Raw genomic sequence first — 196,014 nt, 5'->3', positions numbered from 1 at the left:
CCTCTACGCTCGCTGGCAACAGGCTGGTCTGCGTTCTGCTCTCACCTTGGATGTGTCGCATACAAAAATACCCGCATCTGACGATGCGGGTATTTTGGCAGCTCGAACTGCGTTTTCACACAGTCTCCAAATACGCCGGTTTTTTTATTGCCAACCAATATTACCCCGGATACCCATGCAACCCCTTGCGTTTAATCAACTCTAGAACGCGGGGGTCTACCGCCGCCTCCCAAGCACCGGGGCCATCGCTAATGGTGGGGATCAACTCTCTGGCAGAAATACTCAATAGGTTGGGGTCATAACCTTCCGCATCCACCAGTTTTTTGTTGTGAATTACCTGCTGAGCGACGTACTTCAGCTTGTCAGCGAACTGGACATCAGACAGTGTGGTAACCACACCGTCTTTTTCCACCGGATAGACCAGGACATTGGTATTGTCGGCAAACAACTTGCCCAGCCCCTCCAAAGCACCACCTTCCAGGTCGTCGTAGAAATCCAGATCAAACAAGTAGTTTTTCACATCGCTGATTTTCATCAGGATGGCAATGGCTTCTTTGGTATGACGGCGGAACCAGGAACGCAAACTGAAATAGCGCACGTAGTCCGACAACAGCACCGGCAAGCCCATGGCGTTGGCCAACTCAACCCGCAGCAGGAAGTCGCTATCATCCAGTTTGTCATCACTCATCACCTGGGACATAGAGACCTCGGCCAGGCGCACTATTCGCTCTGGGTCCACGCCGGCTTTCTTCGCCAGATGCTGGGTGCCCACATGCTCCATATCAGTGTGCACCAGAGTCGGCAAACGGAAAGAGCTGCGCATCACCGCCACCGGCTTTTTATACAGGAAGTCACGGGGCACCACTGGTGTGCCGGTTTCATCAAACAGAACGGCACGGGTCAACCAGGAATTCACCAAATAGAGATTGGCCAGGCGACTGTCGATATAAGAAAAACCAGGGCCATCAAAATCAATCAGGTCCACCTCAATACGACCCTGGCCTATGCCGTCCAGCAGGGATTCAATCAGCCATTTGGGTTTGTGGCTGTAGTTGTAGGCGGCGTAAATCAGGTTAACACCGAGAATACCCAGCGCCTCCGCCTGCAACTCATTGGTGTTGTCCAACATACGAACGTGGCAAACAATTTCGCAGGGCTCTTCTTTGGGGCGCAATTGCAAACGCACACCAATCCAGCCGTGACATTCGTTGCCGCCTTTGAAACTGCGCGCCGTTACTGTGGCCGCGTAGGAAAAAAACGTAGACATGGGTGGGCGAACTTCTGCCAGACGGTTAACACAGAGGTCAAACTCCAGATTGAGCATCTGATGTACGCGCTCACGGCTTACATAGCGCCCCGCCTTACCGTAGATGGCATCACTCACCGTCATGTCGTAGGCAGAGCTGGTTTTAGCGATGGTTCCCGCTGCCGCACCGGCCTTGAAAAACTGGCGCGCCACCTCCTGGCCAGCGCCGATTTCGACAATGGTGCCGTACTTGTGATCATCCAGATTGATGGACAGGGCTTTTTGTTCGGTAGAGATGTTTTTATCCCGTTCAAGCATGATCTTGTTTCCGATTGTTGTTATGGAGCTACGTTATGGGGCTACGCTCGCCGCGCTATAGGCACAAACTGCGTAAGGTTATCACCATCCCCGGCATCACAAAACTACCTGATGGTGATCAGCGAGGCCGGGTAGCCAGCCCCTATTTTTGTTGAACGCGCGACAGCGCTGCTAATATCAGGCCGAGCAATGCCCAACCAATAACGATTATCCACTCTTGGGGCCACACCAGCGCCGACGGGCTGCCGGGCAAATAAAGGATCAGCAAACCCACAGAGGCCAACAGCGCCAACCAGCCTGTCAGCTGGCTGCGCCCGGCCCGGAATGGCCGCTCCATGCCCGGTTCGCGTTGGCGCAGTACCAGAAAACACACCGCCACAAAGCCGTAAGCCACCACAATCCCCAAGCCACCGGCATTCACCAACCAAACCAGTGCCTTGCGGCCCAGCAGTGGCGCCAGCGCAGAGAGCGCGCCAATCAATAATATGGCATTTACTGGCGTGTGGTAACGGGGGTGAAGGCGCCCCAAAAACGCTGGCAATTGGCCGCTGTGGGCCATGGCGTAAATGGCGCGGCTACCGCCAATCACAAAAGCATTCCAACTGGTGATAATGCCACCAATGCCCGCCACCACCAGCAAAGTGCCTGCCCAGCTGCCATTCCACAGACCGCTGGCCGACTCGGCCACCACCAGGTCGGCATCGCTTCGCTGGTCAGCATCCAACGCCAGGCCCGCACCGATAATAATCAGCACATACCAGGCCACAGCCATCAACACCGAAACCACCAGAACGGTGCCGATGCGTTTACGTGGCAGGTCGATTTCCTCAGCCGCCTGAGGGATCACATCAAACCCCACCAGCATAAAGGGCACCATCATCACCACCGCGGCAATCCCCGGCAGGCCTTTATCAAACAGCGGCTGCAGGTTGTCGCGAGAGCCATTGGCAAAAGCGCCGATAATCAGCAGCAGACCACCCACAAACAACAGTAGCAACATGGCCTGCTGCACCCGTGCCGCTGGCTGTACGCCGAGAATATTGACTGCGGCGATTACCACTGCCCCCAGGGAGCCGATCAACACCCAGCTCAGGTACACATCCCAACCTGCCACTGTCCACAGGTAGTAATACTGAAAGCCCGGCGCCAGATAATCCATAACCGTTGGCAGTGCCACCGCCTCAAACGCCGATACCGACACATACCCCAACACGATGGCCCAGGTGCACACAAAGGAACCCGCTTTACCCAACGCCCGCTGGCTGTAGACGTGCTCGCCCCCAGCCTGAGGCATGGCGGAGGCGAGCTCAGCGTAGGTAAAACCGATAAGCGCCACCAGAGCACCGCCAACCAAAAACGCACTGATGGCACCCAGCGTACCCGCCTCGGCAATCCAGTCACCAGCGAGCACCACCCAACCCCAACCGATCATGGCACCAAAGGCCAGCGCTATGGTTTCGCGATTACCCAGTACGCGGGAGAATTTTGTGTTTGACATGAATCACCCATGATTACGTTATCGTCATTGCGAGCGCAGCAAAGCAATCCAGCGTCTTATAAGACTTTGGTTTTTTAAAGTCACTGGATCGCCACGCTGCGCTCGCAATGACGGCTTAACCCTACACCGCCACCACGCCGCGCTCACTGGCCCAGGCGCGCAATGCAGCAATTCGCTCTGCCATTACCTGGGACAGCGGCGCGGTGTTGTGAATTTCATTGAGCACAGCGGCAGTGACGGGCTCACTGTTACCTGCCTTGGCGGAATAGAGCGTCGCCACAACCACTTGCTCGATTTCCGCACCGGAAAAACCTTCGCTGGCCTGGGCCAACTGCTGCAGGTCAAAATCGTTGCTGCTGAGTGAACGTTTGTCCAGGTGGATGCGAAAGATGTCGCAGCGGGTCGCCAAGTCCGGCAGGTCAACAAAGAACAATTCGTCGAAGCGCCCCTTGCGCACCAGTTCCGGTGGCAACTTGGAAATATCATTGGCTGTGGCCACCATAAACACCGGCTGGCTGCGCTCTGCCATCCAGGTGAGCAAGGTACCTAGCACCCGTTGCGAGAGGGCACTGTCACTGCCGTCGGTGGCCAAACCCTTTTCGATTTCGTCAATCCACAGCACACAGGGGGACATGCGCTCCGCCATGGCCAGGGATTCCCGCAGATTGCGCTCGGTTTCACCGTGGTACTTGTTGTACAGGGCGGCCATATCCAAGCGCAGCAAAGGCACACCCCACACGCCCGCCACCGCCTTGGCGGACAGACTTTTGCCGCCGCCCTGCACACCGGTCAGCAAGATGCCTCGCGGCGGGTCGACATCGCCGTGGTCGCCCAGGAATACTTCGCGACGCTTGTTGAGCCATTCCTTAAGGGTATTCATGCCCGCCACATCGCTGAATTTTTCGGTGCGGTATTCGTAGCTGAGTACGCCGTCCATATCCATCAGCTGGAATTTGGCTTTGTTAATTTCCGGCAAGTCCTCTTCGGTGATGGCGCCGTCGTCAACAATGGCACCGCGCACCAGGCGGCGCACCTCGGAGTGTGTCAGGCCTTTAAGATTGGCCACCAGCTGTTTGAGGGTGGCGTTGTCGGTTTTCACCTTGCGGGAATTGTTGCGTTTCGACCAGTTGGCGGCTTCTTCACGCACCAAGGTAGAAATCTGTTCCTCACTGGGCAGGCTCATGGAGAAGCGCGCCGACAAGCGCGACAGCTCACCGGGCAAGGTCAGACGGTGGCTGAGTAACACAACAGCACTTTTCAATCCGCTGTGGCGGTAGCAGTAGTCCTTGAGCAGGCGAATGTTTTTGGGGTGATCTTCCAACCAGGGGTGAAAGTCGCACAGACAATAAATGCCCGGCTCGGCCTGGTTTTTCAGGTACTCGAGCATCTTCTCCGGCTCTGCGTGCTGGGCAATACTCTGCTGCAACTGCAAACCAAAACCCGCGTTGCGCAGACCGTCGGTCACCGTCCAGCTGAACAGAGGCAGATCCCGCTGGCGCGCCACCCGCTGCAACAGATCGATCGCCCGCCGCTCATCGTGGGTTTCCAGTACCACCAGGGAAATGTGTGCATCGATGACCAGCCCCAGGTCGTTGGCGTCCTGCATCTCGCTCTCCGTTGTTGTTATTGTGAATCATGATTGCTGAAGATCAATTCTACCGGGCTTTTGACCGTTAGCCAGCCCCGTATTTGCTACAATGCCGCTTCAACCATCAGGACACGCCATGAGCCAGCGCACACTCACTGTTTTCGACAAACTATTGACCGAATTTGATGCCGGATTGAGAACGGTGGCAGCCCGCGCGCCCACGCCAACACGCCCATCGCCTGCACAGGCTCGCGATGAGGGCGAGTTGAGCGAGCAACAACGTCGCCATGCCGCCGGGCTGATGCGGGTAAACCACTCCGGAGAGGTGTGCGCTCAAGCGCTGTATCGCGGCCAGGCGCTCACCGCCAAATTGCCAGAAGTGCGCGCAGAAATGGAGCATGCAGCGGATGAAGAAATTGACCACCTTGCCTGGTGCGAACAGCGTCTGCATCAGCTGGACAGTCACACCAGTGTGCTCAACCCCCTGTGGTACGGCATGTCATTCGCCATCGGCGCCGGTGCTGGCCTGATCAGCGACCGCCTCAGCCTGGGGTTTGTCGCCGCCACGGAGGATCAGGTGTGCAAGCACCTGGAAAGTCACCAGCAGCAATTGCCCGCTGAAGACGCCAAAAGCCGTGCGGTAGTGGATCAAATGCTGGAAGATGAGGCGCGCCATTCCCATGCGGCACTGGAAGCAGGCGGCTTGGCGTTTCCGGGGCCAGTAAAAGCGGTGATGACGGCTGTGTCGAAGGCGATGACCAAGACGAGTTATAGGCTTTAGTTGCGGGTTACGCATTTCGGGTTGCGAGCAGTTTTGCGCGTATTTGTCACCCTGAGCGCAGCGAACAAGTATCTCAATACTAGCGGATAACTGTGAGATTCTTCCCTGCGCTCAGAATGACAGAATTCTACCGATCTTCGCGCAACCCGAAACCCGTAACGCGCAACCGATTAAAGAACCAACTCCTGCTGTTCATCTGGCGCTCTTTCACTGCGCATATCGTCAACCACTTGTACTGTTTTGTTGATAATCCAGCGGTGCATGGGTGACGTGGCGGTGCGGCGGTGGCTGACAATGCCCAGTGGAAAGAACGGTTCTACTTGCAGGCTTTCCGGCAGCGGCTTGCGGACAATATCGTAAAATTCCCCTTCCACTTCCAGATCCTGCAAGCTGCCGATCATCAGGCAGTCGGTGTTGTAAACCGTATCCAGTGCAGTCATCAGCTGGGTGGTCACCAGCAGCTTTTCCCTTGTGTAGCCCTGGCGCGCCAACCATTGGTCGAACAATGTGGAAGAGCGGGAAGAAATGGATTCGGTGTTGAGCATGTAATAGTGCACCCACTTGTAGCGCAGCATTCGCTCCACGGTAAGCTCGTCATCCGCCAATGGGTGACCGCGGCGCATCCAGCAGGCCAGAGTAAAGCCGCCCAAGGGCGTGGAATCAAAATCGGAGGGCAACTCTTCCTCACGTTCGATAGCAAAGTCCACCGTACCCTCTTCCAGCTCCTGCACATAGGAACCCAGCTCACTGGCTACCGCCAGGGTAAGGTTGGGCGCTTCCTGGTTAAGAATCTGTACCAGCCGGGGAACGATCAATACAGCGAGAAATTCCGGCATCGCCATACGAACCTCGCCCGTGAATTTCATAGGGCTGATTTCTTTGTTGCGCACCAGATCAGAGACTCTCGCCAACACCTCTGGCAACTGGCGCTGCAACTCCTGTGCCTTGGGTGTGGGCGCCAGGCCGCGACCACTGCGTACCAGCAGAGGGTCACGGTAGAGGTCGCGCAAGCGCTGCAGGGTTTTACTCATTGCCGGCTGGGTAATAAACAGCCGGGCAGCGGCGCGGGTGACATTGCGCTCCTCCAGCAGCACTTGCAGAGACACCAGCAAGTTAAGATCCACGCGGGAAAGAGTGACCGGATCCATAAATAACCTTCAGTTATTTAAAAAATAAGAACAATACATTTTCATTATCCCCAACCGATAACAATAATGCCAGCCATTCAACGGTTACTCGATGTGACGGGAGTCTGAAAATGATCGCCATCTACCTAATTAACGCCGCCACACAGCTTGCACAACATGCTTTTGGCGCAACCAAGCCGCAATCGAACGACAGCGGCGAGTAAATATATTACGGGCGCAACAAGCGTCGCCCGGCAAACAATTTTATCCTACCCCTCCTAACCTTGGATTTGGCGAGAAGCGACAGCTTCTCGCTTTTTTTGCTTCTATTTCAGGAGCAACGAATAGTTTAATTCCTTAAAGTTATATTAAAAATAAAATCAATACATTTTATTTATTTTTAAACTCCACCTATATTACCCGTCATCCAACAACCCAAAGGATCAAAGAGCAACCCATGTTAATCATGACCATTATGCTCGCCATTTCAGGACTACTCGGCTCGGCAATTGCCTGGGACGACCTGAAGCACAGCCAGGAGAGCAACCCCAAAAACGAAGCCTGACCCCTCACAGACCAGGCTGAATTGAAGAAATCAGGGAGTAATTGCGGAATAATAACTCGCAGTTATTCGAAACATAAAACCAATACATTTTTGTTATTAGGATCAGATCTGTATTGTTACACCCATGACATCGGCCAACCAAACCTAAGGAGGTAATCGCCATGTTTATTATGACTGTAATGTTTGCCATTTCCGCACTACTGGGTTCGGCGATCGCAATAGATGATTTAAAACCTGCTATCGAACAAAAAGGCTCTCAAGCAGAAGCCTCTTAAGAAAGTAAGAGCAGGCCAAACAGTTTACCTACCCTCCTATCCAAACTATTTTGGATTTTTTGCCGGAAACATCTTGTTTCCGGCTTTTTTTTGCCTTTTTTCTGCTTATTCGGGCTTTTTCAGCTGCATTCGCTTCGGCTGAGGATTGAAATCTACCGTGTAATTGAGTTTTTTGGTGGTGTACTGTTTTTTGGCTTTTGCAATGTTATTACGTACCTCGTACCAGACTTTCAACACCACCCAGCCATTTTTCTTGCCGACATCACCGCCGCCAGCGCCAGCTGACAACGTCTTGCCAGGTTCCTGCTGACGAACATAGTGAGTAAAGCGCATCTGCTGAGTGCCCGCCTTATCAAAGGCTATGGTGCGCACCGGGCTTTCAAAGCCGCCACTGCCCACCATCTGGGCTTTTATTGTGCCCGCTCCTGTCACAGTAATATTGCCCACTAACTGCAAGCGCTGAGGGCTTTTGCCAACCAGTGTTGTATCCACCGCAGTCAAAGTTGCAGATTTAAAGATGCTGGTGGTTTCGCCGACATCTGGCTTGCCCGGTCTGGTAGAGGTGCCAGGCTTGGGACGATCCACATTGGGATTTGCCGCGCAGTAAACCCAGACACCCAGCTTGGCCTTGTCACCATCCACCGCACCCTTAAGGATGTTGTGAGAACAGAAAACCGTACCCTGAGCCTCGGCCACATCAGGCATATAGAGGGTGAAGCCCTTTTTGACTATTTGCTTCTTTGAACGATTGTGTTCCAGGCTCAAAGTCTTGAGGTGATGATTGCACCAACTGACGGGGGCCAGGCCAGCAATGCCACTGTAGGGCACTTTTATCTGGGCGTAACCGGTTTCAAAACCACCACCCTTGTCACTGCCACTGGCGGTCTCTCCAGCCAGCTTGACACTGACACTACTGACCTTGCGCTTGCCGCTACAGGAGGCCGTGTATTTGGTGAGAAATGGCAGCTTCTTATGGGTGTTGGCCACATGGTTATAGGTAGTACCAGACTCTGCATACACTTTGATAACCGGGCCATTGATGGGCACCCGGGGGCCATAGGCAGGGTCTTTGGCCGCCATTTTATAGACACCCTGCTCCAGCTTTAGATTGGCATTCTTGCCCGCCTGCACAGGCAAAGTGGCCAGCGCTAGCGCACAGGCAGCAACGGCAGGCAGTGTTTTCATGATCCCCCCAAGCTGATTGTTTTATTGCCCCACTATTTCATGGCTGTGGGTGATGGTTACCCCTCCCTCTTGTAACATTATAGACGCCGAGCAGTATTTCTCTGCGGACAGCTTGACCGCCTGCTCCACCGCCTTTTCCGACAAGTTGTCGCCACTGACCACAAAATGCAGGTTGATATGAGTGAATACCGCAGGCACAGCATCGGCTCGCTGGGCTTCCACCTGGCAAACGCAATCGCTGACCGCCTGGCGGCGCTTTTTGAGAATGCTCATCACATCAAACGATGAACAACCACCCACCCCCAGCAGCAGCATTTCCATGGGGCGCGGCCCCTTGTTTTCGCCGCCGTGATCTGGCGGGCCGTCCATGACCACTTCGTGGCCGCTGCCGGATTGACCCACAAACAGGGCATTGCCGCCCCAGGAAACTGTTACTTGCATTGCATTTGCTCCGTTGAACTGCCTACGTAAAAAGTATGAACACCCAGGTAATTGCCGATTATTCTGCTTTATTTTCCATAACGAGCTACAGTTCACAGAACAAACGTGCTTTACTTAACCGTCAGAGTGTCAGCCAGTTTGTGAAGATAGACGGTGAAAAATAGTCCCGCGACTATCTACAACTATCTTCCATAATAAGAACCTGGCGGCACGCTTATGACGACTTTCAAATTCGCACTCGACGTAAAAGAAGAAAGGAGCGAAGACGACGTGAGCCCTGCCCCCATCACTCCCCACATCCCCAATGTTGAGCAGTTCCTTATTCACTGCCACCGCCGACGCTATCCCGCCAAGAGTACCATTATTTACGCTGGCGACGAGAGCGATACCCTGTACTACATCACTAAAGGGTCGGTGACCGTGCTAATTGAAGACGACGACGGTCGCGAGATGATTGTCGCCTACCTCAATGAAGGGGACTTCTTCGGCGAAATGGGTATTTTCGGGCAGAACGACCGCAGCGCCTGGATTCGCGCCAAGGTGGAGTGTGAGGTAGGGGAAATCAGCTACTCCAAATTTCACGAAGTGGCGAAAAGTCACCCGGAATTTATGCACGCCATCGGCTGCCAGATTGCCAAGCGGCTACGCAACACCACCCGCAAAGTGGGCGACCTGGCATTTATGGACGTGACTGGCCGGGTAGCCCGCACCCTGCTGGATTTGAGTAAAGAACCGGATGCCATGACCCACCCGGACGGCATGCAAATCAAAATCACCCGCCAGGAAATCGGCCGCATCGTCGGCTGCTCCCGCGAAATGGTCGGCCGGGTATTGAAAAACCTCGAAGATGAGGGGCTGGTGCATGTGAAGGGTAAGACGATGGTTATATTCGGTACGCGCTGACGCGCTGCGGGTTACGGGTTACGGGTTACGGGTTACGGGTTACGGGTTACGGGTTACGGGTTGCGAGCTACGGGCTGATCGAGCGTAACTAAAACTCAAACCTTATACTTCACTTCATTAATAAAAAAGGCAGCTAAATCAGCTGCCTTTTTTAATTCCTATCGTTCAATGTAGGTCGGGCTTTAGCCCGACAAAGTTGCTCATCGGCCTGAAGACCGACCTACACGTCAAGCAAACAACTCTGCAAGTTTCGCCCCTGGCTCCTGCGCCCTCATAAATGCCTCACCCACCAAAAATGCGTTGATATGGTGCTCGCGCATAGCAGCCACATCGTCAGCTGTGTGAATGCCACTTTCAGTCACCACAATCTTGTCGTCGGGAATCATGTCCAGCAGGTCAAATGTGGTATTCAGTGAGGTATCAAAAGTGTGCAGGTTGCGGTTGTTGATGCCCAGCAGACGATTGTCCAGACGCAGTGCGCGTTCGCACTCTTCCGCATTGTGCACTTCCACCAACACACCCAACCCCACCTCTTGGGCCAAACCATTGAGGTCGGCCATCTGTTGGTCTGACAGGCAGGCGGCAATCAGCAAAATACAGTCGGCGTCCAAGGCACGGGCCTCGACTACCTGAAACGGATCAATGGTGAAATCCTTGCGCAGCACAGGCAAGCCAACACTATTTCGAGCCGCTATCAGGTATTCGTCCGCACCTTGGAAAAAATCGATGTCAGTAAGTACTGACAAACAAGCTGCGCCGTATTTTTCATAGCTTTTAGCGATCTGAACCGGGTCAAACTGCTCGCGAATCACCCCTTTGCTAGGGGAGGCTTTTTTTACTTCGGCAATGACCGCGGATTGGCCATTGGCCAGCTTGCCTTGCAACGCAGCCACAAAGCCGCGGGCAGGCGGTTGGTCGGAGACCCGGGCGCGCATATCTGCCAGTGAAGTAGCCGCCAAACGGGCGGCCACTTCCTCTTGTTTGCGGGCGACGATCTTTCTTAAAACGGTCGGTGTATCTATGTTGGTCATTGCGCTCTTTCTACCTTGCGATGTAGGTCGGCCTTCAGGCCGTCGAACCACTTAAAACTAATACGCCTTACTTGACGGCCTGAAGGCCGACCTACAGCGTACTGGATAGGCTTGCCAGTTGATTCAGTTTTTCCAAAGCAGCGCCAGATTTGATAGCCGTCAACGCACACTCCACACCGATCAGCAGGTCTTCGGCAACACCAGCGACGTATAACGCCGCACCGGCATTCATCGCCACCATCTGCGCAGCGGGGTGACCAGCATCGGTTAACGCTGTTTTCACCATCGCCAAACTTTCCTCGGCGTCAGCCACTTTCAGCGGATCAAGGCTGGAACGCGGCAAGCCGAAATCTTCAGGTGAAATCTGGTATTCAGTGACTTCACCGCCTTTCAGCTCGGCCACCCAGGTTTCTGCCGCAATACTGATTTCATCCAGGCCATCAGCGGAGTGCACCACCAATACGTGCTGCGTACCCAGCTCGCGCATCACCTCCGCTACCGGGCGCAGCCAGTCGCGACTGAACACCCCTAACAACAAATTGGGTACCGACGCTGGATTGGTGAGCGGCCCCAGCAGATTAAATACGGTGCGTGCACCCAGCTCGCGGCGCGGGCCAATGGCGTGTTTCATGGCAGCGTGGTGGTTAACCGCAAACATAAATCCTACGCCCACCTGCTCAATACACTGCTTCACCTGATCGGCACTGAGGTTCAGATTAACTCCGGCGGCTTCCAGCAGGTCGGCACTACCGGATTTACTGCTCACCGAACGGTTGCCGTGTTTGGCCACTGTGGCACCAGCGGCGGCGGCCACAAACGTAGACGCGGTAGAGACATTAAAGGTGCCGGCGCTGTCGCCACCGGTGCCAACGATATCCACCAAATGATCCGCAGTCACTTCTACAGGCGTTGCCAGTTTTCGCATTACCGTGGCAGCACCGGCGATTTCATCGACGGTTTCGCCTTTGGCTCGCAACGCCACCAAAAAACCACCGATCTGAGCATCGCTGCACTGGCCAGTCATGATTTGTTGCATCACATCCTGCATCTCGGTGCGGGTGAGATCAGTGTTGTTCAGTAGCGCATTGATCGCGTCTTTGATATTCATGGTCGTCTCTCGCAAACCGTCATTCCCGCGAAGGCGGGACAAAAGCACAAAGTGCGTTGGGCGCCCGCAGGGCGAGCGAAGCGTACAATCCATAAGCCTCAATATTTAAAGGCTTTAGCGCCATATTCAAGATGGATCCCCGCCTTCGCGGGGATGACGAATACTCAATTCCAAAAAATTCCTTAACAAATCGTGGCCATGCTCGGTAAGAATGGACTCTGGATGAAACTGCACACCTTCTATACCCAGTTCCCAGTGGCGCACGCCCATTATTTCGTCCAGGCTGCCATCGTCATTTTCAGTCCAGGCAGTGACCTCCAAACACTCCGGTAGAGTTGCCTGGTCGATTACCAGTGAATGGTAGCGTGTCACGGTAAACGGGTTGCTCAAGCCTTTGAAAACACCGCTGTTGTTGTGATGCACCAACGAGGTTTTGCCGTGCATCACCTGTTTGGCGCGCACAATTTTGCCACCGAATGCCTGGCCAATACTCTGGTGCCCCAGGCAAATACCCAGCAGGGGGATTTTTCCTGCAAAGCGTTCAATGGCTGCCACCGATACACCTGCCTCGTTAGGTGTGCAGGGGCCGGGGGAAATCACAATACGCTCCGGTGCCAACTGTTCTATATCGTCAACGCTCAACTCGTCGTTGCGCACCACTTTCACCTCAGCATCCAGCTCCGCCAAGTACTGCACGACGTTGTAAGTGAAGGAATCGTAGTTATCAATCATTAACAGCATGCAGAGTGCCCTCTTCTTTTTGCGCAGCCGCAACTCCGCTGGCTTCCAGACGTACATGCAAACGTGCCAGCGCATCCTGTGTATCGCGCAGCTCTTTTAATATTTCATCGTGGGTGGGTGCCGTACGCAGCTGGCGCAGTTTTTCCGCCTTGGCCTCATCCAGGTTATTGAGTACCACGGCGATAAACAGGTTGATCATCACAAAGGTGCCCAGCACCACAAAGCTGACAAAGTACACCCAGGCCCAGGGCTTGGCGGCCATGGCGGTGTACATAATGTCTGTCCAGTCTTCCAGAGTGACAATACGGAACAGGCTGAGCAAGGCGATGGGCAAGTCCTTCCAGTGGGTGGGGTCGACATCGTGAAACAGGTAGAAGCCCGCTACCGCATAGATGTAAAACAGCACGCACAGCAGAATCGCCACGTGCCCCATGCTGGGCAGTGAACGCAGCAAGGTATCGACGATCAAGCGCAGTTCCGGAAAGGCGGATATCAGGCGCAACACCCGGAACAGCCGGGCAAGGCGAGCCAACATCGCCAGTTCGCCGGAATCCGGCGCAATACTCAGCAAGATAATTACAAAATCAAAGCAGTTCCAGCCACTTTTAAAGTAGTCGAACGGCCGGGGCCAACACGCCATCATCTTCAGCAGCGCCTCGGCAATAAATGCCACCAACACCACCTGGTAAAGCACCACAAACCAGTCGTGGTAACCAGACGCCAATGAGTCCCAGGTTTCCATACCCACGGCGATGCCATTGAGTATGATCAGGCCAATAATAAAACCCTGAAAACGGCCCGATTCTGTCAGACGCTGGGCAAAAGCTGTCAATCCAGGCATTAGTCTGCTGCTCCTTGAACCATAGCCACCGCACGCATCATGGCCCGTGCTTTGTTCATGGTTTCTTTCCATTCCAGTGCGGGCACGGAATCTGCGACAACGCCGGCACCCGCCTGCACATGGAGTTTGCCGTCTTTAATCACCGCGGTACGAATAGCAATGGCGGTGTCCATATTGCCGTTCCAGGACAGATAGCCAACCGCGCCACCGTAGACGCCACGCTTCACCGGCTCTACCTCGTCGATAATTTCCATGGCGCGAATTTTCGGCGCGCCGCTCAAGGTGCCCGCCGGGTGCGCAGCACGCAGTACGTCAATGGCGCTGATACCGGGTTTCACCTGGCCGGTGACGTTGGAGGTAATGTGCATGACGTGGGAGTAGCGCTCCACCACCATTTTTTCAGTCACTTTCACCGTGCCGGTTTGTGATACCCGGCCGGCGTCGTTGCGGCCCAGGTCGATCAGCATCAGGTGCTCGGCGATCTCTTTGGGGTCATTGAGCATATCCTGCTCCATGGCCAGATCGTCTTCTTCGCTGCGGCCGCGGCGGCGAGTACCGGCAATGGGACGCACGGTGACATGGCCATCTTCAAGACGCGCCAGAATTTCCGGCGAGGAACCGGCTATCTGGAATTCACCCAAATCAAGAAAGTACATATAGGGCGATGGATTCAGGCAGCGCAGTGCCCGATACAGGTTGAGTGGCTCAGCGCGAAACTCTGCGGTCAGCCGTTGCGATGGCACCACCTGCATGCAGTCACCAGCAAGAATGTACTGGTGAATTTTCTCCACGATCCCTTCAAATTCCTGTTGCCCAAAGCCAGAAGTAAAGGCTTGTTCGCAGGCCTCCTCGCCATCCAGGGAAATAGCCCCCAGCTCCGGCAATGGGTTGTGCAGCTGTTGCTCCAGTTGGTCGATGCGGGCATGGGCTCGGGCTTCGGCATCCGCTTCAGCCGGGTCCACATGGACAATCAAAATCAGCTTGCCCGCCAGGTTGTCGAACACCAGCACTTCATCGGACACCATCAGCAGGATATCCGGCGTGCCCAGCTCGTCCGGCGGGCAACCCGGCGCCAGACGTGGCTCCACGTAACGCACACAGTCGTAGCCAAAATAGCCCACCAGGCCACCGTTCATGCGCGGTAGTTGTGGCAAGTCCGGGGCACGAAAGCGCTGCTGAAACTGCTCCACAAAGGACAGTGGATCCGTGGCTTCGCACTGCTCCACCACTTCGCCATCTGTTTCCACAGTCACCCGGTTGCCGTACACCTTGAGCACCGTGCGCGCAGGCAGTCCGATTATGGAATAGCGGCCCCAGCGCTCACCACCCTGTACCGATTCAAACAGGTAGGAATAAGGCCCGCGGGCCAGCTTCAGGTAACTGGAAAGCGGGGTTTCTAAATCCGCCAGTACTTCCCGCACCACCGGAATGCGGTTGTAGTTCTGCGCCGCCAGATCTGCAAATGGAGGGATGTTCATGGTTTTTTGGTGCCCTGCCCCGGCCATAACCGGCCAAGGATACTGAATATTGAAAAGGTTACGTAAAAGCGATCAGAGGCTGCGCCAAACACACAGCACGAAATCACCGGCGGCGCCATCGCCCGGTGTGAGGGGAAGTGCTGTCAAATGCAGTGAACGGCATTTGGAATCTCCATAAATCGGAGGGGATTGTAGCTGAGCCGCGGGCTACTGGCTACGGGCAGCGAGCAGATTGAAACAGTTGTCACCCTGAGCGCAGCGATAACAACGCTCGATCCGCCCGAAGCCCGTAGCACACGGCTCGTAGCTAAGCCTTGGCAAGCTCTTCTCGCATACGGTCAATCTTGTCCCGGTACACCGCCTCGCCAGCCCCTCCCTTGCCGAAAATGGCTGAGCCCGCCACAAAGGTATCGGCACCGGCAGCGGCAATTTCACGGATATTGTCGGCGGTGACACCACCATCAATTTCCAGGCGAATATCGTGGCCGCTGGCATCAATCAGGGCACGGGCCTCACGCAATTTGTCCAGGGTACCGGGAATAAATTTCTGGCCGCCAAAACCGGGATTCACCGACATCAACAGCAGCATATCCATCTTGTCCATCACGTGTTTGACCGGTTCCAGAGAGGTGGCGGGGTTCAATACCAGACCGGTTTTGCAGCCCAGATCGCGGGCCAGTTGCAACGAGCGATCCACGTGGCGTGATGCCTCTGGATGGAAGGTAATGTAAGTAGCACCCGCATCGGCAAACATGCGGATCAAATCGTCTACCGGCTCCACCATCAAATGCACATCAATGGGCGCCTCAATGCCGTAGTTGCGCAATGCCTTGCATACCATGGGGCCAATAGTCAGGTTAGGCACGTAGTGGTTGTCCATCACATCGAAATGAACGATATCGGCACCGGCACGGAGCACGGTTTCTACCTCGTCACCCAGGCGGGCAAAGTCGGCAGAGAGAATGGATGGGGCTATTTTATAGTCTGGCATTTGCTTACCTGGAGCTTGACTGACAGGCCGCCATTATCCCCGTGACACAGGTCAAACTCCATTGTTTTTCAAGAAACAGCACTTGAAAGTTCCCCAGATTGCCCTAAGGTTAGTAATGCACACTAATAGAAAGAGAAGGATAAGACTATGAAACTGGATCTGTCTGGGCACCATGTCGAAATCACCGAAGGCCTCAGAGAAGCTGCCAACAATAAATTTTCCAATATCAAATCTCACTACCCCGACGTCACCAATCTCTCCCTGATTCTTACCGTCGAACGCCATGAACACAAAGTAGAAGCCAACACCAGCTACAAGGGGACACCGATAGCAGTACGGGCTTCCAACGACGACATGTACGCTGCCCTGGCAAGCGCATCCAGCAAACTCAGCGCCGCTCTGGCCCACCGCAAAGGCTCCGCCAGTGCCGGGCGCCATAAAAAACCCGAATACCAGATGGAGGCCGGCGCTGCCGAGTAGCCTCACCTGACAAACCAAAGAGCCCCGCAGCCAGCGGGGCTTTTTTGTGAAGGAACACAACATGACAACACCTCAGCGTATCCACAGCCTCGACAGTATTCGCGGTATCGCCATGCTCGGCATTCTGTTTATGAACATTGCCGCCATTGCCCTACCCGACGCTGCCTACGTCAACCCCTGCTGGCGCGATGGTTCCTGTACCTCCACCGACCTTTGGGTCTACAGTTTTCAGCAGCTGTTCTTCGACGCCCGCTTTATGACCCTGTTCTGCCTGATGTTTGGCGCAGGAATGGCTCTGCTGTGGCAAAAGCTGAACGACAAAAACTACCCCGCCAAGCGAGTGCTTGTGCGCCGCTTGAGTTGGCTGTTGCTGTTTGGCGCACTGCACGGAATATTTATATGGCAGGGCGACATTTTGATCAGTTACGCCCTGGCAGGCTTGTTGGTTGTGGTCACCAAGATGCTGCAACGCCAGCCAAAAACACTGATAACTGTTGGCGTCTCACTGTTTATTGCCGGGCACGTATTTATCGGCATCATATGGCTGCTTTACCCGTGGATTCCGGAGGATATGGCGGTGGAGTTTGCCGCTGGCTACACCCTCTCCCCGGATGAAACAAGCGACCAGATAGCGTTGTGGCAAGGGCCCTATTCAGGTCAAATTTATGAGCAATTTCTGGCCGTACTCGAACTGCTGTTCGGCACCGTTTTTACCGGCATGTTCCTGATCTGGTTTGGGCTTATGATTCTCGGCATTGCCCTGTACAAGCTGAACATATTCCACCGCGGTTTGGCCCCAGCTTTACAGTGGGGGCTATTGGCTATCGGCCTGGGGTTAAGCGGCATTAACCTGGCATTGGCGTGGGACAACCAGTTCCAATCAGCACGCAACCTCTACTCCGCATGGAATACCATGGCGGCACTGCCTGTGGCCCTCGCCTACCTGTCACTACTGGCCCGCTGGTGCCACAAGCATCAAAGGGCGATCCCCATGGTCAGCGCGGTAGGTCGCATGGCATTTACCTTCTATATTTTTCAGTCGATGACCATGGTGTTGCTGTTTCGCTGGATCGCTCCGGAGCTTTACGGGCAGCTGGATCGCTTGAGCCTGTTTGCCGTGGCGCTGGTCATGACCGCCCTGCAAATCACACTGGCCAACCTGTACCTGCGAAAGTGGCAACAAGGCCCACTGGAAAAAGGCTGGCGCTATTTGACCTATCGCGGCGTAAAAGCCAGTGGTAACGAGCAACAGTTATGATCTATAACCTGCTGGCGGATCTGGTGGTGGTATTTCACCTGCTGTTTATCGTCTTTGTGATTGTTGGCGCGCTGCTGGTACTGCGCTGGCGGTCAGTAATGTGGCTGCACCTGCCCGCTGTAGTCTGGGTAGCCATTCTGGAATTCAACAGCCTGATTTGCCCCTTAACGCCCCTGGAAAACCACCTACGCCAAGCTGCCGGGCAAGCGGGTTATCAGGGCGGTTTTATCGAACACTATCTGATACCCATCATCTACCCCAGCGGCCTGACACCCAACATTCAGATGCTGCTGGGCATTGCCGTGCTGGCAATTAATGTGCTCATATATACCGTGCTGGCCTGTCGATGGAGGCGTGGAAAATGAACTGGCTAATCAAGCTGTGCTGTATTGCCGCCACGGTTTACCTGGCAATCGGCGGTTTGTTATATCTGGGTCAGCGCCACCTGCTCTACCACCCGACTCCGCCTCAACACTTGCCCGACAACATTGAAGTACTGCCACTGGCCATAGAGAATGGCAGCGAAAAACTGCTGCGCCTGAACCCCGGCCACAACAGAGCATTGCTTTACCTGGGAGGCAATGCGGAGCAAGTGGCCAACAGCGCACCGCAACTGGCGGAGCAGCTGCCAAATCACACCATCTATCTGCTGAATTACCGAGGCTACGGCGGCAGTGATGGCAAACACAGTGAACAAAACCTCTACCGCGACGCCACCAGCAGTTATGAACTGATCGCGCGGCAACACAGCCATATTGCGGTCATGGGCCGCAGTTTGGGCACAGGCATCGCTACCTACCTGGCCAGCCGGGAAAATGTGGAGCGCCTGGTGCTGATTACTCCCTACGACAGCATTACCGCTGTGGCCCAGCGCCACTATCCGTTATTTCCGTTACAGCTGCTGATCAAGGATCGCTACGATTCACTGAGCCGAGCCAACGCCATTGATACGCCCACCCTGATTATGATCGCCGAGCAGGATCGGGTGATTCCACCTATACACGCCCGCAGGCTTGCGGACGCACTGCCGCCAGAAAACACATCCGTGGAAATCATCCCCGGCAGCGACCACAATTCCGTTGCTCAACACCCCCGCTACTGGTCGCTAATTGGCGACTTTTTGCAACATTGAGAGAACTTCATGCGATTATCCCCCACCACAGACGCTGACCTGGAAACCCTGAATAGCTGGATCGGCAGCCGGCAACAGTGCATCACCTGGGGCAGTGAAAATATTCGCTACCCGTTTACCCACCAAAGCCTGAAAGAGGACATCCAGTGGGATACCTCAACCAACTGCTCATTGCTGGATGAAGAAGGCGCCATGGTGGGCTTTGGCCAGTACAGCAAACGGCACAACCGAATACATTTGTCTCGCCTGATAATCAACCCAAGCCATCGTGGCAAAGGATACGGGAAAATACTGGTTGACCAGTTACTTGCTCATGCCATTCAAACATTGAATTGCCCACTGGCATCACTGTTTGTGTATCAGGCAAACCAGCAGGCTATTCACTGTTATCGCGCACTGGGCTTTGCAGAGACCCCCAGCCCATTGGAAGAACGCCGCAAAAACTGCCCTGGTACAGAACCGGCAATCTTTATGACGAAAGAGCTGGCCATATAACGCTATTTAGACTTGTTCACCCAGCCCAACGCCTTTTCAATAGACCCGATCATCGCCCCGGCAACATCAATCTGTGTGGCAGATTCAATGCCCTCCAGACCCGGCGACGAGTTCACTTCCAGCAGCAGCGGCCCCTTGCTGGAACGGATAATATCCACACCCGCCACTTTCAGGCCCATGGTTTTGGCGGCTTTGATCGCCAGCTTTTTCTCCGCTGCGGTGACCTTCACGATGGAAGCACTACCACCCTGATGAATGTTGGCGCGAAACTCGCCGGGGGCCGCAGTGCGTTCGATGGAAGCCACCACCTTGCCGTCGATCACAAAACAGCGCAGGTCTTTGCCGCTGGCCTCCTTGATAAACTCCTGCACCAACAGGTTGGCCTTCAAAGACTTGATGGCATTGATCACACTCTCTGCCGCCTTCTTGGTTTCCGCCAGCACCACGCCGCGCCCTTGGGTGCCTTCAAGCAATTTCACAATCAGCGGTGCGCCGCCCACCATTTCAATCAGGTCGTTGGTATCCATGGGAGAATTTGCAAATCCGGTGGTGGGGATGTCCAGACCGCTTTTTTGCAGCAACTGCAGTGAATAGAGTTTGTCCCGGGATGAGGTGACCGCCGCTGAGGAGTTAAGCGTAAACACATTCAGGCTCTCAAAGTGACGGGTCAAGGCACAGCCATAAAAGGTCAGACTGGGGCGGATGCGGGGAATCACCGCATCCAGATCGTTGAGCACCAACCCGCCGCGGTAGTACACCTCCGGCTCCTCAGCATCCAGCTTCATATAGCACTGTTTGATGTTGAGGAAGATCATTTCATGGCCTCGTTCGGCGCCAGCTTCCATCAGGCGCTTGTTGCTGTACAGCTCCGGGTTGCTGGCCAACACGCCAATTTTCAGGCCGCTGGCAGCGCGCTCGACAATACCGTACAACTGGGTAATTTCGCTGTGGGACAATTCGCCCAGACAAAAACTGGCGGCTGGGTCCACCAGCATGCGGCCGCCCATGGCCTCCCGCCCCAGCAGCATTCGGTAGCCCATGGAATCGCGGTTGCTGAGTGTCAGCTCAATTTCCCAGATATCACCGCCAATTTGCACCGGCGCCATAATTACGTAGCGCTTCTCACGGGTGCCGTTGGAGCTTTTGATAAAGCGGCGATCCACCACCGGGGATTCGCAGTGCACAGTGGTGCTGCGATCCCCCTGCAACGGGTGCACGTCAAAACTTACCCACGCCTGAGAATGGCGGGTAAAGGGCTGGATATTAAAGGCATGAAGCGATGAGGTTTTGGCCCCGGAGTCTACCCGTGCTTTAACTGCAGGTATCCCCAAACTGGGGAACGAGCACCACTCCTCACTGCCAACAATCAGTTTTTGTTCTTGCTGCATCGGCCACTCCCGCAATAATTTCGTATACCAGATATAAGGATGTGCGAGATTATCTGGAAAGTGACCATCGGTAAACTGGCAAAGTGAGTATCAGTTGCCACGAGCTCCGCCCCGCAACTTGCACAATTAACCGTACAAGTTATACTTGCACAACTATTTGGACAAGTATGGCCGTCACCATGAGAATCGTTAATTTTTCCGAAGCCAGAAATCATTTAAAAAGCGTACTGGATCAGGTCACCGAAGACGCCGACTGCACCATCATCTCCCGCCGGGATGCCAGTGATGCCGTGGTAATGTCTCTCGACCACTACAACAGCTTGATCGAAACCGTGCACTTACTGAAAAGCCCGGCCAATGCAGCCCACCTGGCAAAATCCATAGAGCAGTACCGGAAAGGGAACACACAGGAACAGGAGTTACTGGATGATTGAAATTCTGGCCTGGACCAGGGAAGCGTGGTCAGACTACATCTATTGGCAGAGCCAAGACAGGAAAACTCTGCGGAGAATTAACAAGCTGATTACTGATGCCAAACGTTCTCCATTTTCCGGCATCGGCAAACCAGAGCCTCTGAAAGAAAACCTGTCCGGTTTCTGGTCGAGGCGCATCGATGAAAGCAATCGTCTGGTTTATATCGTCGACGACAAACGCCTCACCATTATTTCCTGCCGTTACCACTACGAAAAATAACCGCCCACAAAAAAGGCCTCTCACGAGGCCTTTTTCAATACGACAAAAGTTACTGAAACTTACGCCCAGATAACTTCGTCTTCCGGCTGAACCGCATCGGCAATGGGCAGGCCCACACGGGAGATATTCACCATGTGTTTCCAGTCCAGGTTTTCCGAGATGCTGTTGTTGCCCCAGGAACCACAACCCAGGGTGGTGGTGGGAGCAAAACCGTTGAAGAAAGAACCACCAGCGCTCAGGGAGGAAGGCTGATTAACCACCAGGCGGCTAACGGTCAGCTCCAGACCCGCTTGTTTGATGTGGTCTTCGTTGTCGGAGTGAATGCTGCAAGAGTGCCCTTTGCCCTCGTAGTTGAGGTTGGACTGGGCAATGTGCAGAGCTTCGTCAAAGGTGTTGTACTTGAAGGTAGACAGCACGGAACACAGTTTCTCTTTACAGAGCACGTCTTCTCGACCGATACCTTCTGCCTTGAGCAGAATCACCCGCACGCCGTCGGCAATCTCAACACCGGCACGCTGGCCGATAATCTGGGAAGATTGTCCAATGACTTCGCGGTGCATCACACCGTCTTCGTTGTAGAGGGCTTTGCGGAATTGCTCAACGGTTTCCGGGTTGTCGAAGTAAGCCACTTTTCCGGTCGCCAACAGCGCTTCGATCACGGTGTCGTAATCGTCTTCGTGGGCAATCACAGATTGCTCGGAAGAACAGATAATGCCGTTGTCGAAGGCAGCGCCGGCAACCACTTTTTCAGCGGCAGCGTTGAAGTCGATGTCGCGGTCAAAGATGCATTGCACGTTGCCTGCACCCACACCGAAGGAAGGCTTGCCGCTGGAGTAGGCAGCTTTCACCATGGCCATACCACCGGTGGCAACCACGACGTCAGCCAGCTTCATCAGCTCATTGGTTTTCTCAATGGAGCCCTGCTTAACCACTTGAATCAGGTTTCTGGGGGCGCCCAGCTTGTCGAATTCCGCGTGCCACAGAGACACCAGGTACTCGGACATTTTTTGTACGCTGGGGTGTGCCGCCACCACAATGGCATTGCCGCCTTTGAGGGCAAACATAGCATTACACATGGGCGTTACCACCGGGTTGGTGCACGGAGTCACTGCACCCACCACGCCGATGGGCTTGGCCACCAGATGAAGGTTTTTTTCTTCATCGTGACCGATAATGCCGATGGATTTAACGCCTTTCAGGTTATTCCAGATGGTTCTGGACTTGCCCTTGTTCTTGAGGATTTTGTCTTCGTAAACGCCCAGACGGCTTTCGTCGACCGCCATGCGCGCCAGTTCCTCGGCGTTGTCAAATACCACTTTGCCAACCACCTTAACCAGTGCATCAACCTGCTCCTGGCTGTAACCGGCAATCACTGCCTGAGCTTCTCTGGACTGAGCCACCAGCTCGGCAACTGTTTCTACTGGCGCGCCAGTTTCTACTGCTGCGTTTGTCATAACTATTACCTCTACCTCTTAACTCAATTCAGTTCCGCAAAACACTGTTCCAGAATATCCAAGCCCTCATTGGCCACATCGTCGCCAATGGTCAGTGCGGGCAGGAAGCGGATAACATTGCTGCGGAAACCACAAGACAACAGGATCAGACCCTTTTCCTGACCTTTCGCCACCAGAGCTTTGGTGAGTTCCGGGTTGGGCTGTTCGCTGTCACCGTTTTGGATCAATTCCATGGCAATCATAGCACCGCGCTCGCTGCGAATCTCGCCAATCAGGTTCGGATATTGAGCCTGCAGAGCGCCGAGGCGCTGACCGAACAGAGCACCGATATGGTTGGCACGCTCTACCAGGCCTTCTTCTTTAATCACATCCAGTACCGCCAGAGCAGCGGCGCAACCGATGGGGGAACCGCCGTAGGTGCCACCCAAGCCGCCGGGGTTAGGAGAATCCATCACTTCGGCCTTACCAATAACCGCAGCAATGGGGAAGCCACCGGCAATGCCCTTGGCAGCAGTCATCAGGTCGGGCTCAACACCAGAGTATTCGGTGCAGAAGAACTTACCAGTACGGGCAAAACCGGTCTGGATTTCGTCGGCGATCAACATAATGCCGTGCTCGTCACAGAGCTTGCGCAGAGCTTGCATAAAGCTATCGGAAGCGGGGTAGAAACCACCTTCGCCCTGAACCGGCTCCAGGATAATGGCCGCTACGTCGCTGGGCTCAATGTCCACTTTGAACAGATTATTCAGGGCTTTCAGGGATTCTTCTTCGCTGATGCCGTGATAGGGAATCGGGTACGGTGCGTGGAAAATTTCGCCGGGGAACGGGCCGAACAGGTTTTTGTAGGGAGTCACTTTACCGGTGAGGCCCATGGCCATCATGGTACGGCCGTGGAAGCCGCCGTTAAAGGCGATAACACCGCGGCGACCGGTGTGAGCGCGGGCGATCTTGATGCAGTTTTCCACCGCTTCAGCGCCAGTGGTGACAAAGATGGTTTTCTTGGGGGTGTCACCGGGAGCCAGCTGGTTGAGCTGCTCGGCCAGCTCAACCGCGCTGTCGTAGGGAGTTACCATCACGCAAGTGTGGCTGAACTTTTCCAGCTGAGCCTGAACCGCCGCTTTTACCTTGGGGTGGTTGTGGCCAGTGTTAACCACCGCAATGCCACTGCCAAAGTCGATGTAGCGGTTGCCTTCCACATCCCACAATTCGGCATTGTCAGCGCGATCAATATAAAACGGCGCCAGGTTGCCCTGGCCACGGGCGATGGCCTGCTCTTTGCGGGCCTGAAGTTCTGCGTTAGTGGTCATCTTGTCACCTGCTTTTTCGGGTAAGCCTTGTGCTTGCATGTTCATGGATTGCTCCTGTCTAAAAACAGCTCGCGCATTCGAGCTAATCGTACTTGGTTAAAGGTCGCACGCTTGGCGTCGCACGTCGCACGCTTTTTTTGGCGCAAATGCGATTTTGCCCTGCGATCAACCCCAATTATTTCGCGTTAATTTAAGGTAACACTCAGCTCGTTCCGAAGCCGCGCTTTTAGCGTGCGACGTCAGACGTGCGACGTGTGGCCCTGTACTTATTTATCTATGCCACCGAGGCACATGTATTTAATTTCCAGATAATCGTCGAGGCCATACTTCGAGCCTTCGCGACCATCGCCGGATTCTTTAATGCCGCCAAACGGCGCCATTTCATTGGAGATGCTGCCATCATTGACGCCGACAATGCCGTATTCCAGTTCTTCAGAAACGCGCCAGATGCGGCCAATGTCTCGGGAATAGAAATAAGACGCCAAGCCAAATTCACTGTCGTTGGCCAAATCGATGGCTTGCTGTTCGCTGCTGAACTTGATCAGCGGCGCCACTGGGCCAAAAATTTCCTCGCGGAATACCCGCATGCCGTCGCAGACGTTGGTTAGTACAGTGGGCTCCACAAAAGCACCACCCAGCGGTGAGCGACCACCGGTGGCCAGGGTTGCCCCTCGCTCTACGGCATCGTCGATCAACTCACAGACGCCATTGGCGGCACCTTCGTCGATCAGTGGGCCAAAGTTCACCCCGTCTTCAAAACCGTTGCCCACGGTAAAGCCGTCTTTCACCGCCTGCACCAGCTTGGCAGCAAATTCGTCGTAAATGCCTTCCTGCACCAGAATGCGGTTGGAGCACACGCAGGTTTGGCCGGCGTTGCGGTACTTGGATATCAGTACGCCCTGTACCGCAGCATCCAGGTCGGCATCGTCAAAGACAATAAAAGGTGCGTTGCCGCCCAGCTCCATGGAGGTGCGTTTTACTGTAGCCGCACATTGTTCCATGAGGTGCTTGCCCACTGGGGTTGAGCCGGTAAAGGTCACTTTGCGGACGATTTCGTTGCCGGTAATTTCGTCGCCGATCTCGCGAGTGGTACCAGTAACCACATTGATTACGCCCGCAGGAATGCCGGCACGCTCAGCCAATTCAACCAGTGCGTAAGCCGACAGCGGCGTGGCATTGGCGGGCTTGCACACCACCGAACAACCAGCAGCCAGAGCCGGGGCAATTTTACGAGTGAGCATGGCGTTAGGGAAATTCCAGGGAGTGATACAACCCACTACCCCCACCGGTTGCTTGATACACACCAGACGCTTGTCGTTGCTGGGATGGGGAATGGTATCGCCGTATACGCGCTTGGCTTCTTCGGCAAACCACTCAACGTAGTTGGCACCGTAAACAATTTCGCCTTTGGCTTCGGCCAGGGGTTTGCCCTGTTCCGCTGTAAGGATAGCAGCCAGGTCGTCCTGATGCTGAATCATCAGGTTGTACCAGTTGCGCAAAAAGGCAGCGCGCTCTTTGGCGGGCCGGCGCTTCCAGTCCCGCTGGGCCACTTCCGCAGCCTCGATGGCGCGACCGGTTTCAGCGGTGCCACATTTGGCCACTTCCGCTACCATCTCGCCAGTGGCGGGGTTGGTTACCGCCAGGGTTTCACCGCTATCAGCGGCCACCCATTGGCCGTTAATATACGCTGAGGTTTTCAGCAGGGCTGCATCATTTAAAGCCAGCGCCATATTGGGTCTCCATCATTCACGCCGAAGTGAATTTGTCGGCTGTTAGAGCTTGAATTCTGTGGGGTCACCGGCAGTGGGGGTCATCGCCGGGGGCGCGAAATTATCAAGGATTTTGGTGCCAATCTCTACCCATGAGGGGTTAGGCGCTGGCAAGTCACTTTTGCAGAACAACGCATCGAGCATAGAGCACTGTTTTTAAAAGGAATATTCCAGCTATTCATTGTTTTTCCAGGGCATAACCGCTCATCTGTTCCCGCAGGGTTTTCTTGCTCACCTTGCCGGTGGCGGTATGAGGCAGCTGATCCACAAATACACAGTGCTCCGGAACCCACCAGTCGGCGATTTTCCCCTGCAGGGATTCGAGGATGCTCTCAGCACTGCTCCCAGCGCCAGCCTCGGCATCTGGGCGAAGCACTACTACCAATAGTGGCCGTTCCGTCCATTTCGGGTCGGGGATACCAATTACTGCTGCCTCCGCCACCGCCGGGTGCCCCATGGCAGCATTTTCCACATCGATTGAGCTGATCCATTCACCGCCGGATTTGATCACGTCTTTGACCCTGTCGGTAATGGCCATATAACCATCGGAATCGATAGTGGCCACATCACCGGTAGCAAACCAGCCGTTGTCAAAGTGGTCGTCGGTTCCATGCAGTTTGTAATAGTCCCCTGCCACCCAGGGGCCACGCACTTTTAGCTCACCGGCACTGTCACCGTCCCAGGGCAACTCATTGCCCTGGGGATCTTCAATTTTCATTTCCACACCAAATACGGCGCGCCCGGCTTTTGTGCGGTATTGGGCTTGCTGTTCGGCGCTCATCTCCGCCAGACCCACCGGGGGCACGTAGTAAGCCCCAAGCGGGCTGGTTTCGGTCATACCCCAACCGGGGTGCACACTGACGCCATAACCTTCGAGCGCTTGCTTCAGGGATTCCGGGCAGGCAGCACCGCCCACCACCACCTGCTGCAAGCTGGGCACTGTTTCGCCGCTGCTCTGCAGGTACTCCACCAACGCCAGCCAGATAGTCGGCACACCCAGCGAGTAGTCCACCTGATAGCGATTGATCAGCGCGCTAATCACTTCGCCATCCAGCATTTTCGGCCCCGGCAATACCAGGTTGGCGCCAGTCATGGCAGCCACGTGTACCGCCCCCCAAGCGTTGACGTGAAACATGGGCACCAGGGGCATCAATACGCTGCGACTGCTCACCCCCATCACATCCGGCAGGGCTATCATCATGGTGTGCAGTACGGTGCTGCGATGGCTGTAGAGCACGCCTTTGGGGTCGCCGGTAGTGCCGGAGGTATAACAAAGCCCCGCGGCGCTGTTTTCATCCAATTCCGGCCAATCGAATGCTTCTGGCTCTGGGGCCAGCAACTCTTCATAACAGAGCGCATTGGGCAAACCGGTTTCCGGCATATTGGCGCGATCGCAGAGCAGCACATAACCTTTGACGCTGGGCAGGGTAGGCTGGAGTTTTTCCACCAGAGGCACGATCAGTGGGTCCACAAACAGCCATTGATCTTCCGCATGGTTAATGATGTAAGCCACCTGTTCAGGAAACAGCCGCGGGTTAATGGTGTGGCACACCGCACCAAGACAGGCAATGCCAAAATACAGCTCCACATGGCGATGGTCATTCCAGGCCAGAGTGGCGATGCGCTCACCAAGCTCTACCCCCAGCCTCTGCAAGGCGTTGCCCAGCTGATCCACGCGCCGGAAGGCATCCCCCCAGGTGTACTCCTGAGCAGGACTTTCCACCCTAGCGGAGTCCAGTGTCACAGAGGCCACGGTTGCACGCCCGTGCACTTTCCGGGCATGGCGCATAATCGAGGTAACGGTAAGGGGAAAGTCCATCATTTGTGCACGCATGATTTTTACCTTTGTTAATATCCACCCAATTAGGAGTGTAGGCTATCGCCGAATAGTTCCCCTACATTGATTCGCACTGTGATCAACAAAAGGCCACAACCCCATGAGTACCGATTTTAACCAACCCCTTGGTGGCAACCAGATGCCCCGCTTTGGCGGTATTGCATCCCTGTTTCGCCTGCCCACCCAAGAGAATGCTGACGGCCTTGATATTGCCCTGATCGGCGTTCCCCTGGATATCGGCACCAGCAACCGTACCGGCACCCGCTACGGGCCACGGCAGATTCGCACCGAATCCGTACTGGTGCGCCCCTACGGCATGTACACCCGCGCTGCGCCCTTCGACAGCTTTCAGGTAGCCGATATTGGCGATGTGCCGGTGAATCCGTTCAGCCTGGAAAAGTCCATCGACATTATTGAGCGTTACTACGACCAGGTAATGGCCAGCGGCGCCAAAACTGTTTCCTTCGGTGGCGACCACACTGTCGCCCTGCCGATTTTACGAGCGCTGCACAAAAAGCACGGCAAAATGGCGCTGATTCATGTGGATGCCCATGCCGATATCAATGACACCATGTACGGAGAAAAAGTCGCCCACGGCACCATTTTCCGTCGCGCTATCGAGGAAGGCCTGGTAGAACCCACCAAGATGACCCAGATTGGCCTGCGTGCCACCGGCTATTCTGCGGAAGATTTCGACTGGTCCCGCAATCGCGGTGTGCAAGTGGTGCAAGCGGAAGAGTGCTGGCACAAATCACTGGAACCGCTGATGGCAGACATTCGCGAACGCATTGGCCCGGACACCCCCTGCTATCTGAGTTTCGACATTGACGGCCTCGACCCATCTGTAGCCCCCGGCACTGGCACCCCGGAACCCGGCGGCCTGACCACCCCCCAGGGCCTGGAAATCATCCGCGGCTGCTGGGGTTTGAACATGGTCGGCGCTGACCTGGTAGAAGTATCCCCACCCTACGATACCACCGGCAACACCTCATTGCTGGCAGCCAATTTGATTTTTGAAATGCTGTGCAGCTTTCCGGGGTGTGAGAGAAGGGATTAACCCAAAACAAACACCCAGATACACTGACCCCGTGGACAGGGTATGGCTTGCTGCGACTCGCCGTAAACCCATCCATGGGGGCTCGTGGCCAGCATCCATGCTGGCCACGGTCACAGCAAGCCATACCCTGTCCACTTACTTACCTATCACCCGGGGAAAATAATGGCAAAAACAGGAATTGCTTTAGGTGGCGGTGGCGTGCGTGGCCTGGCCCATATTCTGGCACTGGAAACACTGGACAAGTGCGGCATTAAACCCGCCGCCATTGCCGGTGCCAGTATGGGTGCCATCATCGGCGCCCTGTACGCATCAGGCCTGTCGGGAGAGGACATTCACGCCGGAGTAAACCGCCATATCATCCGCAAGGGCGATGACCTGAAAAATATTCTCGCGAAAAAAACCGACCTGCTGAAGTGGCTTAAGCTGGCCACCCCCACCCTGCGTCGCGGCGGCTTTCTCAATGCAGATGGCGCCCTGCATTACCTGCTGGATTTGATTGAGGTGCGCACCTTTGAGGAATTGAAAATTCCCCTCACCGTGGTCGCCACGGATTATTGGAGCGGCGAGGTGGTGGAGTTTCGCAGCGGCGAGCTGCTGCCCGCGCTGAAAGCCAGCATGGCCATACCCGGCGTATTCCCGCCAGTGGAAATCGACGGCCGGGTACTGGTGGACGGCGGTATCGCCAACAACCTGCCTTACGATCTGTTACCACCGGAATGCGACTGCACTGTTGCCGTGGATGTTGCCCCCACCCGGGTACCGCAAGAGAAAGAAGCCGTGCCCGGCCTGCTGGACGCGGTATTGGGCACCTTTGATATTCTGCTGGAAAATGCTGACCGGCAACGGCTGGCAAAATCGCCGCCCTCTGTTTATCTGAAGCCAAAGATCGTCGGAGTACGCACCCTGGACTTCGACATGATTGAAGAGGTTTTTGAGCAGGCAGCTCCGGCGATGGCGGAATTTGAAGATAAGTTACAACAGCTGTGAGATCCTCACGTCGCCTTTGGCGACTCAGTATGACAGTGTTAAGAAGTTCGTCATCCTGAGCCGCGTAGCGGCGTGAGGATCTCACAACCACCCAAATGGCACGCAACAAAAAGGATTTTATATGCCATCTTCAAGCAGTTTTTTTGTTTATATCCTGACGAATCACTTTAACCGGGTGCTATACACTGGGATCACAAATAACCTGGAACGGAGACTCTATGAACACCGCTCCGGCTCGGTGCCCGGCTTTACCAGCCAGTACCGGTGCCACAAGCTGGTTTATTTTGAAGAAACACCTTCTGTGCGATCCGCCATAGAACGTGAAAAACAAATCAAGTCCTGGCGACGAGCAAAGAAAGTTGCATTGATTGAGTCGCAAAACCCAGCTTGGAAGGAATTATTGGAGTTGTGAGATCCTCACGCCGCTACGCGGCTCAGGATGACAGAGGTGGCAGTTCTGGGTGGCAGGAAGTTATCCCTTCAACTTCAACTGCAAATCCGTTTTTGGCACACAGCAACAGGGCAGGATTTCATCGTTGTTGATCCACGCCATAGGCTCTTGCAGATAGGCCACTTCGCCACTCACCAGCTGTGTGCGGCAACTGCCGCAGTAACCTTCGCGGCACTGGTAGGGAACATAAACGTCTTGCGCTTCCAGAGATTCCAGCAAATTGTTGGCGTGCTGAAACTGCACCACCGCCCGTGACGCCTCGTCGCCATTGATATTGTGCACAGCCACCGCATGGGCGGGTTTGGCCATGCCATCCAGCTCAATTTGCGGGGTTTCTTCCGGCTGCTCCGCATTGCCCAGAGGAATAAAAAATTCCTGCTGTTCAAAGGCGGCGCTATCGAAAGACAAGCTGTCCATAGCAAGGCTCTCTAAAGAAAGTAAAGCCACAGGTTCGGATTCCAGTTCAAAGAAAGGTTTTTGAGCGCGATTGTCGAGTTGAAAGTCGCTGTTCTTATGGGTGTCAGTTTTATTGGTGGGCATGACGGAAATTTGTTTCCGTCATCCTGAGCTGTGCTCAGGATGACAAAACAAAGTGTCTCTCCTTATAAAGAGAATTCCCCAAACTCCTCGGTATCCACTTCCGCATCGATGGCACCCACCAGATAGGAGCTGATTTCGGATTCCTGGGGCGCAACCTGTACGTTGTCGCTCACCAGCCAGGCATCCATCCAGGGCAGCGGATTGCTTTTCACAGTAAAGGGCGCTGGCAGGTTAACCGCCTGCATGCGCTGGTTAGTGATGTACTCCACGTACTGACAGAGAATTTCTTTGTTAAGGCCAATCATGGAACCTTCTTTAAACAGGTAGTCGGCCCAGTCTTTTTCCTGCTGGGCGGCGTCGGTAAACATCTGGATCACTTCCTGCTCGCACTCTTGAGCGATTTCCGCCATTTCCGGATCGTCTTTGCCCTGGGCGAATATCTGCATCATGTGCTGAGTGGAGGTCAGGTGCAGTGCTTCGTCGCGGGCAATCAGTTTGATCACCTTGGCGTTGCCTTCCATTTTGGCGCGCTCCGCAAAAGCGAAGGAGCAGGCAAAGCTGACGTAGAAGCGAATCGCTTCAAGAATGTTCACTGAGGCAACGGTGAGGTAGAGCTTTTTCTTCAATTCACGCAGGTCAACCACAACCTCTTGGCCATTGATACTGTGCGTACCAACGCCGAAGTTGTTGTAGTTATTTACGCCTTCAATCAGGTCGTCGTAGTAGCGGGTGACGCTTTCCGCACGAGCAATAATGTGCTCGTTGTGCATGATGTCATCAAATATCTCGCCGGGGTTGGGCACGATATTGCGGATGATGTGGGTGTAAGAGCGGGAGTGGATGGTCTCGCTGAACGACCAGGTTTCGATCCAGGTTTCCAATTCCGGCAGCGACACAATGGGCAGCAGCGCCACGTTGGGGGAGCGGCCCTGCACCGAGTCCAGCAGGGTCTGGTATTTCAGATTGGAAACAAATATGTGCTTTTCGTGCTCTGGCAGGTTGGAAAAGTCACTGCGGTCATTGGACAGATCCACTTCTTCCGGGCGCCAGAAGAACGACAGCTGCTTTTCGATCAGCTGCTCAAAAATACCGTACTTCTGTACGTCGTAACGGGACACGTTAACGTTCTCGCCAAAGAACATGGGTTGTTCCAGGGCATTGAATTCGTTGCGGTTAAAGGTTTGGTAGGTCATCGTTGCTTTCTATTCTCTTCGAGCCATGGATTCCCGCCTTCGCGGGAATGACGAATCCGGGTCATCCCTGCGCAGGCGGGGATCCAGACGTTAAATCTTGCACGCTCCACCTGCACAGCCGTCGTCTTCTTCCATGTGGCTGTCGGAAGCGCCGTCGCGGGTGTTGTGGTAGTACAGGGTTTTCAGCCCCAGCTTGTAGCAGGTCAGCAGGTCTTTGAGCAGCAGCTTCATGGGCACTTTCTTGTCCGGGAAGCGCGCCGGGTCGTAGTTGGTATTGGCAGAAATCGCCTGGTCGACAAACTTCTGCATAATACCCACCAGCTGGACGTAGCCATCATTGCCGGGCATATTCCACAGCAATTCGTAGTTCTCCCGGTATTTTTCCAGCTCCGGCACCACCTGTTTGAGGATGCCGTCTTTGGAGGCCTTGACCGAGACAAAACCACGCGGTGGCTCAATGCCATTGGTGGCATTGGATATTTGTGAGGACGTTTCCGACGGCATCAGCGCGGTCAACGTGGAATTGCGCAGGCCGTCGCGAACGATGTCCTGGCGCAAGCCTTCCCAATCCAGGTGCAGGGGTTCGTCGCAGATGCTGTCTAGGTCGCTTTTGTAATTATCGATGGGCAATACACCCTGGGCGTAGCGAGTATCTTCGAACTTGCGGCAGGTACCGAACTCCCGCGCCAACTGGTTGGACGCTTTCAGCAGGTAGTACTGGATAGCCTCGAAGGTGCGGTGAGTGAGGCCGTTGGCGGTGCCGTCGGAGTATTTGGCGCCATTCTTGGCCAGGTAGTAGGCGTAGTTGATCACGCCGACGCCCAGTGTGCGGCGATCCATGGAGCCTTTCTCGGCAGCGGCCACCGGGTAGTCCTGGTAGGACAGCAGGCTGTCCAGGGCGCGCACCAACAAGTCGGCTAATTCTTCCAGGTCGTCGAGAGAATCCAGCGCCCCCAGGTTAAAGGCCGCCAGGGTGCAGAGGGCGATTTCACCATCGGTGTCGTTGATGTCTTCCAGCGGGGCCGTGGGCAGGGCGATTTCCAAACACAGGTTGGACTGACGCACTGGCGCCTTGGCCGGGTCGAAGGGGCCGTTGTTGTTGCAGTGGTCCACGTTCTGTAGGTAGATGCGCCCGGTGGAAGCGCGTTCCTGCATAAACTGGCCGAACAAATCCACCGCCTTGAGGGTTTTCTTGCGGATGCTGTCGTCCTGCTCGTACTGGCGATACAGCTCTTCGAATTTGCTCTGATCTTCAAAGAAAGCGTCATACAGACCGGGAACATCGGAAGGACTGAACAGGGTGATATTACCGCCCTTAATCAGACGCTCATACATCAACTTATTGAACTGCACACCGTAGTCCAAGTGGCGAACCCGGTTTTCTTCCACACCGCGATTGTTTTTCAGCACCAGCAAGGATTCCACTTCCAGGTGCCAAATGGGGTAGAACAAGGTGGCGGCACCGCCGCGCACACCGCCTTGGGAGCAGCTTTTTACTGCCGTCTGGAAGTGCTTGTAGAACGGGATACAGCCAGTGTGGAAAGCCTCGCCGCCGCGAATTTCCGAGCCGAGCGCGCGAATCTTACCGGCGTTCACACCAATGCCGGCGCGGTGACTGACATAGCGCACAATGGCGGCAGAGGTGGCACTGATGGAATCCAGGGAGTCACCACACTCAATCAGCACGCAAGAGCTGAACTGGCGGGTGGGGGTGCGCACGCCAGACATGATCGGCGTGGGCAGGGAAACTTTGAACAGGGACACCGCATCGTAAAAACGACGGATGTAATCCATGCGGGTTTCCGGAGGGTAACTGGCAAACAGGCAGGCACCGATCAATACATAGAGAAACTGCGGGCTCTCAAAAATTTCGCCGGTTACCCGATTCTGCACCAAGTATTTACCTTCCAGCTGCTTCACCGCCGCGTAGCTGAATTTCAGGTCGCGGGTGTGATCCAGAAAGGCGTCCATCTGATCAAATTCTTCCGGGGTGTAGTCGGTCAGCAGGTTGGCATCGTAGCGCTTGGCGTCCACCTGTTTGGCCACGTGTTCGTACAGCGTGGGCGGCTCGTACTGGCCGTAGGCTTTTTTGCGCAGGTGAAAGATATTCAGCCGCGCCGCCAGGTATTGGTAATCCGGACGCTCCTCGGAAATCAGGTCGGCGGCGGATTTGATCAGGGTTTCGTGGATGTCGGCGGTCTTGATGCCATCCACGAACTGCAGATGCGCTTTCAACTCCACTTCCGACACAGAGACGTTATCCAGCCCCGCTGCCGCCCAATCAACCACTTTATGAATTTTATCGAGATCGATGGCTTCAGTGCGGCCATCGCGCTTGGTGACTTTCAGATCGCTGCTGTTCATTGCCTGCCCGCTGAGAATAGTGATTTTTTTGATGACTTGTTGTTATTAATCAGAGGAAATACGCAGGTGGCTACAACTTATATGCTTTTACCCACAAGTTCCCTTTGTATTGCTGCTTTTTCGAGAATTTTATGTATTTCGCAACAGTGTCAGCACCTGCTGGAGACACAATATAATGTGTTACAACTGTCACAGCAATACTACATATAGATGATTTTACATTTGTGCCTGTACAAAATTCAGACTGAAGAATGAGTGTAAGCAAGCACTAACAAGACAGACGGCAGCAGCTACAGAAGCGATAAAATTCAACTCATATAAGGGTATTTTTTGCCCCATTCAATTTTCAGATGCAGCTTTTTTGTACCTATATATGTACAGTGAGGGCCTGTTTGCGCTACCTGAATCGCCACTGTGGAACAGTGTGAATTTTTTGCCATACCCAACCCCTGTAAAGGCATCTGCAAAAGCGGGCCTCGCGGCTACTGCTATGGCTGCTTTCGCAGCCGCGAAGAGCGCCAACACTGGAACAAACTGGAAGACCCGATAAAACGCAAAATTATTCACGCCTGCGCCCTGCGCCAGCGGCGTTACGAGCTGGGACAGAGTATTGTGGAAGATCAGGACGAGCCGATTTTGCAGCAGAGTCTGTTTGAATAGCTGCCAAAGGTCGAAAGCGCTGGCCGAGGATACTTTGCTGTGACCGCGACCAACAAGGATGTTGGTCACGAGCCCCCAAGGATGGGTTAACGGCGTGTTACAGCAAAGTATCCTCGGCCAGCGCAAAATGCACTATCGCTGACACGCCCCACAATACACCGTCGCCCGCTGCCCCAGGCGCACTTCCTTTAATACCTTTCCACAGACCGTACAAGGCTCACCACCGCGCCCATAAACATGCAGTTGCTGGGCAAAGTAGCCCGGCTTGCCATCGCCGCCAACAAAATCCTTTAAGGTAGTTCCGCCCTGCTCGATAGCCCGCGCCAATACGTCTTTAATGGTTTGCACCAAAACCCCGTAGCGCTGGCAGGAAATGCGCCCCGCCTCCCGCAACGGGTGAATGCCCGCCGCAAACAGCGCTTCGTTGGCGTAGATATTGCCAACCCCCACCACGATTTTGCTGTCCATAATCAGGCTTTTTACCGGTAGCTTGCGCTTGCGCGAGCGGCGGAACAGGTAGTCGCCGTCAAATTCATCACTCAATGGCTCCGGCCCCAGATGGCGCAGCAGTGGATGCTCGCCGGGTTCACCATCCACCCACAGTACAGCGCCAAAACGGCGGGGGTCGGTCAAACGAATGGCCTGACCGCCAACCATGACAATATCCACATGATCGTGCTTGCCAACTTCTGTGGTCGCAGGCACCACACGCAAGCTGCCAGACATCCCCAAATGCATCATCAGGTGGCCATGGTCAAAGCGCCACAACAGGTATTTGCCGCGCCGCAGCAAGCCGTCGACCTGCTTTCCAGACAGTAATTGGGGCAAATTTTCCGGCACCGACCAACGCAATTGGCGCTGGCGAACCACTATATCGGCTACCCTCTTTTGGGTAGCGTAGGGAAAAATTCCCCGTAAAGTCGTTTCAACCTCTGGCAATTCGGGCATTTTTTCTCTCATTCTCCTTGTGGCGGGAAAAATATTTCTGGCATACTAGCTGCCCGACACAATCCATCACAATATATATGGTGAGCAGCACCGGGTTTTTGCCGGTCAACTGACTCACAGCAGTTCAAGGGTAGGGGTATCAAATGGCACTAGGAAAGCGCAGAAAGGCAGAGGACGAGTCAGAGATTGACCTGACACCAATGCTGGACGTTGTATTCATCATGCTGATCTTCTTTATTGTGACAGCATCCTTTGTAAAAGAAGTAGGTATCGACCTTAACAAACCACCGGCTTCGGACACCCCTCCAGACAATGAGAACAAAGTCAAAAACGTTGTCTTTAAAGTCACCGCCGACGGCCAGATCTTTATGGAGAACCGTTTGGTAGACATCCGCTCTGTACGCGCCAACGTAGAACGCCTGCGGGCCGAGAGCCCTGAGGGCAAGGTGATTGTGCAGGCCAACAAAGCAGCCCCTTCTAAAGTCTTTATTGAGATTGCCGACCAGGCCCGTGAAGCGGAAGTACCCCACGGAGATATCTCCCTCAGTTTTATCGAAGAATAGCTTTACTTCATTTCCCAAAAACCGGCCAATGGCCGGTTTTTTTATGGCTGCTGCAACATCGTCATCCTGAGGAGCCCGGAGGGCGACGTGAGGATCTCATAACCTGCCAGCCTTTAGATCCTCACGTCGGCTACGCCTCCTCAGGATGACGGCACAAAAAAGCCCGGCGATTAGCCGGGCTTTTGCGCACTCAGAAAGCGGATCAATTACTTGATCTTGGCTTCCTTGTACATCACATGCTGGCGGATGGTGGGGTCGTACTTCTTCATTTCCATCTTTTCAGGCATGGTGCGCTTGTTCTTGTCAGTGGTGTAGTAGTGACCGGTTCCGGCGCTGGACACCAGCTTGATCTTGTCGCGATTTGACTTGGCCATAAGCCTTCTCCTTTACAAAAAACGCCGCGGGCGCTTTAAACTTTTTCGCCGCGTGCGCGGATTTCAGTCAGCACCGTATCGATGCCTTTCTTGTCGATAATGCGCATACCTTTGGTAGAAACGCGCAGTTTCACGAAACGCTTTTCGCCTTCCACCCAGAAACGGTGGGTGTGCAAGTTCGGCTCGAACCGGCGACGGGTGCGATTCTTGGCGTGAGATACATTGTTTCCGGTCATCGGACGCTTGCCGGTAACCTGACATACTTTAGACATGACGTTGCCTCTATACCCTTTAACTTCACCGCCAGCGCCGAGGTTAATCGGGGGCAATGCTCTGGAAATTTGTCGTAAACCTTTGTCTTAACTTCTGGCCAGCCAACAGGGGCCGGGGCCAAAGAGGCGCGATTTATACCAGAAAGCCCTAACGCAAGCAAATATATTTCGGCTACGGGCGACGAGCTTCTGGCTACGAGCAGATCGAGCAAGCCTTGTCATTCTGAGCGTTAGCGAAGAATCTCACACTTCGCCACAAGGAGATCCTTCGCTAACGCTCAGGATGACAATTACATACCAGCCAGCTCGCCGCCAGAAGCCCGCGGCCCGCAGCTAAATTCTCCCCCTCTCCGCCAACGACACCACCTCCCCCAGCCCCACCACCACATGATCCAGCACCCGCACATCCACCAGCGCCAGGGCGTCTTTCAGCTGTCGGGTAATGCGGGCATCTGCCTCGCTGGGTTCGGCGACACCAGAGGGGTGGTTGTGAGCCAGAATCAGCGCCGCCGCATTGTGAGCCATTGCCCGACGCACCACTTCGCGGGGGTACACAGCGGCACTGTCGATAGTGCCTCGAAACAGTTCTTCAAAGGCAATCAGACGGTTTTGTGAATCGAGAAACAGGGCGGCAAATATTTCCTGCTTGCGCCCCTGCAATTGCAGCCTCAAAAACGAGGACACCGCATCCGGGCTGGTGAATACCTGATGGCGCTGCATACGCTCTTTAAGATGGCGCCGGGCCAACTCAAGGCTTGCCTGCAACTGGGCATACTTGGCACTGCCCAAGCCCTTGAGCGCGCAGAACTGTCCTCGGTCTGCACCCAGCAACCCCGCCAAACTACCGAAATGGGCCAACATCTCCCTGGCCAAATCCACTGCAGTTTTTCCGGCACTGCCGGTGCGCAGAAAAATCGCCAGCAGCTCCGTATCTGACAGCGCAGCCGCGCCTTGCTGAATCAACTTCTCCCTGGGGCGTTCTCCCTCGGGCCAATCCTGAATAGCCATAATTCCTCCGTGTATCGTCCATGTGGCGCTGATAAAAAGCCGTGTCAGTAAATACTCACTGTCACGACTTTTCATCTGCGCAGCTAACGGTTATCTTAGCGCTTTTGCCGTATCTGTCTAGGAACCTGAATGAGCTCCCTGAGTAACAAACGCATCCTGTTGGGCGTCACCGGCGGTATTGCCGCCTACAAGAGCGCCGACCTGGTGCGCCGCCTGCAGGACGCGGGTGCCGATGTGCGCGTGGTGATGACCCCCGCTGCCTGCGAATTTATTACCCCACTGACCATGCAAGCGCTGTCTGGCAACCCGGTGCACACTTCGCTATTGGACAGCGAAGCAGAAGCCGCCATGGGCCACATTGAACTGGCACGCTGGGGAGACTTACTGCTGGTGGCCCCGGCATCAGCCGACTTTGTTGCCCGGCTGAGTAACGGTCAGGGGGACGACTTGCTCAGTACCCTGTGCCTGGCCTGCCCCGCCCCCATAGCGGTGGCCCCCGCCATGAATCAGGCCATGTACCGCAGTGACAGTACTCGGGACAACCTGGCCACTCTGAAACAGCGCGGCATTCATATCTTCGGCCCCGCGGAAGGTGTGCAGGCCTGTGGCGACGTGGGCCCCGGCCGGGTACTGGAGCCCCTGGAACTGGTGAACTGCGCCGCCGGGTTGTTTGCAACCGGCTCACTGGCAGGCAAGAAGGTGGTGATTACCGCTGGCCCCACCCGGGAACCTCTGGACCCGGTGCGCTATATCAGCAACTACAGTTCTGGCAAGATGGGTTATGCCCTAGCAGCGGCAGCAGCAGAAGCCGGGGCGGAAACCGTACTGATCAGCGGCCCGGTTAACTTGCCCCCACCGGAGCGGCTCACCACCATAAAGGTGGTGAGCGCCATGGAAATGCACAAAGCCGCCATAAACGCTGCCGAAGGGGCGGATATGTTTATCGCCACTGCGGCGGTTGCCGATTACCGCCCGGTTGAGATGGCAGACCAGAAAATCAAGAAAAGCGGTGACGAAATCACCCTGCAACTCACCAAGAATCCAGATATCGTCGCCTCGGTGGCCGCCATGGAACAACGACCGGTGACCATCGGTTTTGCCGCCGAAAGTGAGAATCTGGAGCAATACGCCCGCGGCAAGCTGGAACGCAAAAAACTGGATATGGTGATCGCCAATGACATTACCGGCGATGGCATTGGCTTTAACAGTGACGACAACCAGGTGGCATTGGTGAGCCCGGACGGCATTGAAAAACTGCCCAAGCTCAATAAACAGGTACTGGCCAGGGAGTTGATTGCCCGTTTGGCGCAGCTACTATAACGGTAACGGAATACTCACAATTAAGACTATGGCAGATACAAAAACCAGAAAATCCCTGCTAAAAACCAACACCCCGCTGGCCCTTTGGGGGGCCATCGCCCTGTTTGTGTTGATGCTGTTTGCCTGTTACCACCTGTACACCACCATTGTTGCCGACCCCGCCCAGAAACGAGCACTCAGCTTGGCCCAGCAGGGTTCCAGCTATGCAGCACGAACCACCGACCGCTTTATCACCGATCAGCAGCAACAACTGCAATCGCTGGCGGCACGACCTCTCACCGCCATGGCCCTGAAGGCCAGCGACAACGACCGCCGCAAGCTGGAACAAAGTGTTACCGAGCTGATGCACGGCGCTGCCTACAGCCGCCTGATCACCAGTGCCGACACCGGCAATGCCCGCAAACTCAATTTTGTTGCCCTCGATCTGGCCCGCCGGGTATTAAATGGCGAATCGGTATCACCGGAAGCGATGCTGATGGAACGCCAGTGGCATATCCTGATGGCCACCCAGGTAAATTCCAGCGAACAGCAGGACGTTATTGGCTGTCTACTGGTAAGTTTTCCCGCCAGCCACCTTGCCGGGCTGCTTGCCGACAGCGGCGTCGACGGCCAGGTAAAACTGACTCAACATCTGGCTGGCACCCCGTCCCGCGCATTTATCACTCAGGGCAATGCCGAACACAACTCACCGAGCCACCAGATAGGTAGCAAGCTGCCCCACTGGAAAGTGGCCTTCAAGCCGTCGCTGAAACAACTACAGGCGAGCGATACTGAACTCTGGCTGTTCTACTCCGTGCTCGCGGTTACTCTGTTGATCGGCGCTTGGGTAGGCACTCGGCTGGCGGTGCAACGGGGCATGGAGATCAAAGCCAAACAGGACAACCGGCGCAAGCAACAGCAGCAGGAAGACGAAGAAATCGCATCCGCCACCTCTTTCCTTTCCACCATACCCAGCGCCAGCTCCAATAAAGAGCCCGCGCAAGAACCGCAATCAGAAGAAAAACAGGGCGCCGACGGTGACGTCTTCGATTTAGCAGAAGACAAAGGCAAAAAAGCCGCTGCCGACCCCATCACTGCCGAGCAACTGCCAGAGGAAATCTTTCGCGCCTACGACATCCGCGGGGTCTATGGCAAACAAGTCACCGAGCAATTGGCCACCCACCTGGGGCAGGCACTGGGCTCACTGGCTCAGGAACAGGGGGAGAACACCCTGGTGGTGGCCCACGACGGCCGCACCAGCAGCCCCGGTCTTTATCGGGCACTGATCAAAGGCATTCGCGCCAGTGGTTGCAACCTGATCGCCTTGGGTCAGGGCCCCACCCCGCTGACTAACTTTGCCATCAACCATCTGGAGGAAACCTCCTCCGGTGTCACGGTGACCGCCAGCCACAACCCGCCTGAGTACAACGGCTTCAAAATGTCTATTAAAGGCAAGCCGTTAACCCCGGAACAGATCAACGGGCTGCGCACACGTATTCTGGAGCAGGATTACCTGAGCGGGTCTGGACGAGAAAGTCAGCTGGATCTGGTAGAGGACTACATAGAGCGCATCGTCGACGACGCCGTGCCCGCCGACGAACTCAAGGTTGTGGTGGATGCCAGCAACGGCGTTACCGGCCCCATTGCCCCGCAGTTGCTTGAGCAAATGGGCTGCGAGGTATCCCCCCTGAACTGTGAGGTGGATGGCACCTTCCCCAGCCATCCACCAGATACCTCGGTAGCCGCCAACCTGCAAGACCTGATCCAGATGGTGAAACACCAGGAAGCAGACTTGGGGCTGGCCTTTGACGGCGACGGCGACCGTATCACCGCCGTCACGGCCAGCGGACGCATTGTCTGGCCCGATGAACTAATGATGATCTTTGCCCGCGATGTGCTCAGCCGCCAACCGGGCGCCGACATTGTGTTCGATGTTAAAAGTACCCGCCGCCTCAATGCCCTGATCGGCAATTACGGCGGTCGCCCGGTGATCTGGAAAACCGGGCATTCCTTTATGCGTGAGAAAGTCAGCGAGCTGGATGCGCCTCTGGGCGGCGAGTACAGCGGCCATATTTTCTTTAACGACCGTTGGTACGGCTTTGACGACGGCATGTACGCCGCCGCGCGCCTGGTAGAGATTATCAGCCTCAGGGAACAAAGCCTGGATGATATTTACGACACCCTGCCCAACGCCGAGGCCAGCCCCGAATACCGGGTTCAGGTGCCTGAGCAGGAAAAATTCGCTCTGGTGGAAGCACTGGCAGACAGCGACGCCTTTGAGGATTGCAAGCTGATTACCGTGGACGGCTTGCGGGTTGAAGATGGCGATAGCTGGGGCCTGGTGCGCGCTTCCAATACTTCCGCCGAAATCACTCTGCGGTTTGAAGGCAGCGACAAAGAAAACATGCTGGCCATGGCCGAGCGTATCAAGAACGAGCTGTTGGGCCTCAAACCCGATCTGAGCATAGATTTTTAAAGCACCGTATTTTTAAAGCACTGGATATTTACAATAACAATGAATTCCGCAGAAACCGATAAAGCCATTCCCCGCCGCCAGCAAATCCTGCAGGCGTTGGCACGAATGCTGGAAAGCGCCCCCGGCGCCCGCATAACCACTGCCGCCCTGGCGCGGGAGGTGGGCGTATCCGAAGCGGCGCTGTATCGCCACTTCCCCAGCAAAACCAAGATGTACGAGGGCTTGATCGACTTTATTGAGGAAACCCTGTTCACCCGCATCAGTCGTATACTGGCGGAAGAACACAACGCCGAAAATCGTTGCCAGCGCATTCTCAGCCTGGTTCTGACCTTTTCTGAGCGCAACCCCGGAATCACCCGTATCCTCAATGGCGATGCCCTCACCGGGGAAACGGAGCGCCTGCACACCCGCGTGGTTCAGTTGTTCGATCGCATGGAAACGCAAATCAAGCAGATTTTACGGGAGGCGGAAGTCACCCAGGGCATTCGTACCCGTCTGCCCACCGGCAGCAGCGCCAATCTGATGCTCGCCCTGGCCGAGGGCCGCATCAGCCAATTTGTGCGCAGCGGATTCAAAAAACTACCCACAGAAGGGTGGCAGGATCAGTGGTCGTTGGTAACTCAGGAGTTGTTTAGCAAACCGTTTTAGGCTTCACCGTCATCCTGAGCCGCAAAGCGGCGTGAGGATCTCAAAGCCTGCAAGTTGTGGGATCCTCGCGGTCGCTCCGCTCCCTCAGGATGACAGGGTGAAGGTTCAAAAGATGGGCCAACTCTACCGGGTCAACTGCTGGTATCGAGTGATATAAGCCTGATAGCGCTGGCGCTCCTTCTCCAATTCGTCGCGACGCTGTGCCATGGCTTGCTGGGCATCCGCTTCGCGACGCTCCAGCTCGCTGAGCATATTAATCACTGCCTCGGACACGTTGCGCCCGCCACGCTGGGCGTCCGCCGCCTTGCGCTCTTCCTGCTTGCGCTGCAGTTGGGTGTTCTTGAGGTTATCTTCGATCAGGGCAATATCGCGACTCAAACTGTCCAGCTTACGGTCACGGGCCGCTTCAATTTCAGTCACTGAACTGTAACTTTTCAGCAGATATTGATCTTCCACCTGCTGTTGCTGCAAAGCCAGTTTGGCGGCTTTTTCTTCGTCGCTGAGAATGACATGGGGCTCGACGGTTTGCAGCAATTTAAAGGTGCCACTGAGAATTTCGTAACCCTTGGCGGCAAACTCCTTGGGAATGCTGGTGGAAATCACCGTATTACCTTGCGCATCCTCGTAGCGGTAGTAACGGCCGCCTTCCTGCTGAGCCCAGGCCTGCGGCACAGCCGTCAGCAACAAGCCCGCAGCCATTGCCAACGGCGCCAGGCTTTTCACCAACGGATATCTTGAAAGGGTTTTCGTCATAACTATTAGCCTTTAAACACCGTATTGCTCTCGATACGCCACAATACTCTCTAGTGTTTGCGCCTGCTGCGAATCCTCCCGCAAATAAGCAATAATGTGGTCAATGGAGACAATACTGATCACCGGCACACCAAACTCCTGCTCCACTTCCTGTATGGCAGACTGCTCGCCACGTCCCTTCTCTTTGCGATCCAAACCAACAACCACCCCGGCTGCCGTGGCCTCATGGCGGGAAAGGATCTCCATCACCTCGCGAATAGCAGTACCCGCAGTAATCACATCGTCGACGATTAACGCCCGCCCTTGCAAGGGTGCTCCCACCAGCGAGCCGCCTTCACCGTGGGTTTTGGCCTCTTTTCGGTTGAAGCAATAAGGCACACTGTGGCCGTGGTGATCCGCCAGCGCTACCGCCGTAGTGGATGCCAATGGAATGCCTTTGTAGGCAGGGCCAAACAGCAGGTCGTATTGTACCCCTGATGCCTCAATGGCAGCACCGTAAAAACGCCCCAGTGCGGCCAGGGCTGCGCCGCTGTGAAATTCTCCGGCATTGAAAAAGTAGGGGCTGACACGGCCGGATTTCAGGGTGAATTCACCAAATTTCAACGCCTTTTCGGCGATAGCGAGTTGTAAAAATTCTCGCTGATAGGCTTCCATAGGTCTACCTTTATCTATGGGAGCGGTTATTTACTATCCCCTGTCGGGAATATGGCCGCTACCGGGTTATTAACGATAATACTGTGGAATTGTGCACAAATAGAGGCTGTCTGTTGTCCAATGCCTCAAATCCGCGATTTTTGGCCACGGGAATTGTCGGGTATCATACACGGACAGACAAGCCGTCTTAACCACAATCATAAATACTCGGCATCTTGTTTGTGAAAATTTTCCAGGGGTGATTATGCGCATTATCAGTCTCTGTGTTGATGGAATTCACCATGCTGCTGAGCGTGGCCTGTTTGACTGGCTGGCTTCTCAGGATGCGGACATTCTGTGTCTGCAAAACCTCAAAGCACAGGAGCATCAACTAGAGTGGCAGCCACAGTTTGAGCTGGAAGGCTACTTCGCTTATTTCTTTGGCGACGCCACACCGGATTCCAATGGTGTGGCTATTTATACCCGCGAAATGCCCAAAGCCCTGATGTACGGTTTCGGATTCGCCAGTGGCGAAGACATGAAAGGCCGCTATTTACAGGCTGACTTCGCCAACATCAGCATTGGCTCGCTGCTGGCACCAACAGGTATCACCGGCACTCCATCTCAGGAAATCAAACGTCAGTTTTTTAATGACCTGCAAGCCCATCTGGAAAAAATTTCCCACAAACGGCGCAGTTATATTATTTGCGGCAACTGGAATATTGCCCACACCGACAGCGACCTGGAAAACCCCGATGACTACCGGGAAGAATCCGGCTTTCTCACCAGCGAACGCAGCTGGATGAATGCCCTGTTTGGCGACCTGGACTATTGCGATGCGTTCCGCCGCGGCAATTCCGATACCGACGAATTCAGCTGGTGGCCCAGCGGCACAATCGGCCAGGGTGACGGACGCCGGGTGGACTACCAAGTGATATCCCAGGAATTGGCACCGCTGGTGGAGTACGCGGTTATGTACAAGGCCAAAGATTTTTCAGCCCATACGCCGGTGATTGTGGATTACGATATTGAAGAACTGTGAGACGAAAGACGTGAGATGAGAGACGTCTTTCATCTCACGTCTGCCGTCTCCCGGCCCAGCCTACGGCTGGGCCAACGACATCTTCTGCACATTAACCAATTGCGTGATACCCCGCTTGGCCAACTCCATCATCTGTGCCATTTCATCCGCCGTAAAGGGCGCGGCTTCTGCTGTGCCCTGTACTTCGATAAAACCACCTTCGGCGTTCATTACCACGTTCATGTCAGTCTCCGCGTTGGAGTCTTCCGGGTAGTCCAGATCCAGCACCGGGGTGCCCTGATAAATACCCACCGATACTGAAGCAATCATGCTTTTCAGCGGGGTGCCTTTAGCTTTGATTTTGCCGGCTTTGCGCAGGTGCTCAATGGCATCCACCAGCGCCACGCAAGCACCGGTGATGGAAGCGGTGCGAGTGCCACCGTCTGCCTGAATCACATCGCAGTCGATGGTGATGGTATTTTCGCCCAGCGCTTGCAGGTCCACTGCGGCACGCAGCGAACGACCGATCAAGCGCTGAATTTCCAGGGTGCGGCCGCCCTGTTTACCACGGGCCGCCTCACGGCCCATACGGTCACCGGTGGAGCGCGGCAACATACCGTATTCCGCGGTCACCCAACCCTGGCCGCTGCCCCGCAAAAAGCGCGGTACGCCGTTTTCAACACTGGCAGTACAGATCACTTTGGTGTCACCAAACTCCACCAGTACCGAGCCCTCGGCATGCTTGGTGTAGTGGCGAGTGATTTTAACGGGGCGAAGCTGTTCCGGGCGGCGGCCGCTGGGGCGGGTCATACTGAGTTCCTTGTTCAAGGTGATTTCTAAAGGCGGACATTTTACAGCCTTTAAATAAAAAAGCAGCGGGCGACGGGTTTCGAGTTGCGGGCTGCCCGAGCAAGATTAAACTTTTGCCTTACTTATCAGGCCTCGACACTGCCTGCTACTTTGCTGAATTTAGCGGTTGGCAGAAATTCCTCGCAACCCGAAACCCGTAACACGCAACTTTCTCTTCTAGCACCACAGCCCACACACCGCTACCATACCTCCCTCAACAACCACCGAAATATCAGAGACCACCATGCCCCGCAGTATGACCGCCTTCTCCCGCCAGTCGTCACAACACGACTGGGGCAACATCACTTGGGAAATTCGCTCCGTTAACCACCGTCATCTGGAGTTGGATTTACGTCTGCCAGAAACGGTCCGCGAACTGGAAATGAACCTGCGCGAGCAGGCGCGCAAGCAACTGCATCGAGGCAAAGTGGGCTGCTATCTGCAATTACAGTTGGAAAACAACAGTCAGTCCGTTGATCTGAATCTGGACCTGGCAAAGCGCTATGTGGACGCCAGCCAGCAAATCGCCACACTGATGACCGACCCGGCGCAGGTATCGCCACTGGACGTGCTGCGCCACCCCGGCGTGCTGCGGGAACCGGAAGTGGATGCCGATGCGCTCAAAAAAGCGGTCACAGATTTGTTTAACCAGGCGCTACAGCAGTTGGGCTCCGTGCGCGAGCGCGAAGGTGAAAAACTGCAGGCCATGGTGGAACAGCGGCTCGATAGTATTCAGTCAGAAGTCGACACAGTCCGCACCCGTTTGCCGGAGCTAATGGCTGCGCAGCGGCAAAAAATCCTCGACAAACTGGCGGAGTTGAAGGGCGATATCGATAACGACCGGGTAGAACAAGAACTGGTGCACCTGGCCCAAAAAGCCGATGTGGACGAAGAACTGGATCGTCTGGAAGCCCATCTGGGGGAGATACGCCACATTCTCACCAAGCCTGGGCAAATCGGTCGCCGCCTGGACTTCCTGATGCAGGAACTCAACCGGGAAGCCAATACCCTGTCATCCAAATCCAATGCCACCAGCACCACCAATTCCGCTGTGGAATTGAAAGTACTGATTGAGCAGATGCGCGAACAGATACAAAATATCGAATAATACCCTCCTTCAGAAATAGACTTTTCAGCAACACTTTTTTAGGAACACTTTCTTAGGAACCCTCTTTTCAGGAATAAGCCAATGTCCGCACGCGGCACTCTTTACACCGTATCCGCTCCTTCCGGCGCCGGTAAAACCAGCCTGGTGGCGGCCCTACTGGAACGCTGCCAGCAGTTGCAGGTTTCCATCAGTCACACCACCCGCACCATGCGTCCCGGCGAACAGGATGGCGTCAATTACCACTTTGTCAGCCACGAGCAATTCACCGCCATGCTGGCTCAAAACGCCTTTCTGGAACACGCCGAGGTATTCGGCAACTATTACGGCACCTCCCAGCAATGGGTGGAAGATACCCTGTCAGCGGGCGCCGATGTAATTCTGGAAATCGATTGGCAAGGCGCCCAGCAGGTGCGCCGCCTGATGCCTGACACCGTAGGCATTTTTATTCTGCCCCCATCCAGGGAGGCATTGCGGCAACGGCTCACTGGCCGCGGCCAGGACGATGAGTCAGTGATCGCCAAACGCATGGCAGAAGCGGACAGCGAAATGTCTCATTACCCGGAGGCAGACTACCTGGTGATCAACGACCAATTCGATACCGCATTGGAGCAGCTGCACGCCATTATCGAATGCCAGCGCTTACAACTCAGCCAGCAACAGGCCCGTCATGGAGAATTATTGGCCAAACTGTTGGAAAATTAATGTTTGAAAGATTGAGTCCGGGCGGTGAAATTTTATACAATCGGCCGTTCTGCCCCCCGAAAAGTGGGCTAACACCTAAGATTGACGGAAAACACTTATGGCACGTATTACTGTAGAGGATTGTCTCGACCACGTTGACAACCGTTTTGAACTGGTTCTGGTAGGCGCCAAGCGCGCGCGCCAAATCTCTGTTGGCGGCAAAGAGCCGGAAGTGGCCTGGGAAAACGACAAGCCCACGGTAGTGGCACTGCGTGAAATTGAGCAGGGCATCGTTACCTCTGACATTCTCGCCCAGGAAGAAACTAGCGAAGACGACCTGCTGGCCCTCGACACCCTGGCTCAGGATATGGCGGGCACTGTAGCGCAAGAAACTGATCCAACCGCTGCAGCCAATACTGCCGAGTAAGTTCGCCGCAACAGCATGGGGAGCAAGGCGTTGTCTCTGATTGACCCGCTAAGCAGTAAACTCTCCTCCTACCTGGAACCCAACCAGGTAAAAAAAGTCATTCGCGCCTACCGCTTTGCCGAGCAGTGCCATCAAGGCCAGTATCGGCAGAGCGGCGACCCCTACATCACTCACCCTGTGGCTGTGGCTCATATCCTCGCGGATATGCATATGGATCACGAGAGCCTGATGGCGTCGCTGCTTCACGATGTGATCGAAGACACCAGCGCCACCAAGGGGCAGATCAGCCGCCGCTTTGGCAAAACTGTCGCCGAGCTGGTGGACGGTGTCAGCAAGCTCACCGAAATTGAATTCTCCTCCAAAGCAGAACAACAGGCAGAAAACTTCCAGAAAATGACCCTGGCCATGGCCAAGGACATTCGCGTGGTACTGGTAAAACTGGCTGACCGCCTGCACAACATGCGCACCCTGGGGGTACTCAACCCCAAGAAAAAACGCCGAATCGCCAGGGAAACTCTGGAAATCTACGCCCCCATTGCCCAGCGCCTGGGGATGAATGATATCCGGGTGGAATTCGAGGAGCTGGGGTTTGACGCCCTGCACCCGCTGCGCAGCCGGCGCATGCGCGAAGCTCGCAAAGCCGCCAGGGGGCACCGCACCGAACTGCTGTCGGAAATCAAGCAAACCATCGAGCTGGAGCTGAGCAAGGAAAAAATTGACAACGAGGTCAGCGGGCGGGAAAAACACCTGTGGAGCATCTACCAGAAAATGGTGCAGAAGAAGAAGTCGTTCAAGGAAATCATGGACGTGTTCGCTTTCCGCATCGTGGTAGACAGCGTCGATAACTGTTACCGGGTGCTGGGACTGATTCACAATCTGTTCAAACCGGTACCCGGTGAATTCAAGGACTATATCGCCATCCCCAAGTCCAACGGCTACCAGTCGTTGCACACCGTACTGGTGGGCATGCATGGCGTACCCATCGAAGTGCAGATTCGCACACGAGATATGGACGCCATGGCCAATTACGGCATCGCCGCCCATTGGCTTTACAAAGCCAGCGATGACGAAACCCCACTCAGTACGCACTCGCGAGCGGGCCGCTGGGTACAGGGGCTGCTGGAGCTGCAACAACACGCTGGCAACCCGCTGGAGTTTATCGAGCACGTTAAAACCGACCTGTTCCCGGACGAGATTTACGTGTTCACCCCCAAGGGCAAAATCATCGAATTGCCCAGTGGCGCCACCCCGGTGGACTTCGCCTACGCGGTGCACACCGATGTGGGCAACCGCTGCATCGCCTGCGAGCTGGATGGGCATCTGGCGTCGTTGTCCGAGCCCCTGCAAAGCGGCCAGAAAGTGCGCATCATCACCGCCAAATCCGCCCAACCCAACCCCACCTGGCTCAACTTTGTGATCACCGCCAAAGCACGTAGCGCGGTGCGCCACTTCCTTAAAAAGCAGGAACATCAGGAATCCGTCACTCTGGGCAAAAAGCTGCTGGACCGAGCACTGGAAAACTTTGGTAGCAGCTACCCGGAAATCCGCAAGTCCTGGGTAAAGCGCCTGCTAAAAGCCACTGACGCACCCTCGTTCGAATTTGTATTGCAGCAAATCGGCCTTGGCGAGCGCATGGCATTTGCGGTGGCCAACTTGATGCTGCCACCGTCGAAGCGCAAAAAAGAGCAAGCCAATATCGGCTCACCGGTGCTGCTGGACACCAACGAAACCATGCTGATCAGCTACGGCCGCTGCTGCCGCCCCATTCCCGGTGACCCAATTCTCGGCCACCTCAGCTCCGGGCGCGGGCTGGTTATCCACCGGGAATCCTGCGGCAACCTGGCCAACATTCGCAACAACCTGGAAAAGAGCATGCCGGTGAAATGGTCACCTCAAGTTAAGGGTGAATTTCCCGTGGAGTGCCAGATCGAGGTCATCTCCGAAAGAGGCATTGTCGCCACCCTGGCAGCGCGCATTACCGAGCAAGACGCCACCATCGACCAGATTTCCATCAGCGACCAGAGCGTACAACTGAGCACCATCAAAGTACTGGTGGGAGTGCGCGACCGCATACACCTGGCCAATATATTGCGCCGTATCCGCAGCCTGAGTGCGGTGCGGCGCGTTACCAGAATCAAGAACTAGAAACAGGGGAACCACTATGCCAAACAGAGCCATTATCCACACCGACAACGCACCTGCCGCCATCGGCACCTATTCGCAAGCCGTTAAGGTCAACAACACCATCTACCTGTCGGGGCAGATCCCCCTGGACCCGGACACCATGGAGATGGTAGATGGGGGCTTTGAAGCCCAGGTTGAACAGGTATTTAAAAATCTGGCAGCGGTGTGCGAAGCCTCTGGCGGCAGTCTGCAGTCGCTGGTGAAGTTGAATATTTTTCTTACCGACTTGAGCAACTTCGGCGCCGTTAATGAGGCCATGGGCCGCCATATCCAGGAGCCTTACCCAGCCCGCGCTGCCATTGGCGTGAAGGAATTACCGAAAGGGGCACTGGTTGAAATGGATGGGATTTTGATGGTTTAAAGCCTGCTGTCCCGAGCACCACTCCTGTCATCCTGAGCGTAGCGAAGGATCTCTATAGTTAACTGGATACTGAGATCCTCGCGGTCGCTACACTCCCTCAGGATGACAACAATCACCGCACAAACAGGCCCTTAACCATTTTCTGAATTGCACGAATGATCTGTTCTGGCGGGTGACTGTGATCCACCAGATCACTGGCCTGCCCCTCCCAGATCACCTGGCTTTTATCGCTATTGAACACCGTTACATTCAGCGTCGCTCGGTCCAGGGTGATGGTGGCATTGGGGTCAACCCGGCTGCGCTGCAACTCACCCTCCTGATCGCGCTTCCATACCCAGCCGCCCTGGGGTTGCTCCAAATTGGCGTATTGCTCCGGAGTAAACAGCAGCTTGTAATCCACCACCAAAGACGCGGTTTGATCCTCTGCCCGTTGCGCCAGCCCCAATGCCGTTAATTGCTGGCCCACAGATTCCCGCACCAGCCTGTCCTGCAACAGCAAATCCTGATCGTGGCGGCCACCGCCCTTGAGTGCGGGCCAACCCCAACGATAGCTATCAAAACGCGACAATTCTCCCAGAGAACCCTGTATATCCTGCACCGGAATCTGATGGCAAGCGGACAGCAGCAAAAACAGAAAAGGCATCAACAAACGCAGCGACATAGTTTATTTCCTTGCAGGTGGGCACTGCTCATACATCTGATAGACAGTTTCAGACATGCCTAGTGCCCGATAAGTCTGTTGCGCTCGAACGTTATCCTTTTCCACATAAAGGCGAAAACCGCACACATCACCTTGCTCGCTGGCAAGCTGCTGGACGGCCTGATACAGCTGACGGTAGATGCCGCGTCGACGGTGTTCCGGGCGCACGTAAACACTCTGCACCCACCAGTACAAACCATTGCGCCAATCGCTCCATTCACTGGTTACCATCAGCGAAGCCAGCGCCTCGCCGCCCTCCTCTGCGATCAGATAAAAGCCCAGCTCCGGGCGCTGCAGCAGGGTAGATACCCCCGCCGCGACGACATCTGAATTCAGGGTTTTGCCTTCCGTTTCCAGTGCCATGGCACAGTTAAAAGCCACCAGGCTGTCGCGATCCGTGTCTCTGGCAGGGCGTATGCTAACCATTGCCTTTACTAACCATGGCCTTCAGGGGTAAAACGGGCGGCACTGATAATGCACCAGACATGCAGAATAAAGGCAATGATCGGCGGAATAATCAGTGGCCAGAAAAAATAGCCCACGGTAATCAGCACAAAAAACAGGATTGCAGCACCCAGGCGGCCCTGCACCAATTGCCCCAAGCCGGGAATAAACAGATTACAAATAGCGGCAATCACGTTGCCGCCGGAACCTTGTCCAGACATTAATTTTCCTCAGATTGTTGTATCAGTTCGCTATAGCCAGCCCGATAATCCACATAGCGAAAGCGATAACCGCTGGCTACCAACTGTTGATTTCTGCAACGCTTGCCACTTGCTGGTTGCTCCGCACTGGGCGGCGGCGCCTCACGCCCCAGCAAACCACACAAAAAAGAGCGCAGCTGCCACTGGCTAATTGGCTGATGGTCACTGGCCAGATAAACGGGCTCCAAAGTATCACCGCTGCAGTATTTTTCCAACAGATGAGCCAGCACACCGGCGCAATCCTCACTGTGGATACGGTTGGTCCAGCCATTTGGGCGAGTCAGAGGTTTACCGCTGTGCACCGCCCTGAGTTGAGCCTGGCGCCCGGGGCCATAAATGCCGGAAAAGCGCACGATGCAGCTGGCCAAATCACTGTTTTGCAACAAGCGTTCGGATTCCAGTATCACCTGGCCGGAGTAACCGCCAGGTTCTGTGGTTGAGTGTTCATCCACCCACTGGCCATCGTCCTGGCCATACACGCTGGTGCTGGACACAAACAGCACCAATGGGCTACTGCCGCTTGCATTGACAGACTGCAACAAAACTTCCATAGATTTGAGATAGCTGTTCCGGTAGCCCGCCTCACTGCGTTGGCTGGGAGTCATGGTTACCACCACCGCATCAAAACCGAGGGTCATCAGGTCGCACATATCGCTCATGCTGGTGGCATCTGCCGCCAATACCGGAAAAGTTGTACCCGCTAACGGAGTACGTCGAGCGCCAGTAATATCGTAATGCTCGACAGATAAGTGGGCAGCCAAGCGGGTGGCAATATCGCCACAACCTAGCAATAACAATTTCAATTGCTTATTCAAATGTAATACTCTTTCGCTATCGCCAGCAGGTTAGAGGGAGAGAATATTTGCCTTTACCTGACCGCCGTCAGCATGGATGCTGACGACGAGCCCACATGGAAGTGTTTACGGCGAGTCAGGTAAAGGCAAATATTCTCTACCAGAGTTTCATTTGTAAGGAAAAACAGCCCATGACCTTAACAGAATTGCGCTATATCGTGACACTGGCCCAAGAGCAACATTTTGGCCGCGCCGCCGACCGTTGCCATGTGAGCCAGCCCACCCTCAGTATCGCGGTAAAAAAGCTGGAGCAGGAATTGGAAGTGGAACTGTTTGAGCGTTCCAAAAACAGTGTGCGCACCACACCAACCGGCGAGAAGGTAGTGGCTCAGGCCCAGCGGGTGCTGGAACAAACCTCTGCCATTAGCGACATCGCCAGCGCCGGCCGTGACCAGCTCAACACGCCTCTGCATGTGGGTGCCATCTTTACCATCGGCCCCTACCTTTATCCGCACTTTATTCCCAAACTACAGGAATTGTCGCCGCAAATGCCGCTGGTGGTGGAAGAGGGCTACACCGCCAGCCTGCGCAAGCGCCTGCGCAACGGCGAGCTGGATGTCATCATTGTCGCCTTACCGTTTACCGAACCGGATGTGGTCACCCAACCCCTGTACACAGAATCCTTTGTGACATTGTTGCCCAGCAACCACCCACTGACAAAGAAAAAGAGCGTCTCTCCTGCGGATCTGGACGGAGAAAATGTCTTGCTGATGGGCGAAGGCCACTGCTTCCGTGACCAGGTACTGGAGGCGATGCCCAACATCAACCAGCAGCAGGAAGATACCGGCATTCGCACCCACACCGAGGGCAGCTCTCTGGAAACTTTGCGGCATATGGTGGCCACCGGCCTGGGCGTGAGCATATTGCCCATGTCAGCGGCCTTGGGCAGCTCATCTTACGAGGGCACACTGGTGACACGGCCCTTTAGTGGCGTCAAACCATCGCGCACCGCCGCCCTGGCATGGCGCGCCAGCTTCCCGCGCCACAAGGCCATCGATGCACTGCGCAACGCCATCCAGAAAAGTCCCTTGCGCAATATTGAAATGGCCTGAGCCCGTCGCGCGCCATGGCCATCAAGCTATCCAAAAGCCTGGATAAAACTCCGGTTACCGCGCTCCACGGTGTCGGCCAGGCGTTTGCCGAAAAGCTCCACAAACTGGGCATACGCAGTGTTCAGGATGTGCTGTTTCACCTGCCGATCCGCTATACAGACCGCACCCGTATCACCCCCATTGGCGCCCTGCAGCCGTTTAGCGATATTGTTATTGAAGGAGAAATTCGCGCCACCGACATCGTGTTTGGCAAGCGTCGCAGCCTGATGTGCAAGGTGCAGGACAACACCGGCACCATCACCTTGCGTTTTTTCCACTTCTCTGCCGCCCAACGCAACAATCTGGCAACGGGCCAACGCATACGCTGCTATGGCGAAGTGCGCCGAGGCAGCTCCGGGCTGGAAATTTATCACCCGGAATATCAGCTGCTCAAAGAAGCACAACCACCCGCTCTGGAAAACAGCCTTACTGCTATCTACCCAGCCACTGAAGGCTTGACCCAACAGCGTATGCGCTCCCTGGCCAACCAGGGGTTGGCGCTGATTACCTCCCACAATTTGCAAGAACTGCTGCCGGAACAGCTGGCGCCACAAAGCGGATTTTCCCTGGCGGATGCACTGCGCTATTTGCACCAACCTCCGGCCAATGCCCCCCTGGACAAACTGGCTGCGGGGGAACACCCAACGCAACAACGGCTTGCCTTTGAGGAGCTGCTTACCCATCACTTGAGTCTGCTGCAGTTACGCCAACGGGTGCAGAGCTTTGGCACCACCCCGCTGGCCATACCCCGGCAATTGCACCAGCAATTTCTGCAGTCATTAGGGTTCACCCTCACCAATGCCCAACAGCAAGTGTTTGAGGAAATTCGCAGCGACTTGACCAAACCCCAACCCATGTTGCGACTGGTACAGGGGGATGTGGGTTCCGGCAAAACCGTGGTGGCCGCCCTGGCGGCGCTGGCAGCAGTAGGCAGTGGTAAGCAAGCGGCCATTATGGCGCCCACGGAAATTCTCGCCGAGCAGCACCGCAACAGTTTTGAAAACTGGCTTAAACCGCTGGGCATTCGCATCGCCTGGCTCACCGGCAAACTCAAGGGCAAAGGCCGCGAAGCGCAACTGGCCGCCATCGCCGACGGCAGTGCCGCGCTGGTGGTGGGCACCCACGCTCTGTTTCAAGACGATGTACAGTTTCACGACCTGGGCTTAATCGTTATCGATGAACAGCACCGTTTCGGCGTACATCAGAGGCTTGCCTTACGTGAAAAAGGACAGCGCGAGAAAGGGTCAGGAGAAAAAGGCGGCGGCCAGCACCCCCATCAACTGGTCATGACCGCCACACCCATTCCTCGCACCCTGGCCATGAGCGCTTATGCCGATCTGGACTGTTCCGTCATTGACGAACTGCCGCCAGGGCGCACCCCGGTAGAAACCGTCGCCATTGCCAACAACCGCCGCCAGCAAATCATTGATCGAGTGCGAAAGGGCTGCAGCGAAAAACGCCAAGCCTACTGGGTATGTACCCTGGTAGAAGAATCCGACGTACTGGAAGCCCAGGCAGCGAAAGCCACCGCGGATGAATTGCAGTTACTGTTGCCAGAGTTAAGTATTGGACTGATCCACGGCCGCCTCAAGGCAAAAGAAAAAGAACAGGTGATGGCAGCCTTCAAAACCGGGGAAATCGACCTGCTGGTGGCCACCACAGTCATTGAAGTAGGCGTGGATGTACCCAACGCCAGCCTGATGGTAATCGAAAACCCGGAGCGCCTTGGTCTGGCGCAGCTGCATCAACTTCGCGGCCGGGTGGGCCGGGGCAGCGCCGCCAGCTACTGCGTGTTGCTGTACAGCCCACCGCTATCGAATAATGGTGTGGAGCGACTGAAAATCATGCGCGAAACCAACGACGGCTTCCGCATCGCCGAAAAAGACCTGCAACTGCGTGGCCCCGGTGAGGTACTGGGCACCCGCCAGACCGGAGAAATCTCCTTACGTATCGCCGACCTGCAACGAGACGCCCACCTGATCACCGACGTGCGCCGCAGCGCCCAACAATTGCTTGCCCAGCATCCGGAATTGGCGGAACAGCTGATTGCACGATGGCTGCCGGGGGCGGAGCGGTATGGAAGTGTATAACCAGTTTCGAGTTACGTGTTTCGGGTTGCGAGCAGTTCACAACGTAAAATAGATAACGTAGGTTGGATTAGCCAAAGGCGTAATCCAACGATTTTCGCGTTACAACAAATTGGTGGATTACGCTGCGCTAATCCACCCTACGACTGCAAAGCTACATCGCCCTGCTGGAGTAATACCTATGCTGCATATTAAGTCCGCACGATACGTATCAGACTACATCCTTTGGGTTGCTTTTGACGATGGAACAGACGGCAAAATAGACATTAAAAATGAACTCAAAGGCCCGGTATTTGAACCACTAAAAGATGTAGCTATCTTTTCAAAAGTTGCCGTAGACCCGGAACTTGAAACTGTTGTATGGCCTAATGGTGCGGATTTCGCTCCAGAGTTTTTAAAGGAGCTGTATCAAAAACAAAACCAGCAAGTCGCTTAAACTTAAGTAGCGCAGACTATAGAGAAACGACCATGCACAGGTTCGCGCCAGAATTTATATCCAAGTGCAATAAGCTTTCCTGGCTCTCTTTAATCGCTGGTCTGAGCTTACTGTGGGTTTTTCCAGAAAATTACGATTCAAGATGCATGCTGATAATGGGAATATGTCTACTGCTGCACAGCGTATTGAGTTTTCCTAAAAGCTATGATGAGTACCGCGTAGCAAAAGGGGGGTGGGACATTTTTACTGGTTTGTCATGGCTTTCCAGGATATTTCTCCTAGGCATTGGAGGCTGTGCAACTATATTTATTGCCATTAAAGACTTAGTAGCAGCGTCACTCTGAGCACAGCTAAGGGTCTCTATACTTGCGGATATTTGTGAGATTCGCTCCTGCACTCACTATGACAATTACCCTGGGGCTGCTCGCAACCCGAAACCCGTGGCCCGTAGCCATCCCTTAAGGCGCCAACCGCTCAACTCCCCACTCACCATCTTCAAGCTGATAGTAAAACCGGTCGTGCAAGCGCCGATTTCCCCCCTGCCAGAACTCGATGGAATCGGGAACTACCCGAAAGCCGCCCCAAAAATCCGGCAATGGCACTTTGCCTTTGGAAAATTTGTCTTTCAGGCGCTGAAACTCCGCCTCCAGTATCTGTCGAGAGCTGATGGGGGCACTTTGCCGGGAAGCCCAGGCACCCAGTTGGCTCTCAGCAGGGCGCTTTAAAAAATAACTCAGTACTTCGGTTTTTGGCAGTGGCTCGGCACGCCCGCCGACAATCACCTGACGATCCAGGCGCACCCAGGGGAAGTGCAAACTCACCTGAGAATTGGCGGCAATTTCACGAGCTTTGCGACTGCCCAGATTGGTGTAAAACACAAACCCATGCTCATCAAATCCTTTTAATAACACCATGCGTTGCCAGGGGCGTCCGTCAGCACCAACGGTAGCGACACACATTGCCGTGGGGTCTTTGATGTCAGATTCCAACGCCTGTTGCATCCAGAGTTCAAACTGCTGGAAGGGGGAATCTGCCAAGCTCTCCCGAGTCAGCCGACCAAACTGGTATTCGCGGCGTTCGCTTTCCAGCGCCATCTATCGCTCCTGATATTCGATTAACCAATAGCTTTGGCAGTTTAGCGCCTGTTTGTAATAAAACCACCTGCGGTTAGAATGCGGTTAAAGAGCGTTCGCAGGGATGTGTTATTTCTGAGACTTATAACACCATGAAAAAACAAAAAATACCTGTGTTGATATTCGCCACTGCTATTGGCAACTCCACCTGTTGGGCAAGCGACGACACCGTTACCGAAAGCGATATCTATATCGATTTACCCATCGTCACCGGCATCAGTCGCATTGATCAATTGCTGACGAGGGCGCCGGCCAGCGCAACGGTGATTGACCGCCAGATGATCGAGCTTTCCGGGGCACAGAACTGGACCGATTTATTCCGCCTGGTGCCCGGCATGCAAGCCTATTCGGTAAACGGCAACCGCTTTGGCATCAGCTACCACGGCATTGGCCGGGAGTTACCTAACCACATGGAAGTTCGCGTAGACGGCCGCTCCGTCTATGACCCGCTGTTCTCGGCGGTTAACTGGAGCGCGCTGTCCATTGAGCTGGACGATATCGAGCGCATTGAGGTGATACGTGGCACCAATGCCGCCAGCGATGGCTCCAACGCCTTTATGGGCGCCATCAACATCATTACCAGAGACGCCATTCAGGATAAGGGCACAACCCTGCGCGCTACTGTCGGCTCCCGCGGCACACGGGAAAGCTCGGCGCGATTTAACGGCGTCCTTGGTAAATTCAACTATCGCTGGTCACTGGGCTTCCAGGAAAACGACGGTTTTACCGACCGACCCAGAGGGCCAGATGACGACGGCCAAAACCTGCGCCATACAGAACTGCGTGCCACCTACAGCGCAAGTAGCATCGACAGTATCGAATTCCATATTGGCCACAGTAACAGCGGCAGCGGCTTTGGCGACGCTGACGATCTCAACGCCTTCGCCACCGCTGATTTCAACCAGAGTTTTCAATCCATCAAATGGCAGCGCCTGCTGCAGGGCAATGACGAGCTGCAGCTGCACTTTTACCACAACCGCCTGCAGGGGGATAACAGCGCGGAAATTGGCCGCCTTTCGGAGCTGGCGGTGGCCGGTGGCCTGGCGCCGGATATTCCCACTGCCATCGCCATCCTGAACAATTTCGGCATTGAAGACGGTTTGCTGGTCGGCGGTTTCCGCGAAATTGAAACAGAGCGCTACGACATCGAGCTGAGCCATAAATTTGATATTGACCAGCAACTGCGTGCAGCCTGGGGCATGGGAGTGCGCCACGAGATGATTGATGCCGAAGCACTGCTGGAGCCCATCGAACAAGTTTCCCAAAACAGCTACCGCCTGTTTGGCAATCTGGAATGGCAGCCGGCCCAACGCTGGATCGTTAACGCCGGGGCCATCATTGAGCACAACGACACGGTCAACACTATTGCCTCACCGCGTTTAGGCGTCAACTATCTGATCGACGACAACCACAGCCTGCGCTTTACGGTAGCCCGCGGCAACCGTTCCCCCTCACTGCTGGAAGCCAATGAGTTCAATGTGGATATTGTCAGCAACCAGCTGTTGGTTGCCATTCGCCGCGCCGGTGAAAACCTCAGCGAGGAAAAGCTCACCAGTTACGACATTGGCTACATTGCCAACTTCCCGGACAGGGGCCTCACTCTGGATGCGCGCCTTTATATGGAAAAAATAAGGGATGGACTGGAGCAGCGCAGGGAACTGATCACCACCAGTCCTCTGTCCGACGATGACGACATCGCCGTTATCGACAACATTTTCTTCAGCGATCGCAAAGGTATTGAGCTGCAATTGAAATATCAGCCCGATGCAAAAACCCTGTTGGCGGCACAGTATTCGTACACCGACCTGAGCGGCGCTCCCACGCCTTTTGGCGTGCCGTTGGAAAACACCAACCCCACCCACACGGCCAGCCTGCTGTTCGGTAAACATCTGAACGACAAACTCAGTGCCAGCACCACCCTCTATTTTCAAGACGATGTGCAGTGGCGCGGCGGTGGCGAACACCACAGTTCATTTACCCGCTGGGACGCCCAGCTCAGCTACCAGCTGCAACTGGGCACTGTGGACAGCACTATTTCCCTGGTAGCACAGAACATCGGTGGTGGCAGCTACCCGGACTTTAACCAGAACAACCGCTTTCATTCCCGGTATTTCCTGGAATTGAAGCTACACATTGAGTAACCACCAAAAGCGGATGCCGATATGGAAAACATCGGGGTATACTGCCAACCGCTGCTAATAGCGCACAAGGATCATGGAAGGAATGCATAGCAAACAGGACAACATGCGGCGCACGAGCCCACTGTGGTTTGTGCTGTTTCTGTTGTGCGCTTCATTTTCCCAGGCCGATACACATACCGATACAACGGTTGAGCTTGTGCTGTCCGGTGAAAAAAGCTACTACCGGAAAGCTGCCCTGCGCATTGAAAATGTCGTCAACGCAACCCACCCCAACACCCGATTCAGGCTGACAACCGCCGACCAAACCAATTGGCCCACCGCAAACAGCAACCTGCTGGTAGCGGTGGGTTCCAACGCCTGCAAACAGGCAATGCAACGCGCCGATAAAATCCCCCTGCTGTGCACCTTTTTGCCCAGCAGCACCTATTGGAACACCCTGGAAAAAAGTGGCCGTGCGACATCGGCGCCAGCAACCTCAGCGGTGTTCTTCGACCAGCCCATGTCCCGCTATTTTGCTTTGATCAAGCTGGTTGCCCCCAAGGCGGAAAAACTCGGTACCGCCGTGGGCCCACAGTCCACCCAACTACTACCGCGTATCGAGCAGCAGGCTCAACAGTATCAGCTGCAACTACACCAAACAGAACTCGACACCACCACCAGCCACCACAAAGCCCTGTCACCCATTGTCGCCGCCAGCGACCTGTTTCTGGTCAATCCGGACAAAGCGGAACTCAACAAAAGCGTTGCCAAAACTCTGTTGCACCTCAGCATTCGCCAGCGCATACCGGTGATTGCCTACTCCGGCAGCTACGTCAACGCTGGGGCTTTGGCCGCTATTTATTCAACACCTGAAAATATTGGTCGCGACGCCGGCGAGCTGGTCAGCCAGTGGCTTGATTCACCAGGGCAACCACTGCCTACAGCCCGCTACCCCAACTATTTCACCATCAAGAGCAACCCCAATGTAGCGCGTTCGCTGGGCATTAAATTGCCCGGTGATCGCCGCTTGGAAAATGCTGTTAAACAAGCCATGGATACTGCACCAAACCCCGGACAACAACGATGAAGGGGTTCGTCAACATGAACATCGGTATGCGCTTTACCCTGGCGGCGGCGCTGCCCTTGGTGCTGGTTACGGCGTTGCTCACCGCCTATCTGGTGCAAGCCCGCCACCAGGATTCGCAAAAACAATTTGAGCAGGCGGGCAAAATCAGTACCCAGTTTCTGGGCTCCAGCGCCGAGCTGGAACTCTATGCGGGCAACCGCGAACAATTGGCTTTTCTGGCCAACAACCTGAATTTCCCCAACCTGTCCGGTGTTTCTTTTCTCAGTGAAGATCGCCTGCCACTGGCCACGTCCAATGGCTTCATAGTGCCCGACTCACTGCTGCAAATGCGCTTCCTGAGCAAGCATCAGGACGAGCAATTGCTCTACCTGCAACAGCCAGTGTTCCTCACGGAACTGGACGTTAGTGATTACTCAGAAGGGGACACTTCAGAACGGCGTGTTATCGGTTGGGTTATCGCCGGTTTTGATACCACCGACATCCACCGCCAGCAACAAGCCATTGTGATGACCGGTGTCGGCCTGGGTATCGCCGGGCTTATTATCGCTGGTTTGCTGGCACTGTTTCTAGGGCGCACCATTGTTAATCCGGTGCTGCAGTTAACCAAAACCGTCAAATCCATGGAGGCGGGAAATCTGGAAGCCCGTGCCCAGCAAACCTCCACCGTGGAATTGGCACGCCTTGCCCAGGGCATCAACCTGCTGGCCAAATCCGTGGCGGAAGGGCGCAGCAATCTGGAAGGCAAAGTGCGCCAGGCCACCGCCAAGCTGGAACGAGCACTACAAGACCTGCGCGAGAAAAACAGCGAATTGCACCAGGCCAGGGAAACCGCCGAAGCCGCCAACCAGGCCAAGAGCGATTTTCTGGCGCGCATGAGCCACGAGCTGCGCACCCCTATTACCGCCATTCAGGGGTTTACCCGGCTGCTGCACGACGCCGAGCTTGGCGATGCGGAGCGCAATTACTGCACCATCATCAATCAGTCTTCCAGCCAGTTACTCAACCTGATCGATGACATTCTCGCCTACAGCCGTTTGCAGGCCAACGCCATTACCCTGGAAACCGAGCCTTTTCACCTTATCGAAACCCTGGAGCAATCCGTGCGCCAGCAGGCACTGTCGGCGCGGGACAAAAAGCTGGAATTAATTCTGGATATTTCACCGGAAGTCCCCGGCATGGTGGTGGGCGACCACTTTCGGGTTTCACAAATACTGATTAACCTGATCACCAACGCGGTGAAATTCACCAACACCGGCTATGTGCGCGCCACCGTGAGTGCCACGCCAAGGGAGGATGAATACAGCGACCTTTGCATCATCATCAGCGATACCGGCATCGGCATACCGGAGGATCGCCGCAACAACCTGTTCGACGCTTTTTCCCAGGTGGACACTTCCATCACCCGTCGCTATGGGGGCACCGGTCTCGGGCTGTCCATTGTCAAAAGTCTTCTGGAGCTGATGGGTGGCAGCATTCGCCTGGACAGCTCCGAAGGCATGGGCACGGTATTCCACATTGAGTTAACACTGCCCACCACCGCGGTGGAAAAAGACCCACCCAACCTCGATGCCCGCATTGGCCTGCTGGACAAACACGACCTGTCACGGCAGGCGGTTACCCACAGTTTGTGCCGTTTCAGTGCCGAGCTGGTAACGGTAGATACGTTGGAATCCCTTAAGGGTACACCGCTGGATGCGTTGGTGGTGAACTTGCCCAGCAGTGTCGATTGCCACATCAACTACCAATATCTGGACCAGATTCAAAAAACCTGCAACGTTCCCTTGCTGATTCTCTCTGCCGAACCGGAATCCTGTCGCCGGGATTATTGCCAACAGCAATTCCAGACCATGAAGGTACTGGACAAGCCCGCTACCCAGCTGTCCCTGCACCGCGCCCTGAAACAACTGCTGGAGCGTCGCCCGGATGAACTGGTTGTTTCCGCCGTGGGGCAAAAACTGCTGGGGGGCCTCAACATACTGATTGCCGAGGACAACCGCTTTACCAGGGAATTTCTCAAGCTATTGCTGTCCCGGGAAGGAGCCTATTGTGTCACGGCCCGCAACGGGGTTGAGGCGGTTGCCGCCTGCGACAAAGACAAGTTCGACATCATGTTGGTGGACATCCATATGCCGGAAAAAAGCGGCGTCGAAACCGTGCGCGCCATTCGCAGTGGCACCAGCGCTAACAGCATGACCCCCATCATCACCATCACCGCGGATGTGCTGCAGCAGGAAAAACTGGCACTGAAAGAAGCGGGTATTACCGAGTTGTTGTTCAAGCCGGTGGATGAAGAGCAATTGTTGCGACAGATCCTGCGCTATTGCCGCCCGGATATCGACCCGACGTCGCCACTGCCCAGCAAAAAGCTGAGCGATGAGGTTCCGGTACGTGAATTTATCGAGGAGGTGAAACGGCTGGTGTCACAGGCCGCAGATGCCTGTCAGCAGGATCGTATGGAAGACGCGGGAGACCCGGTTCACCAGCTGAAAGGCATTGCCGGTATTTTCAAACTGCCAGAGCTGGAAGTAAAAGTAGCCATCCTGCACCGGGCCATCAAAAATCAGCGCCATTCACAGGCCATGACCGCTCTGGAAGAACTGCAAGTAGAGTGCGAGCGATTGGAAAGTGACAATAGTGAGGATTGAAGACAAACGGACAATCAACCATCCGTTTGCCTTCACAGTAGCGACAATGGCCGTTAAAGAGCCCTGACTCTCACCACTTCCTCAATATCAGCAATGGCGGCAATCACCTCGTCGCCGGGCTGCTGCTCCACATCGATAATGCTGTAGGCCACATCGCCACGACTTTTGTTGACCATGTCGATGACGTTGATACTGCGATCCGCCAGAATCGACAACACCTGCCCCAGTACACCGGACACATTGCGATTGCAGAAGGTAATGCGGTGGCCGCCATTGCGTCCCATACGAGTCTTCGGGAAGTTGACGGAATTGAGAATATTGCCGTTCTCAAGAAAATCCATCAGCTGATCCGCTGCCATCACGGCGCAGTTTTCTTCCGCCTCTGAGGTACTTGCCCCCAGGTGAGGCAGCAGCAATACATTGTCGCGACCCAACAGCAGCGGTGATGGGAAGTCCGCTACATATTTGCCCAACTGATTCTGCTCCAGCGCCTCTACCAGTGCCTCCTCATCCACGATCTGCTCGCGGGCAAAGTTGAGCAACACCGCATTGGGCTTGCAGCAGCGCAGCATCTCAGCATTGATCATGTGGTGAGTGGCCTCAATGGCCGGCACATGCAGGGTAATGAAGTCACAGCGGGACAACAGCGCCTGCAGGTTTTCCATGCGCTCTACCCGGCTCGACAGGCTCCAGGCCGCTTCAATGGAAATGGCCGGGTCATAACCCACCACATTCATGCCGAGTTCCAGAGCGGTGTTGGCAATGATGGAGCCGATGGCGCCCAGGCCCACCACTCCGAGGGTCTTGCCAGAGATTTCACCACCAGCGTAATTCTTCTTGGCGGCCTCCACATCTTTTGACATGACAGCAGCGTCGTCGATATCGGTCAGGCTCTGGCTGTAGTTCATGCCTCCGACAATATCCCGCGACGCCAGCAACATACCGGCAATCACCAGCTCTTTTACCGCATTGGCATTGGCACCGGGGGTGTTGAACACCACGATGCCCTGCTCGCTGAAACGGTCTACGGGAATGTTGTTAACCCCGGCACCGCAACGGGCAGCCGCCAGAACACTTTCCGGAACATCCAGGTCATGGAGTTTTTGACTGCGCAACATAAAGGCATCCGGAGCGGCAAACTCACTGGCAATTTCGTAATTGTCACGAGGGAATCGGTCCAGACCCTTGGCGGAAATCTGGTTGTAGGTGCGAACTTTGTACATAGTGCTGTCTCGAAAAATGAAATTCTTTACGCTCTTTAATTTTCGTCATTCCCGCGCAGGCGGGAATCCATATAGCTCGATGCTCCGAACAACGATGGATCCCCGCCTACGCGGGGATGACGGACTTTTTACTGAACCTGGTGACTAACTTGTTGACTTAACTTGCCGATAAGCCCAATCAATCCAGGGCATCAGCGCTCTCAGGTCGTCCGCTTCAACGGTGGCGCCACACCACAGGCGCAAACCAGCCGGTGCATCGCGGTAGGAGCCAATATCGTAGGCAACCCCTTCGTCATCCAGTAACTTCACCATGGCCTTCACCTGGTCTTCCTGCAGATCCAGTTTCAGGCACACGCTGGTATTGGAGCGAGTGGACTGGTCAGCGGCCAGGAAGTCGATCCAGTCGTGTTCGGCAACAAAGGCTTCCACTACGGCCAGGTTGGCTTCGGAGCGAGCAATAGCGGCATCCACACCACCCAGAGATCTCACCCACTGCAGGGCATCCACGTAATCTGCCACTGCCAGCATGGAGGGCGTATTAATGGTGGCGCCCTTAAAAACCCCCTCGATCAACTTGCCATTTTTGGTGAGCCGGAAAATTTTTGGCAGCGGCCAGGGTGGCGTATAGCTCTCCAGCCGCTCCACAGCACGAGGGCTGAGGATCAACATACCGTGGGCGCCTTCGCCGCCCAGCACTTTCTGCCAGCTGTAGGTCACTACATCCAGCTTTTGCCAGGGCAAGCGCTGGGCAAACACCGCCGAAGTGGCATCACAAATGGTCAAACCTGCGCGATCATCGGCGATCCAGTCGCCATTAGGCACTTTCACCCCGGAAGTGGTGCCGTTCCAGGTAAACACCAGATCGTGATCCGGATCGGCCTGTGACAAATCCGGCAATTGGCCGTAATCCGCCGTCAGCGCATTTACGTTGTCCAGCTTCAGCTGTTTGGTAATGTCTGTCAGCCAGCCACTGCCAAAGGATTCCCAGGCCATCACATCCACCGGGCGTGGGCCCAACAGCGACCACAATGCCATCTCCACGGCACCGGTATCGGAGGCGGGAACAATTCCTACCCGATAACCCTCTGGCAGGCCGAGAAGCTCTGCCGTATCTGTACAGGCCTGTTGGAGCACAGCCTTACCAATGCTGGAGCGGTGGGAGCGGCCCAGGGTACGCAAATCGAGAGATGCCACGTCGTATCCAGGGCGTTTGCTGCAGGGGCCGGAAGAAAAATTGGGATTGGCCGGTTTCAGGCTGGGTTTCATCGTTGTACCTAAAGTTGTACCTAAGAGTGGGGAAATAATAGAAAGGTGGCAATAAGGACGCTGCCGTATAATTTGAGGGCGCTACTATATAAAAAAACCCGCAGCGCGTCAGCAGCTGCGGGTATCAGACATGTGCATAAGGATATAACCTATTTTTTTGCCTGACGCTCTTTTTCGATCAGGAATTCCGCCACTTCCAGCATGCCTTCGTTGCTACCGGCCGACTCCCCGGTAATGCGGTATTTGCCGTTGACGATAATACAAGGCGTGCCGGTAACACGGTACCCGGTAGCCCTCGATTGCGCCTGCATGGATTGGCTGATCACGCCAAAGGAGTTGAATACGCTGCTGAACTGGTCCCGTTCAACACCGGCTTCCAAAAACACGTCGCTGATTTCACGTTCGTTTTTCATGCGGTTCTTTTTAACGTGGTACGCCGAAAACAGCTTGCCGTGCATCTTGTCCAGATTGCCCATGGCCTTGGCGGCATAGTACGCACGGGTGTGAATCTCAGCAGTTTTGCGCCCCAAGGTAGAAGGGTTGCGCACAAAGGTGACATCCTCTTGCAGGCCATCGGCCCACTCTTTGACCTGGCTGGTGTACTGAAAGCAATGCGGGCAGCCGTACCAGAACACTTCCGCCACCTCAATTTTTTGAGGGTCGCTGGTGCGCACCGGCTGGGGCAACACAAAGTAGTGTTTACCCGCTTCGAACTTCTCGCCGCTGCCCGCCTGGCAACCCACCGCCACGGTCATCACAAACACAGTGGCCATTACAGAAAATAACTTACTTACAGAAAACAACTGGCGCATTTACTCCCTCCAAAACCTTGCACGGTATGCCTTAAAAAGGCGTTATCTTACCTGTTGCCCGGTTGGCGTCAATTCACGTTAACAGGCTTTAACAACCGGCGTTATTTATTGGGCTTCACGAGCCAACAAAAATTCCACCACGTCCAGCATCTTGTCGCGGCTGCCAGCGCCCTCAACCGTCACCAGGTATTTGCCGTTAACGACCATACAGGGGGTTGAGATGACAAGGTACTGTCGGCTGCGTTGCTCCGCACGCAATAATCGACTGCGCACCCGGAAGCTGTGAAAGCCACGGCTAAAATCATCTTCCTTCACGCCTGCCTCAACAAACTGCTGGTAAATCTCATACTCAGTATCCAGCTTCTTACCCTTGGCATGAATGGCATCAAACAGTTTTGGGTGCAGCTGATCGAGCACGTCCAGTTCCTCAGCAGCGTAATAAGCCTGGGCATGCAGCGCCATTTTGGGGTGCCAGATGGCGGGCATACGCACAAAATTTATGTCGTCGGGAAGTTCTGCAGCCCACTGTCGAATGCGGGTGGTAAAGCGGTAGCAGTGGTGGCAGCCGTACCAAAACACTTCGACCACTTCCACCCGCTTGGGGTCAGCAGTGGCCACCGGTTCTGGCAGTACCCGGTAATGCACGCCGGCCTGGAATTCATCCGCTGCCTGTGCCGCAACAGCAAACGGCAGGCAGACCAAAAGCAGCAATAAAAAAGGCAGCCGAAGCTGCCTTTTCTCTAATCGGAGAGTGGTCACTCGCCAGCCCCTATGTGCAGGCCGGAAATGTAGTTCGCCACCGCTTCGATTTCCTTGTCACTCATATTGGCCGCCACATCGCGCATGATGCGGCTGTCGCCATCGTTGGTGCGGGCGTTGCTGCGGAATGCTTTCAGCTGCTTCACCAGGTAATCGGCAAACTGGCCGCCCAGTTTGGGGTAGGCTGCAGGGGCATTGCCCTGACCGGATGGTGAGTGACAGCCCGTACAGGCAGGCACTCCGGTTTCCATATTACCTGCGCGGAATACTTGTTCTCCCAAGGCCAGGAATTCAGCGCTACCCAGCTCTTCCAGGGGCCAGTCTTTTTCCTTGGCCCCAGAAATCTGCATGGGGTTGCCGGCAAAATAAGCGGCAATGTCTGCCAGATCCTGCTCGTTCATAGCGTCCAACTGGCCTGCCATTTCCGGCACCTGGCGAGCGCCGGATTGAATGTCCTGTAACTGCTTGAACAGGTACTTCTCACCGAGGCCAGCAATTTTCGGAAACGCCGGGCTCAGGCTATTGCCAGTTTCTGCATGGCATGCCGCGCAGGCAGCCGACTTGGTTTTACCGGCAGCGGCATCGCCTTCGGCCTGTACCAGGGGCGCTGTTGCAAAGCCCACAGAAAGAGCGACAGCCACAATTGTGTTGTTAAGAACCTGCTTCATGAATGACGACACCTTATGATTTTGCGAGTGACCTGGCCGCACAGGATATTGGCACGATAAAGGCCAACAGTGCGCTGATCTGGGTTATTATCGCAGCGGTTTTCCACCGGCTTGGCGGCGCATTATAGCCCGCATCGCCAATAGTACCAAGGGTCGACTAATGACGTTGCGCTTTACCTCTGCCATCTTTACCCAAAGCTCCCCTACTCTGGCCCAATGCCCCCCCGATAAGGGTAGTGAAGTGGCGTTTGCCGGCCGCTCTAACGCCGGCAAGTCCAGCGCGCTTAACAGCCTCACCGACAACCACAAATTGGCCCGCACCAGCAAAACGCCGGGGCGCACCCAGTTAATTAATTTTTTCCAGCTCAGCGACAACCAGAGATTGGTGGACCTGCCCGGCTACGGTTTCGCCAAAGTACCCAAAGCTATGAAAGAGCGCTGGGATCGCAACCTGGCGGAATACCTGCAGGAACGCCAATCCTTGCGCGGCCTGGTACTACTAATGGACATTCGCCACCCACTGCAACCCTACGACCTGCAAATGGTGAAATGGGCCGCCGACGCCAATATGCCCACCCATATTTTGCTCACCAAAGCCGACAAACTAAAACGCGGGCCGGGGCAAAACACTTTGCAGAAAGTGCGTAAGGAACTGAAGCAATTAGGCTTGGATAACAATATTAGTGTGCAAACTTTTTCCGCGCCGAAAAAAGAGGGCTTGAAGGAGTTGGAGAAGGTATTGCGGGGGTGGTTAGGGGAATAGCTTCGGGCTACGCGCCACGGGCACCGAGCTGACCGAGCAGGATTGCCATTCTGAGCGCTGTTCGAAGTGTGCTTATAACCTCTCTTCCCTGCTGTGCCACACCCTTACAATAACCACTCTGTTTTCTTCCTCTCGATAGCGGGCAATGTAATTACCAGCGCCGAACGGGATAAATAAATCCCGGAAGGGGAACAGATCATCAACCGGACGACCGGCTTGGGGGTTTTCGGCAAGGATTGTCGCCATTTCCCGGATGCGCCTGGCTGCGCGTTGTGCGGCGACGGGGTTTTCCGCGCTTATGAAATCACGCAGTCGAGCCACGTCCCTTACCGCGTCGGGCAACCATACTACTTCACCGGACATTGACTTTCCTTGTCTTCTCCCCAGCTATTCAGCCAATCGGTCACCGCCTCACTGCTAACCACCTCACCACTTTCCTGATAAGCCTGCCAGCGGCTAAGCGTTTCTTGCTTCGCTTGCTCTTTGGCCTCTTCCTGTTGAATGTAGCGGCGCAGAGCTTCTTTGGCGTGGTAGCTTTTGGAGCGCTGGGTTTTTTCAGCCAGAGATGCCAGACGCTTCTCCAAACCCTCATCGAGTCGAACTCCCAACATCACATACCTCGTTTAACCATGTTTAACACTGTTAAACAGTGTAGCCCCAAGGCAACTATTTATCCAACTCCCTATACCCAGGTCGTCACTCAATGACTATTGATTTATAGATGAGAGTTTAATAAAGCTCATCACCGCACCGGTGGAGGAAATAACAAACAGAACAAGAGGCAGCCAAAAACGACGTTGGCGAATATTCTTCGCCAAGTGGTAACAGAAAAATCCAATCGCCCCCAAGCCACTCAACGCAGCAAGCACAGCACACAGCGTCCACGAGTGAAATGACGCCATAGCTGCCAACAGTTTTCCAGAAAGCACCAGTAGCGCTATGCGGTAATCCTGAAAAAACACATGAAAGAAAACAACAGTGTATGAGGTTGCGGCAACAATCACCCAAGCGGCACTGACCCACAACCAAAAAAGAAAATCGTCCATCTACAGCATTCCTTACCAGACTACTCGCCAGGGCTGCGTGCAACCCGCAGCCCGTAACCCGTCGCTTTATTTATCCAAATCCCTCACCCGATAGTATTCCTGCTCGGTCAGTTTGTGGTATTTGCGCACCTGGGTGCGGTAGTCATTAATAGATTTGTAGACCTTGGCAAACGCAGGGTCAGCGGCGGCCTGTTCCTGTAGCACTTCTTCGCTGATGCGATAAATTTCTGCCAATACATCGTCGGGGAACGGGCGTACTTCCACATTGTGTTCATTAATGAGTTTATCCAAGGCGCCGGCATTGGTGGCGGTGTAGTTATCCAGCATATCGGTACTGGCTGCGCGGGAAGCTACTTCCACAATGGCCTGGAGGTCAGCGGGCAAGGTTTCCAGCTTTTCTTTGTTAATGATAATTTCCAGCGCCGGGCCCGGCTCCTGCCAACCGGGGTAGTAATAGTACTTGGCCACCTGATGGAAGCTGAACGCCAGGTCGTTGGCCGGCCCAACCCACTCAGTGGCGTCGATAACGCCGGTCTGCATGGAGGTAAACAATTCACCACCGGGGATATTCACCGCCTCAGCACCGGCGCGTTTGATCACTTCACCGCCCAGCCCCGGCATACGGATTTTGAGGCCTTTTAGGTCTTCCAGGCTATTGATTTCTCGGTTGTACCAGCCCCCCATTTGCACCCCGGTATTGCCTCCGGCGTAGGGCACCAGGTTGAAAGGCTCGTACAACTCCCGCCACAGCTCCAGGCCGCCGCCGTAGTGGAGCCAGCCATTGAGTTCCTGAGCGTTGAGCCCAAAGGGGTAGGCAGCAAACAGCACCGATGCGGGGATTTTGCCCTTCCAGTAATAAGCCGCTCCGTGGCCCATCTCTGCGGTACCACTGGACACCGCATCAAACACTTCCAGCGCAGGCACCAATTGACCGGCACCGTACACTTTGATTTTCAGACGGCCATTGGACATGTCGTCCACCATCTCGGCAAATTTTTCCGGTGCTGTACCCAGGCCGGGGAAATTCTTTGGCCAGGTGGTAACCATTTTCCACTTGTAGGCTTTTTGCGGTTTGGCGGCAGCCGCATCGCCGCCTGAAGAATCACTGCCACCGCAGCTGGTCAGCAGAGCAGCCAATACAATCATTGGCAGAAAAATAAGTTTTTCGTATTTCATTATTAAATGTACCTAGTCCTATCGTTTTATTTGTTGCGGCATTGTGTAGGTCGGACTTTAGCCCGTCAAAAGCCTTAGCAGTATTGACGGGCTAAAGCCCGACCTACTGAGTGCGAATGTTTGGCCGAACGTCAAACCGCCTGCAAATTGGCTGACTCATACATTAATATCTTAGGGCCTTCGCTATCGAAATTTACGTGCACCCTGGCTCTCGCCCCACTGCCTTCAAAGTTCAGCACAGTGCCTTCGCCAAAAATTTTGTGCTGCACCCGTTGCCCTAAACTGAGGCCGGTATCGGCGCCACTGTCGGAAAAGCGCGAGGTACCTGCCGATTTGGCGTAACTGGTGGGGCGGCGCACCTGGCTGCTGAGGCGCACTTCTTCCAGATACTCGCTGGGAATATCGCGCACAAAGCGCGATACGGAATTAAAACTCTCGCTGCCGTACAGTTGGCGGCTTTCCGCAAACGTCAGGTACAGCTTTTCCATGGCGCGGGTTATGCCCACATAAGCCAAACGACGCTCTTCATCCAAACGCCCCGGCTCTTCGATACTCATGCGGTGAGGGAACAGGTTTTCTTCCATGCCTGCCAAAAATACCAAGGGGAATTCGAGCCCTTTGGCGGAGTGCAAGGTCATCATCTGCACTGCCGACTGGCCATCATCGGCCTGGCGTTCACCGGCATCCAGTGCAGCCTCATCCAGGAACTGCCCCAGAGCCGAGCCTTCCGGGTCTTGCGGACGAAAGCCCTTGCAAGCGCTGATCAATTCTTTGAGGTTATCCACCCTTGCCTGGCCGCGTTCGCCTTTCTCCTTACCGTGGTATTCCACCAGGCCACTTTGCGCGAGGATATGATCCGCCACTTCGTGCAGGGGCAATTCTTCGCTGTCACCATCCAGCTGGTCGATCAGGGTCAAAAAGCCCGCCACCGCATTGCCCGCACGGGCGGTGAGTTGGCGTTCTGCCACGGCTTTTTGCGCGGTGCGCCACAGGGATTGGCCGCTGGCGCGAGCAGCATCCCGCAACGCTTGAACAGTTTTATCACCAATGGCCCTGGGGGGCACATTCACCACCCGCTCAAAAGCCGCATCGTCGTGGCGGTTAAGCAACAAGCGCAAATAGGCCAGGGCGTTGCGAATTTCCAGGCGCTCGTAGAATTTCTGACCGCCGTAGATACGATAGGGAATACTCGCTCGCAACAGCGCTTCTTCCAGCACCCGTGACTGGGCGTTGGAGCGGTACAAAATCGCCGCATCGCTGTGGCTGTTGCCGTCTTTTATCCAACCCTGAATACGGTCGCCAATAAAGCGCGCTTCGTCGTGTTCGTTAAAACCCGCATACAGTGAGATCAACTCGCCATCGGCGCCGTCGGTCCACAGGTTTTTACCCAATCGCTCACTGTTGCGGGCAATCACTGCATTGGCAGCGTTGAGGATATTGCCGGTAGAGCGGTAGTTTTGCTCCAGCTTAACGGTGACCGCGCCATCAAAATCTCGATTGAAGTTGCGGATATTCTCCACCCGCGCACCGCGCCAACCGTAAATGGATTGGTCGTCGTCACCGACCGCCGTGACGCTGGCGCATTGGTCTTTACCGGCGCCAGCCAACAACCGCAGCCAGGCGTACTGAATGGCATTGGTGTCCTGGAATTCATCCACCAGAATATGACGAAAACGATTCTGGTAGTGCTGCAGCAGTTCCGGATGGTTAAGCCACAGCTCGTGGGCGCGTAGCAGCAGCTCACCAAAATCCACCATGCCACCGCGCTGGCAGGCCTCTTCGTAGGCGGTATAAATTTTTACCAGAGTGGTGGTGTGTGGGTCGCCGGTTTGCTGAATATGATGGGGGCGCAAACCCTCATCTTTTTGGCTGTTAATAAACCATTGGCTTTGGCGCGCCGGCCAGCGGCTGTCGTCCAACCCCAGTGCCGCACTTACCCGTTTGACCACACGCTGCTGGTCGTCGGAGTCGAGAATCTGAAAATTCTCCGGCAGGTTGGCTTCGCGCCAGTGGGTTTTTAACAGCCGGTGAGCGAGGCCATGAAAGGTGCCCACCCACATACCGCTGGGAGGCATGGGCAACAGGGCATCGATGCGTTCGCGCATCTCCCGCGCCGCCTTGTTGGTAAAGGTCACCGCCAAGATTTCGTAAGGGGAGACGTGTTCCACCTGAATCAGCCAGGCAATGCGGTGCACCAACACGCGGGTTTTGCCAGAGCCCGCGCCCGCCAGCACCAGCAGGTTTTTATCGCTGCTGGAAACCGCGTCCCGCTGGGCCGTATTGAGATCGTCGAGTATTGAGGTAACATCCATGGGCAGGGATTCTAGCACTCCATCAAACTGGATTTATATACAGTGAAACAACTGATTGCCATTTTTATCGTTTTATTGGCCTGCAACGTCACCCTGGCCAACGACGGCTCATCGCAGCTGCAAGAAAATGCCCGACAATATGTGGAAAGCCTGAGTGTGGATTTCGACTTGCAGCGTAGCTTTTACACCGATGAGACCATCTTTGAAGATATTACCTCCGAGTCTTTCGGCCCCCGCTGGCACTATGTTGGCCCTGACGCCATTATCGATTTTTGGCAGCGCTCTTATCGAGACTACGGTGTTTTAGACGTAAAGCCGGAAATCCACGACATGATCGTGCAAGCGCCGTTTGTCATCGTCACCTACACTGCCCATGTCACCGCCTGTGGTGTAACCCTGGGCCATCCGAACAAAGTGCTCAGCAACCCCATCAAGGTGATTACCGCACTGAAGTTTGACGGCGACAAGGTGGTTCATCATACGGACTACGGCGATTACGACCGCGCCAATCGCAACCTTGAACGGCTGGCAAAAAACCTCCCCGACCAGCCAGTTGACCCGCGCTGCGAAAAATACTCAGGCGCTCAATAGCAAATATTGCCCTCAAAGCCCGTCACCGGAAAAACTATTTATGTGTAAAGTTATGCGAAATAGTTTGATCTTTGTCGGGGGCTTCGGCAGTTTCGCCCGTTTATATTCTTATACCCTTAAAATTCACGCCTTTAAAAACTAACGCCTTTCCAAATAAGGCAGCAAGGAGACGTAGGCCCATGACATTGAAATCACTTCTGGCTTCGGCCCTGGCATTGGGGGCAGTATCCGCCCAGGCCGCCGACAGCGAATGGTACCGCAACCCAGCGGTATCCCCGGACGGCAGCAAAGTGGCGTTTAGCCACCACGGCGATATTTACGTGGTGAGCAGCAACGGTGGCACAGCCACTGCACTTACCAGCCACAGTGCCTACGACAGCTACCCGGTGTGGTCCCGCGATGGCAAGCAACTGGCCTTTGCCTCCAAGCGCTACGGCAATTACGATATTTTTACAGTACCCGCCAGCGGTGGTCAGCCAACACGCCTGACCTTCCACTCCTCTAATGATATCCCCAGCGACTTCAGCGCCGACGGCAGCAGTGTACTGTTTACCTCCCTGCGCATGGATTCGGCACAAAGCACCCAGTTCCCCAGCGGCCGACTGGAAGAAACCTACAGCGTTAATCTGGCTGGCGGCACACCCCGGCAAGTAACCACTATCGTGGCGGAGAAAGCGCGCTATAACCGCGCTGGCGACAAATTCCTCTACCAGGACAAAAAAGGCTACGAGGATCAATTCCGCAAACGCCACCGCTCCTCGGTAACTCGCGATATCTGGTTGTACGACACCAAATCCGGCAAGTACAGCCAGCAGACCCACTGGCTGGGTGAAGACCGCAACCCCATCTGGAGCAACGACGAACAGAGCTTCTTCTTCACCAGCGAACGCAGCGGCACCATGAATGTGTGGCAGCAAAATCTGGCGAGCGGTGAAGCCACTCAAGTGACTGACCACAAACACCACCCGGTGCGTTTCCTGTCAGCGGACAACAACGGCAATCTGGTATACGGATACCACGGTTCCATCTACCGCCTGACCGGTAACAGTGAGCCACAAAAGCTGAATATCAGCATCCGAAACGACTTTCAGGTAAATCCTGTACAACGCGCAGTTTCCGGTAACGGCGCCAGCGAATTTGCCGTATCCCCCAACGGCAAGGAAGTGGCTCTGGTACTGCGTGGCGATGTGTACGTAACCTCCACCGAATTCCCCACTACCCGACGTTTGACCAATACTCCCGGCCTGGAACGTTCGGTATCGTTCTCACCGGATGGCCGCAGTGTGCTTTACGCTGGCGAGCGGGACGGCAGCTGGAACCTGTACGCCACCAGCCTGGTGGAAAAAGACCAGAAATACTTCAACAACGCCCTCAAGCTGCAAGAGAAAGTTCTGTTGGCCAATGCTGAGGAAACCTTCCAGCCCACCTATTCACCAGATGGCAAGGAAATCGCGTACCTGTCCAATCGTGACACACTCAAGGTACTCAACCTGAAAAGCGGTAAGAGCCGCACAGTTCTGGCCGAGAAGTACAACTATTCGTACTCAGACGGCGATATCCGTTTTGCCTGGTCCCCAGATAACAAATGGATTGCCACCAGCTTTATCGATGGTCGCTGGATAACAGAAATCGGCTTGGTCGATGCTTCCGGCAAAAAAGACCCGGTCAACCTCACTGTCTCTGGCTACGCCGACGCTGCCCCCACCTGGGCAATGGATGGCAATGCCATCGTTTACGCCAGTGCCCGCCACGGCCGCCGCAATCACGGCAGCTGGGGCTCTGAAATGGACTTGTACGGCATCTTCCTCAACCAGGACAGCTGGGATAAATTCCGCCTGACCAAAGAAGAGTACGCCCTGAAGAAAGAAGCCAAAAATGGCGATAAAAAGGACGACAAAGGCGATAAGAAAAAAGATAAAAAGAAAGGCGCCAAGAAAGACAAAAAGCCAGAAACAAAAACCATTGATATCGACCTGGCCAATATCGAAGACCGCCGCGCCCGCCTTACCCGCCACGCCTCAGACCTGGCAGGTGGTGCGCTCAGCAAAGATGGCCGCAAGCTGTACTACCTGGCCAAATTTGAAAAAGGCTACGACCTCTGGGTACAGGACTACGACGAAAACAGCACCAAGCTGCTGCGCAAGATGAACGCTGGCAGCGCGGCGATGACCATGACCAAAGACGGCAAGTCGCTGTTTGTTATTGCTGACGGCTCTATTCAAAAAATCACCCTGGGCAATGGCAAACCCAAGCCGGTGGCATACCAGGCAGAAATTGAAGTAGACGGCGCCGCCGAGCGCCGGGAAATGTTCGAGCACGCCTGGCGTCAAACCCGCGAAAAGTTCTATGTGAAAGACATGCACGGCGTAGACTGGGATTTCTACAAAAAAGAATACCTGCCCAAGCTGGACAATCTGAGCAACAATCAGGACTTTGCCGATGTACTCAGCGAAATGCTGGGGGAGCTGAACGCTTCTCACACCGGTGCCACCTATCGCCCCAGGCCCACCCCGCAGAGTGACAACACAGCTGCACTGGGTATTATTCCCGACTACAGCTACACCGGGAACGGCATCAAAATCGCCGAAATTATCAACAAAGGACCGTTGCTCACCAAAGACAACAAAATCAAACCCGGCATGATCATCACCACCATCAATGGCGAAGTGATCAACACCAATAGCAACTACTACGCCATGCTCAACCACAAAGCGGGCAAGCGTGTACTGCTGACGGTGAACAACCCCAAAGCGGGTAAAAAAGAGCCCAGCAACTTTGAGCAATCGGTAAAAGCCATTTCCTTCAAAGACGAGTCGGGGCTGCGCTACCAGCGTTGGGTGGAAAACCGTCGCGCTCTGGTGGACAAACTATCCAAAGGCAAACTCGGCTACGTGCATGTGCAAGGCATGAACACCCCATCGTTCCAGAACACCTATTCGGATGTACTGGGCCGCCACGTGAACAAAGACGCCCTGATTGTAGACACCCGCTTCAATGGTGGTGGCTGGCTGCACGACGACCTCAATACGCTGTTGTCTGGCAAGAAATACTTCGACTTCTTCCCCCGTGGCCGCCGTATCGGCAGTGAGCCACTCGTCAAGTGGTACAAACCCTCTGCGGTGATCGCCGGCGAAGGCAACTACTCCGACGCCTACCTGTTCCCCCACAGCTATCAGCTGCTGGGAATTGGCCCGGTGATCGGCATGCCCGTGCCGGCCACCGGAACCGCAGTGTGGTGGGAAACCATGATGGGTGACGTTCGCTTTGGCATTCCTCAAGTAGGCATGTTGGACACCAACGGCAACCTGCAGGAAAACCGCGATTTGGTGCCCGACCACCTGATCAACAACGACCCCTACTCCATTGCCAATGGTCGCGACCCGCAAATCGAAAAAGCGGTTAAGGTGTTGTTGGAAACGGTTAAGTAACCACTTCGTTATTGTTCGCAATAACAAAGCCCGCAGCTAAACACTGCGGGCTTTTTTGTGGCCATGGCCTTTACGCCGCCAAGTTGCGATAATCCAGCCCTTTCAGCCACCAATCGAAAGGTTTGCCATGCAACGCTCCCAACAACTGTTCGACGCCGCCCAGAAACACATACCCGGCGGGGTTAACTCCCCGGTTCGGGCCTTTCGCGCCGTGGGCGGCACCCCGGTTTTTTTTGAGCGCGCCGACGGAGCCTACCTGTACGACGCCGATGGCAACCGCTATGTAGACTACGTGCAATCCTGGGGGCCGATGATCCTCGGCCACGGCCACCCGCAAGTGTTGGACGCCATTCGCCAACAGCTGGACAAAGGCCTCACCTTTGGTGCCCCCACCGAGCTGGAAACCCAACTGGCGGACAAAGTCTGCGAGCTGGTACCGGGCATGGACATGGTGCGCATGGTCAACTCAGGCACCGAAGCCACCATGAGCGCCATCCGCCTGGCCCGTGGCTACACCGGCCGCGATAAAATCATCAAATTCGAGGGCTGCTACCACGGCCATTCCGACTCCCTGTTGATTAAAGCCGGCTCCGGCGCCCTGACCATGGGTGTACCTACCTCCCCCGGCGTACCGGCCGCCCTGGCGGAGCACACCATCACCCTGACCTACAACGATATTGACGGCGTTAAACAGGCATTCGCCGAACTGGGCGACCAAGTGGCCTGTGTGATTCTGGAACCGGTAGCGGGCAATATGAGCTGTATTCCGCCAGTACCCGGCTTTCTGGAAGCCCTGCGCGAACAGTGCACCAACAGCGGCAGCGTATTGATTATTGACGAAGTAATGACTGGCTTTCGGGTCAGCCGCACCGGCGCCACCGGCCATTACAACATCGACGCCGACCTGATCACCCTGGGCAAAGTCATCGGCGGCGGCATGCCGGTAGGTGCCTTTGGCGGCAAGCGGGAAATCATGGAACACATCGCGCCCTTGGGGCCGGTGTATCAGGCGGGTACTCTGTCCGGTAACCCGGTGGCCATGGCCGCAGGCCTGTCGACATTGGAGCTGGTGAGCCAGCCAGACTTCCACGGCCCGCTATTTACTCGCACTAACACACTGGTTGCCGGATTGCGGGAACGAGCGGCGGCAGCCAACATCCCCTTTACCAGCAACCATATCGGCACCATGTTCGGCCTGTTTTTTACTGAAGCGGAAACCGTCAGCAACTACCAACAGGTGATGGCCTGCGATACCGAGCGCTTTAATAAATTCTTCCATGGCATGCTGGAGCATGGCGTGTACCTGGCCCCGGCCAGCTACGAAGCGGGCTTTATGTCGGCAGCCATCAGCGATGAGGATGTACAATTTACCCTGGATGCGGCGGAGAAGGTTTTCGCGGCGCTGTAAGCAGCACCACTATCACTACTGTCATTCTGAGCGCAGCGAAGAATCTCAAACCAACAGGCAACAACGAGATCCTTCGCTGCGCTCAGGATGACAAAACCCGCAAAGGATTTTCGAGCCATGCCGAAACAACTCACCCCACGCCACTTCCCAACCACCCGCATGCGCCGTAACCGCAGCACTGACTTTGTGCGCCGTCTGGTGCGGGAAAACCGCGTCACGCCAGACGATCTGATCTACCCGGTGTTTGTGCTCGATGGCGACAACCAGCGCCAGGCCATTACCTCCATGCCTGGCGTCGAACGCCTGAGCATCGACCTGCTGATAAAAGAGGCCAAACATCTGGCCAGGCTGGGCATTCCTGCCATGGCGCTGTTCCCAGTCACTCCGCAAGCACATAAATCGGAAAACGCCGAAGAAGCCTGGAACCCCAACGGCATTGCCCAACGCGCAGTCAAAGCCCTGAAAGACGCGGTGCCGGAAATGGGCGTGATTACCGACGTGGCTCTGGACCCGTTCACCACCCATGGGCAGGATGGCATCATTGACGAAAGCGGCTACGTGTTGAACGACACCACCGTGGAAGCACTGATCGCCCAGGCGCTGTCCCACGCCGAAGCGGGGGCAGACATCGTCGCCCCCTCCGACATGATGGATGGCCGCATCGGCGACATCCGCTCCATGCTGGAACAGTGCGGCCACGTAAACACCAAAATCATGGCCTACTCCGCCAAATACGCCAGCAGCTACTACGGCCCCTTCCGCGACGCAGTGGGCTCGGCGGGCAACATCCAAGGCGGCGGCAAACACAGCTACCAGATGGACCCGGCCAACAGCGACGAAGCCCTGCACGAATGCGCCCTCGACCTGGCAGAAGGCGCCGACATGGTTATGGTCAAACCGGGCATGCCCTACCTGGACGTCGTGCGCCGAGTAAAAGACGAACTGGGTGCCCCCACCTTCGTTTACCAGGTGAGCGGCGAATACGCCATGCACATGGCAGCGGCGCAGAATGGCTGGCTGGACAAAGACGCGGTAATGATGGAATCCCTGCTGGCCTTTAAACGGGCAGGCGCCGACGGCATTCTCACCTACTTTGCCAAAGATGCGGCGGAGTTGTTGAATAAGTGAGATGAAAAACGGGAGACGAGAGACGCAAATCTTGAAGCTCCCGCCCCACGTCTCTCATCTCGCATCTCTCGTCTCCCGAATAAAATGCGCCTCGACAAATACCTCGCCAACGCCACCGACTACTCCCGCGCCGAGATCAAAAAACAGATCAAGGCCGGAGAGGTAACAGTGGGTGGTTCAATTGCCAGCAATCCCGCACAAGCGGTTGACGAAAACAGCGACGTTATCCTTCACGGCGCCAGCGTCAGCCAGCCGCGGCCGCGCTACTTTATGCTCTACAAACCGGCGGGCTATGTGTCCGTTACCAAAGACAGCGAACACCCCACCGCCATCGACCTGCTGGTGGACGAACCCCGCAGCGAACAACTGCAAATTGCCGGGCGCCTTGATCTGGACGCCACCGGCCTGCTGCTGATCACCGACGACGGACAATGGAACCATGCGCTGACCTCACCCAAAAGCCAGTGCAACAAAACCTACCGGGTACAACTGGCAGAACCCCTTGCAGATGCGGAAAAAGTCGCTCGAAAGTTTGCCGACGGCGTATGGCTCAATAACGAAAAACGCCGCACCCAACCGGCGCAACTGAAAATGCACTCCGCCACAGAAGCCGAACTCACCATCAGCGAAGGCAAATACCACCAGGTAAAACGCATGTTCGCCGCCATGGGAAACCGGGTAACGGCGCTGCACCGTGAACGTATAGGCGCTATAGTGCTGGATACGGATATGGAACCGGGCGACTACCGGCCGTTAACTGAAGAAGAAATTAACAACGTCTAAACCCCGTCATCCCCGCGCAGGCGGGGATCCATATACCACCCAAATAAATAGATTCCCGCTTTCGCGGGAATGACGAATAAAATGACAAACCAGCTATTTAACGAACTTCGCCAAAACACCGGCCCTACCCTACTGATCGCCGACGAAAACCTGCCGGACGCACCCTTTGCTTCACTAGCCAGTGCAAACGTCACCTTACTTACCAACCGCTACGATATCTGGCAACAGGCACAAGCCGCCGGATTGAATGTCCATTTTAATGACTTCGATACCAGCATTTTTCCCTCTGGCCATTTTGAAAAAATCGCCTACCGTGTATCCAAAGAAAAACCCATTGTTCACCACCTGATAAATTCAGCTTTTGAGCTACTGGCACAAGGTGGAGAACTTATTCTTAGTGGCGAAAAAAACGACGGCTTGAAAACCTACGCCAAAAAAGCAGGGAGCTATTTTCAAACCGACAGCCATATCGAGAAAAACGGCAACAATTACACCGCCTATATTCGCAAAGACTCCGACAACTGTATTGACACACTGGACGACAAAAACTATCGACAACTCCGCCCCACCATCCAGTTGGACGATAAAAACCTATTCAGCAAGCCCGGCGTATTTGGCTGGAATAAAATCGACCGAGGCAGCGCCTTTCTGGTGGAACACCTGCCGCAGTTTTTAAAACACTTGCCGGAAAATGCCAGCTTGTTAGATCTGGGTTGCGGCTACGGCTATATCGCCGCTTGTGCCATCGAATACGGCTTTAACCGAATTGTCGCTACCGACAACAACGCCGCCGCACTGACCGCCTGCCAACGAAATTTTGAAGAATTGAATATTTCCGGAGAAGTGATTGCTGGAGATGCTGGCAGCAATATCCAAGAGCGCTTTAACATAGTGCTCTGCAACCCGCCTTTTCATCAGGGGTTCGCCACCGACGGCAGGCTAACTGACAAATTTCTTGCTACCACCAAGCGCGTACTGCGCCGCGGCGGGAAAGGGCTATTTGTAGTCAATGGCTTTGTGCCATTGCCGCAGAAAGCGGCAAAGATATTTGATTCAGTGGAGGTGATTGCGGAGAATCAGAGTTTCAAATTGGTGGCCATCTCTTAACCACAAAACCGGCGGGCAACTCGTTGCGAATCCAGCCTACTTCGCGGGCGTGCATACTGACCTGTTAGGCACTTGATGCGCTACTAGCATATATATCAAAACAGCCCGATTCATCTAAAAATATTCGGAAATGAGTAACGTCTCGAGCACTATCACATCTTGATTCGATAATTTTCAAATAATTTACTAACTGCTGTGTTTGACCAAGATTCACTAATTTGAAATATGCATCTACCATTTCAAAAGAACACGCGTAAAGCTCTGTAAACTGGTGGTATCTTACCCCTTCAAATTCGATTGTTTTGTTACCAACTTCATCTACATGGATTGTTAACCAAGCACGTCCTTCAGATTGATTGAATTCATATCCTGAATATAACCCAGTATCGAACTCACCTAGCTCTATTTCAACTTCCATCGTATCCAATAACCTTATAAGGCGACGTGGTTTAATATAAGTATATCCATCTCTGGATACGGACGCTTAATTCCCCAAATAGCTTTTCGACCATAGGGCACTACATATAGCTTTTCATTAAGCAACCAGCCTCCGCCTTCCTTTTTATAAAAGGAACAGGATATTACTAGAAAAAGTTATCATTTTTTTAAATACAAACCGCATCAATTTCACGACCACCCTTATTAAGAATCTGCTGCTTAGTCATCTGGCACACCTGCGCAGACTCATCCGCTGTCAGCCCCCAAAATATGGCCACACCATTTAACTCTGTCTTGTTATGGGTCATATGAAGGTACTTGCTGGTAGTCGGTTGCTTAGCAAACATTTTTGTATATCGTTTATTCAGCTGATCTTTGCATTCGTATTTTAGGGTAGTGCAATTTTCCAAACCGTCGCACATTTCAATCAACTTCAGATATATCTCATCCGGCTTACATTCGAGATCTTTGTATCGTTCGACGATTGCCACCATTTCTATATTGTGGCTGCCCTGTTTGATTTTCACTCTGGCTTCCGCGTAATTTTTCTCTCGGTTGCTATTGTCAGCACAGCCGACAAAAAGCGCGCATAGGCAGCCCACCGCGATAGCTCGCAACAGGGGAAGCAGCCCAGGAACAATGGAAGGGGTTGAATTCAGGATTTTCATGGAAACGTCCTTGTTTTTATGGAGCCCCGCCTGCGCGGGAACAGCGTATTTAATATAGAAAAATTATAAGCGCAGGAGATTGCTTCGCTGCGCTCGCAATGACGGGAATGGCGGAGTTACACCGCCATGCCCAAATTCTCCAACTCCGCCAGCGCTTCGTCGCTGGCATCAATTACCCGAAAGCCCGCCCAGTAGCGGCCTTCGCCATTGGCGGGGTTTTTCCACAGGCAGTCGACGCCCACTTGCAGCCAAATGCTGCCGTCTTTTTTCAGGCTGAGCTGGTAGATATTGCCCACTTCCACCTGGTCGCCGGTAATCAGCATCAGACCTTCACTGTGAATATCTACAAGGCGGCCTACGGATTGGCCGGTAATGCTGTCCACCGCATCCACCTGGCTGGTGACTTCGTGGCGCTCAAGGCGGCGGCGTTCTTGGTTTTGGCTTTCTTCGGTAGTCATATTTGTATCTTATTATTTGTTGGTGTTTGGGTGTCAGCCAGCGTTGGCCTGTTGGGCACTGGCGCTGAGGTCGGCGCGTATCTGTTCCAGAGTTCTGTCCACGAGTGGTTTGTCTTCTTCGCTGTCGACAATGCGAATAGTGCCGGCGTCCATCAGCCGCGCCAGTTCTTCACCGGTGCGCATGCCGGTGCGGTGGCCACTCTGGTTGACGAACAGGAATTGCATGGTGCGCAGGTTGTACCACACCACTTTTTCCCGCTTGCCGTCGCCCATATCGAACCAGGTTCCAAAGGATATTTTTTCCAGTACGTCCAGGTGCTGACGCTCGGCATCGTTGAGGTCAGCGGTTTGCTGTTCCGGCGTTTTGCCGCGCTCGCTGCTGTCGGTGAGTTTTTTGCGCACTTCTGCCGGTGCCGGGCGCGCTGCCAGGCCCTGTAAGTAAAGCTCGTACACATAGTCCATGGCAGAGGTCATTTTACGGCGTCGGCCTTCATCGTAGCCAATGCAGTCAAAGCCTTTGGCGATGTTCGCTTCCAGCTCCGGGTAATGTTCTTTCCACTTGCGCTTCTGTTCTTCGTCCTCACCCAGGGCCAAGCCCCAGAGCAGGTCGTCAATCACATCCTGGGCCTCCTGCCATTGCTCCGACTCGTCGCCAAAGCGCAGCAGTACAAAGGCCATGTAATCGGACCAGGGCTGCAACAGGAACATCAAAATGGCGCTGGGCAGGTCGCGTTTGCCAATGGCCTGCTGCACGGTGTCATGCACCTGGTCTTTGACCTCTTGCATGCGGTCTTCGCCCTTGGCCTGTTCGGTAGCGCGTTTTTCGCGGGTGGTGATTTTCAGCTCCACCCGTTTGATAAAGGTGTTGAATGACAGCAGTTCTTCGGTGAACGGGCGGGTATCTTCACTCACATCTTTGAGCAGTCGCTCCACTGCTTCGCGAATGCGACCGTATACGCCGTATTCACTGGTGCCATCGCGGTTTACCCAGCGGGTACCAGCTTCCGCAAGGCGGTTGAGGAGTTGCCGTGCCGGGTGTTCGTTCTGCTCAAAAAAGTCGCTATCGGCAAAAGCCAATTTCAGGAACGGAGTGTGCAGGTAGCTGAGCAATGCCTTCACTGAGTCCGGAAGCTGGTCGTCGTTGAGCATGTATTCGAAGATCATGCCCACCAGGTCGATGGTTTTGCGATCCGGGGCCTTGAACGCCGGTTCCTTTTCGCTACCCAACAATTCAGTGAGGTGGTGCAGCAAAAGCTCGGTAACTTGGGCGATCAGGCGTGGCTGCAGGTTTTCACCGCCCGCTGGTTTGCTGGGTATCTGTTGCGCCGTTTCCCAATCCGACATCTGAATCTGGTTGATGGCAGCGGTCAGGTCGTTGACGCTGTAGTTGACTCCGCCAACCGCAACCCCTGGTGTTGCGGCAACAGCGCCAGCCGGTGCACCGGCTGGCACGCCCGCCAACTGATCTTGCAGTGACGATATATCCTGGTACACCTGCTGGTGGTAATTGAGGTTGGTGCGACCTCCACCCCCCAACCAACCGGCGGAGGCACCCGCAGCGGGTTGAACAGGCGCCGCCTGGGGCTGCATATTGGGGTCTGCATTAGGCGACATGTTTGGCGGCACATGAGACGCCCGGGCAGCAGCCCCGGAACCCATCGCCGCGCCACCGTCGCGGCCCTTAACCACTTCGTGACGCAGATTGGGCAACACGCCAAGGTCGGTAAGCGCACTGTTCACTTCGCTGTAGATGCGGCCCACGTGATCCACAAACACCCGTTCGAACATGCGGTAGATTTCCGCTCTGGCAGCGGCGGACACATCAATGCTCTGCAACCCTTGCTTGAGGGCAAAGCAGAAACGGCAAGGGGCGACCGGGTTGGTCTGGTCGGTGACTTCGCGGCCACCATTGAGCACGGAAAAGCGCCGGTTAAGTGACCACATGACGTCGCTGTAACGGGATTCCGCCCGCTGGCGAATGGTGGTGAGAATAACCCGTTCTTCCAGCGCGTCTTCTTCCACCAGTGACAGGCTGGGATTGCCCGCCCCCAACAACTCGTCTGCATTTACCAGAGAGCGGTTGGCGAATTGCTGGAAGGTGGTTTCCAGGTAGTCCACAAAACGCTTGGCAATTTCTTTGCGGGACTGACTGATTTTGGCACGGGCGTAGAAATATTCGTGCTGACTGCCAACAAAGGTGCTGCTCTGGGAGCACTCAATCAGCTCGTTGAGCAGTTTCTCGAAGTATTTGTCCAGCAATTCAATGGAATGCTGGCGCACAACCCCCAGCGCTGCATCCACCCCTTTGCTTGTTATCTGCTGTGCTTGCATATCTTCCGGCCTTACGGCTCTATGATTTTGGTATTCATTCAACCCGATGGTGGGTGACGCTTCGCGACCCCACCCTATACTCTATTCGGCATCCAGCCTAACCCACTGTACTGCTAACAAACATCGACCGACTCACAGATCAAGCTGCCGAAGCACTGTCAGCGCTTGCCGTTCAATGTCTACTATAAGGCAACCGCAACGGAAACCATTATCCTCACGCGCCATCCACAGGCATTTGGCGTCCAGTTCAATCCACGGCATAGTGACCTCGCCGGTCATGGTAAAGCGCAAGTTGTATATCTGCTCCGGAATAAGCGCCCTGGGGCATTCCAGCAACAGCCCCTCCCGGTGCACATTCACCAATTTGCCGACTTTCGTGTTACTTCCCTGCAAGTACGCCTCTATTTCGCCGCTGATCTCGTGACGATGGTAGCGGCGCTGGTCGTTTTGCTGATTCATGTACCGCTCCGCCTCCACTATTTGGCGATGTAGTTAACGCCCCGTACAACTTTCGCAGAACGGGTTTGTTGCGTTTCTGCGGTTTCTCCCGCAGGTTCCAAAGTGGCGGTTTGCTCAGCCAGCAAGCGCGCCAAGTCATCGCCGGTGCGGATGCTGCTTTTGCCGCTGTCCGGATCGCGGAATTCAAACTGCAACGTACGCAGGTTGCGCCATACCAGTTGCTCACGGCGGCCACTGGCAAAATTCAGCCAGCTGTCGAGCTCTATGTCCGATAACTTCTCACGCCACTGCTCAGCGCTCATGGCCGAATCCGACTCTTGCGCTTGAGGCTCCTGTAACGGCTTGTCCGGCAAGGGGGTGACGTCCGCACTGGCACGTTCCACAGCACGGCGACTTTCCAACAAGCCTCTGTACTCGCCACGCACCGCCGACAGCAGCCGTTGGCACTGGCCGCTGTCCAGGCTCAGGTGATCCAGGCCGCTGGCCAGCACCGCTTCCAGCCACAGGTAATTCTGGCGCCAGCGCTGACTTTCTTTGCGGTTTTGCGGGTTAATCTGCAATCCCCAAAGCAAGTCATCCACCACGCTGAGGGCGTCTTGCCAACGGCTGTTCTGATGGCATTCGCTGCCCAGTTCGATGGCCAGGGATTTCAGGTAGTCGGTCCAATGACCATGGAGCAATTCGCTGATGGCTTCTGGCAATGCCTGTTTGCCAATGCGGCGACGCAGCGCTGCGGCAACGGATTCACCTCTGGCTTCATTCCTGGCACCTGACCGATATTTTCGGTCGCCACTGCGCCGGGCCTGTTGGCGTTTTTTGCGATGCAACTGGCTGATCTGCTGGCGGAGGTTGTCGCGCTCTTCGGCAAAGGCATTGCTGTCTACGCTGGTATTGCGCAGCAGGCGCTCTACAGCGCCACGAATATGGTGAAACACTGCTACTTCCCGCTGCTCCCCCTGCAGCCAGTCGGTGGCTGCTTCCACCATGTCCACCAGCAACTGTCGCGCCGGGTGGTTCATTTGCTGGAATTGCTCCGGGTCCACCAGTGCCACTTTGAGCAGCGGCATATGCAACAGGCTGAACAATGCCTTTACTTCTGTGCCAAGGCGGCTGTTGCGGGAAAACTCCGCCATCACCCCATCCACTATCTCTATGGTATGGCGGTGACTTTCGTGCAGCACCATCTGGCCGTTACCCAGCAGCGTGGTGAGTTGCTGCAACAGATTGTCGCCGCTGTGGTCCACTGCAGGAGGAACAGAGGTAAGTGGCTCAGGAGTGCTAAAAGCTGGCTGGTCGGATATGAATTCGTTCTGACTGTTGTGTATGGGGGGCTGTCGAGGATCATCCTGATGAAGCGGTGCTTTCACCACATCAAAATGCTGTTCCGCCGTAATGCCCACCACTTTCAGGCCATCGCTCATTTGCTGATAAAACGGTTCCAGCTGTGCCAGCACCGCGTCGTCAAACAGGCGGTAGATGATTTTTTTCACCGGCAGCTCAACACCGGCTTTATCGAGACCGTGGCGCAACGCCAGGCAAAAACGCACCGGCGCCAGCGGGTTGCCGTCCGGATAGGCACTGCCCCCGGAAATCTGCGCCATCTGTTTGTTCAGCGCCCACAACAACTCCTGGTAGCGGCTGTCGGCACGCTGTCGCAAGCTGGTGATCAGCGCCTGCTCCTCCGACAGTTCCGGGCTTACCAGGCTCAAGCTCTTGTTTTCGAGGGGAGTGCTTTCAGAGGAGACATTGGCACGCAGAGCGGCATCACTGCTCACCAGGCAATTATTGGCGAACTGATCCAGGGCACTGTGCAGGTAGTGGTAGATGTCTTGCAGCAGCTGGTTGGGCATAGCGCTGAGCGCCCGATAGACTCGCTCCAAAATGGCGCGGCGGCGTGGCTCCGCCTGACCCATGGCCTGAGATATCTGGCCAAGCAGCTGCTTTTGAAAGCCGGTGAACAGCTCCCTCGGCCGCTGGCTGGCGAGCAGGCGCAGCACTGCCATGCCGTTTTCCGCTACGGCAGTGGCCGGGTTTGCTTGCTCGTCAGTTGGTTTAGCCATTTCGGTTCATGGTGTTGTATCGGCGTCAGCTGGCCTTCTCTTGAGAATTGCTGTTATCTTCATCAGAACCTTCGGAGTTCAGTTCTTGCAGTTCGGACTCTTCCTCTTCAGCGCCTTTCAGCTGATCCTGAGCACCGCACAGATCGGCGTATATCTGCTCCAGCGAGCGGTCGATCAGTGGGCGGTCGTCCATTTCTATCACGCTCAATTCACCGGCTGCCAGCATCTGCGCCAATTCCACGCCGGAGCGCAATCCGGTGCGGTGGCCGCGGTGATCCACAAACAGGAATTGCATGGTGTCCAGGTTAAACCAGGAGACTTTTTCCCGTTTGCCTTCGGCACCTTCAAACCAGGTACCGATGGAAACATTCTGCAACTGATCGAGATACTGCTTTTCGTTGTCCGACAGCTGGTTCTGCTGCTGGAAGAGATTGAACATATCTTCCTCGTACTCTTCCACCAGGCGTTTTTTCTCTTTCTTGGTGGCCGGGCGCACGCGCTTTTTCTGCAGGGATTTATCAAACACCTGTTCCATTTCTGCAATCAATTCCTTGCGACTTTTCTCGTCATAGCCAATGGCTTCAAAGCCCTGTTCAATGCGCTCTTTGAGCCTTGAGTAACCACTTTTCCAGCGTTTGATCTTGCGCTCGTCGCCTTCGGTTTCGAGCCCCTTAAACAGGTCGCGAATCACTTTCACGCCCAATTTCAGTTCCTGAGAGTCACCGCCGTGACGCACCAACAGGAACACCAGGTAGTCGGTCCAGGGCTGCAACAGGAATACCAACAATGGCGACGGCAGATCGCGCTTGTCGATCATCTCCTTGACCTTGACGCGCACTTTATCCTTGGCTTTTTGCAGGCGCGCCTCACCTTGCGCCTGCTCCGCCACCCGTTTTTCCATCAACTCCGCTTTCGCCTCCATGCGCTTGAGGAACTGGTTGAAGGCGATTAACTCGTTTTCAAACGGTTGTACATCTTCACCGGTGTACTCCAGCAAGCGCTCAACGATTTCCTTGATATGGCCAAAAACGTTATGGCTGTCTTTTTTGCCCTCACCGGTCCAGCGGGTGCCCGCTTCCGCCAGGCGGTTAAGCAGTTGCCGCGCCGGGTGTTCAGACTTGGCGAACAACTCGCGGTCAGCACAGGCCACTTTCAGGAAGGGCATATGCAGATAGCTGAGCAGGGTCTTTATTTCGTGGGGAACCAGATCGTCGTTGAGCATGTAGCGGAACACCATGCCCACCAGGTCGATGGTTTTCTGGTCCGCCACTTTAATATCAGTTTCTTCGTGCTTGTCATGGCCCAGTAACTCCCTGAGCTGCTTGACAATATTGTTGCCAACCGGGGCCACCGCTCGCGGCATCATCACGCCGCTGGCATCGGCAAATCCTTGCTGGGCTATCTGAAGGTCTCGTTGTTGCAGGCTGTGCAAAGCCTGGCTGAAGTCGGTTCCGGAATAATTCATCACCGGCAGGCCACTGAGGCCGATAGTGCCACCGCCAACGCCGCCAGCATCCAGCCCCACGCCGCCACCAAAGGTTACTTGAGGCACTACGTGAGCCTGACCATCCGCAGCCACCTGGCCAGTGGGGTCTACCACCCATTGCACTTGGTCCTGCAAAGCAGAAATATTGGCAAACAGCTGACCGTGGTAGGTCGGCTGTGGCGCCACTCCGGGGTGAGGCGGCATATGGTGTTGTACTGCTCCGCTCAGCCAGCCTTCAGCCGACTCGTCGGGTAATTCTCCTCCATCTGCACCCGGCATAGCACCGCCACTTGGGGGCGAGAAGCCCCGTTCTGGCGCTTTCACCACCGAATGACGCAAGTTGGGCAACACATGAAGCTGCGCCAGTTCGTCGTTGGCCTGTTGGTAGATGCGCCCCAGACGATCCATCACCAGGCGATCAAACACCCGGTACACTTCGATGCGGGTATCGGTGGAAATATCGATCTGGCGCAGACTGTCGCGAATTGCCAGGCAAAAGCGCCCCGGCGCCAGCGGGTTGAGCTTCTCATCCACCGGGATGCCGTCATTGAGTATCGACACCCGCTGATTGAGTGCCCACAGCGCATCGCGAAAACGCCCTTCGGCGCGCTGCTTGATGGTGGTGAGCGTGACCCGTTCTTCCAGGTCTTCTTCCTCGATCAGGGCGAGGGACGACTCCTGCTCTTTATCCAACAGCGCTTCAGCGTCTTCCAGAGAGCGGGCCGCGAATTTTTTGAACGTGGTCTTAAAGTGCTCGACAAAACTGTCGGTTATGGCGCCGGCGGAATCCTTGATTTTGGAGCCGGCGTAGAAGTATTCGTGTTTGGAGCCAACAAACGCCCCCTGCTCAGTGAGGTCGATGAGCTCGTCCATCAAGTTGGAAAAAAATTCCGGCAGGTTATCGCGGGAATAATCCAGCACTGCGTCCTGCGCTGCTTTTAGTCCCCTGCGCTTGAGTTGTAATGCATTCGGTGACACCAGAGTCTCCCCTTCTCTGATTGCTCAGCTTTTTAAAATTATAACGTGTTTGAGCTTATTTTATTGCCTCGATCTCGCGCAGCAAATCTTCCAGAGCGGCGCGCTGCGCTCCGCTGGCGGAGGGGATAGACAACCCCTGGCGGGCCAACTGTTCTGCCTGTTGCAATTGCAGTGTGGCCAGATAGTTGCGGGAAAGCAACTGGTATAGCTCCGCCCGGTGACGGTCGATGCGCAATCCCCGCTCGGCGACGCTGATGGACGCGTCATAGCGCTGCTGACCGTAGAGATGCCAGCCCTCATCCAGCAGATTATCCACTGCACTGCTGGCGCTGCTGTCGCGGCGTTCGCCGGGGGCAATTACTACCGCTGGCGGAGCAACTTGGGGCTCCTCATAGTCGGGTTGAGTTTGGGGTTGAGACTGGGGCTGAGGATACCCTGGAGCTGATCGGTCAGGGCCATTGGACGGCGGCGGCACACTGCTGACCGGTGCCGGAGCACGGTAGGGATTAACACAAGCGCTCAGTAGCAACGCTGCCAGAGGCAGAGAAGCACGCAACAGATACTTTCTCACAAACATAATTTCCACTTAATCCACTCTATCGCCCGAAACCCGAAATCGATTTAATCAAACAACTTCCTGAACCAATCCACCACCGAGCGGCCACTGTCGTAACAAGGCCCCTTCTCGCGGGGCTCCGTGCCTTCGGTAAATGGCAGGTAACGGGCATCGCGACAACGTTCGCCACTGAGCCGCCCCTGTGGATCTACCCACAAATAGCTGACCCGCTGTGGTTTCTGGAAATCCAAAGACTGGTTATCCATCCCTTTCATAATATCGCCCCACACCCGCAGGGCACCGGTGGCACCGGTGAGGGGCATTTTGCCGTTATCGTCACGCCCCAGCCACACCACACTCAGGTAGTTGCCAGTGAAACCAGCGAACCAGCTGTCGCGCTGACCGTTGGAAGTGCCGGTTTTGCCCGCCACCGCCAACTGCGATGGTAACTGGCGGTAAACCCCGCGCCCAGTACCTTCCCGTACCACCACCTGCATGGCGTACTGCAACAGGTGGACGTTATCCGCAGAGAAACGCTGTTCCACTTGATAGGGGTAGCGCCGCAGTGGCTGGTTATCGGCACTGTAGATAGCCCGAATAGCGCGCAGTGGTGTGTAGAAGCCGTCGGCAGCAATTGTGTGGTAAATACCCGCCACTTCCATAGGCGACATGGCGCTGGCGCCCAGCAACATGGCAGGCACCTGCGGCACCGAGCGCTCCAGGCCGAGGCGCTCCACGGTGTTGGCCACCGCTGGCACCCCCAGTTCCAGGCCCAGTTGTGCAGTGGCCAGATTGTAAGAATGCCCCAAGGCCTGGTAGAGCGGCACATCGCCATGGCTTTCGCGATTGAAATTGCGCGGCCGCCACAAAGTGCCATCGTCCGTGGTGATCTCAAACTCCCGGTCGGGAATCAGCGTCGCCAGGTTATAGCCCTGTTGCAGTGCCGTCAGATACACCGCCGGCTTGATGGTGGAACCCACCGGGCGCTGGGCATCCAGGGCACGATTAAACCCCGCGTAACGGGGCTGGCGACTACCGGCCACTGCCAGCACTTCACCAGAACCCACACGGGCTACCACTGCACCTGCCTGCAGCTGACCCTTATCCACCCGATAGCCCTGTTCCAGGTTTTTAAGGCGGTTAGTGATGCTCTTTTCCAACTGCCGCTGGGCCTGGGGGTCGAAATTGGTAAAGATACGCAGCCCTTCGCGACGCAGATCGTCACCGCTGTAATCGCGACGCAGCTGGCGCTTTACCAAATCCAGATACGCAGGGTAATCGTTAAAGGCGGTGCCCCGTTTGGCCACCACACCGAGTCCTTTGGCTTTGGCTTGCCGGGCGGTGGTTTTGTCGATCAGCTGGTGGCTGGCCATCACATCCAGCACCAGGTTGCGGCGCTTTAATGCCCGCTCCGGGCGGCGCCAGGGGTCGTAGTAGGAAGCCCCTTTCACCAGCGCTACCAGCAACGCCACCTGATGTAAATCCAGCTCTCCCACCGGCTGGCGGAAATAGTGGCGACTGGCCAGACCAAAGCCGTGGATGGCGCGCTTGCCCGCCTGACCGAGATAGACCTCGTTGATATAGGCTTCCAGTATTTCCGCTTTGTCGTAATGCAGTTCCAGCAACAGCGCCATGGGGATTTCCACCAGCTTGCGCCACAGGCTGCGCTCACTGGTGAGATAGAAATTCTTCACCAACTGCTGGGTAATGGTACTGCCCCCCTGGGTCAGTTCACCGGCTTTAACATTAGCCAAAAAGGCTCGGGCAATACCACGGGGAGACACGCCATAGTGCTGCTCAAAGTTTTGATCTTCCACCGCCAACAGGCCGTCGATCAGGTAGGGGGGCAATGCCTCCAAGCGCACCAGCTCGCGATCTTCCAGGTGTTCCGGGAAAATACCGCCGATACGCAGGGGCTCCAGCCGCGCTACCGCGGCCGACTCACCACTGGCGCGCAAGCCAGACACCTGATCGCCATCAAAACGAACCTGCAAACGCTGGGCAGGTTCATCGCTGTCCCAGAAACGAAATCCTCGGCTGTAGAATTCCACCCGATTGCCACTGCGGCGATACTGGCCCGGTGCACTCAATGTAGCGCTGGCGCGATAACCCAGTTTATCCAGTTCCCACACCAACTCTGTGGCGTCGAGTTGCAGCCCTTCGTAAAGATCCAGCGCGCGACTGTATACATGGGCAGGCAACGCCCATTTGCTGCCCTCGAACTTGGCGCGCACCATAAAATCCAGCACCAGAGTGACTGGAATCAGCAACACCAGAAACCAGAGCGCTCCTTTCCAAGCCAAACGCCAGAAAGCGCCCCAAAAACCCCGCTTGCGCTGGGCGCTTTTGCCGCGGAATTTTTTACTTCTGATGGTGTTTTTTCGCCTGGCCAAGGGGGGCTCACTTGCAGTCATTGATCCAGCCCGGATAATAGCGACCCTACTGGCAAACGAACACAGAGAATTGTGGAGATATGGCAAAATTTCACATTTACGGCTTGGGCGCTGCCCTGGTAGATACCGAACTGGAAGTAAGCGACAGCGACCTGGAATCGCTGGGGGTTGAAAAGGGGCTGATGACCCTGGTGGACGAAGCCCGCCAACAACAGCTGATCGACCACCTCAGCGATCACCTTGTCACCTCCAAACGAGCCAGCGGAGGCTCCGCCGCCAATACTATTATTGCCGCCAGCTATTTTGGCGCCAACACCTGCTACGCCTGCAAGGTCGCCGATGACGACAACGGCCAGTTCTACCTGCAAGACCTGAGCGACGCCGGTGTCACCCACCACCGCAACGGCTCATTGCCAGCGGGTACCACCGGCAAATGCCTGGTGCTGATCACCCCGGATGCCGAGCGCAGCATGAATACCTTCCTGGGTATTAGTGAAACCATCGGCAGCGATAATCTGGATGCCGATGCCATTGCCAATTCCGACTACCTTTATATGGAAGGCTACCTGGTGACATCGGAAAGCGGCCGCCCCGCAGCGGTAGCCGCCCGCCAGATTGCCGAACAGGCAGGCGTCAAAACCGCCATCAGTCTGTCGGACCCGGCCATGGTGCAGTTCTTCAAAGAGGGCTTGCAAGAGATGATTGGCGAGCGGGTTAACCTGCTGTTCGCCAACCGCGACGAAGCCCTGGGCTGGACCGGTAGCGACGATATCGACAGCGCCTGCGAGCAACTCAAGAAAAGCGCCGACTGCTTTGCCGTTACCTTGGGCGCCGATGGCGCGCTGGTATACGACGGCAACGAACTGCACAAAGTAGACGGTGTGGCAGCAGACGCCATCGACACCAACGGCGCTGGCGATATGTTCGCCGGAGCATTTTTGTATGGCCTGAGCCAGGGCTGGGACTACCCCAAGTCCGGCAGTTTTGCCTGCCGCGCAGCGGCACAGGTGGTGAGCCAGTATGGGCCGAGGTTACGAGCGGAGCAGCATCGAGAGCTGTTGACCTAACAGTGCCGTCATTGCAATGACGAAATATGTTATAGCGACACCTTCACCACTGCATTACACTGCGGCTTCCTTAACCTGAACGATCAAGGATTGACCATGAAAAAATCTCTGTTTGCATTCGCCTTCCTACTGTTCTCTGCGCAAATTTCCGTTGCCGCCGACCAAGCGCGTTACGAAACCGCCGAGCGACTGATGAACTCCATGGACATGCAGGAACTGCTGGAAACATCCATTTCGCAAACCCTCGACATGCAACTTCAACAGCAACCCGCAATGGCACCTTTTCGCGGTGTGATGCTGGAGTTTTTTCGGAAATACATGAGTTACGAATCGTTAAAGCCGGATTTGGTTTCCATTTACGCAGAAGCCTTTAGCGTAACTGAAATGGAAGACATGATTGCGTTCAACAACTCACCAACCGGCCAAAAAGCGGCAAAGTTGATGCCTCAGCTTATGATCCAGGGCGGTCAACTCGGTATGCAAAAAGTGCAATTTCATATGCAAGAGCTACAGCAAATGGTTGCTGAAGAAATGGCGAAACAACAGGCTAATCAATAGGCTCACTTACCGTTTATTCTGGGCGGGTCACCCTGCAAGCTCCTCGCATTGACCGGGTTCATCGAAAATTAGAAGCTGGCCTCCACCCCCAAACGCATTCCCCGCCCCGGCTCGTTATTGCCGGAGCCGTGGCTGCGGTAGGCCTCGTCCAGTAAGTTGCCCACCCCCAGAGTACCGTTGATAGAGTCGTTAAACTGCACACCCGCCTGCAGGTTGATCAGGGTATAGCCCGGTGTGCCTCCGGGGGGAATCCGTTGGGTGTCGCCTAGATCACCGCTGCTCAAACGATCAGCTTTGCTCGCGATGGTGATATTGGCAGATGCCCAGTAACGTCCTCCTTCGCTGTCCCAGCGCAGCCCCAGGTTAGTGGTAAGCGGGGTGATGCGGCTAAAGGGCTCTCGAAAAGTGGCTGCGCCCAAGACAGGTGCAGCATCCAGCTCACCTTGCAGCCAGGTGATATTGCCGTCCAGAGACAAGCCACCAACCAAACGCCAGCGGGTGTTGATTTCCGCACCGCGAATAAATCCGCCAGCGCTGTTTTGTTTGCTCACTTCCACCAGCCCATCGACGATACGACCGGTAGGAGTACTGGCCACAAAGTCAGAAATATCCGTGTGATAGATACTGGCAGACAATCTGTACCTTTCGCTCTCTGCCTTGATACCCAGTTCCGCCGTCAGGAAATTTTCCGCATCGAGTCCGGTGGCAGCGACTTCGGTTTCGTTGCTGCGGCTGCCACCAAAGCGACTCAGATCGGCGACGTTGGGGGCGCGAAATGATTGACTCAAACCCGCCCATAACAAGCGACTGCTATTGTCGCCAGAGCTCAGTTGATGACTGATGCGCAGGGAACTCACCAGCGCCCCCCAACTATTGTTAAAAGAAACCGCCTGGCCACTGGCAGGGTCTTCAAAACGGCCAATATCTGCAGCGGTGTAAGAGTATCGACTACCCAGGGTAAGCGCGCTGCGATCACTAATAGACAGCTCTGCCTGTAGATAGATTCCCGCTAGGTCATAGCGGGCATCGTCACCCACCGGCCCCTGAATGCGCACTCGGTCTACGCTGCCATCGGCATTGAAATCGGTGCGCGCACTGGTTACACGATCCCGATAAACATCCACGCCGTACACCAGTTCCGCCACATCAGTGGTGCTGGTGAATTGCACTTCAAGGCCACGCATACGCGAGTCGAAACTCTCTGTCAGGGAACGACCACTGCCCCGTACACGCTCGCCATCTTCTGCCCAGCCCTGCTGAGATAAGGTGATCAGGGCGCGATCGATGTTTGGGCTGACGTCCGTTGCCGACAGGCGTACATAGCTGAGATAACGGCGCTGGTCTTTCAATCGGCGCAAGTCTGTGCCCACTTCGGTACCGGCAAACGAGCGCGAGAAGATCGTCGAATGAGTGCGCCACACATCATCTTGCTGCAAGCCCTGATAGACCGCTGTGAGATTCCAGCGATCGGACAGCGCCAAATCCAGGCGGCTGTCATACGCGGCTTCGTCATAGCCAGTGCGCGGCAGCGTGCCTAAGTCCGCCGCCTCCACATCACCAAAATTTTTGTGGCTGTATCCAAGCAACAAACCCCACTCACCGCCGCGGCCAAGAGCGACTTCCGAACGGGAGATATGGCTGTTTTCTGCCCCGGAAAAGCGATAGCTCTGGCGACCGGATAGAAAGCGCTCTCCAAGAGGCTGTCGCGACGCCCCGGCATTGCGGGTGTACAGGTTGAGGGCGCCACCAATGGCGTCGCTGCCGTAGGCGCTGGCGGCGGGGCCATTAAGCACCTCCAGGCGCTCCAGCGCAGCAAAATCAATCAGCGAGAAATATTCATTGGGGCCGTCGCGATACACCGAGTTGTTGTAGCGCACACCGTCAATCAAGGCCAAGGTGCGATAACCGGTAAAGCCGCGGATAAAGGGCGAACCCTGGCCGTTGGCGGTTTTCTGAACGGCTACGCCTGGCACCTGTTGCAGGGCTTCCGGCAGGCTGCGAGCAAAGTTGTTGGACATACTCTGGGCACTGACGGTTTCTATAGCGTAGGGTGCAGTGCTCTGTTGGGCACCACTGCGGGTAACGGTAACCACCACTTCTTCCAACACCGTATCGCTGGATGCCTTGGCAGTGAATGCGCTGGGAATAAGAGCCAGAAAAGAGCAAGCGTAAAGGAAAGTACTGCGGGAATTCATGGCGCCATTGTATGTGGTGAGGGTGGGGATAAGAAGCTGACCAACAAAAGTTTACAGGCGCAGATGATATTGCTATTGATAATTGTTATCAATAGCAATATCATCTGCGCAATTCAAATAACACCACAATCATCAAGGGAATTTACATGACCAACCGTTCGCTGGCCACCGCGGCCACCTTATCCGCACTACTTTGCTCAACCGGAGCCACAGCCGATGAGAGCCTGTGGGTTTACGCCAAAGGCACCGATACCCTGCCGGAAGGCAAGTACGAGGTTAAGCTCAACACCATTTCACGCCGCGGCAAAGATTCCGGCAACTACACCTTCAACGACATTCGCCCGGAAATTGAGTACGGCCTCACCGACCGCCTGACTCTGAGTGCCGAGCTGATGTTTTTCGACCACAACTACAACGTTGCCGACTGCATCGGCCCCATGATCGAAACCCAGGGCGGTACCTGTACTGAAGACGAAACCGGCGTTATCGACCGCGGCCCCGGATTTAACGACACTCAGTTTGCCGGTTACGAGATTGGCGCCAAATACAACATCCTCAGCCCCTACGCCGACCCCATCGGCCTGACCCTGGGCCTGGCCTTCGAGCGCCGCGATGTTTACCGCCTGGACGGTGCCGACATTAACCAGAATTCCTACGTCGCCAACGTGCTACTGCAAAAGAACTTCCTCGACGACACCCTGGCCATCGTTTTTAACACCAAGCTGGAGTTTGAGCGCCGCAAAAACCCGGGTTACGTGCCGGGTGCCGAAGACAGTGTGCTCGAAGAAGAATTTGCCTACGACCTGAGCGCCGGTATTTCCTACCGTTTTGCCCCCAAGTGGTACGTGGGCCTGGAATGGCGCCAGCAGTCCGACTTCCTCAATCCCCTGGAAGGTGGGGAGTTCGACCCGGACCTTGAGCGTTCCAATTTTGATATTGGCGATTTCCGCATCGGCAGTCGCCACCAGTACGGTTCCTACTTTGGCCCCAGCATCCACTACGGCACAAAAGACTGGTGGGCCACTCTGGGTGCTCTGTGGCAGTTCAAAGGCGGCGGTTCTTTCGCTGCCTTTAACCGCGGCGGTCGCAACCTGGACGAGCACGAAAAAGTGCACGTTGGCCTTACCTTTGCCCGCCAGTTTTAAGGAGTTGTGATGAACCGCAGCCACTTCATAAAGGCGATTATTCTGGCAACCGGCTTGCTGCTACCCACACTGTTTGCGCAGGCAGAAACCTTCCTTACTGTGGATCAGGCCAGAGGCATTATCTGGGGTGATCAACAGGTAAAGCCGGCCAAGGTGACACTGACCAAAGATCAGGCCAAGGCCATTCGAAAAGCCAGCAAGGTGCGGGTGCGCAACCTGGACATAAACGCCTGGCGCACCGCTGACGGCGGCTGGTTTATTCTCGACCAGGTGATCGGCAAACACGAAAACATTGACCTGGCGGTAGGCCTGAACGCCGACGGTTCCGTACGTGGCATCGAGGTGCTTACCTACCGGGAAACCTACGGTCACGAAGTGCGCAACCCCAAGTGGCGGGCCCAGTTCACCAACTGGAAGCCGGGGGCGAAAACCCCGCAAGGCACGTCGCCGGATTACCTGAAGTTGCGGCGGGATATTCAAAATATCTCTGGCGCCACCCTCTCCTGCCGCCACCTTACCGACGGCATTAACCGCCTGACGCATACCTGGGAGTTGGTGCTGCGGCATTTGTAGCAAACGCCCGTCATCGCGAGCGCGGCGATCTCCATCTGGACGTTTCGATATCAGGAGATTGCCGCGTCACCCTTCTTTATCAATAAGAAGGCTCCTCGCAATGACAGAAATATTTTTCAACCCTCTACCCACCGCAATCAACATCGATCATGGCAGGCATTCACATCAAAATCCGCAAGCCCTGGCGTCGCGCCCTGTACGGGGCGCTGGCCACTAGCTGGTGCAGCGGCATCGGTTTTTTTATTCTCAGTCGCTGGGTGCGCATTGAAGGAGACTTCGGTCCGGAACGCCATCCGTTGCAGTTTCCCCTGCTGCAACTGCACGGTGGCGCGGCCTTTGTGATGATGATGTTTCTGGGAGCGTTGTTTGTCGGCCACGTAGCCCATACCTGGCCAGCCAAAAAGCGTCATCCCATGGGGGTGGCTATGGCCATTGTGGTGGCACTGATGGTGATCAGCGCCTGGTTGCTGTACTACCTGGCCAACGAAGACGTGCGCGCCTGGGTGGCCAATATTCATGCATCCTTAGGTCTGCTGTTGCCCGTGTTGTTGGCTATTCATATTCAACGGGCGCGGCGCAAAAATGTCAGGCCTCGTCGAGACGGCCCCGCAGTTTGCCGATCAATTCAATCAACGTCTTGATTTCGTCGTTGCTGAGCGCGCCGAAAATATCATCTGCCCAGCGTTCGTGATCTGCAGCCATAGCGGCGAAAAGCTGCTTGCCCTTATCCGCCAAATGAATATCACTGACCCGACGATCCACTTCACTGGGCTTTCGTTCGATCAAACCGTCACCTTCCATGCGATCCAGTAAACGGGTGATATTGCCCTTCGATGCCAACAGCATTTTCGCCAACTGGCTGGTGGAGGCACGGCCTTCGGGCATGCGATCCAGATTGGCCAACACATCGAAACGGGACAGGGAGCTGTTGTGATCATTCACAAAACAACTGTTGACCCGGCCTTCAATCCCCTTGGCGCACTTGGTTAACTGCAGCCAGGCGCGCAAGGCGTTTTTGCTGTGGGTATCGGCGAAATTTGACGGCATCGCTAGTTCTCAATCGTTATGAATTTGGAATCACGGCGGTGGTTTCCACCTCCACCTTGGCGCGGGCTTCCATCAAGCCCGCCACTTGTACCATGGCCATCACCGGGAAGTGGCGGCCAATGATCTGCCGATACACTTCCCCCATCTCTTTGAGCCGCGACAGGTATTCATCGCGGTCGGTGATATACCAGGTCATACGCACGATATGCTCCGGCCTGGCGCCACCGGCATCCAGAATAGCCACGGTATTTTTTAACGCCTGGGCAATCTGCTCAATAAAATCGTCGCTGTGAAATTGCTCGTTCTCATCCCAACCAATCTGGCCACCCACGTACAGGGTTTTGCCCTCGGCGAGAATGCCGTTGGAGTAACCGCGGGGGCGAGGCCAACCTTCGGGGTTGATGAATTGCATGTTTGTACTTTCCTGATTTTCGCGCGTTAAGTGCGCTGTAGTTAATTCGTTCGTTATTCGATTGTTGTGAGAGACGGGAGATGTGAGATGAGAGACGAGTTACACTCCAAACGCACAACGAAGTAACACGTCTCCCATCTCTCGTCTAACATCTCACGTCAATATCTGCCTCGCTATCACCAACTTCTGCACTTCCGACGCCCCTTCATAAATCCGCAACGCCCGCACTTCCCGGTAGAGCTGCTCCACCATAACGCCGCTGGTCACACCGAGGCCGCCAAACAATTGCACCGCCTTATCGACCACCCGTTGCGCTGCTTCGGTGGCGTAGAGTTTGGCCATGGAGGCTTCACGGGTGACGCGGTCAGCGACACAGTCTTTGGTCCAGGCAGAGCGATAGATCAGCAATGCGCTGGCATCAATATCCAGTGCCATTTCTGCCAGCTGGGTTTGAACACCCGGCAGGTCGGCCATGGGTGCACCAAATAGCTGCCGATCGGTGGTGCGGGCCAGCGCCTCATCCAGTGCGCGACGGGCAAAACCCAGTGCCGCCGCACCCACTGTGGTGCGAAATACATCCAGCGTGGCCATGGCAATTTTAAAGCCCTGGCCGATCTCGCCCAGCAAATTGGTTTTGGGTACTCGCAGATTGTTAAAGCGCAATTTTGCCAATGGGTGAGGGGCGATCACTTCAATACGCTCCGCAATTTCAAGGTCGCTGGCCTCAACAATAAAAGCACTCAGACCACGGGCGCCCTCATCGCTAGTACGGGCAAACACCACGTAAAAGTCAGCGATACCACCGTTGGAAATAAAAGTTTTTTCGCCGTTAAGAACGAAATGATCTCCCTCCTCTACCGCCGACGTGGAACAGGCGGCTACGTCAGAACCCGCCTCCGGTTCGGTGAGGGCAAAGGCGGCGATTTTGTCACCGCTGCGCACTGCTGGTAAATACTGTTGCTGCTGCTCGTCATTGCCAAACAACGAGATCGGCCCGCTGCCCAGCCCCTGCATGGCAAAGGCAAAATCCGCCAGACCAGAATGGCGCGCCAGGGTTTCGCGAATCAGACACAAGCTGCGCACATCCAGCTTGCCGCCCTCGCTGTTTATCGCCACAGAGTGCGTTAACCAGCCGCCTTCCGCCAACGCCTTTACGGTACGGCGGCAGGCATCGTCTACTTCCGCGATGCTGTGGCCGTGGTCGGTTGATATATTTTTACCCGCCCATTGATCGAGATCGGCGGCCAGTTGTTTGTGGCGCGGCTCCAGAAAGGGCCAATCCAGGAAAGTTTTATCGCTCATATTTTTCTCGCTACCGTCATTGCGAGCGCAGCGAAGCAATCTAGTGTCTTACTAAAGCCGCTGGATTGCCGCGTCGCCTTTCTTTAAACGAAAGGCTCCTCGCAATGACCTGTCATTAATTCCCCTCAAAACCCGGCTTCTCTTTCGCCACAAAAGCCTTATACGCCCGTTCAAAATCCTGAGTCTGCATACAGATTGCCTGGGCTTGAGCTTCCGCTTCAATGGCCTGGTCGATGGTCATATTCCACTCCTGGTGGAGCATGGTTTTGGTAATACCGTGGGCGAAAGTTGGGCCTTGCAGCAGGCGCTTGGCCATGGCCTGGGTTTCGATCAGCAGGTTGTCGCGATCCACCAGCTTATTAAAGTAGCCCCAACGCTCTCCCTCTTCAGCACTCATGGTGCGACCGGTGTAGAGCAGTTCAGAGGCACGGCCCTGGCCGATAATGCGCGGCAAAATAGCGCAGGCACCCATGTCACAACCGGCAAGACCCACGCGGGAAAACAGGAAGGCGGTTTTGCATTCGGGCGTTCCGTAACGGAAGTCGGAGGCCATGGCGATGATGGCGCCGGCGCCCATGCTGATGCCATCCACTGCCGCCAGGATCGGCTGCGGACAGGCGCGCATGGCTTTTACCAAGTCGCCGGTCATGCGGGTAAAGTCCAGCAGCTCGCGCATGTCCATATTCACCAGCGGGCCGATGATGTCGTGCACGTCACCGCCGGAACAGAAGTTGCCCTCCGCACCGGTAATCACCACCGCTTTGACGTCGTCCACATACACCAGATCGCGAAAGGTGTCCCGCAGCTCGGCGTAGGAATCAAACGTCAGCGGATTTTTGCGGTCAGGAATGTTAAGGGTGACCGTCGCTACGCCACTGTCGAACGCCCACAGGAAATGCTCTGGTTGATAGGTTTCAGGATTGAAGCGATTGCGCGGTCTCATTTGTGGCTCCTGTTGGTCGCGAGAGATGTGAGATGAAAGATGAGAGACGGGTTACTCCGGCTCAGTTGCGAAGTCGCCCGTCTCTCATCTCCCATCTCTCGTCTCACATACCACCACAATAATACTTTACACATAAATAGAACACATCTAATATAGTTTACATGTAAAGCATATAGCTCATTACCCTCTGGAGCCAACCATGAAAATTGTCTGCCTGGGCGGTGGCCCCTCTGGCCTCTACCTCGCCATCTCCATGAAACTGCGCAATCCCGAGCACGACATCACTGTGTACGAGCGCAATCAGCCCGGAGATACCTTTGGCTGGGGAGTGGTGTTCTCCGACCAGACCATGGACAACCTGCAGGCCAACGACCCGGTGAGCGCCCAGGCCATGACCAGCGAGCTGATTCACTGGGACTTGATCGACGTCACCATCAACGGCCAGACCGAGCGCTCTGATGGCCACGGTTTTATCGGCATTGGCCGCAAGCGCATGCTGCAGATACTCAGCCAGCGGGCCGAGGAATTGGGCATTAAACAAGTATTTTCCACCGTGGTGGAGTTGGAAGACCTGACCACCAAATTCGCCGATGCGGATTTGATTGTCGCCGCCGATGGACTCAATTCAAAAGTGCGCAATTCCGACCACGTCGGCTTTGATTGCGATATCGAAATGCGCCCCAACAAATTCGTCTGGCTGGGCACCAAACACCGCTTTGACGACGCCTTTACCTTTATCTTTGAGGAAACCGAGCACGGCTGGCTGTGGGTGCACGCCTACCAGTTCGACAACGAAACCTCGACCTTTATTGTGGAGTGCGCACCAGACACCTACGACAAGTGGGGCTTCGCGCACATGAGTCAGGAAGAAAGCGCGGAAACCTGCCGCAAAATCTTCGAAAAGCACCTAAATGGCCACGAATTACTGACCAATTCCAACCACATTCGCGGTTCTGCCTGGATCAACTTCCCCAGGGTGCTGTGCCACAACTGGGTGAAAGGCAATGTGGTATTGATCGGTGACGCCGCCCACACTGCCCACTTTTCCATCGGCTCCGGCACGAAGCTGGGTTTTGAAGACGCTATCTGTCTGGCTGAGCACCTCAACTCAGAGGAGTCGTTACAGGAAGCCCTGAAAAACTACCAGGACGAACGCGAGCTGGAAGCCCTGAAACTGCAAAGCGCCGCGCGCAATTCCATGAGCTGGTTTGAAGAAGTTGGTCGATACCTGAACTACGATACCAAACAATTCGCCTACGCATTGCTGACCCGCAGCCAGCGGGTGAGCCATGAAAATCTGCGCCTGCGGGACAAAGCCTGGCTGGAAAGCGTGGAAAAAGACTTTGCCGACAAGGCCTGTCAGGCGGCGGGAAAAACCGCACCCAGCGAGCCAGTACCCCCCATGTTTACCCCGTTCAAATTGCGCGACATGACCTTGGCAAACCGCGTTGTGGTATCCCCCATGTCCATGTACAGCGCCAAAGACGGAGTGCCCGACGACTGGCATCTGGTGCACTACGGCGCACTGGCCAAAGGCGGCGCCGGGTTGGTTTACACCGAGATGACCGATGTCTCTGAAGAGGGGCGCATCACCCCCGGTTGTGCCGGCCTGTACACAGACGAGCAAGAAGCCGCCTGGAAGCGCATTGTCGACTTCACCCACAACCACAGCCAGGCAAAAATCTGTATGCAGCTGGGCCACGCGGGCCCCAAAGCCTCTACCAAAGTGTTGTGGGAGGGCATGGACCAACCGCTGGATCACGGCAACTGGCAAGCCATGTCCGCTTCTGCGGTGCCCTATTCAAAAATCAACCAGATACCCCGCGCCATGACCCGCGCGGATATGGACACCGTGCGCGACCAGTTTGTGGCCGCCGCTGAACGGGCCGAGCGTGCCGGCTTCGACATGCTGGAGATGCACTACGCCCACGGCTACCTGATGAGTGCCTTTATCACCCCGGTACTCAACAAGCGCGACGACGAATACGGCGGTTCGCTGGAAAACCGCCTGCGCTTCCCACTGGAAGTGTTCCACGCCGTGCGCGCAGTATGGCCGGAGAACAAACCCGTTTCTGTGCGCATCTCCTCCAACGACTGGGTGGGCGATCTGGGTGTTACGCCGGCAGAATCCGTGGAAATCGCCAAGGCATTTAAAGCCGCGGGCGTCGATATTATTGATGTCTCTGCAGGCCAGACCACTACCGACGCCAACCCGGTTTACGGGCGCATGTTCCAGACACCGTTCTCCGATCAGATCCGCAATGAAGCCAACATCGCCACCATGGCGGTGGGCAATATTTTCGAAGTGGATCACGTCAACAGCATTCTCGCCGCCGGCCGCGCCGACCTTTGCTGCCTGGCCCGCCCCCACCTGACAGACCCCAACTGGACCATTCGCGCCGCTGCCGAACAACACTACCGTGGCGATGCAGTACAAGTGCCGGTACAGTATGAATCGGGCTTTGATCAACTGGAACGCAATCTGCAGCGGGCGGCAGATATGGCGATTAATGTGTAACCGCCACGGACTACGCGAAAAACTACACTACCGTCATCCTCGCGAAAGCGGGGATCCATGAAGTTCAGTGCAACACATCAAAATGGATTCCCGCCTTCGCGGGAATGACGGAAAGAAGAGCACCAAATAATGACATCACTCCAAAACAAACACGCCATCGTAACCGGCGCAGGCCGTGGTATTGGGGCGGCGATTGCAAGCACCCTGCACCGCCAAGGCTACAAAGTCACTTTAATGGGCCGCACTGAAAGCCACCTGAACGAGCGAGTTGCAGAACTAAATGGAAAGCTGGGCAACAACAGCCAGGCGGTTGCCGTTGATGTTACCAATAGCGACGCTGTGATCACCGCCTTTGAAAAGGCCAAAGCCGCTTTTGGCCCGGTAGATATTCTGGTCAACAACGCCGGCGCCGCCGAAGCCAGGCCCTACCTGAAAACCAGCCACGACGACTGGCATAACTGCCTGGCGGTCAACCTTAACGGCGTACACTACTGCACCCGGGCCGCCCTGCCCGATATGGTGGAACAAGGCGCTGGCCGCATTATTAACATCGCCAGCACCGCCGCTCAAAAAGGTTACGCCTATGTAGCCGCCTACACCGCTGCCAAACACGGAGTACTCGGATTAACCCGCGCTCTGGCGCTGGAATTTGCCACCAAAGGCATTACCGTTAACGCCATCTGCCCCGGTTACACAGAAACCGATATTGTCAAAGACGCTATTAAAAACATCATGGGAAAAACCGGCCGCAGCGAAACCGAAGCGCGAGCCGAACTCACCAAAACCAATCCCCAGGGCCGCCTGATTCAACCGCAAGAAGTGGCCGACACAGTGCTCTGGCTATGTGGGGAACAGGCGGCATCAATCACCGGGCAGGGTATTTCTGTGGCGGGCGGTGAAGTAATGTAGGCCACCTTGCCCGCCGCACTTCACTTCTTTATGCTCGACCAACAAAAATAATTAACCCAAGGCGGGCCATTATGCAAAACATCGTCGACACCCTTAACGGCATTATCTGGAGCCCTGCCTTTATTGGTCTGTTTCTCGCTGCCGGTTTGTTTTACTCCATCGCTACTCGTTTTGTGCAAGTGCGCCAGTTTCGCGAGATGATCCGCCTGCTGGTCAATAACAAAGATTCCAAAAGAGGCATTTCTTCGTTCCAGGCATTAACCATGTCCCTGTCTGGCCGAGTGGGTACCGGTAACATCGCCGGGGTTGCTGCCGCTATCGGTTTTGGCGGGCCCGGTGCGGTGTTCTGGATGTGGGTGGTGGCGTTTTTTGGTGCCGCCACCGCGTTTGTGGAAGCCACGCTGGCGCAGATTTATAAAGAAGTGCAACACGGCCAGTACCGCGGCGGCCCCGCCTATTACATCGAAAAAGCCATGGGCCAGAAGTGGTACGCCTGGGTATTTGCCATTGCCACCATCGTCGCCTGCGGCTTTTTACTGCCCACAGTGCAGTCCAACGCTATTGGCAATGCGGTGGAACAGGCGGTAGGAGCCGGGGCAACACTGGATACGTTTTTAGGGCAAATCACCACCACAAAACTGATCACCGGGTTGTGCGTAATCACCCTGCTGGGAATCATTGTGTTTGGCGGCGTTAAGCGTATCGCTCATTTCACCCAGGTGGTTGTGCCCTTTATGGCGCTGGCTTATATCCTCGCCGCCTGTGTGATCATTGTTATGCATATAGACCAAGTGCCCGCCATGGTGTCACTGATTGTTGGCGATGCCATGAGCCCCATGGCAGGAGTGGGCGCTGCCATTGGCTGGGGCGTAAAACGGGGCGTTTACTCCAATGAAGCAGGGCAAGGTACTGCCCCCCACGCCGCCGCTGCCGCCGAGGTAAAACACCCGGCGCAGCAGGGACTGGTGCAGGCGTTTTCGGTATACATCGATACCCTGTTTGTGTGCAGTGCCACCGCCTTTATGATCTTGATTACCGGCGCTTACAACGTACACAACCCGGACGGCGGCTTTCTGATTCAAAACCTGGCCGCCTCAGTAGACGCCAATAGCCCCGCCTTTACCCAACTGGCTATCGAAAGCGTGGCCCCCGGCGTGGGCAACCCCTTTGTGGCCGTGGCGCTGTTTTTCTTCTCATTCACCACCTTGCTCGCCTATTACTACATCGCCGAAAGTAATGTGGCTTATATGGAACGCACCCTGAAAATCCCCCACGCCATGACGTTACTGAAAATCGGCCTGGTCGCCATGGTGTTCTACGGCACCATCAAAGCCGCCAACCTGGCTTGGGGGCTGGGGGATATCGGCGTTGGCCTGATGGCCTGGGTCAATGTTATTGCCATGATTATTATTTTCTTTATCGGCCGCCCGGCGATTAAGGCGCTGCGGGATTATGAAAGGCAGAAAAAATCTGGTGAGGCTGAGATTAAGTTTTCACCGGAAAAACTGGGAATAAAAAATGCGGAGTTTTGGAAAGAAAAATAATGGCTACGCAGCGAACATAAAATACTGAAAAAACAACCAATACGCCAAGCCACCCACTGGAATTAATGCAAAGATGGTAGATAAAAGTGTGTGCAGCAAACTTTTCCAAAAAGATATTTTGTGCACTTCTGCTACGCAAAATATCAATGTTGCTGTACCCCAAACACTGATCACAGAGGTCAAGCCATCAAGCCCATAGAAAATGCTCTCAGAAAGCGCCTCATCAAGTGTCACAGTGCCGCTATAAAGAACCCAGTATGGCAGATCAATCAATATACCCCACATAAAAGGCACGCTCGACCAACCAACGGCAATAAACAATCCTCTCCAATTACCACCACCTTTAACCCAGCCGCGGGTAGCATACATAATGCTGGTAAATAAGAGAAAATACAGGATAAAAAAAACAACACCCACAATCGCTACCACAGCGTAATTTAATGGTATGTCCCGCCTTTCAAGCCCCCATAACACTGAGGGAATACAAGTAATCAACAACAAAAACCATGCCCAATAGATAGACTTGGTTCGCAGAACAAAACGCATGGTAGCCCGAGGCTGGAGCCAGATAGAAAGCCAGGGGTTATAGCTTGGGCTTTCAAACTTGGAAGGGTCTAACAGATCTGCCTTGGGAGCTCGATACAGTTCATCCATAAATTAGTATTTTTTCTATCTCAAGCACTTTTTTTAATGTACTGACAACTCTGGATAGCCTTCAAACTGCCTTTCTCAGTTTTCAGTGCTTTATACAAATCCCAACGCATTTGCAGGCTGAGCCAAAAATCGGCGGACATATCAAAAAAACGTGCCAAACGCAGTGCAGTACTTGGCGTCACCCCACGCTTTTTATTAATCAATTCGTTAATACGCTGGTAGGGAACATGAATAGCATCCGCCAGCTCACGCTGACTAATGCCCATCGGCAAAAGAAACTCTTCAAGAAGCATCTCACCGGGGTGGGTGGGCTCTCTGTTTGTCGGTACGTGAACCATAGTGTCACCTAAATAAAAAACCACTTAGTGGTAATCGGTTATCTCCACGTCTTGCGGGCCAAAATCTGTCCAGATAAAACAGATGCGATACTGCTGATTGATTCGGATACTGTGCTGCCCTTTGCGATCACCGGTTAATGGTTCCAGATTATTACCGGGAGGGATCTTCAGTTCATCCAGACGAGTCACTGAATCCAGTTGATCGAGCTTGCGACCCGCAACCTTCCAAATAGACTGAGGACATATGTTTCTGGCCTGCCTGGAGGCAGTACCATTAAAAACATCTTCGCTTCCTTTGTCCTTAAACGAGACGATCATAGGATCATGATAGCACGGACTCCATGCTATACGAAAACACAGATATAGAACGTTAAAGCATTTGGTCAACTGAATAGCTGACTGTCACAAAACTGCCACCCTCCGCCTCTATCTTGGTCTACACCAAAAACTATCATTGGATAACTATCGATGACATTTTCTCTTTCCCGACGGCACTTTTTGCGGGCCGCCACTACTTCCGGCGTTGTATTGGGAGGCTGGAGCAGCCAGGTATTGGCGGCACTGGTGGAGCCTGTGCGCAACCAACTTTTTTCTCACGGAGTAGCCAGTGGCGACCCGACTCACAACAGTGTGGTGATCTGGACGCGGGTGTCTGCACAGGGGGACACGCCAGTTTCCTGGGAGCTGTTTAAAGACAAGGCCATGCAGCAGTCGATTCAAAGAGGTTCGGCGATAACCAATGCTTCCCGAGATCACACCGTCAAGATTGATGTACAAAACCTGCAGCCGGGAAACACCTACTACTACCGTTTTCACTGCAATGGCGTCAGTTCCGAGCCAGGGCGCACCCGCACTCTGCCCAGTGGTTCTTTGGACAAACTGACCCTGGCCATCGCCTCCTGCTCCAATTACTCCTTCGGCTATTTCAACGGCTATGAAGTGATCGCCGCCGACCCGGATGTGGATTTCGTGTTGCATTTGGGGGATTACATTTACGAGTACGGCGGGGAGAATGCCTGGAGTGCAGAAACCGGTCGGCAGCTGGGGCGCGAGCATGTTCCGCCCCACGAAATTGTCACCCTTGAGGATTACCGCCTCCGCCACGGTCAGTACAAAAGCGATCACGGCTCTCGCCTGATGCACGCATCCCACCCGCTGATCCCCACCTGGGACGACCACGAAAGCGCCAACAATCCCTATATGCACGGCGCCCAGAATCACCAACCGGATGCTGAAGGAGACTGGTCTGCCAGGAAAGAGGCGTCGGTGAATGCTTACTACGAGTGGATGCCAATCAGGGAGCCCGGCAAAGGTATGAAGCGCGAACAACTGTGGCGCCATTTTACCTTTGGCGATCTGGCTTCGTTGACTACTTTGGAAACCCGCCACACGGGTCGCGACAAGCAAATTGAATACGGCGAGCACCTGCCCAATATTCACAATGCCGAGCAACGGGATGAATTTTTGAAGAACATTCTCGGCAACCCCAAGCGCAATATGATTTCCGCAGAGATGGAACTATTTTTTGCCGACAGCATGGCGGACTCTGCCACGCAGCAGCGGCCCTGGAAATTGATCGGCAACCAGATCCCCATGGCGCGCACCCACATGCCCGACATACGCGGCAAAGTGCCCGGCACCGCCAACCTGCCCGCCGAGATTCTGAAAGAACTGGATTACTACATTGATGTGGGCGCCCAAGACCTGCCGTTGTTCCTGGATACCTGGGACGGCTACCCCGCCGCTCGCGAGCGACTTTATCAGCTCGCCCAACACCAGGGCGTCTCCGACTTTCTGGTGCTTACCGGCGACAGTCACGCCTTTTGGGCCAATCAGTTGTTCGATGCCAGTGGCCGCGCCATGGGTGTGGAGTTGGGAGCCCCCGGCATTACCTCGCCGGGGGATTTTGAGCCCTACAGCCCGGAGGCCGCCCGCAAGCTCGACCAGATGATGGCCGACCACAATCGCGAAGTGGTGTGGACCGACTGCCTGCACCGGGGCTTTGTCAAATTGATGCTGAGCAGAGAAAGCGCTCAGGTGGACTTTGTCACTGTCGATAACGTCAAAGACCGCCGCTTCAAGGCAAAAATTCTCAGGCAAATGAGTATTGCCCGTAAAAACGGCAGTTTGACTTACGGATAACTCATGGCGCTAAAAACCTGTTTGCGAGCACTGGTGGCTGCCTGTGCCTGCAGCCATAACGCCATCGCCCAGCCGGAATACCCCGTTGTACATCAACTGTCCGGTTGGGCAAGTTTGAGCCATACCGTGCGCCTTGCCGGTCATACCTCAGGGCAATTTATTAGCCCGCAGCTTGGCATACAACCCCCCTTTATTAGCAGCCAGCCGGTTCCCGGCTGGTCAGGCCTGTTGCTGAATCAAGATGGAACGTTTACTGCTATGCCCGACAATGGCTATGGCAGCAAAGGCAACTCAGCGGACTATGTGCTCGGCTTTTATCGAGTTGAAGTAAATTTCAAAACCGAGGGCGATGGCTCCCGGCAAGCGGGCACCGTATCCAACCTGTCATTTACCTCGTTTAATGATCGCCACAAGATGTTGAGCAATGGCCGAGGCATTGATTTTCCAATCACGGCAGATTTTCAAAATTACCGATCTGGCGACGGCGTTGGCCGCGACTCCGGTATTGCAGTACACCACAATATCAGAAACCAGCGCCTGCTTACCGGGTACGATTTTGATGTGGAATCCATCGCACAAGCCAGCGATGGCAGCTATTGGGTAGGGGAAGAGTTTGGGCCATTTTTGTTGCACTTCGATCAACAGGGTACGCTGCTGAATGAGCCCGTACCACACCCGCAATTAATCAGCCCCAACCACCCAATGGCTCTGGCCATGCCAGACACCGCCAACCACGGCAGCAGCCGGGGCTTTGAAAGTATCGCCTTCGACAATGAGCAACGGATGCTGTATGTGGTGCCGGAAGCAGCACCGCAAGTGGATACTATTCGCCCGGTCCCCGGAGATGAGCGAGTGGTCAGTATCTACCAGTTTGATACGGCCAGCCAAACCTATACCGATGTAATTCACCACTACCGCAAGGATGGCCCGCAAAAAAGCAATCACGTGGTGATTGGGGACATGGTTAATGTCGGCAACAAGCGTTTTGTATTGATCGAACGGGACAGTAAGTTTGGCGCAAATGCAAAGATCAAACGCCTCTATCTGGTGGACTTTTCCGCTAAGGATAAAACCGGTGTGCTAAAGAAAAAGCTATTGGTTGATCTGCTCAATATCAACGACCCCAACAATATTGGCGGCTATAACCGAGCAAAGCAGCAACGTTTTGCAATGCCGTTTGATTCCATTGAATGTCTGACGCTTATCAACCCGCACACCCTCGCCGTTGCCATAGACACTAACTTCCCTTCCGAAGATGGCCGCACTGCTGGTGTGCCCGATGATACGGAAATCATTACACTGTTTTTCCCGACGCCGCTCGGAGAAATTTCTCTGTAGCCCACTGCCCGGAAAACTCTCCGCCGTCATACCCGCGTAGGCGTGTATCCATAGACCGCAGTGGTTATTTGGACTCCCGTATTTTCCCACCATGGATCTCCGCCTTCGCGGAGATGACGTTTTTTTCAGGCTCACTGCCTCCCATTTCCCAACCACAAAAAAGCCCGGCAGCTTCCTGCCGGGCAAGTCGTCCGAGGGGGGTTATATTTTTATTTAAAAGTTGGCGCGAACGGTCAGGCTCAGGGTTTGCGGAGCACCCAGGAAGTAACGCCCACCCTGATCGCCGTCGGTGCCGGACAGGTATTGCTCGTCCAGCAGGTTAACGGCGTTGAGCTGGAACTCCAGGTCTTCCAGACCGATCACATCCTGCATCGCGTAAGTGGCCGACAAACCAACCAGGGTGTAGGCATCCAGAACTTCTTCTGCGCGCAGCACTTGCTGATTTTCGTTACGTTGCTCGTTGAGGCCAACCACTTCGCCAACGTGCTTGACGTTGAGGCTCAAGCGCAGGTTGTTGTTCAGCGCTTCCGGGCTCCAGGTCACTTCACCAAACAGCTGGTTTTCCGGTACGTTGAGGATGCGGTCGCCTTCGCGAATGCTCTCGCCCATACCTTCGGTTTCGCTGTACTTGGCACTCAGGTAAGAGTAGGAGCCGTACGTGCTCAGAGAGTCGGAAATGTCGTAGGACAGGGCGAATTCCAGACCGTTATTTTCGACACCGCCGATGTTGAGGAAATTAGCCGCTGTTTCCGCAAACTGGTCACCGCCAAGGGCCGCGATATTCACCACGCCCAGGCGATCCTGGAAGCGTTGGGAGAACACCTGAACAACCATACCCATGTTGTCGCCATTCCAGCGATAGCCAATATCCAGGTTGTCGGACGTCTCCGGGCTCAACAGGCGAGTATCACCGGCAGCCAGTACACCCTCTGACAACATTTTTACGTTGCGCGAGTAAGAGGCGAAGAACTCGGAGCTGTCGCTCATGTTGTACACCACACCCAGTTTGGGCAGCAGTTCGTCTCTGGTTTGCTCGCGGGATTCGCTTTCCAAACGCTCAACATATTCGGTATCCAGTCGATGCCATACCAGGCCGGCGGTAACTTCGAATTTGTCCAGGTCAATGCGATCTTCAACGTACAAGCGAGTAGTGGCGCTTTCGAAGTTGCGATCGAAGTCCCGGTGGAACAGATCATCCTGCGACGGGTTGATGGTGCCGGGATTGTTGGGATCCAGCAGGAACCACTCGCGGCTGTTGTCGCGATCCTGATATTCGTACCAAGCGCCAACGGTCACTTTGTGATTGCCGAAATACATTTCGTTTTCGGCGGTAAAGCCCAGGCGATCCGTTGCATAACCAGAGCGACGGCGGGTGGCAACGCGCTCAGCAGTGGCACAATCAAAGGCTGGATTCAGCTCAAAGCCAACTTCATCACCATCGTAACGACCCGCCAGACAAGGAATTCCGGAAACGTCAACCGGAGAAGCCGCCGCAGTCATTACGCCGTCAGCATTGCGCGCAAAGGTGTTAGCGAAATATTCACGGGGGCCGCGCTCGCCTTCAATCTGGCCGTCGGGCTTGGACCAGATGTAGGGAGGTGCCCACCAACCGGAACCAGCCTGGTGGTGGTAGTACGGTGTCATGGTGAATTTGCCACTGTCGCCATTGTCTTTGGTGATTTCCAGAGAGAAGGCATTGTCGCGACGAGTACCACCCCAGGCCGGGCGGAAATCGCCAACGGTCGCGTAGTCAAATACATCCACCAAACCGTCGGTAGTGGGATCATCGCGGAAGTCCTGCAAGCTGACGGAATCGAAATCGTTCTCGTTGCGGTAGTTGTAAGAGCCCTTGAACTTGATGGTCAGGCCATCGTCGTAATCACGCACTATTTTCAGGTCAGCGTGCTGGCGATCGAAGTCACCAGAGCCTGCACCAATCCAGGAAGAAACCGAAGATTCGGAGTAGCTCAGGTAAGAGGTCAGACCGTCGGCAATCTCGCCGCTGTCGATGCGGAAAAAGCCGCGCTGCAGATCGTCATCACCACCGGTAAATTGCGTCTTAACACCAAACTCTTCGCTCGGGTCAGCGGTGTAGTAGCGTACAGTGCCGCCCAGTGCAGAGTTGGAGGCGCTGCTGATATCAGAAGCGTTTTGGCCCACGTTGATGCGAGCAACGTTTTCACTGTCGATATAACGGTTGGGCTTCTGGCCACCACCGTAGTTGGAAGCACCGTTGGGCATGCCGTCAACCATGTAGCCAACCTGGCTGTCGCTGCGGCCATTGGTCATGCCGCGGATAGACACACGGGTAGACCAGTCGTTACTGCCGATGGCGTCGCCCTGGGTCACATTTACACCGGGCAGGCGGTTGATAAAGTTCAGCACGTCATTGGCCGGTGTTTGCGACTTGATGTCTTCCAGGCGAATGGTGTTGTTGGCGTGAGATTCACCAAAGCCCAGCAATTGTGCACGGGCAGTGGTGACAATTTCTTCCTCAATATTGGAATCACTGCTGCTGTCGGCAACAGCGTAACCGCAAACGGTAGAAGCAATGGCAACTACCAGCAGCTTTTTGTTAACGTCTCTGGATTGAATTTGATTGAACATGAGTTTTCCCCTTAAGTTTGGTCTAGACCAATAAACTGAGAGGATAGTAAGCCTTGTATATGACAATATGATGATAGTTTTTTGCCTTGGTTTAGACCAAAAGATGTGTTTTGCCAGTAAATTGTTTAAGCCACACAGCAGATAACCCATAATGCAAATATATTGTTACCAAACCAATACGGACATGCAGGTGCCCGATGACCAAAAATGCCAACAGCCACTTTGCCTATGCTTATGTTCGCGATGTGCTCACCGAACAGATCCGCTCCGCAGAGCTGGCGGCGGGTGCACAGCTGCCAACGGAAAGAGAACTCTGTGAACGTTTCGCCATTACCCGGCCCACTCTGCGGCAAGCCCTGGCGCAACTGGAAAACGAAGGGTTAATTTTCCGCCAGAACCGCATCGGCTGGTTTGTTTGCCTGCGCAAGCTGCGTTACAACCCCATGCGCCACATTTCTTTTCTGCAATATGCAGCGGAGCAGGGTTTTCAGCCGCAAACCAAAGTGGTCAGCCAGGAAAAGCTCAAGCCACCACAGCACATCGCCGAAGCTCTGCAAATGGATCCGCGAGCCCACGCCGTACACTTGACTCGGGTACGCTCCGTGGATGAGCGCCCGGTGCTGGTGGAGCGCCTGTGGTTTAACCCCAAAACCATGCCCGACATGGAGCAGAAAGACTTGTCCAGCTCAATCACTGGAATTTTGAAAAACGACTTTCACCTGAAGAGTCTGGTGTTCGATGTCACTGTAGATACCACCTGTCTGCTGAATCCCCATGCCGCCTGCCTGGAAACCAACGAAGGGGCGCTTGGGTTGAAACTGGTGAGAGTGATCAGTGATAACAAAGGTCAGGTATTTGAGTACGACGAGGAATACTGGCGCCACGATGCCCTGCAAATTGAAAACCAGGCGACGCTGGCTTTTACTTAGAAAACCTCTGCACTCACCCCCCAACGAGCAACCCGCCAGCCACGCCCCCCGGCGGCCTCGGCAAGGCGAGCATCCGGGTTAACCACGCAAGGGTTGGCCACCTGTTTCAGCAACGGCAAATCGTTGTGGGAGTCGGAGTAGAAGTAACGCACGGATTTGCTCAATTGTGGGTAATCCTGCATTTGCAGCCATTGTTGCAGGCAGTCAATTTTCCCTTCGCGGTAACTCATCGGGTAATGACAATGCCCGGCAATCACCCCATTCTCAAGGGCCACCTTGATGGCAATACAATCGGACACATCCAGCAAGCGGCCAATGGCTTGAACAAGAAAGTCCGGGCTGGCAGAGATAATCAGCGGCAAATGCCCCTGGGCGCGATGATGTTCCAACTCATCGCGGGCCTCGGCAAAAATGCGTGGCGCAATCCACTGGTCAACAAACTTTTTCAGCAGCGGCGACAACTCATCAATGGACTTGCCCAGCAACGGCTGTAGCCAAAGCGCCATATAGCGCTCCATATCCATATAGCCGTTGTCGTAATTCGCCATCAACTGGCAACACTGGTCATGGACCGAAGCGATTTGCCAGCCTTCTTCCATTAAAAACTCCAACCACAGCTGCGCGCAATCGCCATTAACCAGGGTTTCATCCAGGTCAAACGCAGCGATTGGCGGGGTAGTTTGAGCAACATTTTCCATGGTCGGCGGAACGCCGGGTTGGGCTAGCGAAGTCATATTCAAACCGCTTAGGTGAAGTCGCGGGGATTATGTTTTGGTGTAGACCAAAAAGCAAGAGCTAGCCGGCAATCGTTGCCAACGTTCCTTCCAGCGCCTCGGCCTTTTCCAACAACTCATCAAGTTGGTCTTCAGATAATCCCAACTGCTCCATTACCTGGTGGCTGCGCAATTGTTCCTGATCCATCAGTTCCGGGGTAACGGTGAGCTGGGCAAACAGGGTGGCAGCACGGATTACTGTAACCGGGTCTTTGCTGCGGTTGGCGGCTTCGCTGTTTTCCAGCTGACTGATGGTATCAATGACGAGTGTTGGCATCTGCCATTCCTGGCACACTTTCAGGCCCACTTGCTGTTGGTAGTGGTCTTCCAGTTGCAGCACCAGATTGGGCATGGGGTCGACCCCCAGACTATCTGTTAACTTCAACGCCGCCTGCAATACCACTGGCCGACCGATAGAGTGCAGCAGGCCTGCCAAAAAGGTCGCCTCTGTACCGAGGCGCAGCAAGCGGGCAATTTCCTTGCTCCACAGTGCCGTGGCCAGTGAGTGCTTCCAGATTTCAATGGCGCGCCACTCGTAGCCGGGCACTTTGAATAACTTGGCACTGAGGGTGGAGGCCAGGGCAATCTCGGCGATACTGCGCATCCCCAGACGGGTGATGGCCTGCTGCAGGGAATCCATTTTATTGACGGGCGAATAGGCGGCAGAGTTGGCAATGCGCATGGCGTGGCCAGCCAGAGCCTGATCCCGCTGCAGTAATTCCGCCAACTGCTCGCTGGAGGATTCCGGGTTCATGGTCAGCTGGATAACCTGATTGGCGACCGCAGGCAGCATGGGCAACTCCAAAGCGCCCTGTTGAATAATGTCTTCCATGGCCTCGGCCAGGGGCTGATTGTCCATTATCGTTGTCTCTCCAAAACATTTATTGTTATTTATATCGGCGCCTGTCAATTTTTATTAACAGTCATTTGTCGTTGGCGATTGTATCGCCAATTGCCCTGCCTGTAGGATAGCGTCTTTGTCCAAATCAAGTCTGTATGAAGTCACAAATTCTCTACCGCAAAATCCACCACTGGGGGTCGATCATTATCGCCCTGCCACTGCTGGCGACCATTGGCACCGGCATTTTGCTGATGCTGAAAAAAGAGATCGAATGGATACAGCCTGCCACCCAACAAGGCGAACACAGAGACGCCATTCCCACACAAAGTTTTGATCAACTATTCGCCATTGCGAAAGCCATTCCCGAGATGGAGCTGCAGCACTGGTCTGAATTAGAGCGGGTGGATGTAAAACCCGGCAAAGGGGTGGTGAAGTTTGTCGCCGCCAACAACTGGGAAGCACAAATCGATACCCACAGCGGCGAACTGTTGCTGTTGGCCAAGCGCCGCTCCGATGTGATCGAAGCCATTCACGATGGCAGCTGGTTTGCGGACTGGGCCAAGTTGGGGCTGTTCCTGCCTTCCGGCATTGTGTTGCTGGTGTTGTGGCTCACCGGGATTTATCTGTTCGCATTAATGCACTACAAACGCTGGCAAAAACACAAGCGGCTGGCGGCTAAGGTGCAATAAGGTACTGCTTCAACAAGGTATTAGTTCAAGAAAACGTTTATTAGGAGCTGGAGGGAAAAAATGAAAACACTGATTACTGCCCTGGCATTTGGTATGTCACTGGGCCTGGCAACCACCGCAGTGGCGGATAAGGGGGGCGAATCGTCTGCCTATTCCGGCCTCAAGCTGCGCAATATCGGCTCCGCGCACAGCAGCGGGCGGATTTCCGACCTGGCCGTGGTGCCGGGCCAACCCCACAAATACTACGTGGGCGTGGCCTCTGGCGGGGTATGGAAAACCGAAAACGCCGGCACTACCTGGACGCCTATTTTCGACAACTACGGATCCTACGCCATCGGCGTGGTGGAGCTGGATCCGAAAAACCCCGAAGTCATCTGGGTGGGCACCGGAGAGAACAATTCCCAGCGCTCGGTGGCCGATGGCGATGGCGTGTACAAATCTGTGGACGGGGGCAAAACCTTCAAGCATTTGGGCCTGAAAAAATCCGGTCACATCAGCCAGATTGTCATCGACCCTCGCAACAGCGACCGGGTGTTTGTCGCCGCCCAGGGGCCGTTATGGTCCAACGGCGGTGATCGCGGCCTGTACCTGACCGAAGACGGTGGCGACAGCTGGACGCGGGTGTTGGACATCGACCAATACACCGGCATCAACGAAGTGGTGATCAACACTGACAACCCGGACGAAATGATCGCCTCCTCCTACCAGCGCCGCCGTCACGTGTGGACGCTGATCAATGGCGGCCCCGGCTCTGGAGTGCACAAATCCAATGACGGCGGCAAAACCTGGCGCAAACTGGGCGGCGGCTTGCCCGGCAGTGAACTGGGTCGCATTGGCCTGATCGCAGCGCCCAGCGAACCCGGAACGGTGTACGCCATTATCGAGGCCAACGATGCGGATAAAGGCATCTACCGCACCACCAACTTTGGCGAAAGCTGGGAAAAGCGTTCCAGCAAGTTGGCCAGCAGCCCTCAGTATTACAACGAATTAGTGGTGGACCCGCACAACGCCAACAAGCTGTTTGTGCTGGATACTTTCACCACAGTGTCTCTGGACGGCGGCAAAACCTTTGCGCAACTGGGCATCAAGGCGCGCCACGTGGATGACCACGCCCTGTGGATCAACCCTGAGCACAGCAACCATCTGCGCATCGGTGGCGACGGCGGCATTTACGAGAGTTTCGACAACGGCCAACACTGGAACCACCTGCGCAACCTGCCACTCACCCAGTTCTACCGCATCGCTACCGACAACGACCTGCCGTTTTACAACGTGTACGGCGGTACTCAAGACAACAACACCCTGGGCACTGCCGTGCGCAATACCTCAGTGGAAGGCATCACCAATGCCGACTGGTGGGTTACCCTGGGCGGCGACGGTTTTGATCCAGCCATCGACCCCACCAACCCGGACATTGTTTACTCCCAATACCAATACGGCGGCCTGGCGCGCATCGACCGCCAAACCCGCGAAAAAGTCTATATCACGCCACAACCAGCAGAAGGGGAAAACGCCCTGCGCTGGAACTGGAACTCGCCACTGCTGATCAGCCCCCACAACCACGAGCGCCTGTATTACGGCGCCGAGAAGCTGTTCCGTTCGGACGACCGTGGCGAAAGCTGGGTTGCAGTATCCGGCGACCTGTCTCGCGGCCTCGACCGCAACAAGCTGGAAGTAATGGACCGGGTGTGGAGCATCGACGCCATCGCCAAAAACGATTCCACTTCCGTGTACGGTTCACTGATCGCACTGGATGAAAGCACGTTGCAGGAAGGTCTGATTGCTGTTGGCACCGACGATGGCCTGATTCACGTCACCAACGACGGCGGCGAAAACTGGGCCCGCTACAACAAATTCAAAGGCGTGCCGGGCATGAGCCTGGTGGAAGATTTGCAGTTCTCCCGCCACAACAAAGACGTGCTCTACGCGGTGTTCGACAACCACAAACGCGGCGACGCCAAACCCTATGTGCTGAAATCCAGCAACCGCGGCAAGAGCTGGCAATCCATTTCCGCCAACCTGCCGGAGCGCGGTACCGCACACACCATTGTCGAAGACCACGTTGACCCCAATCTGTTGTTTGTGGGCACCGAGTATGGCCTGTTCTTTAGCCAGGATGGCGGCGGCAGCTGGAAGCAACTGAAGGGTATTCCTACCATCGCCGTACGTGATGTGGAAATCCAGCGCCGGGAAAGCGACCTGCTGGTGGGCACCTTTGGCCGCGGCATCTATGTGCTGGACGACTACAGCCCGCTGCGCACTCAAGAGAGCGACCTGAAAAACAACGCCGCTACTCTGTTCCCGGTCAAAGATACGCCCATCTACATCGAAACCCGCCGCTGGGGTGGCTATTCCAGCGACAAGGGTATGATGGGCGACAACTTCTTTGTGGCCCCCAACCCGGATTACGGCGTGATCTTCAGCTACTACCTGCGTGATGGGCTGAAAACCGCCAAGGCAACCCGTCAAGCGAACGAGAAAAAACAACAAAAAGACGGCGTGGACACCCCCTACCCCAGCTGGGGCGCCCTGCAAGCAGAAGCGGACGAAGAAGCACCCAGTGTTTGGCTGCAAGTGAGTGATGCCAACGGCAACGTTATTCGCCGGGTAAATGCCAACAATGGCAAGGGACTGCATCGTGTTGCCTGGGACTTCCGCCTGGAATCCCGCAAACCGGTGGAACTGCAACCTGGCCCCGGCAGCCCCTGGGGTCATACACCGGATGCGCCACTGGCCACCACCGGCAGCTACCAGGTGCAGTTGATGCAGCGCCACAAAGGTAGCGTCAGCACACTGTCCCAACCACAGAGCTTTAACCTTACCGAGCTTAATGTGGGCGTGTTGACCACCAATGACCGTCCGGCACTGCAGGCCTTCCAGAAACAGACCGCCGAGCTGCACAGCGATATTATTGCGGCGGGCAAATACCTGAACGAGATGGATAACCGCCTCAAACACGTGCTGAAAACCATCGACCTGACTCCGGCAGCTGGCGAGACATTGGCCCAGCAAGCGCGTGCCATTCAGGCAGAGCTGCGTGTCGCCAAGCGACTGCTGAATGGCGACAGCATCAAAACCGGCGCCAACGAGAAGGCTCCCATGAGTCTGAGTGAACGCATCGGTTCCATTCCCGGCAGCCACTGGGATTCACAGGCAGCCCCTATGGGTACCCACCGCAGTGCCTACCAAATTGCCGAAAAACAATACCGGCAATTGGCGGCGATGCTGAAAGCCAGCGACAGTAAACTGGTGGAGCTGGAAAAAGCGCTGGATAAAGTGGACGCTCCCTGGACACCGGGACGCGACCTGTAAACCCTGCAACCAGCAAAAGCCCCGACAGAATTTTCTGCCGGGGCTTTTTTTCGTCACCTTAAAACACCCGCGCAACACTTCTTAACAGGCCTTTGCTTGCAAAGCACCACCACACTATGAAATAAAGCCTTCCATGAAGGTCAGTTTCACAAAACAAACATTCCGGCTACTCTCTCAGCCCATAGCTCGATCCATAGCTCGACTGTGGCTTGCTGCCCTGCTTAGCATGCTGGTGCTGGGGCAAAGCATGGCGGTGTTTGCCAATGACTGTGACACACAGCAATCGACAGAAACTGCCCTGTGCCAGGACAGTTGTTGCGACGCTCCCGTTAACAGCGATTGCGACAGTTCCGACTGCAATGGCTTTTGCTATGACAAGTGCCTGTGCAATGACCTCTGCGTTGTCCTGGGCATTACCCCACCACTGGTGGTGGTTACCCTTCCCTCGCCGCTGATCGAGCGCGGTTTTTTGGATCACTACCTCTACGTTCCTCCCGAACAACAAGGCTTGCTGCGACCTCCCAGCGCCTGATTCCTTTTCTGCTATTTAGCCCATAAGTATGTTTGTGGGCGTTAAATAAATGATGGCGTCCTCAGCGCCCCTCACTTTCATCCTGAGCGCAGCGAAGGATCTCAGTTGATACTGAAAAAGGAATCCCCCATGAAAAAAATGACTGTTTTTATTTGTGCCCTGCTTACAACGATCTCTGTTGTCGCGGCACCGGAGCCACGCCCGGAAAGCGAAGAACTGCGAGCCGATCAACAACAAGTGGCCACAACCTGGCTGGCAACCAGCAACAAGGTGGCTGTGGCGGTAGACGGCCTGTGCTGCGCCACCTGCGGCATCGGTGTGAAAAAGAAGGTCCAGAAACTCAAATTCGTCGCCAAAAAAGGCGTAAAGCTGGATGTGGAAAACGCCATGGCGTTGATCACCCTGAAAGACGGCCACAGCGCTGATGCCGACGCCATCGTAGCCGCCATCCGCAAAGCCGGTTACAGCCCGGTGCGGGTCTACCAGTACAGTGAGCAAGGTCCACAAGTTCATATTGTCGCCAAGGAGAGCTAAGTTTCATGAACTCTTCTATTAAACCTCTGCTGTTGGGGGCGATGTTACTGACCCCGGTATTTAGTAGCTACGCAGGCCAACCGGTGATGAGCGAAGTGCCCCGCTGGGATGGCGGCTACGGTTACCAGGTATTTCAGGAGCGCCGGGAATCCAGCCAGCTAATGAACGGCAGCTTTGAACTGGCCAACCCTAACGGCCTCAATTACGAAAAAAACATCACTCACATTGAGGGCGTGTACACCTGGAAAAAATGGATCCGTGCCACCCTGAAAATTCCCCTGGTGGATCAAACCCGCACCGTGCTGGATAGCCAGGGCAATGTCATCACTCAGCGCGGCACCGGCAACGATGACATCACCCTGGCGCTGCCGCTGAAGTACTACATGAACCGTCCTCGCAGCTCTGGAAACTTCAGCTTTACCCCACAGGTGCGCTTTGGTGGTGACGACAACGACCCCTACCGCATCAGCGATGGCAGCACCGACTTCGGCGCCTCACTGAGCTGGGAACACGAAACCACTGACTTGGTACTGGGCTTTGGCGCTGGCTACTGGTTTGAAAGTGCCGCCGGCAAAAAAGACGACTGGAGTTTGCACACAGAAGTGGGCTGGAATTTCCACGAGCGCGGCTCATTGCGCTGGGAAACCGACTACAAAAAAGACCCCAACAAATATCTGTGGCTGGGCAGCGGGCCGATTCTGGCGTGGAACTTTAACGACACCATATTGGCCCGCATCGAATACAAAAAGGAACTCAAAGCGGAAACTTACTTTCCATCAAGCAACGGCATCGGTTTGACCAGAGGCGATGTGTTGCGGATTGGAGTCGGGTTTGTTTTTTAAGGCGGTATTTCGTCATCCCCGCGAAAGCGGGGATCCATTCTTAGTGGCAACAAAACTGCCGAGAGCTATGGATTCCCGCTTTCGCGGGAATGACGAGCTAACTGAGTTACTCCACGAAGAATCACTACGTCCTTTCATAAAGAAATAATTTTCAGGTTAATAAAACAAATCAACCTTCATTTGCACGGTGCAAATGAAGGTTGATCGCAAAAAACAGATAAGTGACAATCAAATATTGGCTTCAGCAAGCTGCTGTTGCATGGTTTCCTTCAGCTTTGTATCTGACTCCAGCTCAATCATTTTTTCCGCTTTTGAAAGCATTTTTTTCGATTTCTCACTATCCCCAACCGCTTTCAGTAGCCCGGCATAATGAAGTGCCGAATCAAAGTTTCCACTATTCTGCCAGCCCTGTTTGGCATACACCAAAACTGATTTGAAGGCCTCTTTGTCCTCGCAACCGAAACTCAGCATCTCTCTGGAAATTTCTTCCAATGCGGCCTGCTGCTCTGCTTTATCCTCCAGCAATTGCGCCTGGGCCACTTTCGCGTCGACAAAACCACCCCAGTTTTTTTCCATCATACTTCCATAGGCGTCAACGCTGAGCTTCGACCGCTGGTAAATAGTTTTATCATTCGGCGCAGCCAACTTATAGGCTGAAGCCAATGTTCCACGAATATCCTCTACCCACTGATTGGCGCTATCCTGATCTTGAAATGAGCCAAAAAGAATACCGTTCTTATTAGCCTCAACAGCAATGGTAGCCAATAATTTGGGGTCGACAAGGTTGGCAAATTGCTGGTAGTTATCCACCATGAACTCTACTGGTGTTGTGCCCCGACTAAGCATCGCCTGGTTAGTGATCAGGCGGAAGCCGTCCTTGCTGAGCAGCTGCTCCTTCGACAGTGAGTCGTAGTACTTATTGTATTCCTCGTCGAGGGCAACTAATGCGGAATCATCGCCTTGCTCCATAAGTGCTTGTGCATCGATCGTCTTCTTTGCATGACAACTAAGGAAAGAGTCAATGCTGCGATCACCACTTTCGTAGGCTTTACATAGCTGCTCACTGCCACCCCTGCCAACCACCGCACCGGCAGTCGCCATAAAAGTATCTGTACTCATGGCACCGACTTTTTTGCTAACCAGATCGCCCGAACTGTCAACAAACAAGTATGTTGGCAAAACTTCAACACCGTACTTATCAGAAATCTCAGGGCCGTTTTGATCCTCGTCTTCAATATCCAGCTTGTAGTTGATAAACAGGTCGTTAAACAATTCGCCTACTTCTTCACGAACAAAGACGGTTTTTTCCATAGTCTTACAGGGACCACACCAGTCGGCATAGGCGTCAACAAACAGTAGCTTGTTGGATTTTTTGGCCTCTTCCAGCGCTTCATCAAAACTGCCCTGGAAAAAGTTGATACCACCGGCCATCGCTGGCGTACCGATTAACAACATCAGTAACGAACAAAAAATTTTCATAATAAATCCCTCCAAAAAAAATAAAAAAATAGCTCCCGATATAGCTATCGGGAGCCATACTTAAAAAATATTAAAACTGGCCTCGCAGGGTTAATAGGATTCTTGGTGAAGTATCGGATGTACTTACAGAACGCGTTCTAAGGCCAAAGTCAGGAATATTATCTATATCCACGCGATCCTCTTTCGCATCCAGCAAGTTTTCAACTGTCAGGCGGGCAAGCAAGTCTTCACTGAAGGTTTTTTCCACAAACACTTCAAGATTCGGATCCAGATCTGCATCTTCACTTTCAAAATCCAAGTTGACAGGGTTTATACGTTGCAACTCAACTTTAGTGACTTTGTTGATACTAAAGCCATAGGTCAAACCTATCGACGGAATCACCTGATCGTAGGAAATATTGATGGCTGCAGACCGTGATATAGCCTCATTGGTGGTTTCGTTTCTGGCATAGGTGGCATTGACGTAAAAATTGGCGGTATCACTGATAAAGGTGACCGGCACACTTAAATCCATTTCAACGCCCCGGGCTGTAGTTTCTGCCTCAGTATTTGCAGAAGTGCTGACCCGGATATCATCGGTGAAATCATTTTCAGAAAGAAAAGTACGAAACCTTTGGAATTCATCGCGCTCATCAGGAGTCAATATCTGCAGAAATTGATCTACATTCTGAGTCCGATCGAAGATAGCGTTATCAATTTTTCGACTGTAAACATTCAATCCTAAATTGCCACCTTCGAAGCGCCAGTCATAACCAATATCGAAGCCCAAGGATTCTTCATTTTCAAGATTTTCGTTTCCAAAAATTACGTCAACCGGCTCAGTAGGGTCATCGGGGAAAAGTCTGTCGAAAAATGAGATTTGAATTTGAGGATCCAGTTCATCCAGAGTTGGCCGACGCACCGTTTGCGCTACAGAGAATCGCAGATCATGCCCTTCGGCAAACGACCATCTCAGGTGGGCATTTGGATTAAAGCCCGTTACTTTAGCTGTAAAATTTCTTGGCACACCATCACTGAAAACGTCAAAATCAAAATCCACGGCGCCGTCAATGGCCAGGGAAGTTGGCGAACTGGCTTGATACTCTGTAGTTTCATAACGGCCGCCCAGCTGCAAGTTGATATTGTCCGCCAGGTTTAGCTCGTAAACCGCAAAGAAGTCCACTCGATCCGTATCTCGTGAATCGTCTAGAGCGTTAGAATTGAAACCAAAATCTTCGTCATCAGCTGGGTCAGCAAAGAACTGGGTGGCATTAAAGGCATCTTGGGATATTTTGCTGATATCAGCGCCAAATCTCAGCTGCTGAGCATCACTTAAGTCCCAGGAGAAATGGTTATTAAACAGTATATCGCGGCCCTCGCCGTTTACGTTATCAATGCTGTCCGTATAGGATTCACCACTAATAAAGCTTAATGTGGTGGAATTGTTTGAGTTGGTAAAGTCGGTTTCATCAATGCCGGCGACAGATTCCCAAGTAAAATCAGTACCCTCATAAAGATATGTAAGGGTCAAAGCGGTGTTTTTTGACGATCTATCAGAAGCGCTTGTATTCCCTATAAAACTCTCAAATTCACCATCGCCGTCTAAGTTGCTTCCTCTTTCATCTGCAAAGGAACGTTCATCCGTCAAAAAGTATCTACCGTCAATTTTTAAGATAGAATTCTCGCTAACAGCAAAGTCAATACTTGCAAGCAGGTTTTTATCTTTACTCAGCTCTTCAGAGTTTGTCACGCTGTCGGTAAATGATGTAATGCCCAGATCATCATCATTTGATTCCGTAAAATCATTGACAGTACCGCCCCTGAGTCTGTCCTGGTAAGTTGCACTGAGATTGTAGTTAAACAAATTGTTAGTGCCTGCGATATTGACAGAACCAAGTCCCTTCAATTCACCATCGTAAGAAATCGCACCCAAACGCCAGGTTCTGTTGTTTAAGCTAAAGCCATCTTTAAGGATCACATTCAGAGTCAGGCCTACACCAGAACTGTCGATATCTGCCGAAGGGCTGCGAATAACCTGAATTTCATCCACAGACTCAGCGGGAATATTGGCCAAAAAGCTCTGGCCACTACCAAAATCGATACCGGCGATGCGACGGCCGTTGATCAGAATCTGTGAAAACTCTTCGTCCAAATTTCGGAACCTTGGCAAAGTGTTGTCTGGAACTGCGTTTGATGAAGCCTGGGGGTTTGAAGGCAAATTAAACAAGCGGTTAAAAAATACACCGGGCACACGTTTGAGCATGTCGTTCAAGGTAAGTGGCTCGAAGCGTTCAAAATAGCCGGAATCGTAAGACAGTGTTGGTTCTATATTATCGGTGCGGTTTCGGGTGACGATGCGCTCACCGAAAATAACAATTTCTTCCTCTGCCTCTTCGTCGGCTCCTGTTGATACCTCGCCACTATTGCCTTCTTCAACAACAATGGAGCTGTCGGACAATACTCTGAACACCAGATTTGTGCCCTCAAGCATTACCTCAAGCGCTTCAACAACGGTGTACTGCCCCTCAACTTTTGGAAATACAAGTTTTCTGGCCACTTCTGGTGGGAACGCAATGTTGCTGCCGGTTTGTTCGGCGAGATCCAGAATGGCCTTGCTGGCACTTTTACTGTCAATGCTTACCGCAACTTCCCGCATTTCGGCATGGGCACCCGCTGTCACCAGCATGGCCAGCACACCACTTATACAGGCGCCGAGCTTCTTTTTTCTGTGAGTCTGAGAAGTGAATTTCATAAGTCCTGCGCTACCCTATAATTATTGAGTGTTAGTTTTGAATACCTGGATGTCGCCAAGCCTCCAACACTAAACAGCCAGGTCTTCATTTCACCCTACAATTTTTTATTTTTTCTTGTGGAAGCTCTGTCGCCTTTCGACGAAACCAGCACGATCTGATCAAATTGGTGAATAACATCAATGGGAAAGGCCGCATCCAGCACATTCAGGGCGCCTGATAAATCGTCAACCCTTACTGAAGCAAACACTTCAATTGCGAGGAGCTCGCGATCATAAACCAATATTTTTTTGGCGGAGTAGCGATTCAGTTCTTTGACAACCTTTGACAGCGGCACGCCCTCAAAGCGCAGCACGCCCGACTGCCAATTAGTCAGGTCTTTCATATCTTCCGGCCGGTAGGCAATCAGTTGCTGTTCGCTGGCATTAAACTCTGCCGCCATTCCAGCTTTAAAGCGCCGCTGCTGCATGCCACTCACTGTGGCGATTTCGCCAACAGTCAGGTTCATTTCCTCGGCTTTGAAACTGACCGGTTCATACTCAGAGTGAACAACCACTTGACCCTCACTCACCGCCAACACAAAACCGTCATTGCCCTTCCTGACATTAAATGCCGTACCGAGAACCGTGACTGAACGGCCACCCACCGTTACCGTGAAGGGCCTGGAGGAATCTTCTGCCACCGAGAAGAAAGCCTCACCCCGATTGAGAGTAATGTGTCGCTGATCATCGGCCATGGCGGCGATCAACTCAGTACCCGTATTGAGAGTTACCAGGGATCCATCCTTCAGCTCGACCGATTTTTGCTCGCCTATGCGAGTGACATAGCGCGCCATATCTGCATCGCTTCCGGTACCAGCAGGCCACTGCAGAACCGCAACCATTACCAACAGAACAGCGGCGACCGATGCGTATTTGAGCCAACCTTTTGCAGCGCGACCTACATGTCGGGCGGTTTGAGCGTCTTCTTTGATGCCCTCATCCAACTGCGGCAACAGCAGTTCTTCTGATTGCAATGCATCACTCACATCCAGGAACTGCTGCAAGTACATGGCGTACTCTTCAGATTCTGACTTGGCCTTTTCCATTCGGGCGAGATCAGCGTCACTGGGGGCTCCGTACAACAGCAGGCCCGCATCCGCCGCTGCACGGCGCTCTTCATACCTGGCAATCACTTTTCTGCCTCCCTGAGCCGCTTGACGGCTCGACGAATCGCAATCAGCGATTTTTGCATATACTTTTCTACCTGCTTGACGGAAACACCCATATACTCCGCCACCTCAACATAAGTCTTTTGTTTAAAACGGTTGAGAACAAACGCCTGGCGGCACGGCAGCGGCAGCTTCTCGATCGTCTCACGAATACTCTCCAGCTCCCTTTGCGCCAATACGATGCGTTCCGGGCTCTGTTCATCTCCGGAAGATTCCAGGGCGTGGGGCTGCTCCCGCTCGAGATGCTGCCGGCGTACGCGCTTATAGCGGTACATATTAACGATGTGGTTGCTGGCCATCTGAAAGATGTAGGCTCTTACTGACCGCTCCGCAGACGGCAGGCGCCCTTTCAGATCATCCATCTGGGCCAGCTTGGTGAAAACATCCTGAACAACGTCATCGACATCGCTATGACCACCACCCATCCGCAAACCAACAAATGAGCGCAATGCCGCTCCGTGGTCAGCATAAAGGCGATCCAGCATGCGCTGTTTTGCCTCCGACGGTTTGGACAGGAACTTGGCCAACTTTGTCCTCTGATACATGGATGTGAGCGCTTCCCGGGCAAAAATAAACTACGTGTAAACACTAGACACGCCAAGGAGGCATCTACCCCCGGTTTTTTTACCGGCAATAGGGCGTGAGTACGAAAAAGTTATAGCACAAAGATAGTCGCCATCACGTGACGACTGTTGACTCAATCAGGGATGGCGCCTTGGGTTATGGCGGGGAAAATCTTAATACATGATTATGCCAAGTAAAAACAAAGGCTTATCAGTTTAAGATGAGGAATTTCTACTTTCAGCCACTACTAAGAATCACTATTGCCTGATTCTGACTTGGACTTTTTCTGGAATCGACGTTTGATAATATCCTTTTTTCTTTTGTGGTAGTCTTTATCAACCCTATTTAGCAATACCCACAAAATAGCGGCAGCCACGATAAAGATTAGTCCACGATCATCCCAATGGTACATAGGCAAACTGCTCTAGATAAAATTGTCCATATTCACATCACCCCCAACCCCTTGGCAATCATCCTTGCCCCCAAGCCAGCGGTCAGCAATACCACCCCAATACCCAGGGTATTGGCCGGCCAACCATTGGCGTATTCCCCCAGCAGTTGTTTGCGATTCATGGCGTAGAGCAGGAAACCGGCAACAATGGGTAATAACAGTCCATTGGCAAATTGCGCCAGCAGGATAATTTTAATGGGCTTAATGCCAGTAAGTGCCAGAGCCGCTCCAATCACTAACACACTGATAGCAATAACACGGAAGCCCTTGCCACTGGCGCCACCTTTTAATTGCAGAATTTCTGCCACCGCATATCCGGTAGCCAGGGGCGCGGTGATGGTGCTGCTTAATCCAGCGGCAAACAGGCCAATACCCAGCAGGTATTTTGAGAAAGGCCCGAACAGCGGTTCGAACTGCACCGCCATATCGGCGGCACTGTTAACGCTGATCTGGTTGGCAAACAGGCTGGCAGCAGCAGTGGATACAATCAGTATGGCAATCAGACCACCGAGGCCGATGGATATCACCGCGTCACTGCGGGCTTCGGTCAAATCTTTTTGCCCCTGCCAACGCGCCTTGGCAGCGGAGGCATGCAGAAATAAATTGTAGGGCACTACGGTAGTACCGATCAGTGCGATCACTGCCAGCAAACTGCCTTCTGGAATCTGCGGTGAAAATAACCCTTTGGCTATATCCGCCAACGACGGGCCAACCACAAAGAAGGTGACAATAAAGGCAATACCCATCAGCAACACCAAGGCAATCAGCACGTGTTCAATCTGCCGATAGCTGCCTCGCAACAGCAGCGTTCCCCCTAGCAGTGTCAGTGCAACCACCGCACTGTTAAACACCAGCGGCGAACTGCCAAAAATGGCTTCGAGACCCAACGCCGCTCCCGCCAGATTACCGCCTTCGTAAGCGGAATTACCGGCGTACAGGGCGAGCAACACCAAAATAAACAACGGCCATTTGAGCGGTGAATGTTGCAGACTGTGGAGCAGTACCTCGCCCATGCCTTTTTGGGTAATGGTGCCAAGGCGCGCCGACATTTCCTGCAGAATAATAGTAGCCAGGGTCGCGAACAGCAGCGCCCACAATAGTACGTAGCCAAAGCTGGCGCCTGCGACCGTACAGGCGGCAACGGTGCCGGGCCCAATAAAGGCGGCAGTCACCAGAACGCCGGGGCCCAGGTTGCGAAGTTTGTTAAACATGGCAATCCTTGTTTTTATTCTTAATATTCTCTGGAAAAATCGATTACATGCTGCAATCGCTGTCCTGCCTGAAAGCGTTTATAGTTTTCGAAAAACAGTTCGGTTATGTCCGCGGGAAAAGTAACTGCCGAATTATGGGGAGTAACAAATGCACTATCCAGGCACCAGAGCGGATTGTCTTGCGGCAGGGGTTCGGTTTGGAATACATCCAAAACCGCACCACGAATGACTTTTCTGTGAAGCGCGTCGATCAATGCAGGTTCATCCACCGTCGCCCCGCGCCCCACATTTATAAATACAGCTGAAGGGCCGAGAGCCTTAAATACCTCATCGTTGATAATACCCTGGGTTTCTGAGGTATTGGGCAGCGCAGAAACCAGGTAATCCACCTGCTGAGACAAATCGCAAATCACCTCTGGCGGAAACACTTTTTCTACACCAACAATCTGTTTTGCAGAACGACTTAGCCCCAACACCGTCATGTTGAAATGTGCCGCCGTTTTCGCAATGTGCTGACCGATGGAACCAAGCCCGCAAATGCCGATAGTCAGTGAACCCAGCGAACGATAGGGAATACTGTGCCAGCGCTTTTCACACTGGTTTTTTCGAGTGGCAAACAGGTTGCGTTCAAACGCCAGTATGTAGGCAAAAACATACTCGCTCATCAACGGGCCGAAAATTCCCTTTACGCCTGTCAGCAGGTAATCCCTGCGCAGCTCGGGCGCGCAAAATGGCTCGACCCCGGCAAATGAAGATTGCACCCATTGAAGGTTTGGCGCACGGTGGAGAAGAGGGGCAATTAACGCTGGTGTGCCCAGAATAATATTTGCGTGGCTGGCGAATTGCTGTGCTTGATCGCTGTGACTGGCAGTGAAAATTTCCAGGTCAGGAAGATTTCTGCAGCGCAGTTTTTCCGCGTATTCGTCAGCGTCATTTGAAAGGATAAGCAGCTGATTCATTCAGCCATTATGTAGCAAACAGATCGGATTCGATATCTTTAAAGCCTTTGAACTCCAGGGCGTTGCCGGATGGATCGAGAAAAAATAGGGTGCCCTGCTCACCGGGCTGGCCCTCAAAGCGAATATAGGGTTCAACAATAAACTTATCGATAAAACCCTCAACTCTGCGGGCAAAATCCTGCCAATGGTCAAACGGCATAATGACTCCGCAGTGGGGCACTGGCACCCCGTGGCCATCTACGCCATTCGACACGTTAGGCACACAACCTGTTTTGCCAATGGCCGGGTTCAGGTGAGTAACAAACTGATGGCCGAACATATTGAAGTCAATCCAGCTATCACAGCTACGCCCCTCCGCCAGCCCCATTTTTACCCCATAGAAATCCCGCGCTTCGGCAATATCGCGCACCTGAACAGCTATATGAAATGGCGTGAGTTGCATTTACCCTCCGACGGTTTTGCAGGGTTAGGGGGTGTTAACAACTAATTGATCGCTACTGCTGGAGTTCATTTTTTGCTCCAGCAAGGCAGAGGGAGTGCAGTGTAGTTATTCTACATAAGCGACCGATAACGCCGCTGGGGCGAAAAAGGAGCCCAGCCCTTCGGGTTGCCCCTGAAAAGGCGCCCCTCGTTGTTGCTCGTCGCTCATTTGAAATGACCAAACTACTCTCCTTGCGCCTAGATAGGCGCCTTTTCAGAGGCAACAGTAGTGACCAATTAGTTGTTAACACCCCCTAGCTTACAACCCCAGTTCGCTCAACCCCGGATGATCATCCGGGCGCCTGCCCTGGGGCCAATGAAATTTTCGGTCATCTTTATCAATGGGCAAATCATTAATACTGGCATAACGCTTTGCCATTAAACCATTTTCATCAAACTCCCAGTTTTCGTTGCCGTAGGAACGATACCAGTTGCCCGCATCATCGTGCCACTCGTAGGCAAAACGCACCGCGATGCGATTGCCCTCAAAGGCCCACAATTCTTTTATCAGGCGGTACTCCTGTTCTTTGGCCCACTTGCGTTTGAGGAATTCGATAATCTGCTCCCGGCCTTTGGGAAATTCCGCGCGATTGCGCCACTGACTGTCGGCGGTGTAAGCCAACGCTACCTTTTCCGGGTCGCGGTTGTTCCAGCCATCTTCCGCCATACGTACTTTTTGCATGGCGGTTTCTCTTGTAAAAGGTGGTAGCGGCGGGCGCGGTTGATCGCTGCTCATAAGGCACTCCTGTTTGATAGTAGGTTTTCGGCTGGTGGAGTGGGTAAAAGTTCCTCACATGCACTCCCCCAACCGTTACGCCTTAATTTGAAGAGCATAAGTCGGATACTTGCTGCTGTGACCGTGGCCAGCATGGAAGCTGGCCTCGAGCCCCCAGGGATGGCCCCTCATAATTAAAGAAAGTGGCGTGTGACAGCAGCAAAAACCCGGCTTACGCCTGGCAAAAATCGAAGCCACTGGATTGCCGCGCTCCTGCGGGGTTCGCAATGACGGGGCATTTATTTCCGCCAGAACGTCGGCAGGCACATGACAATCAAGGTAAAGATTTCCAAGCGCCCCAGCAGCATGCCGCCACACAGTACCCACTTGGCAAAACTGTTGATATCGCCGTAATGCACCGCTACTTCACCGAGCCCTGGCCCCAGGTTATTGAGGCAAGCGGCAGTGGCCGACCAGGCGGTAACAAATTCCAGGCCAGAAGCCAGCAGCAACAGCACCATCAGGTAATAGGCAGCCAGGTAGGCGCCAAAGAAACCCCAGATGGCATCGGCAATGCGGTCAGAGATGGCGCGGTTGCGAATTTTGATGGGCAGCACCGCGTTGGGGTGTACCAAACGATACAACTCGCGCATACCCTGCTTGGCAAGAATCAGCATACGGCCAATTTTCAGGCCGCCACCGGTAGAACCGGCACAGGCGCCGAAGAACGACAGGAAGATCAGGAAAAACGGCAGAAAAGTGGGCCAGGCCGCAAAATTGTCAGTGGCAAAGCCGGTGGTGGTCATCACCGACACCAGTTCAAAGATGCCTTTGCGCAAACTGGTTTCGGCGTCGTAGGTGCCAGTGAAATAAAGGTAACTACAGGTGATCAGAATGCCGGCGGCCATGATTTTGAAGTACATCTTGGCTTCCGGGTCGCGCCCGTAGTGGGCCAAACTGCGGCGGTACAGGGCGTGGAAGTGAAGACCAAAATTAAGCCCGGACACCGCCATAAAAAATACGCAAATGGATTCCACGGCGATGCTGTCAAAGTAGTCGATACTGGCATCGTGGGTGGAGAAGCCGCCGATGGCCACGGTGGAAAAACTGTGGCAAATGGCGTCGAATAAACTCATTCCCGCCCACCAATACGCGCCTGCACAGGCAACGGTGAGCACCAGGTAAATATTGAACAACGCCTTGGCGGTTTGGGTAATGCGCGGTGTCAGCTTGCTGTCTTTTACCGGGCCGGGAGTCTCCGCCCGATACAGCTGCATGCCACCAACACCCAGCATGGGCAGAATCGCCACCGCGATCACGACAATACCAATGCCCCCCAACCACTGCAGTTGCTGACGGTAATAGAGCACCGATCGGGGCAGATCATCCAGCCCCGTCATTACCGTAGCGCCGGTGGTAGTCAGCCCGGACATGGACTCAAACACTGCGTCCGTAAAGCTCAGGTTGGGTTCGGTACCCAACATCAACGGCAGAGAACCGGCAAAACCCAGTACGATCCAGAACAGCACCGTGATCATAAAACCGTCTCGAATGCGCAGGTCGTGCTTACTACCGTGAAACGGCAGCCACACCACCAAACCCACGGCAAAGGTAATCACAAAGGCGCCAATAAAAGTAAACAGCGTGTCCTCTTCGCCGTAGTACAGCGCCACCCCCACGGAGGGCAGCTGAGCGATGCTGAACAGCATCAACAGCAGGCCGAGAATACGGGCGATTACGGTGAAGTGCATTAGTTGGGGCCGCGAGACGTGAGACGTGAGATGTGAGATGTGGGTGCGCAGCTGTGTAGGTCGGCCTTTAGGCCGTCACAGCCATATTGTCGAAGCGGATATCTTTGGCGGGCTAAAGCCCGACCTACAGAGATCGAGCTACTGACCAAATGCAATGAACTCCGAACCACCCTCTCCCCCTAAAAGAATGTAAAGCCAACCTGAAACAACTTCTCAATATCCTTGGTGCGGCGCTTGTCCACCAAAAACACAATCACGTGGTCGTCATTTTCAATCACTACGTCGTGGTGGCCCATGATCACCTGCGGGCCGCGCTTACCCTCGCGCACAATGGCGCCGATGGTGGTACCTGGGGGCAAGTTGATTTCTTCAATGGTGCGCCCCACCACTTTGGAGCTGCGCTTGTCACCGTGGGCGATAATCTCGATGGCTTCAGCGGCGCCACGGCGCAGGGAGTGCACCCGCACGGTATCGCCCTTGCGCACATAACTGAGCAAGCTGGATGTGGTGATTTGCTGAGGAGAGATGGCAATGTCCACAGTACCCCCCTGCACCAAATCCGCGTACGCCGGAGTGTTAATCAGGGTCATCACCTTGCTGGCACCAAGGCGTTTGGCCAACATGGAAGCCATGATATTGGCGGCATCGTTGTTGGTAAGCGCCAGGAATACATCAACGGAATCGACGCCTTCCTCTAACATCAACTCCTGATCGGCAGCCTGACCATTGAGCACCACCGCGTGATCCAGTACTTCCGACAAGTACTGGCAGCGCTCCTCGAACATTTCGATAATTTTGACGTTGTACTGCTTCTCCAACGCTTGCGACAGGCGCAGACCGATGTTGCCACCGCCGGCGATCATCAAGCGCTTGTAGGGGCGTTCCAGTTTGCGTAGTTCGCTCATCACCTTGCGAATGTTGTTTTTGGTGGCGATAAAAAACACTTCATCGCCATCTTCAATCACGGTATTTCCTTCCGGGGTAATGGCCCTGTCCTTGCGGAAAATGGCCGCCACCCTGGCATCGACACTGGGCATATGTTCGCGCAGGGCTCTCAATTCCTGGCCCACCAGCGGCCCACCCTCGTAGGCGCGCACCGCCACCAGCTGCACCAGGCCATCGGCAAAATCCAGTACCTGCAAAGTGCCTGGTTGCTCAATCAGGCGTTGAATATGTTCGGTAACCAGTTGCTCCGGGGTGATCACCACATCTACCGGCATATGCGCCTTGCTAAACAGGTCTTTTGCGATGGCGGGTACGGTGTAGCCGGGAGCTCGAATGCGGGCAATGCGGGTGGGGGTATGAAACAGGGTATGGCCGATCTGGCAGGCCACCATATTGACCTCGTCGGTGGAAGTCACTGCCACCAGCAGATCCGCATCTTCAATACCCGCCTGTTTGAGTACCGAGGGGGTGGAGCCGTGGCCGTGAACAGTGCCGATATCCAGGCGGTCACGCAGTTCGTTAAGGCGCGCTATATTGGTATCGATCAGGGTAACGTCGTTGTCTTCACGAGCGAGGTTTTCAGCCAGTGTGCCGCCCACCTGGCCAGCACCGAGAATAATGATTTTCATATTGTTCTTCTTATCGCTATAGGCTGAACTTATCTGCGTAGGGCGGATTAGCACAGCGTAATCCGCCGTTTTCTATGGATTTAGCCCCGGTGGATTACGCTGCGCTAATCCACCCTACATTAATTCTGCTTCTGCATGAGAGCATAGTAGAAGCCATCGTGCCCTTGGGGTTGCGGGAACAATTGGCGACCGGTGGCGGTGGTGCACCCCCAGTCGGCATGCCCGCCTCCATCAAGGGCCACCACTTGCGCTCCGGGCAGTTCTTGCAGCGCTCGTTCTACCAGAGCGTTATTCTCTTCTGGCAGTATCGAGCAGGTGGCGTACAACAGCTTGCCACCGTCACGCAGTAACGGCCACAGCGCCTGCAATAACTGCAATTGCAACGCCGCCAGCTTAGCAATATCTGCCGGGCGACGCAGTACTTTGATGTCTGGATGACGACGTATCACGCCAGTGGCAGAGCAAGGGGCATCCAACAGAATGCGGTCAAACTGACGGCCATCCCACCACTGCTCAACCGCGCAGGCATCTGCAGTCACCAGCTCCGCAGCCAACTGTAGCCGATCCAAATTTTGTTGCACCCGGCTCAAACGCTGTTCATCAATATCCAGAGCCACTACATCCAGGCTCGGCTCCAGCTCCAACAAATGGCAGGTTTTGCCACCGGGGGCACAGCAGGCATCCAGCACTCGCTGATTGGGTTGAACACTGAGCAGCTGGGCAGCCAGCTGCGCCGCCTCATCCTGAACACTCACACCACCTTCGGCAAAGTGTGGCAGCTCAGCCACATCTGCGGGTTGATCCAAAACAAGGGCATCTGCGGATATCGCTGACATTTGAAAGCCAAAGCCTTCTTTTTCGAGGATTTTGGCGTAATTTTCTCGGGAGTGCTTTTGCCGATTTACCCGCAAGGTCATGGGCGGACGCTGGTTGTTGCCCGCCATGATGGTATCGCTATCAGCGGGCCAAGCAGCATCCAGGGCATCAATCAACCACTGAGGATGACAGCTCTGAAACTGCCGGCTTGTTGAAAATTCGTCGCAAATAGCGTCTTTTTCGCGATCAAACCGCCGTAAAACACCATTAACCAGCCCTTTGGCCCACTGCTTTTTCAACGCCACAGCCGCCTGCACCGACTCGCCAATAGCGGCGTGTGGCGGGATGCGGGTTTCCATCAACTGGTAGAGCGCGCAGGCCAGCAATGCCTGCAGGTCGTTGTCTTTGGGTTTGAAGGGTTTGGCGAGCAGTTTTTCCAGTATCAGCGCCAGCCGCGGGTAGTAGCGCAGGGTGCCGAAACAAAGCTCCTGCAGCAGGGCGCGATCACGGGCTTTTACCTTGCTCTGGCACTCCGGCAACAGCGTGGCGAGGGAGCCCTGTTCGCGCAGGGTGGCGGCAATGGCTTTGGCAGCGGCAACCCGAACGTCCATTAGGGCTTTTTATCACTAGTAAAGCGGCTACCGATGGTAAACAGGTCGCTGTTACCACGAAGAATATCGGCGGCGGGCAGGCGCTTTTTGCCCGGCAGTTGCAGTTCCGTCAAACGCAGGCAGTGGTCGCCACAGGCCACCAGAATGCCGTATTCATCGGCGCTGACGATTTCACCCGGCGGATGTTGCGCCACTTTGATGCCGGTGGTTTTTGCCTGCCAAAGTCGTACCCGCTGACCACCAATATCAGCACACGCAACGGGAATGGGGTTAAAGGCGCGCACCCGGCGGTGAATTTCCTCAGCGCTTTGCTGCCAATCAACCAACGCTTCCTGTTTACTGAGCTTGTGAGCGTAGTTGGCTTGTTCATCATCCTGAGGCGTTGGCCGTGCCTCACCGGCAGCGAGTTCTCCAAGTGCCTGCAGCAGCGCCGGGCCGCCGATTTGCAGCAATTTGTCGTGCAGGCTGGCGGCGGTGTCAGCGCTGTCGATAGCCACTTTGGACACAACCAGCATATCGCCGGTATCAAGCCCGGCGGCCATTTGCATAATGGTGACGCCGGTCTCTGCGTCCCCGGCTTCAATGGCGCGCTGAATAGGCGCCGCACCCCGCCAGCGCGGCAACAGGGAAGCGTGCACATTAATGCAGCCAAGCCGCGGAATATCCAGCACCGCCTGGGGCAGCAACAGGCCGTAAGCCACCACCACCATAATGTCCGCATCAAGCGCCGCCAGCTGTTGCTGATCGTCATCGCTTTTCAGATTTTGCGGTTGATACACCGGCAGGTTATGCGCCAGAGCCAGTTCTTTTACCGGGCTGGCGGCCAGCTGTTTGCCCCTTCCTTTAGGGCGGTCTGGCTGGGTGTAAACCGCAACCACCTCGTGAGTGCCTTCATCAAGCAATGCCTGCAGGTGGTGAGCGGCAAAATCCGGGGTGCCCGCGAACACGATACGCAGGCGGGTATCGGTAAAATCGGTCATCGGTTCTGGCGCTGCAGCTTTTCCAGTTTGGCGCGAATGCGCTGACGTTTGAGAGGGGACAGGTAGTCCACAAACAATTTGCCTTCCAGGTGATCCAGTTCGTGCTGAATGCACACCGCCAGCAAGCCGTCCGGCTCCAGTTCATAGGGGTTGCCGTCGCGATCCAAGGCTTTTACCCGGATGTTCTCTGGCCGTTGCACGGTTTCGTAAAATCCCGGCACCGACAGACAGCCTTCATCGTAGTCGCGGGTGTCCGTGTCCAGCACCTCTACTTCTGGGTTGATAAACACCAGCGGCTGGTCACGCTCTTCCGACAGGTCCATTACCACCACCCGTTCGTGCACATTTACCTGGGTAGCGGCCAGGCCAATGCCGTTGGCGTCGTACATGGTGTCGAACATATCATCCACCAGCTGGCGGATGCGGTCGTCTACGGCGACCACTGGTCGCGCCTTAGTACGCAGGCGGGTGTCGGGGAATTCAAGGATGTCTAAAATGGCCATAGGTGGTTTGTGATCTGTTTCTAGCAATAGGAAGGGGTTGACTGCTACCATTGGGGCGATGGGATTGATATTCGCTGGCACAACTGAGTGGTTAGCGTGGTTCCACAAGACTCATAAATCAAAGACCAATAAGTATACACCAGAGGATGGGTCGCGATGAAAAAAGCAATACTGGGCTGCCTGCTTGGGGTAATCGCCCTGGCGGTTACCGCCAATTCTGACAATTTCAATGATGTGCCCGACCGCTATACCGTTCAGCGGGGTGATACCCTATGGGATATTTCGGATCATTTTCTGAAAACCCCGTGGCTGTGGCCGGAGATCTGGCACGTTAATCCAGATATCGCCAACCCTCACCTTATTTATCCGGGCGATGTGATCAAGCTGGTATATATCGATGGCCAACCGCGCCTCACCGTAGAGCGCAGCCGCAACGTCAAGCTGAGCCCGCAAATCAAGGAAACTCCCCACGCCGAAGCCATTCCCGCACTACCACTGGAAGCCATTCAGCACTTCCTTTCCCGCAACCGCGTGGTAGAGCCCGGCGTACTGGAAGCCGCTCCATATGTACTGGCGGGTTCTGACAAGCACCTGCTCACCGGCTCTGGCCAGGATTTTTACGCCCGTGGCGATCTTGAACCCGGTGTGCCGGTATTCGGCGTCTATCGCAAAGGCGATGCCTACGTAGACCCCTACACTGGTGAAATGCTGGGTATTCGCGCCAAAGACATTGGCACTGGCCGACTCAAAGCCATTAATGAGGGCGGCGTTGCCACCTTTAAGGCCACTCGCAGTGCCGAAGAAATTCGCATCGCCGACCGCCTGCTGCCCCACGAAGAGCGCAAGATCAACGCCACCTTCTACCCAAAATCACCAGAACGGGAAGTAGAAGGCGTCATCATTGCTGTTGAAGATGGCCTTACTCAAGTGGGCCGACTGGACGTGGTTGCCCTCAACAAAGGCGCACGGGACGGTGTTGACGAAGGCGCGATTCTGGCCATTTACAAGCGCGGCGAGACCATAAAAGACCGGGTGACTGGCGAGGCGGTAGAGCTGCCTTCCGAGCGCGCCGGCCTGCTGATGGTGTTCCGCACCTTCGAGAAAATGAGCTACGGCCTGGTAATGAAAGCCGACCGGCCGCTGGCTGTGGGGGATGAGGTTCACAACCCCTGAGACCCTTCCCAACTGTAAAAAAACCGGCGTTGTCATACGCCGGTTTTTTTATGGGCCTATAATGGCCAATACACAATCTGCAAGGAAGCAAACAATGAACAACCCTGCCCCGCAGCAAGAAGCCGCCATCATCCTGCAACTGCAACAACTGGGTCTCAGCACTGCTGAGCTAGTCAGCCTGTGGCGCAGCTTCGGCAGTTTCTCCAATGCCATTTCCGCAAAACCTGAGCAGCTCCGGCCACTGATCAAGCCCAACGCTATCCAGCAGATTGGCAAAAACCGCCAACGCTGGCTGGACTTGCCAGCACCCCGACAGACAGAGGGCACCGCCCTGCTGCCGATCAGTTCAGAGGATTACCCCAAACTGCTGCAACAACTGCACTGCCCACCACCCTTGCTTTATGTACGCGGCAATCTGGAATTGCTCGCACTGCCACAGATAGCCATCATCGGCAGCCGTCGACGCTCGAAAGGAGGTGGCGACAATGCCCGCGCCTTTGCCGCCGAGCTGTGTCGTTGCGGCTTTACCATTACCAGCGGCTTGGCCTTGGGCATTGATGGCGAAGCTCACCGCGGCGCATTGCAGGCCCAGGGTAAAACCATTGCCGTACTGGCATCGGGAGTGGAGCGTATTTACCCGCAACGCCATCAGCAATTGGCTGATGATATTCTGAAAAATGGCGGCGCACTGGTATCGGAAATGCCCGCTGACACCAAACCCCTGCCCGCCTACTTTCCTCAACGCAACCGCATTATCAGCGGCCTTAGCCTCGGTGTTTTGGTGGTCGAAGCGGCGCGCAAAAGCGGCTCGTTGATTACCGCTCGCTGTGCCATGGAACAGGGCCGGGAGGTGTTTGCCATCCCCGGTTCCATCCACCACCCCGGCGCCAGAGGCTGTCATCAGCTGATTCGCGAGGGTGCGACACTGGTGGAGGAAGTTGCCGACATTGCCGAACAGCTGGGGGCCATGGTGGAATTAAAGCGGGCGGAGCTGAATGAAACCGGCACTACAACTGACTTGCCACCTGAAGAACAAACCTTGCTGGACAATCTGGGCTTCGACCCGGCGGACTTCGACACACTGATGGAACGCACCGGTTTTACCACCCCAGAGCTAACCCGCCTGCTGACCAGTTTGGAGCTACAGGGGCTGATGGAACAGCAAGGCGGGCGCTATCTGCGCATCAAATAAAGACAAATGCGGCGATTAAGTCACCAAAAGCAACGAAAACACCAGTAAATGTAAGGTTTTTACGGGCAAAAAATTTGCCAAACAGATTCGCTTCCGGTAGCCTGCGCGGTTTTCCAAACCGACGCCTGTGGTGAAGACAATGAGCAAGCCTTTTGTAGCCATCCTGATGGGTTCCGATTCCGATCTGCCAATCATGGAAGCCAGTATCGACATTCTGAAAAAGTTCGATATTCCCTTTGAGATGAAAGTCTCTTCCGCCCACCGTACCCCGGTACAAACCCACAACTACGTAAAAGATGCCGACGCCCGTGGCTGCGCCGCTTTTATCTGTGCGGCTGGCATGGCTGCCCACCTGGCCGGTGCGGTTTCCGCCAATACCCTGAAGCCCGTTATCGGTGTGCCCATTAACGGTTCCCTGGACGGCCTCGACGCCCTGCTGTCTACCGTGCAAATGCCCGGCGGTATCCCGGTTGCCACCGTGGCCATCGGCAAAGCCGGCGCCAAAAACGCCGCTTACCTGGCCGCGCAAATCATCGGTGTGGGCGATGCAGAAATGCACCAGAAGCTGATCGCCGAGCGCGAAGAATGCGCCCAGGCAGTGGTTGCCAAAGACGCTGCTCTGCAAGAGAAGCTGGCTGCGGCTCTCTAACCTGCTGCGACACAACCGCCATCCATGGCGATTGTGTCGCACGTCCAATAAAATCTGGCGAAACTGCGCGAAGTTTCTGGATTTTATTGAACTCGCGCCGTCTTCGACGGCGGCGGCACTTCCATGTGCCGCAAGCTGATCTAGTGATTATGTGTAAAAGAGATAGCAACCCTTCTCTTGATATCGCCGCCAGCGCCCTGCGCACTGGCGGCGTTGTTGCCTACCCCACCGAAGCCGTCTACGGCCTCGGCTGCGACCCGGATAATCAGCAAGCCTGCGAAGCCATTCTGGCTCTGAAACAGCGCAACAAAGGCATGGGCATGATTCTGATTGCCCGCCACATTGAGCAGCTGGAATTTTTCCTGATCGGTTTATCTGACCAACAACGTGCCACCCTCTCGGCAAGTTGGCCGGGGCCGATTACCTGGCTGATTCCCAATAACGGGCAAGCACCGGATTGGGTCACCGGCGGTCGCGACACTCTGGCGGTGCGCGTCACCGACCACCCGGTTGCCGCCGCACTCTGCGACGCCTTTGGCGGGCCGTTGGTATCCACCTCCGCCAATCCCCACGGCAAACCACCGGCAATCACCGCCGACCAGGTAGCCGATTACTTCCCCGAAGGCCTGAGCGCGATTGTCGACGGCCCTCTGGGCCAGCAAGCCAAACCTACCGAGATTCGCGACCTCGCCACAGGTGATATTATTCGCCCCGCTTGAATACGGTTTCACGACCGTAGGGCGGATTAGCACAGCGTAATCCGCCACAACAATTCGATGGATTGCGCTGCGCCGGTTCATCTAAAGTAAGCGCCCTACAAAAACACCGATTTGAGATTACCCATGGTCGACAAACACGCCGTCAAAACCTACCTGCTGGACTTACAGGATCGCATTTGCGCCGAACTGGAAAACGCCGACGGCAGCGACCAGTTTGTGGAAGACAGCTGGAATCGCGCCGAAGGCGGTGGCGGTCGCTCACGAGTGCTTACCGACGGCGGCGTCATTGAAAAAGGCGGCGTCAACTTCTCCCATGTTCACGGCAATCAACTGCCCGCCTCCGCCACCGCGGCACGCCCGGAACTGGCGGGGCGCTCCTTCGAGGCCATGGGCGTATCGCTGGTGATCCACCCCCACAACCCACACGTGCCCACCTCCCACGCCAATGTGCGATTTTTTATCGCAGAAAAAAACGGCGAGGCCCCGGTATGGTGGTTTGGCGGCGGCTACGACCTGACTCCCTACTACGGCAACGAAGACGACTGCCGCCACTGGCACCAAACCGCCAAAGATGCCTGTGATCCTTTTGGGGAAGAGGTGTACCCAAAATTCAAAAAATGGTGCGACAACTACTTTTATTTAAAACACCGGGATGAAGCTCGCGGTGTTGGCGGCCTGTTTTTTGACGATCTGAACGAACTCGGCTTTGAACAGAGTTTTGCCTTGATGCGCGCCGTGGGCGACAGCTACACCCAGGCCTACACCCCCATTGTCGAGCGCCGCAAAAATGCCAAGTACGGAGAACGCGAACGCAACTTCCAGCTCTACCGCCGGGGCCGCTATGTGGAGTTCAATCTGGTATACGACCGCGGCACCCTGTTCGGCCTGCAAACCGGCGGCCGCACCGAATCCATCCTGATGTCACTGCCGCCGCTGGTGCGCTGGGAATACGACTGGCAGCCGGAAGCGGGTAGCGCAGAAGCGGAGTTAACAGAAAAATTCCTGCTCCACAGGGAGTGGGTGTAACGTTTGAAAAAACCAATTAAAAAGCGTCTTTGCTATATCGCAATTGCCCTTGTCTTAATCGCTGCAGCCATTATTTACTGGCCCAACCGCTGGCACTACATCGTTATCCACCACAGCGCCGGCAACTACGGCACCATTGAATTTCTGCAAGACGTTCACCGCCAACGCCAGGCCGGTGACCCGATAGACGCCATCCCCTACCACTACGTTATCGGCAATGGTAATGGCCTGGACATGGGAGAAGTTGCCAGCGATTGGCGCCAGGAAAATCATATTTGGGGCACACACGTTTCCAGCAACAACCGGGACAGAAACTTCCGGGGAATCGGTATTTGCCTGATCGGAAACTACGAAAAGAACACCGTGCCCAAAGCCCAATACGATGCCTTGGTAACATTAACGAGAGAGTTAATGGCAAAATACAATATTCCGCCGGAAAGAGTATCTGGTCACGGATATACAGATGGGGAGTCCACCAAATGTCCGGGAAAAAACTTCCCAATGGCGTCGTTTATGAAGGACATAGCGCGATAGCTATTTGTACAGCCAACCCTTCACCAACCTGGTCACCAGTGGCATCACCAAGTAAGTGGTCAGCAACACAATCACTGCCACTGATACTGCCGCCGTTACAACAAAAGGCGCGGTCATAACGCCGCTAATCAACGGCACCAGCAGCGATACCTGAACCCAAATCACCAAAAAGCTGAGCAGCGCCATCTTGTAGCGCGGCGGTGGAGCAGCAGCCTTGGGCGTATCGAACCAGAATTCCAGGCTGTGGTAGTACTCTTCCCTTGGCGGCTCAATGCTGAATTCACTGGCGCGACTCACCCACTGGCGACGCAAGTCGGAATCAATCCAGGCTTTTAGTTGGCCGTATTCTGTGAAACGGATGATGCAGGCGTATTCATTGCCGCTCTGGCCATTGTCACTGGCCAGGGGGCGAATAATTTCGGTACCGAGAAAGCCGGCAAAAGTGTTTGCGGCGGCGCGGATGCCCTTGCTCCATTGGTCAAACTGTTCTTCCTTGCCTGGCTGCACCCGATGGCGAACGATCATTGTCAGGGGTTTAGTTGTCATAAACCGCTTTATCTTTCGAGTCAGATTTGCCGCCGGTAAAAAAGGCTTTGACATCCTCTCCCAGCAAATACAGACAGGGCACCAGCAACAGGGTCACAAAGGTGGCCGCCACCACCCCCCAGGACAGTGATACCACCGTGGGGATCAGCCATTTCGCCTGGGTGCTTTTTTCCATCAGAATGGGCATCAACCCAAAGAACGTGGTGATGGAAGTGAGCACAATGGGCCGGAAGCGATCTTTGGACGCCTGCACAACAGAGTCGAACGCATTCGCGCCACTCTTGCGCAGCTGATTGATTCTGTCAATCAATACCAGGTTATCGTTAACCACCACACCCACCGCCGCCAGCATACCCATCAGACTCATCATGCTCAGCTGCATGCCCAAGGCCAAGTGACCAATAATGCCACCAGCCAGGCCAAAGGGTACCGCCGACAATACCAGCAGCGGTTGCCAGTAGGAGTGGAACAGTATGGCAATCAGGCCAAAGATGGCCAGCACCACCAGCCACATAACCTTGCCAAATACCCCTTCAAATTCTTTGCGGTCTTTTTCCGCGCCGTCCAGATCGAAATTGGTGGTGGGGTAAAGGGGCTTTACGGTTTCGTAAAAATAGTTTTGCACCTGGGTAGTAATTTCGTCGGTGGTTACCGAGTCGTCCACCAGGTCGGCGCTGACTTTAATGGTGTGTTTGCGATTGTTGCGCTCAATGGAGGGAGGCACTTTGCCATAGGAAACATCCGCCACAGACTGCAGCGGCAACTCCCGGCCATCGGCGGTGCGCAAGCGAAACTCTTTCAGGCTTTCCAGATTCTGGCGGTCTTCCTTGGGGTAATGCACCATCACTTTCACGTCTTCCCGCAGGCGGGCAATGCGCTGGGCTTCTTCCCCGAAAAACGCCTGCCGCAGCTGGCGTGCCACATCCGACAGGCCAACCCCCAGGGACTCCGCACCGGGCTTGAGGGTAAATTGCATTTCCGGTGCGCCCCGACGCAGGGAATCTTCCACTGCACCGACGCCTTCCAGGCGCCCCATCTGTTGCGCCACCATACTGGCAGCCCTGTCCAAATCCCGGCTTTCGCTGCCGGAAATCACAAAGCTCATGTCTTTGGATTGCCAGCGCCCCATGGTGGAGCGGGATTCAAACTGCTCCACATTTTGCAGCGGCCCAATTAACTGTTTGAGGCGCAACTCCACCGTTCGAGACGACACGTTGTGGTGCTCCGGGCCCAGCATTTCCAAGCGGTAGTTGACGGAATTATCCCGTACCCGCAGGCGCATATTCTTGACGATGGGCTGACCGTTGTTGGCCATGAAATCTTCTTCCGCACGCATTTGTTCCACCGCACCTTCGATCTGGCGGGCGGTAGTCAACACCTGATCCCAGGCCAATCCATCCACCAGTTCGATATTGCCGCGCACGGTCTGGCCGCTGATTTTTGGCCAGAAGGAGGCTTTTATCCAGCCGCCCATATACAGCGAACCGACCAGTATCAGCACCCCAAAAAACACCGCCGCTGTGGTACCGCGCTGGGCCACCGCGCTGTGCACAAAGGGGGCGAATTTTTCGCGGGCGAACCAGCTCATGCCATTGGCAGTTTTCAATCGGGTGTTGTGCAACCACAACAACGCTGGATTTTTCGGGGTGGTTTCCGGTTTCAAATTGCGCAGGTGGCAAGGCAGGATCAAAAACGATTCCATCAACGAGATGGCCAATGCAGGCAACGCAATCAGCGGCACCACGGTAAACAGGCGCAGGCTTTGTTTGGGCAGCAAGAGCATGGCACCAAACACCATCAGGGTGGTAATCACCGCCACCGACACCGGCTTCAACACACTGTTGGCGCCAGCAATGGCGCCGGGCTCGTTGCGGATGCCGCGCTCGTTGTGGCTGTGTATGGACTCGCCCACCATAATGGCGTCGTCTACCACGATGCCCAGCACCAGCAAGAACGCGAACAGCGACAGAATATTGATGGAGATGCCCAGCAGCGGCATCATCGCCAGGGTGCCCAGGTAGGAGATGCCAATGCCCGCCGCTACCCAGAACGCCAGCGCCGGGCGCAAAAACAGCACCAGCAACAAAAACACCAGTGCCAAGCCGCCCAGGGCATTACCGCCGAGCAAGTCCATGCGGTTTTTCAGGTAATCCGCGCGATTGCGCCATACGGTCAGCTCCACTTCTGGCGGCAGTTCGTTGCGCAGTTTTTGCAGACGTTCCTTAACGATGCGGGCGGTTTCAATAATGTCCGGGTCGTGGGTGCTGTACACCTCCACAAACACTGCCGGTTTACCGTTGAAGCGGGTCAGCAGTTGCACATCTTCGTGGCCGTCAGTCACTCGTGCCACTTCACCCAGGCGCACCCGGGTGCCGTCGGCGTTTTGCAGCACCACAATGTCTTCAAAATCGTCAATACTGTAGGCCTGTCCGGTAGTGCGCAGTTGTATGGAGCCTTCCTCCGTGCGTATGCGACCGGCAGACTGGCTCACCGAGGCGCGCCGAATGGCACCGGCCACTTGCTCGAATGAAAGGTTATAACGTTTCAGATTCTGCTCAGACACCTCCACGGAAATTTCCCCGCTGCGGGTGCCATCCACGCCCACATAATCGGCACCAGGCACCGTGCTGAGGCTGTCGCGCACCTGCTCGCCAAGCTGCTTTAGAGACACTTCGTCCATCTCCGCAGCCACGGCAATTTCCATAATGCTGCGGCGGTTCACTTGCTCGCGCACGTTGGCCCGCTCAGCATCGCCGGGAATGCCGTTGATGGCATCCACCCGCGCTTTGGTTTCATTGAGGATTTGCTGAATATCGTAGTCCGGCAGGGCGGTAATGCTCAGTTGCGCAAAACCGCGGGAGGACTGACTGACCATCTCCTTAATGCCATCGATGTCGCTGACCGCTTCTTCCAGGCGCAAAGTGATCTGCTCCTGCACCTCCTCAGGCGCAGCACCCGGGTAAGGGATGGTGACACTGACCACATCTGGCGGTCTTTCCGGGAACATTTCCCGGTTGAGATTGGGAATATTGACAATGCCGCCAATCAGAATCAGCAGCATTAACAGGTTAGCGGCGATGGGGTTTTTGACAAACCAGGCAATCATAAGCGGCCTGTGGTGTTCAGGCTGTTGTCATTCAGCTCGGCTGTGGCGTTGGCGCTGTCTTGTATCAACGGTTCGATGGCCATGCCGCGAATCAACAGGGAGGGGCGCTCCAACAATACCGCAGTACCCGTTTCCACACCGCGCACCAAAACGGTTTTTTCGGCGGTTTGCAGCACTTCGATGGGTTGCACCTGCAAGCGGTTATTGCCATCCAGGGTCAACAGGTTGTTGCGCTCATACAACGCGGCCCGAGGCAGCTCGATGGTATCTTCAAAATCCCGGCCAAGGATTTCGGCTCGGACAAACAGGCCGGGAGAAAATGGAGGTGCGCCATCCGCCCGCGGTTGGTAGGCGCCCCGAACTTCGGCAATGGCATTCACTACTCGACTCTGGGTGTCAAAGCTGGCTTCGGTGCGCACAATATGGCCCTGCCATTGGTAACTCACTCCGGCCACTTCCACAGTGAACATGACCGGCACATTGGTTTCACCACTGGCGCTCAGCGGTACATCCACCAACGCCAATTGGCTGCCCGTAAGCGGCAGGGGCACTTCCATGACATCGGTGGCAAAGGCACTGCCCACCACGGCGCCGTTGCCAATGCGCTCACCCAATTGCACAGTAGCCTCTTGCAGGCGACCGCTGAATGGCGCCTTCAGGGTGGTACGCTGTAAATCCAGTTTGGCTTTTTGCAACTCTGCCAAGGCCACTTTTACGCTGGCTTCGGCAGCGGCGATTTGCGGCTTGCGCAAAAACAATTCGTTGGCTTCATCAGTGCCCAATTCACGCCATTCCCGCTGTGCCAATTGCGCTTGGCCACGCTCTTGAGCAAGGGCTTGTCTGGCTTGGGCCAGTTGCGCTTCCGCCCGCGCCAACGCCACTTCGTAGTCCAATGGCTCTACTTTTAGCAGCTCATCACCAGCGGCAAAAAAACCACCGCTGACAAAATCGTCCGCCACCTGTATGACCCGACCAGACGCTTCCGCCACCAAGTCAATTTGCCACTTGGGTCGCACGGTGCCGTGGCTGGTCACCATGGCCTGGAGAACAGACGGCTGGGCAACCACCACAGGCAGGGCCATGGGGCGGGCATTCACCTCGGGCCGCTGTTTGGTGGTGGGGGCGTATTCCAGAAGCGCAACGGCCACGGCGACGCATGCCGCCATAATAGTCAGGGGTAAAAATTTGCGTTGTTTGGGCACGGTTGTGATATTCCTTGACTAAACGCGCGGGCTGTCTGCGCGTAAAGAGTCATTATGGTGACCTGAATTGCCGCACACCAGAGTCATTTACCTACATTTACACGGGTTATACAAAGCACCACGGCTTACCTATTAAGGATAGCTGGTATCCGTCACAGCTCTGTTAGACAATAGCTGCCGACAAAGTGCCGCCCTGCTGCCCGCGGCCACAATATTGTCTTTTTTCTGTTGCCAAACTGTCACAAATGCCCTCTACGCTCTGCACAAATGCAGAGAAAACAACGTTTTACAGGGCAAAGCGATGAGGTGTGGCAGAGATGAGCCGGGCAGCGCAGCAAATCAGCATTTGGAGCAGTATGAAAGTTCTTCAGGCCATTCATCAGTTCGATGTGAAGGCCTTTATGTGGTGCATGCGACGCAAACACCTGGCGCTGTGGTCTCGGCTCAGCCGGGGCGTGTCGTTCACCGCCGACGGATACTTCTACCCACTGATCGCTATTGCCTTGCTGCTGCTTTCAGGGCCAGGGGGCGAGCGCGCCTTCTGGGTGATTCTCGCCGCCTACGGAGTGGAGCGCAGTATTTACTTCGCCCTGAAAAACGGCCTCAAGCGAGATCGCCCAGCAGAAGCCCTGCCGGAATTCAAAAGCTTTATCATCCCCTCCGACAAATTCAGTCTGCCCTCCGGCCACACCTCGGCGGCCTTTCTGATGGCGGGCATTCTCTGCCATCTGTTTGCGCCACTGGTGTGGCCTCTGTACACCTGGGCCAGCCTGGTGGGCGCCTCAAGAGTGTTCCTGGGAGTGCACTTCCCCACGGATATTCTCGCAGGTGCCATCATGGGCAGTTCCATCGCGTTCATGGCGGTGCCCTGGCTGTAACAGCCCGTTCACGCGGCCTTGAAAAGGTGGCCGCATGAAAATTCTCTACGGCGTACAAGCTACCGGCAACGGCCACATCACCCGGGCACGGGCAATGGCGCCCGCTTTGCAGAAGCAGGGCCTGGCAGTGGACTATCTGTTCTCCGGTCGCAGCCCCGACAAGCTGTTCGATATGGAACCCTTTGGCGACTATCGCTGCCGCCAGGGGCTGAGCTTTTGCACCGAGCGCGGCAAAATCGCCCTGTGGCCCACTGCAAAAGCCATCAAACCGCTGAATTTTTTCCGGGAAATGGCCGAGCTGGATGTCTCCGCCTACGACCTGATTATCAGCGATTTTGAACCACTTACCGCCTGGGCAGGCTTTCTAGCCCGTGTGCCCGTAGTAGGGCTGGGTCACCAATACGCCTTTATGCACCCCATCCCCCAGCATCGAGGATCGCCGGTGGCGCGCTTGGTTACTCGCTGGTTTGCCCCGGCAAAAGTGCGTCTGGGTTTGCACTGGCACCACTTTGACCAGCCTATCCTGCCGCCCATTGCACCGATCTCCATAAAGCCCTTGCCGGTGGAAAAGAATCTCTACCTGGTGTACCTGCCATTTGAATGCCTGGACGCCATCCGCCAGTTCTTACAACCCTTCACCCAGTATCGCTTTGCCATTTATCACCCCCAGGCAGAACGGGCAGATGAGGGCCACCTGCAGTTTTACCCACCGTCGCGAAGCGGCTTTCACCGCACCATGGCGCAGGCTTGCGGGGTAATCGGCAACGCCGGTTTTGGCCTTGCCAGCGAAGCCTTGCAGATTGGCAAAAAGCTGTTGATCAAACCGCTGGCCAGACAGCCGGAGCAACTCTCCAACGCTCTTACTCTGGAGCTGCTGGAACTGGCCCAGACCATGGATCAGTTGGACGCAGACATTGCCGGTAAATGGCTCGAACAAGGTGCCAGTCACAAGATTGATTACCCGGATGTGGCCACAGCAGTGGCCCAGTGGATTGCCGCTGGCGATTTAACCACCATCACCGAACTGGCCAACGAACTGTGGCGCAAATCCAGCTGCGTGGAATCCCGCGCTTTTGCGGTGAATGTGTTGGGGGAGTGGTTGTATCTGCCAGAGTTGGGCTGAATTCGTCATACGCCCTTAATATAAGCGTCAATCGGCGACATTATCGATCTCATTGATAAAACTGATTTTGGTGGCCAGCATGGCGTTGGCGGCGTATTTGGTCAGTTCCGCGGAGCGCACATCCATCACCATCAAGCGTTCGTGGTTGCGATTGAACGGCGCGTAGAGCTCGCGCATTAGCTGTTCCACACGGGGGGACTCGGTGCCCACAACAATGCGGTCTGGCTTCATAAAATCGTGAATGGCAGAACCTTCCTTGAGGAATTCCGGATTACAGGCCACTTCCGCGTCGGGGTTGACGGCGCGTTTGGCAAAACTGGCCTGCAGCGCGGCACGTACCCGATCAGCAGTGCCCACCGGTACCGTGGACTTGGTCACCACCACCGCCGGGTGATCCAGGTAGCGACCGATGGTGCTGGCCACTTGCAAAACGCTGTGTACATCCGCAGAGCCGTCTTCATTGGCCGGGGTGCCCACCGCAATAAACTGCACGTCGCCGTGGGCCACCGCGGCGGCCATATCGTCAGTAAAACGCAGCTGATTTTGACGCAGGCCGCCCTGCAGGTAGGCATCGAGGCCGGGCTCAAAGATCGGGCTGACACCGTTGTTGAGTTGCGCCACCTTGTCGGCGTCGATATCCGCACAAACCACATCGTGACCCACCTGGGCCAGACAGGCACCGGTCACCAAACCCACATAACCACCGCCAAAAACCGTTACTCTCATCATAAAATCCTCTCGTTATCGAGAGCACTCTATGTCCGGTTAATGACGGCTATATGGCGTGGATATTGCGGTTTGGTTGCAAACTTAATGGGCGAATAGTGGACAGAACATTTGACACATGGATGTGCCAACATCGGCAGCGCCGATGCAAGCCAGATAAGCACCAGAGGCTTCACGCAGCATCGCCAGTGCTTATCCGGCGAAGCAACAAAATAAACAGGACGTTTATTTTATTGCGTTTATAAATAGATCGCCTCCGCGATCATAGGCTCACCCACCTCACTGCGCTTGCGGCTGTCGTACAGTTGCTCCACCAGCGTCAGGGCAAATTCCAGAGTAGTACCCGGCCCCTGGCTGGTGATGCAATTGCCGTCTACCAACACTCGCGACTGACTGTCCACGACAGCGGCATCCATCTGTTGGTAAGCGGGGTAGCCAGTGGCTTTTTTGTCCGCCAGCAAACCGCTGGTGGCCAGCACCAATGCCGGTGACGCGCAGATGGCAGCGTACAGTTTGCCGGCAGCCGCCTGTTGTTTCAGCAGATCGATCAACCGCGGGGTATCGCGCATGTGCTCAGCACCGGGAATACCGCCGGGCACAGCGATCAAATCCCAGTTGTCACCACAGTCGTCAATATGGCCATCTGCGGTTATCTGTATTTGGTGAGCGGTGGTCACCGCCACTCGCCCCTCGGGCGCCACACTGGCCAGGGTGACGTCGGCACCGGCGCGACGCAGTACGTCGACAATGGTGACCACTTCAATGTCTTCGCTGCCATCGGCAATGGGGACCAGGACTCGTTTTGTCATAGCGTTGTAGTTCCAATTGGTGAAAGTGTCGGGTTACACTGTCAGCACACAGTGTGACAGCTCATCCTTTCTCTTTATCTGCGTTCAGTCAAGTGTGCTCAATTAACTGTGTTCCATTGGAAATAAGGTTCAGCCAGGAGAGTTCGATCAATTATGACCGTGTTTATTTTGCAAAATCAGCATGGCCAATACCTGAATAAAGACGGCGAATGGGCATCCGGTAGCGAAGCCACCGCCCTGTTCCGCAGCCCTCACCACGACGTGGCCCTCAACCAGTTGGTAGAGGTGAACGCCAAGGACTATTCCCTGCGCGGCGCTGTGGTTACCTGCGAGCTGGATTCCAGAGGGCGCCCCCTATTGGCGCCCACAGACCAACAGCCAACTGAGGAAACCGAGGCCACCAGTGACGCTGAAGCAGAGCTGGTTACCAGCTAACCACATCTCAGGGAGCCTGTTTTGTCCAACGATTGCGAACTGCTGTCCGGCCAGCTGAAACAACGCCTGTCTCTGCTCAGCGAGCCCAACCACGAGTCCCTGTTGAGCGGTATTCGCCACGGCGTGGAAAAAGAGAGCCTGCGGGTAACACCTCAGGGCCAGTTGGCCTTAACGCCACACCCGGCCAGCCTCGGCTCTACCCTTACCCACCCCTCCATCACCACGGATTTTTCCGAGGCGCTGTTGGAGTTTATTACCGAGCCGGTTCACAGCCACCAGGCCACGCTGGACACTCTGGAGCAATTGCACCGCTACACTTACCGCCAGATAGGCGACGAGCTCCTGTGGGTCAACAGTATGCCCTGTGTGCTGGGGGCCGATGAGGATATTCCTGAAGCCCGCTATGGCACCTCCAACGTGGGTACCATGAAGCGCACCTACCGCATTGGCCTGGGGCACCGCTACGGTCGCCTGATGCAGACTATTGCCGGCATTCACTACAACTTTTCATTGCCCGATGAGCTGTGGCAAACCCTGCAACAGGCGGACGGCCACAGCGGTTCACTGCAAGATTACAAAACCGAAGGTTACCTGGGGCTGATTCGCAACTTCCGCCGCAACTTCTGGTTGCTGATGTACCTGTTTGGCGCCTCACCGGCGGTGTGCCGCAGCTTTGTCAGAAACCGCCCCCACAAACTGCAGCCCGTCGGGGCTGACAGCCACAGCCTGCACAGCCCCTTTGGCACCTCCTTGCGCATGGGTGATTTGGGCTACCAAAGCTCTGCTCAGGATTCCCTGGTGGTGTGCTACAACACGCTGGATCAGTACATACACACCCTGCGAGGAGCGCTCATCAAGCCTTACCCGGAATATGAGGGTATTGGCCTGAAAGATGCCAACGGCAGCTATCGGCAACTCAACACCCATATGCTGCAGATCGAAAATGAGTTCTACAGCCTGATCCGCCCCAAACGCACCACTCACTCCGGCGAGCCACCGGTGCGCGCCCTGTGGGAGCGGGGTATTGAGTACATCGAGGTGCGCTGTCTGGACTTGAACCCGCTGCTGCCAGTGGGCATCAGCGTCCAGCAAATGCGTTTTATCGACACCTTTCTGGTGATGTGCCTGCTGAGCGACAGCCCCACCACCTACACCGCCGAGTACTACGGAATCCTCGAAAACCAGCGCCGCATGGTGTATCGCGGCCGCGACCCGGAATTGACTCTGCTGCGCCATGAAACAGAGGTGCCGGTACGGCAATGGCAAGATGAGCTGCTGGCCGCCATGGCGCCGGTTGCCACGCTGTTGGACAATGCCAATGGCGGCAGTGACTACAGCGAGGCATTGGCGAGCTATGCCCAGTTGGCAGACAACCCTGATGCCGCTCCCTCAGCGCAATTGCTGGATGAAATGCGCAGCTCCGGCTCCACCTACTTCCAGTGCTCCCTGCAGCACGCCCGCCAGCACCGGGAATACTTTATGGATTCCCCTATGGACCCGGCAATGGAAGAACAGCTGCAGCAACAAGCCCGAGACTCCCTGGCCAAACAGCGGGAGATTGAAGCGGCGGATGAGATACCGTTCGACGAGTTTTTGGCCAATTACTACCGCGGCTGCGACTTCGAACTCTGACCAAAGATGAACTACCTGGCCCATATTCTTCTCTCTGGTAGCGACCCGGAGATAAAAATTGGTGGTTTGCTGGGGGATTTTGTCAAAGGCCCGTTACAGGGTGAGCTACCCCGGCGTATCGAGCAGGGCATTGCCCTGCATCGCGCCATCGACAGCTGGTTTGACCATCAACCGGAATTCATCGCGGCACGAGCGCGTTTTACAACGCCGTTCCGGCGCTTTGCCGGGATTGCCATTGACCTGAGTTACGACCACCTGCTGGCGCGCCGCTGGCAACACCATCACCACCAGCCACTCGCCCACTTCTGTGGCGAATTCTACGAGCAGCTGCGGAGTTATTACGCACAACTACCCCGGCGCGCACAAAAATTTGCCGACCATGCACCGCGCATCGAATTACTGGAAAGCTATGCCGCCAGCGGCGCCATTGAGCAGGCATTAGCGCGCATCAGCCTGCGTTTTCGCAGGCCTGTGGATTTGACTGAGGGTATGCCGCAGATTGAGCGACAACTGGCGGCAATGGAAACGGAATTCCAACAACTGTGGCCTCGGGCAGAACAGTTCGCCAGTGAAAAGCGCCGACAACTCGACGGGCGTTAACCAATCTTTACTCTGCCCGATTGCAGGTCAAAAGCGCTTTCTGCCATACTCGCCCCACTTTTTCACCAAGAAACACGGACGAGCAATGTCGATTAACCGTTTACCCAGTATCAGAACCTGTTTTCTGATTATCTTCCTGATCTGCTGCGGCCTGATGGCCACCGCGTTTTATATGCAGGAAGTCATGGAGCTGGAACCCTGTTACATGTGCATCCTGCAACGGGTTTTTGTAATCGCCACCGGCGTTGTGGCCCTGCTCGCTGCCGTACACAATCCAAGGCAGCTAGGGGTGCGTATCTATTCCCTGCTGACGGCAGCCATGGCGCTGACCGGCAGTTTCTTTTCCGGCAAACAGCTGTGGTTGCAAAGCCTGCCCAAAGACCACCCTTATATCCCCGACTGCGGCGCCTCCGTGGACTACCTGTTTCAAGTGGAATCTTTCACCACCGCCCTCAGCAAGCTGCTGCGTGGCGATGGCAACTGCGCCGAGGTGCAGTGGACCTTCCTGGGGCTGAGCATTCCCGGCTGGACGCTGGTCTGTTTTATTGGCCTGGCGGCTCTTGCCCTGTGGCAGATCTGTCGCAAGACCGATAAAATCAACTCCTGAATAAAAACAGACAAGAATCCAGACAATGTTAGAAGACTGCAAATCACTGCAAGAGCGCTGGGGCGGGGTGAGCAACATCATCGACCGCTGGCTGCAAAATCGTCAGGAGTTGTTGGTGGGCTACTGCGAACTGAGCAACGTACCTGAATTTGACAGTGGCAACCCGGAACACGGCAACCAATTGCAATCCCTGTGTGAAAACCTGGTGGATTACATTTCCGCCGGCCACTTTGAGGTGTATCAGCAGTTGATGGAGGAAGGCCGCGCCTTCGGCGACAAGGAGGCGCTCAGTGAAGCCAGCCAGCTGCTTACCGATGTACACCACGCCACCCAGGCAGCGCTGGATTTTAACGACAAATACCTGGCCACCGATGACCTGGAAACCCTGACTGTGGATTTATCACAACTGGGGGAATCACTGGCGGCGCGCTTTGAAATTGAAGACCGCATGATCGAAGTGCTGCACAACGCCCACCAAGAGCAAGTGAAAGGCTAACAGCCACAACCACTCCTCCTCAAAGCGCCCCATGACGAGGGCGCGCCACCCCTGTAATATTGCTGTCACACTGCCGTCATCTAATAGCACTGGTTTGTTATTTACAGGTGGAGTTATGCAACAGGCAACCATTCTCGTGGTGGACGATGAAGCCCCCATTCGCGACATGATTGTAATGGCACTGGAAGTGGCGGGTTATAACTGCCTGCAGGCCGCAAACGCCCAGGATGCCCACAGTCTGATCATTGATGAGCGCCCCGACCTGGTGTTGCTGGACTGGATGATGCCCGGCACCAGCGGCATTGAGCTGGTGCGCCGCCTCAAGCGCCAGGAACTGACCAACCGGCTGCCGGTGATCATGCTCACCGCCAAGTCCGACGAGGACAACAAAATCCAGGGCTTCGATTCCGGTGCCGACGACTACATCACCAAGCCCTTCTCGCCCCGCGAGCTTATCGCCCGCATCAAGGCACTGCTGCGCCGCAGCGGCCCGGAGGCACCGGAAGAACCCATTGCCATCGACGGCCTGTTGTTCGACCCCATCAGCCACCGGGTGAGCATCAACGATGTGCCGGTTTCCATGGGCCCCACTGAATACCGCCTGCTGGAATTCTTTCTGACCCACCAGGAGCGGGTGTACAGCCGCGACCAGATTCTCGACCACGTGTGGGGCGGCAATGTGTACATGGAGGAACGCACCGTCGACGTGCATATCCGCCGCCTGCGCAAAGCCCTGAGTGTTGATGGCCACGACCGTTTCATTCAAACTGTGCGCGGCGCCGGCTACCGCTTTTCCACCAAAGTAGCCGAACAGGGCTGACAACCACCTCCATTACCTTTCAGCACCTTGGGGAGTCCCCGGCTTGAAAAGAAGCCTGCACACCGAAATACAGCGCATTGTTCTGCTGCTGCTTGGCCTGTTGCTGTTTGGGTACTTCAACGGCCACCTGTTGATCACTCTGTTGCTGGGTTGCCTGGGGTACATCGCCTGGGGGTTTATCAAGATTCAGCAGATTTACCGCTGGCTCGACAACGGCGCCCGCGGCCTGCCGCCGGAAGCCAGCGGTGTGTGGGGCGATATGTCCGACAGCCTCTACCGGCTCCACAAACGGGTGTTGCGCAGCCACCACAACCTGCGATCCCTCACCATTCGCATTCAGAAGATCACCGACGCCCTCAGCGACGGCATCTTGATCCTCGACCGCAACCGCGCTCTGGAGTGGTGGAACCCCTGCGCCGAGCACCTGCTGTCATTGCAATCCGGAGACCGCTACCAACCCATCGTCAACCTGGTACGCGAGCCCCATTTTGTGGAGTTTATTCAACAGCAGGAGTTTGGCGAGGCGCTGGAAATTCGCGCCCCCGGCAGCATCACCCGCATCCTCGCCTGCAGTGCTGCAGCCTTTGGTGACGACGAAGTGGTGCTGGTAGTGCGCGATATCACGCGGCTGCGCAATCTGGAAGAAATGCGCAAGGAATTTGTCGGCAACATCTCCCACGAGCTGCGCACCCCGCTGACGGTAATTTCCGGCTACCTGGAAAACCTGACTCAGATGGGAGATATGCTGCCGGAGCCAGTCACCCGCGCCATGGGGCAAATGGGCCAGCAAACCAAGCGCATGCGCAGTCTGGCGGACGACCTGGTGATGCTGTCGAAGCTGGAATCCCTGGAACAGCATGCGGGTAAAAAAGTGGCTCCCCTGGAGCCCATGCTGGAACAGATTGTTACCGATGCTCAGGCTCTCAGCGAGGGCAAACACCAGATTACTCTGCACGGAGGCAAAGGCCTGGCTCTGCGCGGCAAGCGTTCGCAATTGCACAGCGCTATATCCAACCTGGCATTCAATGCCGTGCGCCACAACCCGGATGGCTGCGACATCGACATTCGCGTGGAAAACAACGACTCCGCCCTGCACATTGATGTGCGTGACAACGGCATTGGTATCGATCCGGCCCACTTGCCGCGCCTTACCGAGCGCTTTTACCGGGTAGACGCCAGCCGCACCTCCAGCTCTGGCGGCACCGGCCTGGGCCTGGCCATTGTCAAACACGTGATGCTGCGTCACGAGGGCTCACTGGAGATCGACAGCACCCTGGGCAAGGGCTCAGTATTCAGCTGCCGCTTTCCGAAAAATCGGGTGGTGGAGTAAATCTCGATTCCGTTCCCGTCATTGCGAGCGTAGCGAAGCAATCCAGAGTCTTTTAATTAACGCAAAGACTCTGGATTGCCGCGTCGCCCTGCGGGCTCCTCGCAATGACGGAGGCGTGGAAGCGAACTCACCCTTCTCCGTTCTGGAAGTACTCCTGAGTACCGTGACTGCTGATGGCTTTGGAGATACGTCGCAGGGCCACCGCATAGGCGGCATTGCGTAACGGCACGCCCTCGTCCTTATGCACCTGCCACATATTGTCGAAGGCTTCGGCGAGGGTCTCTTGCAAACGCTCACGCACCTGTTCCAATCCCCAGGCCCAGCCCTGACGGTTTTGTACCCATTCAAAGTAACTGACCACCACGCCACCGGCGTTGGCGAGTACATCGGGCAACACCTGTATGCCCTGCTGTTCCAACAGGGCATCAGCACCGCTGTCGATGGGGCCGTTGGCCACTTCCACAATCACCGGCGCCTTGATGCGGCTGGCATTGCTTTCGTTGATTACCCCCTCCAGAGCCGCCGGAATCAATAGATCCACATCCAGCTCCAGCAGCTCTTCATTGCTGATGCGCTGGTGTTCCTGCAGAGAGCAGACTGAACCCTCGCAGTACACCGCTTCCAGCTTGCGCTGCTCTTGCTTGTATTTATACAGGCTTTCCACATCAAAACCCTTTTCCGAATAGATGGCCCCCTGGGAGTCGCTGACCGCAACGATGCGGTAGCCATCAGCGTGCAACAGCCGCGCCACGTGGTAACCGGCGTTACCAAAGCCCTGCAGTGCCACACGAATATCGCCGGGGTTCCAGTTGAGCTTTTGCGCCAACTGGCGGGTAACCAGGTAGGCACCGCGACCGGTGGCTTCGTCCCGGCCCAGGCTGCCGCCCAATTCGATGGGCTTACCGGTAATCACCCCCGGTTCTTTTTGCCGCTTGATGCGCTCATACTCATCGGCCATCCAGCCCATGATGCGGGCGTTGGTGTACACGTCGGGGGCGGGAATATCCCGGCACGGGCCCACCACATCCACCATGGCACGCATATAACTGCGGGACAGGCGCTCCAGCTCCATGGGCGACAGGGATTTCGGATCCACGGTAACGCCACCCTTGCCGCCGCCGTAGGGGATATTGGCCAAGGAACATTTAATGGTCATCCACAGCGCCAGCGCCTGTACCTCCTCCACCGTCACACCGGGGTGGTAGCGAATACCGCCCTTGGTGGGCCCCAAGGCAGAGTTAAAGCGGCAGCGATGGCCCACAAATATCTCTGTGCGGCCGTTGTCCATGCGCACCGGCAAGGCGGCCGTCACGGTTTGCTCCGGGTAATTGAGGGTCTGCAGGACTTCCAAATCAATACCAGCTTCCATGCCCAGGCGGTTGAGACGAGACACCGCGTCTTTGAATACATCCATTGAATTGTTCTCCATCTTGGTTGTTATTAGGGTTAACCGGGTCTGGTTCGACCGCCAAGTATATGCAACGATCCAACCTTAAAACCAAATATAACCAGTTCTTGTGGAAATTAATTTTTACAACAGCATAGACCAATTTGCCGCCAGCGAATGGAATTCCCTGCTGGGTTGCGAATACCCATTCTTGCAGTACGACTTTTTGCAAGCACTGGAACACAGTGGCAGTGTGTGCCGCGACACTGGCTGGCAGCCCCGCCACATGGGCCTGACCGAAAACGGCCAAATCATCGCCGCCCTGCCCCTGTACGAGAAATACCACTCATGGGGTGAATATGTGTTCGACTGGAGCTGGGCCGACGCCTACCAGCGCCTCGATCTGCCCTACTACCCCAAGCTGCTGAGCGCCGTGCCCTTTACCCCCGCCACCGGCCCCAGAATACTATTGGCCCCTGGCGGAGACGCCGCTGTACGAATAACGGCGATCGCCGACGCCCTTCGCCAATACGCCAGCGCACACAGCTGCTCTGGAGTCCACCTGCTGTTCCCGGATTCCGGGCAGGACGAGTTACTAGGCGACATTGATTTTTTGCAGCGACGCAGCGGCACCCAGTTTCACTGGTTTAACCGCGGCTACAACCATTTCGATGATTTTCTCGCCGTCTTTAACGCCCGCAAGCGCAAAACATTGCGCAGCGAGCGCCGCAAAGTGGCGCAGCTCGGTCTGACAATTGAACGCGTTGAAGGGCCGCAAATTAGTGGCGAACTCTGGGATCAGTTCTACCCGCTGTATCACCGCACCTATCTGAAACGCAGCGGCGGAACTGGTTACCTGAACCGGGACTTTTTTCAGCGCATAGGCAGGGTAATGGCGGAACAGATTATGTTGGTGACCGCCCGTGGCGAGAATGGTGATCTGGTCGCTGCAGGGCTGTTTTTCCGCGACAGCGACACCCTGTACGGGCGCTACTGGGGCACAGCCCAGGAATTAGACGGCCTGCACTTTGAACTCTGCTACTACCAGGGCATTGAGTACGCCATTGAACAGGGCTTGCAACGCTTTGATGCCGGCGCCCAGGGCGAACACAAAATCCGCCGGGGTTTTGAGCCGGTAGAAACCTGCTCTTACCACTGGCTGGCAGATGGGCGTTTTAACGACGCTATCCGGGAATTTCTGGCGCAGGAAAAGGTGATGAATAAGCGTTATATGGAGGATGCGGGGCATTACTTACCTTATAAATAGTTACCCTATAAAGCATTACCTTATAAAGAGCTGCCTCATAAACAGTAAGTCTTCGTCATTGCGAGGAGCGTAGCGACGCGGCAATCTCCTAACTGTGGCGCCCTGTAGGCAAAGATTGCCACGGTCTTCAGCCTCGCAATGACGAACAATCAAAAGCTGCTGCCTGGCTGCCTTAAAAACTCCACTTCCTCAGCCGTCGATTCGCGACCCAATATTTTATTGCGGTGAGGGTAACGGCCAAAGCGTTCGATAATTACCCGGTGCTTTTCGGCAAAATCTACAAAACCAGCAAACAGTTTTTTATTTTCCTCTGGCGCCTCGTCGCGCAATTGTTCAAAGACCGCCACCGAGCGATTTTGCATTTTCATGGATTCTGCGTGTTCCAGAGGCATATAGAAAAACACCCGCTGAATGGGGCGCAACTTTTGATCAACCCCATTATCCATTCCCTCAAGGCAAAGCCTCAGCGCCATGGCATCCTGAGCAAATGCCCGAGGACTGTCGCGGTACATATTGCGAGAGAACTGGTCGAGTACAACAATAGCAGCCAAGGTACCCTCTGGCGCTGTCAGCCAGTCACGGTGTTCACCTCTGACAAGAGTCTGTAAATCTGCTTCAAAATTCTCTTGAATCTTTCGATCAACGTCGGCACTTTTGCCCCACCAAAGCCCGGACTGACGGCTGGCAACTTCTGCGTCGGTGCCACCGCCAAACCAGAAATCCAACACGTTGTGATAATCTTCCGCCATCAGCTACCTCGGAAATTTTCCAATTGGTGTGCCATGCCTCGCAACCCCTGCAGGCCGCCGCTGTGCAACGCGACAATTTTTGTGCCCGCCGGGAAAAAGCCGTCAGCAATCATATTAAACAAACCATAGAACATTTTTCCGGTGTACAACGGTTCCAGAGGAATGTCGCAGTGCATCTGCCACTCGTCCAGAAAATCGATTAATTCCCGGTTAAGTTTGCCAAAACCACCGCAGTGATAGTTGTGAAGAATGCGCCAATTTTTTTCATTGATATCGTCGGGTAACCAGGCACGAATGTCCGATTCCAATTTATGATTATTCTTAACCGCAGAGAACCCCAAAACTGTTGTTCGCTCACTGACGCCGGCAATTAACCCCGCCATGGTTGCCCCGGTACCGCAGGCGGCACACAGGTAATCAATGCCCTCAACCTGGCGGGCAATGTCCTCACCCAGCTCAGCACAGCCTTTTATCGCCAGCGGATTGGCGCCACCTTCGGGTATCAAATAACCATTTGCCACCGATGCCATTAACTGCTGACAAAAATCGCGATCATGGCGGCGGCGGTAGTCGCTGTAACTCAGCGAATGCAATGCCATACCCCAATCGCTGGCATCCTGAAGTGTGGCGTTTAGCGGCACAGGCAACGGCCCACGAACAAAACCCAAAGTTTTCAAACCAGATTCTTTACCGGCGTAAGCCAAGGCATGAAGGTGATTCGACCAGGCACCGCCAAAGCTGGCTACGGTTTCAAAACCCTGCTCTTTCGCGTAAGCCAGGTTGTATTTCAGTTTATGGTATTTGTTACCAGATATTTGTGGGTGGCTGAGGTCTTCGCGTTTCACCCAAAGAGATAATTTTTTTGCCGCTAACAGCGGATGATTTACTCTGTGTACAGGCGTATTCACGCTCACTAGCCACTGTGTTTTTCAAACACCAACAAGCGGTTATTGGCCGGCATTTCATAGTCATCTACCAGTTTCATTTGCCGCTTTTCTGCCAGCTCATTAATTGATTCAAAATCGCGAATAGCTCGATGCGGCGCTTGCTCTTTTAGCCAGACATCAAAGCTGGCATTGCTTTCGCTGGTGTATTGGCCGTTGTAATTAAACGGCCCGTAAATACAAAAGCGGCCGCCGGGTTGTAGAATTTTTCCCACACGGGCAAACAGGTTTTGGACACTTTGCCAAGACATGATGTGGCAGGTGTTGGCAGTAAATACGCCATCGATATCTTCCAGATTCCACTTGGGCATATCCGCATCCAACAACAATGGCCGATACAGATTGTCGCTGGGGCATTCGTCAATCCAATGGTTGATACCACTGTGGTTGTCTGGCAGATCGCTGGTATGCCATTGCAAGTGCGGCAATTGTGGCGCAAAAAATACCGCGTGCTGGCCGGTTCCGCTGCCCACCTCCAATACCTTTTTGCTTTGCGCAAAGACTTCTTTCAGAACGTCAAGAATTGGAGATTTGTTATTTTCACAGGCTTGAGAAAATGGTTTATCCATTATTGCGGCTCATCTCTGAGGAAGACCCAGGTATTACCTTTTGATTGCTCCGGACTGTAGTAATAGCCCGCCGTATCAAAGCCTTTAATCTCTTCAGGGTTTTTCAAACGATTTTTAATAATATAAGCGCTCATCAGGCCACGGGCTTTCTTGGCGTAAAAGCTGATCATTTTGTACTGGCCATTTTTAAAATCTTTAAACGCTGGAGTGATAATTTCTGCGTTTAAGGACTTTGTATTGACCGCTTTAAAATATTCATTGGATGCCAGATTGATCAACACCGGCTTTTTCTCCGACGCCAGCTCTTGATTCAGGGCATCTGTCAACGCATCACCCCAGAACTCATAAAGATTCTTGCCACCTTGATTGGCGAACTTGGTGCCCATTTCCAGGCGGTACGGCTGGATTAAATCCAGCGGCTTTAACAGCCCGTAAAGCCCAGAGAGAATACGCAGATGCTTTTGTGCCCAATTGAAATCGTGCTGGGTGAAACTCTCCGCATCCAGCCCGGTGTACACATCCCCCTTGAAGGCCAGCAACGCCTGCTTGGCATTCTTTTCGGTGAAGGGGCGCTTCCAGCTTTGGAAGCGGTCGTAGTTCAGCTGGCCGATCTTGTCACTCACTTTCATCAGTGCGCTGATATCCTGGGGTGCCAGCTGACGCAGCTCGCCAATCAATTTGGCGGAACGGGCCAGGAACTCCGTCTGACTGTGTTTGTTGGCCTTGGAGGGAGTTTCAAAATCCAGGGTCTTGGCGGGTGAAATAATTATGTGCATATTTTTACCTTTGGCGGCTTTATAGGCGCTAGAATTGAAAATGATTATACGGCCAAATCCATAGAAAAGGGTTACCAGATGCTGCCACGTCACTGCCTTCTCGTCCTGTTACTCACAACCCTGTTTACTACCGGCTGCGCGGTTAATCCCGTCACCGGCAAAAAAGAGTTGTCATTCCTTTCCGTTCAGCAAGAGATACAAATCGGCCAGCAGCAATACCGACCGCAGCTGCAATCTCAGGGAGGGCGCTACTATGTGGACAACGAGTTGCAGTTTTATATCAACGAGGTCGGCCAGCGGCTCGCCAAAGTCAGCGACCAACCGGGTCTGCCCTACGAATTTACTGTACTCAACAGCTCCGTGCCCAATGCCTGGGCACTACCCGGCGGCAAAATCGCCATCAATCGCGGTTTGCTCAGCTATCTGGAAGACGAATCACAGCTGGCGGCGGTACTCAGCCATGAGATTGTCCACGCTGCCGCTCGCCATACGGCCGCACGCCTCAGCCAACAGCAGTTACTGCAGGCTGGATTGGCCGTGGCCGGTGGTTTTGCCAAAGACACACAATACCAAGGGGCACTGTCTCAATGGGGAGGCCTTGGCGCCTCCGCATTGCTGGCACGTTACGGTCGCGATGACGAATTGGAATCGGACGAATACGGCATGCTTTATATGAAGCGTGCCGGCTACGATCTGCAGGGGGCAGTGGAGTTGCAACAGGTGTTCGTGCGTTTGTCCCAAGGACGTCGCAATGACCCCATATCCGCCCTGTTTGCCAGCCACCCACCGTCACAACAGCGGGTAGATGCCAACAAGCAACACGCCGTGCGCCTGGGGGCCGGGGGCAACCGATATCGCAGCCGTTACCAACGGGCGATTGCTCAAATCAAGAAAGACGCTCCAGCTTACAAAGCCGCCAGCGAGGCACAGGCTTTGTTACAACAGAAAAAACCAAGGGAAGCATTGCAAAAACTCGACCGCGCCGTGGCCCTGCAGCCAGCAGAAAGTGAGTTTTGGGAGTTGCGCGGCATTGCCTGGGAAATGCAAAACAACCTGGCCAATGCGGAAAAATCCTACACCACCGCCATTGGCAAAAACCCCGCCTATTTCAAACCTCACATTCTGCGCGGCCTGGCGCGCTTGCAACAGAATGAGGCCGCTGCTGCGGAAAAGGATCTGCTAGCCAGTTACCGCATTCTGCCCACGCTGACCGCTAGTTATTACCTGGGTGAATTCGCCTATCAACGGCGGAATTACAGCGCAGCACGCAAATATTTTCAGGAAGCAGCTCAGGGGAATGGCGATCTGTCGCAAAAAGCCCGCCAGCGCATTACCGAGATGCAGCCGCCTGCGCAGCAGCAAACTCAACCCTGAATACCGCCCTCAAGCCCGCCCTGACATTGAGAACCTGTTCAGCTTCAATTCAGCTTGGCCGACATACACTGTACTACCGATAACAAAAAGTGGTGCAGAACCATGGGCAAACCTCTCGTTTTGATTTTAGCCGCTGCCCTGTGCAGCGGCTGTGCGTACAACAACGCCATTAACCGCGGAGACCAACAGTTCAGCGGCGGCAATTACGAACGCGCCGTTGAGGCCTATCAACAAGCGCTGATCAAAAAGCCGGAATCCGTTAAAGCTCAGCAGAAGCTGGCTATTGCCCAACAGAATCTCGCCATATGGAGCGATCAGATCAACGCCGCGGCCAACAGCGCCGATAAGCGCAACCTCTCCGCGCTGGCGGCGGCACTGCACCAAAAACAGGCACAGCTAAATGGCGATAAAACAGCAGGCACTCGTGCCGCTCAGCTACGCCGCCAGCTCAGCATCCGCTACACGCCGCTGCTCTTTGTGCAGGGCAACCCCAGACTGCTGAGCAATATCACTGCTCCGTCGCAACCGTTTCGCGCCGGGCAAAGCAACCACCTGTCTCTGCGCGTAACCGCCAGCAAACCCAACTTTTCTACGGAAGAATTCGACGCCACCGGCAGCCACGAATACATCAGCGGCACCATCACCCGCAGCAACCCGGATTACCTGAACCTGCAGGACGAATTGCAAATCCTCAGCCACAAAATTGGCCAACTGCAGGATAAGCAGCACTACCTGCACCAGGATATTGCCAGTAAAGAGCGCCAGCTGGCGAAGCACAAAGGCGCTCTGGAAGAACAGCGCCGCAACCTGCAAACAGCCACCCCTGACACGCCGCAATACAACGCTATCCAGCAGCGCATTAAAGAGTTGAAACAAGCGGTGCGCCACAGCAAACAACAGCTGGCCTCACTGCGTGAAGATTACGATCACATTCACCGTAAAATTGATGCCCGCAATCAGGATTACCATCATCTGGAAGACGACCTGGTCGCCACGCCAACAGAAGTGATTGAAGACGTTTACGCCACCTACGAATATCCCATGGTAGAAGTGGTGCAAACCGCCACCCTGACTTTGAACTTTAGCCAGGGCGAGCAACGAGACAGCGCCGACGTGCTCTACCGCTACAACGATCAGGTGTACAGCGGCAATCCGCGTGCCGACTTGAGCGAAAACCCACGAGAGCCCCTAAGCCGCCCGGAAATGCGTGAGAGTTTGATGGAAAACGCCGCCCAACGGGTTGCCGAGCAAGCGGCGTTAGTAGCGGCAGATTATCGTCAGGCATTGCTGGATGACGCCATGCAACAACCGGATCAACAAGGGAAGCTGGACAAGTTAATTCGCTACGCCCTGAGTAGCGACCAACCCCCGGAGCCGCACATTCGTCAATTGACCAATCGCTTATTGCGGGCGGAGTTTGGTAACGGAGGGACACTGGATATTCAGCAACTTTTGAAATACTAAAAAACGGTTACTTTGCCAACTTGAAGGTGTACTGATAAGTCACCCCAAGAGTATCCACTGGCTGACCATTTTCAAACCTGGGGGTAAAACGCATATCACCCACCACATCAAGCGCCGCCTTGCCAAAAGACGGGCTGCCGACGGTTTCGATGACTTCCGGATCAACCGCAAACCCGTTCTTATCGATGGTTAAACTCAGAATCGCATAACCCTCCCGACCACTGTGAAGGGCGCCCGCCGGGTACTTGGGGCTTTTTCTGAATATGGGCCGTGCTTTTTGACTGGCATCCCACGGGGTGGCCTTACCAATCGCCTGACAATGTGTATTGGCTTTTCCCCGCTCCCCCAGACGCTCATACACCTCCACCAAAAAAGCGCGGGTGGTCAATTCAATCTTGTACTCCGGCTTGTCGGGGATATCAAAAGCGGGCAGAGCCGCTTCCAATAATTTCTGCGCTGCTCGGTATCTTTTCTGGGCCATTTTCAATTTAGCCAGATAAAACGCTGACATCCCTGTTTGTATATCTTGAGCGCCTGAATTTTCAGTAAACAGCTTGTAGGCCTTTTCAAGGTATTTCCTGGAGTGTGGAGTCTGCGCAAATTCCAGCAACCACACGCCAATATCGTAATTTAATTGCGCCACAACAACAGACGATTCCCCTTCTTGTTGTTTGGCAATTTTCAATGCACGCCGATAGTATTTTTGATTCGCGTATTGAAAATGCTTTTGATTAGCATGCCCCAACTCCATCAGAGTATCGATCAGCGTTAAGGAGCCTTTGCCGTGGATCTGCTCAAAAATTTTTAAGGCGCGGTTTAAATGTGTCTTCGCCTCCTGGAATCTTTCAGCTTTTCTCAGATAAAAACCGACGTTGTGATTAAGAACCGCTAGAACTTCACTACCTTCTGGATAAACCTGCTTTCCCAGCTCAAGGACTTGTAAAGCCAGCTTTAAGGTAGAAGCTGAGTTCTGTTGTTCGGCTTTTTTAAACGCTTTGTAACTGGCGGAAAACTGTTTTTTCAGGTCTGCTTCAGGGGTTTCCGCAAAGCAAGGGAACGCGATTAAGGTCAGAATCAGGGCAGGCAGTGCGAGGAATAATTTCCTTTTCATTGTTAACTCCCATAAAAAAACGCTTTGCCATCCTACAACGGCAAAGCGTTTTTTTGCAATCCACTGGTCGTGTCAGCGAGTTCAGCCCTTATGCCTGAGCTTCATCCAGGTTTCCATGGCGAATGTCTTTGCCCTTCACCAGGTAAACCACCTGCTCGCAGATATTCTTTGAGTGGTCACCGGCCCGTTCCAGGGCGCGCAGGGTCCACATGATGTTCATCACTCGAGTGATGCTGCGGGGGTCTTCCATCATGTAGGTAACCAGTTCGCGCAGGGCGCTTTTGTAATCCATATCTACTTGGCGATCTTCTGCCAAAGTATCGAGGGCGGCGTCCACATCGTAGCGGGCAAATGCGTCGAGGGATTTGTTAAGCATGGCGCAAACGCTGTTAGCGATGTGGCGGATTTCCACATAGCCGCGTGGGGCGGTGCCTTCTTCGCTGAGGTTGATAGCCATTTTGGCAACCCGATGAGCTTCGTCACCGATGCGCTCCAAATCGCACACGGCCTTGCTCACCGCCATTACCATGCGCAGATCGCTGGCGGCGGGTTGGCGGCGGGCAATCAGCAGGGTGCAGGCCTCGTCGATCTCCATTTCCATTTTGTCGATCTCGGCTTCTTCCTCCAGTACCTTATCGGCGAGAGAGGAGTCGGCGTGTTCCAGAGCGCGCACGGAATCCTGCAGCTGTTGCAGTACCGAGCCACCCATCTCCAGCATGCGGGTTTTTACCTGCTCAAGCTCGTCGTTAAATTCCTGGGATATGTGTTGGTCAAATTGCATGCTAGCCATTGTTCATTTTCCTGAAAGTCTGAGTCGAATGTCGCGTCATTAATGCGATTTTCCGTCATTCCCGCGCAGGCGGGAATCCATGTATTTCGGAGCTTCGATCTCTATGGATCCCCGCCTTCGCGGGGATGACAGACTAAAGTAAACGTTATTTCTGTCTAAATCCTTGTTAGCCAAAACGGCCAGTAATGTACGCCTCGGTGAGTTCGTGCTCCGGCGAGGTAAATACTTTTTCAGTGTCGTTCACTTCTACCAAATGCCCCAGGTGGAAGTAGGCGGTACGCTGGCTGACCCGCGCTGCCTGCTGCATGGAGTGGGTAACAATGGCGATGGTGTAGTTTTCGCGCAGCTCGGCAATCAGCTCTTCGATGCGGGCGGTGGCAATGGGGTCCAATGCGGAACAGGGTTCGTCCATCAGGATCACTTCCGGGCTCACCGCAATGGCGCGGGCGATACACAGGCGCTGCTGCTGACCACCGGACAGGCCGGTACCGGGAGAGTGCAGGCGATCTTTTACTTCGTCCCACAAGCTGGCGCGGCGCAGGCTGTTTTCAACAATCTCATCCAATTCGCCACGGCGACTGGCCAGGCCGTGCAGGCGCGGGCCATAGGCAACGTTGTCGTAAATGGACTTGGGGAACGGGTTGGGCTTCTGAAACACCATGCCGATGCGGGCGCGCAGGGCCACCACGTCCATCTTCTTACTGTAAATATCTGAACCATCAAGGGTTAGCTCACCAGAAACCCGGCAGCCTTCTACGGTATCGTTCATGCGATTGAGGCAGCGCAGGAAGGTGGACTTACCGCAACCGGACGGGCCGATCATGGCGATCACCTGATTTTTGCCAATGTCCAGATCGACGCCAAAAATCGCCTGCTTGTCGCCGTAAAAAACATCGGTATTGCGCACCGACATTTTGGCATCTTCCATCAACGGTTCGCCCACGGTTTCGCCGTGTTCGATGTCGCGCACCACCTGAGATTCAGTGCGCTCGGTTTTGCTGATCAGCATTTCACCGGCCTGTTCTGTTGCTATGCTTGTCATGGCATTCTACCTAAGTGTGTAACCGTTATATCCAGCTCGTTGGCTTACCAACGGCGCTCCAGGCGTTTGCGCAGGAACACCGCCAGGGTATTCATGGCGATCAGGAACGCCAGCAGCACCATAATGGCCGCTGAGGTTTTTTCCACAAACGCTCGCTCCGGGCTGTCTGCCCACAGGTAAATCTGTACCGGCAATACAGTGGCCGGGTCGTTGATGGCACCGGGCACATCCACCACAAAGGCCACCAGGCCAATCATCAACAATGGTGCGCTCTCACCCAGTGCCTGGGCCATACCAATAATAGACCCTGTCAGCATACCCGGCATGGCCAGCGGCAATACATGGTGCAATACCACCTGCATGGGCGACGCACCCATGCCCATGGCCGCCTGGCGGATGGAGGGCGGCACCGCTTTAATGGCGGCGCGGCTGGAAATAATAATGGTGGGCAGAGTCATCAAGGTCAGCACCAGGCCCGCCACAATGGGTGTGGAGCGCGGGGTGTGGAAAAAATTGATAAACACCGCCAGGCCCAGCAAGCCGAAGATAATAGAAGGCACTGCCGCCAGGTTGTTGATATTGACCTCAATCAGGTCAGTCCACTTGTTTTTTGGGGCAAATTCTTCCAGATAAATAGCCGCCGCCACACCGATGGGGAACGACAACACCAGGGTAATCAGCAAGGTAAAGAACGAGCCCTTGGCTGCGCCCCAGATACCTGCTAGCTCCGGCTCCCTGGAGTCGCCTCGGGTAAAGAAGTTGATGTTGAACTTCAGCTCGATCTCATCGGCATCCACCAGCGATTTGGTCCAGGCACGCTGCTTGTCACTGGTGGCGCCAATAAACTCTTCACCGCCAATGGTTTTGTAGTAGGTGTCGATGTCGTCGTCAGCCAGTAACCACAGAGTTTCGGTTTTACCCAACAATTGCGGGTCAGCCGTGAGCTGCTTGCGCAGCTCAAAGGCCGCACCCAGACTGGCCAGTTGATAGAGCTCTTTTTTGTCTTTGCGGCTGGAAACTTCCGGGAAGCGATTGCGCAGTGCCTGCTTGACCACACCCTCGAAGTTGGCCAGCGCCATCTGATCTTCGTCGTTGACGTCGTACACCCCCAGCACGTCGGAGTCGTAGGTGACTTCCAACTGAATGTAGGACTGCAAAAATGCGCCCTTGCCCTTGCTGATAATGTCGGTAAACAGAACCACCAATGCCAGTAGGCCAAAGCCAATAGACAGCATGCCATACAGGCGGAAGCGCTTTTCCGCACGGTAACGCCGGGCCAGGGTCTTGTTGACCTTGTCGATGGTGCTCTCGACGGGAGCCTTTGCTTGATCAGTCATATTGCTCTCGATATTTCTTCACAGTGCGCAGGGCGAACAGGTTCAACAGTAGGGTGACAACGAACAGCATCAAGCCCAGTGCAAAGGCCGCCAGGGTTTTCGGGCTATCGAACTCCTGGTCGCCGATCAGCAGGGTGACGATCTGTACGGTCACGGTGGTTACTGTATCCAGCGGGTTGGCGGTCATATTGGCGGCCAGGCCGGCGGCCATCACCACAATCATGGTTTCACCGATGGCGCGGGATACCGCCAACATAACGCCGCCGACAATACCCGGCAGCGCCGCCGGGAAAATCACTTTTTTGATGGTTTCCGACTTGGTGGCACCCAGCCCCAGGGAGCCGTCGCGCATGCTTTGCGGCACCGCGGTAATGACGTCGTCTGCTAGGGAAGAGACAAACGGGATAATCATAATGCCCATCACACCACCGGCAGCCAGAGCGGATTCCGATGACACATCCAGGCCCATGGATTCACCCAGTTCCCGCAAAAACGGCGCTACCGTCAGGGCGGCGAAGAAGCCATATACCACCGTGGGAATACCGGCGAGAATTTCCAGCAGTGGCTTGGCGGTACTGCGCACTCTGGGGTTGGCGTATTCCGCCAGGTAGATGGCAGACATCAAACCCACTGGCACCGCTACCACCATGGCGATAAAGGAAATCAGCAAGGTGCCTACGAACAGTGGCACCGCACCAAAGCTACCGGAAGCTCCCGCCTGGTCGGCGCGAATGGCGATTTGCGGGCTCCACTCAGTGCCGAAGATAAAACCGGTAATGGTCACTTCGTCGAAGCTGAAAAAACGGATGGTCTCAAACACCACCGAGAAGACAATTCCCAGGGTGGTAAGAATGGCGATACAAGCACAGGCCAGCAGGGTGCTCTTGAAAACCACCTCTACCTGATTGCGGGCTTTCAGCTTCGGCGAAACCCGGCGCCAACCCCACAAACCACCCAGAACCGCCAATGACAAGATGGCCGCCGTCAGTACCCACTGGGCAGTTTCCCGCAAGCCATTGAGACGATCAGCAGCGGCACTCAGCGCTTGCTCATCGGCACCGGCGGCGAGCGCCCCGGAAGCAATGTTTTCAATACGGTTGAGCAACAGGTTCTGATCCGCCACCGTTTGCGGCTGAATGGCTTCCGGCAGGCCAGACAACACCACGTTGGTGATGATCGGCTCGTCGAATAACGCCCACAGCGCCAGCAGAATCAGCGACGGCACGCAGCACCAAATGGCGGTTTGAGCGCCGTAATAAAACGGCAGCGAGTTGAGATGGCGAATGCCACCCAGCGGCTTTGCCAGCGCAAACGAGCGGCCGCGCCCCATGTAGTAGGCAATACCTACCATGGCAAGCAACACGATAATCAAGTTAGCAGTTTGCATAGTCTGTTCTGCTTCCGGTTGAGTTCTTCTTCCTCAGCACAGTGATATTGGCACTGCGCTGAGGAAGAAAAACTGCCTGTTTTTATAAAGAGATAGCCCAGCAGGTTGTACCTGCTGGGCTAAGTCTTATCGCATAGGCTGCGTGACGATCTTACAGAGACTTCAGAGTCTGCAGACCATTCACAGAAGAGGCCATGTCGCGACGCTTGCTGGTTCCCATGGGAATCATGCCTTTGTCAGCCAGGTAGCCGTCTTCGCCCCAGGCTTTTTCGCTGGTGAACTCAGCCAGGTACTGCTTGATGCCGGGGATTACGCCGATGTGGTCCTTCTTCACGTAGAAGTACAGCGGACGGGAAACCGGGTAAGACTTGTCAGCGATGGTGTCAAAAGTAGGCTCCTGACCTTCGATGATGGAACCCTGAACCTTGTCGCTGTTCTGCTCCAGGAAGGAGAAACCGAAGATGCCCAGTGCTTTCGGGTTGGCGTTCAGCTTTTGAACGATCAGGTTGTCGTTCTCGCCAGCTTCGATGTAAGCACCGTCTTCACGTACAGAGCGAGCGATCGCCTTGTACTTCTTCTTGTCCACTTTCTTCATGGCTTTGATCCATGGGAAAGACTTGGCACCGCCTTCCAGGGCCAGTTCAGCAAAAGCGTCGCGGGTACCGGAAGTGGGAGGAGGACCGAGAACCTCAATCTTGATGTTAGGCAGAGCGGGGTTCACTTCTTTCCAGGTTTTGTACGGGTTGGCAACCAGAGTTTCGGAACCGTCGGGGTTAGGAACTTGCTTACCCAGTGCCAGGTAAATGTCGCGACGAGTCAAGTTCATGGGCTTGGCTTTGTTGGAGTTAGCCAGCACGATGCCGTCGTAGCCAATCAGTACTTCAACGATGTTAGTAACACCGTTTTCTTTACACATTTCGAACTCGGAAGCCTTCATGCGACGAGAAGCGTTGGTGATGTCCGGGTGCTCAGCGCCCAGGCCAGCACAGAACAGTTTCATGCCACCACCAGAACCGGTAGATTCGATTTTGGGAGTGCTGAACTTGGTGGCGTTACCGAAACGCTCGGCAACCACAGTGGCAAACGGGTACACAGTGGAAGAACCCACAATGCTGATGTAGTCGCGAGAAGCGGCGATAGCGGCGGCACTGGCCAGAGTGGCTGCGGCAGCTACGCCTGCAATGGTCAATTTAATACTCTTTTTCACGTTGTCATCTCCATGGGAGGGTTATGGATTACGCGAGTGATGCTAGATTTCGAGGATGACAATCATATGAACGGTATATGACAGAAAGATTACAGTCGGCGAACTGCGAGTTGCGAATAAACTGTTGTGAATAAACTACAGCCTTTCCACCGAACACCACTCCCGCTGGATCTGCTCGTGGCCCGCTGCTCGCAGCCCGAGGCAGTTGGCATTATCATTCCCCATCCATAACAACAATATGACCAAAACATGACCCCCTCCCCTCTCAACCGCCTTGCTGACGCCATCAGCTGCTTTAGCGAATGGAGCGGCCGCGCCCTCAGCTGGCTGACCCTGGCGATGGCGCTGCTCACCACCACCGTGGTGGTAATGCGCTACCTGCTGGAAACCAGCTCCATTGCCCTGCAGGAAAGCGTTACCTACCTGCACGCTCTGGTGTTTCTGATGGGTGCCGCCTTTACCCTCAAGCGCGGTGGCCATGTGCGGGTGGATCTGATCTATCGCCGCCTGTCCCTGCGCCACCAGGCGCTGATTGATGCGACCGGCGGATTGTTGCTGTTGCTGCCGGTGTGTGCGGTGATCTTCTGGCTGTCTCTGGACTATGTGGCAGCCAGCTGGCAGGTGAAGGAAACCTCTTACGAACCCGGCGGGCTGCCCTATGTTTACCTGCTGAAGTCACTGCTGCTGGCGATGCCCGTTACCCTGGCGCTGCAGGGTCTGGCAGACATCATCTCTAACACACTGTTCTTCCTCGGCCACGGCGGCAGCCACACCGAACCACACGACGGGGGCCTGTGATGATAGAGGCTATTCCCCTGATCCTGTTCGCCACGGTGTGTCTGCTGCTCATGCTGGGCTACCCGGTCGCCCTGACCCTGGGTGGCACTGCGCTGATTTTTGCCGCCATCGGCAGCGCCACCGGCCACTTCGATATGGCATTTCTGGAAGCTCTGCCCAATCGCCTGTACGGCACCATGACTAACCAGACACTGATTGCGGTGCCGCTGTTTATTCTGATGGGGGTAATGCTGGAAAAGGCCAAACTGGCGGAAGACCTTTTGGACAGCATGTCGCGGCTGTTTGGCCGCCTGCCCGGTGGCCTCGGTATTGCCGTGATTGTGGTGGGCATGTTGCTGGCCGCCAGTACCGGCATTGTCGGCGCCACCGTGGTGACCATGGGTTTGATGTCCCTGCCCACCATGCTCAAACGCGGTTACAGCCCAGCCCTGGCCAGCGGCACTATCTGCGCGACCGGCACACTGGGGCAAATTATTCCCCCCTCCATTGCCCTGGTGCTGTTGGGGGATATTCTTTCCAACGCCTACCAGCAGGCGCAGCTCAATATGGGCATCTTTACCCCGGACACAGTGTCCATTGGCGAGTTGTTTGTGGGGGCGATTATTCCCGGCCTGGCGCTGGTGGTTCTTTACATTGTCTATCTGCTTTTTATAGCCCGCATCAAACCTGAACTGGCCCCTGCCAGTGACGATCTGGAAGCGATTACCACCGGGCAACTCTTAAAAAGTCTGCTGCCGCCGGTGTTGCTGATTGTGCTGGTTTTGGGCTCCATTCTTAAAGGCGCCGCCACCCCCACCGAGGCCGCCGGCGTGGGCGCCATTGGTGCCACGGTGCTGGCACTGGTGCGCCGGCAGCTGAATCTGGAACGGCTGCGCCAGGTGATGCGCAACACCACCGAAGTCACCGCTATGGTGTTTATGATCTTGATCGGCGCGGCGATCTTCTCCCTGGTGTTTCGCGGTTTTGGCGGCGAAGAAATGGTCACCGAGGTGTTCGAAAGCCTGCCCGGCGGCGTGTTCGGCGCCACCCTGCTGGTGATGCTGGTGATTTTCCTGCTGGGCTTTATCCTCGACTTTATCGAAATCACCTTTGTGGTGGTGCCCATCGTTGCGCCGGTATTGCTGGCCATGGGGCTGGATCCGGTGTGGCTGGGCATTATGATCGCCATCAATTTACAAACCTCGTTCCTGACACCACCCTTTGGCTTCGCGCTGTTTTATTTGCGTGGTGTGGCACCGGAGTCAGTGGCCACCGGCCATATCTATAAAGGCGTGATACCCTTTATTGGCATTCAGCTGGCCATGATGGCGGTGCTGGCCCTGTGGCCGGAGATGGCGACATGGTTACCGGAGCAATTGTTTTGAATTCGATTCAAGCGCGGCGCGGGCAGAACGCTATTCAGAACACGCCGTGAATACGTCCGTGTAGGCTCGTTGTCAGCATCCCTGCTGACAACGGTTCTGAATAGCCTTCCGCCCACACCTCAAGAAAATACTGTAGGTCGGGCTTTAGCCCGACAACGGAGGACATCTAAAGCACCAAGAGTGTCGGCCTGAAGGCCGACCTACAGGGTAATAAACCCCTTTCGTCAAACGTCGAACATCAAACAAACATTTTATCGAGCAAAACTTATGTCTGGAACTACAGCCCCCACCGGCACCCTTAGCCTGCAAACCATCGCCATGCCCGCCGACACCAACCCCAATGGCGATATCTTTGGTGGTTGGGTGCTGTCGCAAATGGACTTGGCCGCCAGTATCCACGCCCGCCGCATTGCCAAAGGGCGGGTGGCCACTGTGCACATCAGCAATATGTCGTTTCTGAAGCCGGTACCGGTGGGCTCCACCGTTAGCTGTTATACCGAACTGATGAAAGTTGGCCACACCTCCATGCGCTTTAGCCTGGATGTGTGGTGTACGCCGCTGGATGAATCGGAATCTTTTAAGGTGACCGAAGGGGAGTTTGTGTTTGTAGCGATTGATGACCAGGGGAAAAGCCGGGCGGTGCCAAAATAGCGCCAGATCTTCCGGTGCAGGCTACAACTCTAAAGACACCATGTTTCCAGGCGCACTACCGCGTCTGGAAACATGGTGCTACACCCACTAGGGTTTTATCAGCGCTTTAATGCGTGACAGAGGTACAATCTGTTTGACGACCATTTGCAAATCGCTACGCTCTTCATCGGAATACAATCCATAAGTAGCGGCAACCACACCAATAATATTGCCGTTGTCATCAAATATGGGCCCACCACTGGAGCCTACGGAATAGTCTGCCGTAATACTCAACGCCTCAGTGCCTGTGACGTTGCCCTGATCGTCCACGGCTTTGTAGTATCGTGAAACTACGCCGCGCGAATACAAAAAGAAGTGCTCCTGAGGATTGCTGATTACATTCGCCGACCCACCAACACGTACTTGGTCCGCCAGGGAAAAGGCTGGCAGGGTGTCACCCGCCGTGTCGAACCGAAAAATTACCACATCATCCAGTTTACTGGCGGCCAGAATCTCGGTGATGGGATATACCTTCCCCTCATAGGTCATGACGGACATCGCCACATTCGTGTCATCAGCGGTAATGGTTTCGATAACATGATAGTTGGTTACGCCAACACCCTTGCCGTCGATAACAAACCCGGAGGCAACCTGCGGGTGATGTTCAGGGCAATTACCACAATCGAAGATGCCACCAACCGCCAACGTTGATTTCTTAAATTGACGGTAAAGATCCGCAGGCAATACCTCTGTTGATTTTGCAGCGGGCAGGGTCAGCCGGGTTTGCTTGCGACGCAACTGCGCCATTAAGTCTTTAACCGGAGCTGATTTTCCTGCCTTATATAAGGCAGCTGTACGGTCTGAGAATGTATCCAGCAATTGGTAATCGTCAACCAGATCCGATTCGACAGCAACGTAAGCCGCATTGGTCAGACAGGAAAAAATAACGGCATAAAAACTGGTCTTGATGAAGGCGGGTAAAAACCTCATAAAATTTTATCCTTTAGTGCGGTGTTGTTCTTGATCTATCAATAATTTTCAAGCTCACACCTTAAGCACCCAAGAGCGGCAAACACCCCAGAACTATTTCGTTAATTTGTGTAAAGAAACCGGCCGGATTAACCTATGGACTACCCAGAAATCAACTGGACGAGAATAATAAACTGATTAATATGGAGGAATTTGAATTTAGACTAGTCTCCTCAGCATCATATCTTTCCACACAGTGATCTCTACATTGGGAAAAGACTGCCTATGAAACGGTACAAATGGAATACATCTCAGTGAGACATGTATTGACGATATGTCAAAACAAGATGGAAACTATACGAGTTCACTCGCTACGTCAGAGTTAGAGTACGGGAGCGCGCATTAGTGTGTGATTATGCCCAAGAAAAAAGTTGGGTGACGTAAGGTAGAATTCAACTTTTGAATAGCTTATAATTTTGGATTTATCCCATCAATTTCAACACCGTTATACTTTTCATGAAGCCACACAACCAAATTATGATGCTGCACATCAAGTTCACAACCACTTGAAAGCAATAAGTCTAGCGGTTCGGTAAAATCCGGACTGTAATTAAGTAAAGCAACATCCAATACATTGAGAGAATCCTTTTCTAGCAATGGTTCAACGCCATAACTTATTAGCAATTTCACCGCATCAATATCCTTATTTTCAACTGCGTAGTACAAAGCATTGCGCCCCAATTCATCTGCATACTGAAAACTAACACCCAGCTCTAAAAGCTTAGCGTAGAATCCTGCTAAGCTTTCATGTACCGACTCAGCATCCCTCATAGCTTGCACAAGCATTCTTGAAACGAATTTCTGCTCGACCCCTACCGACAAAAACGCCTCTAAAATTTTAGTATTACCTGAAGAAACGGCATCAAGATAAAAAACTTTAACATGATTTTCACTAATAATTTCATGGTAATGAAGGGTGCCGTCATTTAATAAATTTTTCAAAGCAGTGCTATAGTCGTAGGAGTCCACATCTCGACTAAGTAATTTAAATATTCTTTTTGCATTTTTTTTCGAACTTTCAGACACCTCACCAGAAGAATATATCAATGAAATAAGTCGAGGAGAGACTTTACCAAGAGCAATCTTAACTTCCCTTTCGCTTCGACCAGATTTGATTTCAGAATCAACCCAAGCAAAAATATTTTCCTTTAAGGTCGTCTTTTTTTCAAAAAACCTAGCCGCATCATTTTTAGTGTTATCTATGCAGCTTCGATAAGCCTCTAAAACTTTATTATATCCTTCGACTAACTCCGATAAATCACTATTATAAAATTGCACTTTATTTATGGGCTTTTCGTTATCAATGTTATTCAATTTTCTAAATTTTTTCTTATTTTTAGAAACATAGCCATGAAGTGGACTTTCTACACTGGCAAAATTTCGCTGGTCAACATATAAGTTTGTAAGCAGATTTGAGGGATAGACCCCCATCTCGCCAAGCCATTCCAGAAAATCAACCTGCTCCGCACCACCTACTTCACCTTCAGTAATTACTGATAATAAAATATGGTCAGCACCATTAGTACTTTGCGCTTTCGACTCAAATTTTAAGCCGAAATTAGATAATTTTTTCAATAAATCAAATTCACCGAGCCTTATTAAATTTTGACTAATTCCATCCCAAGCCGGAGATAAATGGAATTGAGAAAAATCATCTTTTTTGATATTCTTCAAAAGAATGTTAATTATTTCTGACTTAGTATAACTTTCTTTCTCTTTTCCATATAAATTGATAGCTTCATCTATATATTCTTTTTTATTAAAAATTTTATCAAACGATTTTCTTCTTACATATTTATTTGTTGAAAAATGAAGCAAGATACTTTTAATAACTCTTGCACTATTGGTTGATCTAATTAATTGTTTAATATTTTTAGGTGCCGCTCCTTTGGCATTCAGCCGAACCGCCAACTGATAGTAACTTCTTAAAATTGCATCTCTATCGACCTCTGTTAAACTTTCCTGAAGATATCCAAAAAGAGCATTTTCATTTACACCATTTAACAACATTAATGCAGCAGCATTTTCTAACTTAGCTTTAGATTCAGACTCGATAATTTTTACACAATCAGCGCTACTAGAATTTAATCCTTGCTCTAATATATCTTCAAAGTGTGCAGGAGCTTCAAGGGATTTTTTACTATATTCAAGGGACTTTACGCCTTGGGCTAAAACTTTGGACTCACTAACACCTACAGAGCGTAAAGGCTGCGCAGAAAAATCTTGGTTGGCTCGATTTTTTGCGAACAGGAATACAAAGCAAACCAAGAGAAAAACCAAAATAAAGTATTTCATCGACGCTCCCTCAAATCGATTGCTGCGGCATACATACAACTTAATTCCAACAGAATTTTTGCAAACTTACAAAATGAAAATCCCCGGCTCACACCGGGGATAGTAGAGTTTAAACGAGAAATTTATACACTATCTATTTCTTCACACAAGACAATGTTAACGTACATCATATATAGCGTACGCACTTTTTCCACTGGCAGTAGTTATTTTTACCTTAGCTCCAGAATCATCCCAGTCTACATCCCAACTACGCACTATATGTTGGCTTGGATAAATACCTTTGTCATCGTAAGCAATAATTTTTGTTACTAACTAATGTCCAAAAAAACTCCCACTAGAAATTTCCGAAAGCATAACCCCGCTGGTAGCATTAATTATTGCGTGGTCTGTTGCGTGGCTGTTTGTATACGAATCTGAAGCATGTTTCCATATGATACCAACTTCTGCCTTCAACACTCCAACTTGACGCCAAGCCAAAATGTCAGTTGAAATAACAACGCCTAAAAATACTAATACATATTTCCTCATTTCTTTTCCTTGTCAATCCGATTATTGCTTAATATACCCCGGAATAAGACCATCCTTATCCAGACTAACACTACAAAAAACTTTCTAGAGACATAACTTTCGCTTCAATATTACTAGTGCGACCTACTCAAGGCAACACTCTAATTAATTCACCAACTGAGCGAGACTAACCACATATTTACCCGCATATAATACTGACGCGGCAACAACCTCTGACGAACGGCTTTAAAGTATACTGCTCTTATTTCTCCACCAACAACAACCTAACCGCCAGCCCCACAAACACGACTCCCACCACCTTATTGGCGTAACGACCAAACTTGCCACTGCCTTTGCCGCGAAAGCGTTGGCTGATGGCGCCGGCAAACAGCCCGGCGCTGCCAAAAACCACCACTACTTGCAGAGTAAATAGCAGCCCCAGTACCAGCATTTGCTGCCAGATAGGTTCGGGTGCGCTGGCGATAGTGAATTGGGGCAAAAAGGCGAGAAAGAACAGCGCCACTTTGGGGTTGAGGGTGTTCATCAATACACCACGCCAAAATAGCGAGCGCCCACTTGCAACCTCGGGCGCTGTTTCACTTGCGTCATCACTGGGCACAGCCCTGAATGCTTTGTAGGCCAAATAGAGAAGGTAGACCGCACCGGCGATTTTCAGGGCGGTAAATGCCGCAGCAGAGGTTTGGAATATCACCGACACCCCCAGCGCTGCCGCCAAGGTATGCACCAGGTTGCCAGCACTCAACCCCATGGCAGTGGCAAACCCGGCGCGCGGGCCATTGCCGATACTTTGGGTGGCTAAGAAAACAAGGTCGGGGCCGGGTGCAATGGTTAGTACAACGGCGGTTGCCAGAAAAATCGACAGGTTGGCCCACTCGAACATAGTTTTTATTCCTGTTGGCTGGCTTTGCGCTCTTCCAACCAGGCAAGTGCGCTTTTGCGGTCGGCAAAGAAGTTGACCTTCCAGCTGCCTTTGCCGGGAAACAGGCGCACAATTCGCGCCGTAATTTCACCGGATGGGCTATTGGAGAGAATGGCTACCGAGTGCACACACTGCAGGTCTGCCAGACGTTGCTGCGCTTCAAATGTGTAGTGGTAGGAGTGCTGGCGCGAGATAAGCACACGGCAAGGACAATGGAAGCGTTCCCGCAGTATGCGTTCGCAGTTATCCACCATGGCGGCGCTGACTTCCACCCCCTCTGACACAATAATTTCCGCCAGGTCATCGGCTAAAACGATGATTTTACCCCCCTGGGCGCGGATCACTTCCTCGTTCATTCCTTGTCTGTTCCTTTGTGCGACTATCATGCAGTCCGATAACTCAATTCCATCTCCTTATATAGCACAAACCGCCGACAGATTGCTCTGCCGACGGTTTGTGTGGTTCGAACTGAGGGGTAATCAGTCGAGGTTGAACTCAATGCCCTGAGCCAGGGGCAGCTCTTTGGAGTAGTTCACGGTGCTGGTCTGACGGCGCATGTACGCCTTCCAGGCGTCGGAGCCGGATTCACGGCCACCGCCGGTTTCTTTCTCACCACCGAAGGCACCGCCGATTTCCGCACCACTGGTGCCGATATTAACGTTGGCAATGCCACAGTCAGAGCCAGCAGCGGTCACGAAAGTTTCCGCTTCCTGCACATTCAAGGTAAAGATGGCAGAAGACAAGCCTTGCGGTACGTCGTTCTGACGGGCAATAGCTTCTTCCAGTTCGCTGTAGCGGAACACGTACAGAATCGGCGCGAAGGTTTCTTCCTGAACATTGTTGATGTCGCCCTTCATCTCAACGATGGCCGGGTTCACGTAATAAGCATTGGGGTACTGATCCGCCAGAGCACGACCACCGCCAATCACATCACCGCCATTACCTTTGGCGCGCTCGATGGCCGCTTCAAAATTGTTGAAGGAATCTTCATCAATCAGCGGGCCAACCAGAGTATTGGCGTCCATGGGGTCGCCCAAGGAAATCTTGCCGTAAGCGGCTTTCAACGCAGGCACCAGAGTGTCATAAATGTCGTCGTGCACAAAGATGCGGCGAGTGGAAGTACAGCGCTGGCCACAGGTGCCCACGGCACCGAACAGGATGGCGCGCACCGCCATATCCAGATCCGCCGACGGGGCGACGATGATGGCGTTATTGCCACCCAATTCCAGAATAGAACGACCAAAACGCTCGGCAACACGAGGGCCAACCTTGCGGCCCATGGCGCAAGAACCGGTAGCGGAAATGACCGGTACACGCTTGTCATCCACCAGCTGCTGGCCAATATCGGCGTGGCCAATCAGCACTTCAGACAGGCCTTCCGGCGCATCGGCACCAAAGCGGTCGAGGGCTTTTTTCAGCAGGTGCTGACAGGCAATAGCCGTAATCGGGGTTTTCTCGGAGGGCTTCCAGATGGTGGTGTCACCACAAACGATGGCCAATGCAGCGTTCCAGGCCCATACCGCTACCGGGAAGTTGAACGCAGAGATGATGCCTACCGGGCCGATGGGCTGCCAGTATTCGCTCATTTTGTGGCCGGGGCGCTCGGAAGCGATGGTCAGGCCGTACAGCTGACGGGAAAGGCCAACAGCAAAATCGCAGATGTCGATCATTTCCTGAACTTCGCCCAAGCCTTCCTGATAGATTTTGCCGCATTCCAGAGTCACCAGAGAGCCCAGCGCCTCTTTGTGCTCGCGCAGTTCTTCACCCAGCAGGCGGATCAGCTCGCCGCGGCGAGGCGCTGGCACGTTACGCCATTCCTTGAATGCGGCCGCAGAACGGGCGATTTTTGCTTCTGCATCGGCAGCACTGTCTTGCTTAACCGTGCCCAGTTTGGAGCCATCAGTAGGAGAAAACACATCCAGATCGCCACCAGCGATAACTGCGCTATTGATGCCCATCGCCTCAAGGGCGCTGTTCAATTGATTTTGAACGCTCATAATCGATTCTCTTTAGTCATTTCTGAAACATTAGAGGGCGACACCAATCGCACGTCGCCCACAGAAAATTTGCCACGTAGTCTCGGCCTTTGCATAAGCAAAATAAAGGGCTAAAATTAGCAATATCACCATCCATTATGTCAATTCAACTAATTATTTTGTCATTATGCTTGATAATACCGACCGTAAGCTAATCGCACTGTTGCGCATGAATGCCCGCCTCAGCACCTCGGAATTGGCACGCCAACTGGACATATCCCGCTCCACCATCCAGAGCCGCCTGCGGCGTCTGGAAACCCGCAACATCATCAGCGGCTACACCGTGCAGTTTAACGAAGGGTATGAAAAACGCCTGCTGAAAGCCCACGTAATGCTCAAACTGGTGCAAAAACTCACCGGCCCCACCTACGTGGCCCTGTCGAAGCTCCCCCAGGTAACCGCGCTCTATTCCATCAGCGGTGAATACGACATGATCACCGTGCTCAGCGCCGAATCCGCCGGTGAACTGAACCAGATCATTGACCAGATTGGTAACCTGGATGGCATAGAAAGAACCAACTCGTCGGTGATTTTGGAGACCAAGTTTGTAAGATAGCCAGGCTCCAAGCCTTTTCCTTGCATTTTTAATCCCCCTCTGCTTAACTTGCCACCTCCTGACAAGGTGACCAGAAAATGACCAACTGCACACAGGCTTGCGCACAATCAGTGCACCACCATCATCACACTGAATAGCTTCCAGTGTGAGTGTGCTGCTGGAAGATGAAAAAGTATCTTCCGGGTCAGACAAACAGAATTCTCAAACCCCCGGCAGATACTCCTCTTCCGGGGGTTTTTTACGTTCGCCGTACCACTGCTTAACGACTGTGTTTTAACGAAAGTGCAACGAGAGAGACAAATGAACAACAGCAAGCGCTTGCGCATCGCCGTACAAAAGAAAGGCCGCCTCAGCGACGACGCCTACAAACTGCTGAAGCAGTGTGGGGTTAAACTCAACCTGCGGGACAACAACCTGATTGCCCACGCCACCAACATGCCTTTGGATCTGCTCAAGGTACGCAGCGACGACATTCCCGGCCTGGTGATGGATGGCGTGGTGGACCTGGGCATCGTCGGCCAGAACGTGCTGGAAGAAAAGTCCATGAGCCGCATGCACAGTGGCCTGAGCTGCGACTACACCGAGTTAACCGCTCTCAGTTTTGGCGGTTGCCGGTTGTCCCTGGCGGTGCCTCAGGATATGGCATACAACAGCGCCGCCGACCTGGATGGCAAGCGCATCGCCAGCACCTATCCTTGCCTGCTAAAGCGCTTTATGGATGAGCAGGGCATCGCCATCAAACACACCTTGCTGACCGGCTCAGTAGAAGTAGCGCCACGGGCGGGCCTGGCGGATGCGGTCTGTGACCTGGTATCCACCGGCGCCACTCTGGAAGCCAACGGCCTTAAAGAAGTGGAAGTGATCTACCGTTCCACCGCTACCCTGATTCAGCGCACCGGGGAGATGGACAGCGAAAAAAGCCAGCTGATTGAGCGCCTGCTGACTCGCGCCCGCGGTGTGATGCAGGCCAGCGAAAGCAAGTACATTATGCTGCACGCCCCGGCGGACAAACTGACGGAAGTCACCGCCCTGCTGCCGGGATCGGAAAACCCCACTATCCTGCCTCTTGAAGGGGACGACTCCCGAGTGGCCGTACACGTGGTCAGTACCGAAAATCTGTTCTGGGAAACCATGGAAAGCCTCAAAGCACTGGGCGCCAGTTCTATTCTGGTACTGCCCATTGAGAAGATGCTGGGGTAACACATGGCTAGCATTGAACAACTGGCGGTGGACAATGTGCGGCAACTGACGCCGTACCAATCTGCCCGCCGCATTGGCGGCAATGGCGACGTATGGCTTAACGCCAACGAAGCCCCGGCGGCACCCAACCTGACGCTCTCTGACGACGCCCTTAACCGCTACCCGGAGCCACAGCCGGAGCAAGTGCTTACCAACTACGCAGCGTACGCAGGTATTGGCACAGATCAACTGTTGGTAAGCCGCGGTGCAGACGAAGCTATTGAACTGCTGATCCGCACTTTCTGCGGCAGCGACGACAACATTCTTTATTGCCCACCCACCTACGGCATGTACACCATCTCCGCGCAAACCTGCGGCGTGGGTATTAAAACCGTGCCGCTAACGGCAGACTGGCAGCTGGATGTGGACGCCATCAAAGCTAATCTGGATAACGTCAAACTGGTATTTGTCTGCTCCCCCAACAACCCCACCGGCAACCTGCTAAAGCGGGAAGATATTGAAGCGGTGATTCAGGCCTGTGCAGGCCGCGCCATCGTGGTTGTTGACGAGGCCTATATCGAATTTTCACCAGAGGCCAACTGCGTTGAATTGATTAACCAATACGACAATGTGGCCATACTGCGCACCTTATCCAAGGCCTTTGGACTGGCGGGCTTGCGTTGCGGCTTTGCCCTGGCCAGTGCCGAGATCATTGGCCTGTTGCTAAAAGTGATCGCCCCCTACCCCATTCCGGTACCGATAGCTGACCTGGCAGCGCAAGCGCTGACCCCTGCCGGTATTAATGCCATGCAGCAACGAGTGGCAGAACTGAATGACAACCGCCAGTGGCTGTTGCAGCAGCTGGAACAATGCCCGGACGTGGCCGCCACCTACCCCGGTGCCGGCAACTATTTGTTGGCCCGCTTTCACGACGCTCCCAAAATCTTTGCCGCGCTCAGTGCCAGTGGCGTCATCGTGCGCGACCAGAGCAAACAGCTGGGCCTGGATGGCTGCCTGCGGTTTACTGTGGGTGAGTGGGAAGAATTGGAACGGGTGGTAGATGTTTTGGTACGTCATTCCCGCGAAGGCGGGAATCCATAAATCCAAGTAAAACCCTGGATTCCCGCCTTCGCGGGAATGACGGGAAAAGCGAGCAAGAAATACATGAAACAAAAAATCCTTTTTATCGACCGCGACGGCACTCTGGTGGAAGAACCCCCAGTAGACAAGCAACTGGATCGCCTCGACAAGCTGGCCTTTGAGCCCGGCGTTATCCCTGCCCTGCTCACCCTGCAAGATGCGGGTTACCGGTTGGTGATGGTGAGCAATCAGGACGGTCTGGGCACCGACAGCTTTCCACAAGCGGATTTCGACGCCCCCCACGACCTGATGATGCACATCTTCGAAAGTCAGGGCGTGAACTTTGACGACGTACTGATCTGCCCCCACTTCGACGAAGACAACTGCAGCTGCCGCAAACCCAAACTGGGCTTGGTGAAAGAGTACCTGCAACAGGGCAAAGTGGATTTCACCAACAGCTACGTGATCGGCGACCGCATCACCGATGTGCAGCTGGCGGAGAATATGGGCATCGTCGGTCTACGCTATTCACCTGTAGAGGATGCTCCAGATGGCCTGAACTGGCCCGCCATTGTGCGCCAACTCACCACGGTGCCCCGCACTGCGGAAGTGGTGCGCACCACCAAAGAAACCGACATCAAAGTGGCGGTTGATCTGGACGCCAGCGGCGGCAGCAAAATAGAGACGGGCATCGGCTTTTTTGACCATATGCTCGATCAAATCGCCACCCACGGTGGTTTTCACATGAATTTGAGCGTGAAGGGCGACCTGCATATCGACGACCACCACAGTGTGGAAGACACCGCCCTCGCGCTGGGCGATGCGCTGGCTCAGGCCCTCGGTGACAAACGTGGCATTGGCCGCTTTGGGTTTGTGCTGCCCATGGACGAGTGCCGCGCCCATTGCACCATCGACTTGTCTGGCCGCCCGTTTATGCGCTTTGAAGGGGAATTCAGCCGGGAAACCGTCGGCGGTCTGGCCACCGAAATGGTGCCCCACTTCTTCCGCTCCCTGGCGGATGGCCTGCGCTGCAGCCTGCACCTGGGGGTGGATAAAGGCAACGGCCACCATCAGGTGGAAGGTTTGTTTAAAGTGTTTGGCCGCGCCCTGCGCCAGGCCATTCGAGTGGAAGGCAATGAGCTGCCCAGTAGTAAAGGCGTATTGTAAGAACACTACCGTCATTGCGAGCGTAGCGAAGCAATCCAGCGTCTTAAAAGTCACTAGATTGCCGCGTCGCCTGCGGCTCCTCGCAATGACGGGTATTTTTTGAGTTATTACTTATGAATGTAGTTATTCTCGATACCGGCTGCGCCAACCTGGCCTCAGTGCGTTACGCGGTGGAGCGGCTGGGTTACCAGCCGGTGGTCAGCCGCGACCCGGATGTGGTGCACGCTGCCGACAAAGTGTTGCTGCCTGGCGTGGGCACCGCCAACGAAGCCATGAACAACCTGAAAGAGCGCCAGTTGCCGGAGCTGATTAACAGCCTGACCCAGCCGGTACTGGGTATCTGTTTGGGCATGCAACTGTTGGCATCCTTCTCGGAAGAAGGCCAGCAAGCCTGTCTGGGGCTGGTGGATGCTGAGGTCAGCAAAATGGAAACCGGTGAATTACCACTGCCTCATATGGGTTGGAACGCAGTAGCCAGCGAGCACCCGCTATTTAACGGTATTAAATCCGGTGACTACTTTTATTTTGTCCACAGCTTTGCCCTGCCAGTGGGTGACTACACCATTGCCACCTGCGACTACGGCTCGCCATTTACCGCCGCCGTACAACAGGGCAATTTCTACGGGGTGCAGTTTCACCCGGAGCGTTCCGGCAAGGCTGGTGCGCAGTTGATACAGAATTTCCTGACAATGTCATCCTGAGGTCACGTAGTGGCCGTGAGGATCCCACAGCCATCAACAGGTGAGATCCTCACGTCGCTTCGCTCCTCAGGATGACAGTAACAAAAGAGACGCAAGACCATGATTATCCCGGCTCTCGATTTGATCGACGGCAATATCGTCCGCCTCTACCAGGGGGACTACGCCCAGAAAACCGTTTACGGCGACAACCCGCAACAGCAGTTCAGCCTGTACCACAGTGCCGGTGCCAACTGGCTGCATCTGGTGGATCTGGATGGCGCTAAAAACCCAGACGGTCGTCAACTCGATGTGATTCGTCAGCTGCTGGACGGCGTGCCCGCCAAAATTCAGATCGGCGGTGGTGTGCGCTCCGCCGATGATGTGCGCAACTTATTGGCTGCCGGTGCCGCCCGCGTGGTGGTAGGTTCTTGTGCGGTAAAACAAAAAGACGAAGTGGCCAAGTGGTTTGCGGAGTTTGGCCCAGAGAAAATCGTACTGGCGCTGGACGTAAATATTATCGACGGCGAAAAACGCGTCGCAGTCTCCGGCTGGCAGGAAGATTCCCAGGAAACCCTGGAAAGCCTGATTCGCTTCTACCAACCCCTGGGCCTGCGCCATGTGTTGTGCACCGACATTTCCCGGGACGGCACCCTGGCGGGCAGTAACGTGGACTTATATAAAGAAGTCACCGCTGAATACCCAGATATTCACTGGCAATCCTCCGGCGGCATTGGCAGCCTGGACGATATTGCCGCGTTGCGCGGCACTGGCGTGAGCGGCGTGATTGTTGGCCGCGCCCTGCTGGAAGGCAAATTCACCACCGAGGAGGCCATCGCATGCTGGCAAGGCGAATAATCCCCTGCCTGGACGTCCGCGACGGCCAGGTGGTCAAGGGTGTGCAGTTCCGCAACCACGACATTATCGGCGACATTGTCCCCTTGGCAGAGCGTTACGCCGCCGAGGGCGCGGATGAACTGGTGTTTTACGACATTACCGCCAGCTCCGATGACCGGGTAGTGGACAAAAGCTGGGTCAGCAAAGTGGCCAAGGTGATCGACATTCCCTTCTGCGTGGCCGGGGGCATTAAAACCCTGGACGACGCCCGCCGTATTCTCGAAAACGGCGCCGACAAAGTGTCGGTCAACAGCCCGGCGCTCAGTAACCCGGAATTAATTACTGACCTGGCCAACGCCTTTGGTGTGCAGTGCATTGTGGTGGGGGTCGATTCCTACTTCGACGCCGAGCAAGGCCAATACCAAGTGTATCAATTTACCGGTGACGAAAAGCGCACCAGTAACACTGGCCGCAAAACCCTGGAGTGGATTGACGAAGTACAGCAGCGCGGTGCCGGAGAAATTGTGCTCAACGCCATGAATCAAGACGGCGTGCGCAAAGGTTACGACATTGACCAGATGGCGAAGATTCGCGAGCGCTGCAAGGTACCACTGATTGCCTCTGGCGGTGCTGGCGAAATGATGCACTTCCGCGACGTATTCCAGCAGGCCAATGTAGACGGCGCTCTGGCCGCCAGCGTATTTCACCGCCAGGTGATTAATATTGGTGAACTGAAAAATTACCTGGCCAATGAAGGCGTAGTGGTTCGCCCCTAACTAAAATCACGTCATTGCGAGCACAGTGAAGCAATCTCCAGCAACCCACACGAGATTGCTTCGCGCTCTCGCAATGACAGGCTTATCAAAACCTCGAACAACACTCACCACTTACTGCAAAAAGGGTATTCAACCCAACCCTTAGTTGTTGTCTGATGCACGCCAATAGCAACCCCACATTGACACAACAGAGGACCCTGTGATGGCTGCAAAACCAGACGCAAAACCCGCCCCAAAAAAATCTGCTGCAAAAAAGAAAAAAGCGCCTGCAAAAAAAGCAGCTCCCAAAAAAGCGGCACCTAAAAAGCCCACTTCTGCAGATGTAAAACCCGCCAAGGCAAATTGGCTAACTCCTTATTTGACTGTGCGCGACGCCGATGCCAGCCTGGACTTTTACCAAAAAGCCTTTGGCTTTAGCGTGGGTGAAAGCACTCAAAGTCCAGAAGGCGTGACCATTCACGCGGAAATGATGTACAAGCGCAAAATTGTCGCCATGTTCGCTCCGGAAGGTGCCTTCGGTGGTATTGCTGCTACTCCCGCCCACAATCACATTGTCAGTGCTGTGAACCTGTACGTGTATGTGGATAACGTGGACGCCTTGACCGAACGCGCCCGCGAAGCCGGTGCTTATATTCTGGCAGAGCCCATGGATTCTCCCTGGGGCGACCGCACCGCACTGATCAGCGATTGGGACGGCCACCGCTGGATGTTTGCTACCAAGATTAATGCTGAAGGTTAAGCAATAACGTCATTCCCGCGCAGGCGGGAATCCATGTGATTTGTTGCTTTGATATATGGATCCCCGCGTTCGCGGGGATGACGATACTTTCTATAAATTAATATTCCGAATCCGCGCCTTAACCGAGGCGGCTTCATTGTTATCTTTCTGCGCCAATTCAAACAATTTTTTCACTTCATCTCGATAGATCGGAAACTGTTTGGCCAATTCCGCCAAAGCGTTATAACTCTAAGCGCGCACAAATTTATTGTTATCACTCAAACAATGACGAAGATGAAAATAAGCCGTCTCCTGCTGTTTTCCAGGAATTGCCAACCCGGCAAACAACTGCAAAATATGCAGCCGCAATGGCCAGCTATCTGCTTGCACAAGAACATCCAACAAATCGCAAGATTGCTGATCCGTAAATTCTATTCCTGTTTCCCAGCCGTACTTTAGTAACCAGCTGGCAGCCTGCGGAGGTACACCTTCTTCGCTGGCGCAAAGTGCAATCAATTCAGATATCAGCACGTGGTCAAACTGGGCAGTTTTCAGCAGCGGCTTTTAGTTGCGCAATGTCCTTGCCATCAAACTGATCAATAGCCTGTTGAAGCTCGCTGTTCACAACAAAAGCTCCCCTTCTATGGGAATAAAGGTTTCAGCCGAATCAATCAATGAATTCGCCGTCAACGCTGGTACGCCATACACTTCCGTTGCCACGCCCTGCTCACCAGCGCGCAACAACAGCCGATCAAAGTCGCCATCGCCGGAGGCCAGCACAATCACATCGGCTGTTGCCAGGTGATCCATCACATCGATGGTAATGCCTACATCCCAATCCCCCTTGGCGGAACCATCACTGCGCTGGATAAAAGGTTTTAGCTTTACCTCAAAGCCGATAGCGCGGAGGATATTCTGGAACTGGCGCTGTTTTTCGTCGCCGCGATCAATCGCGTAGGCATAAGCAGCAATGACATCGCGACCCTCGGTCGCCTGAGCCCAAAAACGGTTGTAGTCAAAGTGGCGCCCGTGGCCCTCGCGGGTGGTGTAGTAGATATTTTGTACATCGACAAAAATAGCGACTTTGGGCATGCTGTTTCTCTTGAAGGTATGAATGTAAAACTTAAATGTAAAAAATGTGTGGCAGCCATACTAAAGACAGTCTATATCCAACACAATGCAATCGACTTTAACTCTGGAGGAACTATGGAAAGCTTGATGGAAAACCAACAAGAATACATCGACAAAGCGGTTGAGCTGGCCATGACCCATGGCCCCAAATTGCTGCTAGCCTTACTGGTACTGGTTATTGGTTGGTGGCTGAGCAACCGGGTGGTCAAGTTAATGCACCGCACCTTGGTGCGCACCAATGCTGAACCCACTCTGGTGAAGTTCCTGCAAAGCATTGTGGGTATTATCTTAAAGATGGTGGTACTGATCATCTTTGCCACCACCATTGGTGTGGAAACCGCATCGCTGATTGCCATTATGGGTGCCGCCGGTTTGGCTGTGGGCTTGGCATTGCAAGGCAGCCTGGCCAACTTTGCCGGTGGTGTGCTGATTCTGTTTTTCAAACCGTTCAAAGCAGGAGATGAAATTGAAGCTCAGGGCTACCGCGGCGTGGTACAGGAAATTCAGATTTTTAACACCATTCTGCTGACTCGCGACAACGAAAAAATTGTGATTCCCAACGGCAATTTATCCAACGGTTGTCTGAAAAATATTTTTGCCGAGCCCACCCGCCGAGTGGATATGACCTACGGCATCAGCTACGAAGACGATATTGGCAAAGCCAAACAGGTAATTGCCGATGTGCTGGCAGCGGATGAAAACATATTAAAAGAACCAGCCCCGGATATTTTTGTCAGCGCTCACGCCGACAGCTCCATCAATATTCTGGTGCGCCCCTGGTGCAAGTCAGAGCATTTTTGGGATGTGCACTTTGGCACCATGGAAAATGTAAAACTGGCATTTGATCGGGAAGGTATTTCTATTCCTTACCCGCAGCGGGATTTACATATTAAAACCGGGCAAGTCTCAAGCAGCTAACAGGAAGAGATTGCGCCAGGCGCGAACCCGCTGTTGCAGGTCGCGCTTGGCGCTTTGGCGTTTGGCACTGTTGGATTTTTCGTGCACGCCACCTTTGCGAAGCAAAGGATTTTGGGCAATGGGATTGCCCGTGGTTTGACGCTGAGTGCGCCGATTGTTGTGGTTTCTATCAGGCATGGTTCCTCCTTTGGTTAGTTTTCGTCATCGCGAGCGAAGCGCGGCGATCTCCTTGTACAACATGCTAAATTCTTGAGATTGCCACGGCCGCTACGCGACCTCGCAATGACGAAATGAACTAAATCGCCAACCGAAACCACTTCGGTTGTTTCACTTTCTTTAACCGCCGCCGCGCCGGTGTGCAGCTTTCGATCCACTGCGGGCCTTGCTCCACTTCCTGAAAACAAAAGCGCTTGGGCAGATCGGTGTACAGGGAACGGGGCGGACCACTGTACTCGCCAATGTTTTTCAGCATGCGGCCAGTTTCGTAGCTGTGGTAGTAAATATCGTTAATGCCCACCTGCTCCCACAAAAACGTCAGTGCCGCCGTTAGCATGGCTTCGTTCCACTTTTGGTGCGCGCCCAGTGTGCGCATGCAATAACCGTGAACCTGTTTAACGGACAGTTCATAACCCCAAAAGAAAAACCGCTCCCTTTTGTGGTTTTCCGCCCACTGTTTGCGGCGATACAAACGCAGCACATCTCGGTACCAGTCGGTTTGTATTTCCTCAATCAGCGCCTGACCAGTATCCAGATCCAAGTCGATTCGGGCCCAGCAAAGGGTACTTCTGCCGCTATCACTGGTGGGATGACTCCAACCGTTAAACTCCTCCCGATCAATAGTCAGTGCGTGTTCAAAATCCCGATCGTGGCCGCGATTAAAGTTCAGCTGCAACACCAGGTTTTCGCCGGGGCGGGAAATCTGGCTCCAACGATAATCCGGCTTGCCGCCCCAACGGCCCAAGGTAAGCACATAGGGGTTACCACCCATCGCCAACCAATCCAGATCCTGGCGGTTGAGTTTACCATCACCTTTCGTGGCCACCATTTTTTGTATGGCCGGTTTGTTTAACAGCTTGCCGTAGGGAGTACGCTTTAGATCGGATATTCTCTGCTCACCACTGCGCAACAGGCGTTGCAACAACGCAACCGCATAGCGATCATCGTTGTAAGGAAACAGATAGCGCTCTCCAGACAGACAAGCGATTACTTCGTCGAGCAATTGAGTGTCCATAGTCTTTTCCAAAATTTTTTCTAAAAAGTGTTGTCGTTCGTTCGGTGTTAAAACCGGGAATGGTTTTCATTGGCTTCCTCCTCAGGAATGTTTCTGTTAAATCACTAACCTTTAACGCAAAGCACTTGTTTCAAGGTGTACACCACCTCAACCAGATCGCTCTGGTTATCCATCACCACATCGATATCCTTATAAGCGGCGGGGATTTCATCCAGCACGCCCTTGTCCTTGCGGCATTCCACACCTTGGGTTTGACGCACCAAATCCTCGCGCTTAAAACGCCGCCGCGCTTCACTGCGGCTCATGGTGCGGCCAGCGCCGTGGGCACAGGAACAAAACGACTGCTCGCTGCCCTTGCCGCGGACAATGTACGAACGCGCCCCCATACTGCCGGGGATAATGCCCAGCTCGCCTTCACCGGCACGGATAGCGCCTTTGCGCGTCACGTATACGTCTTCGCCATAGTGGTGCTCGCGGCTGACGTAGTTGTGATGGCAGTTAATGGCGCTTTCCATCAAAGTAAACGCCGGCAACAGTGGGCGAATGGCCCGCAACACCAGATTCAGCATCTCCTCCCGGTTGATGCGCGCGTACTCCTGCGCCCACTCCACTGCTGCCATATAGTCTGCAAAGTGTGGGTTGCCCTCGCTAAAGTAAGCCAAATCCCGATCCGGCAAATTGTGCATATGGCCGCTCATATCTTTGCGAGCCAGTTGGATAAAATAGCGGCCAATGGCGTTGCCAATGCCCCGACTGCCGGAGTGCAGCATCACCCACACGCCGTTACTCTCATCCAGGCACAGCTCGATAAAGTGATTGCCACTGCCCAACGTGCCCAGCTGCTTTACCCAGGTTTGCTGTGGATTTTTCAGCATTTTTTGCAGCGTTGGGTGTTGCTCCAACAGCCAATTCACACCGCCTTGCAAAGAGCGACAGGCGGCATCACGAGCGCTGACCATTTTGTGCGCTCTGGCACCCACCGGCACCGCACGCTCAATGGCATCGCGCATGGGCTTCAGGTTATCTGGCAGCTGCGCCGCATTCAGCGACAACTGCACTGCCACCATCCCACAGCCAATATCCACCCCCACCGCCGCGGGAATAATTGCCGACTTGGTGGGAATCACCGAGCCCACCGTGGCACCAATACCCGCATGCACATCTGGCATCGCGGCCACATGGGAGTGAATAAAAGGCAATTGCGACAAGTTTTTTAATTGCGTTAACGCGGTGTTATCCACATCCCGCGTATAAATCTTTACCGGCTTAAAACCGTTATTGCCGGCATTGAGTGTAAGCGTCCGGTCATCACCCCTTGACCGACTCACTCCAATTATGCGGCAGCAATTCCTCAATCCGGTTGCTCTTCTGTGTTGGCAGTTTCTCCAACACATCTTTCAGATACGCATACGGATCATGG

Annotated in this window: 185 protein-coding genes and 1 other annotated feature; of the genes, 82 read left to right on the top strand and 103 right to left on the bottom strand. The window is 54.5% G+C overall.

The annotated features are described in order from the left end of the window. Window positions 1–160: 160 nt before the first annotated feature. The 3 genes from QSV34_RS04310 to QSV34_RS04300 form a co-directional block, all read right to left on the bottom strand. Window positions 161–1,564: a hypothetical protein gene (locus tag QSV34_RS04310; RefSeq protein WP_289152308.1), complete on the bottom strand. Its 1,404-nt coding sequence runs from the start codon at window positions 1,562–1,564 to the stop codon at window positions 161–163. 142 nt (window positions 1,565–1,706) lie between these two features. Next, window positions 1,707–3,062, bottom strand: a complete 1,356-nt coding sequence (locus tag QSV34_RS04305; RefSeq protein ID WP_289152306.1) for an APC family permease — start codon at window positions 3,060–3,062, stop codon at window positions 1,707–1,709. Between the two features lie 121 nt (window positions 3,063–3,183). Next, window positions 3,184–4,668 (bottom strand): AAA family ATPase, encoded by a 1,485-nt coding sequence (locus QSV34_RS04300; RefSeq protein ID WP_289152304.1) that lies wholly within the window; start codon window positions 4,666–4,668, stop codon window positions 3,184–3,186. A 118-nt stretch (window positions 4,669–4,786) separates the two neighbouring features. On the opposite strand from QSV34_RS04300, the gene coq7 reads away from it, so the two are divergent. Further along, entirely contained in the window at window positions 4,787–5,431 is a 645-nt protein-coding gene (gene coq7 / locus QSV34_RS04295) for a 2-polyprenyl-3-methyl-6-methoxy-1,4-benzoquinone monooxygenase (RefSeq protein ID WP_289152302.1), read from the top strand. A gap of 170 nt (window positions 5,432–5,601) precedes the next feature. On the opposite strand, the gene QSV34_RS04290 is transcribed toward coq7, so the two are convergent. The 3 genes from QSV34_RS04290 to QSV34_RS04280 all read right to left on the bottom strand — a co-directional run bounded on the left by QSV34_RS04290 (window position 5,602) and on the right by QSV34_RS04280 (window position 9,024). Next, the gene (locus QSV34_RS04290) at window positions 5,602–6,579 is read right to left on the bottom strand and encodes a LysR family transcriptional regulator (RefSeq protein ID WP_289152300.1); all 978 of its coding nucleotides are present in this window, start codon (window positions 6,577–6,579) and stop codon (window positions 5,602–5,604) included. A 924-nt stretch (window positions 6,580–7,503) separates the two neighbouring features. Next, window positions 7,504–8,583 (bottom strand): hypothetical protein, encoded by a 1,080-nt coding sequence (locus QSV34_RS04285; RefSeq protein WP_289152299.1) that lies wholly within the window; start codon window positions 8,581–8,583, stop codon window positions 7,504–7,506. A gap of 21 nt (window positions 8,584–8,604) precedes the next feature. Next, window positions 8,605–9,024, bottom strand: coding sequence for an OsmC family protein (locus tag QSV34_RS04280; protein WP_289152297.1), 420 nt, complete (start codon window positions 9,022–9,024; stop codon window positions 8,605–8,607). Between the two features lie 216 nt (window positions 9,025–9,240). On the opposite strand from QSV34_RS04280, the gene crp reads away from it, so the two are divergent. Beyond that, a complete protein-coding gene (crp, locus tag QSV34_RS04275) occupies window positions 9,241–9,927 on the top strand; it encodes a cAMP-activated global transcriptional regulator CRP (protein WP_289152295.1) in 687 nt (228 codons plus the stop codon). A 227-nt stretch (window positions 9,928–10,154) separates the two neighbouring features. On the opposite strand, the gene trpC is transcribed toward crp, so the two are convergent. From trpC to rpe, 6 genes are all read right to left on the bottom strand, one after another. Beyond that, entirely contained in the window at window positions 10,155–10,958 is an 804-nt protein-coding gene (gene trpC, locus QSV34_RS04270) for an indole-3-glycerol phosphate synthase TrpC (RefSeq protein WP_289152294.1), read from the bottom strand. Between the two features lie 91 nt (window positions 10,959–11,049). After that, entirely contained in the window at window positions 11,050–12,066 is a 1,017-nt protein-coding gene (trpD, locus tag QSV34_RS04265; protein ID WP_289152293.1) for an anthranilate phosphoribosyltransferase, read from the bottom strand. 126 nt (window positions 12,067–12,192) lie between these two features. Further along, entirely contained in the window at window positions 12,193–12,807 is a 615-nt protein-coding gene (locus tag QSV34_RS04260; protein WP_289152291.1) for an aminodeoxychorismate/anthranilate synthase component II, read from the bottom strand. Continuing rightward, the gene (locus QSV34_RS04255; RefSeq protein WP_289152289.1) at window positions 12,791–13,648 is read right to left on the bottom strand and encodes an ion transporter; all 858 of its coding nucleotides are present in this window, start codon (window positions 13,646–13,648) and stop codon (window positions 12,791–12,793) included. The genes QSV34_RS04260 and QSV34_RS04255 overlap by 17 nt, the downstream gene beginning before the upstream one ends. Further along, window positions 13,648–15,126 carry an anthranilate synthase component I gene (gene trpE, locus QSV34_RS04250; RefSeq protein ID WP_289152287.1) on the bottom strand — a complete coding sequence of 493 codons (1,479 nt, stop codon included), beginning with the start codon at window positions 15,124–15,126 and terminating at the stop codon, window positions 13,648–13,650. Before trpE ends, QSV34_RS04255 begins: the two co-directional genes overlap by 1 nt. 307 nt (window positions 15,127–15,433) lie before the next feature. Then, window positions 15,434–16,117 (bottom strand): ribulose-phosphate 3-epimerase, encoded by a 684-nt coding sequence (rpe, locus tag QSV34_RS04245; protein WP_289152285.1) that lies wholly within the window; start codon window positions 16,115–16,117, stop codon window positions 15,434–15,436. Window positions 16,118–16,264: 147 nt separating this feature from the next. Between rpe and hpf the strand changes: the two genes are divergently transcribed. The 5 genes from hpf to QSV34_RS04220 all read left to right on the top strand — a co-directional run bounded on the left by hpf (window position 16,265) and on the right by QSV34_RS04220 (window position 19,482). After that, window positions 16,265–16,597 (top strand): ribosome hibernation-promoting factor, HPF/YfiA family, encoded by a 333-nt coding sequence (gene hpf / locus QSV34_RS04240; protein WP_289152284.1) that lies wholly within the window; start codon window positions 16,265–16,267, stop codon window positions 16,595–16,597. Between the two features lie 61 nt (window positions 16,598–16,658). Continuing rightward, window positions 16,659–17,855, top strand: a complete 1,197-nt coding sequence (locus QSV34_RS04235; protein ID WP_289152282.1) for a DUF418 domain-containing protein — start codon at window positions 16,659–16,661, stop codon at window positions 17,853–17,855. After that, window positions 17,852–18,220, top strand: coding sequence for a DUF2784 domain-containing protein (locus QSV34_RS04230; protein WP_289152280.1), 369 nt, complete (start codon window positions 17,852–17,854; stop codon window positions 18,218–18,220). The genes QSV34_RS04235 and QSV34_RS04230 overlap by 4 nt, the downstream gene beginning before the upstream one ends. Then, the gene (locus QSV34_RS04225; protein WP_289152279.1) at window positions 18,217–18,987 is read left to right on the top strand and encodes an alpha/beta hydrolase; all 771 of its coding nucleotides are present in this window, start codon (window positions 18,217–18,219) and stop codon (window positions 18,985–18,987) included. Before QSV34_RS04230 ends, QSV34_RS04225 begins: the two co-directional genes overlap by 4 nt. A 9-nt stretch (window positions 18,988–18,996) precedes the next feature. After that, the gene (locus QSV34_RS04220; RefSeq protein WP_289152278.1) at window positions 18,997–19,482 is read left to right on the top strand and encodes a GNAT family N-acetyltransferase; all 486 of its coding nucleotides are present in this window, start codon (window positions 18,997–18,999) and stop codon (window positions 19,480–19,482) included. A gap of 2 nt (window positions 19,483–19,484) precedes the next feature. On the opposite strand, the gene rimK is transcribed toward QSV34_RS04220, so the two are convergent. Then, window positions 19,485–20,870, bottom strand: a complete 1,386-nt coding sequence (gene rimK, locus QSV34_RS15230) for a 30S ribosomal protein S6--L-glutamate ligase (RefSeq protein ID WP_502928984.1) — start codon at window positions 20,868–20,870, stop codon at window positions 19,485–19,487. Between the two features lie 179 nt (window positions 20,871–21,049). On the opposite strand from rimK, the gene QSV34_RS04205 reads away from it, so the two are divergent. Beyond that, entirely contained in the window at window positions 21,050–21,304 is a 255-nt protein-coding gene (locus tag QSV34_RS04205) for a type II toxin-antitoxin system Phd/YefM family antitoxin (protein WP_289152276.1), read from the top strand. Continuing rightward, the gene (locus tag QSV34_RS04200) at window positions 21,297–21,563 is read left to right on the top strand and encodes a Txe/YoeB family addiction module toxin (protein ID WP_289152275.1); all 267 of its coding nucleotides are present in this window, start codon (window positions 21,297–21,299) and stop codon (window positions 21,561–21,563) included. Before QSV34_RS04205 ends, QSV34_RS04200 begins: the two co-directional genes overlap by 8 nt. A 59-nt stretch (window positions 21,564–21,622) precedes the next feature. Here the strand turns inward: QSV34_RS04200 and QSV34_RS04195 are convergent, their stop codons facing one another. The 4 genes from QSV34_RS04195 to QSV34_RS04180 form a co-directional block, all read right to left on the bottom strand. Further along, a complete protein-coding gene (locus QSV34_RS04195) occupies window positions 21,623–23,017 on the bottom strand; it encodes an aldehyde dehydrogenase family protein (RefSeq protein ID WP_289152274.1) in 1,395 nt (464 codons plus the stop codon). A gap of 23 nt (window positions 23,018–23,040) precedes the next feature. Further along, on the bottom strand, window positions 23,041–24,369 hold the full coding sequence (gene gabT / locus QSV34_RS04190) for a 4-aminobutyrate--2-oxoglutarate transaminase (protein ID WP_289152272.1): 1,329 nt from the start codon (window positions 24,367–24,369) through the stop codon (window positions 23,041–23,043). A gap of 221 nt (window positions 24,370–24,590) precedes the next feature. Further along, window positions 24,591–26,054, bottom strand: coding sequence for an NAD-dependent succinate-semialdehyde dehydrogenase (locus tag QSV34_RS04185; protein WP_289152271.1), 1,464 nt, complete (start codon window positions 26,052–26,054; stop codon window positions 24,591–24,593). A 217-nt stretch (window positions 26,055–26,271) separates the two neighbouring features. Further along, window positions 26,272–27,927: a long-chain fatty acid--CoA ligase gene (locus QSV34_RS04180; protein WP_289152269.1), complete on the bottom strand. Its 1,656-nt coding sequence runs from the start codon at window positions 27,925–27,927 to the stop codon at window positions 26,272–26,274. 103 nt (window positions 27,928–28,030) lie between these two features. Between QSV34_RS04180 and speB the strand changes: the two genes are divergently transcribed. The 3 genes from speB (at window position 28,031) to QSV34_RS04165 (ending at window position 30,386) form a co-directional block, all read left to right on the top strand. Next, window positions 28,031–28,987 (top strand): agmatinase, encoded by a 957-nt coding sequence (speB, locus tag QSV34_RS04175; RefSeq protein WP_289152268.1) that lies wholly within the window; start codon window positions 28,031–28,033, stop codon window positions 28,985–28,987. 162 nt (window positions 28,988–29,149) lie between these two features. Continuing rightward, window positions 29,150–29,974: a patatin-like phospholipase family protein gene (locus tag QSV34_RS04170; RefSeq protein ID WP_289152267.1), complete on the top strand. Its 825-nt coding sequence runs from the start codon at window positions 29,150–29,152 to the stop codon at window positions 29,972–29,974. A 121-nt stretch (window positions 29,975–30,095) separates the two neighbouring features. Further along, a complete protein-coding gene (locus QSV34_RS04165) occupies window positions 30,096–30,386 on the top strand; it encodes a GIY-YIG nuclease family protein (RefSeq protein WP_289152265.1) in 291 nt (96 codons plus the stop codon). A gap of 60 nt (window positions 30,387–30,446) precedes the next feature. On the opposite strand, the gene yfaE is transcribed toward QSV34_RS04165, so the two are convergent. From yfaE to nrdA, 3 genes are all read right to left on the bottom strand, one after another. After that, complete coding sequence (gene yfaE, locus QSV34_RS15180) at window positions 30,447–30,965, bottom strand: class I ribonucleotide reductase maintenance protein YfaE (RefSeq protein WP_353738341.1); 519 nt, start codon at window positions 30,963–30,965, stop codon at window positions 30,447–30,449. A 62-nt stretch (window positions 30,966–31,027) separates the two neighbouring features. After that, window positions 31,028–32,158: a class Ia ribonucleoside-diphosphate reductase subunit beta gene (nrdB, locus tag QSV34_RS04155; RefSeq protein ID WP_289152264.1), complete on the bottom strand. Its 1,131-nt coding sequence runs from the start codon at window positions 32,156–32,158 to the stop codon at window positions 31,028–31,030. Between the two features lie 90 nt (window positions 32,159–32,248). Further along, window positions 32,249–34,522, bottom strand: coding sequence for a class 1a ribonucleoside-diphosphate reductase subunit alpha (gene nrdA, locus QSV34_RS04150; RefSeq protein WP_289152263.1), 2,274 nt, complete (start codon window positions 34,520–34,522; stop codon window positions 32,249–32,251). A gap of 414 nt (window positions 34,523–34,936) precedes the next feature. Between nrdA and QSV34_RS04145 the strand changes: the two genes are divergently transcribed. Further along, the gene (locus QSV34_RS04145; RefSeq protein WP_289152262.1) at window positions 34,937–35,182 is read left to right on the top strand and encodes a DUF1289 domain-containing protein; all 246 of its coding nucleotides are present in this window, start codon (window positions 34,937–34,939) and stop codon (window positions 35,180–35,182) included. Between the two features lie 132 nt (window positions 35,183–35,314). Here QSV34_RS04145 and mutM read toward each other — a convergent pair whose 3' ends face one another. Then, on the bottom strand, window positions 35,315–36,130 hold the full coding sequence (mutM, locus tag QSV34_RS04140) for a bifunctional DNA-formamidopyrimidine glycosylase/DNA-(apurinic or apyrimidinic site) lyase (protein ID WP_289152261.1): 816 nt from the start codon (window positions 36,128–36,130) through the stop codon (window positions 35,315–35,317). Between the two features lie 143 nt (window positions 36,131–36,273). Here mutM and QSV34_RS04135 point away from each other — a divergent pair, with 143 nt between their 5' ends. Next, window positions 36,274–36,693, top strand: coding sequence for an ExbD/TolR family protein (locus QSV34_RS04135; RefSeq protein ID WP_289152259.1), 420 nt, complete (start codon window positions 36,274–36,276; stop codon window positions 36,691–36,693). A gap of 206 nt (window positions 36,694–36,899) precedes the next feature. On the opposite strand, the gene rpmG is transcribed toward QSV34_RS04135, so the two are convergent. The 3 genes from rpmG to radC all read right to left on the bottom strand — a co-directional run bounded on the left by rpmG (window position 36,900) and on the right by radC (window position 38,347). Continuing rightward, on the bottom strand, window positions 36,900–37,067 hold the full coding sequence (gene rpmG, locus QSV34_RS04130) for a 50S ribosomal protein L33 (RefSeq protein WP_289152257.1): 168 nt from the start codon (window positions 37,065–37,067) through the stop codon (window positions 36,900–36,902). Window positions 37,068–37,102: 35 nt separating this feature from the next. After that, entirely contained in the window at window positions 37,103–37,339 is a 237-nt protein-coding gene (rpmB, locus tag QSV34_RS04125; RefSeq protein WP_289152256.1) for a 50S ribosomal protein L28, read from the bottom strand. A 333-nt stretch (window positions 37,340–37,672) separates the two neighbouring features. Beyond that, window positions 37,673–38,347: a RadC family protein gene (gene radC / locus QSV34_RS04120; protein WP_289152253.1), complete on the bottom strand. Its 675-nt coding sequence runs from the start codon at window positions 38,345–38,347 to the stop codon at window positions 37,673–37,675. A 129-nt stretch (window positions 38,348–38,476) separates the two neighbouring features. Between radC and coaBC the strand changes: the two genes are divergently transcribed. Genes coaBC through slmA form a run of 3 tightly spaced genes read left to right on the top strand, consistent with a single transcriptional unit; the run spans window position 38,477 to window position 42,770 of the window. Then, a complete protein-coding gene (gene coaBC / locus QSV34_RS04115) occupies window positions 38,477–39,667 on the top strand; it encodes a bifunctional phosphopantothenoylcysteine decarboxylase/phosphopantothenate--cysteine ligase CoaBC (protein WP_289152252.1) in 1,191 nt (396 codons plus the stop codon). Window positions 39,668–39,695: 28 nt separating this feature from the next. After that, window positions 39,696–42,122 (top strand): phosphomannomutase/phosphoglucomutase, encoded by a 2,427-nt coding sequence (locus QSV34_RS04110; RefSeq protein WP_289152251.1) that lies wholly within the window; start codon window positions 39,696–39,698, stop codon window positions 42,120–42,122. 39 nt (window positions 42,123–42,161) lie between these two features. Next, window positions 42,162–42,770, top strand: coding sequence for a nucleoid occlusion factor SlmA (slmA, locus tag QSV34_RS04105; protein WP_289152250.1), 609 nt, complete (start codon window positions 42,162–42,164; stop codon window positions 42,768–42,770). Window positions 42,771–42,893: 123 nt separating this feature from the next. On the opposite strand, the gene QSV34_RS04100 is transcribed toward slmA, so the two are convergent. Beyond that, on the bottom strand, window positions 42,894–43,523 hold the full coding sequence (locus QSV34_RS04100; RefSeq protein ID WP_289152248.1) for a hypothetical protein: 630 nt from the start codon (window positions 43,521–43,523) through the stop codon (window positions 42,894–42,896). Window positions 43,524–43,535: 12 nt separating this feature from the next. Beyond that, a complete protein-coding gene (gene pyrE, locus QSV34_RS04095; RefSeq protein ID WP_289152246.1) occupies window positions 43,536–44,177 on the bottom strand; it encodes an orotate phosphoribosyltransferase in 642 nt (213 codons plus the stop codon). Between the two features lie 244 nt (window positions 44,178–44,421). Between pyrE and QSV34_RS04090 the strand changes: the two genes are divergently transcribed. Beyond that, window positions 44,422–45,198, top strand: coding sequence for an exodeoxyribonuclease III (locus QSV34_RS04090; RefSeq protein ID WP_289152244.1), 777 nt, complete (start codon window positions 44,422–44,424; stop codon window positions 45,196–45,198). Window positions 45,199–45,258: 60 nt separating this feature from the next. Here QSV34_RS04090 and rph read toward each other — a convergent pair whose 3' ends face one another. Next, window positions 45,259–45,987 (bottom strand): ribonuclease PH, encoded by a 729-nt coding sequence (gene rph / locus QSV34_RS04085; RefSeq protein WP_289152242.1) that lies wholly within the window; start codon window positions 45,985–45,987, stop codon window positions 45,259–45,261. Window positions 45,988–46,270: 283 nt separating this feature from the next. Between rph and QSV34_RS04080 the strand changes: the two genes are divergently transcribed. From QSV34_RS04080 to ridA, 5 genes are all read left to right on the top strand, one after another. Continuing rightward, entirely contained in the window at window positions 46,271–47,134 is an 864-nt protein-coding gene (locus QSV34_RS04080; RefSeq protein ID WP_289152241.1) for a YicC/YloC family endoribonuclease, read from the top strand. A gap of 81 nt (window positions 47,135–47,215) precedes the next feature. Further along, entirely contained in the window at window positions 47,216–47,836 is a 621-nt protein-coding gene (gmk, locus tag QSV34_RS04075) for a guanylate kinase (RefSeq protein ID WP_289152239.1), read from the top strand. Window positions 47,837–47,933: 97 nt separating this feature from the next. After that, window positions 47,934–48,242 (top strand): DNA-directed RNA polymerase subunit omega, encoded by a 309-nt coding sequence (gene rpoZ / locus QSV34_RS04070; protein ID WP_289152237.1) that lies wholly within the window; start codon window positions 47,934–47,936, stop codon window positions 48,240–48,242. 15 nt (window positions 48,243–48,257) lie between these two features. Further along, entirely contained in the window at window positions 48,258–50,387 is a 2,130-nt protein-coding gene (locus QSV34_RS04065; protein WP_502928983.1) for a RelA/SpoT family protein, read from the top strand. A 16-nt stretch (window positions 50,388–50,403) separates the two neighbouring features. After that, window positions 50,404–50,787, top strand: coding sequence for a deaminase RidA (gene ridA, locus QSV34_RS04060; protein WP_289152233.1), 384 nt, complete (start codon window positions 50,404–50,406; stop codon window positions 50,785–50,787). A 112-nt stretch (window positions 50,788–50,899) separates the two neighbouring features. On the opposite strand, the gene QSV34_RS04055 is transcribed toward ridA, so the two are convergent. From QSV34_RS04055 to QSV34_RS04040, 4 genes are read right to left on the bottom strand one after another with little or no spacing between them, the layout of a single operon-like run. Then, window positions 50,900–51,448, bottom strand: a complete 549-nt coding sequence (locus QSV34_RS04055) for a DUF4136 domain-containing protein (RefSeq protein ID WP_289152231.1) — start codon at window positions 51,446–51,448, stop codon at window positions 50,900–50,902. Window positions 51,449–51,451: 3 nt separating this feature from the next. Beyond that, complete coding sequence (locus QSV34_RS04050) at window positions 51,452–51,913, bottom strand: GNAT family N-acetyltransferase (RefSeq protein ID WP_289152229.1); 462 nt, start codon at window positions 51,911–51,913, stop codon at window positions 51,452–51,454. Window positions 51,914–51,921: 8 nt separating this feature from the next. Next, window positions 51,922–52,152: a hypothetical protein gene (locus QSV34_RS04045; RefSeq protein ID WP_289152227.1), complete on the bottom strand. Its 231-nt coding sequence runs from the start codon at window positions 52,150–52,152 to the stop codon at window positions 51,922–51,924. Further along, window positions 52,152–53,006 (bottom strand): NAD-dependent epimerase/dehydratase family protein, encoded by an 855-nt coding sequence (locus QSV34_RS04040; protein WP_289152225.1) that lies wholly within the window; start codon window positions 53,004–53,006, stop codon window positions 52,152–52,154. The genes QSV34_RS04045 and QSV34_RS04040 overlap by 1 nt, the downstream gene beginning before the upstream one ends. A gap of 170 nt (window positions 53,007–53,176) precedes the next feature. Here QSV34_RS04040 and QSV34_RS04035 point away from each other — a divergent pair, with 170 nt between their 5' ends. From QSV34_RS04035 to QSV34_RS04025, 3 genes are all read left to right on the top strand, one after another. Continuing rightward, window positions 53,177–54,097 (top strand): hydrogen peroxide-inducible genes activator, encoded by a 921-nt coding sequence (locus QSV34_RS04035; protein ID WP_289152223.1) that lies wholly within the window; start codon window positions 53,177–53,179, stop codon window positions 54,095–54,097. 14 nt (window positions 54,098–54,111) lie between these two features. Beyond that, window positions 54,112–56,226 carry an ATP-dependent DNA helicase RecG gene (gene recG, locus QSV34_RS04030; RefSeq protein ID WP_289152222.1) on the top strand — a complete coding sequence of 705 codons (2,115 nt, stop codon included), beginning with the start codon at window positions 54,112–54,114 and terminating at the stop codon, window positions 56,224–56,226. 178 nt (window positions 56,227–56,404) lie between these two features. Further along, the gene (locus tag QSV34_RS04025) at window positions 56,405–56,659 is read left to right on the top strand and encodes a DUF2442 domain-containing protein (protein ID WP_289152220.1); all 255 of its coding nucleotides are present in this window, start codon (window positions 56,405–56,407) and stop codon (window positions 56,657–56,659) included. A 458-nt stretch (window positions 56,660–57,117) separates the two neighbouring features. On the opposite strand, the gene pdxH is transcribed toward QSV34_RS04025, so the two are convergent. Continuing rightward, window positions 57,118–57,753: a pyridoxamine 5'-phosphate oxidase gene (pdxH, locus tag QSV34_RS04020; protein WP_289152218.1), complete on the bottom strand. Its 636-nt coding sequence runs from the start codon at window positions 57,751–57,753 to the stop codon at window positions 57,118–57,120. A 131-nt stretch (window positions 57,754–57,884) separates the two neighbouring features. Here pdxH and QSV34_RS04015 point away from each other — a divergent pair, with 131 nt between their 5' ends. From QSV34_RS04015 to QSV34_RS04005, 3 genes are all read left to right on the top strand, one after another. Next, a complete protein-coding gene (locus tag QSV34_RS04015; protein ID WP_289152216.1) occupies window positions 57,885–59,933 on the top strand; it encodes a TonB-dependent receptor plug domain-containing protein in 2,049 nt (682 codons plus the stop codon). A gap of 82 nt (window positions 59,934–60,015) precedes the next feature. Then, window positions 60,016–60,999, top strand: a complete 984-nt coding sequence (locus QSV34_RS04010) for an ABC transporter substrate-binding protein (protein ID WP_289152214.1) — start codon at window positions 60,016–60,018, stop codon at window positions 60,997–60,999. 14 nt (window positions 61,000–61,013) lie between these two features. After that, window positions 61,014–63,644, top strand: coding sequence for an ATP-binding protein (locus QSV34_RS04005; protein ID WP_289152213.1), 2,631 nt, complete (start codon window positions 61,014–61,016; stop codon window positions 63,642–63,644). Window positions 63,645–63,697: 53 nt separating this feature from the next. Here QSV34_RS04005 and QSV34_RS04000 read toward each other — a convergent pair whose 3' ends face one another. The 5 genes from QSV34_RS04000 to QSV34_RS03980 form a co-directional block, all read right to left on the bottom strand. Further along, window positions 63,698–64,867, bottom strand: coding sequence for a phosphoglycerate dehydrogenase (locus QSV34_RS04000; protein ID WP_289152212.1), 1,170 nt, complete (start codon window positions 64,865–64,867; stop codon window positions 63,698–63,700). Between the two features lie 144 nt (window positions 64,868–65,011). After that, window positions 65,012–66,133, bottom strand: coding sequence for a phosphoserine transaminase (locus tag QSV34_RS03995; protein ID WP_289152211.1), 1,122 nt, complete (start codon window positions 66,131–66,133; stop codon window positions 65,012–65,014). A gap of 149 nt (window positions 66,134–66,282) precedes the next feature. Then, a complete protein-coding gene (locus QSV34_RS03990; RefSeq protein ID WP_289152209.1) occupies window positions 66,283–66,945 on the bottom strand; it encodes a thiol:disulfide interchange protein DsbA/DsbL in 663 nt (220 codons plus the stop codon). Between the two features lie 105 nt (window positions 66,946–67,050). Next, a complete protein-coding gene (locus tag QSV34_RS03985; protein WP_289152207.1) occupies window positions 67,051–67,704 on the bottom strand; it encodes a thiol:disulfide interchange protein DsbA/DsbL in 654 nt (217 codons plus the stop codon). Next, on the bottom strand, window positions 67,701–68,372 hold the full coding sequence (locus QSV34_RS03980) for a c-type cytochrome (RefSeq protein WP_289152205.1): 672 nt from the start codon (window positions 68,370–68,372) through the stop codon (window positions 67,701–67,703). The genes QSV34_RS03985 and QSV34_RS03980 overlap by 4 nt, the downstream gene beginning before the upstream one ends. Before the next feature lie 160 nt (window positions 68,373–68,532). Between QSV34_RS03980 and yihA the strand changes: the two genes are divergently transcribed. Continuing rightward, on the top strand, window positions 68,533–69,135 hold the full coding sequence (gene yihA / locus QSV34_RS03975) for a ribosome biogenesis GTP-binding protein YihA/YsxC (RefSeq protein ID WP_289152204.1): 603 nt from the start codon (window positions 68,533–68,535) through the stop codon (window positions 69,133–69,135). 72 nt (window positions 69,136–69,207) lie between these two features. On the opposite strand, the gene QSV34_RS03970 is transcribed toward yihA, so the two are convergent. From QSV34_RS03970 to uvrD, 5 genes are all read right to left on the bottom strand, one after another. Then, complete coding sequence (locus tag QSV34_RS03970; protein ID WP_289152202.1) at window positions 69,208–69,498, bottom strand: type II toxin-antitoxin system RelE/ParE family toxin; 291 nt, start codon at window positions 69,496–69,498, stop codon at window positions 69,208–69,210. Next, on the bottom strand, window positions 69,483–69,746 hold the full coding sequence (locus QSV34_RS03965) for a CopG family ribbon-helix-helix protein (protein ID WP_289152200.1): 264 nt from the start codon (window positions 69,744–69,746) through the stop codon (window positions 69,483–69,485). Before QSV34_RS03965 ends, QSV34_RS03970 begins: the two co-directional genes overlap by 16 nt. Window positions 69,747–69,842: 96 nt before the next feature. Beyond that, window positions 69,843–70,181 carry a hypothetical protein gene (locus QSV34_RS03960; RefSeq protein WP_289152198.1) on the bottom strand — a complete coding sequence of 113 codons (339 nt, stop codon included), beginning with the start codon at window positions 70,179–70,181 and terminating at the stop codon, window positions 69,843–69,845. 66 nt (window positions 70,182–70,247) lie between these two features. Further along, window positions 70,248–71,357: a TRAP transporter substrate-binding protein gene (locus tag QSV34_RS03955; protein ID WP_289152196.1), complete on the bottom strand. Its 1,110-nt coding sequence runs from the start codon at window positions 71,355–71,357 to the stop codon at window positions 70,248–70,250. 131 nt (window positions 71,358–71,488) lie between these two features. After that, window positions 71,489–73,669, bottom strand: a complete 2,181-nt coding sequence (gene uvrD / locus QSV34_RS03950) for a DNA helicase II (protein ID WP_289152314.1) — start codon at window positions 73,667–73,669, stop codon at window positions 71,489–71,491. A 42-nt stretch (window positions 73,670–73,711) separates the two neighbouring features. Between uvrD and QSV34_RS03945 the strand changes: the two genes are divergently transcribed. The 6 genes from QSV34_RS03945 (at window position 73,712) to QSV34_RS03920 (ending at window position 82,114) form a co-directional block, all read left to right on the top strand. Beyond that, complete coding sequence (locus QSV34_RS03945; protein WP_289152194.1) at window positions 73,712–74,260, top strand: nuclear transport factor 2 family protein; 549 nt, start codon at window positions 73,712–73,714, stop codon at window positions 74,258–74,260. A gap of 179 nt (window positions 74,261–74,439) precedes the next feature. Next, window positions 74,440–77,688: a S41 family peptidase gene (locus tag QSV34_RS03940; protein ID WP_289152192.1), complete on the top strand. Its 3,249-nt coding sequence runs from the start codon at window positions 74,440–74,442 to the stop codon at window positions 77,686–77,688. Window positions 77,689–77,815: 127 nt separating this feature from the next. Further along, window positions 77,816–79,096: a glutamate-1-semialdehyde 2,1-aminomutase gene (gene hemL, locus QSV34_RS03935; protein WP_289152190.1), complete on the top strand. Its 1,281-nt coding sequence runs from the start codon at window positions 77,816–77,818 to the stop codon at window positions 79,094–79,096. Between the two features lie 117 nt (window positions 79,097–79,213). After that, window positions 79,214–80,224 carry a porphobilinogen synthase gene (hemB, locus tag QSV34_RS03930; RefSeq protein ID WP_289152189.1) on the top strand — a complete coding sequence of 337 codons (1,011 nt, stop codon included), beginning with the start codon at window positions 79,214–79,216 and terminating at the stop codon, window positions 80,222–80,224. A gap of 84 nt (window positions 80,225–80,308) precedes the next feature. Beyond that, entirely contained in the window at window positions 80,309–81,007 is a 699-nt protein-coding gene (gene rsuA, locus QSV34_RS03925; RefSeq protein WP_289152187.1) for a 16S rRNA pseudouridine(516) synthase RsuA, read from the top strand. Window positions 81,008–81,088: 81 nt separating this feature from the next. Next, a complete protein-coding gene (locus QSV34_RS03920) occupies window positions 81,089–82,114 on the top strand; it encodes a class I SAM-dependent methyltransferase (protein ID WP_289152184.1) in 1,026 nt (341 codons plus the stop codon). A 64-nt stretch (window positions 82,115–82,178) separates the two neighbouring features. Here the strand turns inward: QSV34_RS03920 and QSV34_RS03915 are convergent, their stop codons facing one another. The 9 genes from QSV34_RS03915 to mrcB form a co-directional block, all read right to left on the bottom strand. Then, window positions 82,179–82,532, bottom strand: coding sequence for a hypothetical protein (locus QSV34_RS03915; RefSeq protein ID WP_289152183.1), 354 nt, complete (start codon window positions 82,530–82,532; stop codon window positions 82,179–82,181). A 187-nt stretch (window positions 82,533–82,719) separates the two neighbouring features. Further along, window positions 82,720–83,220, bottom strand: a complete 501-nt coding sequence (locus QSV34_RS03910; RefSeq protein WP_289152182.1) for a hypothetical protein — start codon at window positions 83,218–83,220, stop codon at window positions 82,720–82,722. A 116-nt stretch (window positions 83,221–83,336) separates the two neighbouring features. Further along, entirely contained in the window at window positions 83,337–83,678 is a 342-nt protein-coding gene (locus tag QSV34_RS03905) for a PilZ domain-containing protein (protein WP_289152180.1), read from the bottom strand. Window positions 83,679–83,711: 33 nt separating this feature from the next. Continuing rightward, window positions 83,712–86,009 carry a DUF1631 family protein gene (locus tag QSV34_RS03900; RefSeq protein ID WP_289152178.1) on the bottom strand — a complete coding sequence of 766 codons (2,298 nt, stop codon included), beginning with the start codon at window positions 86,007–86,009 and terminating at the stop codon, window positions 83,712–83,714. 132 nt (window positions 86,010–86,141) lie between these two features. Further along, the gene (locus QSV34_RS03895) at window positions 86,142–86,468 is read right to left on the bottom strand and encodes a PilZ domain-containing protein (RefSeq protein WP_289152176.1); all 327 of its coding nucleotides are present in this window, start codon (window positions 86,466–86,468) and stop codon (window positions 86,142–86,144) included. A gap of 17 nt (window positions 86,469–86,485) precedes the next feature. Further along, window positions 86,486–88,528, bottom strand: a complete 2,043-nt coding sequence (locus QSV34_RS03890) for a DUF1631 family protein (protein ID WP_289152175.1) — start codon at window positions 88,526–88,528, stop codon at window positions 86,486–86,488. A 25-nt stretch (window positions 88,529–88,553) separates the two neighbouring features. Beyond that, window positions 88,554–90,992, bottom strand: coding sequence for a DUF1631 family protein (locus tag QSV34_RS03885; protein ID WP_289152172.1), 2,439 nt, complete (start codon window positions 90,990–90,992; stop codon window positions 88,554–88,556). Between the two features lie 55 nt (window positions 90,993–91,047). After that, a complete protein-coding gene (locus QSV34_RS03880; protein WP_289152170.1) occupies window positions 91,048–91,578 on the bottom strand; it encodes a hypothetical protein in 531 nt (176 codons plus the stop codon). Between the two features lie 35 nt (window positions 91,579–91,613). Continuing rightward, window positions 91,614–93,941: a penicillin-binding protein 1B gene (gene mrcB / locus QSV34_RS03875; protein WP_289152169.1), complete on the bottom strand. Its 2,328-nt coding sequence runs from the start codon at window positions 93,939–93,941 to the stop codon at window positions 91,614–91,616. A gap of 80 nt (window positions 93,942–94,021) precedes the next feature. Between mrcB and QSV34_RS03870 the strand changes: the two genes are divergently transcribed. Next, window positions 94,022–95,008: an adenosine kinase gene (locus tag QSV34_RS03870; RefSeq protein WP_289152167.1), complete on the top strand. Its 987-nt coding sequence runs from the start codon at window positions 94,022–94,024 to the stop codon at window positions 95,006–95,008. A 96-nt stretch (window positions 95,009–95,104) separates the two neighbouring features. Beyond that, complete coding sequence (locus QSV34_RS03865) at window positions 95,105–95,566, top strand: DUF2059 domain-containing protein (protein ID WP_289152166.1); 462 nt, start codon at window positions 95,105–95,107, stop codon at window positions 95,564–95,566. 68 nt (window positions 95,567–95,634) lie between these two features. Here QSV34_RS03865 and QSV34_RS03860 read toward each other — a convergent pair whose 3' ends face one another. After that, a complete protein-coding gene (locus tag QSV34_RS03860; protein ID WP_289152165.1) occupies window positions 95,635–97,761 on the bottom strand; it encodes a TonB-dependent receptor in 2,127 nt (708 codons plus the stop codon). A 146-nt stretch (window positions 97,762–97,907) separates the two neighbouring features. On the opposite strand from QSV34_RS03860, the gene QSV34_RS03855 reads away from it, so the two are divergent. From QSV34_RS03855 to QSV34_RS03845, 3 genes are all read left to right on the top strand, one after another. Continuing rightward, window positions 97,908–98,906 (top strand): DUF6662 family protein, encoded by a 999-nt coding sequence (locus QSV34_RS03855; protein WP_289152164.1) that lies wholly within the window; start codon window positions 97,908–97,910, stop codon window positions 98,904–98,906. A gap of 9 nt (window positions 98,907–98,915) precedes the next feature. Continuing rightward, window positions 98,916–99,479, top strand: a complete 564-nt coding sequence (locus QSV34_RS03850) for an FMN-binding protein (RefSeq protein WP_289152163.1) — start codon at window positions 98,916–98,918, stop codon at window positions 99,477–99,479. A gap of 149 nt (window positions 99,480–99,628) precedes the next feature. Further along, entirely contained in the window at window positions 99,629–100,120 is a 492-nt protein-coding gene (locus QSV34_RS03845) for a hypothetical protein (RefSeq protein ID WP_289152162.1), read from the top strand. On the opposite strand, the gene QSV34_RS03840 is transcribed toward QSV34_RS03845, so the two are convergent. The 4 genes from QSV34_RS03840 to QSV34_RS03825 form a co-directional block, all read right to left on the bottom strand. Then, entirely contained in the window at window positions 100,065–100,526 is a 462-nt protein-coding gene (locus QSV34_RS03840) for a MarR family winged helix-turn-helix transcriptional regulator (RefSeq protein ID WP_289152160.1), read from the bottom strand. The genes QSV34_RS03845 and QSV34_RS03840 overlap by 56 nt on opposite strands. Window positions 100,527–100,542: 16 nt before the next feature. Then, entirely contained in the window at window positions 100,543–100,938 is a 396-nt protein-coding gene (locus tag QSV34_RS03835; protein ID WP_289152158.1) for a RidA family protein, read from the bottom strand. Between the two features lie 153 nt (window positions 100,939–101,091). Beyond that, window positions 101,092–102,240 (bottom strand): acyl-CoA dehydrogenase family protein, encoded by a 1,149-nt coding sequence (locus tag QSV34_RS03830; RefSeq protein ID WP_289152157.1) that lies wholly within the window; start codon window positions 102,238–102,240, stop codon window positions 101,092–101,094. 115 nt (window positions 102,241–102,355) lie between these two features. Continuing rightward, window positions 102,356–103,183: an enoyl-CoA hydratase family protein gene (locus QSV34_RS03825; RefSeq protein WP_289152155.1), complete on the bottom strand. Its 828-nt coding sequence runs from the start codon at window positions 103,181–103,183 to the stop codon at window positions 102,356–102,358. Window positions 103,184–103,382: 199 nt separating this feature from the next. Here QSV34_RS03825 and QSV34_RS03820 point away from each other — a divergent pair, with 199 nt between their 5' ends. The 3 genes from QSV34_RS03820 to QSV34_RS03810 all read left to right on the top strand — a co-directional run bounded on the left by QSV34_RS03820 (window position 103,383) and on the right by QSV34_RS03810 (window position 108,154). Continuing rightward, window positions 103,383–105,701 carry a bifunctional salicylyl-CoA 5-hydroxylase/oxidoreductase gene (locus QSV34_RS03820; protein ID WP_289152153.1) on the top strand — a complete coding sequence of 773 codons (2,319 nt, stop codon included), beginning with the start codon at window positions 103,383–103,385 and terminating at the stop codon, window positions 105,699–105,701. Between the two features lie 129 nt (window positions 105,702–105,830). Next, window positions 105,831–106,610, top strand: coding sequence for an SDR family NAD(P)-dependent oxidoreductase (locus tag QSV34_RS03815; protein ID WP_289152151.1), 780 nt, complete (start codon window positions 105,831–105,833; stop codon window positions 106,608–106,610). A 71-nt stretch (window positions 106,611–106,681) separates the two neighbouring features. After that, on the top strand, window positions 106,682–108,154 hold the full coding sequence (locus QSV34_RS03810; RefSeq protein WP_289152149.1) for an alanine/glycine:cation symporter family protein: 1,473 nt from the start codon (window positions 106,682–106,684) through the stop codon (window positions 108,152–108,154). 3 nt (window positions 108,155–108,157) lie between these two features. Here the strand turns inward: QSV34_RS03810 and QSV34_RS03805 are convergent, their stop codons facing one another. From QSV34_RS03805 to QSV34_RS03795, 3 genes are read right to left on the bottom strand one after another with little or no spacing between them, the layout of a single operon-like run. Next, a complete protein-coding gene (locus QSV34_RS03805) occupies window positions 108,158–108,808 on the bottom strand; it encodes a YIP1 family protein (protein WP_289152148.1) in 651 nt (216 codons plus the stop codon). Between the two features lie 20 nt (window positions 108,809–108,828). Beyond that, complete coding sequence (locus QSV34_RS03800) at window positions 108,829–109,146, bottom strand: HigA family addiction module antitoxin (RefSeq protein WP_289152147.1); 318 nt, start codon at window positions 109,144–109,146, stop codon at window positions 108,829–108,831. Between the two features lie 24 nt (window positions 109,147–109,170). Continuing rightward, entirely contained in the window at window positions 109,171–109,464 is a 294-nt protein-coding gene (locus QSV34_RS03795) for a type II toxin-antitoxin system RelE/ParE family toxin (protein ID WP_289152146.1), read from the bottom strand. Window positions 109,465–109,614: 150 nt separating this feature from the next. Here QSV34_RS03795 and QSV34_RS03790 point away from each other — a divergent pair, with 150 nt between their 5' ends. Together QSV34_RS03790 and QSV34_RS03785 are read left to right on the top strand one after the other, a co-directional pair. Continuing rightward, window positions 109,615–111,288 (top strand): alkaline phosphatase D family protein, encoded by a 1,674-nt coding sequence (locus tag QSV34_RS03790; RefSeq protein WP_289152144.1) that lies wholly within the window; start codon window positions 109,615–109,617, stop codon window positions 111,286–111,288. Between the two features lie 3 nt (window positions 111,289–111,291). Next, window positions 111,292–112,626, top strand: coding sequence for an esterase-like activity of phytase family protein (locus QSV34_RS03785; RefSeq protein WP_289152143.1), 1,335 nt, complete (start codon window positions 111,292–111,294; stop codon window positions 112,624–112,626). A 213-nt stretch (window positions 112,627–112,839) separates the two neighbouring features. Here QSV34_RS03785 and QSV34_RS03780 read toward each other — a convergent pair whose 3' ends face one another. Continuing rightward, entirely contained in the window at window positions 112,840–115,233 is a 2,394-nt protein-coding gene (locus tag QSV34_RS03780) for a TonB-dependent receptor (protein WP_289152142.1), read from the bottom strand. Between the two features lie 197 nt (window positions 115,234–115,430). Here QSV34_RS03780 and QSV34_RS03775 point away from each other — a divergent pair, with 197 nt between their 5' ends. Beyond that, window positions 115,431–116,162, top strand: coding sequence for a UTRA domain-containing protein (locus QSV34_RS03775; RefSeq protein WP_289152141.1), 732 nt, complete (start codon window positions 115,431–115,433; stop codon window positions 116,160–116,162). Here QSV34_RS03775 and QSV34_RS03770 read toward each other — a convergent pair. Both QSV34_RS03770 and QSV34_RS03765 read right to left on the bottom strand, forming a co-directional pair. Further along, window positions 116,159–116,896 carry an HAD family hydrolase gene (locus QSV34_RS03770; protein WP_289152140.1) on the bottom strand — a complete coding sequence of 246 codons (738 nt, stop codon included), beginning with the start codon at window positions 116,894–116,896 and terminating at the stop codon, window positions 116,159–116,161. The two genes, QSV34_RS03775 and QSV34_RS03770, sit on opposite strands and share 4 nt — an antisense overlap. A 61-nt stretch (window positions 116,897–116,957) precedes the next feature. Beyond that, on the bottom strand, window positions 116,958–117,794 hold the full coding sequence (locus QSV34_RS03765; RefSeq protein ID WP_289152139.1) for an HDOD domain-containing protein: 837 nt from the start codon (window positions 117,792–117,794) through the stop codon (window positions 116,958–116,960). A gap of 137 nt (window positions 117,795–117,931) precedes the next feature. On the opposite strand from QSV34_RS03765, the gene QSV34_RS03760 reads away from it, so the two are divergent. From QSV34_RS03760 to QSV34_RS03740, 5 genes are all read left to right on the top strand, one after another. Continuing rightward, complete coding sequence (locus QSV34_RS03760; RefSeq protein ID WP_289152137.1) at window positions 117,932–118,465, top strand: PepSY domain-containing protein; 534 nt, start codon at window positions 117,932–117,934, stop codon at window positions 118,463–118,465. 60 nt (window positions 118,466–118,525) lie between these two features. Further along, window positions 118,526–121,777 (top strand): glycosyl hydrolase, encoded by a 3,252-nt coding sequence (locus QSV34_RS03755; RefSeq protein ID WP_289152135.1) that lies wholly within the window; start codon window positions 118,526–118,528, stop codon window positions 121,775–121,777. A 247-nt stretch (window positions 121,778–122,024) separates the two neighbouring features. Next, window positions 122,025–122,309 (top strand): hypothetical protein, encoded by a 285-nt coding sequence (locus QSV34_RS03750; protein ID WP_289152133.1) that lies wholly within the window; start codon window positions 122,025–122,027, stop codon window positions 122,307–122,309. 129 nt (window positions 122,310–122,438) lie between these two features. Continuing rightward, window positions 122,439–122,843 (top strand): cation transporter, encoded by a 405-nt coding sequence (locus QSV34_RS03745; protein WP_289152132.1) that lies wholly within the window; start codon window positions 122,439–122,441, stop codon window positions 122,841–122,843. A 5-nt stretch (window positions 122,844–122,848) separates the two neighbouring features. Further along, window positions 122,849–123,685 (top strand): hypothetical protein, encoded by an 837-nt coding sequence (locus QSV34_RS03740; protein WP_289152131.1) that lies wholly within the window; start codon window positions 122,849–122,851, stop codon window positions 123,683–123,685. 228 nt (window positions 123,686–123,913) lie between these two features. Here the strand turns inward: QSV34_RS03740 and QSV34_RS03735 are convergent, their stop codons facing one another. The 13 genes from QSV34_RS03735 to def all read right to left on the bottom strand — a co-directional run bounded on the left by QSV34_RS03735 (window position 123,914) and on the right by def (window position 139,718). After that, entirely contained in the window at window positions 123,914–125,164 is a 1,251-nt protein-coding gene (locus tag QSV34_RS03735) for a thioredoxin family protein (protein ID WP_289152130.1), read from the bottom strand. Window positions 125,165–125,234: 70 nt separating this feature from the next. Continuing rightward, the gene (locus QSV34_RS03730; RefSeq protein ID WP_289152128.1) at window positions 125,235–127,895 is read right to left on the bottom strand and encodes a TonB-dependent receptor; all 2,661 of its coding nucleotides are present in this window, start codon (window positions 127,893–127,895) and stop codon (window positions 125,235–125,237) included. Window positions 127,896–127,990: 95 nt separating this feature from the next. After that, window positions 127,991–129,067 (bottom strand): FecR family protein, encoded by a 1,077-nt coding sequence (locus QSV34_RS03725; protein ID WP_289152126.1) that lies wholly within the window; start codon window positions 129,065–129,067, stop codon window positions 127,991–127,993. Next, window positions 129,064–129,630, bottom strand: a complete 567-nt coding sequence (locus QSV34_RS03720) for a sigma-70 family RNA polymerase sigma factor (RefSeq protein ID WP_289152125.1) — start codon at window positions 129,628–129,630, stop codon at window positions 129,064–129,066. Before QSV34_RS03720 ends, QSV34_RS03725 begins: the two co-directional genes overlap by 4 nt. Window positions 129,631–130,111: 481 nt before the next feature. Beyond that, complete coding sequence (locus tag QSV34_RS03715; protein WP_289152124.1) at window positions 130,112–131,329, bottom strand: Nramp family divalent metal transporter; 1,218 nt, start codon at window positions 131,327–131,329, stop codon at window positions 130,112–130,114. A gap of 20 nt (window positions 131,330–131,349) precedes the next feature. Beyond that, on the bottom strand, window positions 131,350–132,288 hold the full coding sequence (locus tag QSV34_RS03710) for a D-2-hydroxyacid dehydrogenase (RefSeq protein WP_289152122.1): 939 nt from the start codon (window positions 132,286–132,288) through the stop codon (window positions 131,350–131,352). A 7-nt stretch (window positions 132,289–132,295) separates the two neighbouring features. Continuing rightward, entirely contained in the window at window positions 132,296–132,730 is a 435-nt protein-coding gene (locus QSV34_RS03705; RefSeq protein WP_289152120.1) for a VOC family protein, read from the bottom strand. Between the two features lie 297 nt (window positions 132,731–133,027). Continuing rightward, entirely contained in the window at window positions 133,028–133,504 is a 477-nt protein-coding gene (locus QSV34_RS03700) for a nuclear transport factor 2 family protein (RefSeq protein ID WP_289152118.1), read from the bottom strand. 278 nt (window positions 133,505–133,782) lie between these two features. Further along, a complete protein-coding gene (locus tag QSV34_RS03695; protein ID WP_289152116.1) occupies window positions 133,783–135,234 on the bottom strand; it encodes a TrkH family potassium uptake protein in 1,452 nt (483 codons plus the stop codon). Window positions 135,235–135,413: 179 nt separating this feature from the next. Continuing rightward, window positions 135,414–136,808, bottom strand: coding sequence for a Trk system potassium transporter TrkA (gene trkA / locus QSV34_RS03690; protein WP_289152115.1), 1,395 nt, complete (start codon window positions 136,806–136,808; stop codon window positions 135,414–135,416). 119 nt (window positions 136,809–136,927) lie between these two features. Beyond that, a complete protein-coding gene (gene rsmB, locus QSV34_RS03685) occupies window positions 136,928–138,235 on the bottom strand; it encodes a 16S rRNA (cytosine(967)-C(5))-methyltransferase RsmB (protein ID WP_289152113.1) in 1,308 nt (435 codons plus the stop codon). Then, window positions 138,235–139,215: a methionyl-tRNA formyltransferase gene (gene fmt, locus QSV34_RS03680; protein WP_289152111.1), complete on the bottom strand. Its 981-nt coding sequence runs from the start codon at window positions 139,213–139,215 to the stop codon at window positions 138,235–138,237. The genes rsmB and fmt overlap by 1 nt, the downstream gene beginning before the upstream one ends. Beyond that, window positions 139,212–139,718 carry a peptide deformylase gene (gene def, locus QSV34_RS03675; protein WP_289152109.1) on the bottom strand — a complete coding sequence of 169 codons (507 nt, stop codon included), beginning with the start codon at window positions 139,716–139,718 and terminating at the stop codon, window positions 139,212–139,214. The genes fmt and def overlap by 4 nt, the downstream gene beginning before the upstream one ends. Window positions 139,719–139,874: 156 nt before the next feature. Between def and QSV34_RS03670 the strand changes: the two genes are divergently transcribed. The 6 genes from QSV34_RS03670 to QSV34_RS03645 all read left to right on the top strand — a co-directional run bounded on the left by QSV34_RS03670 (window position 139,875) and on the right by QSV34_RS03645 (window position 145,011). Beyond that, entirely contained in the window at window positions 139,875–140,891 is a 1,017-nt protein-coding gene (locus QSV34_RS03670; RefSeq protein WP_289152107.1) for a LysM peptidoglycan-binding domain-containing protein, read from the top strand. Window positions 140,892–140,985: 94 nt separating this feature from the next. Beyond that, window positions 140,986–142,083 carry a DNA-processing protein DprA gene (dprA, locus tag QSV34_RS03665; protein WP_289152105.1) on the top strand — a complete coding sequence of 366 codons (1,098 nt, stop codon included), beginning with the start codon at window positions 140,986–140,988 and terminating at the stop codon, window positions 142,081–142,083. Between the two features lie 139 nt (window positions 142,084–142,222). Then, complete coding sequence (purE, locus tag QSV34_RS03660) at window positions 142,223–142,732, top strand: 5-(carboxyamino)imidazole ribonucleotide mutase (protein WP_289152104.1); 510 nt, start codon at window positions 142,223–142,225, stop codon at window positions 142,730–142,732. Window positions 142,733–142,881: 149 nt separating this feature from the next. Beyond that, window positions 142,882–143,451 (top strand): L-threonylcarbamoyladenylate synthase type 1 TsaC, encoded by a 570-nt coding sequence (gene tsaC / locus QSV34_RS03655; protein WP_289152102.1) that lies wholly within the window; start codon window positions 142,882–142,884, stop codon window positions 143,449–143,451. A gap of 123 nt (window positions 143,452–143,574) precedes the next feature. Then, a complete protein-coding gene (gene hemF / locus QSV34_RS03650; protein ID WP_289152101.1) occupies window positions 143,575–144,477 on the top strand; it encodes an oxygen-dependent coproporphyrinogen oxidase in 903 nt (300 codons plus the stop codon). Window positions 144,478–144,480: 3 nt separating this feature from the next. Next, window positions 144,481–145,011 (top strand): peptidoglycan recognition protein family protein, encoded by a 531-nt coding sequence (locus QSV34_RS03645; RefSeq protein ID WP_289152099.1) that lies wholly within the window; start codon window positions 144,481–144,483, stop codon window positions 145,009–145,011. Here QSV34_RS03645 and QSV34_RS03640 read toward each other — a convergent pair whose 3' ends face one another. The 3 genes from QSV34_RS03640 to QSV34_RS03630 are packed head-to-tail and all read right to left on the bottom strand — an operon-like array spanning window position 145,012 to window position 149,865. Then, window positions 145,012–145,557, bottom strand: a complete 546-nt coding sequence (locus QSV34_RS03640; protein WP_289152097.1) for a putative antibiotic biosynthesis monooxygenase — start codon at window positions 145,555–145,557, stop codon at window positions 145,012–145,014. After that, window positions 145,547–148,663 carry an efflux RND transporter permease subunit gene (locus QSV34_RS03635; protein ID WP_289152095.1) on the bottom strand — a complete coding sequence of 1,039 codons (3,117 nt, stop codon included), beginning with the start codon at window positions 148,661–148,663 and terminating at the stop codon, window positions 145,547–145,549. Before QSV34_RS03635 ends, QSV34_RS03640 begins: the two co-directional genes overlap by 11 nt. Then, window positions 148,660–149,865 carry an efflux RND transporter periplasmic adaptor subunit gene (locus QSV34_RS03630; protein ID WP_289152093.1) on the bottom strand — a complete coding sequence of 402 codons (1,206 nt, stop codon included), beginning with the start codon at window positions 149,863–149,865 and terminating at the stop codon, window positions 148,660–148,662. The genes QSV34_RS03635 and QSV34_RS03630 overlap by 4 nt, the downstream gene beginning before the upstream one ends. A gap of 317 nt (window positions 149,866–150,182) precedes the next feature. On the opposite strand from QSV34_RS03630, the gene QSV34_RS03625 reads away from it, so the two are divergent. Both QSV34_RS03625 and QSV34_RS03620 read left to right on the top strand, forming a co-directional pair. Further along, window positions 150,183–150,743 carry a phosphatase PAP2 family protein gene (locus QSV34_RS03625; protein WP_289152091.1) on the top strand — a complete coding sequence of 187 codons (561 nt, stop codon included), beginning with the start codon at window positions 150,183–150,185 and terminating at the stop codon, window positions 150,741–150,743. A gap of 34 nt (window positions 150,744–150,777) precedes the next feature. Continuing rightward, a complete protein-coding gene (locus tag QSV34_RS03620) occupies window positions 150,778–151,866 on the top strand; it encodes an MJ1255/VC2487 family glycosyltransferase (protein ID WP_289152090.1) in 1,089 nt (362 codons plus the stop codon). 27 nt (window positions 151,867–151,893) lie between these two features. Here the strand turns inward: QSV34_RS03620 and QSV34_RS03615 are convergent, their stop codons facing one another. After that, window positions 151,894–152,595 (bottom strand): UDP-glucose dehydrogenase family protein, encoded by a 702-nt coding sequence (locus tag QSV34_RS03615; protein ID WP_289152089.1) that lies wholly within the window; start codon window positions 152,593–152,595, stop codon window positions 151,894–151,896. 236 nt (window positions 152,596–152,831) lie between these two features. Then, on the bottom strand, window positions 152,832–153,401 hold the full coding sequence (locus QSV34_RS03610; RefSeq protein ID WP_289152088.1) for a DJ-1 family glyoxalase III: 570 nt from the start codon (window positions 153,399–153,401) through the stop codon (window positions 152,832–152,834). A gap of 153 nt (window positions 153,402–153,554) precedes the next feature. On the opposite strand from QSV34_RS03610, the gene QSV34_RS03605 reads away from it, so the two are divergent. The 7 genes from QSV34_RS03605 (at window position 153,555) to phoR (ending at window position 159,321) form a co-directional block, all read left to right on the top strand. Continuing rightward, window positions 153,555–153,836 carry a hypothetical protein gene (locus QSV34_RS03605; protein WP_289152086.1) on the top strand — a complete coding sequence of 94 codons (282 nt, stop codon included), beginning with the start codon at window positions 153,555–153,557 and terminating at the stop codon, window positions 153,834–153,836. Window positions 153,837–153,857: 21 nt separating this feature from the next. Next, window positions 153,858–155,468 carry a glutamate--cysteine ligase gene (gshA, locus tag QSV34_RS03600; protein WP_289152085.1) on the top strand — a complete coding sequence of 537 codons (1,611 nt, stop codon included), beginning with the start codon at window positions 153,858–153,860 and terminating at the stop codon, window positions 155,466–155,468. Between the two features lie 6 nt (window positions 155,469–155,474). Next, a complete protein-coding gene (locus QSV34_RS03595; RefSeq protein ID WP_289152083.1) occupies window positions 155,475–156,068 on the top strand; it encodes an acyl carrier protein phosphodiesterase in 594 nt (197 codons plus the stop codon). Between the two features lie 85 nt (window positions 156,069–156,153). Further along, complete coding sequence (locus QSV34_RS03590; RefSeq protein WP_289152082.1) at window positions 156,154–156,675, top strand: disulfide bond formation protein B; 522 nt, start codon at window positions 156,154–156,156, stop codon at window positions 156,673–156,675. 25 nt (window positions 156,676–156,700) lie between these two features. After that, a complete protein-coding gene (gene rsd, locus QSV34_RS03585; protein ID WP_289152080.1) occupies window positions 156,701–157,171 on the top strand; it encodes a sigma D regulator in 471 nt (156 codons plus the stop codon). 115 nt (window positions 157,172–157,286) lie between these two features. Continuing rightward, window positions 157,287–157,991, top strand: coding sequence for a phosphate regulon transcriptional regulator PhoB (gene phoB, locus QSV34_RS03580; protein ID WP_289152078.1), 705 nt, complete (start codon window positions 157,287–157,289; stop codon window positions 157,989–157,991). A gap of 43 nt (window positions 157,992–158,034) precedes the next feature. Further along, the gene (gene phoR, locus QSV34_RS03575; RefSeq protein ID WP_289152076.1) at window positions 158,035–159,321 is read left to right on the top strand and encodes a phosphate regulon sensor histidine kinase PhoR; all 1,287 of its coding nucleotides are present in this window, start codon (window positions 158,035–158,037) and stop codon (window positions 159,319–159,321) included. A 127-nt stretch (window positions 159,322–159,448) separates the two neighbouring features. On the opposite strand, the gene QSV34_RS03570 is transcribed toward phoR, so the two are convergent. Next, a complete protein-coding gene (locus tag QSV34_RS03570) occupies window positions 159,449–160,735 on the bottom strand; it encodes a Glu/Leu/Phe/Val family dehydrogenase (protein ID WP_289152074.1) in 1,287 nt (428 codons plus the stop codon). 103 nt (window positions 160,736–160,838) lie between these two features. On the opposite strand from QSV34_RS03570, the gene QSV34_RS03565 reads away from it, so the two are divergent. Next, window positions 160,839–161,975 (top strand): GNAT family N-acetyltransferase, encoded by a 1,137-nt coding sequence (locus tag QSV34_RS03565; RefSeq protein ID WP_289152072.1) that lies wholly within the window; start codon window positions 160,839–160,841, stop codon window positions 161,973–161,975. Between the two features lie 149 nt (window positions 161,976–162,124). Here the strand turns inward: QSV34_RS03565 and QSV34_RS03560 are convergent, their stop codons facing one another. The 4 genes from QSV34_RS03560 to yaaA are packed head-to-tail and all read right to left on the bottom strand — an operon-like array spanning window position 162,125 to window position 165,013. Beyond that, window positions 162,125–162,724 (bottom strand): DUF924 family protein, encoded by a 600-nt coding sequence (locus QSV34_RS03560; protein WP_289152070.1) that lies wholly within the window; start codon window positions 162,722–162,724, stop codon window positions 162,125–162,127. Further along, window positions 162,724–163,632 (bottom strand): 1-aminocyclopropane-1-carboxylate deaminase/D-cysteine desulfhydrase, encoded by a 909-nt coding sequence (locus QSV34_RS03555; RefSeq protein WP_289152068.1) that lies wholly within the window; start codon window positions 163,630–163,632, stop codon window positions 162,724–162,726. Before QSV34_RS03555 ends, QSV34_RS03560 begins: the two co-directional genes overlap by 1 nt. 5 nt (window positions 163,633–163,637) lie before the next feature. After that, window positions 163,638–164,237, bottom strand: coding sequence for a DUF938 domain-containing protein (locus QSV34_RS03550; protein WP_289152066.1), 600 nt, complete (start codon window positions 164,235–164,237; stop codon window positions 163,638–163,640). Continuing rightward, on the bottom strand, window positions 164,237–165,013 hold the full coding sequence (gene yaaA, locus QSV34_RS03545) for a peroxide stress protein YaaA (RefSeq protein WP_289152065.1): 777 nt from the start codon (window positions 165,011–165,013) through the stop codon (window positions 164,237–164,239). Before yaaA ends, QSV34_RS03550 begins: the two co-directional genes overlap by 1 nt. Before the next feature lie 78 nt (window positions 165,014–165,091). Between yaaA and QSV34_RS03540 the strand changes: the two genes are divergently transcribed. Together QSV34_RS03540 and QSV34_RS03535 are read left to right on the top strand one after the other, a co-directional pair. Then, window positions 165,092–166,387, top strand: a complete 1,296-nt coding sequence (locus QSV34_RS03540; protein ID WP_289152062.1) for a M48 family metallopeptidase — start codon at window positions 165,092–165,094, stop codon at window positions 166,385–166,387. A 102-nt stretch (window positions 166,388–166,489) separates the two neighbouring features. Further along, the gene (locus tag QSV34_RS03535) at window positions 166,490–167,851 is read left to right on the top strand and encodes a tetratricopeptide repeat protein (protein ID WP_289152060.1); all 1,362 of its coding nucleotides are present in this window, start codon (window positions 166,490–166,492) and stop codon (window positions 167,849–167,851) included. A gap of 7 nt (window positions 167,852–167,858) precedes the next feature. Here the strand turns inward: QSV34_RS03535 and QSV34_RS03530 are convergent, their stop codons facing one another. The 6 genes from QSV34_RS03530 to QSV34_RS03505 all read right to left on the bottom strand — a co-directional run bounded on the left by QSV34_RS03530 (window position 167,859) and on the right by QSV34_RS03505 (window position 174,725). After that, a complete protein-coding gene (locus tag QSV34_RS03530; protein ID WP_289152058.1) occupies window positions 167,859–168,962 on the bottom strand; it encodes a TonB family protein in 1,104 nt (367 codons plus the stop codon). An 88-nt stretch (window positions 168,963–169,050) separates the two neighbouring features. Beyond that, entirely contained in the window at window positions 169,051–169,752 is a 702-nt protein-coding gene (phoU, locus tag QSV34_RS03525; RefSeq protein ID WP_289152056.1) for a phosphate signaling complex protein PhoU, read from the bottom strand. Window positions 169,753–169,918: 166 nt separating this feature from the next. After that, a complete protein-coding gene (pstB, locus tag QSV34_RS03520; RefSeq protein ID WP_502928985.1) occupies window positions 169,919–170,761 on the bottom strand; it encodes a phosphate ABC transporter ATP-binding protein PstB in 843 nt (280 codons plus the stop codon). Window positions 170,762–170,838: 77 nt separating this feature from the next. Then, a complete protein-coding gene (gene pstA, locus QSV34_RS03515) occupies window positions 170,839–172,131 on the bottom strand; it encodes a phosphate ABC transporter permease PstA (protein ID WP_289152053.1) in 1,293 nt (430 codons plus the stop codon). Next, window positions 172,124–173,518 (bottom strand): phosphate ABC transporter permease subunit PstC, encoded by a 1,395-nt coding sequence (gene pstC, locus QSV34_RS03510; RefSeq protein ID WP_289152052.1) that lies wholly within the window; start codon window positions 173,516–173,518, stop codon window positions 172,124–172,126. Before pstC ends, pstA begins: the two co-directional genes overlap by 8 nt. 151 nt (window positions 173,519–173,669) lie before the next feature. Next, complete coding sequence (locus QSV34_RS03505; protein WP_289152050.1) at window positions 173,670–174,725, bottom strand: PstS family phosphate ABC transporter substrate-binding protein; 1,056 nt, start codon at window positions 174,723–174,725, stop codon at window positions 173,670–173,672. A 249-nt stretch (window positions 174,726–174,974) separates the two neighbouring features. Here QSV34_RS03505 and QSV34_RS03500 point away from each other — a divergent pair, with 249 nt between their 5' ends. The 3 genes from QSV34_RS03500 to QSV34_RS03490 all read left to right on the top strand — a co-directional run bounded on the left by QSV34_RS03500 (window position 174,975) and on the right by QSV34_RS03490 (window position 177,538). Then, window positions 174,975–175,523, top strand: a complete 549-nt coding sequence (locus tag QSV34_RS03500; RefSeq protein ID WP_289152049.1) for a TRAP transporter small permease subunit — start codon at window positions 174,975–174,977, stop codon at window positions 175,521–175,523. Then, window positions 175,523–176,887 (top strand): TRAP transporter large permease, encoded by a 1,365-nt coding sequence (locus QSV34_RS03495; protein ID WP_289152047.1) that lies wholly within the window; start codon window positions 175,523–175,525, stop codon window positions 176,885–176,887. Before QSV34_RS03500 ends, QSV34_RS03495 begins: the two co-directional genes overlap by 1 nt. A 267-nt stretch (window positions 176,888–177,154) precedes the next feature. Next, the gene (locus tag QSV34_RS03490; RefSeq protein WP_289152045.1) at window positions 177,155–177,538 is read left to right on the top strand and encodes an acyl-CoA thioesterase; all 384 of its coding nucleotides are present in this window, start codon (window positions 177,155–177,157) and stop codon (window positions 177,536–177,538) included. A gap of 87 nt (window positions 177,539–177,625) precedes the next feature. On the opposite strand, the gene QSV34_RS03485 is transcribed toward QSV34_RS03490, so the two are convergent. From QSV34_RS03485 to amaB, 6 genes are all read right to left on the bottom strand, one after another. Then, on the bottom strand, window positions 177,626–178,507 hold the full coding sequence (locus tag QSV34_RS03485) for a S1 family peptidase (RefSeq protein ID WP_289152043.1): 882 nt from the start codon (window positions 178,505–178,507) through the stop codon (window positions 177,626–177,628). 447 nt (window positions 178,508–178,954) lie between these two features. Then, entirely contained in the window at window positions 178,955–180,841 is a 1,887-nt protein-coding gene (locus tag QSV34_RS03480; protein ID WP_289152041.1) for an ankyrin repeat domain-containing protein, read from the bottom strand. Window positions 180,842–181,153: 312 nt separating this feature from the next. Continuing rightward, window positions 181,154–181,369 (bottom strand): hypothetical protein, encoded by a 216-nt coding sequence (locus QSV34_RS03475; protein ID WP_289152039.1) that lies wholly within the window; start codon window positions 181,367–181,369, stop codon window positions 181,154–181,156. A gap of 241 nt (window positions 181,370–181,610) precedes the next feature. Then, window positions 181,611–182,249 (bottom strand): LysE family translocator, encoded by a 639-nt coding sequence (locus QSV34_RS03470; RefSeq protein ID WP_289152038.1) that lies wholly within the window; start codon window positions 182,247–182,249, stop codon window positions 181,611–181,613. Between the two features lie 5 nt (window positions 182,250–182,254). Next, window positions 182,255–182,644: a hypothetical protein gene (locus tag QSV34_RS03465; RefSeq protein WP_289152036.1), complete on the bottom strand. Its 390-nt coding sequence runs from the start codon at window positions 182,642–182,644 to the stop codon at window positions 182,255–182,257. A gap of 123 nt (window positions 182,645–182,767) precedes the next feature. Next, window positions 182,768–184,285 (bottom strand): L-piperidine-6-carboxylate dehydrogenase, encoded by a 1,518-nt coding sequence (amaB, locus tag QSV34_RS03460; protein ID WP_289152034.1) that lies wholly within the window; start codon window positions 184,283–184,285, stop codon window positions 182,768–182,770. 166 nt (window positions 184,286–184,451) lie between these two features. Here amaB and QSV34_RS03455 point away from each other — a divergent pair, with 166 nt between their 5' ends. From QSV34_RS03455 to QSV34_RS03420, 8 genes are all read left to right on the top strand, one after another. Continuing rightward, window positions 184,452–184,880, top strand: a complete 429-nt coding sequence (locus QSV34_RS03455; RefSeq protein WP_289152032.1) for an Lrp/AsnC family transcriptional regulator — start codon at window positions 184,452–184,454, stop codon at window positions 184,878–184,880. Window positions 184,881–184,992: 112 nt separating this feature from the next. Continuing rightward, window positions 184,993–185,120, top strand: a sequence feature (His leader region). Window positions 185,121–185,180: 60 nt separating this feature from the next. After that, entirely contained in the window at window positions 185,181–186,080 is a 900-nt protein-coding gene (gene hisG, locus QSV34_RS03450; protein ID WP_289152030.1) for an ATP phosphoribosyltransferase, read from the top strand. A gap of 3 nt (window positions 186,081–186,083) precedes the next feature. Beyond that, window positions 186,084–187,160, top strand: coding sequence for a histidinol-phosphate transaminase (gene hisC, locus QSV34_RS03445; RefSeq protein ID WP_289152028.1), 1,077 nt, complete (start codon window positions 186,084–186,086; stop codon window positions 187,158–187,160). Between the two features lie 63 nt (window positions 187,161–187,223). Next, window positions 187,224–188,306 carry a bifunctional histidinol-phosphatase/imidazoleglycerol-phosphate dehydratase HisB gene (hisB, locus tag QSV34_RS03440; protein WP_289152027.1) on the top strand — a complete coding sequence of 361 codons (1,083 nt, stop codon included), beginning with the start codon at window positions 187,224–187,226 and terminating at the stop codon, window positions 188,304–188,306. A gap of 113 nt (window positions 188,307–188,419) precedes the next feature. Beyond that, the gene (gene hisH / locus QSV34_RS03435) at window positions 188,420–189,007 is read left to right on the top strand and encodes an imidazole glycerol phosphate synthase subunit HisH (RefSeq protein ID WP_289152025.1); all 588 of its coding nucleotides are present in this window, start codon (window positions 188,420–188,422) and stop codon (window positions 189,005–189,007) included. A gap of 99 nt (window positions 189,008–189,106) precedes the next feature. After that, window positions 189,107–189,841 carry a 1-(5-phosphoribosyl)-5-[(5-phosphoribosylamino)methylideneamino]imidazole-4-carboxamide isomerase gene (gene hisA, locus QSV34_RS03430; RefSeq protein WP_289152023.1) on the top strand — a complete coding sequence of 245 codons (735 nt, stop codon included), beginning with the start codon at window positions 189,107–189,109 and terminating at the stop codon, window positions 189,839–189,841. Further along, window positions 189,823–190,596 carry an imidazole glycerol phosphate synthase subunit HisF gene (gene hisF, locus QSV34_RS03425; RefSeq protein ID WP_289152021.1) on the top strand — a complete coding sequence of 258 codons (774 nt, stop codon included), beginning with the start codon at window positions 189,823–189,825 and terminating at the stop codon, window positions 190,594–190,596. The genes hisA and hisF overlap by 19 nt, the downstream gene beginning before the upstream one ends. A gap of 202 nt (window positions 190,597–190,798) precedes the next feature. Beyond that, complete coding sequence (locus QSV34_RS03420) at window positions 190,799–191,335, top strand: VOC family protein (protein ID WP_289152020.1); 537 nt, start codon at window positions 190,799–190,801, stop codon at window positions 191,333–191,335. A gap of 228 nt (window positions 191,336–191,563) precedes the next feature. On the opposite strand, the gene QSV34_RS03415 is transcribed toward QSV34_RS03420, so the two are convergent. Both QSV34_RS03415 and QSV34_RS03410 read right to left on the bottom strand, forming a co-directional pair. Then, on the bottom strand, window positions 191,564–191,845 hold the full coding sequence (locus QSV34_RS03415) for a hypothetical protein (RefSeq protein ID WP_289152019.1): 282 nt from the start codon (window positions 191,843–191,845) through the stop codon (window positions 191,564–191,566). A gap of 90 nt (window positions 191,846–191,935) precedes the next feature. Continuing rightward, window positions 191,936–192,406: an NYN domain-containing protein gene (locus QSV34_RS03410; protein WP_289152018.1), complete on the bottom strand. Its 471-nt coding sequence runs from the start codon at window positions 192,404–192,406 to the stop codon at window positions 191,936–191,938. A gap of 126 nt (window positions 192,407–192,532) precedes the next feature. Here QSV34_RS03410 and QSV34_RS03405 point away from each other — a divergent pair, with 126 nt between their 5' ends. Further along, window positions 192,533–193,363: a mechanosensitive ion channel family protein gene (locus tag QSV34_RS03405; protein ID WP_289152016.1), complete on the top strand. Its 831-nt coding sequence runs from the start codon at window positions 192,533–192,535 to the stop codon at window positions 193,361–193,363. On the opposite strand, the gene QSV34_RS03400 is transcribed toward QSV34_RS03405, so the two are convergent. From QSV34_RS03400 to QSV34_RS03385, 4 genes are all read right to left on the bottom strand, one after another. Beyond that, window positions 193,352–193,540, bottom strand: coding sequence for a hypothetical protein (locus tag QSV34_RS03400; RefSeq protein ID WP_289152015.1), 189 nt, complete (start codon window positions 193,538–193,540; stop codon window positions 193,352–193,354). The genes QSV34_RS03405 and QSV34_RS03400 overlap by 12 nt on opposite strands. Window positions 193,541–193,658: 118 nt before the next feature. Beyond that, complete coding sequence (locus QSV34_RS03395) at window positions 193,659–194,594, bottom strand: hypothetical protein (protein ID WP_289152013.1); 936 nt, start codon at window positions 194,592–194,594, stop codon at window positions 193,659–193,661. Window positions 194,595–194,698: 104 nt separating this feature from the next. Continuing rightward, complete coding sequence (locus QSV34_RS03390) at window positions 194,699–195,922, bottom strand: RtcB family protein (protein WP_502928981.1); 1,224 nt, start codon at window positions 195,920–195,922, stop codon at window positions 194,699–194,701. Beyond that, on the bottom strand, window positions 195,903–196,014 hold a 112-nt coding region (locus QSV34_RS03385), incomplete at its 5' end, for a transposase domain-containing protein (RefSeq protein WP_289152310.1). The genes QSV34_RS03385 and QSV34_RS03390, both read right to left, overlap by 20 nt.

Origin of the sequence: Porticoccus sp. W117 (assembly GCF_030341905.1) — a bacterium.
GTDB lineage: Bacteria > Pseudomonadota > Gammaproteobacteria > Pseudomonadales > Porticoccaceae > SCSIO-12696.
Note: the sequence above shows the minus strand (reverse complement) of the source record. Positions and strands in the feature narration are given on the sequence as shown.

Coding starts and splice junctions, on each gene's coding strand:
- QSV34_RS04310 (WP_289152308.1), bottom strand. CDS start 1,564: ATGCTTGAACGGGATAAAAACATCTCTACCGAACAAAAAGCCCTGTCC.
- QSV34_RS04305 (WP_289152306.1), bottom strand. CDS start 3,062: ATGTCAAACACAAAATTCTCCCGCGTACTGGGTAATCGCGAAACCATA.
- QSV34_RS04300 (WP_289152304.1), bottom strand. CDS start 4,668: ATGCAGGACGCCAACGACCTGGGGCTGGTCATCGATGCACACATTTCC.
- coq7 (WP_289152302.1), top strand. CDS start 4,787: ATGAGCCAGCGCACACTCACTGTTTTCGACAAACTATTGACCGAATTT.
- QSV34_RS04290 (WP_289152300.1), bottom strand. CDS start 6,579: ATGGATCCGGTCACTCTTTCCCGCGTGGATCTTAACTTGCTGGTGTCT.
- QSV34_RS04285 (WP_289152299.1), bottom strand. CDS start 8,583: ATGAAAACACTGCCTGCCGTTGCTGCCTGTGCGCTAGCGCTGGCCACT.
- QSV34_RS04280 (WP_289152297.1), bottom strand. CDS start 9,024: ATGCAAGTAACAGTTTCCTGGGGCGGCAATGCCCTGTTTGTGGGTCAA.
- crp (WP_289152295.1), top strand. CDS start 9,241: ATGACGACTTTCAAATTCGCACTCGACGTAAAAGAAGAAAGGAGCGAA.
- trpC (WP_289152294.1), bottom strand. CDS start 10,958: ATGACCAACATAGATACACCGACCGTTTTAAGAAAGATCGTCGCCCGC.
- trpD (WP_289152293.1), bottom strand. CDS start 12,066: ATGAATATCAAAGACGCGATCAATGCGCTACTGAACAACACTGATCTC.
- QSV34_RS04260 (WP_289152291.1), bottom strand. CDS start 12,807: ATGCTGTTAATGATTGATAACTACGATTCCTTCACTTACAACGTCGTG.
- QSV34_RS04255 (WP_289152289.1), bottom strand. CDS start 13,648: ATGCCTGGATTGACAGCTTTTGCCCAGCGTCTGACAGAATCGGGCCGT.
- trpE (WP_289152287.1), bottom strand. CDS start 15,126: ATGAACATCCCTCCATTTGCAGATCTGGCGGCGCAGAACTACAACCGC.
- rpe (WP_289152285.1), bottom strand. CDS start 16,117: ATGCCAGACTATAAAATAGCCCCATCCATTCTCTCTGCCGACTTTGCC.
- hpf (WP_289152284.1), top strand. CDS start 16,265: ATGAAACTGGATCTGTCTGGGCACCATGTCGAAATCACCGAAGGCCTC.
- QSV34_RS04235 (WP_289152282.1), top strand. CDS start 16,659: ATGACAACACCTCAGCGTATCCACAGCCTCGACAGTATTCGCGGTATC.
- QSV34_RS04230 (WP_289152280.1), top strand. CDS start 17,852: ATGATCTATAACCTGCTGGCGGATCTGGTGGTGGTATTTCACCTGCTG.
- QSV34_RS04225 (WP_289152279.1), top strand. CDS start 18,217: ATGAACTGGCTAATCAAGCTGTGCTGTATTGCCGCCACGGTTTACCTG.
- QSV34_RS04220 (WP_289152278.1), top strand. CDS start 18,997: ATGCGATTATCCCCCACCACAGACGCTGACCTGGAAACCCTGAATAGC.
- rimK (WP_502928984.1), bottom strand. CDS start 20,870: ATGCAGCAAGAACAAAAACTGATTGTTGGCAGTGAGGAGTGGTGCTCG.
- QSV34_RS04205 (WP_289152276.1), top strand. CDS start 21,050: ATGAGAATCGTTAATTTTTCCGAAGCCAGAAATCATTTAAAAAGCGTA.
- QSV34_RS04200 (WP_289152275.1), top strand. CDS start 21,297: ATGATTGAAATTCTGGCCTGGACCAGGGAAGCGTGGTCAGACTACATC.
- QSV34_RS04195 (WP_289152274.1), bottom strand. CDS start 23,017: ATGACAAACGCAGCAGTAGAAACTGGCGCGCCAGTAGAAACAGTTGCC.
- gabT (WP_289152272.1), bottom strand. CDS start 24,369: ATGAACATGCAAGCACAAGGCTTACCCGAAAAAGCAGGTGACAAGATG.
- QSV34_RS04185 (WP_289152271.1), bottom strand. CDS start 26,054: ATGGCGCTGGCTTTAAATGATGCAGCCCTGCTGAAAACCTCAGCGTAT.
- QSV34_RS04180 (WP_289152269.1), bottom strand. CDS start 27,927: ATGCGTGCACAAATGATGGACTTTCCCCTTACCGTTACCTCGATTATG.
- speB (WP_289152268.1), top strand. CDS start 28,031: ATGAGTACCGATTTTAACCAACCCCTTGGTGGCAACCAGATGCCCCGC.
- QSV34_RS04170 (WP_289152267.1), top strand. CDS start 29,150: ATGGCAAAAACAGGAATTGCTTTAGGTGGCGGTGGCGTGCGTGGCCTG.
- QSV34_RS04165 (WP_289152265.1), top strand. CDS start 30,096: ATGCCATCTTCAAGCAGTTTTTTTGTTTATATCCTGACGAATCACTTT.
- yfaE (WP_353738341.1), bottom strand. CDS start 30,965: ATGCCCACCAATAAAACTGACACCCATAAGAACAGCGACTTTCAACTC.
- nrdB (WP_289152264.1), bottom strand. CDS start 32,158: ATGACCTACCAAACCTTTAACCGCAACGAATTCAATGCCCTGGAACAA.
- nrdA (WP_289152263.1), bottom strand. CDS start 34,522: ATGAACAGCAGCGATCTGAAAGTCACCAAGCGCGATGGCCGCACTGAA.
- mutM (WP_289152261.1), bottom strand. CDS start 36,130: ATGCCCGAATTGCCAGAGGTTGAAACGACTTTACGGGGAATTTTTCCC.
- QSV34_RS04135 (WP_289152259.1), top strand. CDS start 36,274: ATGGCACTAGGAAAGCGCAGAAAGGCAGAGGACGAGTCAGAGATTGAC.
- rpmG (WP_289152257.1), bottom strand. CDS start 37,067: ATGGCCAAGTCAAATCGCGACAAGATCAAGCTGGTGTCCAGCGCCGGA.
- rpmB (WP_289152256.1), bottom strand. CDS start 37,339: ATGTCTAAAGTATGTCAGGTTACCGGCAAGCGTCCGATGACCGGAAAC.
- radC (WP_289152253.1), bottom strand. CDS start 38,347: ATGGCTATTCAGGATTGGCCCGAGGGAGAACGCCCCAGGGAGAAGTTG.
- coaBC (WP_289152252.1), top strand. CDS start 38,477: ATGAGCTCCCTGAGTAACAAACGCATCCTGTTGGGCGTCACCGGCGGT.
- QSV34_RS04110 (WP_289152251.1), top strand. CDS start 39,696: ATGGCAGATACAAAAACCAGAAAATCCCTGCTAAAAACCAACACCCCG.
- slmA (WP_289152250.1), top strand. CDS start 42,162: ATGAATTCCGCAGAAACCGATAAAGCCATTCCCCGCCGCCAGCAAATC.
- QSV34_RS04100 (WP_289152248.1), bottom strand. CDS start 43,523: ATGACGAAAACCCTTTCAAGATATCCGTTGGTGAAAAGCCTGGCGCCG.
- pyrE (WP_289152246.1), bottom strand. CDS start 44,177: ATGGAAGCCTATCAGCGAGAATTTTTACAACTCGCTATCGCCGAAAAG.
- QSV34_RS04090 (WP_289152244.1), top strand. CDS start 44,422: ATGCGCATTATCAGTCTCTGTGTTGATGGAATTCACCATGCTGCTGAG.
- rph (WP_289152242.1), bottom strand. CDS start 45,987: ATGACCCGCCCCAGCGGCCGCCGCCCGGAACAGCTTCGCCCCGTTAAA.
- QSV34_RS04080 (WP_289152241.1), top strand. CDS start 46,271: ATGCCCCGCAGTATGACCGCCTTCTCCCGCCAGTCGTCACAACACGAC.
- gmk (WP_289152239.1), top strand. CDS start 47,216: ATGTCCGCACGCGGCACTCTTTACACCGTATCCGCTCCTTCCGGCGCC.
- rpoZ (WP_289152237.1), top strand. CDS start 47,934: ATGGCACGTATTACTGTAGAGGATTGTCTCGACCACGTTGACAACCGT.
- QSV34_RS04065 (WP_502928983.1), top strand. CDS start 48,258: ATGGGGAGCAAGGCGTTGTCTCTGATTGACCCGCTAAGCAGTAAACTC.
- ridA (WP_289152233.1), top strand. CDS start 50,404: ATGCCAAACAGAGCCATTATCCACACCGACAACGCACCTGCCGCCATC.
- QSV34_RS04055 (WP_289152231.1), bottom strand. CDS start 51,448: ATGTCGCTGCGTTTGTTGATGCCTTTTCTGTTTTTGCTGCTGTCCGCT.
- QSV34_RS04050 (WP_289152229.1), bottom strand. CDS start 51,913: ATGGTTAGCATACGCCCTGCCAGAGACACGGATCGCGACAGCCTGGTG.
- QSV34_RS04045 (WP_289152227.1), bottom strand. CDS start 52,152: ATGTCTGGACAAGGTTCCGGCGGCAACGTGATTGCCGCTATTTGTAAT.
- QSV34_RS04035 (WP_289152223.1), top strand. CDS start 53,177: ATGACCTTAACAGAATTGCGCTATATCGTGACACTGGCCCAAGAGCAA.
- recG (WP_289152222.1), top strand. CDS start 54,112: ATGGCCATCAAGCTATCCAAAAGCCTGGATAAAACTCCGGTTACCGCG.
- QSV34_RS04025 (WP_289152220.1), top strand. CDS start 56,405: ATGCTGCATATTAAGTCCGCACGATACGTATCAGACTACATCCTTTGG.
- pdxH (WP_289152218.1), bottom strand. CDS start 57,753: ATGGCGCTGGAAAGCGAACGCCGCGAATACCAGTTTGGTCGGCTGACT.
- QSV34_RS04015 (WP_289152216.1), top strand. CDS start 57,885: ATGAAAAAACAAAAAATACCTGTGTTGATATTCGCCACTGCTATTGGC.
- QSV34_RS04010 (WP_289152214.1), top strand. CDS start 60,016: ATGCATAGCAAACAGGACAACATGCGGCGCACGAGCCCACTGTGGTTT.
- QSV34_RS04005 (WP_289152213.1), top strand. CDS start 61,014: ATGAACATCGGTATGCGCTTTACCCTGGCGGCGGCGCTGCCCTTGGTG.
- QSV34_RS04000 (WP_289152212.1), bottom strand. CDS start 64,867: ATGTACAAAGTTCGCACCTACAACCAGATTTCCGCCAAGGGTCTGGAC.
- QSV34_RS03995 (WP_289152211.1), bottom strand. CDS start 66,133: ATGAAACCCAGCCTGAAACCGGCCAATCCCAATTTTTCTTCCGGCCCC.
- QSV34_RS03990 (WP_289152209.1), bottom strand. CDS start 66,945: ATGCGCCAGTTGTTTTCTGTAAGTAAGTTATTTTCTGTAATGGCCACT.
- QSV34_RS03980 (WP_289152205.1), bottom strand. CDS start 68,372: ATGAAGCAGGTTCTTAACAACACAATTGTGGCTGTCGCTCTTTCTGTG.
- yihA (WP_289152204.1), top strand. CDS start 68,533: ATGACGTTGCGCTTTACCTCTGCCATCTTTACCCAAAGCTCCCCTACT.
- QSV34_RS03970 (WP_289152202.1), bottom strand. CDS start 69,498: ATGTCCGGTGAAGTAGTATGGTTGCCCGACGCGGTAAGGGACGTGGCT.
- QSV34_RS03965 (WP_289152200.1), bottom strand. CDS start 69,746: ATGTTGGGAGTTCGACTCGATGAGGGTTTGGAGAAGCGTCTGGCATCT.
- QSV34_RS03960 (WP_289152198.1), bottom strand. CDS start 70,181: ATGGACGATTTTCTTTTTTGGTTGTGGGTCAGTGCCGCTTGGGTGATT.
- QSV34_RS03955 (WP_289152196.1), bottom strand. CDS start 71,357: ATGAAATACGAAAAACTTATTTTTCTGCCAATGATTGTATTGGCTGCT.
- uvrD (WP_289152314.1), bottom strand. CDS start 73,669: ATGGATGTTACCTCAATACTCGACGATCTCAATACGGCCCAGCGGGAC.
- QSV34_RS03940 (WP_289152192.1), top strand. CDS start 74,440: ATGACATTGAAATCACTTCTGGCTTCGGCCCTGGCATTGGGGGCAGTA.
- hemL (WP_289152190.1), top strand. CDS start 77,816: ATGCAACGCTCCCAACAACTGTTCGACGCCGCCCAGAAACACATACCC.
- hemB (WP_289152189.1), top strand. CDS start 79,214: ATGCCGAAACAACTCACCCCACGCCACTTCCCAACCACCCGCATGCGC.
- rsuA (WP_289152187.1), top strand. CDS start 80,309: ATGCGCCTCGACAAATACCTCGCCAACGCCACCGACTACTCCCGCGCC.
- QSV34_RS03920 (WP_289152184.1), top strand. CDS start 81,089: ATGACAAACCAGCTATTTAACGAACTTCGCCAAAACACCGGCCCTACC.
- QSV34_RS03915 (WP_289152183.1), bottom strand. CDS start 82,532: ATGGAAGTTGAAATAGAGCTAGGTGAGTTCGATACTGGGTTATATTCA.
- QSV34_RS03910 (WP_289152182.1), bottom strand. CDS start 83,220: ATGAAAATCCTGAATTCAACCCCTTCCATTGTTCCTGGGCTGCTTCCC.
- QSV34_RS03905 (WP_289152180.1), bottom strand. CDS start 83,678: ATGACTACCGAAGAAAGCCAAAACCAAGAACGCCGCCGCCTTGAGCGC.
- QSV34_RS03900 (WP_289152178.1), bottom strand. CDS start 86,009: ATGCAAGCACAGCAGATAACAAGCAAAGGGGTGGATGCAGCGCTGGGG.
- QSV34_RS03895 (WP_289152176.1), bottom strand. CDS start 86,468: ATGAATCAGCAAAACGACCAGCGCCGCTACCATCGTCACGAGATCAGC.
- QSV34_RS03890 (WP_289152175.1), bottom strand. CDS start 88,528: ATGGCTAAACCAACTGACGAGCAAGCAAACCCGGCCACTGCCGTAGCG.
- QSV34_RS03870 (WP_289152167.1), top strand. CDS start 94,022: ATGGCAAAATTTCACATTTACGGCTTGGGCGCTGCCCTGGTAGATACC.
- QSV34_RS03865 (WP_289152166.1), top strand. CDS start 95,105: ATGAAAAAATCTCTGTTTGCATTCGCCTTCCTACTGTTCTCTGCGCAA.
- QSV34_RS03860 (WP_289152165.1), bottom strand. CDS start 97,761: ATGAATTCCCGCAGTACTTTCCTTTACGCTTGCTCTTTTCTGGCTCTT.
- QSV34_RS03855 (WP_289152164.1), top strand. CDS start 97,908: ATGACCAACCGTTCGCTGGCCACCGCGGCCACCTTATCCGCACTACTT.
- QSV34_RS03850 (WP_289152163.1), top strand. CDS start 98,916: ATGAACCGCAGCCACTTCATAAAGGCGATTATTCTGGCAACCGGCTTG.
- QSV34_RS03845 (WP_289152162.1), top strand. CDS start 99,629: ATGGCAGGCATTCACATCAAAATCCGCAAGCCCTGGCGTCGCGCCCTG.
- QSV34_RS03840 (WP_289152160.1), bottom strand. CDS start 100,526: ATGCCGTCAAATTTCGCCGATACCCACAGCAAAAACGCCTTGCGCGCC.
- QSV34_RS03835 (WP_289152158.1), bottom strand. CDS start 100,938: ATGCAATTCATCAACCCCGAAGGTTGGCCTCGCCCCCGCGGTTACTCC.
- QSV34_RS03830 (WP_289152157.1), bottom strand. CDS start 102,240: ATGAGCGATAAAACTTTCCTGGATTGGCCCTTTCTGGAGCCGCGCCAC.
- QSV34_RS03825 (WP_289152155.1), bottom strand. CDS start 103,183: ATGAGACCGCGCAATCGCTTCAATCCTGAAACCTATCAACCAGAGCAT.
- QSV34_RS03820 (WP_289152153.1), top strand. CDS start 103,383: ATGAAAATTGTCTGCCTGGGCGGTGGCCCCTCTGGCCTCTACCTCGCC.
- QSV34_RS03815 (WP_289152151.1), top strand. CDS start 105,831: ATGACATCACTCCAAAACAAACACGCCATCGTAACCGGCGCAGGCCGT.
- QSV34_RS03810 (WP_289152149.1), top strand. CDS start 106,682: ATGCAAAACATCGTCGACACCCTTAACGGCATTATCTGGAGCCCTGCC.
- QSV34_RS03805 (WP_289152148.1), bottom strand. CDS start 108,808: ATGGATGAACTGTATCGAGCTCCCAAGGCAGATCTGTTAGACCCTTCC.
- QSV34_RS03800 (WP_289152147.1), bottom strand. CDS start 109,146: ATGGTTCACGTACCGACAAACAGAGAGCCCACCCACCCCGGTGAGATG.
- QSV34_RS03795 (WP_289152146.1), bottom strand. CDS start 109,464: ATGATCGTCTCGTTTAAGGACAAAGGAAGCGAAGATGTTTTTAATGGT.
- QSV34_RS03790 (WP_289152144.1), top strand. CDS start 109,615: ATGACATTTTCTCTTTCCCGACGGCACTTTTTGCGGGCCGCCACTACT.
- QSV34_RS03785 (WP_289152143.1), top strand. CDS start 111,292: ATGGCGCTAAAAACCTGTTTGCGAGCACTGGTGGCTGCCTGTGCCTGC.
- QSV34_RS03780 (WP_289152142.1), bottom strand. CDS start 115,233: ATGTTCAATCAAATTCAATCCAGAGACGTTAACAAAAAGCTGCTGGTA.
- QSV34_RS03775 (WP_289152141.1), top strand. CDS start 115,431: ATGACCAAAAATGCCAACAGCCACTTTGCCTATGCTTATGTTCGCGAT.
- QSV34_RS03770 (WP_289152140.1), bottom strand. CDS start 116,896: ATGACTTCGCTAGCCCAACCCGGCGTTCCGCCGACCATGGAAAATGTT.
- QSV34_RS03765 (WP_289152139.1), bottom strand. CDS start 117,794: ATGGACAATCAGCCCCTGGCCGAGGCCATGGAAGACATTATTCAACAG.
- QSV34_RS03760 (WP_289152137.1), top strand. CDS start 117,932: ATGAAGTCACAAATTCTCTACCGCAAAATCCACCACTGGGGGTCGATC.
- QSV34_RS03755 (WP_289152135.1), top strand. CDS start 118,526: ATGAAAACACTGATTACTGCCCTGGCATTTGGTATGTCACTGGGCCTG.
- QSV34_RS03750 (WP_289152133.1), top strand. CDS start 122,025: ATGGCGGTGTTTGCCAATGACTGTGACACACAGCAATCGACAGAAACT.
- QSV34_RS03745 (WP_289152132.1), top strand. CDS start 122,439: ATGAAAAAAATGACTGTTTTTATTTGTGCCCTGCTTACAACGATCTCT.
- QSV34_RS03740 (WP_289152131.1), top strand. CDS start 122,849: ATGAACTCTTCTATTAAACCTCTGCTGTTGGGGGCGATGTTACTGACC.
- QSV34_RS03735 (WP_289152130.1), bottom strand. CDS start 125,164: ATGAAAATTTTTTGTTCGTTACTGATGTTGTTAATCGGTACGCCAGCG.
- QSV34_RS03730 (WP_289152128.1), bottom strand. CDS start 127,895: ATGAAATTCACTTCTCAGACTCACAGAAAAAAGAAGCTCGGCGCCTGT.
- QSV34_RS03715 (WP_289152124.1), bottom strand. CDS start 131,329: ATGTTTAACAAACTTCGCAACCTGGGCCCCGGCGTTCTGGTGACTGCC.
- QSV34_RS03710 (WP_289152122.1), bottom strand. CDS start 132,288: ATGAATCAGCTGCTTATCCTTTCAAATGACGCTGACGAATACGCGGAA.
- QSV34_RS03705 (WP_289152120.1), bottom strand. CDS start 132,730: ATGCAACTCACGCCATTTCATATAGCTGTTCAGGTGCGCGATATTGCC.
- QSV34_RS03700 (WP_289152118.1), bottom strand. CDS start 133,504: ATGAGCAGCGATCAACCGCGCCCGCCGCTACCACCTTTTACAAGAGAA.
- QSV34_RS03695 (WP_289152116.1), bottom strand. CDS start 135,234: ATGCACTTCACCGTAATCGCCCGTATTCTCGGCCTGCTGTTGATGCTG.
- trkA (WP_289152115.1), bottom strand. CDS start 136,808: ATGAAAATCATTATTCTCGGTGCTGGCCAGGTGGGCGGCACACTGGCT.
- rsmB (WP_289152113.1), bottom strand. CDS start 138,235: ATGGACGTTCGGGTTGCCGCTGCCAAAGCCATTGCCGCCACCCTGCGC.
- fmt (WP_289152111.1), bottom strand. CDS start 139,215: ATGACCGATTTTACCGATACCCGCCTGCGTATCGTGTTCGCGGGCACC.
- def (WP_289152109.1), bottom strand. CDS start 139,718: ATGGCCATTTTAGACATCCTTGAATTCCCCGACACCCGCCTGCGTACT.
- QSV34_RS03670 (WP_289152107.1), top strand. CDS start 139,875: ATGAAAAAAGCAATACTGGGCTGCCTGCTTGGGGTAATCGCCCTGGCG.
- dprA (WP_289152105.1), top strand. CDS start 140,986: ATGAACAACCCTGCCCCGCAGCAAGAAGCCGCCATCATCCTGCAACTG.
- purE (WP_289152104.1), top strand. CDS start 142,223: ATGAGCAAGCCTTTTGTAGCCATCCTGATGGGTTCCGATTCCGATCTG.
- tsaC (WP_289152102.1), top strand. CDS start 142,882: ATGTGTAAAAGAGATAGCAACCCTTCTCTTGATATCGCCGCCAGCGCC.
- hemF (WP_289152101.1), top strand. CDS start 143,575: ATGGTCGACAAACACGCCGTCAAAACCTACCTGCTGGACTTACAGGAT.
- QSV34_RS03640 (WP_289152097.1), bottom strand. CDS start 145,557: ATGACAACTAAACCCCTGACAATGATCGTTCGCCATCGGGTGCAGCCA.
- QSV34_RS03635 (WP_289152095.1), bottom strand. CDS start 148,663: ATGATTGCCTGGTTTGTCAAAAACCCCATCGCCGCTAACCTGTTAATG.
- QSV34_RS03625 (WP_289152091.1), top strand. CDS start 150,183: ATGAGCCGGGCAGCGCAGCAAATCAGCATTTGGAGCAGTATGAAAGTT.
- QSV34_RS03620 (WP_289152090.1), top strand. CDS start 150,778: ATGAAAATTCTCTACGGCGTACAAGCTACCGGCAACGGCCACATCACC.
- QSV34_RS03615 (WP_289152089.1), bottom strand. CDS start 152,595: ATGATGAGAGTAACGGTTTTTGGCGGTGGTTATGTGGGTTTGGTGACC.
- QSV34_RS03610 (WP_289152088.1), bottom strand. CDS start 153,401: ATGACAAAACGAGTCCTGGTCCCCATTGCCGATGGCAGCGAAGACATT.
- QSV34_RS03605 (WP_289152086.1), top strand. CDS start 153,555: ATGACCGTGTTTATTTTGCAAAATCAGCATGGCCAATACCTGAATAAA.
- QSV34_RS03595 (WP_289152083.1), top strand. CDS start 155,475: ATGAACTACCTGGCCCATATTCTTCTCTCTGGTAGCGACCCGGAGATA.
- QSV34_RS03590 (WP_289152082.1), top strand. CDS start 156,154: ATGTCGATTAACCGTTTACCCAGTATCAGAACCTGTTTTCTGATTATC.
- rsd (WP_289152080.1), top strand. CDS start 156,701: ATGTTAGAAGACTGCAAATCACTGCAAGAGCGCTGGGGCGGGGTGAGC.
- phoB (WP_289152078.1), top strand. CDS start 157,287: ATGCAACAGGCAACCATTCTCGTGGTGGACGATGAAGCCCCCATTCGC.
- QSV34_RS03570 (WP_289152074.1), bottom strand. CDS start 160,735: ATGGATGTATTCAAAGACGCGGTGTCTCGTCTCAACCGCCTGGGCATG.
- QSV34_RS03560 (WP_289152070.1), bottom strand. CDS start 162,724: ATGGCGGAAGATTATCACAACGTGTTGGATTTCTGGTTTGGCGGTGGC.
- QSV34_RS03550 (WP_289152066.1), bottom strand. CDS start 164,237: ATGGATAAACCATTTTCTCAAGCCTGTGAAAATAACAAATCTCCAATT.
- yaaA (WP_289152065.1), bottom strand. CDS start 165,013: ATGCACATAATTATTTCACCCGCCAAGACCCTGGATTTTGAAACTCCC.
- QSV34_RS03540 (WP_289152062.1), top strand. CDS start 165,092: ATGCTGCCACGTCACTGCCTTCTCGTCCTGTTACTCACAACCCTGTTT.
- QSV34_RS03535 (WP_289152060.1), top strand. CDS start 166,490: ATGGGCAAACCTCTCGTTTTGATTTTAGCCGCTGCCCTGTGCAGCGGC.
- QSV34_RS03530 (WP_289152058.1), bottom strand. CDS start 168,962: ATGAAAAGGAAATTATTCCTCGCACTGCCTGCCCTGATTCTGACCTTA.
- phoU (WP_289152056.1), bottom strand. CDS start 169,752: ATGGCTAGCATGCAATTTGACCAACACATATCCCAGGAATTTAACGAC.
- pstB (WP_502928985.1), bottom strand. CDS start 170,761: ATGCTGATCAGCAAAACCGAGCGCACTGAATCTCAGGTGGTGCGCGAC.
- pstA (WP_289152053.1), bottom strand. CDS start 172,131: ATGACTGATCAAGCAAAGGCTCCCGTCGAGAGCACCATCGACAAGGTC.
- pstC (WP_289152052.1), bottom strand. CDS start 173,518: ATGCAAACTGCTAACTTGATTATCGTGTTGCTTGCCATGGTAGGTATT.
- QSV34_RS03500 (WP_289152049.1), top strand. CDS start 174,975: ATGACCCCCTCCCCTCTCAACCGCCTTGCTGACGCCATCAGCTGCTTT.
- QSV34_RS03495 (WP_289152047.1), top strand. CDS start 175,523: ATGATAGAGGCTATTCCCCTGATCCTGTTCGCCACGGTGTGTCTGCTG.
- QSV34_RS03490 (WP_289152045.1), top strand. CDS start 177,155: ATGTCTGGAACTACAGCCCCCACCGGCACCCTTAGCCTGCAAACCATC.
- QSV34_RS03485 (WP_289152043.1), bottom strand. CDS start 178,507: ATGAGGTTTTTACCCGCCTTCATCAAGACCAGTTTTTATGCCGTTATT.
- QSV34_RS03480 (WP_289152041.1), bottom strand. CDS start 180,841: ATGAAATACTTTATTTTGGTTTTTCTCTTGGTTTGCTTTGTATTCCTG.
- QSV34_RS03475 (WP_289152039.1), bottom strand. CDS start 181,369: ATGAGGAAATATGTATTAGTATTTTTAGGCGTTGTTATTTCAACTGAC.
- QSV34_RS03470 (WP_289152038.1), bottom strand. CDS start 182,249: ATGTTCGAGTGGGCCAACCTGTCGATTTTTCTGGCAACCGCCGTTGTA.
- QSV34_RS03465 (WP_289152036.1), bottom strand. CDS start 182,644: ATGAACGAGGAAGTGATCCGCGCCCAGGGGGGTAAAATCATCGTTTTA.
- amaB (WP_289152034.1), bottom strand. CDS start 184,285: ATGAGCGTTCAAAATCAATTGAACAGCGCCCTTGAGGCGATGGGCATC.
- QSV34_RS03455 (WP_289152032.1), top strand. CDS start 184,452: ATGCTTGATAATACCGACCGTAAGCTAATCGCACTGTTGCGCATGAAT.
- hisG (WP_289152030.1), top strand. CDS start 185,181: ATGAACAACAGCAAGCGCTTGCGCATCGCCGTACAAAAGAAAGGCCGC.
- hisC (WP_289152028.1), top strand. CDS start 186,084: ATGGCTAGCATTGAACAACTGGCGGTGGACAATGTGCGGCAACTGACG.
- hisB (WP_289152027.1), top strand. CDS start 187,224: ATGAAACAAAAAATCCTTTTTATCGACCGCGACGGCACTCTGGTGGAA.
- hisH (WP_289152025.1), top strand. CDS start 188,420: ATGAATGTAGTTATTCTCGATACCGGCTGCGCCAACCTGGCCTCAGTG.
- hisA (WP_289152023.1), top strand. CDS start 189,107: ATGATTATCCCGGCTCTCGATTTGATCGACGGCAATATCGTCCGCCTC.
- hisF (WP_289152021.1), top strand. CDS start 189,823: ATGCTGGCAAGGCGAATAATCCCCTGCCTGGACGTCCGCGACGGCCAG.
- QSV34_RS03420 (WP_289152020.1), top strand. CDS start 190,799: ATGGCTGCAAAACCAGACGCAAAACCCGCCCCAAAAAAATCTGCTGCA.
- QSV34_RS03410 (WP_289152018.1), bottom strand. CDS start 192,406: ATGCCCAAAGTCGCTATTTTTGTCGATGTACAAAATATCTACTACACC.
- QSV34_RS03405 (WP_289152016.1), top strand. CDS start 192,533: ATGGAAAACCAACAAGAATACATCGACAAAGCGGTTGAGCTGGCCATG.
- QSV34_RS03400 (WP_289152015.1), bottom strand. CDS start 193,540: ATGCCTGATAGAAACCACAACAATCGGCGCACTCAGCGTCAAACCACG.
- QSV34_RS03395 (WP_289152013.1), bottom strand. CDS start 194,594: ATGGACACTCAATTGCTCGACGAAGTAATCGCTTGTCTGTCTGGAGAG.